178 protein-coding genes, 4 tRNA genes, 14 pseudogenes and 1 CRISPR repeat array (2 of these 197 only partly in view) are annotated in these 230,686 nt (G+C 70.2%); of the genes and pseudogenes, 111 read left to right on the forward strand and 85 right to left on the reverse strand.

The annotated features are described in order from the left end of the window. Both D5R93_RS13765 and D5R93_RS01785 read right to left on the reverse strand, forming a co-directional pair. A protein-coding gene (locus D5R93_RS13765; RefSeq protein WP_243106880.1) for a serine/threonine-protein kinase crosses the window boundary here: on the reverse strand, positions 1-4,167 show its 5' portion. It extends 747 nt beyond the left edge of the window; only the first 4,167 of its 4,914 coding nucleotides appear in the window; the start codon lies at positions 4,165-4,167; the stop codon falls past the left edge of the window. Further along, on the reverse strand, positions 4,167-7,178 hold the full coding sequence (locus tag D5R93_RS01785; RefSeq protein WP_243106881.1) for a helicase-related protein: 3,012 nt from the start codon (positions 7,176-7,178) through the stop codon (positions 4,167-4,169). Before D5R93_RS01785 ends, D5R93_RS13765 begins: the two co-directional genes overlap by 1 nt. A 530-nt stretch (positions 7,179-7,708) precedes the next feature. Here D5R93_RS01785 and D5R93_RS13050 point away from each other — a divergent pair. After that, a complete protein-coding gene (locus tag D5R93_RS13050) occupies positions 7,709-8,524 on the forward strand; it encodes a hypothetical protein (protein ID WP_162933771.1) in 816 nt (271 codons plus the stop codon). Positions 8,525-9,484: 960 nt separating this feature from the next. Next, a CRISPR array of direct repeats spans positions 9,485-10,160; the repeat unit is 36 nt; unit sequence GCTGGGAATCAGTCACCCTTCCCCTTGGTAGACTTC. Between the two features lie 2,148 nt (positions 10,161-12,308). On the opposite strand, the gene cas2 is transcribed toward D5R93_RS13050, so the two are convergent. From cas2 to D5R93_RS01830, 8 genes and pseudogenes are all read right to left on the reverse strand, one after another. Further along, the gene (cas2, locus tag D5R93_RS01795) at positions 12,309-12,629 is read right to left on the reverse strand and encodes a CRISPR-associated endonuclease Cas2 (protein WP_119836294.1); all 321 of its coding nucleotides are present in this window, start codon (positions 12,627-12,629) and stop codon (positions 12,309-12,311) included. After that, positions 12,619-13,539 (reverse strand): type II CRISPR-associated endonuclease Cas1, encoded by a 921-nt coding sequence (cas1, locus tag D5R93_RS01800; RefSeq protein WP_120203445.1) that lies wholly within the window; start codon positions 13,537-13,539, stop codon positions 12,619-12,621. Before cas1 ends, cas2 begins: the two co-directional genes overlap by 11 nt. A 9-nt stretch (positions 13,540-13,548) precedes the next feature. Continuing rightward, complete coding sequence (cas9, locus tag D5R93_RS01805; RefSeq protein WP_120203447.1) at positions 13,549-16,821, reverse strand: type II CRISPR RNA-guided endonuclease Cas9; 3,273 nt, start codon at positions 16,819-16,821, stop codon at positions 13,549-13,551. Between the two features lie 329 nt (positions 16,822-17,150). Further along, complete coding sequence (locus D5R93_RS13055) at positions 17,151-17,534, reverse strand: cyclophilin-like fold protein (RefSeq protein WP_162933772.1); 384 nt, start codon at positions 17,532-17,534, stop codon at positions 17,151-17,153. 403 nt (positions 17,535-17,937) lie between these two features. After that, the gene (locus D5R93_RS01815) at positions 17,938-20,694 is read right to left on the reverse strand and encodes a DEAD/DEAH box helicase (RefSeq protein ID WP_120203452.1); all 2,757 of its coding nucleotides are present in this window, start codon (positions 20,692-20,694) and stop codon (positions 17,938-17,940) included. A 28-nt stretch (positions 20,695-20,722) separates the two neighbouring features. Continuing rightward, entirely contained in the window at positions 20,723-21,910 is a 1,188-nt protein-coding gene (locus D5R93_RS01820) for an ABC transporter permease (RefSeq protein WP_120203455.1), read from the reverse strand. Then, entirely contained in the window at positions 21,897-23,060 is a 1,164-nt protein-coding gene (locus D5R93_RS01825; RefSeq protein ID WP_120203457.1) for an ABC transporter permease, read from the reverse strand. The genes D5R93_RS01820 and D5R93_RS01825 overlap by 14 nt, the downstream gene beginning before the upstream one ends. A gap of 57 nt (positions 23,061-23,117) precedes the next feature. Further along, positions 23,118-24,174: pseudogene (locus tag D5R93_RS01830) on the reverse strand (ABC transporter ATP-binding protein). A 242-nt stretch (positions 24,175-24,416) separates the two neighbouring features. On the opposite strand from D5R93_RS01830, the gene D5R93_RS01835 reads away from it, so the two are divergent. Both D5R93_RS01835 and D5R93_RS01840 read left to right on the forward strand, forming a co-directional pair. Then, positions 24,417-25,520 carry a sensor histidine kinase gene (locus D5R93_RS01835; protein ID WP_243106882.1) on the forward strand — a complete coding sequence of 368 codons (1,104 nt, stop codon included), beginning with the start codon at positions 24,417-24,419 and terminating at the stop codon, positions 25,518-25,520. Then, entirely contained in the window at positions 25,517-26,200 is a 684-nt protein-coding gene (locus tag D5R93_RS01840) for a response regulator (protein WP_119836302.1), read from the forward strand. The genes D5R93_RS01835 and D5R93_RS01840 overlap by 4 nt, the downstream gene beginning before the upstream one ends. Here D5R93_RS01840 and D5R93_RS01845 read toward each other — a convergent pair. Beyond that, the gene (locus D5R93_RS01845) at positions 26,179-27,108 is read right to left on the reverse strand and encodes a LysR family transcriptional regulator (protein ID WP_120203462.1); all 930 of its coding nucleotides are present in this window, start codon (positions 27,106-27,108) and stop codon (positions 26,179-26,181) included. The two genes, D5R93_RS01840 and D5R93_RS01845, sit on opposite strands and share 22 nt — an antisense overlap. A gap of 286 nt (positions 27,109-27,394) precedes the next feature. Between D5R93_RS01845 and D5R93_RS01850 the strand changes: the two genes are divergently transcribed. Both D5R93_RS01850 and D5R93_RS01855 read left to right on the forward strand, forming a co-directional pair. Next, the gene (locus tag D5R93_RS01850; RefSeq protein ID WP_120203465.1) at positions 27,395-28,405 is read left to right on the forward strand and encodes an alpha/beta hydrolase; all 1,011 of its coding nucleotides are present in this window, start codon (positions 27,395-27,397) and stop codon (positions 28,403-28,405) included. A gap of 203 nt (positions 28,406-28,608) precedes the next feature. Further along, complete coding sequence (locus D5R93_RS01855) at positions 28,609-29,385, forward strand: SDR family NAD(P)-dependent oxidoreductase (RefSeq protein WP_119836305.1); 777 nt, start codon at positions 28,609-28,611, stop codon at positions 29,383-29,385. A gap of 105 nt (positions 29,386-29,490) precedes the next feature. Here the strand turns inward: D5R93_RS01855 and D5R93_RS01860 are convergent, their stop codons facing one another. Further along, a complete protein-coding gene (locus D5R93_RS01860) occupies positions 29,491-30,006 on the reverse strand; it encodes a hypothetical protein (protein WP_120203468.1) in 516 nt (171 codons plus the stop codon). Between the two features lie 388 nt (positions 30,007-30,394). On the opposite strand from D5R93_RS01860, the gene D5R93_RS13770 reads away from it, so the two are divergent. Together D5R93_RS13770 and D5R93_RS01865 are read left to right on the forward strand one after the other, a co-directional pair. Beyond that, entirely contained in the window at positions 30,395-30,538 is a 144-nt protein-coding gene (locus D5R93_RS13770; protein ID WP_243106883.1) for a hypothetical protein, read from the forward strand. A 9-nt stretch (positions 30,539-30,547) separates the two neighbouring features. Beyond that, a complete protein-coding gene (locus D5R93_RS01865; RefSeq protein WP_279221411.1) occupies positions 30,548-30,991 on the forward strand; it encodes a DUF4143 domain-containing protein in 444 nt (147 codons plus the stop codon). 49 nt (positions 30,992-31,040) lie between these two features. On the opposite strand, the gene D5R93_RS13060 is transcribed toward D5R93_RS01865, so the two are convergent. The 3 genes from D5R93_RS13060 to D5R93_RS01880 all read right to left on the reverse strand — a co-directional run bounded on the left by D5R93_RS13060 (position 31,041) and on the right by D5R93_RS01880 (position 33,216). Continuing rightward, the gene (locus D5R93_RS13060; protein WP_162933773.1) at positions 31,041-31,748 is read right to left on the reverse strand and encodes a CorA family divalent cation transporter; all 708 of its coding nucleotides are present in this window, start codon (positions 31,746-31,748) and stop codon (positions 31,041-31,043) included. Between the two features lie 96 nt (positions 31,749-31,844). Continuing rightward, entirely contained in the window at positions 31,845-32,264 is a 420-nt protein-coding gene (locus D5R93_RS01875; protein ID WP_120203474.1) for a cupin domain-containing protein, read from the reverse strand. Between the two features lie 61 nt (positions 32,265-32,325). Then, on the reverse strand, positions 32,326-33,216 hold the full coding sequence (locus tag D5R93_RS01880; protein WP_120203476.1) for an aldo/keto reductase: 891 nt from the start codon (positions 33,214-33,216) through the stop codon (positions 32,326-32,328). Between the two features lie 298 nt (positions 33,217-33,514). On the opposite strand from D5R93_RS01880, the gene D5R93_RS01885 reads away from it, so the two are divergent. The 9 genes from D5R93_RS01885 (at position 33,515) to D5R93_RS01925 (ending at position 43,641) form a co-directional block, all read left to right on the forward strand. Beyond that, the gene (locus D5R93_RS01885) at positions 33,515-34,387 is read left to right on the forward strand and encodes a LysR family transcriptional regulator (RefSeq protein WP_120203479.1); all 873 of its coding nucleotides are present in this window, start codon (positions 33,515-33,517) and stop codon (positions 34,385-34,387) included. Between the two features lie 199 nt (positions 34,388-34,586). Next, a complete protein-coding gene (locus tag D5R93_RS01890; protein ID WP_205570114.1) occupies positions 34,587-37,061 on the forward strand; it encodes a glycoside hydrolase family 3 N-terminal domain-containing protein in 2,475 nt (824 codons plus the stop codon). 63 nt (positions 37,062-37,124) lie between these two features. Beyond that, on the forward strand, positions 37,125-37,259 hold the full coding sequence (locus D5R93_RS14440) for a hypothetical protein (RefSeq protein WP_259390724.1): 135 nt from the start codon (positions 37,125-37,127) through the stop codon (positions 37,257-37,259). A gap of 333 nt (positions 37,260-37,592) precedes the next feature. Next, complete coding sequence (locus D5R93_RS01900) at positions 37,593-38,183, forward strand: ArsR/SmtB family transcription factor (RefSeq protein ID WP_119836307.1); 591 nt, start codon at positions 37,593-37,595, stop codon at positions 38,181-38,183. After that, positions 38,176-38,610, forward strand: a complete 435-nt coding sequence (locus D5R93_RS01905; protein WP_119836308.1) for an SRPBCC family protein — start codon at positions 38,176-38,178, stop codon at positions 38,608-38,610. The genes D5R93_RS01900 and D5R93_RS01905 overlap by 8 nt, the downstream gene beginning before the upstream one ends. Before the next feature lie 109 nt (positions 38,611-38,719). Continuing rightward, positions 38,720-39,376 (forward strand): nuclear transport factor 2 family protein, encoded by a 657-nt coding sequence (locus tag D5R93_RS01910; protein ID WP_243106885.1) that lies wholly within the window; start codon positions 38,720-38,722, stop codon positions 39,374-39,376. Continuing rightward, positions 39,373-39,729: a TfoX/Sxy family protein gene (locus D5R93_RS01915; RefSeq protein ID WP_120203482.1), complete on the forward strand. Its 357-nt coding sequence runs from the start codon at positions 39,373-39,375 to the stop codon at positions 39,727-39,729. Before D5R93_RS01910 ends, D5R93_RS01915 begins: the two co-directional genes overlap by 4 nt. 1,074 nt (positions 39,730-40,803) lie before the next feature. Then, a complete protein-coding gene (locus tag D5R93_RS01920) occupies positions 40,804-42,759 on the forward strand; it encodes a ribonucleoside triphosphate reductase (RefSeq protein WP_423243325.1) in 1,956 nt (651 codons plus the stop codon). Between the two features lie 111 nt (positions 42,760-42,870). After that, positions 42,871-43,641, forward strand: a complete 771-nt coding sequence (locus D5R93_RS01925; RefSeq protein ID WP_119836429.1) for an anaerobic ribonucleoside-triphosphate reductase activating protein — start codon at positions 42,871-42,873, stop codon at positions 43,639-43,641. Here D5R93_RS01925 and D5R93_RS01930 read toward each other — a convergent pair. Next, positions 43,622-44,641, reverse strand: coding sequence for an LppM family (lipo)protein (locus D5R93_RS01930; protein ID WP_120203484.1), 1,020 nt, complete (start codon positions 44,639-44,641; stop codon positions 43,622-43,624). The genes D5R93_RS01925 and D5R93_RS01930 overlap by 20 nt on opposite strands. A 285-nt stretch (positions 44,642-44,926) precedes the next feature. Here D5R93_RS01930 and D5R93_RS01935 point away from each other — a divergent pair, with 285 nt between their 5' ends. After that, positions 44,927-46,774, forward strand: a complete 1,848-nt coding sequence (locus tag D5R93_RS01935; protein WP_119836310.1) for a phosphoenolpyruvate carboxykinase (GTP) — start codon at positions 44,927-44,929, stop codon at positions 46,772-46,774. A gap of 202 nt (positions 46,775-46,976) precedes the next feature. Here the strand turns inward: D5R93_RS01935 and D5R93_RS01940 are convergent, their stop codons facing one another. Then, a complete protein-coding gene (locus tag D5R93_RS01940) occupies positions 46,977-47,912 on the reverse strand; it encodes a hypothetical protein (protein ID WP_243106886.1) in 936 nt (311 codons plus the stop codon). Between the two features lie 192 nt (positions 47,913-48,104). On the opposite strand from D5R93_RS01940, the pseudogene purD reads away from it, so the two are divergent. The 6 genes and pseudogenes from purD (at position 48,105) to purQ (ending at position 53,557) form a co-directional block, all read left to right on the forward strand. Next, a pseudogene (gene purD / locus D5R93_RS01945) lies at positions 48,105-49,357 on the forward strand (phosphoribosylamine--glycine ligase). A 123-nt stretch (positions 49,358-49,480) separates the two neighbouring features. Next, positions 49,481-50,515, forward strand: coding sequence for a phosphoribosylaminoimidazolesuccinocarboxamide synthase (locus tag D5R93_RS01950; RefSeq protein ID WP_120203487.1), 1,035 nt, complete (start codon positions 49,481-49,483; stop codon positions 50,513-50,515). Between the two features lie 168 nt (positions 50,516-50,683). Beyond that, a complete protein-coding gene (locus tag D5R93_RS01955) occupies positions 50,684-51,301 on the forward strand; it encodes a hypothetical protein (RefSeq protein WP_120203489.1) in 618 nt (205 codons plus the stop codon). Further along, entirely contained in the window at positions 51,298-52,326 is a 1,029-nt protein-coding gene (locus tag D5R93_RS13775; RefSeq protein WP_243106887.1) for a PsbA protein, read from the forward strand. The genes D5R93_RS01955 and D5R93_RS13775 overlap by 4 nt, the downstream gene beginning before the upstream one ends. A gap of 167 nt (positions 52,327-52,493) precedes the next feature. After that, positions 52,494-52,730, forward strand: a pseudogene (purS, locus tag D5R93_RS01965) (phosphoribosylformylglycinamidine synthase subunit PurS); the annotation flags it as partial. Between the two features lie 119 nt (positions 52,731-52,849). Further along, on the forward strand, positions 52,850-53,557 hold the full coding sequence (gene purQ / locus D5R93_RS01970) for a phosphoribosylformylglycinamidine synthase subunit PurQ (RefSeq protein WP_119836314.1): 708 nt from the start codon (positions 52,850-52,852) through the stop codon (positions 53,555-53,557). 1,315 nt (positions 53,558-54,872) lie between these two features. Here the strand turns inward: purQ and D5R93_RS01975 are convergent. Then, positions 54,873-56,291: a glycosyltransferase gene (locus D5R93_RS01975; protein ID WP_119836315.1), complete on the reverse strand. Its 1,419-nt coding sequence runs from the start codon at positions 56,289-56,291 to the stop codon at positions 54,873-54,875. Between the two features lie 262 nt (positions 56,292-56,553). Between D5R93_RS01975 and purL the strand changes: the two are divergent. Further along, positions 56,554-58,938, forward strand: a pseudogene (gene purL / locus D5R93_RS01980) (phosphoribosylformylglycinamidine synthase subunit PurL). 141 nt (positions 58,939-59,079) lie between these two features. Here the strand turns inward: purL and D5R93_RS01985 are convergent. Then, positions 59,080-62,085: a WD40 repeat domain-containing protein gene (locus D5R93_RS01985; protein ID WP_120203491.1), complete on the reverse strand. Its 3,006-nt coding sequence runs from the start codon at positions 62,083-62,085 to the stop codon at positions 59,080-59,082. Between the two features lie 310 nt (positions 62,086-62,395). Between D5R93_RS01985 and gdhA the strand changes: the two genes are divergently transcribed. The 8 genes and pseudogenes from gdhA to D5R93_RS02025 all read left to right on the forward strand — a co-directional run bounded on the left by gdhA (position 62,396) and on the right by D5R93_RS02025 (position 75,272). Beyond that, on the forward strand, positions 62,396-63,751 hold the full coding sequence (gene gdhA / locus D5R93_RS01990) for an NADP-specific glutamate dehydrogenase (RefSeq protein WP_119836318.1): 1,356 nt from the start codon (positions 62,396-62,398) through the stop codon (positions 63,749-63,751). 216 nt (positions 63,752-63,967) lie between these two features. Continuing rightward, positions 63,968-64,738 carry a DeoR/GlpR family DNA-binding transcription regulator gene (locus D5R93_RS01995; RefSeq protein WP_119836319.1) on the forward strand — a complete coding sequence of 257 codons (771 nt, stop codon included), beginning with the start codon at positions 63,968-63,970 and terminating at the stop codon, positions 64,736-64,738. Then, entirely contained in the window at positions 64,735-65,751 is a 1,017-nt protein-coding gene (locus D5R93_RS02000) for a 1-phosphofructokinase family hexose kinase (RefSeq protein ID WP_119836320.1), read from the forward strand. The genes D5R93_RS01995 and D5R93_RS02000 overlap by 4 nt, the downstream gene beginning before the upstream one ends. Positions 65,752-65,876: 125 nt before the next feature. Beyond that, positions 65,877-67,974: pseudogene (locus D5R93_RS02005) on the forward strand (PTS fructose transporter subunit IIABC). A gap of 198 nt (positions 67,975-68,172) precedes the next feature. Continuing rightward, positions 68,173-69,654, forward strand: a complete 1,482-nt coding sequence (locus tag D5R93_RS02010) for a four-carbon acid sugar kinase family protein (protein ID WP_120203493.1) — start codon at positions 68,173-68,175, stop codon at positions 69,652-69,654. A 77-nt stretch (positions 69,655-69,731) separates the two neighbouring features. Continuing rightward, positions 69,732-70,778, forward strand: a complete 1,047-nt coding sequence (locus D5R93_RS02015; RefSeq protein WP_120203496.1) for an NAD(P)-dependent oxidoreductase — start codon at positions 69,732-69,734, stop codon at positions 70,776-70,778. A gap of 12 nt (positions 70,779-70,790) precedes the next feature. Next, positions 70,791-72,161, forward strand: coding sequence for a GntP family transporter (locus D5R93_RS02020; RefSeq protein WP_120203498.1), 1,371 nt, complete (start codon positions 70,791-70,793; stop codon positions 72,159-72,161). Between the two features lie 129 nt (positions 72,162-72,290). Beyond that, positions 72,291-75,272, forward strand: a complete 2,982-nt coding sequence (locus D5R93_RS02025; protein ID WP_120203501.1) for an AAA domain-containing protein — start codon at positions 72,291-72,293, stop codon at positions 75,270-75,272. Positions 75,273-75,295: 23 nt separating this feature from the next. Here D5R93_RS02025 and D5R93_RS13470 read toward each other — a convergent pair whose 3' ends face one another. Further along, complete coding sequence (locus D5R93_RS13470) at positions 75,296-75,688, reverse strand: Abi family protein (RefSeq protein WP_205570077.1); 393 nt, start codon at positions 75,686-75,688, stop codon at positions 75,296-75,298. Continuing rightward, positions 75,685-76,059: an Abi family protein gene (locus D5R93_RS13475; RefSeq protein WP_205570078.1), complete on the reverse strand. Its 375-nt coding sequence runs from the start codon at positions 76,057-76,059 to the stop codon at positions 75,685-75,687. The genes D5R93_RS13470 and D5R93_RS13475 overlap by 4 nt, the downstream gene beginning before the upstream one ends. Before the next feature lie 410 nt (positions 76,060-76,469). Between D5R93_RS13475 and D5R93_RS02035 the strand changes: the two genes are divergently transcribed. The 3 genes from D5R93_RS02035 (at position 76,470) to purM (ending at position 79,894) form a co-directional block, all read left to right on the forward strand. Then, positions 76,470-76,886, forward strand: a complete 417-nt coding sequence (locus tag D5R93_RS02035) for a sterol carrier family protein (RefSeq protein ID WP_120205732.1) — start codon at positions 76,470-76,472, stop codon at positions 76,884-76,886. Between the two features lie 71 nt (positions 76,887-76,957). Continuing rightward, positions 76,958-78,646 carry an amidophosphoribosyltransferase gene (gene purF / locus D5R93_RS02040; RefSeq protein WP_119836433.1) on the forward strand — a complete coding sequence of 563 codons (1,689 nt, stop codon included), beginning with the start codon at positions 76,958-76,960 and terminating at the stop codon, positions 78,644-78,646. A 93-nt stretch (positions 78,647-78,739) separates the two neighbouring features. Continuing rightward, the gene (gene purM, locus D5R93_RS02045) at positions 78,740-79,894 is read left to right on the forward strand and encodes a phosphoribosylformylglycinamidine cyclo-ligase (protein ID WP_120203503.1); all 1,155 of its coding nucleotides are present in this window, start codon (positions 78,740-78,742) and stop codon (positions 79,892-79,894) included. Positions 79,895-80,259: 365 nt separating this feature from the next. Here the strand turns inward: purM and D5R93_RS02050 are convergent, their stop codons facing one another. The 12 genes and pseudogenes from D5R93_RS02050 to D5R93_RS02110 form a co-directional block, all read right to left on the reverse strand. Continuing rightward, complete coding sequence (locus D5R93_RS02050) at positions 80,260-80,463, reverse strand: DUF3073 domain-containing protein (protein ID WP_119836434.1); 204 nt, start codon at positions 80,461-80,463, stop codon at positions 80,260-80,262. Positions 80,464-80,712: 249 nt separating this feature from the next. Then, positions 80,713-81,030: a DUF3618 domain-containing protein gene (locus D5R93_RS02055; RefSeq protein WP_120203505.1), complete on the reverse strand. Its 318-nt coding sequence runs from the start codon at positions 81,028-81,030 to the stop codon at positions 80,713-80,715. Continuing rightward, complete coding sequence (locus tag D5R93_RS02060) at positions 81,027-81,581, reverse strand: DUF3618 domain-containing protein (RefSeq protein ID WP_120203508.1); 555 nt, start codon at positions 81,579-81,581, stop codon at positions 81,027-81,029. The genes D5R93_RS02055 and D5R93_RS02060 overlap by 4 nt, the downstream gene beginning before the upstream one ends. Beyond that, a complete protein-coding gene (locus D5R93_RS02065; protein ID WP_120203510.1) occupies positions 81,578-82,036 on the reverse strand; it encodes a phage holin family protein in 459 nt (152 codons plus the stop codon). The genes D5R93_RS02060 and D5R93_RS02065 overlap by 4 nt, the downstream gene beginning before the upstream one ends. Before the next feature lie 225 nt (positions 82,037-82,261). Continuing rightward, a complete protein-coding gene (locus tag D5R93_RS02070) occupies positions 82,262-83,260 on the reverse strand; it encodes an ion transporter (protein WP_205570079.1) in 999 nt (332 codons plus the stop codon). Positions 83,261-83,532: 272 nt separating this feature from the next. Then, the gene (locus D5R93_RS02075; protein ID WP_120203513.1) at positions 83,533-84,123 is read right to left on the reverse strand and encodes a class I SAM-dependent methyltransferase; all 591 of its coding nucleotides are present in this window, start codon (positions 84,121-84,123) and stop codon (positions 83,533-83,535) included. A 92-nt stretch (positions 84,124-84,215) separates the two neighbouring features. Next, positions 84,216-85,952 (reverse strand): ABC transporter ATP-binding protein, encoded by a 1,737-nt coding sequence (locus tag D5R93_RS02080; RefSeq protein WP_120203515.1) that lies wholly within the window; start codon positions 85,950-85,952, stop codon positions 84,216-84,218. Next, positions 85,952-87,838 carry an ABC transporter ATP-binding protein gene (locus D5R93_RS02085; protein WP_119836332.1) on the reverse strand — a complete coding sequence of 629 codons (1,887 nt, stop codon included), beginning with the start codon at positions 87,836-87,838 and terminating at the stop codon, positions 85,952-85,954. The genes D5R93_RS02080 and D5R93_RS02085 overlap by 1 nt, the downstream gene beginning before the upstream one ends. Positions 87,839-88,115: 277 nt before the next feature. Next, positions 88,116-90,683: pseudogene (locus D5R93_RS02090) on the reverse strand (ABC transporter permease). Positions 90,684-90,687: 4 nt separating this feature from the next. Then, a complete protein-coding gene (locus D5R93_RS02095) occupies positions 90,688-91,569 on the reverse strand; it encodes an ABC transporter ATP-binding protein (RefSeq protein ID WP_119836334.1) in 882 nt (293 codons plus the stop codon). 159 nt (positions 91,570-91,728) lie between these two features. Continuing rightward, positions 91,729-92,733 carry a glycoside hydrolase family 3 N-terminal domain-containing protein gene (locus D5R93_RS02100; RefSeq protein ID WP_120203518.1) on the reverse strand — a complete coding sequence of 335 codons (1,005 nt, stop codon included), beginning with the start codon at positions 92,731-92,733 and terminating at the stop codon, positions 91,729-91,731. 534 nt (positions 92,734-93,267) lie between these two features. Further along, positions 93,268-93,669, reverse strand: coding sequence for a metallopeptidase family protein (locus tag D5R93_RS02110; RefSeq protein ID WP_119836336.1), 402 nt, complete (start codon positions 93,667-93,669; stop codon positions 93,268-93,270). Between the two features lie 255 nt (positions 93,670-93,924). Between D5R93_RS02110 and D5R93_RS02115 the strand changes: the two genes are divergently transcribed. The 8 genes from D5R93_RS02115 (at position 93,925) to D5R93_RS02155 (ending at position 101,019) form a co-directional block, all read left to right on the forward strand. Beyond that, a tRNA-Glu gene (locus tag D5R93_RS02115) sits at positions 93,925-93,997 on the forward strand. A 52-nt stretch (positions 93,998-94,049) separates the two neighbouring features. After that, positions 94,050-94,123, forward strand: a tRNA-Asp gene (locus tag D5R93_RS02120). A gap of 51 nt (positions 94,124-94,174) precedes the next feature. Beyond that, positions 94,175-94,247: transfer RNA gene (locus tag D5R93_RS02125), tRNA-Phe, on the forward strand. A gap of 229 nt (positions 94,248-94,476) precedes the next feature. Beyond that, positions 94,477-96,237: a mechanosensitive ion channel family protein gene (locus tag D5R93_RS02130; RefSeq protein WP_119836337.1), complete on the forward strand. Its 1,761-nt coding sequence runs from the start codon at positions 94,477-94,479 to the stop codon at positions 96,235-96,237. A gap of 174 nt (positions 96,238-96,411) precedes the next feature. Continuing rightward, the gene (gene msrB, locus D5R93_RS02135; RefSeq protein ID WP_120203520.1) at positions 96,412-96,906 is read left to right on the forward strand and encodes a peptide-methionine (R)-S-oxide reductase MsrB; all 495 of its coding nucleotides are present in this window, start codon (positions 96,412-96,414) and stop codon (positions 96,904-96,906) included. Positions 96,907-96,909: 3 nt separating this feature from the next. Beyond that, positions 96,910-97,884, forward strand: coding sequence for an endonuclease/exonuclease/phosphatase family protein (locus D5R93_RS02140; protein WP_120203522.1), 975 nt, complete (start codon positions 96,910-96,912; stop codon positions 97,882-97,884). An 8-nt stretch (positions 97,885-97,892) separates the two neighbouring features. Beyond that, positions 97,893-98,510 carry an AEC family transporter gene (locus D5R93_RS13780; RefSeq protein ID WP_243106888.1) on the forward strand — a complete coding sequence of 206 codons (618 nt, stop codon included), beginning with the start codon at positions 97,893-97,895 and terminating at the stop codon, positions 98,508-98,510. A gap of 1,066 nt (positions 98,511-99,576) precedes the next feature. Next, entirely contained in the window at positions 99,577-101,019 is a 1,443-nt protein-coding gene (locus tag D5R93_RS02155; protein WP_243106889.1) for a DEAD/DEAH box helicase, read from the forward strand. 8 nt (positions 101,020-101,027) lie between these two features. Here the strand turns inward: D5R93_RS02155 and D5R93_RS02160 are convergent, their stop codons facing one another. The 6 genes from D5R93_RS02160 to D5R93_RS02185 form a co-directional block, all read right to left on the reverse strand. Continuing rightward, a complete protein-coding gene (locus D5R93_RS02160) occupies positions 101,028-101,831 on the reverse strand; it encodes a hypothetical protein (protein ID WP_120203527.1) in 804 nt (267 codons plus the stop codon). Positions 101,832-101,839: 8 nt separating this feature from the next. Beyond that, the gene (locus tag D5R93_RS02165) at positions 101,840-102,403 is read right to left on the reverse strand and encodes a hypothetical protein (RefSeq protein WP_120203530.1); all 564 of its coding nucleotides are present in this window, start codon (positions 102,401-102,403) and stop codon (positions 101,840-101,842) included. A gap of 45 nt (positions 102,404-102,448) precedes the next feature. Further along, on the reverse strand, positions 102,449-103,267 hold the full coding sequence (locus tag D5R93_RS02170; RefSeq protein ID WP_120203532.1) for a hypothetical protein: 819 nt from the start codon (positions 103,265-103,267) through the stop codon (positions 102,449-102,451). Positions 103,268-103,294: 27 nt separating this feature from the next. Next, positions 103,295-104,398: a hypothetical protein gene (locus D5R93_RS02175; RefSeq protein ID WP_120203535.1), complete on the reverse strand. Its 1,104-nt coding sequence runs from the start codon at positions 104,396-104,398 to the stop codon at positions 103,295-103,297. A 2-nt stretch (positions 104,399-104,400) separates the two neighbouring features. After that, positions 104,401-104,694, reverse strand: coding sequence for a type VII secretion target (locus D5R93_RS02180; RefSeq protein ID WP_120203538.1), 294 nt, complete (start codon positions 104,692-104,694; stop codon positions 104,401-104,403). A 190-nt stretch (positions 104,695-104,884) separates the two neighbouring features. Beyond that, entirely contained in the window at positions 104,885-105,376 is a 492-nt protein-coding gene (locus tag D5R93_RS02185; RefSeq protein ID WP_120203541.1) for a helix-turn-helix domain-containing protein, read from the reverse strand. 76 nt (positions 105,377-105,452) lie between these two features. On the opposite strand from D5R93_RS02185, the gene D5R93_RS02190 reads away from it, so the two are divergent. The 14 genes from D5R93_RS02190 (at position 105,453) to D5R93_RS02255 (ending at position 113,959) form a co-directional block, all read left to right on the forward strand. Beyond that, entirely contained in the window at positions 105,453-105,842 is a 390-nt protein-coding gene (locus tag D5R93_RS02190) for a helix-turn-helix domain-containing protein (protein ID WP_147392873.1), read from the forward strand. 142 nt (positions 105,843-105,984) lie between these two features. Further along, positions 105,985-106,263, forward strand: coding sequence for a hypothetical protein (locus D5R93_RS02195; protein WP_120203543.1), 279 nt, complete (start codon positions 105,985-105,987; stop codon positions 106,261-106,263). Next, complete coding sequence (locus D5R93_RS02200; protein ID WP_120203545.1) at positions 106,260-106,556, forward strand: hypothetical protein; 297 nt, start codon at positions 106,260-106,262, stop codon at positions 106,554-106,556. Before D5R93_RS02195 ends, D5R93_RS02200 begins: the two co-directional genes overlap by 4 nt. Then, the gene (locus D5R93_RS13065; RefSeq protein ID WP_162933774.1) at positions 106,553-106,789 is read left to right on the forward strand and encodes a hypothetical protein; all 237 of its coding nucleotides are present in this window, start codon (positions 106,553-106,555) and stop codon (positions 106,787-106,789) included. Before D5R93_RS02200 ends, D5R93_RS13065 begins: the two co-directional genes overlap by 4 nt. Then, a complete protein-coding gene (locus D5R93_RS02205; RefSeq protein WP_120203548.1) occupies positions 106,786-107,160 on the forward strand; it encodes a hypothetical protein in 375 nt (124 codons plus the stop codon). Before D5R93_RS13065 ends, D5R93_RS02205 begins: the two co-directional genes overlap by 4 nt. A 125-nt stretch (positions 107,161-107,285) precedes the next feature. Then, positions 107,286-107,813, forward strand: a complete 528-nt coding sequence (locus D5R93_RS02210) for a hypothetical protein (protein WP_120203551.1) — start codon at positions 107,286-107,288, stop codon at positions 107,811-107,813. Beyond that, positions 107,813-108,598, forward strand: coding sequence for a DUF2786 domain-containing protein (locus D5R93_RS02215; RefSeq protein WP_120203554.1), 786 nt, complete (start codon positions 107,813-107,815; stop codon positions 108,596-108,598). Before D5R93_RS02210 ends, D5R93_RS02215 begins: the two co-directional genes overlap by 1 nt. Next, positions 108,595-108,984, forward strand: a complete 390-nt coding sequence (locus tag D5R93_RS02220) for a hypothetical protein (protein ID WP_120203556.1) — start codon at positions 108,595-108,597, stop codon at positions 108,982-108,984. The genes D5R93_RS02215 and D5R93_RS02220 overlap by 4 nt, the downstream gene beginning before the upstream one ends. Beyond that, entirely contained in the window at positions 108,981-109,121 is a 141-nt protein-coding gene (locus tag D5R93_RS02225; RefSeq protein ID WP_120203559.1) for a ParA family protein, read from the forward strand. The genes D5R93_RS02220 and D5R93_RS02225 overlap by 4 nt, the downstream gene beginning before the upstream one ends. Continuing rightward, positions 109,118-109,489, forward strand: a complete 372-nt coding sequence (locus tag D5R93_RS02230) for a hypothetical protein (protein WP_120203562.1) — start codon at positions 109,118-109,120, stop codon at positions 109,487-109,489. The genes D5R93_RS02225 and D5R93_RS02230 overlap by 4 nt, the downstream gene beginning before the upstream one ends. 269 nt (positions 109,490-109,758) lie before the next feature. Beyond that, the gene (locus tag D5R93_RS02235; RefSeq protein WP_120203565.1) at positions 109,759-110,589 is read left to right on the forward strand and encodes a tyrosine-type recombinase/integrase; all 831 of its coding nucleotides are present in this window, start codon (positions 109,759-109,761) and stop codon (positions 110,587-110,589) included. A 624-nt stretch (positions 110,590-111,213) separates the two neighbouring features. Next, positions 111,214-111,513 carry a hypothetical protein gene (locus D5R93_RS02245; RefSeq protein ID WP_120203570.1) on the forward strand — a complete coding sequence of 100 codons (300 nt, stop codon included), beginning with the start codon at positions 111,214-111,216 and terminating at the stop codon, positions 111,511-111,513. A gap of 30 nt (positions 111,514-111,543) precedes the next feature. Then, positions 111,544-112,689, forward strand: a complete 1,146-nt coding sequence (locus D5R93_RS02250; protein WP_120203573.1) for a hypothetical protein — start codon at positions 111,544-111,546, stop codon at positions 112,687-112,689. A 148-nt stretch (positions 112,690-112,837) separates the two neighbouring features. After that, complete coding sequence (locus tag D5R93_RS02255) at positions 112,838-113,959, forward strand: helix-turn-helix domain-containing protein (RefSeq protein WP_120203575.1); 1,122 nt, start codon at positions 112,838-112,840, stop codon at positions 113,957-113,959. 713 nt (positions 113,960-114,672) lie between these two features. On the opposite strand, the gene D5R93_RS13070 is transcribed toward D5R93_RS02255, so the two are convergent. Beyond that, positions 114,673-115,155: a hypothetical protein gene (locus tag D5R93_RS13070; protein ID WP_162933776.1), complete on the reverse strand. Its 483-nt coding sequence runs from the start codon at positions 115,153-115,155 to the stop codon at positions 114,673-114,675. Between the two features lie 159 nt (positions 115,156-115,314). Here D5R93_RS13070 and mobF point away from each other — a divergent pair, with 159 nt between their 5' ends. Genes mobF through D5R93_RS02270 form a run of 3 tightly spaced genes read left to right on the forward strand, consistent with a single transcriptional unit; the run spans position 115,315 to position 119,673 of the window. After that, entirely contained in the window at positions 115,315-117,864 is a 2,550-nt protein-coding gene (mobF, locus tag D5R93_RS02265; RefSeq protein WP_243107012.1) for a MobF family relaxase, read from the forward strand. After that, the gene (locus tag D5R93_RS13075) at positions 117,827-118,066 is read left to right on the forward strand and encodes a hypothetical protein (protein ID WP_162933778.1); all 240 of its coding nucleotides are present in this window, start codon (positions 117,827-117,829) and stop codon (positions 118,064-118,066) included. The genes mobF and D5R93_RS13075 overlap by 38 nt, the downstream gene beginning before the upstream one ends. Beyond that, positions 118,009-119,673 (forward strand): C-terminal helicase domain-containing protein, encoded by a 1,665-nt coding sequence (locus D5R93_RS02270; protein ID WP_162933779.1) that lies wholly within the window; start codon positions 118,009-118,011, stop codon positions 119,671-119,673. The genes D5R93_RS13075 and D5R93_RS02270 overlap by 58 nt, the downstream gene beginning before the upstream one ends. Positions 119,674-119,682: 9 nt before the next feature. Here the strand turns inward: D5R93_RS02270 and D5R93_RS02275 are convergent, their stop codons facing one another. From D5R93_RS02275 to D5R93_RS02320, 11 genes are read right to left on the reverse strand one after another with little or no spacing between them, the layout of a single operon-like run. Further along, positions 119,683-120,426: a hypothetical protein gene (locus D5R93_RS02275; RefSeq protein ID WP_120203585.1), complete on the reverse strand. Its 744-nt coding sequence runs from the start codon at positions 120,424-120,426 to the stop codon at positions 119,683-119,685. Further along, positions 120,423-122,183: a type IV secretory system conjugative DNA transfer family protein gene (locus tag D5R93_RS02280; protein WP_120203587.1), complete on the reverse strand. Its 1,761-nt coding sequence runs from the start codon at positions 122,181-122,183 to the stop codon at positions 120,423-120,425. The genes D5R93_RS02275 and D5R93_RS02280 overlap by 4 nt, the downstream gene beginning before the upstream one ends. A gap of 23 nt (positions 122,184-122,206) precedes the next feature. Then, positions 122,207-122,815: a hypothetical protein gene (locus D5R93_RS02285; protein ID WP_162933780.1), complete on the reverse strand. Its 609-nt coding sequence runs from the start codon at positions 122,813-122,815 to the stop codon at positions 122,207-122,209. After that, positions 122,769-124,322, reverse strand: coding sequence for an ATP/GTP-binding protein (locus D5R93_RS02290; RefSeq protein WP_162933781.1), 1,554 nt, complete (start codon positions 124,320-124,322; stop codon positions 122,769-122,771). The genes D5R93_RS02285 and D5R93_RS02290 overlap by 47 nt, the downstream gene beginning before the upstream one ends. Continuing rightward, positions 124,319-124,813 (reverse strand): hypothetical protein, encoded by a 495-nt coding sequence (locus D5R93_RS14445; RefSeq protein ID WP_120203594.1) that lies wholly within the window; start codon positions 124,811-124,813, stop codon positions 124,319-124,321. Before D5R93_RS14445 ends, D5R93_RS02290 begins: the two co-directional genes overlap by 4 nt. Next, on the reverse strand, positions 124,810-124,947 hold the full coding sequence (locus D5R93_RS13080; protein WP_162933782.1) for a hypothetical protein: 138 nt from the start codon (positions 124,945-124,947) through the stop codon (positions 124,810-124,812). The genes D5R93_RS14445 and D5R93_RS13080 overlap by 4 nt, the downstream gene beginning before the upstream one ends. Next, positions 124,947-125,852 (reverse strand): hypothetical protein, encoded by a 906-nt coding sequence (locus D5R93_RS14450; RefSeq protein ID WP_120203597.1) that lies wholly within the window; start codon positions 125,850-125,852, stop codon positions 124,947-124,949. Before D5R93_RS14450 ends, D5R93_RS13080 begins: the two co-directional genes overlap by 1 nt. Next, positions 125,849-128,215 carry a hypothetical protein gene (locus tag D5R93_RS02305; protein WP_120203599.1) on the reverse strand — a complete coding sequence of 789 codons (2,367 nt, stop codon included), beginning with the start codon at positions 128,213-128,215 and terminating at the stop codon, positions 125,849-125,851. The genes D5R93_RS14450 and D5R93_RS02305 overlap by 4 nt, the downstream gene beginning before the upstream one ends. 50 nt (positions 128,216-128,265) lie before the next feature. Then, positions 128,266-129,126, reverse strand: coding sequence for a hypothetical protein (locus D5R93_RS02310; RefSeq protein WP_162933783.1), 861 nt, complete (start codon positions 129,124-129,126; stop codon positions 128,266-128,268). A gap of 19 nt (positions 129,127-129,145) precedes the next feature. Then, positions 129,146-129,490, reverse strand: a complete 345-nt coding sequence (locus D5R93_RS02315; protein ID WP_120203604.1) for a hypothetical protein — start codon at positions 129,488-129,490, stop codon at positions 129,146-129,148. Between the two features lies 1 nt (position 129,491). Then, positions 129,492-130,616, reverse strand: coding sequence for a division plane positioning ATPase MipZ (locus tag D5R93_RS02320; protein ID WP_205570080.1), 1,125 nt, complete (start codon positions 130,614-130,616; stop codon positions 129,492-129,494). Between the two features lie 127 nt (positions 130,617-130,743). Between D5R93_RS02320 and D5R93_RS02325 the strand changes: the two genes are divergently transcribed. Beyond that, a complete protein-coding gene (locus D5R93_RS02325) occupies positions 130,744-131,697 on the forward strand; it encodes a C40 family peptidase (RefSeq protein ID WP_120203609.1) in 954 nt (317 codons plus the stop codon). A 15-nt stretch (positions 131,698-131,712) separates the two neighbouring features. Beyond that, positions 131,713-132,408 carry a hypothetical protein gene (locus tag D5R93_RS02330; RefSeq protein ID WP_120203612.1) on the forward strand — a complete coding sequence of 232 codons (696 nt, stop codon included), beginning with the start codon at positions 131,713-131,715 and terminating at the stop codon, positions 132,406-132,408. 17 nt (positions 132,409-132,425) lie between these two features. On the opposite strand, the gene D5R93_RS13795 is transcribed toward D5R93_RS02330, so the two are convergent. The 4 genes and pseudogenes from D5R93_RS13795 to D5R93_RS02345 form a co-directional block, all read right to left on the reverse strand. Further along, positions 132,426-132,926 (reverse strand): hypothetical protein, encoded by a 501-nt coding sequence (locus D5R93_RS13795; RefSeq protein WP_243106890.1) that lies wholly within the window; start codon positions 132,924-132,926, stop codon positions 132,426-132,428. Between the two features lie 753 nt (positions 132,927-133,679). Then, positions 133,680-133,823 (reverse strand): annotated as a pseudogene (locus tag D5R93_RS14905) (hypothetical protein); the annotation flags it as partial. A gap of 198 nt (positions 133,824-134,021) precedes the next feature. Then, the gene (locus D5R93_RS02340; RefSeq protein WP_162933784.1) at positions 134,022-134,666 is read right to left on the reverse strand and encodes a hypothetical protein; all 645 of its coding nucleotides are present in this window, start codon (positions 134,664-134,666) and stop codon (positions 134,022-134,024) included. Further along, complete coding sequence (locus tag D5R93_RS02345; protein ID WP_341466855.1) at positions 134,650-135,078, reverse strand: helix-turn-helix domain-containing protein; 429 nt, start codon at positions 135,076-135,078, stop codon at positions 134,650-134,652. Before D5R93_RS02345 ends, D5R93_RS02340 begins: the two co-directional genes overlap by 17 nt. Here D5R93_RS02345 and D5R93_RS14910 point away from each other — a divergent pair. Beyond that, positions 135,049-135,306: pseudogene (locus D5R93_RS14910) on the forward strand (helix-turn-helix domain-containing protein); the annotation flags it as partial. The gene D5R93_RS02345 and the pseudogene D5R93_RS14910 overlap by 30 nt on opposite strands. Positions 135,307-135,355: 49 nt before the next feature. Here the strand turns inward: D5R93_RS14910 and D5R93_RS02355 are convergent. Continuing rightward, positions 135,356-135,432 (reverse strand) — tRNA-Lys (locus tag D5R93_RS02355). A gap of 268 nt (positions 135,433-135,700) precedes the next feature. Here D5R93_RS02355 and D5R93_RS02360 point away from each other — a divergent pair. The 8 genes from D5R93_RS02360 to pstB all read left to right on the forward strand — a co-directional run bounded on the left by D5R93_RS02360 (position 135,701) and on the right by pstB (position 145,329). Continuing rightward, on the forward strand, positions 135,701-136,366 hold the full coding sequence (locus D5R93_RS02360) for a hypothetical protein (protein ID WP_120203620.1): 666 nt from the start codon (positions 135,701-135,703) through the stop codon (positions 136,364-136,366). Positions 136,367-136,538: 172 nt separating this feature from the next. Next, complete coding sequence (locus D5R93_RS02365) at positions 136,539-139,238, forward strand: RNA degradosome polyphosphate kinase (RefSeq protein WP_120203623.1); 2,700 nt, start codon at positions 136,539-136,541, stop codon at positions 139,236-139,238. 7 nt (positions 139,239-139,245) lie between these two features. Further along, on the forward strand, positions 139,246-140,337 hold the full coding sequence (locus D5R93_RS02370; protein WP_119836347.1) for an NUDIX hydrolase: 1,092 nt from the start codon (positions 139,246-139,248) through the stop codon (positions 140,335-140,337). Between the two features lie 119 nt (positions 140,338-140,456). Next, positions 140,457-140,888, forward strand: coding sequence for an SRPBCC family protein (locus D5R93_RS02375; protein WP_119836348.1), 432 nt, complete (start codon positions 140,457-140,459; stop codon positions 140,886-140,888). 306 nt (positions 140,889-141,194) lie between these two features. After that, on the forward strand, positions 141,195-142,286 hold the full coding sequence (gene pstS, locus D5R93_RS02380) for a phosphate ABC transporter substrate-binding protein PstS (protein ID WP_243106892.1): 1,092 nt from the start codon (positions 141,195-141,197) through the stop codon (positions 142,284-142,286). A gap of 52 nt (positions 142,287-142,338) precedes the next feature. Then, positions 142,339-143,340, forward strand: a complete 1,002-nt coding sequence (pstC, locus tag D5R93_RS02385) for a phosphate ABC transporter permease subunit PstC (protein ID WP_120203628.1) — start codon at positions 142,339-142,341, stop codon at positions 143,338-143,340. Between the two features lie 251 nt (positions 143,341-143,591). After that, positions 143,592-144,500, forward strand: coding sequence for a phosphate ABC transporter permease PstA (pstA, locus tag D5R93_RS02390; protein ID WP_243106893.1), 909 nt, complete (start codon positions 143,592-143,594; stop codon positions 144,498-144,500). Between the two features lie 49 nt (positions 144,501-144,549). Continuing rightward, a complete protein-coding gene (pstB, locus tag D5R93_RS02395) occupies positions 144,550-145,329 on the forward strand; it encodes a phosphate ABC transporter ATP-binding protein PstB (protein WP_119836352.1) in 780 nt (259 codons plus the stop codon). A gap of 313 nt (positions 145,330-145,642) precedes the next feature. Here pstB and D5R93_RS02400 read toward each other — a convergent pair whose 3' ends face one another. Beyond that, the gene (locus D5R93_RS02400) at positions 145,643-146,320 is read right to left on the reverse strand and encodes a response regulator transcription factor (protein WP_119836353.1); all 678 of its coding nucleotides are present in this window, start codon (positions 146,318-146,320) and stop codon (positions 145,643-145,645) included. Between the two features lie 124 nt (positions 146,321-146,444). Here D5R93_RS02400 and D5R93_RS02405 point away from each other — a divergent pair, with 124 nt between their 5' ends. The 7 genes from D5R93_RS02405 (at position 146,445) to D5R93_RS02435 (ending at position 152,463) form a co-directional block, all read left to right on the forward strand. Then, entirely contained in the window at positions 146,445-147,524 is a 1,080-nt protein-coding gene (locus tag D5R93_RS02405; protein WP_423243311.1) for a hypothetical protein, read from the forward strand. Between the two features lie 68 nt (positions 147,525-147,592). Continuing rightward, positions 147,593-148,330 carry a heme-binding beta-barrel domain-containing protein gene (locus D5R93_RS02410; RefSeq protein ID WP_120203631.1) on the forward strand — a complete coding sequence of 246 codons (738 nt, stop codon included), beginning with the start codon at positions 147,593-147,595 and terminating at the stop codon, positions 148,328-148,330. Continuing rightward, positions 148,330-149,655, forward strand: a complete 1,326-nt coding sequence (gene ygfZ / locus D5R93_RS02415; protein WP_120203635.1) for a CAF17-like 4Fe-4S cluster assembly/insertion protein YgfZ — start codon at positions 148,330-148,332, stop codon at positions 149,653-149,655. Before D5R93_RS02410 ends, ygfZ begins: the two co-directional genes overlap by 1 nt. Positions 149,656-149,732: 77 nt before the next feature. Next, a complete protein-coding gene (locus D5R93_RS02420; RefSeq protein ID WP_243106894.1) occupies positions 149,733-150,140 on the forward strand; it encodes a DUF2516 family protein in 408 nt (135 codons plus the stop codon). Then, the gene (dtd, locus tag D5R93_RS02425; RefSeq protein WP_119836357.1) at positions 150,140-150,601 is read left to right on the forward strand and encodes a D-aminoacyl-tRNA deacylase; all 462 of its coding nucleotides are present in this window, start codon (positions 150,140-150,142) and stop codon (positions 150,599-150,601) included. Before D5R93_RS02420 ends, dtd begins: the two co-directional genes overlap by 1 nt. Continuing rightward, complete coding sequence (locus D5R93_RS02430; RefSeq protein ID WP_243106895.1) at positions 150,598-151,257, forward strand: 4'-phosphopantetheinyl transferase family protein; 660 nt, start codon at positions 150,598-150,600, stop codon at positions 151,255-151,257. Before dtd ends, D5R93_RS02430 begins: the two co-directional genes overlap by 4 nt. A 228-nt stretch (positions 151,258-151,485) precedes the next feature. Then, the gene (locus D5R93_RS02435; RefSeq protein ID WP_162933785.1) at positions 151,486-152,463 is read left to right on the forward strand and encodes an ApeI family dehydratase; all 978 of its coding nucleotides are present in this window, start codon (positions 151,486-151,488) and stop codon (positions 152,461-152,463) included. A gap of 34 nt (positions 152,464-152,497) precedes the next feature. Here the strand turns inward: D5R93_RS02435 and D5R93_RS02440 are convergent, their stop codons facing one another. Next, entirely contained in the window at positions 152,498-153,124 is a 627-nt protein-coding gene (locus tag D5R93_RS02440; protein ID WP_119836359.1) for a TetR/AcrR family transcriptional regulator, read from the reverse strand. A 273-nt stretch (positions 153,125-153,397) separates the two neighbouring features. Here D5R93_RS02440 and D5R93_RS02445 point away from each other — a divergent pair, with 273 nt between their 5' ends. After that, the gene (locus tag D5R93_RS02445) at positions 153,398-154,357 is read left to right on the forward strand and encodes an NAD(P)-dependent alcohol dehydrogenase (protein ID WP_119836360.1); all 960 of its coding nucleotides are present in this window, start codon (positions 153,398-153,400) and stop codon (positions 154,355-154,357) included. Positions 154,358-154,440: 83 nt separating this feature from the next. Here D5R93_RS02445 and betT read toward each other — a convergent pair. The 3 genes and pseudogenes from betT to D5R93_RS02460 form a co-directional block, all read right to left on the reverse strand. Beyond that, positions 154,441-156,572 (reverse strand): annotated as a pseudogene (betT, locus tag D5R93_RS02450) (choline BCCT transporter BetT). Beyond that, positions 156,572-158,338, reverse strand: a complete 1,767-nt coding sequence (gene betA / locus D5R93_RS02455) for a choline dehydrogenase (protein ID WP_120203637.1) — start codon at positions 158,336-158,338, stop codon at positions 156,572-156,574. Before betA ends, betT begins: the two are co-directional and overlap by 1 nt. 136 nt (positions 158,339-158,474) lie before the next feature. Further along, complete coding sequence (locus D5R93_RS02460; protein WP_120203639.1) at positions 158,475-160,004, reverse strand: aldehyde dehydrogenase family protein; 1,530 nt, start codon at positions 160,002-160,004, stop codon at positions 158,475-158,477. A gap of 667 nt (positions 160,005-160,671) precedes the next feature. Here D5R93_RS02460 and D5R93_RS02465 point away from each other — a divergent pair. The 9 genes from D5R93_RS02465 to D5R93_RS02505 all read left to right on the forward strand — a co-directional run bounded on the left by D5R93_RS02465 (position 160,672) and on the right by D5R93_RS02505 (position 178,503). Continuing rightward, entirely contained in the window at positions 160,672-163,269 is a 2,598-nt protein-coding gene (locus D5R93_RS02465; RefSeq protein WP_119836364.1) for an ATP-dependent Clp protease ATP-binding subunit, read from the forward strand. A 285-nt stretch (positions 163,270-163,554) separates the two neighbouring features. Beyond that, positions 163,555-165,003, forward strand: a complete 1,449-nt coding sequence (locus D5R93_RS02470; protein ID WP_120203642.1) for a hypothetical protein — start codon at positions 163,555-163,557, stop codon at positions 165,001-165,003. Then, the gene (gene pelF, locus D5R93_RS02475; protein WP_243106897.1) at positions 165,000-167,393 is read left to right on the forward strand and encodes a GT4 family glycosyltransferase PelF; all 2,394 of its coding nucleotides are present in this window, start codon (positions 165,000-165,002) and stop codon (positions 167,391-167,393) included. The genes D5R93_RS02470 and pelF overlap by 4 nt, the downstream gene beginning before the upstream one ends. Then, complete coding sequence (locus D5R93_RS02480) at positions 167,390-168,469, forward strand: putative glycoside hydrolase (protein ID WP_120203644.1); 1,080 nt, start codon at positions 167,390-167,392, stop codon at positions 168,467-168,469. The genes pelF and D5R93_RS02480 overlap by 4 nt, the downstream gene beginning before the upstream one ends. Before the next feature lie 387 nt (positions 168,470-168,856). Continuing rightward, positions 168,857-171,565 carry a pyruvate, phosphate dikinase gene (ppdK, locus tag D5R93_RS02485; protein ID WP_119836367.1) on the forward strand — a complete coding sequence of 903 codons (2,709 nt, stop codon included), beginning with the start codon at positions 168,857-168,859 and terminating at the stop codon, positions 171,563-171,565. 70 nt (positions 171,566-171,635) lie between these two features. After that, a complete protein-coding gene (locus D5R93_RS02490; RefSeq protein WP_119836368.1) occupies positions 171,636-172,736 on the forward strand; it encodes an AAA family ATPase in 1,101 nt (366 codons plus the stop codon). Between the two features lie 78 nt (positions 172,737-172,814). Next, on the forward strand, positions 172,815-174,116 hold the full coding sequence (locus D5R93_RS02495) for a DUF58 domain-containing protein (RefSeq protein WP_120203646.1): 1,302 nt from the start codon (positions 172,815-172,817) through the stop codon (positions 174,114-174,116). 38 nt (positions 174,117-174,154) lie between these two features. Beyond that, entirely contained in the window at positions 174,155-176,932 is a 2,778-nt protein-coding gene (locus D5R93_RS02500) for a transglutaminase TgpA family protein (protein WP_162933786.1), read from the forward strand. Positions 176,933-177,060: 128 nt separating this feature from the next. Further along, on the forward strand, positions 177,061-178,503 hold the full coding sequence (locus D5R93_RS02505; protein WP_120203651.1) for a restriction system modified-DNA reader domain-containing protein: 1,443 nt from the start codon (positions 177,061-177,063) through the stop codon (positions 178,501-178,503). Between the two features lie 147 nt (positions 178,504-178,650). On the opposite strand, the pseudogene D5R93_RS02510 reads toward D5R93_RS02505, so the two are convergent. The 6 genes and pseudogenes from D5R93_RS02510 to D5R93_RS02535 form a co-directional block, all read right to left on the reverse strand. After that, positions 178,651-179,328, reverse strand: a pseudogene (locus D5R93_RS02510) (serine aminopeptidase domain-containing protein); the annotation flags it as partial. A gap of 66 nt (positions 179,329-179,394) precedes the next feature. Then, positions 179,395-179,892: an alpha/beta fold hydrolase gene (locus D5R93_RS02515; RefSeq protein ID WP_423243312.1), complete on the reverse strand. Its 498-nt coding sequence runs from the start codon at positions 179,890-179,892 to the stop codon at positions 179,395-179,397. Beyond that, positions 179,879-180,292, reverse strand: a complete 414-nt coding sequence (locus tag D5R93_RS02520) for a hypothetical protein (RefSeq protein ID WP_120203656.1) — start codon at positions 180,290-180,292, stop codon at positions 179,879-179,881. The genes D5R93_RS02515 and D5R93_RS02520 overlap by 14 nt, the downstream gene beginning before the upstream one ends. Positions 180,293-180,324: 32 nt before the next feature. Further along, the gene (locus D5R93_RS02525; protein WP_162933787.1) at positions 180,325-180,612 is read right to left on the reverse strand and encodes a hypothetical protein; all 288 of its coding nucleotides are present in this window, start codon (positions 180,610-180,612) and stop codon (positions 180,325-180,327) included. A gap of 169 nt (positions 180,613-180,781) precedes the next feature. Then, complete coding sequence (gene metX, locus D5R93_RS02530; protein WP_120205748.1) at positions 180,782-181,969, reverse strand: homoserine O-acetyltransferase MetX; 1,188 nt, start codon at positions 181,967-181,969, stop codon at positions 180,782-180,784. Between the two features lie 59 nt (positions 181,970-182,028). Continuing rightward, positions 182,029-183,411, reverse strand: a complete 1,383-nt coding sequence (locus D5R93_RS02535) for an O-acetylhomoserine aminocarboxypropyltransferase/cysteine synthase family protein (protein WP_120203658.1) — start codon at positions 183,409-183,411, stop codon at positions 182,029-182,031. An 866-nt stretch (positions 183,412-184,277) separates the two neighbouring features. Between D5R93_RS02535 and D5R93_RS02540 the strand changes: the two genes are divergently transcribed. Next, positions 184,278-185,852 carry a C40 family peptidase gene (locus D5R93_RS02540; RefSeq protein WP_243106898.1) on the forward strand — a complete coding sequence of 525 codons (1,575 nt, stop codon included), beginning with the start codon at positions 184,278-184,280 and terminating at the stop codon, positions 185,850-185,852. A 174-nt stretch (positions 185,853-186,026) separates the two neighbouring features. Here D5R93_RS02540 and D5R93_RS02545 read toward each other — a convergent pair whose 3' ends face one another. Further along, the gene (locus D5R93_RS02545; RefSeq protein ID WP_119836375.1) at positions 186,027-186,524 is read right to left on the reverse strand and encodes an inorganic diphosphatase; all 498 of its coding nucleotides are present in this window, start codon (positions 186,522-186,524) and stop codon (positions 186,027-186,029) included. 550 nt (positions 186,525-187,074) lie between these two features. On the opposite strand from D5R93_RS02545, the gene dacB reads away from it, so the two are divergent. From dacB to folE, 7 genes are all read left to right on the forward strand, one after another. Next, positions 187,075-188,277 (forward strand): D-alanyl-D-alanine carboxypeptidase/D-alanyl-D-alanine endopeptidase, encoded by a 1,203-nt coding sequence (gene dacB / locus D5R93_RS02550; protein ID WP_243106899.1) that lies wholly within the window; start codon positions 187,075-187,077, stop codon positions 188,275-188,277. 143 nt (positions 188,278-188,420) lie between these two features. After that, entirely contained in the window at positions 188,421-188,975 is a 555-nt protein-coding gene (hpt, locus tag D5R93_RS02555; RefSeq protein WP_119836377.1) for a hypoxanthine phosphoribosyltransferase, read from the forward strand. Between the two features lie 116 nt (positions 188,976-189,091). After that, a complete protein-coding gene (locus D5R93_RS02560; protein ID WP_162933788.1) occupies positions 189,092-190,222 on the forward strand; it encodes a C40 family peptidase in 1,131 nt (376 codons plus the stop codon). 106 nt (positions 190,223-190,328) lie between these two features. After that, the gene (locus D5R93_RS02565; RefSeq protein WP_120203664.1) at positions 190,329-190,637 is read left to right on the forward strand and encodes a hypothetical protein; all 309 of its coding nucleotides are present in this window, start codon (positions 190,329-190,331) and stop codon (positions 190,635-190,637) included. Between the two features lie 461 nt (positions 190,638-191,098). Then, positions 191,099-192,010, forward strand: a complete 912-nt coding sequence (locus D5R93_RS02570; protein WP_119836379.1) for an NlpC/P60 family protein — start codon at positions 191,099-191,101, stop codon at positions 192,008-192,010. A 402-nt stretch (positions 192,011-192,412) separates the two neighbouring features. Further along, positions 192,413-194,434: an ATP-dependent zinc metalloprotease FtsH gene (gene ftsH, locus D5R93_RS02575; RefSeq protein ID WP_119836380.1), complete on the forward strand. Its 2,022-nt coding sequence runs from the start codon at positions 192,413-192,415 to the stop codon at positions 194,432-194,434. Positions 194,435-194,472: 38 nt separating this feature from the next. Beyond that, the gene (gene folE / locus D5R93_RS02580) at positions 194,473-195,021 is read left to right on the forward strand and encodes a GTP cyclohydrolase I FolE (RefSeq protein ID WP_119836441.1); all 549 of its coding nucleotides are present in this window, start codon (positions 194,473-194,475) and stop codon (positions 195,019-195,021) included. Between the two features lie 40 nt (positions 195,022-195,061). Here folE and D5R93_RS02585 read toward each other — a convergent pair whose 3' ends face one another. Together D5R93_RS02585 and D5R93_RS02590 are read right to left on the reverse strand one after the other, a co-directional pair. Then, positions 195,062-195,307, reverse strand: a complete 246-nt coding sequence (locus tag D5R93_RS02585; protein ID WP_162933789.1) for a hypothetical protein — start codon at positions 195,305-195,307, stop codon at positions 195,062-195,064. Positions 195,308-195,479: 172 nt separating this feature from the next. Then, the gene (locus D5R93_RS02590; protein WP_120203670.1) at positions 195,480-196,790 is read right to left on the reverse strand and encodes an ATP-binding protein; all 1,311 of its coding nucleotides are present in this window, start codon (positions 196,788-196,790) and stop codon (positions 195,480-195,482) included. Here D5R93_RS02590 and D5R93_RS02595 point away from each other — a divergent pair. After that, positions 196,789-197,478: a response regulator gene (locus tag D5R93_RS02595; protein WP_119836383.1), complete on the forward strand. Its 690-nt coding sequence runs from the start codon at positions 196,789-196,791 to the stop codon at positions 197,476-197,478. The two genes, D5R93_RS02590 and D5R93_RS02595, sit on opposite strands and share 2 nt — an antisense overlap. 86 nt (positions 197,479-197,564) lie before the next feature. Here D5R93_RS02595 and D5R93_RS02600 read toward each other — a convergent pair whose 3' ends face one another. Genes D5R93_RS02600 through D5R93_RS13810 form a run of 3 tightly spaced genes read right to left on the reverse strand, consistent with a single transcriptional unit; the run spans position 197,565 to position 200,802 of the window. Beyond that, the gene (locus D5R93_RS02600) at positions 197,565-199,043 is read right to left on the reverse strand and encodes a S8 family peptidase (protein ID WP_147392879.1); all 1,479 of its coding nucleotides are present in this window, start codon (positions 199,041-199,043) and stop codon (positions 197,565-197,567) included. Beyond that, on the reverse strand, positions 199,037-199,417 hold the full coding sequence (locus tag D5R93_RS02605) for a hypothetical protein (protein ID WP_119836385.1): 381 nt from the start codon (positions 199,415-199,417) through the stop codon (positions 199,037-199,039). Before D5R93_RS02605 ends, D5R93_RS02600 begins: the two co-directional genes overlap by 7 nt. Next, positions 199,414-200,802, reverse strand: coding sequence for a prolyl oligopeptidase family serine peptidase (locus D5R93_RS13810; protein ID WP_243106900.1), 1,389 nt, complete (start codon positions 200,800-200,802; stop codon positions 199,414-199,416). The genes D5R93_RS02605 and D5R93_RS13810 overlap by 4 nt, the downstream gene beginning before the upstream one ends. Here D5R93_RS13810 and D5R93_RS13815 point away from each other — a divergent pair. Further along, the gene (locus tag D5R93_RS13815) at positions 200,801-201,367 is read left to right on the forward strand and encodes a hypothetical protein (protein ID WP_243106901.1); all 567 of its coding nucleotides are present in this window, start codon (positions 200,801-200,803) and stop codon (positions 201,365-201,367) included. The genes D5R93_RS13810 and D5R93_RS13815 overlap by 2 nt on opposite strands. A 260-nt stretch (positions 201,368-201,627) precedes the next feature. Here the strand turns inward: D5R93_RS13815 and D5R93_RS02615 are convergent. From D5R93_RS02615 to D5R93_RS02655, 9 genes and pseudogenes are all read right to left on the reverse strand, one after another. Beyond that, positions 201,628-203,399: pseudogene (locus D5R93_RS02615) on the reverse strand (ABC transporter ATP-binding protein). Further along, entirely contained in the window at positions 203,366-204,220 is an 855-nt protein-coding gene (locus D5R93_RS02620; RefSeq protein ID WP_243106903.1) for a hypothetical protein, read from the reverse strand. The pseudogene D5R93_RS02615 and the gene D5R93_RS02620 overlap by 34 nt, the downstream one beginning before the upstream one ends. Then, a complete protein-coding gene (adfB, locus tag D5R93_RS02625) occupies positions 204,217-204,507 on the reverse strand; it encodes an actinodefensin-associated protein B (RefSeq protein WP_243106904.1) in 291 nt (96 codons plus the stop codon). Before adfB ends, D5R93_RS02620 begins: the two co-directional genes overlap by 4 nt. After that, positions 204,504-205,715 (reverse strand): actinodefensin-associated protein A, encoded by a 1,212-nt coding sequence (adfA, locus tag D5R93_RS02630; protein ID WP_120203675.1) that lies wholly within the window; start codon positions 205,713-205,715, stop codon positions 204,504-204,506. Before adfA ends, adfB begins: the two co-directional genes overlap by 4 nt. A gap of 265 nt (positions 205,716-205,980) precedes the next feature. Then, complete coding sequence (locus D5R93_RS02635; protein ID WP_120203678.1) at positions 205,981-206,184, reverse strand: actinodefensin; 204 nt, start codon at positions 206,182-206,184, stop codon at positions 205,981-205,983. A gap of 537 nt (positions 206,185-206,721) precedes the next feature. After that, positions 206,722-209,271, reverse strand: a complete 2,550-nt coding sequence (locus D5R93_RS02640; RefSeq protein WP_120203680.1) for an FtsX-like permease family protein — start codon at positions 209,269-209,271, stop codon at positions 206,722-206,724. Positions 209,272-209,392: 121 nt separating this feature from the next. After that, entirely contained in the window at positions 209,393-211,942 is a 2,550-nt protein-coding gene (locus tag D5R93_RS02645) for an FtsX-like permease family protein (RefSeq protein WP_120203683.1), read from the reverse strand. A 142-nt stretch (positions 211,943-212,084) separates the two neighbouring features. Next, positions 212,085-214,643: an FtsX-like permease family protein gene (locus tag D5R93_RS02650; RefSeq protein ID WP_120203685.1), complete on the reverse strand. Its 2,559-nt coding sequence runs from the start codon at positions 214,641-214,643 to the stop codon at positions 212,085-212,087. After that, complete coding sequence (locus tag D5R93_RS02655) at positions 214,643-215,584, reverse strand: ABC transporter ATP-binding protein (RefSeq protein WP_120203688.1); 942 nt, start codon at positions 215,582-215,584, stop codon at positions 214,643-214,645. The genes D5R93_RS02650 and D5R93_RS02655 overlap by 1 nt, the downstream gene beginning before the upstream one ends. A gap of 247 nt (positions 215,585-215,831) precedes the next feature. Here D5R93_RS02655 and folP point away from each other — a divergent pair. The 9 genes and pseudogenes from folP (at position 215,832) to panD (ending at position 224,662) form a co-directional block, all read left to right on the forward strand. Continuing rightward, positions 215,832-216,691 (forward strand): annotated as a pseudogene (gene folP / locus D5R93_RS02660) (dihydropteroate synthase). Next, positions 216,688-218,895, forward strand: coding sequence for a 2-amino-4-hydroxy-6-hydroxymethyldihydropteridine diphosphokinase (gene folK, locus D5R93_RS13085; protein WP_162933790.1), 2,208 nt, complete (start codon positions 216,688-216,690; stop codon positions 218,893-218,895). Before folP ends, folK begins: the two are co-directional and overlap by 4 nt. Beyond that, a complete protein-coding gene (locus D5R93_RS02670; RefSeq protein ID WP_243106905.1) occupies positions 218,895-219,326 on the forward strand; it encodes a DUF3180 family protein in 432 nt (143 codons plus the stop codon). Before folK ends, D5R93_RS02670 begins: the two co-directional genes overlap by 1 nt. 138 nt (positions 219,327-219,464) lie before the next feature. Continuing rightward, complete coding sequence (locus D5R93_RS02675; protein ID WP_119836399.1) at positions 219,465-219,959, forward strand: PH domain-containing protein; 495 nt, start codon at positions 219,465-219,467, stop codon at positions 219,957-219,959. After that, positions 219,956-221,728 carry a PH domain-containing protein gene (locus tag D5R93_RS02680; protein ID WP_243106906.1) on the forward strand — a complete coding sequence of 591 codons (1,773 nt, stop codon included), beginning with the start codon at positions 219,956-219,958 and terminating at the stop codon, positions 221,726-221,728. Before D5R93_RS02675 ends, D5R93_RS02680 begins: the two co-directional genes overlap by 4 nt. A gap of 12 nt (positions 221,729-221,740) precedes the next feature. Then, positions 221,741-222,772, forward strand: coding sequence for a Rossmann-like and DUF2520 domain-containing protein (locus D5R93_RS02685; protein ID WP_243106907.1), 1,032 nt, complete (start codon positions 221,741-221,743; stop codon positions 222,770-222,772). 112 nt (positions 222,773-222,884) lie between these two features. Next, positions 222,885-223,016: pseudogene (locus D5R93_RS02690) on the forward strand (DivIVA domain-containing protein); the annotation flags it as partial. A gap of 151 nt (positions 223,017-223,167) precedes the next feature. Further along, entirely contained in the window at positions 223,168-224,196 is a 1,029-nt protein-coding gene (locus D5R93_RS02695) for a 4-phosphopantoate--beta-alanine ligase (RefSeq protein ID WP_243106908.1), read from the forward strand. Positions 224,197-224,206: 10 nt separating this feature from the next. Next, the gene (gene panD / locus D5R93_RS02700; protein WP_119836401.1) at positions 224,207-224,662 is read left to right on the forward strand and encodes an aspartate 1-decarboxylase; all 456 of its coding nucleotides are present in this window, start codon (positions 224,207-224,209) and stop codon (positions 224,660-224,662) included. Between the two features lie 56 nt (positions 224,663-224,718). Here panD and D5R93_RS13480 read toward each other — a convergent pair whose 3' ends face one another. After that, positions 224,719-225,687: an endonuclease domain-containing protein gene (locus D5R93_RS13480; RefSeq protein WP_182911368.1), complete on the reverse strand. Its 969-nt coding sequence runs from the start codon at positions 225,685-225,687 to the stop codon at positions 224,719-224,721. 177 nt (positions 225,688-225,864) lie between these two features. Between D5R93_RS13480 and D5R93_RS02710 the strand changes: the two genes are divergently transcribed. Further along, positions 225,865-227,127, forward strand: a complete 1,263-nt coding sequence (locus tag D5R93_RS02710) for a hypothetical protein (RefSeq protein WP_162933791.1) — start codon at positions 225,865-225,867, stop codon at positions 227,125-227,127. Positions 227,128-227,282: 155 nt separating this feature from the next. Beyond that, on the forward strand, positions 227,283-229,031 hold the full coding sequence (locus D5R93_RS02715) for a lysine--tRNA ligase (protein WP_243106909.1): 1,749 nt from the start codon (positions 227,283-227,285) through the stop codon (positions 229,029-229,031). 117 nt (positions 229,032-229,148) lie between these two features. Here D5R93_RS02715 and D5R93_RS13825 read toward each other — a convergent pair. Next, positions 229,149-229,265: pseudogene (locus tag D5R93_RS13825) on the reverse strand (LUD domain-containing protein); the annotation flags it as partial. A gap of 51 nt (positions 229,266-229,316) precedes the next feature. Between D5R93_RS13825 and D5R93_RS02725 the strand changes: the two are divergent. Both D5R93_RS02725 and D5R93_RS02730 read left to right on the forward strand, forming a co-directional pair. Next, the gene (locus tag D5R93_RS02725; RefSeq protein WP_120203696.1) at positions 229,317-229,547 is read left to right on the forward strand and encodes a hypothetical protein; all 231 of its coding nucleotides are present in this window, start codon (positions 229,317-229,319) and stop codon (positions 229,545-229,547) included. 9 nt (positions 229,548-229,556) lie between these two features. After that, positions 229,557-229,970 carry a PIN domain-containing protein gene (locus D5R93_RS02730; RefSeq protein WP_120203699.1) on the forward strand — a complete coding sequence of 138 codons (414 nt, stop codon included), beginning with the start codon at positions 229,557-229,559 and terminating at the stop codon, positions 229,968-229,970. Between the two features lie 132 nt (positions 229,971-230,102). Here the strand turns inward: D5R93_RS02730 and D5R93_RS02735 are convergent, their stop codons facing one another. Further along, positions 230,103-230,686, reverse strand: partial view of a LutC/YkgG family protein gene (locus D5R93_RS02735; protein ID WP_119836447.1) — the 3' portion only. Its footprint extends 67 nt past the window's final position; only the last 584 of its 651 coding nucleotides appear in the window; its start codon lies beyond the right edge, outside the window; the stop codon is at positions 230,103-230,105.

Consider the following 230,686-nt stretch of genomic DNA (forward strand, 5'->3'; position numbering starts at 1 on the left):
TAGCGAAGGAATGAGTGTTCGTTCGCCCGTTACGGCAGCCATGTTACGCCAGGCGATGCGGTAGTGGTCGCGGGCGGAGGTGGTGCCCCAGTGGGTGTAGAGGCGATCGTAAGTGGCGCGGTCGCCGGCGGGCTTGTACTGGGTTACCGGCTGCGCGTCCGCGGGCAGGGCCTCGAAGTCGGTCGAGGTCCAGTCCTGGTTGTGCTTCATGGTCTCGTTCGGCTGCTTGTACAGCGGCGTGGACACATGCAGGTGCGGACCCTGCAGGATGGCGTCCTTCCAAAAGGCTAGGCCCCATTCTCTGATGAAGCGGCCTCTTTCAAAGTCCGCTGTCTCGTGCCAGCCGGCTGAGAACTCAAAACCGAGCGACCCTATACGCTGGTTATGGGATAGTGTTTCCAGGGTACGAGCGGCGGCTGAGTTGACGGTGGATACCATGGGAGTCGAGCGCCAGTCGTCTGCCTCGGTCACGGCCTGCCAGGTCCGGAGCATGGACTCGTCGACCCGCTGGATGCGAGAGGCATGCGGGCGTAGGTCCCAGGTGCCCGTGTGTGGGTCCTTGAAGCCGGGCTCCTCGCCCGAGCCATCATGCTTGAGAGAACGCGCCACCGTATCAGGGTGGTAGAGCGAGGCGGCACTGAGAAAGTCGGGCGTGTGCTCTGCGCCGTAGACGTGGACGCCGTATTGCACGAGGTGGTGGATGTCAAACAACTGAAGCTCATTGATGAACTGCCAGTGGCGTCGCAGGTGCCGATACGTTGCTGCTCGTAGGTTCGGGGTCTTGGCATCGGTGAAATGGGTCTCCATGTGGATGAGCCCCGAGGTGCCGCTGGGCTTCTGGTGCTCCCATACCTGGCACATGAAGGCGCGATACAGATCGGGCTGGCCGCTCAGCAGCGGGTATACGGTCGAGTCACTGAGCAACTCGGACTGCACGATTTGCTCGGCGGTGCCGTCAATGACCAGGCTGCGCATCCCCGGGCGCGCCAGAGTGCCCGGGCGGCGCGCCTGCTTCGCCGCCTCCGAGGGCTTCTTCGTCAGCGTCCACCACGGGTCGCCCTCCGCCAGGAGTGCGTTCACGTCGGTGCGGGGCCGCACCCACGGCGGGTTCCCCACCTGCAGGTCGAAGCCGCCGCGCGCGAACACGGTGGCGAAGTCCAGCTCCCAGTGGAAGAAGCCCTGTTCGTCCGCGACCTGCTTGACTACACGCAGCCACGGCTGCTGCTCAAGCACCGCCTCCACCTTCCGCGCACCGGCGAACTGAAGGTCCCAGGCCTCCGTGTCCTCCAGGCCCTCCCAGGTGGTGGCCTCGGCCAGCGGCACCGCGTTGGCGGGGGCGGCGTCGCCCGCGTAGCCGAGCGTGTGCTCCAGCGTCTCCAGCCACTCCTCCAGGCTCGGCGGCTTAACGTCGGTGGTCAGCGGCCAGTACCACAGCGCACACCACGCATCCATCACCAGCCGCAGGCGCCGGTAGGCCGAGTCCGGGTCGGCCAGGTAGGCCTCGATCTGCTCCCGCGTCACCGCTGAACCCGCGCCCGCCTGGGGCTCGCGGCCCCACAGGTCGATGCGGCGGGAGGCCTCCGCCTCCGCCACTCGCAGGCGCCGCAGCGTCAGCTCCCACAGCACCTCCACGCGTCGTGCCAGTGCCGTCAGCCGCTTGATCTGCTTATTCGACTTGCCTTTCGGTGCCTTGGTGATGTCCTTGCGCCACTCCTTCAGAGCCTTCAACCGTCCGGCGTCCACCAGGTCGCGCACCTGCTTGGGTACCTCCGTGGCCGAGCCCCAGCCGCGGGCGGGCAACAGGAAGTGATGCACCCGGCCGGACACGTCCAGGGCCTGCCCCAGGCGGTGTCCGGATGCGGCCGAGGGGTCCTTGGCCGCGTCAGACGTTCGGTCAGAGTGCGTGGCCGGGAAGTCACAGCAGTCAGGGTCGGGGCCGTCGGCCTGCACACCGACTAAGCCGTCGGAGTCCGTACCAGCGGCACCCGCAGCGTCATCGGAACCAGCGACGCCGTCGGCACCCGCCGAACCATCAATGGCCTCGGCCACCTGCCGCAGCGGCTCGGCCACCGGCGTGGTGGTCAACCACGCCTTCTTGCTCATCACAGCGCTGACCGGATACAGGGCACGCCTGGCCCCCACCAGCGAATTACCGCGGCGCAGCCGCAGCCCGAACCACGGCGCCGCCAGGCCCTCCACCATCGTGTCCAACCACAGGGAGATCTCCGCCAGCTCCACCGCCGTGGCATTGAGGTCCACACCGTAGACCTGGTGCAGCGCCAGGTAGGCCTTCACCTTGGCCAGCTCGCGTGGACGCTCCTCCGGATCCACGCGCCGCCCCAGCTCCCGCTCCCGGCGGGACAGGTACTGCTCGGCCAGCTGGCGCACCGCCTCAATCGCGAAGGCGCCCGAACCCAGCGCCGGCTCGCACACCGTCAGGTGGAGCACCTCCTCCGCTGTCGTCACGTGCCCGTCCTGGTCCAGCAGCTCGGCCAGGGCCTGCTGCACCGTGAAACGCGTCAGCACCTCCGGGGTGTAGAAGGACGCCGACCGCTGCCGATCCCGGCCCGAGAGCCGGAACACGAACTCGCCCGGCTCATAGGTGACGTTATGGCGCTCGCCCGTCACCTCGTCCTCCACCGTCACGAAGTCCCCGGGATCCAGGCCGTTCACGATATCCTCGGGCACCACCCACGAGCCCTTGGAGGCGTCCCCGCCCGGCGCCACCTCCCACAGGCGCTGGCTGGCGAAGGAACCCGTGTAGCTCATCAGCCCCTCATAGACGGCGCCCAGTTGGTTAATGCCCAACTCCACATAGGAGATGAAGCCCCGGCCCGCCCGGCCGTTCTCCTTGGTCAGCAGCAGGTGCCGCAGCACCCGCAGCAGGGCCGCGTTGCCCAGACCCACCTCGTCAATCAGCGCCGTTGCCTCCGGGCGGAACAGGTCTGAGCGCATCGGCTGGAACACCAGGCCGTCGAAGGCTTCCTCCTGCTCCGGCGTCACCCGCGTGTTCAACCCGGAATCCACCAGCCGGAACAGCAGCCCCAGGGACTGGTAGATGTGCGTGCCCGCCTGCGCCGTCTCCTCGTGCAGCTCCCGCAGTGTCAGCTCCCGCAGCCGCTCCAGGCCGTAGCCGGCGTCGTACTCGGCCGCACCCACTGGTAGCACGCCCAGCTCCGGGCTTGCCTCCGCATACAGCAGGAAGATGATCCGGTAGATGTACCGCAGCGACTGCAAGGCCAGCGGCTGCGCCTGCTCCTGGCCCAGCGGCTCCAGGCCCCGGGCGGCCCGACGCCGCACCACCTCATTCGCGATGATCTCGATGGAGGAGCGCACGCCCTCACGCAGATCCTGGGACACTCCCACCGTGTGGGCCGCCGAATCCGCGAGCGTGCCCGTCCACCAGGTCTCGCCCTCCGGAGTCGGCAGCAGGGAGCGGGCATCCAGGCAGGTCAGGGCGCGCTCCACCTCCCCGCCCCGCTTGGCGTCATTGCGTTCCACCACCAGCTGCACATTCACCGCCAGCCAGCGGCCCTCCGGCCACCGCTCCTTCTCCGCCACCAGTGCCCACCGGCCCGCCAGCACCAGGGCGAAGGCCGGGCCGTGCTCGTCGGTCATCAGCGTGGACAGCGCCCGCGCCACCGACACCACCGGCTCGGCACCCTCCAGGGCGGGGGCGGCCGGGTCCTCCAGATCCACGGGCTCCCACGGCTCGGCCAGCGTGGCCGCGTCCTTGACCAGCAGGTCCTCCACCGTGGCCGCGGGGCGGGCCCGCAGCAGCGCCAGCGGCGCCGGGCCCTCATCGCCGACCGGCCGCACCAGCGTCACCGGGCCGCGCTCAACCAGCCGGAACTCGGCGGAGGCGAAACCCAGAATCTCCCGCAGCGAGGCGTCCAACTCCTCGGCGGCACGCAGGACGGCGGCGGTGGGCGTGGCGGCGTCGTCGGGCAGCGCCGCCAGCAGTTCCTCCAAGTGCGGGCGTGCCGAACGGAAACGGCTACGCGGCGTGGCCGTAGGGGTGGCGCCGTCGGAGGGCCTCTCCAACTCCTCCCACTCCTTGCGCCGCTCCAACACGCGCGCCAGGAAGGACTCCTTCGTGGCATCGGTGGTGAAGTAGTGCTCGCTGATCCAGTCCTCGCCCACCACGAGCGCATCCGACGCCGCCATCAGCGGTCCCCTTCCTTCCCAAAGCCACCACTAAAACCATCGCCGAGGCCAGTACTTGCACCACCGTCGAAACCATGGGGCACAACCACCAGCAGTGGCCGCACCAGCGTGTGCGCCGGAAGCTGCTGGCGCATCAGCTCCTGCTCGGCCGCCACCGTCTGCCGCTGAGACCGCAGCTGCCGGTTCTGGATGAGGCGGCCCGCGTCGTCGTCCCAGGACTCCGCCCGCTGCGCCCAGGTCTCCACCCGGGCGCGCGCCTGCTCCCGGGCCGCCTGTACCGTCAGCGCCATCTGCTTTTCGGCCGTATCGACCGCCGGTGCGATCAGCGCCTCCAGCAGCGCCGTATCCGGGGCGCCGTCGGCATTGGGCCGCTCCCGCTCCACCCCCGCCGCGGCAAACATGGCAGCCGGGGAGTCATGCACCTGACCGATCGGAACCGCCTCCAGGTCCCGTCCCTCTTGCAGCTGCGTGTAGGCGGCGCCCAAGTCCAGGAACGGGAAGGCGGCGCTGACACTCACCAGGGAGATCGTGCGGCCCGCCAGGTTCGTGAGCGTGCCCAGCAGCAGCACCGTGGGCGACTCCACCGCCCCGTGCACCGCGAACACCGAGGAGCGGCCCAGGCGGGCCAGCACCCGGTCACCCGCCCAGTCCAGCACCGGGTGCAGCGGCCCCAGGTAGTGGGCCTCCGGCCAGGAGGAGTCGGAGGAATCCCGCAGCGCCTGCGACAGCAGGGCCTTGCCCTTGCGCTGGCTGGTGGCCAGCAGCAGATGCTCCTGCACGTGCCGGTCCTTCAGATACGACTGCGGCAGCACCGCCAGACGGGCGCGCAAGCCCGCGGGCGGCACCAGCTCCACCACATGGTCCTCATGCTCCCGCCAGGAGACGCCACCGCCGCCGGTCTGTCCATGTTCCGCCTCCTCCGGGCGCTCATACAGCTCGGTGAGGGCCTGGCGCAGGTAATCCACCTGGGAGTCATACAGGGTGGAGGACGGCAGCGGAGCCGCGGCCCGGGCCGACGCCGACATCCCGTCGGCCACGGCGGGCGGTGCGGCAGGTGGGGCTGGCGAGGGCACGGCGGCGTTGTCGGGGGCGGAGAGCACGGGTGGGGCGTCGGCGGGTACATCGTCGGCGGTTCTCGTACGGGCCTGGTCGGTGCCCGTCAGCGAGGCGAACAGGGCCGCCATCGGATCCAATTCCAGGGCCGCATCCGCGTCCGGCACCACCTGCTCGATGTCGGTGCCCCGCTGGAGGGCTTCGCGGATCGCCTGCTCCTCCTTCTCCCCGGAGTACAAGCCCATCAGGGAGGCGGCGTCGCCCAGCGCCCGGTGCGCCTGATCCTCCTTCTCCATCAGGCGGGTCAGCACGCGCACGTCGCCGGAGAAGCGGGCGTCGGAGGGGTCCAGCAGCAAGGTGGTGATCTGCGGGCTGGTCTCCTGCCCGTAGCGGTCGATGCGGCCGTTGCGTTGCTCGATCCGGATGAGCGACCAGGGAATGTCATAGTGGATCAGCTCATGGCACTGGGCGTGCAGGTTCACGCCCTCCGAGGCGACGTCGCCGGTCACCAGCACGCGCAGTGGCGTGTGCGCCTGCCGGAACTCGTCAACGATCTCCTGCTGCTCCACATCCGACAGGCCGCCGTGCATCACTCGCACCGCCCCGTCGCGCAGGCGCAGGTCGCGCCGGAGGTTCTCGGCCAACCAGCTCAACGTGGCCACGCGCTCGGCGAAGACCACCGCCCGCGCTGTCGAGCGGGGGCCGACGCCGATTCGGTGCAACTCCTTGAGCAGCGCCTGGTACTTGCCCGACTCGGTGGTGTTGGCCGCCTCGGCCAGTTCCCGCAGGCGGATCAGGGCCCGGGACTGCTCGGATGAGAGCAGTGCCTCCTCGCTGGCGGCCCGGGCTCGACGCCGCGCCAAGCGCTCGTCAATCGTCTGAATCAGCGCCGCTGGGGAGGACAGGAAGGCCTTCGCCAACGTCCAGGAAAACAGCGCATTGCCGCCGTTACCCGCAGTACCCCCGCCGGGAGCGCCCGGGGCGGCTGCGCCGTCGGGCCGGTGCAGCCAGGAGCGGGACAGCTCTCCGGCCACCGTGTCCTCCGCCGGGGAGGGCGCCACCAGCCGGTTGACCGGGGTCAGTCGCTCCTTCCAACGGTCGCCCACGACGTCGCGCACCTCCTCGGAGTGGCGGTGACGGCGGATCACCAGCCGACGCACAGCCTCGCGATCCAGCGAGCCGTCCGCGCGGACCGCCGTCGGCTCCAGCAGGCGAATCAGCTCCGCGAAGGACTTCGGATCGCCATTGTGAGGCGTGGCCGAGGCCAGGATCAGGGCGTTCGTCTGGCGGGCCAGGATGTCTGCCAGACGATTGTTGAGCGTGCCCTTGTTGGTGACATTGTGCGACTCGTCAATGACCACGGCGTCCCAGCGCTGCCTGCGCAGATGATTGAGGTAGCGGTCGGACTTGAGCGTGTCGATGGAGATGATCGCCCGGTGGTAGACGGAGAAGGGGTTGCGGGTGGCCGGGATGGTGCGCCGCACCCGCTGAATACCCACCGAGTCCAGGCGCACAAAGGGAAGGGCGAAGCGCGACCACATCTCATGCTGCATCTGCTCCAGCACGTGCCGGGGCGTGACGACCAGAATCCGGTCCCCGCGTCCCCGGCGCACCAGCTCCGCCAGGATCATGCCGATCTCCAGGGTCTTGCCCAGACCCACGGTGTCCGCCAGCAAGATGCGCGGGCGCAGGTTGGCCGGGTCCAGCGCCTGCCGGACGGCCGTGAGCTGGTAGGGGAGCGGGTCGGCCAGCATGTCGCCCACCACCGCCATCTCCGTGGAGCCGGCCGGCAACGCCGTCTTGCGCAGCGTCGCCTCCAGCCACAGGCGCGAAAGGCGATGCCGGGTGGAGGTGTCCGCGACCACGCGGGTGCGGCGCGGGTCCACGGGCTCGATGTGGTCGATCCCAGCGGAGAACTGGGCGGTGGTGTCGCGTACCAGCTCGGAGAGTCCCTGCACCGTGACCAGGGTGCCGTCGGAGTTGGCGGAGACCTGGGTGACCAGCCAGTCCTCGTCGCGTACCCGTACCACCGAGCCCGGGGCGACGTCCAGGGAGGGCGGGGAGTAGGAGTGGGCGTGGTGTCAGGGGATGCGGAGGGTGGGCCAGTGGGCACGCAGGGAACGGCTGTGGTCACGGGCACGATCCTAAGGAACAGGTACGGTATCGCGGGACTGGGCAAGAAGCGGGTCGTTGAGTTGTGATCTGGGGAGAGCGTCGAAGCGTCGATACAGAGAAGAGTGGTGAGGGCGCAGATGTGTCCGAGTTGGTCGTAGGCATGGACAGCACCCCCCCGGTCCCCTGAAGAAGCTAGTCGCGGACGCCAGGACGGGACTGGCGGGCCGAGCCCGTGGAGGGCGGGACGGACGCGGCTACCCTCTGCAGCCCTTCGAGCTGGCGGCGGGGCGTCTGGGCCGACTCCGTGGAGGGCGGGACGAGGCCAGGGGTTTGTGTCAGTGGTGTCTGTCAGGCTTGTGTACTGGAAGGAGACATGATGAACCTGGTCAAGGAAGCGGCAATGAAAGTGTTATCTTACTGGAGTAAGAAGAGTGAGTTATATTTGTGGTGCGCATGCGGGGCTGCGATGCTGGCTGTCATTGCATATGTGGTTGAGGAGCGCCCGACAGACGTTCTTGCAGTCATGTTTCGGGAGGCAGGTGCCCAGTCGATTTCCCGATGGCTGGTGCACGATCTCCCCCCGCTTGTTGCCCATGAGAACGTGGGGTACGGCAGGGTATTTGAGAGCCTTGCATGTCTCTCTGTGGTGTGGATGGGGGTCGCCCCTGTGGTGCGATGTGTATCCGAGGAAACAGGGGTCTATTTCGAGGCGGAAGGGATTGTAGAGTCAAGAGCGTCTGGAACTGTGTGGATCTTTCTCCTCATTGCGGCCCAGTTCAGTTCAGCAAACGCTGTCGCTGATCGCATATTTTATTTCTGCGCGGTGGTCTTGGGCGTGTTTATGGTGGGGGTGGTCGCGTGGTTTGCCCTTTGGCTTATCCATCGACGTGCTCCATATTACGAGACTGGTAGGGTGCTTGACTATTTTGGAGTGATTGGGTCGGTAGCTGTGAGGATCGGAGCGATTGTAGTTGTGGCGCTGTTATTTGCTGCTGTCGGACCTTTGATTAGGGCAGTTGTGTGGCTTGAAAATGCAGAGTCAGATTCTCGCTCTGAGGCCAAGAGGCGTGTCAGAACGAGAGAGCAAGCCCGCGTTGAGGCCGATGAGGCTAGTAACGCGCAGGGTGCGACTATAAGTGCGGTGGTGAATGCTGCGGGGAGTGTTGGTGGTGGGCGCCAAAGGGCGTGATGGTTTTATGTGCGCCGTTATTTGCTGGATAGTATCTGAGTGTGTGGGGTATGGGGTGTGGGCACCTTATTGTAGTTGTCGGGGGTTAGTTATGCTCCTTAGCCTTCCCGCCGAGCGTGTGCGCCAAGTTACGAGTTTGCCGCCCAGAACCTGCCTCTCTCTTTGTGTTGGCGTGCTTCTCGCTGGTCAGTGCCGTCGATCAAGTCAACCTTAATAGGCTGCACGTCACTGATCTTTTTCTCGCTTAACTGGTGACCCCGCGGTTCCCTGGAACTGCTTTCTTTCGTCTGGGGTGATCCAAGTTTTGGATGGCGGTAGTTGATGATTCGTGACTTATGTGGGTGCCGGGCCCGCGTTTATTCTCTTTGTTTTATTGCTGTTGATAGTTTAAGTTAAGGTAGGGAAGAAGGTGTGATGGGGGGCGCAAAGAAGGCGGGTGCGCGTGTCTGGATGCCCCCGATGCAGTTTTGACGCGTGTTACCGTGTCCTAGACCTGTGGTTGCTTCATAGTCGATCATAGTTCAAAGATGTTTTCCGTGGGTGGGATTTAGCGTCGTGGACATCTGTTAAGCCGGCGACGAGACTACCCCATCCTTCAATTGGCTGGTTTCACACGACGAGCGCCATCGGCGTCCTCCCGTTAGGGGTCGGTCACCCCTTCCCCCTGGTAGACTTCTCGGCCCGCCATGAGGCCGGGGCCGCCAACTGGGAATCGGTCACCCGTTCCCCTTGGTAGACTTCGCCACGGCCTACCCGCGAGCCCTGAGGCACTGGGAATCAGTCACCCTTCCCCTTGGTAGACTTCACTGGGGCGAAGAGGATCCTGGACTGCCGCTGGGAATCAGTCACCCTTCCCCTTGGTAGACTTCGCGGCGCCGTCACGGGCGACGATTGAGTGCTGGGAATCAGTCCCCTTCCCCTTGGTAGACTTCTCACGGACCTGGGTGATATCTACGCCAAGCTGGGAATCAGTCACCCTTCCCCTTGGTAGACTTCAGCTGCGCCGCCGCAGGGGCGCTGCCTCGCTGGGAATCAGTCACCCTTCCCCTTGGTAGACTTCCCCACCGGCCGCACCGGAACCTACGCACGCTGGGAATCAGTCACCCTTCCCCTTGGTAGACTTCGCGACCTGGGTGTCGAGCGAGACCTGCAGCTGGGAATCAGTCACCCTTCCCCTTGGTAGACTTCGCCAGTACGCAGCAAGCCGCCCCTGATCGCTGGGAATCAGTCACCCTTCCCCTTGGTAGACTTCTGGCTGACGGCCGGGGCCACTGCGCCAGGCTGGGAATCAGTCACCCTTCCCCTTGGTAGACTTCCCGCAGGGCAACGTCATCGCGATCAACCGCTGGGAATCAGTCACCCTTCCCCTTGGTAGACTTCACGTCATGACCACCCCCTACTACCAGGAGCTGGGAATCAGTCACCCTTCCCCTTGGTAGACTTCTGACGCGCGCTGAGCTGCGGGCACAGGCGCTGGGAATCAGTCACCCTTCCCCTTGGTAGACTTCCGCGAGCAGACCCTCACCGAGGTCTCCGGCTGGGAATCAGTCACCCTTCCCCTTGGTAGACTTCTGGGCGAAGACCGCTATCAGGGCCAGGGGCTGGGAATCAGTCACCCTTCCCCTTGGTAGACTTCTTCACAGCCTACCAGGGGGAAGACATCAACGAAAGGTCAGGGTTCGACGTCGAAAAAACGAGAGCTGTGGGGCCTCCTCTCTGCCTCGCCCGGGGATCGTCAGGCAGTCAGGGCTCTTCCGGGTACTCTCCTGCTCGGTGACGAGGTAGAGCCTTCATGGTATTGAGGTCATGCTGCGCGCTCTAGATGGCTAGGTTCTATGCCGCAGTGTCAGATGGGTGGTTTGATGCTGCCAGGCGGTGCCAGTGGCTCCTTGCGATTGAGCGGGTCGTGGACGATCGCTCTCATGGGGGTCATAACCTTAGATGGGAGGATCGGTTCCAAGGGGAATTGTCAGGACGTCGTCGGTGGGCTTGCCCTAGCGCGTGTGCATGGCGCGACTTGACCTACCGCGCATGATCGAGAAGTCGTCCTTGATGTCCTGGCCAGGTATCGGGGTGGTTCGCTTGGCGTGACGGGGGCGGGTGCCATATCTGTCGTTGAGGATGCGACTATGATACTGGCGTTTATGGTCGAGTCCTTTGGCGTGGGGTTCGTGGAGCCTCGTGCCTACGTCGGCTTGATGGCTATTTTGACTCAGAGTGCGGGCCGGTCGGCTGTTGGCGATTAGTCGCCACATCTGATAAAGTGATCTTCCGTCAGATATCAACCCGTTGTGTGAGCTGGGAATCAGTCATTCCGCTTGTGGCGGGTCTGACGCACCCTCTCCTCGGGCGTCGTCCGGGCTATGGAAATTGGGATCTGCATGTTCGGGGAGGGGTGCTCTCTTGTGTGGAGCACAGTGGCGGTGGGAGGCGACTCCGGTGCTGGGCGTGGATCGTGGGCGGAGGATCCGCAGGCATGGGGTGCGCTGACAAATTCTGGCCTGGCCCGGCGTGGCTGGAGCGGGGACGGGGCTGGGTATATGTGTGGCTCGCGCTACTGGGCAGTCGCAGCCACGCCTTTGGCAATGGGTCTGGCTTTCCCCAATGCGTGGTCGGCGGTGGGGGCTGCTTGTTGCTGAGTGCGCCCTGTCAGGGGCCTTCCTGCCGACTGCGGTCTGACGTGGTCCGGAACCTGAATCTGCCCGCGACCGATACCGACAAAGTTGCTGGTTCCTGGGATCCCAGCACCCATCCTCCTCCTTTCTTTTCTACCTGTTCTAATTGCCAGCACATAGGCGTCCGGTCTCGCGCCCACGTCGCGCAGCCCTCAGAGTGCGTGCGCCTCTTCGGGTAGCGATTGCGATGGACGTCGTTATGGGCGCCCCCTGGGCCGTGGGCTAGGCGGAGTGGGGTCAAAAGGGTCGACTGTTTGCCGACGCTGCTGGCCTGGGTGCCGGGGTAGGCGCCCTACGGCCGGGCCGATGTACGGAGTGGGACAAGCGGGTGCCCGTCACTGTCTCCGGGCTGGGGCAGGAGTTGGGAGTGCGTGGTCCCGCTCCCGATCGGGAAGGCGGGGGGGTAGGTAAGGTCTCCTGACTCTTGCCTCTTCGGCCGTGTTGGCAGGTAGCCGTGAGAGGGGTGGCGAAGGAATGGAACCATGCCGGATCTCTCTGTGTGCTACCGCGACTGGGCTCCAGGGTGGTGGTGCGAGGGGCTTGCCAAAATGTGGTATCGGTCACGATGTGTTGTGTGCTGCTGTGTGCCGACGTAGGTCGGTGGCCGTGTTACGGTTGGACACGCAGCCGTTGTGTGATGACAAGAAACTCTCCGCACGAGGGCATCAGAGTCCTTGTAGGTCGAAAGGATAACCTTGCGGATCATTGTTGACGTTATGGCCGACAATAACCAGTCCCTGTGGGGCATTATGATTTCCCTCCTTCTGGCGTCTCTCCTTGTGCTGTGGGCGGTAGTTTCTCTAGGCGGCAGTGAGGTGCAGTCTAGCTGGTGGCCCTCTATCCTCCTCCTGATTATCTTAATACTTTCTGTTCTTGTCGTGCGGTTGTTCGCTACGCGTGTGACGAGGTCGAAGTTGGTGGCGGGTTTATGTCCCGCCACTCTATCTGTCGTCGCTATCTGGTGGCTCGACGCCGAGGGGTGACTAGGGAGTTACCGGGTGCACGCTGTTGGTGGCTGTGATGGCGTGCTGTGGGGTTGCTGGTAGTTCCTGTTTCGGTCAGGAAGCCGTAACTGGCAATTCTGTAGTAAGGTGAACTTAGAAGTTAAGTCAAAAAATCGTAAGTTGCTGAGGCTCCTTCTCGACCTTGACGGGTGCCTCGTTCTGGAAGCAGAGCGTCCGTGCCCACTCGCGGTCGGTGACGTAGAGGATACGGACCTCCCCGCCCGCGGGCAGGTTGGCCTTGATGGCGTTCACCCTACGGTTCTCGCCTGCCACGGTTGGGGAGTAGCGCACGTACACCGAGTACTGCGCCCGCCAGTAGCCCTCGTCAAGCAGAAGATTGCGGAAGCGTGTGGCCTCACGGCGCTGCTTCTTGGTGCCCACCGGCAGGTCGAACATGACAACGCACCACATCGGGTCATCTGCCATTGTCACGATCCCGGTGAGGGCCTGTCCACTGCGGCACGTCCAGCCGCTTACGGTCTCCTTCCACGTACTGCCCCAGGTGCTGTGCCAGGCGCTCGAGGACTGTGGGCAGGGTGTCGCCGCCTGCGTTGAAGGGCTGGAGCACTGCCTGTACAAGCCGTTGCTTGACTGAGCGGTCCGCCAGCGATCCTTCAGCCGGGAGGGTCAGGACCGTGGCGTCGACAGCCGGGCGGAAGGGCTCGATAAGGTCGTCGACAAGGTTGAAGTAGTTTGACCTGCCCCGGTGGAAGAGACCGAGCGTGGGGTTGAGCCCCGCACCCACGACAGCCCGGACCCCGTGAGCCCTCAGGACCCCGTAACCGTAATTGAGATAGGTGTTCCAGGGGTCCTCGGACTCTGGCAGTCGTAGAAAGGACTGGTCCGGGCCGAACAGGCGGGCCCAGTACAGTCGTGCCGCCTGGCCCTCCACGTTTTCCGGGTCCCCGGAGTGCACCGACTTCGCCAGGTTTCGCAGGCGCAGGGCGGTGGACTTATCCACCGTAGACAGGACGTGCGCCTGGCCGAGGACCTTGGCTCGCACGAGCCTCCCCCACGCGTTCTTCTGCCGGGGAAGTGAGAGCTCTGCCTGCGCCCGCTGCCTGGCCCCGACGCGCGTATGCGCGCGCCAGGGGTAGGCAGCCCCCTCGGGGACACCACGCCAGTCGCAGAACATGACGACGACGTCGGCGTCCAGCAGCCGGTGCATGACTGCGGTGGAGATCGAGACCCTGGTACCTAGGAGGACCACGGCCACATCGGCGACCGGGACTGACTGGAAAGCTCCCTCCTCCGGGCGAATCTCAATGGCTCCGCGCGCGGAGCGGATCGAACCAGTAAGTGACGAGCAGTCGAGGATGCGCCAGGCGGTGTCCACGGAGGCCGCCTACTCAATGCGCCACGACACCGGCAGCCCCGCTGTGCTCGCTGTGCGGGGGCGTCCCAGGGCGTCACGGCGGATCACTCGTGGGTGTGACGCGCCCAGCGCGTTGACAGCGATGACCCATCCTGGGGTACCGAGCGTCTTGTGCACGGCGTCGGGGGCGTCGTCGGGGAGCCCCTCGGCGGCCATCTGGGAGGGGCGCAATCGCAGTTGTGACTCGCTGTAGAACCCGTGGACTCGCCACCGGTAGGTGTCCGGGTACTCTGCAAGGAAATCTCCGATCTTTCCCCTGCTGAAGCCGGACATGGGGACCTCGAGCTCGTCGCCAACAACGACCCACCCCAGGTACGTGGCCGTCTGGTCCCTCAGCGCTGCCCGGAGCTTGGGCTCGGCGCAGCGCATGGAGATCGACTGGGGCAGGACCTCCGCGGCAAAGAGGTTCTCAGTGCGGTGCCGCTGGAGGTCGCAGGAGAAGACCCGCAGCATGGCGTAGGCGGGCTTCCTTCCCTCAATGCGGTAGATGCGGGCATGGTGGATCGTTGAGCTGATCTCTGCGTACCCGCCGTGCACCGGGATGGCCGCAAAGGGCTTCTCGGTGGGGCTGCCTGACTTCTTGTCCTTGGTGAAGACCGTGACCTGCTCCTCCGCCCTGACAGGTGTGCCGTGGACCCGTATCACCCGTTGCGGATCGGCCGGGAGCCCCTTCTTCTGGTCATAGTCGGGCTGGCGCGTCAGCGCACACCACAGCGCCTCCGAGGAGGCCCGGTCAACCTGCGCCGCAGTGAGGCCGTCCCCCAGGCGGACCCGGCCGAGCGAGCGAATGGTGTCGTCGTGGGCCGCGCCGTCCCCCAGGCGCAGACGTATATTCTCCGTCACATAGATCGTGTCCTCCGCCAGTGCCGCGTTCAGCAGCCCGACGAGCCGGAGCATTGAGTTCTTCCACTGCTCGAACTTCTCCCTGGCTTCTGGGCCCAGCCATGCATTGTCCCGCCAGGTCTGATTCTCCCTCCTATAGAGCTGCTCCCAGCGCAGGCTGGAGCGCTCGGCCAGGGTCTTGGCGATCCCCGGGCGCATGAGGGCGACGACAGCCGCGTCCACAGCGTGGTGCCTGCGGTCCAGGCGGTCCTTTCTCCCCTTCTCCCCAAGGAGGTTGACGCGCGAGTCGATGCCAGCGGCACGCCGCGCCGCCGCGGTCACGCTGCCCCGGTACACGGCGACCTGGGTGCGAGGCTCGGGGAACGCGGCAGCAATCCGGTGCCGCAGCTCATTGGCCATCCAGGCCACGGACTCCATGCTCCGCTCGTCGATCGGCGGGTCCTCCCGGGTGCGGCGCAGGCGTGTGATGACATCTTTCTTCAGGCGGCTCAGCTGTGTGCGGTCCATCGATTCCGGTCGGTTCCTCCACGCCCTGACACGCTTGACGGCGGCCTCTACGCTCACCCCAGGCCTGTCGCAGGACGTGGCCCACTCTGAGAAGATCTTCTTTGACTTCTGCTGGTTGCAGGGTCCGCACACGGCAACGAGGTTCTCACGGTGGTTGTTGGATCCTGGGCCCGCCTGAGGGACAATATGGTCGAGCTCCGCATCGTCGTACCCGATGGGGTTCCCGCAGTACAGGCACTTGCTGTCCTGCAGCGTGATCGCCTCGTACCGGATGACGTCTGACCTGCGCACCTCACCCCCGCGTCCCAGCGCCTCATGAATCTGGGCGATCGTCCTCTGGTTCTGCTCAAAGCGCCGTTTATTCTCCAGGTCGATCTCGCGCGCCATGCGCTCGCTCACGAAGCCGTCACGCACGTGCTCCACCTGGATACGTTCCGGGACGCCGTACACGTCCTTGACCGCGTTGAGGAAGCGTGCGACGACCTTGACCGTGCGGTCCACCGCCGGGTTCCCCACCGGGGTGCCAATTGGCTCGGCTGGCGGGACCCACCCGTCGTCAACACCGAAGACGGCCTTGCGCGCCTGGTGCAGGTCATCGGTCGTGGTGAGCATGTGCTCGTTGAGCCGTGTGAGCGAGTCGCGGGAGTAGGCGGCCCGGCCGACCGGGAGGTGGACCTTGTCCAGCGCCCCTTGCTCCTTCTCTGACAACGAGGACAGGAACTCGGCGCATTCCGAGTCCTCGGTCGCCTCGTAGAGCTGGTGGACCATCGCGCTGCGGCGCTCGGTGTCAGCCTCAGCCCACCAGGACTGCAGTGCCTTGATCGGGCACCTGCGCACAACCCGGTCGGTGGCGTCAATCGGGGGCCGGGCGGCAGAGCGCTCGCCGTCGGCAGTGAGCCGGGCGGTGCCGTGCAGGTCCTGGCGGGCGATGCCAAGCAGGTCGGAGACGTCGTCCCAGCCAGGATCGTCTGTGGATGACCCGAGCAGGAAGCTAACGACACCACGGCGCTCGTCCGCGCTCAGGGGCCGGGCCTCACCGTTGTCGTGGATTCTGAGGTTGGCCGTGATGGAGATAATCCGGTACCGCTGGAACTCGGGGTCACACTTCGGCGCGCGTGGCAGCGCCTCCTGGCCCGGTAGAGGATCACGGCCGACCCGGCCGACGGCCGAACCACGTGGGGACTCCGCTGCGAAGACAGCCAGGATGATGGCCCGACAGTCCTCGTCGCTGACGCCCTGCACCGCGCAGATCCGGCGGATCTCATTGGCGTTGTCGCTCTGGTGGATCTTTCCGAGCAGCCCTGTCTGTCCCCGCATGGGAAGGCGCCTTGTCAGCGCGACCTGCTGCATGATCTGGCCGGGAGTCAGCCCGTCCTCCAGGATCTCGCCTGTGCGCTCGGTAATCCGGTTCCGCACCGCCTCCATGAAGGAGGAGTCCGGCGCGGGCTCAAGCAGCGACTCCGCCTTGGTGTAAGGGTTGCGCCACCCGCGGTGACGGGCGATGTGACGCACCGCCATGGCGATGGCAGGGCGACGCGCCTCCTCGGGAAGGGGGTGATCGGCAAGCTCGGCGCGTACCCGCCAGATAAGGTAAGGGTCCTTGTCGTCCCCGTAGTCTGGGACCGGGTAGCCAAGGCGTTGCAGGGTGTCGTCGAGGTTCTTCAGACGCCGACGCCGCCTGCGTATGAGCCGTCTGGTGCGCCGGGCCGCACCGGAGGTGTTGCGGCGGGTCAACGCGTTCTTGGCCCCGTCCTTGTCCAGGCCTGAGTCGTGGATGTGGGACAGGGCGGACAGGACCCGGGTGGGAACACCGTTCCCGTCGACCTCGATAGCGGCCAGGCCGACCGAGTGCGAGCCGACGTCGATCCCCACGTTGATGTGCCTCGTTGCCATGGGGAGTTCCTATCACGTCCCCGTAAGTTCTCGCAGGGAAACCGTGTGAGAATATGAAAGCTGCCCGACCCCGGAGGGGCCGGGCAGCGGGACCGGCAAGCCGGTGGAGCCTTCGTCCGCACAAGCACGGTGCGGCTTACTGGGAATCAGTCATGTGCACTCTATCGCCAGGCGTCCTGGTGCGCAAGGTCCCGACAAGCGGTACATCATGGATGCACGCCACGGAAAGGACCTCAGATCCTGCCTGCTCAGGCTGAATGGCCTCGGTGCTGGCAGGGCGTCTCTGCCCCGTCTACCAGGCGGATAGCGGCAAGCCTGAGCCGAGGCCTTCACCGCCCCCGGGCCTGCCTAATGACCGCCTCAACCGGTCCCGTCATGCTCCTGAGCGTGCTGGCGGTCCTCGTGGTGTCTCCACTGATGCGGCCGATGACGTACAGGCCCGGCCAGTGCCCCACTGAGGAGTAGGCCAGGACGAGTACCTTGTTGGGTGTGTACCAGGCGATGTCGCCAGCCTGGGGCGCGGCGGCTGACATCCCGGTCACGTCCAGCGCCTCGGGCAGGGCGGCCAGGATCTCCTGCCCGGCGTAGTCGGAGAAGGACACTGTGACGGGCAGCTGGCGCAGCAGGGAGCGGCTGGCTGGGGAGTCGTCCAGGGTGGCTGCGAGGAGGGAGCCGCCCAGGGTGATGGTAATGGGGTGTGTTGTGGTGCTCATGGGTTCTCCTGTCTGGGAGAGGGCGGACCGTGGTGCCCTATTCGGCGCTGTGCCGGGTCCGCTTGTGCCGCAGCGCCGGGCGGTTCCCCTGATCGGGTGCTCGAGCATGACTCTAGACCGGGCTGCTAGCGGCTGGGAGGCCCGCACAGGCCTCCCCTGGGGCCGCTTGCCCCGCTTGCCGTGGACCCGTCTCCTGCCGTGCCCCGGCCCTGCCCGCAGGAGCTGGTTCCAGGTTCTCATGCCCGGCTTACCGTATTCGCCGCCCGGTATTCGCGGCCCGGTATTCGCGGCCCGCCGTCGTTGTCTGACGGGACGTGGCCTGCTGGGCTGCGCCCCTCCTTCTCCTCAGCTGAGGCCTGCTCCTTCTCGGGAGCAGGCCGTAGTGCGACAGGGGCGAGGGCCACTACCGTGCTGCATGGTCCTTTGCTGCGTCCCCTCCGGGGGGCGCGGCTTGCACCAGCAGCCTCAGCAGGGCGGCGGCCCCTTGCTTGTCCAGAGGCTCGTTGTTGTTGCCGCACTTGGGGGACTGGACGCAGCTGGGGCAGCCGTTGGTGCACCCGCACTGCTCGATGACGCCCAGGGTCGCGGCCAGCCACTGCCGTCCGGCTCGATACCCGCGCTCGGCGAACCCGGCCCCTCCGGCGTGGCCGTCGTGGACGAAGACGGTGGGCTGCGCCGTCTGGGGGTGCAGCGCCGTGGACAGCCCGCCGATGTCCCAGCGGTCACAGGTCGCCACCAGAGGCAGGATCCCGATGGCAGCGTGCTCGGCGGCGTGCAGCGCCCCGGGCAGCACGTCGTCTCCCAGCCCCGCGCTCTCGCAGAGCTCTCGGGGCAGCGTCCACCAGGTGGCGGCGGTGGGCAGCACGCGCTCGGGCATGTCCAGCGGGTGCTGGGAGACCACCTCCATGCCGGGTAGCGCCAGCCTGCTGTAGCCGGTCACCTGGCTGGTGACCTCCACCGAGCCGAAGGACCAGGCGACGGCGGGCGCCTCCGACTCCTTGCGTCCACCCGGCAGCCCGTCCTCCGGCTGCCCGCCATCCTGCGGCACCACCCACTCCTGGCGCTCACGCTCGGCCAGGATGCGCACGCTGGTGCGCGAGCGGGCCCGGGTACGGTAGCCGACCGCCGCCTGCTGGCGTACGAAGGCCGCCTCCTCGGTGAGCTCCTCCACCACGTACACCGTCCCCTGGTGCACGTAGACGGCCCCCTCGTGCACGGTGGAGTCCGCCGCCGCGCCGTCCACGGTGCCGACGACCGTCCCCGTGCCCGTCTCCACCACGGGGACGGCTGGCGGGCCGTCCCCGCGCAGGGAGGTGAGGTCCTGCGGCCGTCCGGGCAGGGTCACGTTCCAGAACCACCCGGTGGGGCGCCGCCGCAGGGCGCCGCGCTCCTCCAGCTCGACCAGCAGGGATTCGTCAGCCAGGCCGAACAGGGCCAGGTCCCCCTGCCTCAGTGGGGACTCCGAGGCCGCCGCGCACAGGTGCGGGGCCAGCACGTAGGGGTTGGCCGGGTCGAAGACGGTGGCCTCCGGGGAGGCGAAGACCGCCTCAGGGTGGTGGACCAGGTAGGCGTCCAGGGGGTTGTCGGAGGCGATGAGGACAGCCAGGCCGCGCCCGCCGGCCCGCCCGGCCCGGCCCGCCTGCTGGCTCAGCGACGTGCGGGTACCCGGCCACCCGGCGATGACCACCGCGTCCAGGTCGGTGACGTCGATCCCCAGCTCCAGGGCGCTGGTGGTGGCCAGGGCGCGCAGACGCCCGCGGCGCAGGTCCGTCTCCAGGGCGCGGCGCTCCTCCGGCAGGTAGCCGCCACGGTAGGCGGCCACTGTTCCCGCCAGCTCAGGCAGGGACAGCCCCAGAGTGTGGCGGGTGCGCTCGGCCACGATCTCCGCGCTGCGGCGGGAGCGGACAAAGACCAGCACCCGGGCACCCACGCTGAGCAGGTCCACTGTCAGCTCGGAGGCCTCCACCAGCGCCGAGCGCCGGGCTGCCGGGTCCTCGGGATCGGTAAGGGCCGCCGGGTCGCTGAGGCCAGCCGGGCCGCCGGGGCCGGAAAGACCGGAGAGGTCAGTGAGGCCAGCCGGGCTGCCTGGATCGGCTGGGGCAGCCACCACCCACGGGTCACGCAGGGCAGGCTGCCACAGGGCCAGGCTGCGCTGCCCTGCCGGGGCGCCGTCCTTGCTGACCGTGACGACCTCGCTCGGCTCCGTCCCGATGAGCCGGGCGGCGGTCAGGGCGGGCTCGGCGGCGGTCGCCGAGGCGCACAGGACCACCGGTTGGGGGCCGTCGGGCCGCAGCCGACGTACCAGGCGCAGGAGCCGCCGCAGCACCAGCGCCACGTGCGCCCCCAGCACGCCCCGGTAGGCATGGCACTCGTCGACGACGACGTAGCGCAGGCCCCGTAGCAGGCGGGTCCAGCGCTCGTGGCCGGGTAGGAGGGAGAAGTGGAGGAAGTCCGGGTTAGTCAGCACGACGTCGGCGTGGGCGCGTACCCAGTCCCGCTCGGCCATCGGCGTGTCCCCGTCGCAGGTGCCGGTGCGCACCGTGCGCAGCCCGACGGCGGGACCGGTGCTCCCGGCACCACAGGGTCGGCTGTGCTCGTGGTCGGGCTCGCGGCTGTGCTTGGGGAGGGGTTCCTGGCGGCGCTTGTGGCAGCACTCCTGACGGTGCTCCGCCTGGACGGCCTCCAGCGCGGCGACCAGGCGCTCCAGGCCCGCAGCCTGGTCGGCAGCCAGGGCCTTGGTGGGGGCCAGGTACATGACGGCGGGCCGCTGCCGCAGGGCAGAGACCCTCTCCCGACCCTTCTCCCGGACGTTCTCACGGCCTCCCCCACGCGGTTGGCTGCCGTCCGGGGCCGGGTGCTCCGCCTGTGCCGTCAGGACGTCGCTGAGGGCGGGCAGCCAGGCGGCCAGGGACTTGCCGGAGCCGGTGCCCGTGGCCAGGACCGTGTGGTGCCCGGCGTGCAGCGCCTCAGCGGCCTCCACCTGGTGGGTCCAGGGGCGGGTGATGCCGGTGCGGTGGTAGGCGGCCACCAGGTCGGTGTCGGCCCAGGCGGGCCAGTCGGCCTGGCGCCCAGGGCGAGCCGGGACGTGCTCCAGGTGCACCAGGCGCCCGTCGCCCGCACCGATCGACTCCAGCAGCTCGGTGAGGTCACGCGTGGTCATGCGCCCAAGTGTGCCCTCACCGCAAGGGCTACAGGGAGGACCTGGCCCGGGGCCGCCCCACGGCGACCCCGGCGCTGAAGACGGCCAGGGCGAACAGGGTGCACACCGCGCACTGGCCCACCATCGTCGTGATGGTGTCGCTGTTGAGCGAGGGCGCGGTAGACGCCGTCTGAATCACCTGGTCCACCCAGTAGCTGGGCGTGATCCTGGTCAGTGGCGCCAGCGCGTCAGGCATGTACTCCAGCGGCATCCACGCCCCCGACAGGAACGTGAGCACCATACCGAGGATGTTCGCCACGGCGTTGGCCACGTTGCGGCCCGCCCCCAGCTGGCCCAGGAGGAACCCGACCGCAACGGAGAAGAGCATGTAGGAGAACAGCGCCAGGCCCACCAGTCCCAGGGGCAGCGCCGAGTCTGCCGCGTCCGCGCCGGTGAAGGCCACCGTGCCCAGGCCGAGGACCCACAGCCACCCCACGGTGCCAACCATGAGGCAGGTCGCCATGACGCCAAGGCTGCGCACGACCCCGCTGGTCGGGGCGGAGGCCAGGCGCGAGCGCACCGGCCGGCGGCTCAGCGCCAGCATGAGCGTGGAGACGGACACCAGGCCGAAGGCGAACAGCGGGTAGAGGGAGAACTCGGCGAAGACCCTGAAGCGTTCCGGCAGGGACGGGGAGGCCACGCTGATCACCTCGGCCCGTACGGACTGGTCCACTGCCTCGCGCGCCAGCGTGACCGCCTCCTGGGCGGTGGCCCCCGACAGCGACAGGTGGTCGTAGACCTGGTCCAGGAAGGCGCTGGAGCGCACGTCCACGCGCGAGCCCGTTGCGGACTGGTAGCTGACCACGGTGTCCAGCACCGGGGGGTCCTGTCCCTCCTGGGCTGCGGCGACGAGCTCCTCTCCGTATCCCTCGGGGATGATGAGGACGTACTGGACCCGGTCCTGGGCGGCGGCGTCCTGGAGCGCCCTCCTGGTGTCCTCTAGGGAGACGGTGTCCCCCTGGGACTCCACGTAGCTGGTGAGCCCCTGGGAGATGGTGGAGCCGTCCCGGTCGATGACGGCGACGGCGGGATCCTCCTCGACGACCTGACCGTCCTCCTGCGAGCTGGAGGCGACTGCGGCAGTGAGCAGGCCCAGCATGCTCAGCAGGACCAGGTAGACCAGGACGTACAGTCGGTGCGCGGCGACGATACGCAGTGACGTCCTAAAGATGCTCATGGCTCAGCCTCCTCATGCGCACCAGCGCGACGGCCAGGAACAGGAGGGTCATACCCCCCATAACGGCACAGCAGCGGGCGAAGGGCTCAAGGCTGTCGTAGTAGAGCAGCGCAAAGAAGCTGTGCGCAATCTGCCACAGGGGGTTGGCCTGGGCAAGCAGGGGGGCAGACTGCTCCACGGTGTCGGCCAGCTGCTGCGCGCCGGGACCGTACAGCCCGGTGAGCAGCGACAGCAGGGCCACGATACCGGAGACGATCCCCAGGCTCATGCTACGCACCGTGCCCAGGGCGGCCCCGGCGGCGCAGGTCATGAGGCTGGCCACGGCGATGGCCACGTGGCACAGCCAGATGCTCGGCCCGAAGCTGATGTCGGCTACCGCCCGGATGACGTAGAAGGCGATAAGCAGGCAGGCGACGATGCACACCCACGAGCCGGCCAGCGTCCCCAGCACCACCCTCCACCGGGCGCTCCCCGCCAGGCTGCGGCGGGCACCCAGCGGTGAGGACGTTGCCACGACCCCCTGGGCGGCGATGACGGAGACAGCCGCCCCCGTGCCGCAGGCGAAGGCGAGCAGGGCGTAGTAGAAGCGCACCTGCGGGTCCGCGGGCTCCTGGGTGACCTGGACCTCCTGGGTGTGGGTCCGCGACACCTGGGTGGCCGCCATCTGCTCGGGGCCGAGCCCCTGGGCGGTGAGCGCGGCGTACTCGGCCCTGGTGCTCAGGTAGGACTCCAGGACAGCCCGCAGCACGGGGACTGTCGCCTCGTCGCTGCTGGCGGGAGAGACGTGGAGGACCGGCTCGCCGTCCTCCACGGCCAGGTAGCCGATCGTCTCCCCCTCTAGGGCCGCGTCCTCCGCCTCAGCGGGGGAGGACACGGGGTGGGTGTTGACCAGGTGCATCTCCCCGTCCTGGGAGGAGACGGCAGTGACCACCTCCTCCAGCCCCTCCGCGTTGCGGTAGGGCTCATCCAGGACCACCCCCAGCTCGACGGGGTCGGCCTGGTAGAGCTCGTCCATGCCGGAGAACATGCTGGAGAAGATGAGTGACAGGATGACAGGCAGCCCCAGCGTCCACAGCAGCAGCACCCTGTCGCGGACCAGGCGCAGCGCCTGGTAGGCGCCGATCGTCACGACCTCTGACACCGCTGACATCACCACACCGCCTTGAACAACGCAGACATAGCAGACACCACTGACATCACGGGCTCCTCAGGCGGCCTCGTCGCGCAGGGCACGCCCGGTCATCTCCAGGAAGACGTCGTTGAGCGTGGGCGGCTCGGAGGTGACGCGCCCGCAGGTGACCTCCTGCGCTGCCAGCACCTCCATGACGTCGGAGAGGTTGTGGGCGCCGGGGGCGCACTCGACGAGCAGCTCGGGAGCCTGCCAGGCCGCGGAGCGCACGTGGCCCAGGCGGCGCACCTGCTCGAGGGCCTCCTCCCCAGGGGCCTCGGGGGCGACTACCTCAACGCGGATGCGCTCACCGACCCCGATCATCGACTTCAGCTCGCTGGTGGTGCCGCTGGCGACCTCCTTGCCGCCGTCGACGATCATGATCCGGGTGCACAGCTGCTCCACCTCCTCCATGTAGTGGCTGGTGTAGATGATGGTCGCCCCTGCCGGTTGAGGTCCCTGATGCCGTCGAGGATGGCGTTGCGGCTCTGGGGTCCACCGCTACCGTCGGCTCGTCGAGGATGATGAGCTCAGGCCTGTGGGCGATACCGCAGGCGATGTTGAGCCTGCGCAGCAGGCCTCCGGAAAGCCTGGCGGGCCGGAATCCCGCAAAGCGACCCAGGTCGACGAAGTCAATGGCCTCCTCCACCAGGGCCCGGCGCTGCCTGCGGCCGGGGACGTAGAGGGCGCAGAAGGCGTCGATGTTCTCCCTTACCGTGAGCTCGTCGAAGACGGCGACCTCCTGGGGGACGATGCCGATGCGGCGTTTGAGGTCGTAGGAGGTGGCCCTCATCGGCTGCCCTAGGACGCTGATCTCGCCGCGGTCGCGGGTCAGGAGCTGGAGGATGCAGCTGATCGTGGTGGTCTTGCCCGAGCCGTTGGGTCCCAGCAGTCCGAAGATCTCACCGGAGGCGATCCGCAGCGTCAGGTTGTCCACCGCGACCAGGTCCCCGTAGCGCTTGACCAGGCCCTCCACCGCCACTGCGCTGCCGACACTGCCGGTGCTGGTGGTAGCGGCGGCACCGGCAGTGGTGCCGGGAGCCGAGGCCGTGCTGCTTGCCGCCCCCGGGGAGGTGCTGGAGGCCTCGTCTGGCATGTCAGGCATCTCGTCTCCTTCGAGGTCCTTGTCGGCGGGTCTCCTGCCCGTTGCGTCTGCTCCGGTCTGTGTCTGCTCGCCATGGTGGCGCAGGCCTGTCAGCCCGCACAGCTGAGCGCTGTCACGGGTCCAGGGTCGTCCCATGACATCTGTCACGGAACGGTATCGTCGGTGCTTCCCGTGTAGGCGCCTTCCGGCCCTGTGCCAGGACGGCCTGCCGAGATATGCCGGATAATCGTCCTGTGGGACCACTGGTGGACAAGAGCATCGTCCTGGGTGGCTGCACCACCCTGATGCTGGTGGTCGGCGTACCCGGTGTCGTCCGGGTCGTCTGGGTGCTGGTGGCGGTGGTGCTGAGCAGCCTGTGCGTCCTGGTGGAGGGCAGGCGCGGGGCCGTCGTCGCCCCGGCTGCCTACCTGGTGGCGGGCTGCCTGTCGCCGGAGTCCGTGCTCGGCGCGCCCCTGGCCGCCTACGACCTGGCCCGTTCCACCACCCTACGGGCAGGCGGCACCTGGCTGCTCCTGCTGTGCGGGGGGCCTGTGCTGGCGGCAGCGACAGGGGCGCGGCTGCCGCCGACGGCTGTGGTCCTGGCGGCCGTCCTGTGCGCCGTGGCGGTGCTCCTGGGTGTGCGCACCGCGCAAGGGGACCTGACCCGGGGTCACTTGTACCGTCTGCGGGACGACCTGCAGGTCAAGGTGGTCGCCCTGGAGCGCACCAACGCCCGCCTTCTGGAGGCCCAGGACCACGAGGTGCGGGCGGCCGCCCTGTCAGAGCGCACCAGGATCGCCCGCGACATCCACGACACGGTGGGGCACCTGCTGACCCGCCTCACCCTGAGGGTCAGGGCGCTCCAGGTGCTCCACCGTGACCACCCCACCCTGCCGTCGCAGCTGGAGGAGGTGGGTGCCACTCTTGAGGAGGCGCTGGGATCCGTGCGGCGCAGCGTGCACGCCCTGTCCGAGGAGGGCGAGGACCTGCCCACGGCCCTCAACCTGCTGGGGCTGCGCTGTGGCATCAAGGACGTCGCGGTCAGCTGCCTGCTGGACCAGGCCCCGCCCACCGACGTCTCCCACTGCCTGCTGGCGGTGACCCGGGAGGCGCTGACCAACGCCGTGCGCCACGGCGCAGCCGACTCCGCCCGGGTCGCCCTGGCCGAGTACCCGGCGTTCTGGCAGGTCACTATCAGCAACGATGGCGCGGTGCCGGGCCGGTCCGCCCGTCCCGATCCCGTGGGCATGGGCCTGCGCTCCATGAGGGAGCGGGTCGAGATGCTGGGGGGAGTCCTGCGTGTCACCCCCTCCCCGAGGTTCACGGTCTTCGCCACCATCCCGAAGGGGGACGCATGAGGGTGCTCATTGTTGACGACGACGCCATCGTCGCCAGCTCCTTGGCCACGATCCTGTCGGCGGAAGACGATATCGAGGTCGTCGGCCAGGGCGGCAGCGGCCCGCAGGCCGTGGCCGGGTACGCCCGCCACCAGCCCGACATCCTGCTCATGGACATCCGCATGCCCGGCGGTGACGGGCTGAGCGCGGCGGAGCAGGTCCTGGAGCATGACAGGCAGGCCCGCATCGTCTTCCTCACCACCTTCTCCGACGACGACTACATCGTGCGGGCGCTGCGGATGGGCGCGCGCGGCTACCTCATCAAGCAGGACGTGGCCCAGGTGGCCCCGGCCCTGCGCAGCGTCATGGCTGGGCTGACCGTCATGGAGGGCCAGGTCCTGGAGCGTACCGCGACCATGGGGGCGACCATGGGGGAAACCATGGAGGCGCCGACAGGCTCCCTGCGGGCGCCCCAGCCCCGGGGATACGGGGAGCGGTCAGCGGTCTTCGCCTCGCTGACCGAGCGCGAGTACGAGGTGGTCGAGGCGCTGTCCGAGGGCCTGGACAACGCCGAGGTGGCTGGGCGGCTGTTCATGAGCGAGGGCACCGTGCGCAACCACATCAGCGCGGTGCTGGCCAAGCTCGGGCTGCGCAACCGCACCCAGGTTGCGGTGCTCTACTACCGCTCCGCCGGGGCGTGACCGGTGGCTGTGGGATCCTGGGGGTCCTGCAAGCCCCCGAGCGAGGAGCGCACCTGGGCCAGGAAGCGTTGCGCGATGGGCGAGAGGACCTGTTCCCGGCGCCAGATGAGGTACATGTGTGAGGTCAGCGTGGGCTTCAGCGGGCGGAAGGTGAGGCCGCTGGACGGGCTGGTGTCTACCAGGTGGTCGAAGGCGAGCAGGTAGCCCAGCCCCGCCCGGGCGAAGACGGCGCCGTTGTAGGCCAGCTGGAAGGTCCCCTCCAGGGTGAGCTCCCCCATGCGCTCCCCGGCCCAGCCCGGGATGTCACGCTCCCAGGACTGCTCGGAGCACAGCAGCGGCAGGCCGACCAGATCCTCGACGGTGACGGCCTCCTTGGCTGCCAGGGTGCTGTCGCTGCGCATGACGACCCCCCACACGTCGATGACCGGCAGGGGAAGGCTCCTGTACCTGGTGGCGTCCGGCGGCTCGACGAGCGCGGCGAAGTCGAGCAGCCCGCGGTCAAGGCTGTCGGTGACCTGTGCGGTGCCGCCGCTGGTGACGTGATAGCGCAGGCGGGGGCAGTGCCTCCTGAGGTGGCTGATCTCCTGGGCGAGGATGCTGACCTGCCAGGACTCGGCCAGGCCCAGGTGCAGGTCACCGCCGGTGACGTCGTCCAGGCCACGGAACTCGGTCTCGATACGGTCCGCCATGCGGACGAGGTCGGTGGCGCGCTCGCGCAGGAGCCTGCCCTCCTCCGTCAGCTCGATGCTGAAGGAGTGCCGGGTGAACAGCTTGTGCCCCAGCTCGCGCTCCAGCGACCTCACCTGCTTGGACAGCGTGGGCTGCGTGACGTGGAGCGCTCCGGCGGCCCGGGTCATGTTCTCCTCGCGCGCGACCGCGAGGAAGTAGCGCAGTGTCTGGATCTCCATGATGCGGTCGGCTCCCTGTCTGCGAGGTTCGGGGGTGCGGCGTGCGGGCATGTGCGGGTGCGGTGTGTGCCGCGCGTCGGGCGCGTCGCGGCGGGCGCCGTGCGTGCGGGCGGGCGGCGTATGGGGCGCGTGCAGGGTGTGCCCACAGGAATGCCCGACGCAGATATTCTACTTAGGAATATCCAGGATGCTGAATTGCCATTAGCGTTATGTCATGCTGCTGGTGAGAATAGGTGGTGACCGGTCGGGCTGTGGGGGCCTGACCCAGGAGCGAGGAGTAAGGACCATGACCAGGACGGACAGCACACCCGGCCCCCGTGAGGACACGCTGGAGCTGACGCAGGAGTGGGACAAGGTGTTCCCTCGCTCCACCCAGGTGGACCACGCCAAGGTCACCTTCCACAACCGGTTCGGCACCACCCTGGCGGCCGACCTCTACCGGCCTCAGGGTGCCGGGGGGCCGCTGCCCGCGCTGGCCGTGTCCGGTCCCTTCGGTGCCGTCAAGGAGCAGTCCAGCGGCCTGTACGCCCAGGCCATGGCTGAGCGCGGCTTCCTGGCCGTCGCCTTCGACCCCAGCTTTACCGGCGAGTCCGGGGGCGCACCCCGCTACATGGCCTCCCCGGACATCAACATCGAGGACTTCCAGGCCGCCGTCGACTACCTGTCCGTGCGCGAGGACGTCGACCCCGAGCGCCTCGGCGTCATCGGCGTCTGCGGCTGGGGCGGTATGGCCCTGGCCGCGGCGGCCGCGGACCCGCGCATCAAGGCCACGGTGGTCTCCACCATGTACGACCTGAGCCGGGTGGCCGCCAACGGCTACTTCGACTCCTCCGACTCCGCCGAGGCCCGCAACCAGATGCGCGCCTCCGTGGCGGCGCAGCGCACCGCCGACTACCGGTCCGGCACCTATGCCATGGCTGGCGGCGTGGTGGACCCCCTTCCCGACGACGCCCCCGACTTCGCCAAGGACTACTACGCCTACTACAAGACGCCGCGGGGCTACCACCCCCGTTCGCTGAACTCCAACGACGGCTGGACGGTGATCGGCGGCTCCTCCCTGATGAACGCGACCTTGCTGGGCTACATCGAGGAGATCGAGAACGCGGTGATGATCCTCCACGGGGACGCGGCGCACTCCTACTACATGGGTAAGGACGCCTTCGCCAGGCTCCAGGGTGACAACAAGGAGATGGTGACCGTGCCGGGCGCCTCCCACACCGACCTCTACGACGGTGGCGGCAAGGAGGCCATCCCGTGGGAGAGGATCGCCGAGTTCCTCACGGCAAACCTGGGGTGAGGCCCGGGGCGACCGGGCGGCGCTGGGGCTGGGGGCGTGTCTGGGGCCGCGCGTCAGCTGGCTCTGCGCTCCCACAGGCGTACCCTCGGGTGCACAGTGCGGTCAGCAGGCCGCACTGACATGCCCGGTGACATGCCTGGCCCGCAGCACCGGCAGGTCCGGCCCGTGGTGTCGCGGGCCGCGAAGCAGAGAGGAGCCAAGCAGTGACAGACCTGTTCAGTATCCGGGGCAAGAACGCCGTCGTCGTAGGGGCCAGCTCCGGCCTGGGGGCCGACGCCGCTCGCGCCTACGCCCAGGCGGGGGCCAACGTCGCGCTCCTGGCCCGGCGTACCGACCGCCTGGAGGCCCTGAGGCCCGAGCTGGAGGCCCACGGCGTCACCGTGGTGGCCGCGGGCTGCGACGTCACCGACGAGGCCAGCTGCCAGGCGGCGGTGGAGAAGGTCCTCGCCGAGTTGGGCACCATCGACATCCTGCTCAACAACGCCGGCGTCGCCGTGTTTGGAGGGGTGGACACCCTCAGCGACGAGGACTGGGACACCTCCCTGGGGACCAACGTCAAGGGCATCGCCCACGTCTCCAAGTACGTCATCCCCCACATGAAGGAGGCTGGCTACGGGCACGTGGTCAACATCGCCTCGGTCAACGCCGTCATCGCCGACAAGACCGACGCCTTCATCCGCCACTCCTACAACGCCTCCAAGGCGGCGGTCACCGGACTGACCCGGGGCATGGCCGCCTCCTACGCCCGCTACGGCATCACCGTCAACGCCCTGGGGCCGGGCCTGTTCTCCTCGGAGATGACGCAGCACACCCTGTTCGCCTCCCAGGAGTTCCTGGCCGCCTACAACACGCTGAACCCGGCTGGGCGCCCCGGGGCCTCCGGCGAGCTCAACGGCCCGGTGCTGTTCCTGTCCTCCGACGCCTGCAGCTACGTCCAGGGGCAGTTCATCGCCGTGGACGGCGGGATGACCATCGTGTGAGGCTGGCCGCGTGAGGGTGCTCGGGTGCTCTTCTTTTCTCGGTCGCAGTCTGGTAGATGGTGTAGCTCAGCCAGGTGAGGCCGGCGATAAGGAGAAGGAGCCCGCTTAACAGGTCCGAGTACCGCTCAGACCAGGGGATTTCAGCTGGTGCGATGGACAGCCTCTGGGTGACAATGGGGTCGGCGATGACGCATGCCGCCGGGACAAGGCGAGCCAGCAGTGGCAGGGCTCCCTGCTGCTGTGAGAGCCACCCGAGTGCTCCCAGGGGCAGCACAGCACCGCTCCTGCGATGAACCACTCGATGTTGGCGAGCATCGCGCTGTGGTCGTAGGCGGAGGTGAGGATTCCCAGCGTGTAGTGGGTTCCCAGGGCGCACTGGGCGCTCAGCACCCCGGCGAGCGCCCCTGCCCGGGGAGTCGCCGTCAGGCTGCCGCAGTAGAAGGCCAGGGCTGCCCACAGGGAGCCGGAGTTGACCAGCTTGGCGCCAGTCTTCCGAAATCCTGAGTAGGTCTGCCAGCCGCCTTCTATCTCCTCCTGGAACGAGATGTTGAGGACCAAGGAGGCAGTGCCGAGAAGAACAGAGAGGAGGAGGACTTTCTTCCAGTCTGCGGATTCGGGCATGCGGAGATTCTCCAGGTCTTTGTCTGGTGACGGGAGTGCGGTTAACATAACGCCTCCATAACGGGGACGCAAGCTGGTTGGGCGGCTGTGGACACCTGAGGGAGCATCTACGACTCCGCGGTCGGCAGGTCCGGGCGGCCACGAGGCTGCCAACGCTCGGTCCCTGTTGTCGGCTGCATGGGCAGGGGGCGTGCAGCGCTGCGTCAGAGACGTAGGTCAGTTCGCACGCCCCTGTCGGGAGCGAGGACTCGTGCGGCGCTGCAGCCGACGGCAACGGGCCTCCTCCCCGTCGTGGCCCAGTGGGGCTTGTAGACCTCTTCGCCCGCAGCAGGCGCCGTCTGACCGGTTGGAAACGCTCCACATGACCGGTTGACCAAGGGGAAAGCCGATGGGGACGCGGAAGGTCGGCACGGAGGCGTCCTTTGCCACCCTTGTCAGGGACGCCTCCACCCAGTCGCAGAGGACGCAGACCGCTGTCGCCTACGTCAATGCCCTCAAGCGGCTCTTTGTCGTCGAGGAGCAGCCGACGTGAGCGCCGCACCTGCGATCCCGGTACGCCGTGCAGACCTCCCCCACGCTGCACCTCGTTGACCCGGCACTGGCGGCGGCGGTCACCTCGACCTCGGCACCGCGTCTCATGCACGACCTCCCGACTGCGGGGCTGTGGTTCGAGTCCCAGGTGGTCCAGCACCTGCGGGTCTTCGCCGAGGCGCTGGATGGCCGGGTGTACCACTACCGGGACAAGGCAGGTAAGGAGGCGGACGCCGTCGTCGAGCCTGACGACGGGCGCTGGGCCGCTTTCGAGGTCAAGCTCGGGCGGAGGCAGGTTCCTGCCGCGCAGGCGTCCCTGGTCAGCCTCGTCGCTGACATCGACACGGCGCGCACGCCCGGGCCGGTGCTCACCGCCGTCATTACCGCCGACGGCCCCACGGTGCGGCTTCCCGACGGCGTCCTCACCTTCCTGCTCCACGCCCTGGGGCCGTAGCGAGCACTCCCTGCCAGGCCCGCGCGGGAGAGCACAGGCAACAGGAGCTTCATAGGACACACGGGGCTGTGTTGTCCCATGAAGTTCCTGGCGCCTGAGGCAGGTGGTGGGGTCGCAACGAGGCGGGCGGACCTGCGGCTGGCTCCTCACACCCACTTGCGGTGTCTGAAGAAGGCGATGCAAGTGCCGACCACCAGGAGGCACAGGGCGCCGACCGCGGGGTACCCCACGGCCACGCGAGCTCGGGCATGTTCTCGGAGCCCATCCCGTCCCAGCCGACGATAAGCGTGGGCGGGGCGAAGACCGCGGTGACGATGGTCAGCGCCGTCCTGATGCGGTTCTGGCGCACGTCAAGGTGCATCTTGTCGAGGTCGCGCAACTCGGAGCGCATCTCGTTGATGCGCTCCGCCGCACCGGTGGCCGTGTCAGCCATGATCACCTCCTCCATGCGGTCGAGCTCGCGCTCGTAGCCGCGCAGCAGGTCGGCGTCGTCCTTGATGACCTGGAGGAGGAGGTCGGCCAGGAAGCGCTCCAGCCCGGGCTGGCGCCAGCGGCGTGTGCCCGCGATGGTCCCACGAGCCGGGCGGCCGTCCCGCGCGGGTCGATGCCTTCTGCTAGACGCATCAGTGATAACCGCTGCCGGGCGGCCGTCCCGCGCGGGTCGATGAGGACGACGCCCTTCTCGTCCAGGGCGAAGGCAAAGCGCTGGTCGGGGCGTCCGGGTCCGTGCGGTCAGGGACGTGGCACGCGGCCCCACACGGTGGTGACCCGGCAGGCGGTGAGCAAGGGGCGGGGGCGCGGGCTGCAGGCAGCGGCAGACGGGGCTCCTGTTGCGCGTGCCGGTAGCGCTGTGTCACCCCAGCGCGTCGTAGTCGGCCTGGGAGACAGGCTCCAGCCACTCGGTGCGGCCGTCCTCGCCGGGTACCTCCAGGGCGATGTGCTGGAAGGCGGAGTCGGCGGCGGCCCCGTGCCAGTGCTTGAGCCCGGCGGGGACATTGACGACGTCGCCGGGCCCGAGCGCACGGGCGGGCTCGCCCCAGGCCTGGTACCACCCGCGTCCAGCGGTGACAATAAGAACCTGGCCCCCTCCGGAGGTGGCGTGGTGGATGTGCCAGCTGTTGCGGCAGCCGGGCTCGAAGGAGACGTTGTAGGCGCGTACCTGCTCGGTGGTGAGCACCGCCAGGTAGCTCTTGCCGCTGAAGTGCTCGGCGAGGCCGGTGTTCTCCTCACCGAAGGGCAGGAAGGATGTCTTCAGGTCGTCAATGGTGGTCATGGTTCCTCCTGGGAAGGTTCGTGGCAGGTAGTGGCAGGGGTGGTGCAGGCGGGTCCGCGGCTCAGTACAGCGCTTCGCCGCCCAGCTGGTCCTTCCTGACGTAGTCGCGCAGCAGCCAGCCCACGACCTTCGGGTCGTAGTGGTCGAAGATGCGGGGGAAGGAGCCGTCGTCCAGGGCGGAGAAGGCCTCCAGGTCCGCCTCGGTGAGCTCGAAGTCGAGGACGTCGAAGTTCTCCTCCATGCGGTCGCGGTGGGTGGACTTGGGGATGACCACGACGTCCTTCTGGATCAGGGCGCGCAGAGCCACCTGCCCGGGCTTCTTGCCGTAGCGCTTACCGATCTCGGTGAGCACCGGGTTGGTGAAGATGTTGTTGCGGCCCTCGGCGAAGGGCGCCCAGGCCTCGTGGACTACCCCCAGCTCGGCCATCACGGCGTGCGCGTCGTCGGCCTGGCGGAACGGGTGGGTCTCCACCTGGTTGACGGCCGGGACCACCTCGGCCAGGGCGGCGACGTCCACGAGGCGCTCGGGGTAGAAGTTGGACACGCCGATGGCGCGTAGCCTGCCCGCCTTGTAGGCCTCCTCCATGGCCCGGTAGGCACCGGGGTAGTCCCCCATCGCCTGGTGCAGCAGCATGAGGTCGATGTAGCCGGTGCCGAGCCTCTCCAGCGACTCCTCGATGGAGGCCCTGGCCCGCTCGTAGCTCATGCTGGACACCCAGATCTTGGAGGTGAGGAACACCTCCTCGCGCGGCACGCCGCTCCTTGCGACGGCGGCGCCCACGCCCTCCTCGTTGGCGTAGGCCTGAGCGGTGTCGATGAGCCGGTAGCCGACCTCGAGGGCCTCGCGCACACAGCGCTCGGTTTCCTCCGGCGGGGTCTGGAAGACGCCGTAGCCGAGCACAGGCATCTCGACGCCGTTGTTGAGGGTGGTCGTGGGGACGGTGGTCGTCATGTCGCTCTCCTGAGGGGTCGTGGCTGGTGGGCAAGGTGGCGCGCGATCACGGTGCACATGCGGCTGGTCGTCCGGGTAACCAGCCGCAGCCCGGTGCGTGGGCGGCAGGCCGGGCGGCTCCAGCCTGCCGGGAGCAGTCCGGGACCTCTGTTGAGCGCATACCGGGTGCAGCCTCGCAACGTGGCCGCATGGTCCGGTCGCAACCGCGCTCCTAGTTTTGCTCTCCCTGACTCCGCTGTAAAATGCCGCTACCGGCGATGCTCATGCATGGGGTGCATATGTGAGGAGAGGACTCGGGATGGACCTGGACCGGCTGCGCCAGCTGGACGCCATCGCGCGGGAGGGGACGGTCAGCGATGCTGCCCGGGTGCTGCACCTCTCTCAGCCAGCGCTGAGCCGCTCGCTGCGCCGCCTGGAGGCCGAGCTCGGCCAGCCGCTCTTCGACCGGTCCGGGCGGCGCCTGGAGTTCAACGAGGCGGGCCGCGTCGCCCTGGAGCACGCCCGCCATCTTCTCCGCGACGAGCGCGCCATGCGGGTAGCGCTGGACGACCTTGCCCGTCGCACCCGGGCGCTGCGCGTGGGCACCGTGGCGCCCGCGCCCCTGTGGCGACTGACCGCGCTTACCGTGGAGCGCTTCCCGGGGCTGGTACTTACCTCCCAGATGCTGGCCGAGGAGGAGGTAGAGGCAGGCGTCCAGGACGGTGCCCTCGATCTGGGGGTGGTGCTGAGCCCTGTGTCTCTGCCCTCCGTACGCTCGGCCTGGCTCATGGAGGAGAACCTGGCCGTTGCCCTGCCGTGCGACCACCCCCTGGCCGACCGCACGGAGGTCACTACGGCAGAGCTGGACGGTGAGACCTTCCTCCTCCTGGCTGACATCGGCGTCTGGCGCGAGGTGTGCGACCACTACCTTCCGCACTCGCAGTTCATCGTCCAGGAGGACCGCAGCGTCTTCGAGCAGATGGCGCGTAGCTCGCCGCTGCCACACTTTGTCACCGACGCCCCGTCCCTGGCGGGCTCGGTAGGGGAGCGGGTCGTCGTCCCTGTCCGCGACGTCGTGGCCCACGCGGACTTCTACCTGGTGGTCCGTGACGGCTGCCGGGAGGAGTCGAGGGAGGTCTACGACTGGGTCAGGGACCAGGTGGACGGACCGCAGCCGCGCGGGATGGACTAGAATGACCCACGTGCTCGATGGTGAGCGCGGACACTCGTCCTCAGGTGGCGGCCGACCGGGTGCGCCCCGGCCCCGCCTGCCCTGCACGGCCCCGGGGAGACGGCTCGCGGTGGAGCAGCACATGACTCGCCAGGGCCTGGCCCAGGCGGCGCGGTAGGACACGAGCCGGGAGGCTGATGACACCATGAACCAGCACGAGATGAACCAGTACGAGATCGACCACTTGGCAGCAGTGCGCGCGGGCGCGCCCGAGTCCATGGTGCTGCTCAGCAGCGACGGCTCCTTCCCCCTGGAGCGTCCCGGGCGCCTGGCTCTGTACGGGGCGGGGGCGCGGCGCACCGTCAAGGGCGGCACCGGCTCCGGCGACGTCAACTCCCGCCACGTCGTCACAGTCGAGGAGGGGCTGGAGAAGGCGGGCTTCACCATCACCACCAAGGCCTGGCTGGACGCCTACGACCGCATTGCCGAGGAGCACCACCGGGCCTTCGTCGCCGGTATCCGGGAGCAGGCCAGGCAGGAGGGGCGGCCTGCCATCATGGTGGGCATGGGCGCGGTGGAGCTCGCCCCCGACTACGACCTGCCGCTGGAGGGTGATGGCGAGGCCGCCGTATACGTCCTCGCCCGCGACTCCGGGGAGGGCAGCGACCGCAGCTCCCAGGCCGGCGACGTGCGGCTCACCGCCTCGGAGGTCCGCGACATCACCGCGCTCGCGGCGGCGCACGAGCGGTTCCTCCTGGTCCTCAACGTCGGCGGAGTCGTGGACCTGGGCCCGGTGGCCGACGTCGCCAACATCCTCCTGCTCTCCCAGCTGGGGGCGGTCACCGGTGACGCCTTTGCCGACGTCCTGCTGGGCAGGAGCTACCCCTCTGGCAGGCTGTCCACCACCTGGGCTGCCTGGGAGGACTACTCCACCGAGGGTGACTTCGGCGACCCGGACGACACCAGCTACCGCGAGGGCGTCTACGTCGGCTACCGCTACTTCGACTCGGTAGGCAAGGTCCCGATCTTCCCCTTCGGCTACGGTCTGGGCTACACGACCTTCTCCATCGGCGCTCCCACCGTCAGCGCCTCCGGCTCCGAGATCTCCCAGATCTCCGAGATCACTGTCAAGACCACCGTCACCAACACCGGTGCCGCCGCGGGTAAGGAGGTCGTCCAGGTCTACGTCTGCGTGCCCGCTGGCCGCCTCGACCAGCCCTATCAGGCGCTGGCCGGGTTCACCAAGACCGGCGAGCTCGCCCCCGGAGCCACGCAGGAGGTCACCGTCACCGTTGACCTGACCGACCTCGCCTCCTATGACGCCTCCAGGAGCGCTACCGTCCTGGAGGCGGGCGACTACGTGGTTCGTGTGGGCTCCTCCAGCCGGGACACCACCGTGGCCGCCGTCGTGGAGCTGGCTGAGACGGCGGTGGTCCGCCAGCTCCACGACGTCCTGGGAGACCCTGGCTTCACCGACTTCAGACCGGTCTCGCCCACGCTCGTGGAGGTGCCTGCCGACGTCCCGCGGCTGGCCGTGGCTGCCGCGGACCTGCGCCAGGAGGATACCCAGGAGCCCGTTGACCTGGCCGAGGCCCTCGGCAGTGTCACGGACCTGCCCGACGACGAGCTGGCCTACGTCGTGCTGGGCCAGTACGCGGACAGCGCGGACAGGCAGTCTGTCGTCGGCCAGGCCTCCCAGGCCCTCGTGGGTGCCGCGGGCCAGACGACCACGCGTGTCGAGGGGCTGCCCTCCCTGGTCATGGCTGACGGCCCCGCGGGCCTGCGCCTGGCGCCCCAGGTGGGTGAGGACGCCCAGGGCCGGTTCCCGCTGGGGGAGGCGCTGGGGGGCCTGTTCGCCGAGCTCATGGACGAGGAGTCCGTCGTCGCGCTGGGCGGTGAGGTTGACGGCGGCACCCAGCGCGTGCCGGAGCGCACCTTTGAGCAGTACGCCACTGCCATCCCGATCGGTACTGCTGTGGCCCAGTCCTGGAACCCAGACCTGGCTGAGTCCTACGGTGACCTGGTCGGCACGGAGATGGACCATTTCGGTGCCCACCTGTGGCTGGCCCCGGCCTTCAACCTGCACCGCTCCATCCTGTGCGGGCGCAACTTCGAGTACCTCTCCGAGGACCCGCTGCTGGCCGGGCGCGTGGCCGCAGGCATCACCCGCGGCGTGCAGTCCCACCCGGGGCGCGGGGTGACTGTCAAGCACTTCGCCTTCAACAACCAGGAGACCAACCGCTTCAACTCCAACAGCCGCGTGTCCCAGCGGGCCGCCCGGGACCTGTACCTGCGCAGCTTTGAGATCGTGGTCCGCCAGGCCCAGCCCCACGCGGTCATGACCTCCTACAACCTGGTCAACGGCGTGCACACCTCCGAGTCAGCCGGGCTGCTGGAGGCGATCCTGCGCCAGGAGTGGGGCTTTGTCGGCCTGGTCATGACCGACTGGGTGGTGCGCGCCATGACCCGTACCGACCTCACCTACCCGCGCGCCACTGCGGCGGCTACCATCAAGGCGGGCAACGAGCTGTTCATGCCCGGCTGTGAGGAGGACCGCCAGGATGTCCTGGCCGCCCTGCACGGCCAGGCCGAGTCCGGGGTGAGCCTGACCCGCGCTGAGCTGGAGAAGCAGGCCGCCCGGGTGGTGCGCATGGCTCACCGGCTGGGTGACGTCGCCCCCGCGCCGCAGGCGTGATCACTGCGGGCAGGTCCCCAGCCGGGCCTGCCCGCGCTGCTACGTGTGCTCGGGAGTAACCCAGTGAAGATCTTTGAAGCGGGCAAAGTCGCTGTCAAAGGAGCAGACGCTGGTTCCGTGCTCAAGGGCAAGCGCGGCGAGGTGGGCATCGGTCACCATGTTTCCGCGTTTCCGCGTTTCCGCGCAGGTCGCCGCTGATGAGAAGCTGGCCGAGAATGTCACGGTGGCGGATTCCCGGAGCGGGTACCCAGACCTGGTCGGCGTCGAGCCAGTCGGTGACGTACCTCCACGCGTCACCTGGGGTGAGAGGGGCTGCTGACGCGCGGGGGTGGGTGATGAGGCGCAGACGGAGGCTCGGCGCCTGGTCGAGGCAGACCTCATCCACTCACTCTCTTGAGTACAAATATACACTTGTGATACGGTCGGCCTGGCCGGTCGACCGGGGCCGTCGTGATGGGTGCTCGGCCGTCGGCCGGGCCGTTCGCCTGGGCGTGCGGACGGCCCGGCGGACATCCTGGAAGGAGGGCAGTGATGGCGGCGCAGGCGCGGGAGCCACAAGGGTCGCAGGGTGCGGGGGAGGGGCGGCCAAGGGCTGGTGGCGCGCCTCGTCAGGCAGACGCTGGTCGTCTCGCCCCCGGGAGGCAGCACGCTGCCCCAGGGGCGGCCGCCCAGCAGGCGGGCGCCAGCCCAGGCGCCCTGGTGCCTGAGCTGCCACAGGAGGGTGCTTCCCGGCAGGTGGGCGCGGGCGCGCAGCCCGAGGTCGACCAGGCGCTGCGCGCGTTGGCTGACGGCAACCGGCGGGCGATCCTGGAGGTCATCCGCGCCGCGCCCCAGCCGGTGGGGGTAATAGCCCAGGAGGTAGGCCTGTCGCAGCAGGCGGCCTCCCACCACCTGGGGGTGCTGAGCCGGGCCGGGCTCGCCGTGAGCGCCCGCGAGGGCACCCGCCACCTCTACGCGGTGAGAACGGACGGCCTGGCTGCGGTGCGCTCCTACCTGGACGGCTTCTGGCCTACCCGGCTGGCTGCGCTCAAGGCGGCTGTCGAGGAGGGTGGGCAGACCCGGGAGGCTCCGAGGGGCCGGGAGAGCCGGGGGGAGCCGGGGGAGTTTGCCGGGCATGGATGAGTTCACCGACTCCATCGGGATCGCCGCCCCGCCGGAGGCGGTCTTTGCCTACCTCACTACCGCGGAGGGGATGACGGCGTGGATGGGGGAGTACGCGGACCTCGACCCGGTGCCCGGCGGCCGGTTCGCCGTCAATATCGCGGGTTACCCCGTACGGGGCGAGTTTCTCCACGTCGAGCCGCCGCACCGGGTCGTGGTGTCGTGGGGCTTCGCGGGAAGCGATGAGCTGCCCGCTGGGGCCTCGACGGTGGAGTTCCGTCTGACCCCCACCCGCGAGGGCACGAGGGTGGACCTGCGCCACTATGACCTGCCCGACGCCCAGGTGCCCGGGCACGCCGACGGGTGGGCGAACTTCCTGCCCCGCCTAGCCGCTGCCGGTGCCGGTGGCAACGCCGGACCCGACTACTGGCTGCCGCTGCCACACTGACCCGTCTCGGCCTGTCCCGGGGCCTCCCCGTCGGAGGCCGCCCGGGTCCGTCGGCTGGTGCGGCTGGATCGCACACTCCAACGACCCAGACAATGAGAGGACCATAACCGTGACTGAAACCGTGACTGAGGACCTGACTGAGGACGCTGCGCGCGGGAACGCCCCAGGCGCCCCGAGAGACGCCACTCTTGCTGCTCTTGCCGTCGTGCGGGGTTATCACCAGGCCTGGACTACTGGCGATGTCGAGGGTGCCATGCGTTATGTCGCTGACGACATCTTCTGCCGGGCGCCAGAAGCCGACTTTAGGGGCAAGGAGGATTATCGGGACTATATCGCCAGCTTCGCCCCTGAGCTCACCGGCATCGGCTGGATCGCTGAGATGGTTGAGGTGCTGGATGAGGAGCCAGCCGAGGGGGTCCGGATCGCGCTGTTCTACTACCCGCAGACCGCAGTGACCTCCACGACCCCGGCTGCTGAGCTCTTCACGGTCAGGGACGGCAGGATCGCCGAGAGCGTGCTGGCCTTCGACCGCATCGCCTACGTCCCGGCCGGGCCTGGTCCGGCCTCGGGTCCCGAGCCTGCCTCGCCTGGGACCGGGGCCCCAGCCGGGGATGTCGGCGACCCTGAGGGCCGCTGGTCTGCGGTTGAGGCGCCTGGTGCCGGTGGGAGCGGGAAGCCGGACGAGGACGAGGCTCCTGGTCGGGCCGAAGGAAAGGTCCGGACTGGCGGCAGTGCTGGCGGACCCGAGGGGGTGCGCTCCTCGTGAGCCCGGGGCAGTCGGAGCTCGTGGAGCGTCTCCGTGCGCTTCTGGCAGGCAAGGCGGTGGTGCGGGAGGTCTTCATGTTCGGTGGGTGGTCCTTCATGGTCAACGAGAGGCTTGTGGTCAGCGCCCTCAAGGACGGTGGCCTTCTGGTGCGGGTGGACGCCAGTCGGCACGACGAGCTGCTGGCCCGGCCGGGAGCCTCACAGGCGCAGATGGGTGCCGGGCGCAGCATGGGACCGGGCTGGCTCGAGGTCGGGGCATCTGCTCTCGGTGGACCTCCCGGTGAGGAGGCGCTGTCCTCCTGGCTGGCGCTGGCGCTCGAGCACAACAGGGCGCTCGCCGCGCGCGGGCGGTAGATGAGGCCAGAGCAGTCAGCGCCGCCGGGGACAGGGCGCTCGCCGCGCGCGGGCGGTAGGCGGGTCCGGACGGGCCACCCACCTGGCTGCTCCTTGAGTGGTGATCGCCGCGCGGGCGGTAGGCGGGCGCCTCGGGGCCTGGCTGTGCTGGGGCCCGTTGTGTGGTGGCGGGATTTGTACGCTCCTCTGGTGGTGCGTCTGGGGGCTGGTGGTCGTGGCTCGTGGGCTGGGTTGCACACGCTCGTTCTGGGGTCGGGCGCGAAAGCCGCGTGATTACGCGGATCCTGGTTTGACGCGTGACCGGTGTGCGGGGCTCCCATGTGCATCAAGGAGCGCGATGCACATGGGAGCCTTTCAGACCCTGCGAGCCCGTGTGGTGAAACGGCGTGATTCCGCGGATCCGTATAGATGCGGAGGAAGGTGGGCGTGTCGCCAGCTTCAGCGTCATGGGCGTCGGCTCGGGCTGGTGACCGGCTGCGGGCAGCCGGTCTGTGCCAGGTCTCCTCGGGCGGAGGTGCTCTCCGCCCTGCGCTCCGGCCCGGAGCGTCTGTGCCAGGTCTTCTCTGGCGGTAGGGCTGGCTGAGTGGGCTGTCGGGACGGGCACAGCAGGTAGAGGGCTGCTTGTGAGCCGCCTTCCGACTGCTGGTGCGCCAGGGGGCCTACGATGGGCGGCCACGCGGAAGCTAGGCCTATCGGGGCAAAAGTCCTTACCGATACCACAATATATTGTGTCTGTGAGGGAATCGCGATACCAGATGATGTGTTGTGGTGGTTGGAGGTGGCTCCCTTAAGGAGTAGGCTCAAGGCTGTCGCCGCCGTCCGGGAGGTCTGCGAGGGTGGCGACGGCGCCCGCCGGAGCTGGTCGTGTCAGTGCCAGCGGGCACCATGGCGCCCAGGGTCTGCAGGCCCTGGGCCGTACAAGAACAGCCTCCACCGACACCGAACCTGACCACGCCATCGGAGAGACCCGTGCTTGACCACACCAACGACCTCACTGGCGACACCGACCACGACACTGACGTCATCAGCAGTGTGGGTGGCGGCGAGGGTGCCGCCGCCCTGGCCCCTGCTGCCCTGGGCTCCGCTGCCTCGGACACCGATGTCCCGGCTCCCGCTGTCTCGGACACCGCCGCCCCGGGCTCTGCGGACTCCGCCGTCGTGCAGGGGGACCGCCCCCAGGTGGACGCGGTGTCCACCATCACCGAGTACCTGGACCGCTCTGACTGGCGCGTCAACGCCAACGCCAACCAGGGCTACTCCCTGGGCGGCATGATGCTCAACACCTCCGGCAAGGTGGTGGCCAACTACTGGCTGTCCCACGTCTACCCCGCCGTGGCCGGGCAGGCCCACCGCGACGCCGACCTGCACATCCACGACCTGGACATGTTTGCCGGGTACTGCGCGGGCTGGTCGCTCAAGGACCTCCTTCAGCAGGGTCTCAACGGCGTCCCCGGCGCCATTGCCGCCGGCCCGGCCCGGCACTTCTCCTCCGCCGTGGGCCAGATCGTCAACTTCCTGGGAACGCTGCAAAACGAGTGGGCCGGGGCGCAGGCCTTCTCCTCCTTCGACACCTACATGGCGCCCTTCGTCCGCCTGGACTCCATGACCTACAAGCAGGTCAGGCAGTGCATGCAGGAGCTCATCTTCAACCTCAACGTTCCCTCCCGGTGGGGCACCCAGACCCCCTTTACCAACCTCACCTTCGACTGGACCTGCCCCGCCGACCTGCGCGACCAGCACCCGCTCATCGGTGATGAGGTGTGCGACTTCGCCTACGGCGACCTCCAGGCGGAGATGGACCTCATCAACCGTGCCTTCATGGAGGTCATGACCGAGGGCGACGCCGAGGGCCGGGTGTTCACCTTCCCCATCCCCACCTACAACATCACCCGGGACTTCGACTGGGACGCCCCCAACGCCGACCTCCTGTTCGCCATGACCGCGAAGTACGGCCTGCCCTACTTCCAGAACTTCATCAACTCCGAGCTCGACCCAGGCATGATCCGCTCCATGTGCTGCCGCCTCCAGCTGGACCTGCGCGAGCTGCTCAAGCGCGGCAACGGTCTGTTCGGCTCCGCCGAGCAGACTGGCTCCGTCGGCGTGGTCACCGTCAACATGGCCCGCCTGGGCTACCTGCACGCCGGGGACGAGTCCGCCCTGACCGCCCGCCTGGACGAGCTCCTGGAGGTCGGGCGCGACACCCTGGAGCTCAAGCGCGAGGTCATCCAGCACCACATCGACGCCGGGCTGTTTCCCTTCACCAAGCGGTACCTGGGCACCCTGGACAACCACTTCTCCACACTGGGCGTCAACGGCATGAACGAGATGGTCCGCAACTTCACCCGCCACGAGCCCGGTGGCGGCTACGACATCACCGACCCGCGCGGTCACGCCATGTGCGTGCGCATCCTCGACCACGTGCGCCAGCGCATGGTGGCCTTCCAGGAGGCCACCGGGCACCTCTACAACCTGGAGGCAACGCCCGCCGAGGGCACCACCTACCGGTTCGCCAAGGAGGACCGTAGGCGCTACCCCGACATCCTCCAGGCCGGCACCGACTCCAACCCGTACTACACCAACTCCTCCCAGCTGCCCGTGGGCTACACCGACGACCCCTTCACCGCCCAGGAGATGCAGGAGGAGCTCCAGACCAGGTACACCGGCGGCACCGTGCTCCACCTCTACATGAACGAGCGCATCTCCTCCGCGCAGGCCTGTAAGGAGCTGGTGCGCCGCAGCCTCACCGCCTTCCGCACCCCCTACATCACGATCACCCCCACCTTCTCCATCTGCCCCGTCCACGGCTACCTGGTCGGGGAGCACACCACCTGCGGCAGGTGCGCCGCCGCGCACCCCGAGGCCGAGCCGGTGGAGTGCGAGGTGTGGACCCGGGTCATGGGCTACTTCCGCCCCGTGCGCTCCTTCAATATCGGCAAGAAGGGCGAGTACGCCGAGCGGCAGATGTTCACCGAGCAGGCGGCAGGTGACCACGGTGAGCCGGTCTCTCGCCTGGCGACGGTGGGCGCCTGACGGACGCGTCCTGCCTCGGCCGTGCCTGCGCACCTCCCACCGTCTCCCCCCGCTGCGTTACCTGGCAGCGGGGGGAAGGACCAAGCCCGTGCCTGTCGCCGTGCTGACGACCTGGTCATTGCCGGGCTGGTCCCCCTGAGCACCGTCGACTGGCCCGACCACCTGACCGCCACGGTCTTCACCCAGGGTTGCCCCTGGAGGTGCACCTACTGCCACAACCAGGCTCTCATCCCCACACAGGCGCCGGGCCTGGTGGCCTGGCGGGAGGTCCGCGACCTGCTGGCCAGGCGAGCGGGCCTGCTCGACGGCGTCGTCCTCACCGGGGGAGAGCCCCTGCGCCAGGCTGCTCTGGCCGACGCTGCCGCCGAGGTGCGCGAGGCAGGGTTCGCCGTCGGCCTGCACACGGCGGGTGCCTACCCCCGCAGGCTGCGCGACCTGGTGAGGCAGGGCCTGCTCGACTGGGTGGGCCTGGACGTCAAGGCCCTGCCCGAGCACTACCAGGAGGTGGTCGGCCGCCCGCACGCCGGGGCCAGGGCCTGGGAGAGCCTGCGGGTTCTCCTGGAGGCGGGCGCGGGCCGCGGGGGGTCGCACGGCGGAGGCCTGCGCGGCAGGAGCCCAGGCGGCAGCGCGCCGGGCAGGCTCCCCGACGTCGAGGTGCGCACCACCGTGGTGCCCGGGGATGTCACTGCTGACGACGTCTACGAGGTCGCCCGGCGCGTGCACGACATGGGTGCGCACACCTACGCTCTCCAGCAGGCCCGTAGCAAGGGGACACGGGAGGGGTTCGTCGCCACCGCCCCCGGGTGGGACGCCCAGTGCGAGGACCTGGCTGCCCGCATCGAGGCCCTGGGGTGGGAGAGGTTCACCTACCGGCCAGCCTGACCCGGGGCGTCCCGGCTGCTCGGAGCGCTGCGGTCGTGCGTGGGGGCTCCGGTAAGCACCTGGTCCAGGCGGGCTGTACGCGGCCCGCCCCCGCCAGCGCGCAGCGTGCCTCCCTGAGGGCTACGGGGCTCAGGGAGGCACGCTGCTCAGCGCCGCTTCCGGCGGGTCCGGGGCGCTCGGCCTGCTGCCGCTTCTGCTTCTTTCCCACCCCCTTGTCCTTCCGGGTGATCTGTCGGCCCCTCCCGGCCTTCCGCTGTTTCTCCCGGGTGCGCCGGGGCCGTTGGGCTCCTCGCCTCCTGGCCGCGACCACCAGTCCCAGGGCGGCTCCCGTCATCACCAGGGCGGCGGTGACCCAGGTGGCAGGGTTGGTGGTCCAGGAGGTGTCCCGGGACTGTTCGGCATAGCCGGAGGCGGTGACCCCCTCGGTCAGGGCGTCCGCGTCCTCCCAGGTGACGGTCCTGCCGGATACTGAGCCGCCCTCGGCCTCGGTGACGCTCCCGGGGAAGGTCACCGAGACCCGGGTGTCCACCAGGGTGTTGAAGGAGGCGGCGGTGGAGCCCCCCGTGGTGTCCTGATCTCCCTGCGTGGGGTCCAGCGCCGCAGGGTCGCCCCCCAGGTCGGGGGCGGCAAGGTTGACGGTGTAGACGTCGCCGTCACGCACCACGATCGCACCCTCCCCGGCCTCGGAGGCCTCCGGGACCGCCACGCCGGTAATTGTCACCAGGCAGCCGACCTCGTCGTTGCCGCCGGAGAGGGGCTCGGCCTCGACCTGGGCGTCCTGGGAGACCTCAAGGACCTCGGGGTCCGCCATCGTGGCGCAGTCCCCCTCGCTGCCGATTACCTCCCCGGTAGTGTCTCGCATCTCCAGGGTGATGTCATAGGTGCCCGTCGGGGTGATCGTCATGTCCATCTCCAGGGTGCAGCCCGACAGGGCCAGGCAGGCCAGGGCGCAGGACACGGCGGGCCTTCCCAGGCGGTGCGGGCGGGAGTGCTGGGACATATGAGGCAGGCTACATGCGTCATGGCGCAGCTCGCCCGGGCACGCCCGGACCGCGTCGCCACCGCGTCGCCACCGCGTCGTTACCGTCTTCACTGAGGGCGGAACAGGGATGCCGTACTCCCGCCCAGAGGGCAAAAACCGCTTTATGTGGGCGAAAGCATCCCTGTCGCGGGTCTCTGCGGGGTACTGCTGGGACCTTCGGCGACGTGACCCCGCAGCTGCGGTGGGGAAGGATAGGTGCTGACTACCTCTGTCAGTAACTGACCCCCTTAGGAAGGGACTCGCATGACTGTGTCCGAGCAGGACGTCCGCTCCGCTGCTCCCGCCAACGCTCCCGAGGACGTGATCGAGTTCGTCACGCGCATCGCCGAGCTCGGTAAGCCCGAAAGCGTCTACTTCGCCGACGGCAGCGACGAGGAGTGGGACCGCCTCACCACGGAAATGGTGGAGTCCGGCACCTTCGTCCGCCTCAACCCCGACAAGCGTCCCAACTCCTTCCTGGCGCGCTCGCTGCCCAGCGACGTCGCTCGCGTGGAGTCCCGCACCTTCATCTGCTCCGAGAAGGAGGAGGACGCCGGGCCGACCAACAACTGGTACGACCCAGCGGAGATGAAGAAGATCCTCAACGAGAAGTTTGACGGCGCCATGCGCGGCCGCACCCTCTACGTGATCCCCTTCTCCATGGGTCCCCTGGGTGGCCCCATCTCCCAGCTGGGCATCGAGATCACCGACTCCCCCTACGTCGTGGTCAACATGCGCATCATGACCCGCATGGGTGCTGCCGCCATGGACCTCATCAACGAGGGCCGCACCTGGGTGCCCGCCGTCCACTCCGTGGGCGCCCCCCTGGCCCCGGGGGAGAAGGACACTGCGTGGCCCTGTAACGAGGAGAAGTACATCACCCACTTCCCCGAGACCAACGAGATCTGGTCCTACGGCTCGGGCTACGGCGGCAACGCGCTGCTGGGCAAGAAGTGCTACGCGCTGCGCATCGCCTCCACCATGGCCCGCCGCGACGGCTGGATGGCTGAGCACATGCTCATCCTGCGCCTCACTGAGGAGAAGTCCGGCAAGCAGTACCACGTGAGCGCCGCCTTCCCCAGCGCCTGCGGCAAGACCAACCTCGCCATGCTGCGTCCCACCATCCCCGGGTACAAGGTGGAGACCGTCGGCGACGACATCGCCTGGATGCGTCCCGGGCCGGACGGCACCCTGCGCGCCATCAACCCTGAGGCCGGCTTCTTTGGTGTGGCGCCGGGTACCTCCTACGACACCAACCCGATGGCCATGGACACGATGCGTGAGAACACCATCTTCACCAACGTGGCCCTGACCGACGACGGTGACGTGTGGTGGGAGGGCATCGACGCCCCGCTGCCCGACCACCTTATCGACTGGCAGGGCAACGACTACACCCCGGCCGACGCCGAGGCCGGCAAGAAGGCTGCCCACCCCAACTCCCGCTTCACTACCCCGGCCTCACAGTGCCCAATCATCTGCCCGGACTGGGAGGCCCCTGAGGGCGTGGCTATCGACGCCATCCTCTTCGGCGGGCGCCGTGCCTCCAACGTCCCTCTGGTGGCCGAGCAGTACGAGGCCGCCCACGGCGTGTTCATCGGCGCCTCCGTGGCCTCCGAGGTCACCGCCGCTGCCCTGGACGCCAAGGTTGGCTCGTTGCGACACGACCCCTTCGCCATGCTGCCCTTCTGCGGCTACCACATGGCCGACTACTGGTCCCACTGGCTGGAGATGCAGGAGAAGCTGGGGGACAAGTTCCCCAAGGTGTACCAGGTCAACTGGTTCCGCAAGGACGAGGACGGCAAGTTCATCTGGCCCGGCTTCGGTGACAACTCCCGCGTGCTGGATTGGATCGTGCGCCGGGCCGCTGGCGAGGTCGAGGCCGTTGACGGTGTGACGGGCCGCTACCCCAAGTTCGAGGACTTCAACCTGGAGGGGACTGACCTGGACGAGGCTGACTGGGCCAAGCTCTTCGAGATCAACCCCGACGCCTGGGCTGCGGAGATGGACGACACCGAGGAGTACTTCAAGCAGTTCGGTGACAAGCTCCCCGCTGCTATCACCGAGCAGCTCGCGAAGTTCCGCGAGCGCATTGAGGAGGCCCGCAAGGCCTGACGCCATCACGGTGGTGCGCTGCCGTTGACGAGGCTCCCGACCCTGAGGGTCGGGAGCCTCGTTACTGGCGTGTGGGCGCGATCTGTCTGCTGGCAGAGACGTGCCTTTGTGTGTGGTTAGGCGTGTCTGGCTGGTTGGTCGCGTCGCGCGGTGTTGGCGTGTCCACAGCGGCCACAAACGCCTCGGCTGGTTACATGATCCTTTAAGAGAACCGCGTGATTGGGGCCTTCTGGTGTCCTGCCCGGGGTGCGGCTGACCCGTTTGTGGCCGCCTTGGACACCTCGTCCTGGTGACGCTGCCTGGAGAGCAGGAGCCCGGGCACCTCCTGGGCGACCTTCCCCTGGCGGACGTCCTTGCCCGTGAAGCGGGCGACACCGAACCCCCGGCGCACCAGCTCGCGGTCCCGGCGGCGGTCCAGACCGAACCGGTACTCGCTGGCGTGGTAGGCGTATCCGTCCAGCTCCAGCACCAGCCAGCCCTCGACAACGATGTCCACCTCACCGACCCCAGGCACGACCACCCCGTCCTCGAACGCCACACCCACACGACACAGCTGCAGCCGCGCCAGCGTCTCCAACGGCGAGCGCGAACGAGGACTGGCTAGGCTCAGACGTTCCCTGGCTCGGGCTGAGCCAGGTCCGTGAAGCAGCGCCTTGATGGCAGAGGACGTGGTGTCCTCCTCGTGGAGGGCGGCGTCGCAGGCCATGAGCGGGGCCTCGGCACTGGGGTGGCAGCGCAGGAACCGAGCCAGCGCGAGGTCAACTGGCGCAACCGGAAAGCTTGTGGGGGACGGCGGAGTCAGTGCGCGCTCGACGTGGAGGACTTCCCGGCGCACCGGTGCGAACCTGCGCTTGTCCGGAACAGCGATGTGAATCGGTTGCTCGGGCCCGGTGGTCGGATACCCGTAGTAGCGGGCAGCAGTCCGGCAGGTCACGACCCCTCCGTGGATCCGGGCTAGGAGGATGGCCTTCTCCGTGCCGGGCACTGCGATGACCCCGTGGGGGTGAGAGAGGAGATCGTTGGCCTCAACGAGCCGGGCCACCTGCCTGCGCTCGGTGCGGTCGAGACGCAGGTCCCGCATCCGGACTGCTCCGTAGCAGCCGCGTACTCGCGCCAGGATGTCGTCTCTGCTGTCCATGGAGCCATCGTCGGAACGGGGCAGGCAGGAGGGCAAGGAGGTCGAATAGGCCCTGCGGACAGGGACGTTACGCAGGTCCCCTGTGGGGCCCTTGCTGGGATGCTGGTCAGGGAAGCGGCTGACCGGCACACAGCCGAGTACGCCTGCCACACCTACTGTCGTCACCCAGGTCTGTCTCGCTAGGCTAGGGCCGTGAAGATCCTGTTGCTGGGGTCCGGCGCGCGCGAGCACGCCCTGGCCCGCGCCCTTGCTTCCGACCCTGCCACCACCGAGCTCGTTGTCGCTCCCGGCAACCCCGGCACCGCGAACGTGGGCACTAATCTCCACATCGACCCTAGTGCTCCGGATGAGGTCGTGGACCTAGCCAGCCAGATGGAGGCGGACCTGGTGGTTGTCGGCCCGGAGGCGCCCCTGGTGGCGGGTGTGGCCGACGCCGTGCGCGAGGCGGGCGTGCCCTGCTTCGGCCCTGGTGCGCAGGCGGCCCGTCTGGAGGGATCCAAGTCCTTCGCCAAGGAGGTCATGGCTGCAGCCGGGGTGCCCACGGCAGCCTCGGTCGCGTGCTCCACCCCGGAGGACCTGCGTGCAGCCCTGGACCGCTTTGGCGCCCCTACGTGGTCAAGGAGGACGGCCTGGCCGCAGGCAAGGGTGTCGTGGTCACCCCCGACCGTGAGGCTGCCCTGGAGCACGGTCTGGCCTGCCTGGCCAGGGAGGGAGGGCGTGTTGTCGTCGAGGACTACCTGGACGGCCCGGAGGTCTCCGTCTTCTGCGTCAGCGACGGAGCCACCGTCCGCCCCCTGGCGCCCGCCCAGGACTTCAAGCGCCTGGGTGACGGCGACGAGGGCCCCAACACCGGTGGTATGGGTGCCTACACCCCCTTGGGCTGGGCGCCAGCCGACCTGGCAGAGCGCGTGGTGCGGGAGGTTGCCCAGCCGGTTGTTGACGAGATGGCCCGACGTGGTACCCGCTTTATCGGCCTGCTGTACTGCGGCCTGGCCCTGACCCGGGAGGGGCTGCGCGTGGTGGAGTTCAACGTGCGCTTCGGCGACCCGGAGACCCAGGCAGTCCTGGCTCGCCTGACCTCCTCCCTGCCTGAGCTGCTACACGCCGCCGCTACCGGTCACCTGGGCGAGGTGCCTGAGCCCACCTGGAGCGACCAGGCTGCGGTTGACGTCGTCCTGGCCGCTCCCGGATATCCCGGTACGGTGACTACCGGCGGGCACGTGACCGGGGTGGAGGCTGCAGAGGCGCTCGATGGGGTGCACGTGCTCCACGCCGGCACCTCCCGGGACGAGGAGGGGAGGCTGGTCGCCGCCGGGGGGCGGGTCCTGTCCGTGGTCGCTGTGGGGGCGGACGTGGCCGCTGCCCGGGCGCGTGCCTATGAGGCGGTGGCCAGGATCCACCTCGGCGGTGCCCACTACCGCCGGGACATTGCAGCGGGGCGGTGAGTCCGGCCCGCCCGGTTCGCGCGTGAGCCGCCCGGTTCGCGTATGAAGGGCTGGGCCGCTTGAGCTCTGCAGGCTCCCAGCAGCGTCCTCGCACCCTGGCCCGCGCAGTGGCAGGATGCGGTCATGACTTCTCCCGCCAACCCTGCTCCCTCGGCGGCCCCGCACGTTGCCCCCGGTGCCGTGGAGCCGGGACGTGGAGCCCGTGAGGGCACGGGCTCCACGCGTCCGGGTCACCGCGCTGGTCCGCACTCACCCGGGGAGGTTCCCGTCCCGCCCCGGCTGCCCGGGTGGGAGCACCACCTCAGCGGGAAGGTGCGTGACGTCTACGTGCCCGCTGCGCACGGCCCCTGGGCGGGGCGTGACGTCCTCCTCGTCGTCGCCTCGGACCGCATCAGTGCCTACGACCACGTCCTGCCCACCCCCGTCCCGGGCAAGGGCGCGGTACTGACCGCCCTGACCGCCTGGTGGCTCGACCAGCTGTCGGACATCGTCGCGGGCCACCTGCTCAGCCTGGACGTGCCCCAGGAGGTGGCCGGGCGGGCCATGGTCTGCCAGCGCCTGGACATGTACCCCGTGGAGTGCGTGGCCCGCGGCTACCTCACCGGCTCCGGCCTGGCCGAGTACCGCGCCCACGGAACCGTGTGCGGCATAGGCCTGCCCGGCGGCCTGGGGGAGGCCTCCCGCCTGCCCGAGCCGGTCTTCACCCCCGCTGCCAAGGCCGGTCTGGGCAGTCACGACGAGAACATCACCTTCGAGCAGGTTCAGGCCCTGGTTGGTTCCCAGGCGGCCTCGGACCTGCGTCGTACCACCCTGGAGGTCTACGCCCGAGCGGCAGACCTCGCCCACGAACGCGGCATCATCCTGGCTGACACCAAGCTCGAGCTCGGCACCGATGTCGGGGGGCGCCTGGTCCTGGCCGACGAGGTCCTCACCCCCGACTCCTCCCGGTTCTGGCCCGCCGACGCCTGGACGCCCGGGCAGCCCACCCCGTCCTTTGACAAGCAGTACGTGCGAGACTGGCTCACCTCACCCGCCTGTGGGTGGGACCCTGCTAGCGGCCAGGCGCCCCCGCCCCTGCCCGACGACGTCGTAGACCGCACCCGGCAGCGCTACCTGGAGGCCTACGAGCGGCTCACCGGTGGTCCTCTGGCAGCCTGAGGTGGTCGTGGCGCACCCGGGCGAGGACGGCGCGGGCCGCCGCGCCCGCAGGACCGTCCCAGCCTCCTGGTCGTCCGGGTCCGCGTCCTGGCCCGGACCGGGTCCTTTGCCTGGCCCATGCCCTAGCCTGGCCTCCCGTGGCCTCCGCATCGACAGGAAGCAGCCTGTATGACACCCTCACGATCTTTTCGCCCTGGCCTCGGCTTCGGCGTGGCCCTGGGGCTGGCCGTCCTTGTGGTCGTCCTGGCGCTGGCGGCGGCGGTCAGCGGCGCCCTGGGGGCGCGGGGAGCCTCGAGCATCCTGGGTGGAACCGCCCTTGTCCTGGTGGGGCTCGGGCTCCTGGCGGTACTGAGGGTCCCGGCCCGGTCCCTGGTGGTCAACGCCCCCCGCCTGCGCCTGGAGCGCAACCGGGCCAGGGCGGCGCGGGAGCGCAGCAGGCAGCGCGAGGCGGATGGCTTACGCGGGAGCCGAGGCCGGGCCGGCAGGCGCAGGGGGCTCCGGGACGACTCACCCGAGGGCGCGCTCGTGCCGATGGTGGTGCCGGGTACCGACGTGGTCATCCCTGAGTCTACGGGCAGGAGGGAGCTGACCACGCTGGACGTCGTCTCCGGGCCGGTGACGACGGCGCTGGCTGCGACCCGGGTCGGCCGTGCCGCCGACGAGCGCCTGGCCGGGACGACGACGGGGGAGACCCTGGTGCGGGTCGGCCAGCTGCTTGCCGGTGCCCTCGGCTTCATCCTTCTCGCACTGGGCCTGGCCTCGATTCTGGGGCAGGTGCTGTCGTGACACCGCGTGATCGTCGTCCCGAGGAGGAGCAGGGACCGGTGGACTGGGGGACCGGCAGGTCCGCAGGCCAGGCCCGTCCGGGCCGCTCCCGCGTCGACGTCGGGACCGGAGGAGCCTGGCGGGGCGGCGGGAGCCAGGCTGGAAGGGCCGGAAACGCTGAGAGTGTCGGTGCGGCTGGTAGTGCCCGTACGGCTAGCGGCCCCACCGTTGGCGACACTGACGACCCAGGTAGGTCAGACAAGCCTGGCGGTCCCGACTGGGGCGTGGGTCGCGGACCAGCACCTCACGAGCCTACGCCGGGGCAGCGGGCACGAACCCCCTGGCCTGCTTCCGTGCGCAGGCAGCGCCTGGCGGGGGTGGTCTTCGCCCTGGTCGGCCTGGTCACGGCCACCTTCTCCGCCATGAACCTGGCCGAGAACGCCGAGGCCGGACGCCTGTGGGTCCCGCCGTGGCTAGTGGCTGTCCTGGGTGGGGCGGGGCTGGTTGCTGCGGCCGGCTACCTGGCCTGGGCCGGGGGCGCCCCGGTGCGCCACGAGGAGCAGCGCTGGCAGCCCCGGCTCCTGGACGCTGCGGCTGGTCTGACAGCCGGGAGGGTGCAGGTTGCTGACCCGGCCCGGCTCCTCGCAGGCTCCGGGAGCGGGCAGGGCGACTCCGGGGACGCGTACCTCGACGGGGTCGACGGACGGCCTGACGGGCGGGCCGGGAGCGGCTGGGGCGCCGAGCCTGGCGGGACCGCCGGGGGTGTCCCTGGCCAGCCGGACAGGGCCGCGGAAGGCTCCCCGCCCCTGCGGGTGAGCGTGAACTCGGCACCCCGGCCGATCATGGGGGCCTCGACCGTGGAGCAGTCCGTGCACGCGCCTGCGGGGGTAGCCGGGGCGGTAGGCGGCTTCATGATGGCGGCGGCGGTGGTCTGCGCGGTTCTTGCCCTGGTGCTGGGGCCGTCCTGGCTCATCGCAACCGCTGCCCTGTCCCTGGGCGGGCTGGTGTCCGTCAGGTTGGCAGGTGACTGGCTGGGAGTCGTCTGAGCGGCACATTTTTGGTGTCAGCTCCTGCGGCGGTGCACTGAGCCACTGCCGACTCTGCGGTTCCTCCTCTGCGCACCGGTAGACAAGGAGTCCAGGATGTGCAGGGTGGGAGAGGGAGCCGGGTAGGCTGGGGTCAGCATCCACCCCCACCGTTCTCAGGAGCACCGATGGGACGCATCGTCGTCGAGGTTATGCCTAAGCCCGAGATCCTGGACCCTCAGGGTAAGGCTGTCGTGGCCAGTCTGCCTCGCCTCGGGTTCGAGCAGTTCACTGCGGTACGCCAGGGCCGGCGCTTCGAGCTGACCGTGGAGGGGCCGGTCACCCAGGCCCACCTTGACGCGGCTCGTCAGGCGGCCGACACGCTCCTGTCCAACCCGATCATCGAGGACGTCGTCTCTGTTGCCGAGCTTCCCGGCGACTCCTTCGGTGACGCCGCCGCGCAGGTGGCTGGGTCGACTGGTGCGGTTGAGGCTGGCGCTCCTGTGGCAGGCAGCGGGCGCTACGACGCCGAGGAGGCCCAGGCGTGAGCACGCTCGTCCGCATCGGTGTCATCACCTTTCCCGGGACCCTGGACGACATCGACGCCGCCCGGGCCGTGCGCCTGGCCGGGGCGGAGCCGGTGCGCCTGTGGCACAAAGACGCGGACCTGCACGGCGTGGACGCCGTCGTGATCCCCGGAGGCTTCTCCTACGGCGACTACCTGCGCTGCGGTGCGATCGCCCGCTTCGCCCCGGTCATGGGGGAGGTTCTCGCCGCTGCCGGGCGGGGCATGCCGGTACTGGGTATCTGCAACGGCTTCCAGGTGCTTGCCGAGGCTCACCTGCTGCCCGGTGCCCTCATCCGTAACGACCACCAGCGCTTTGTCTGCACCGAGCAGCGTCTGAGGGTGGAGTCCTGTGACACAGCCTGGACCAGCCACTACGACGACGGCCAGGAGATTGTCGTCCCCATGAAGAACGGGGAGGGGAACTTCATCGCTTCCTCGGACGAGCTCGATCGGCTGGAGGGGGAGGGGCTGGTGGTCTTCCGCTACCTAGGGGGCAACCCCAACGGGTCGGCGCGTGACATCGCCGGGGTGCGTAACGAGCGCGGCAACGTGGTGGGGCTCATGCCTCACCCTGAGCACGCCGTGGAGCCAGGCTTCGGCCCGGCCTCGCCAGCCGGGCCGCGCACGGGTACTGACGGACTGGGGGTCTTCTGCTCTGCCGTCCGGTCCCTCGTGACGGCCTGACATCCTGTCTGAGGCGCGCGCCTGAGATGCTGTCTGGGCTGACCTGTGGCTGCCTGGTGCCCGACGCTTGTCCGTCGCCCTGTCCCCTGCTGCGCCGGTGGACGCGGGCTCTGAGAGAGGCCTGGCTAGAGCAGGAGGCCTGGGGCGGTCAGTCCCAGGAGCGGACGCGAGCGTCTCTGCGAGAGACCGGGCGACAGCGGGAGCTCCGTAGGCAGGCGGGTCCCAGATCAGGTATGGACACTGCTAAGGCTGCTCTGCGGGGCGCTCCGTAGGCAGGCGGGTCCCAGTGTGGTCGAGGGTGCCGGGTAGGGGCCGAGTGCTCCTTGCGACACGCCCTCCGGAGGCGCCTGGTGCTGTAGTTGTTCCGGCTCCTCGTCCGAGCGGGCACGCAGCCGGGAGACGAGGGCCGCGATCGTGTGGGGTGGGGTGCCCCGGCCCCTACCAGATCCGGAGCCAGGTGTCTTTGTGGTTGTCCACAGAACCTCGTCAGCCTTGTGGGTTACGTGCCTCAGAGGAGCGGGGTCATGGGGATCGATCGGCGTGACCACCCGTGTCCGGCGGGTGTGAGATGTAACCGTCCTTGTGCTGCTACCTGTTCGTCTTGAGAGCTGGACCGCGTGGGACGAGGACCGTGGCAGGTGGGCCGCTGACCGTCGGCTCGCCACGCGGCCCCGGCTCGATGTGTGCCACCGCAGGGGTGTACTGATTCCATGACGCATTGTTTTCCTTGGTCTCACAGTGTTTTGCGCTGTTGCGGATGGCGGTACGGCGAGCGTGCGGGCGGCGGGAAGTGCTCTGCGGGATACCGGAGAGACCGGGTGACCCACCCCGCCGTTACCGTCCGGTCCGGTGACCCGCCCTCCTCCAGGGCGCGGAGGCCTGTGCTCCAGGTTGCGGTGAGACGTCTGTCGTCTCTCTGCCGAAGGGACGGTACCGGTGCTCTGCGATTCCCCACCGGGGGACAGCCGCCTGTGGATAGTGCCTGTGGAGAAGAGTACCGGTGACCCGGGACGGGCTATGCCGACCCGCACTACCTGCCGCCTCGGTCGGTGGTGCTGTAGCGCGTGCCTGGGACAGGAGGAGACGATGCCGGCCCCTGTCCCACAACCGGAAGTGCCGATTTATATCCGGTTGTGTCCAGGTGTACCTGGCTTCCCGAGGCCGGGCTCTGGCGGTGTCGGGTACCTGCCGGGCTCGGGGGAAGGAACCCAGACCAGTGGTGCAGCGAACCAGGATGCACCGTACCTGCCGGGCTCGGGGAAGGAACCGTGCGTGGCGGTTTCAGGATCTTGTGGGTGCTACGGGGCCTGTGCCGTCACGGGACGACGCGGGTGAGGATCTCCAGCATGTCCTGCAGGTGGCGGTTGGGCAGGAACTCCCGGCGCACGGACTCGTGCGCGGCCGCGCCCATCTCTGCCGCACGCTCCGGGAACAGCAGCAGGTCCGCCACGGCACTGGCCCAGGCGGCGCCATCGGCCGGGTCCACCAGGACCCCGTCCACCCCGTCCTCGATCTGGTCGCGGATACCGCCGACGGCTGAGGCCACGACAGGGACCTTCTTCCACATGGCCTCGGCGACAGTCAGCCCGAAGGCCTCTACCAGGGAGCGCTGGGTGACCACCGAGCTGACCCGCTGTACCGCGTTGACCACCGTGGCGTTGACCTCGCGGTCCTCCATGCTTGCTGCGGCCACGTGGATGCGGGAGGCCACCGACTCCGGCAGCACTGAGCACCGTTCCACCACGGCTGCCAGGACCGCGGCCGCCTCCGGGTCGTGACCGGGATCCGGTGCAGGGCCCAGGAGCAGCAGGTGGCAGTCCTGCGGCAGCAGGCTGAGGTGTCGGGTAAAGGCCTCCACCAGCTCCAGCCCGCCCTTGAGGCGGTCCCAGCGGCTGACCTGGGTGACGACCCGGCAGCCCAGCGGAACCGGCCCGCCCGCCAGGACGGGGTCCTCCGCCAGTCCCCGGAAGGCGTCTGCACGCCCGTCGTGGCGGACGAAGGGGACCGCCTGGAAGGGCGCCTCCCCGGCGAAGATACCCGACAGCCGAGCCACCGACCAGGACTCGTCCAGGTCCAGGACCCGGTTCTTGGGCGAGTCGGCGTCGATGGAGGGCGCCAGGACGGCGCAGCGCTCCTCCTCGATGTAGGGCGGCCGGTACTCGGGCCGGGACACCACCACCAGGTCCACGTCCTCCAGGTACCTGTCCAGGAAGGCCCAGGCGTAGTCCGCGGCGTCCCCGGTCGCGGCCGCCCCGGCGTGGCAGCGCCACACCACGGAGGCCCCTGTGGCCCGCACGGCCTTGGCCAGGCCCGCGGTGGGCGGGTCGTGCAGGATCACGACGTCGCCCTCGCGCAACTCCTCGACGACGTTGTCCGCGTTGGAGGCCAGGACGTGCTCATAGACGTCGCGCTGTCTGTCCCCGAGCCTGCCGCCGTCTCCCTGGTCGCCGTGGACGCCCGCGTACAGGCGGGCGGCGATCTGCTGGAACTGCGCGGGGGCGTCCAGCGTCAGCCACCGGGCGTCCAGGCCTGCCCCACGGGCATAGCCCACCAGCGGCCCCGTGATCTCGGCAGGACCGGCCCCGGCGGCCGAGGGCGTCACCGTCCACACGGTGCGGCCTTCCAGCAGGGCGTGGGCTGCGGTCACGGTGTCGCGCAGACGACGGACAGCGACCTCGTCAAGGTGGCTCTCAAGGTGCGACAGCGGCAGCGGGGCGACGTCGATGGCTCTCATGGTCCGATCTTCCCCCGAAATCGTGTGAGGGGCAGCACTTTGATCTCCTGAGTGTCGTGCGGCTCAGGGTGAGGGGGAGCGACGACGGTGACACCGGGCGGGTAGGGGACGGGCTGTCGGCACTCTTGCGAGGGAGTTCGGGTACAGGTGACACCGGGCGGGTAGGGGAGGGCAGGTATTCTCGCCTGCGGACCCGTGCGCCTCCTCGGCCACCGTTCTCGGCCCACCATCGACTACCAGGACTCGACCACCAGGAGCACCCATGGCCCCCGACCGCGACGCCCGCGCCCCGCACGTCCCCGCTCCTGCGGAGCACCCCGACACGGTGGCTGACGCCCGGACCACTCCTGACCGGGAGATGCCCTGGGCCGAGCTTGGCCTCAAGGCGGAGGAGTACGACTCCATCCGCTCCCTGCTGGGCAGGCGGCCCACGGCCGCCGAGCTGGCCATGTACTCGGTCATGTGGTCCGAGCACTGCTCCTACAAGTCGTCCAAGGTCCACCTGCGCCGCTTCGGCGAGACCACCACGCCCCGGATGCGCGAGCACCTCCTGGTGGGCATGGGGGAGAACGCCGGCGTGGTCGACATCGGGGACGGCTGGGCCGTGACCTACAAGGTGGAGTCCCACAACCACCCCAGCTTCGTGGAGCCCTACCAGGGGGCGGCCACCGGAGTGGGCGGGATCGTGCGCGACATCATCTCCATGGGGGCGCGCCCTGTGGCGGTCATGGACCAGCTGCGCTTCGGTGCGGTGGACCACCCCGACACCGCCCGCGTGGTCCACGGGGTCGTGGCCGGCGTGGGCACCTACGGCAACAGCCTGGGCCTGCCCAACATCGGCGGCGAGACCGAGTTCGACCCCTCCTACCAGGACAACCCCCTGGTCAACGCCCTGTGCGTGGGGGTGCTGCGTCACGAGGACATCCACCGGGCCTCTGCGTCCGGGGCGGGCAACAAGGTGGTGCTCTTCGGGGCGCGCACCGGTGGCGACGGCATCGGTGGCGCCTCCATCCTGGCCAGTGAGTCCTTCGAGGACGGCGTGCCTGCCAAGCGCCCCAGCGTGCAGGTGGGGGACCCCTTCATGGAGAAGGTGCTCATCGAGTGCTGCCTGGAGCTGTTCGGCGCGGGCCTGGTGCTGGGCATCCAGGACCTGGGCGCGGCGGGCATCTCCTGCGCCACCTCCGAGCTGGCCTCCAACGGGGACGGGGGCATGCACGTGGACCTGGAGAAGGTCCTCCTGCGCGACCCCACCCTCACCGCCGGGAGATCCTCATGAGCGAGTCCCAGGAGCGGATGATGGCTGTCGTCGCCCGGACAGGCTTGACGCCTTCATGGCGGTCATGGACACCTGGGACGTCGAGGCCAGCGTCATCGGGGAGGTCAACGGCTCGGGACGCCTGACCATTGACCACTTCGGGAGCGCATCGTCGACGTCGACCCGCGCACCGTGGCGCACGAGGGTCCTGCCTACAACCGGCCCTACGCCCGCCCCGCCTGGCAGGACGCACTGAACGCCGACACCACCGACCGCCTGGAGCGTCCGGGCACCGCCGCCGGGCTGAGCGCCCAGGTGCGCGAGGTCCTTACCAGCCCCAACCAGGCGTCACCCGCCTGGGTCACCGACCAGTACGACCGCTTCGTGCGCGGCGCCACCGCCCTGTCCCAGCCCGACGACGCTGGCGTCATCCGTGTGGACGAGGCCACTGGTCGCGGTGTCGCCATCGCCACCGACGCCAACGGGCGCTTCACCAAGCTCGACCCGGCCACCGGGGCCGCCCAGGCCCTGGCCGAGTCCTACCGCAACGTGTGCACCGTGGGCGCGCGGCCCCTGGCCGTTACCGACTGTCTCAACTTCGGCTCCCCGGAGGACCCCGACGCCATGTGGCAGCTGGTGGAGGCTGTCAACGGCCTGGCCCAGGCCTGCGCCGTCCTGGAGGTGCCGGTCACCGGGGGCAACGTCTCCCTGTACAACTCGCACGGGCCGGACAAGGGACGGATCGACTCCTCCATCAACCCCACCCCCGTCGTGGGTGTCCTGGGGGTCATGGACGACGTGAGCCGGGTGGTCCCCTCAGGGTGGCACGAGGAGGGCCTGGCGCTCATGTCTTTGGGGCGTACCCGTGCCGAGCTGGACGGCTCAGCCTGGGCGCGCGTGGTCCACGACCACCTGGGAGGCCTGCCGCCGCAGGTGGACCTGGAGGCGGAGGCCGCCCTGGGCCGCGTGCTCCTGGCCCTCCACGAGGCGGACGGTCCCCGCGGCGAGCGCCTGGTGCGGGCCGCCCACGACTGCTCCGCCGGCGGCCTGGTCCAGACCCTGGCGGACTCCTGCCTGCGCTGTGGCGTGGGGGCCAGCGTGGACCTGGCGGCCGTGCAGGGGGAGGAGGGTGTTGACGACCTCACCGCCCTGTTCTCCGAGTCCGGTGCCCGGGCCGTAGTGGCAGTGCCCGAGTGGGCGGTCCCGGCCGTGCTGGCTGCCGCCGAGGCTGAGGGCGTGGCAGCCGCCCGCCTGGGAACTACGGGCGGGGACATGCTCGTGGTCACCGGCTCTGACCTGCTGGCAGACGGCGGGGGTGGGCAGCCCCTTGTCCTGGACCTGGAGGAGCTGGGGGCACAGGTGGGGTCCACCCTGCCGACGCTGTTCGGCTGAGGCGGGGCAGGTAACTGACGGGGGGCGGGCACGTGGCTGGAACGGGGCGAGGACGCTCATCTGGTCGCTGTGTCAGGCATGATGACAGAGGACAACAGAGGACATGGTGCTCGCCCCCGACCTCCTAGGACCGCAGACCTCCTAGGACCGCAGCTCGCGGAAGTCGAACTGGAAGATGCCCATGGGGACCCAGTGGGCCACGAGGCGGGCGCCGGTGTCGGCCCCGTTGTGCCACAGCTCGGACTCGATAACGGCACCACCGCCCCCGTCCAGCTCGCTGAGGGTCAGCCGGTGGTGGTCGTTGACGTAGTCGTCAGCACGTTCTAGCGGGTAGAGCTCCAGCTCGGAGGCGGGGACGGGCAGCCTCTCCAGCTGCTGGTCCAGCGCTGCCAGCGGGTCCCCGGATATGCCGTAACGGCTGGCCAGCTCGTAGAGGTCGCGCCTGGCCAGGACCGCGACGAACTCCTCCACCTCAGCGTGGACCTGACGGCGCAGGGTGGGGTCTCCCCACGGGGCGGGCGCCTGGGTCGGGGTCTCCACCTGCCGGTCCTCTGCCTGCTGCTCCTCTACCCGCAGGCCCGTGGCTGACCCCGTGACTGGCTCGGCCTGGTCCTGGTCGGTCGGGCCGGCCAGGGGGGGCGTGGCGGCCGTGCCTGCCTGCCTGCCCGGGTCCGGGCTGTCAATGACGGGGATGACGTCCCAGGGTCCGGGGGCCGAGGAGGTGATGAACGGTGCCCCAGGCTGGTCTGCCTGGGCTCCAGCGGTCACGCGGGATGCCTGGGAACCGACAGCGTCGGGCCTGACAGCGTCGGGGCTGGCTGCCTCAGCCTCTGCCAGGATGCCTGCCTGCGTTCCTGCTGCGGCGCCTGTGCCCTCTGAGGTAGAGCCCTCACCACCTGGTGCGCCGACGTCGGTGAGATCGTGCCCGCCAGCGTCCGCCGCCGCAGGCTCCTGCGGGATGTGTCCCGGTCCCTGTGCGTCCTCCTCCTGGGACGGGGAGGACTGGCCCTGTGGGGAGGGGAGGGGAGGGGCCTGGGAGGGCTCCACGGGCAGACGCGTGCGCTGCCCGTCGGCCAGGACGGAGCGACCCAGGTAGTCCCACACGGCCTGTGAGCCCGCGCGCAGCCCCAGGGTGGCGGTGTCCAGCGCTGCTGCCTGGCCGTCGGGCAGGAAGCAGAGCATGATGCCCGTCGCCTCTCCGGTGGCGGCGTCCCACAGGCGCAGGGTCCCGTCCTCGGAGCCGGTGAGCACCCGGGTGCCGTCCGGGCTCCACTGCACGGTGGTGATGCCAAAGCGGTGGCCCTCCAGGCGCAGTACCTCTGTGCCCGCGACCTCGTCCCAGACCCGCACGGTACCGTCGTTGAAGCCGGCTGCGACCCGCTTCCCGTCGGGGCTCCAGGAGAAGGAGCGAAGCATCGCCCCGTCTCCTGCCAGGGTCACCAGCTCGCCCCCGGTGATGGCGTCCCAGACGTGCCCGATCCCCTCCCTGCTGCCAGTGACCACCCGGGGGCCGCCACGGGTCCAGACCACCTCACGCAGCCAGTCGTGGCTGAAGGTGTGGACCGCCTGGCCGGTCGTGGTGTCCCAGATCTGCGCGGTCCCGTCCTGGGAGGCAGTCAGCACGCGGGCACCGTTGGGGCTCCACGCCACGGAGGTCACGACGTCGTGGTGGCCCTCGAGCCTGAGCGCGACCTCACCGGTGCCCACGTCCCACACCACGGCCAGGTCCAGGCCCACGCCGGTGAGCGCCCTGCTGCCGTCAGGGCTCCAGGCGAAGGCGTTGACGGCGGCTGAGCGGGCACCCAGCGACCGCTCCAGCCTCCCGGTGGCCGCGTCCAGGACGGCGACACTCTCCGAGTAGTAGGAGTCCACGGCCAGGCGTGTGCCGTCCGGGCTCCAGCTGACGGTGCTGAGCTCGCCGCTGGTTGCCTCCAGGTCCACGGCGGTCTCGCCGGTGGTCAGGTCCCAGACTCGGGTGGGGCCGACCGTGGTCCCCACGACGACCCGGGTCCCGTCAGGGCTCCAGGAGGCAGTCTCCACCGAGCACCCGGGGCCGAGCACGGCCAGGGCCTGGCCGGTGGCAGCGTCCCAGACCCGGACCGTGCGGTCGTAGGAGCCGGTGGCCACCCGGGTGGAGTCAGGGCTCCACGCCAGGGAGCAGGCCCAGGTGTCGTGGCCGGACAGGGCCATCTGCTCCGTTCCCGTCACCGGGTCCCAGACATGGGCGGTCGCGGCACGCAGGTTGTCGGTGAGGACCCGGGTCCCGTCGGGGCTCCAGGCCACCGTGCTGACCAGGTCGGTGCCGGGACTGGTCAGGGACACGACCTCCTCGCCCGTGACGGCGTCCCACACCCGTGGCAGGGTGCCGTCGAAGGCGGTGATGAGGTGGCGGGAGTCCGGGCTCCAGGCGATGCCGGTCATCGGCTCGACGTCCTCAGCGTCCTCGGTAGCGTTCTCGGTGTGTCTGACGTCCTCGGCCCCGGCGGCGCCTTCCGCCGGTCCGTGCGGGTCCTGCGCGTCATCCTGCGCGTTCGTGCCAGTGGGGTTCCCGTCAGGGTGGGCTGCCGCTCCGGGCAGGGGGCCGACGTGGAGGAGCCCGGTGCCCGTGGTGACGTCCCACACGCGCGCGGTGCCGTCGTCGGAGGCGGTGGCGACCCGGGTGCGGTCCGGGCTCCAGGCCACGGCGGTCACCTTGCTGGTGTGCTCCGCCAGCGTACGCACGGCCTGGCCGGTGGCGGTGTCCCAGATGCGGGCCTCGGCGTCGCCGAAGTGGGTGAGAAGACGGGTGGAGTCCGGGCTCCAGGCCAGCGCCCCGCCCACGCCCTCGCCGCCGACCTCCAAGGTGAGGAGGTGCTCCCCGGTGGCGGCGTCCCACACGCGCGCGGTGTGGTCCTCGGAGGAGGTGGCCAGGTGGCTGCCGTCCGGGCTCCAGGCCACGGCGTTGACGGACATCGAGTGGCCGGTCAGGGCGAAGACCTCACGACCGGTGGCGGCATCCCACACGCGCGCGGTGCCGTCGTGGGACCCTGAGAGGATGCGTGAGCCGTCCGGGCTCCAGGCCAGTCCCCACAGCCCGTCGAAGTGGCCGGTGTACAGGGACACCTCGCGCGGGTCAATGCTCTCAGAGGTCTCTGATGGCTCAGTCATGCGTGAAGTCTAAGGAGCACGCCTTGAAGTCCGCTGAGTCTTCCGCCCCTCGCGAGAGCTTTTCCTCTAAGCTGGATGTACGCTACCTCCAGAGCGGCTTCAAGATGTCGTCGGGTCGTGTCGAGGTCGTGGCGGCGGCCCAGGGCGTGGCTGCTGCAAGGTGTCCGTGACGGCCCGGGCTGACAGGTTTCACCCGGATGTCGAGATATTTCGCCTCAGTGAACGGTGTCGTGGGAGTCTCCTGGCCGCGCCAAGGTGGCTGTCGCGCACGCGCGACCGCCCCGTTGCCCAGTGACGTAAGGAGTCCTCTATGCATGAAGTTGTCGAGAAGGTCTATGAGCGGGTGGTGGCCCGCAACCGCGGGGAAAACGAGTTCCACCAGGCTGTCCGTGAGGTGCTGGACTCCCTTGGCCCGGTTATCGCCAAGCACCCCCGCTACGCTGACGACGGGCTCCTGGAGCGTCTTGTCGAGCCGGAGCGCCAGATAATCTTCCGCGTCCCGTGGGTGGACGACGCCGGCAACGTCCAGGTGAACCGCGGCTTCCGCGTCGAGTTCAACTCCGCGCTTGGTCCCTACAAGGGCGGTCTGCGGTTCCACCCCAGCGTCAACGTCGGCATCATTAAGTTCCTCGGCTTCGAGCAGATCTTCAAGAACGCCCTGACCGCCCAGGGGATCGGGGGCGGCAAGGGCGGCTCCGACTTTGACCCCCACGGCCGCTCCGACGCCGAGGTCATGCGTTTCTGCCAGTCCTTCATGACCGAGCTCTGCCGCCACATCGGCCCCAGCACCGACGTCCCTGCCGGGGACATCGGCGTGGGGGGGCGCGAGATCGGCTATCTCTTCGGCCAGTACAAGCGGCTGCGCAACTCCTACGACGCCGGCGTGCTGACCGGTAAGGGGCTGGCCTGGGGTGGGTCCCTGGTGCGTACCGAGGCCACCGGATACGGCGCCGTCCTGTTCGCCCAGTCGATGCTGGCCACCAAGGGTGACTCGCTGGAGGGCAAGAAGGTCGTTGTCTCCGGCTCGGGGAACGTGGCGATCTACGCCATCAAGAAGGCCCAGCAGCTGGGCGCGGTGCCGGTCACCTTCTCCGACTCCTCCGGCTACGTCGTTGACGAGGCCGGAGTGGATCTTGACCTGCTCCAGCAGGTCAAGGAGGTCGAGCGCGGGCGTGTGGCCGACTACGTCGAGCGCCGTCCCGGCGCCCGGCTGGTCGCTCGCGGCAGCGGGGGCACTGGCGGCTCCGTGTGGGACGTGCCCTGTGACGTCGCCCTGCCCTGCGCCACCCAGAACGAGCTCGACGGCGCGGCTGCGGCCGCCCTGCTGCGTGGCGGCTGCGGCGTGGTCTCCGAGGGTGCCAACATGCCCTCCACTCCTGAGGCCGTCGAGGCCTTCCAGTCCGCGGGCATCCTGTTTGCCCCCGGCAAGGCCGCCAACGCCGGAGGCGTAGCCACCTCCGCCCTGGAGATGGAGCAGAACGCCGGACGCACCCGCTGGAGCTTTGAGACCGCAGAGGCCAAGCTGGCCGACATCATGCAGGACATCCACGACTCCTGCGTGGCCGCCGCCGAGGACTACGGGCGTCCCGGTGACTACGTGCTGGGTGCCAACGCGGCAGGGTTCACCCGGGTCGCCGACGTCATGGCAGCCCACGGCATCGTCTGAGGCTCGCGGGGGTCCGGCAGGACCTGCGTGAGGCGCTAACGGGCGCCGCCCCCGGCCGGGGGCGGCGCCCGTTAGCGTGTAGGGGCGCACTGAGTCCGCTAAGTCCGTGTGCGTCCGGTCAAGATGTCCGATCGGGCGCAAGGGGCTCGACATGTGTGCACGATCTGAGGTAGTCTCGTGTCCGAACGGGCGACAAGGACGTCAGGAGGTGGGAACATGGACGCCAGCGGCAGGCATCGTCTCATTATCGAGCAGGTGGAGTCCGTCGGCCGTGTCGTCGTCACCGACCTGGCGGAGCGCCTTGACGTCACCCCCGAGACCATCCGCCGGGACCTGACCGCTCTGGACCGCTCCGGCGCGCTGCGCAAGGTCCACGGCGGAGCCGTGCCCGCCTCCGCCCTCGCCCTGCCCGAGACCGGTGTCAGCCACCGTGAGCGTCTCAACACGGCGGCCAAGAACGCGATCGCCCGGGCGGCGCTGGGGCACCTGGACCTGGCCCCGGGCACCTCGGTGCTCGTCGATGCCGGGACCACCACGGGGGCGCTGGCCCGCCTCCTGCCCGGGGACCGTGACCTGACCGTTCTCACCAACTCGGTCCTCATCGCTGCCCACCTGGCCTCCCGTAGCGGGTTGACGGTGCGGATGCTGGGCGGCCACGTACGTGGGCTGACCCAGGCTGCGGTGGGGCCTGAGGCCCTGGCGACCCTGTCCGCCCTGAGGGTCGACCTCGCGCTCATGGGGACCAACGGGATCAGCCCCACCCACGGGCTGTCCACGCCCGACCCTGACGAGGCCACGGTCAAGGCGGCCATGGTCGGTGCCGCCCGTTACGTCGCGGTCCTGGCGGACTCCACCAAGATCGGCCAGGAGCACCTGGTCTCCTTCGCCGCCCTGGACGACGTCAACCTCATTGTCACCGACGCCGACCCGCCCCCAGCACTGTCCACCCAGCTCACCACTACCGGAACAGAGGTCCTGCTCGCATGATCCTGACACTCACCCCCAACCCGTCGCTGGACCGTACCGTCACCCTGCCGGGTCCTCTCCAACGAGGCGCGGTCAACCGGCTGGAGACCGTCACCGTGGAGCCCGGCGGCAAGGGTGTCAACGTCGCGCGGGTCCTGGCCTGCTCGGGGCAGGCAGCCACAGCCCTGCTCCCGGCGGCCGGGCACGACCCGCTCCTGGGGGCCATCGCGGACCTCGCCCTGCCGGGGCTGACGGCGCTTCCCGTGAGCGTCGCCGCGACGGCCCGTGTCAACACCGCAGTCACCGAGCCTGACGGCACCACGACCAAGATCAACGAGCCCGGCGCCGGGCTGGCCCCTCAGGAGGTGGAGGCTGTTGAGCGGGCGCTCCTGGCGGCCCTGGGAGGCGTCGCCCCGGGCTCGGCAGAACTCTCCAGTGGCTCAGGTGCGGGGGAGCCGTCCTGGGCTGTCCTGTCTGGCTCGCTGCCCCCCGGCGCCCCGGTGGACTGGTACGTCCGCCTGGTGGATCTCCTGCGCCCCCTGGGGGTGCGTATCGCCGTGGACACCTCTGACGCCCCCCTGGCGGCCCTGGCCGCGGCCCTGCCGGGAAGCGCCCCCGACCTCATCAAGCCCAACGGGGAGGAGCTCGCCCAGCTGGCAGGCACCGGGGCCACCGACCTGGAGGAGGCTGCCGTCGCCGGGGACCTTGCCCCGGTGGCTGCCGCCGCGCGGGTCCTCGTGGAGCTGGGTGTCGGCGCGGTCATGGCTACCCTGGGGCCTGCCGGTGCCGTCCTGGCCACCCCTGAGGGAGCCTGGCACGCCAGCGCCCCCGAGGTGCCTGTGGTCTCTACCGTGGGGGCGGGGGACTCCTCTGTGGCCGGCTACGTGCTGGCTGACGTCCGGGGCGGGGACGAGGCACAGCGGCTGCGCACCGCCATGGCCTACGGCTCTGCCGCTGCCTCCCTGCCAGGAACCTCTCTGCCTGTTCCCGCCGACCTGCCGCAGGAGCCCGCCCGCGTGACCCCCCTGACCTAAGCCACCTCCACCGGCCGCCGGGCCTGTCCGTGCGGCCTCTACCGACCGACTGCCCGTTGACTACCTCGACGACCTACCGACCTCGTACCCGCGAGGCGGACCCACTCGGAAAACAAGGAAGACCCATGACCGAGACGACCCCCCTCATCATCCCCGAGCTGGTGGCGCTGGACGCCAGCGCCGGCCCCGGCAAGGAGGATGTCATCGACTTCCTGGCACGCACGGTCGCCAGCGCCGGACGTGCCAGCAGCCCCGACGGCCTGGCCGCCGACGCCAGGGCGCGTGAGGCCACCGCACCCACCGGTATCCCCGGTGGCATTGCCATCCCGCACTGCCGCAGCCCCCACGTCCTGGCCCCCAGCCTGGGCTTCGCCCGCCTGACTGAGGGCGTGGACTTCGGGGCTGCAGATGGGCAGGCAGCCGACCTGGTCTTTATGATCGCAGCCCCTGACGGCGCCGACGACTTCCACCTCCAGCTCCTGGCCAAGCTCGCCCGGGGCCTCATGCAGACGGAGTTCACCGACGCCCTGCGTGCCGCCTCCAGCGCAGAGGAGGTTGCGCGCGTCGTCACCCGGCAGGTCCAGCCCGAGCTGCTGGAGGACGCTGAGAGCACCGGTGACACCGGTGCCGGCTCCGCGGCGGCGGTCGGCGGTGCCGGTGAGGCGGGTGAGGCTGCTGGCAGCGCAGGTGCAGGTGCGGCTGAGGCGGCTGGCACCGTCATCGTGGGCGTCTCCTCCTGCCCCACCGGTATCGCCCACACCTTCATGGCCGCCGAGGCGCTGGAGCAGGCGGGCAAGGATCGTGGTATCACCGTGGCCATTGAGGGGCAGGGCTCAGGCAGGATCGACGCCCTGGACCCGGCTCTTATCGAGAAGGCCGACGCCGTCATCTTCGCCCACGACCTGCCGGTCAAGGGACGTGAGCGCTTCGCTGGCAAGCCGGTGGTCGACGTCGGCGTCAAGGCCGCCGTCAACGATGCAGGCTCCCTGGTGGACCAGGCTCTGGCTGCCATCAACGACCCGCAGGCGGCCCGGGTGCAGTCCGGCGGCGGCGAGGACTCCGCTGACAGCAGCGAGGGGGGCAGCGAGCACTGGGCCCGCCGCCTCCAGCGCTCTGTCATGACCGGAGTGTCCTACATGATCCCCTTCGTGGCCGCGGGCGGTCTGCTCATCGCCCTGGGCTTCCTCTTCGGTGGCTACGACATTACCGAGACGGCGGAGAACATCGTCACCGGCTCCAGCCTGTGGAACCTCCCGGACCTGAACAGTCCCGACCTCGCCGCGCCCAATGCCCTGGGCGGGTCCGCGCTGGCGGCCTACGTCGGGGCGGTCCTGTTCACGATCGGCAACGCCGCCATGGGGTTCCTCGTACCCGCGCTGGCCGGGTACGTCGCCTTCGGGCTGGCTGGGAGGCCCGGTATCGCTCCCGGATTCGCCATGGGCGCGGTGGCCGTCGCGGTTGACTCCGGGTTCATCGGGGGCCTCATCGGAGGCATCATCGCCGGCTACGTGGCCGCCTGGCTGGCTGGGCTGGATGTTCCCCGGTGGCTGCGGGCCTCATGCCCGTCGTCGTCATCCCCCTGGGTACCACCCTGGTGGTGGGCGCGCTCATGTACATGGTCCTGGGCCGCCCCCTGGCCTCCCTCATGAACGGCCTCCAGGACGGGCTGACCTCCATGTCCGGCGGGGCTCCGCAGTCCTCCTGGGCGTCATCCTGGGCCTCATGATGTGCTTCGACCTGGGCGGGCCGGTCAACAAGGCGGCCTACCTCTTCGCCACCGCCGGGCTGTCCGCCGCTACGGACGCCTCCTACGAGATCATGGCCGCGGTCATGGCGGCAGGCATGGTCCCGCCCCTGGCCATGTCGGCGGCGACCTTCCTGCGCCGCAGGCTGTTCACCGAGGCAGAGGCCGAGAACGGCCGCAGCGCCTGGCTGCTGGGGCTGTCCTTCATCTCTGAGGGCGCCATCCCCTTCGCCGCGGCCGACCCGCTGCGCGTCATCCCTGCCACTATGGCTGGGGGAGCAGTGACCGGGGCTCTGACCATGGCCCTGGGCGTGGGATCGCGCGCCCCACACGGTGGCGTGTTCGTGGCCTTCGCTATCAACAACTTCCTGGGCTTCATCCTGGCGATCCTGGCCGGGACGGTCGTGACCACCGCGCTTGTCGTCCTCCTCAAGGGGCTGCGCCAGCCCTCGCAGGCCCCCGCCGCCGTGGCCGCCTGAGCCCGGCTGCGCTCCACCCCACAGAACGTACCTCCTCCTCGTTGGTTCCAGTCAGGAACCCGCCCCCCCGGGCGCTCCGCGAGGAGGAGGTACGTTCTATGCTGGAGGGGTGCCCCAGAGCCGACACTGCCTGTGACGCCCTGCGGGAACCACGGGTGTCGGCACATGAGGGGCACTGGTGTCGCAAAGGAGCGAGACATGACCAAGTGTGCCCACCCAGCCAGTCCGGACCGTCCAGCCGGGTCCTCGCCCGGGCCAGCCCCGGTGGGGCTGGCGGACCTCACCCGGGGCCTGCCCGACGGGCCGCCCGTGGAGGCGTCCACGCTCGCCGCCCGGCTCACCCGTGCCCTGGTGGTCCTGGACGACGACCCCACCGGTACCCAGTCCGTCGCGGGCCTGCCCGTGGTGACCCGCTGGGAGGAGGCTGACCTCGCCTGGGCGCTGGGCACAGGGGCGCCTGCCGTCTATGTCATGACCAACTCCCGCTCCCTCGACCCGGCAGACGCCCAGCGGGTCAACCGGGAGGCAGTCACGTCCGCGCTGGCCGCCTCCCAGGCCATCGGCCGCCCAGTCACCTTTGTCTCTCGCTCCGACTCCACCCTGCGCGGCCACTTCCCCCTGGAGCCGGACACGATCGCCGACCTGCTGGAGGAGGGCGGCACGCCGGTGGACGGTATCGTCGTGTCGCCCGCCTTCCCCGACGCCGGGCGCGTCACCGTCCACGGCGTCCACTACGCGGGATCACCGGGTACCGGGTTCGTTCCCGTGGGGGACACCGAGTTCGCCGGGGACGCGACCTTTGGCTACCGCTCCTCCAGCCTGCCCCAGTGGGTGGAGGAGAAGACCGGGGGCGTGGTGAGGGCATCCTCGGTCCCGGTGGTGGACCTGGGGCTCCTGCGTAGTGACGAGGATGCTGTCGTAGCCACCCTCACGGCCCTTGGCGGGCGGCAGCCGGTGGCCGTGGACTGCGTGGAGGAGAACGACCTACGCCTGCTGGCCCGAGCCCTCCAGCGTGCCGAGGAGGCGGGTTCCACCTTCGTCTACCGGGTGGGGCCGCCCTTCGTGCGTGCCCGCATCGGCCAGGAGCCCCACCCGCCGCTGACCGCCAGCCAGGCCCGCCCCGGCGACACCGCCCCCGACATCGACGCCGCGGGCGGGCTGGTGGTCGTGGGCTCCCACGTGGGGCTCACCGGCCGCCAGGTCGAGGCCCTGCGCACTGCCACGGGCACCCCCGAGGTAGTCCTGGACGTCCCCACGGTGCTGCGTGCCCGGGACCGTGACGCCCACGTCGCCCAGGTCGCCTCCCAAGCGGCCGCCGTCCTGGGGGAGGGCAGCGTCGTGGTGCGCCGTGGCGGGGCATTCGTGCCCGGCCGCGACGCGCAGGAGTCCCTGGCCTTCGCCCGGGCCGTCTCCGACGCCGTGGTCGAGGTGGTCCAGCAGGTGGTGGCCCGGCGCTGCCCGCGCTTCGTCATCGCCAAGGGCGGCATCACCTCCTCCGACGTGGCCAGCCGCGGCCTGGGTATCCGCCGGGCGCTGGTGCGCGGCCCGATGCTGCCCGGCATCGTCTCCCTGTGGGAGCCCCAGGACGGTCCCGCCGCAGGCGTGCCCTACATCGTCTTTGCCGGCAACGTGGGCGACGACGACTCCCTAACCCAGGTCGTCTCCGTCCTGAGCGCCTGAGCCGCCGCCTCTGTGACACTACCAGCACCATCGACACTACCTGCCAGCCTGCTCCGCAACGACCTCAGGAGACCACCATGACCCTACCCGCTCCGCCTCCCGGTACTGCTGCTGGTGGCGGTCCAGCGCCTAGCGCCACCGCCTCCGCAGGCGTTCCGGACCGTACCGCCGTCGCTGTCCTGGGCCTGGGTGCCATGGGACTGCCCATGGCCACCCACCTCAGTACGTCCCGTGACGCAGGTGGGGCGGGCCTGGACGTGCGCGGCTACGACCTTTCCCAGGCACGTCTTGACCTGGCGACCACGGCCGGCGTCAGCCCCGCCCCCAGCGCGGCCGACGCCGCCCGTGGTGCCGACGTGGTCCTGGTTGCCGTGCGCGACCAGGACCAGCTTGACGAGCTGCTCTTCGGTGAGCCCGCCGTCGCCGCGAGCATGAGCCCGGGCGCCGTCGTCGTCCTGACCTCTACGGTCGGTGAGCAGGGCGCGCGCGCCGTGGCCGCCCGGCTCTGCCAGGCGGGGGTCGGGCTCGTGGACGCCCCCGTCTCCGGAGGGCCGAAGCGCGCCGGGGCGGGGGACCTGCTTGTCGTTGTCGGTGCTGACGACCAGGCCTGGGAGGCTGCCCATGACGTCCTGGAGGCCATGAGCTCCACGCTGGTGCGGGTGGGGCGCGAGCCCGGCTCCGGCCAGGCCATGAAGACCGTCAACCAGCTCTTGTGCGGGGTACATATCGCCGCCGCCGCGGAGGCCCTTGCCCTGGCCCGGGCGCTGGGGCTGGACCCCCGGGCCGCGCTGGAGGCCCTCATGGCCGGTGCTGCCAGCTCCTTCATGCTGGGCGACCGGGGACCCCGCATGCTCCAGGCCCTCCAGGCCTGCGAGACTGAGAGGGACGACGGGGCCCGGGATCCCCGGGAGGCCGAGGGCGTCGAGGTCCGCTCCCGCCTGGACATCTTTGTCAAGGACATGGGGATCGTCACTGCGGCCGCCCGGGGCGCGGGCCTGCCCACCCCGGTGGCCGCCGCCGCCGAGCAGCTCTACCTCCAGGGAGCCAGCCGGGGCCTGGCGGCCCGGGACGACTCCTCGGTCATTACCGTGCTCGCCCCCTGCCCGGGGTCGGGCCGGCGGTGAGGAGGACCAGCCATGTCAGTTCCTGTCCTGCTCCTGCTGGCTGTTGCCGCCATCGTCGTCCTGCTCCTGCTGGTTATCCGGGTCAGGATGTCCGCCTTCGTGGCAATGCTGCTGGTCTCGGTCGTCCTGGCGCTGGCGACCCGGGTACCCGTGGGCGACATCGCCCAGACCATGACCGACGGCATGGGGGCGACCCTGGGGTCGGTGGCCATGGTCGTCGGCCTGGGGGCCATGCTGGGACGCGTCGTCGAGGCGGCCGGGGGCGCCGAGGTCCTGGCTGATCGCTTCACCCGGGTGCTGGGGCGTCACCGGGTGGCTGTGGCCGTGACAGCGGCGGCCTTTGTCCTGGGCATCCCGATCTTCTTCGACGTGGGCTTTATCATCCTGGCTCCCATTGTCTTCGGCTTCGCTCACGTCACCGGGATGAGGCCCCTGACCATCGGGCTGCCGGTGGCAGCGACCCTCATGGCCCTCCATGTCGTGGTCCCGCCCCACCCTGGACCCGTGGCCGCCGCAGCCTCCCTGGGGACCGACATCGGCGTCCTGGTGCTGGTCTCCCTGCCTGTGTGCGCTGTGGTGAGCGCGGTCTCCTACCTGGCCTCCAGGCGACTGGGGCTGGAGAAGGTCGAGACCGGTGAGGGGCCGCTGGGCTCTGCCAGGCAGGTTGCTGAGGAGACCTACACCCCTGGCGGGGCCGTCCCCCGTGCCCACGGCACCGGCCCAGGTACCGTGGTGCTGCTCATTATCGCGCCGATAGCCCAGATCATGGTGGGCACGGTCGGGCAGATGGTTGCCACCGAGGGCGGCACTGCTCACGCCGTGCTCGGCTTCGTCGGCTCCTCGCCTCTGGCCCTGCTGACTGCTGTCGTGCTGGCCTACCTCGTCGTCGGCCACCAGCAGCGCTGGTCCCTGGAGCGGCGGGGGCAGGTCCTGGACTCGGCACTGCCCGACGTGGCCACCATCGTCTTCGTCACCGGGGCGGGAGGCGTGTTCGCTGCCGTGCTCGTGGCCAGCGGCATCGGCGAGGCCCTGGCCCAGGCCCTGGTCGCCGCCCACCTGCCCGTGCTGCTGAGCGCCTTCGTCATCTCCCTGGCGATACGCGCCTCTCAGGGCTCGGCGACCGTCGCCATCCTCACCGCCGGGGGCCTGCTCAGCGATGCCGTGGCCCAGGGCGGGTACTCCACGCTCCAGGTCGCCCTTATCCAGATGGCTGTGGGCTTTGGCGCCCTGTGCGTGTCCCACGTCAACGACTCCGGCTTCTGGATCGTCACCAAGTACATGGGCCTGTCAGTGGCCGACGGCCTGCGGACGTGGACGGTGCTGTCCACAGTGGCCGGTACGACGGGGTTCCTGGTCACAGCCGCCCTGTGGGCGGTGGTGTGAGGGCGGGGGCGTCCGAGAGGCTGGTGTTGCCGGTTGTGTTACGTGAGCTACATCCTGTGACAGACGTGCGGCAGAAGTGTAGGGTGGGCCACAGCCTGATAAGTTCCCTTTCCCCAAGGAGACGAGGCCGTGATCGACCCGGACCAGCTCCTCGTGGTAGCCCCCCGGTACAAGGGAGGGCCTGCTGCGGACCGTACCTGCGACGTCCTCTCTGTCGAGACGGACGCGGATGACCGCAGAGTCATCATCACCTTCGCCAGCGGCGCTACCTATTGTTACAGGCACCCGAAGGCGCGCCTGCTCGTGGCCAACGCCTCGTCGCCACCCGTTGAGCTCGCACCCGACGAGGTGGTCTTTGTGTCCGGACGCTGCTGGGTTCCTCCGCTGACGATGACGCTGTTCACCGACGTGTGGGACCCGTCCTTCTCCATGGTCCGGGTCAGCCGCCCGGCAAGGCAGAGCCGCGCACGCCGACCGGGCTCCGACTCTGACAGTGCCCCCGTCGAGGAGGTCCTCCGCTACGAGTCCGCGTCGCGGACGGGTTCCGCCTCCCAGGTGTGCCAGTACTGGCGACAGGCGGTGGGATTGCTTGACCCGGACAGCCCGTTGCGCAAAGCCCACGAGGACATGACCTTTATCCACCCTGACAGCGCGCTGGCCGCCTACCTAGAGGCCCAGGACTCTGGGGCAGACTTTCCCGATGGCCCCATTATTCTGCCGTTCCGCAGCAATGAGGACCAGCGCGACGCTGTGGCCAAGGCGCTGCGCAACCAGGTCAGCGTCATCGACGGGCCTCCCGGAACCGGTAAGACGGAGACCATCCTCAACCTCATCGCCAACATACTTCTTGTCCCGGGGCAGACAGTTGGGGTCGTCTCCTTCGGCAACGCAGCCGTGGACAACGTCAGGGACAAGCTGGCCGAGGCAGGCATCGACTTCGTGGCCGCGCGGGTGGGACGCGCAAACATGGTCAAAGCATTCCTCGCGGACCAGGACGCCAGAGAGGGCAGGCTCACCCAGTGGCTCGCTGGACCTGCGCCACAGCTGCCTGTGGCCTCGCCTGCGTCCCCCTCCGCCGGGGAGGGACTGGTTGGCGCGGAAATGACCGTGCCTGTCCATCCGGCTGCGGACCTGGCTGAGGAGGTGGCGGCCACGGAAGATCGGCTGGTCAGGGTGTGGAGGGCCAGGCGTGAGCTGGCCCAGCTGCGCAATCTCATTGACGCCTACACCTTGGAGTCAGCCCACCTGGAGCGTCGGACCGAGAACGAGCCGCTCCCGGAGCTCGTGGACCTCCCCCTGCTGCGCAAGGACTCCGAGACCATCCTGGACTACCTCGCCGAGACCAGGGTGCGCCCTGGGCTCCCGGAAGGGGTGCGGGGCCTCTTTCCCCGTCTGCGTCGGTACTTTCGCTACGGACGGCTTGGAGACCTGGACCCCACTGACGCTGCGACTGTCCTGCGTCTGGAGCGGACCTTCTATGCCAACAGGCTCAAGGAGCTCCGCCAGGAGGAAGAGCGGCTGACTGAGGCTCTGGCCAGGCTTGACGAGGAGACTGCTCAGCGCCAGCACCAGGAGCTGTCCCGGGCACTTCTGGACAGGGCGCTGCGGCAGCGTTACACGGGTGGGAGGCCGTACCGCTTCGATGACGGCGACAGGAGGATCGGTAAGTGGACTCGGGACTTTCTTGCGGAGTACCCTGTGGTGCTCACTACCTGCCACTCGATCCGGTGGAACCTGTCAGAGGGCACGCTCCTGGACTGGGTCATTATTGACGAGGCCACGCAGACCAGCCTCCTGACCGCCGCCCTGGCCATGAGCCGAGCACGCAACGTGGTGGTCGTCGGTGATCTCAAGCAGCTTGGGCATTTTCTGGACAAGGAGATGACCAAGGGGCTGCCCCCGGCCCCGGCCCCGGGCTATGACATTGAGGAGCACTCCATCCTCTCCTCGGTCACGGAGCTCTACGGTGAGCAGCTGGCGCGCACCATGCTGAGGGAACACTTTCGCTGCCACCCCGTGATTATCGAGTTCTGCAACCGGATGTACTACGACGGCGAGCTTATCCCGTGCAGGCCGGGCGGGCCATCGGGTAGCCCGCCCCCGATGGTGGTCCGTCGAACCGCTCCGGGTAACCATGCGCGGACCTTAAGGAATGGTCCTACAGGAACCTACAACCAGCGCGAGATCGACGATATTGAGGACTACCTCGACGCGGTGCTGGCCGATGCCGGGGCTGACCTCGAACGCAAGGACGACAAGACAGGCAGTGACTACGAACTGGGGGTGACCACACCCTACCGGCTCCAGGCTGACCGGCTTGCTGAGGCTCTCAACGGCTCCGTCGGAGGGGTGGGGCGCTACCACTGGCTTGCTGAGACGGTGCACAAGTTCCAGGGGAGGGGTGCGAGGGAGATGGTGCTGAGCACCGTGGTGGACGAGACCCGGCTTGGTCACATCAAGCTTCGCTTTGTTGACGACCCCCGACTCATCAACGTCGCTGTCTCCAGGGCCAAGGACCGGTTCGTCCTGGTGACCAACCATGACGAGGTCCCTCGTAGTACCCACATCAAGGCGCTGATCGACTACATCCGTTTCCAGGACCCCGACCAGGTTGTCGACAGTCGTATCGTCTCCGTGTTTGATCTGCTCTATCAGGAGTATTCTCCGCGCCTGGAGCACTTCGCCCGGCGTGTTTACGGCTCGAGCAGGTATAAGTCGGAGAACATCATCGGGACGCGTCTGAATGATATTCTGGCGGAACCGCCATACCAGTACCTCCAGGCCGTGCCCCAGGTGCGCCTCCGGGATCTGCTGCCGGGCACGGACCTTCTTGACGAACGACAGAAGAGGTTCGTCCGCTCGGTGTCCTCGGTTGACTTCGCCGTCTACCACACGGTGACGCGCAGTCTCCTGCTTGCCATCGAGGTCAACGGCACGCGCTTTCACGAGGACAGTCCCGAGCAACGGGAACGAGATAAGATCAAGAAGGCGGTATTGGCTGCCTACGGAGTCAGCGTGCTGCCACTCAGAACCAATGACAGCGGTGAGGAGGAGAAGATCCGCGCGATGCTCGACCAGGTGCTGGCTGGCGAGCAGGCTCACGGCTTCTGACGATCTTCCCTGTGCGTCTGATCTCAGCGGTGCCGAGCGCTGTCCAGCGCCTTGCGCCAGAACGGGTCGTCGCTCCAGCCCTCAGGCATGCCCAGTGCCTGTCGTGGGACATGAGGATACCTGCCGAGGAGGGTAGCCAGCCTGGACGCCCACGTTGACCGGGGACTGACAGTGAAGAGGATCGACTGCAGCGATACCAGGACGAGGTAGAGCCTTCTCTGCTCCGATGACTGCCCGTTGCCGGGACGTTGCCCCGGTGTGCCGGTAAGCCACTGGATGTCTTTGTTTCTTGGGATGACTGGATAGGTGCCAAGAATCCTGTTCCAGAGCCTTTCGTGGTGGGCGCATATGTTTCGTACCCGGACGTAACTCCGTAGCCAGGACTCAAGCACGGTGTCTGTGAGATCGGTGGTCACGGTACGGGCGACCTGCTTCTTTGTCCCAACGCTTTCCCTGGCGCTGTCTCCACCATGGTGTCTGAGAGCGCGGACCTGACGGCTACCTCGAGACGTTCCAGGGCGTCCATGACGAGGAGGCGCAGCTCGCGGTCGAAGATGCAGAGCGTGAGCACGTCGTCAAAGGTCGTGCCCTTCTTGAAGTGGTGGGACTGGTGGCTTGTCTGGAAAGGCAGGGTGCAGGGAGACAGCCGGTAGTAGCCGATGCGCCGCAGGTACCTCTTGGCTCGGTCGTGGTCAGGAACGAGCAGGCCGCGTTCCTCGTACAGTGTTATGAGCTCGTCGTGGGATAGAGCGGGCTTGGCGTAGGTGCGGTGCTGCGCAGACTGCATAGTGGGTGTGAGGGGTAAAAGTAAGACCTCCCAGTTTGGGCGGGTCCGAGGACGAGAAGCCTGGGAGGTGTAGCGCTGTCAGGCTACACCAGGTCCTGTGCTGTGTCAGATGACGGCGCGGCTTGTCGCGGGTGCTTGCGGGAGGGGCCGGGTGCTGGAGGAGCGGCCTCGCACCCACACGCACCGGTCCCAGCGTAGTCCGCAGAAACATGCGAATCTCTCAATTCTCCTCGGCTCCGGTGGAGAAGCCGTCCCTGTTCCCCGCGATCACCATGCACCCGAAGATGTGCAACCTGCCCAGTACCTACCCGGTACCCGTGGCTACCTGCCGGGGCCGCCTCAGTCTCTGGCTGGTGCCCGGAGCTCCCAGGACTCCTGGGTTCCTCTGCGTCCCCGGGTACGATCAGGCCGTGCCACCACGCCGACGCATCGACCCCGCCGCTGGCGCCCAGGCCCTGCGCCAGTGGGCCGCCCAGGCGCAGCCGGACGCCCCTGCGGGTGAGGACGCCGCGCAACTCTGGCAGCAGCGGATGCCCGAGCGCCAGGTCACCGCGACCGCCGTGCGCTACACCCTGGAGGAGCTGGCCGCCCGCGCCCCCGGGCGCGCCGTGGAGGTGCGGGTCCCGCCCTTCGGCGTCACCCAGGCCGTGGCGGGCACCGTCCACCGCCGGGGGACTCCGCCCTCCGTGGTCGAGACCGACGCCCCCACCTGGCTGGCCCTGGCCACCGGGACTTTGACCTGGCCCCAGGCCCTGGCCTCGGGGGCGCTGCACGCCTCCGGGGAGCGCTGTGACCTGTCGCCCTACCTTCCCCTGCTGCGGATGTGAGGCCGCGCCCCCACGGGCTCGTCCCGCCTGGCCGCGCGACGTGGGAGACTGGGGGCGTGCACACTGGTGAGATGGACTCCCCTCCTGCGGAGGAGTGCGGCGTTTTCGGAGTCTGGGCACCCGGGGAGGAGGTCTCCCGGCTGACCTACTTCGGCCTGTACGCCCTGCAGCACCGGGGCCAGGAGGCTGCGGGGATCGCTACCTCCAACGGCTCCCAGATCCTGGTCTACAAGGACCTGGGCCTGGTCTCCCAGGTCTTTGACGACCTGGCCCTGACTAACCTCAGCGGGCACATAGCGGTGGGCCACGTACGCTACGCCACCACGGGGGCCACCACCTGGGAGAACGCCCAGCCGATGCTGGGGCCGGCCTCAGGCTCCACGCTCGCCCTGGCCCACAACGGCAACCTCACCAACACCCGCGAGCTTGTGGAGGCCGTCCACGCCACCAGCGGGGAGGACCTCACCGGCGAGCTCGGCCGTGGCTCCTCCACAGACACCGCGGTGATCGCTGCCCTGATGAACCTCGTGGGCGAGCGAGGCGCCCTGGAGGGCTGGGACAGCGCTGCCGACGTCGTCGTCTCCGGCGTCACCGATGAGGAGGAGCTGACCCAGGCCTACTCCGCGCCCGCCCCGCTCACGCTGCACCAGGCGGCACGCCGGGTCCTGCCCATGCTGCGTGGGGCCTTCTCCCTGGTCTTTATGGACGAGCGTACCCTCTACGCCGCCCGCGACCCCCAGGGGATCCGGCCGCTGGTGCTCGGCCGCCTGGAGCGCGGCTGGACGGTGGCCTCGGAGACTGCCGCCCTGGACATCGTGGGGGCCACCTTTGTGCGCGAGGTGGAGCCGGGCGAGCTGCTTGAGATCGACGACGAGGGCGTGCGCTCCACCCGTTTCGCCGCTGCGAGGCGGGCCGGCTGCGTCTTCGAGTACGTCTACCTGGCCCGCCCCGACACCCGTATCGCGGGCCGCAGCGTCAACGCCGCCCGCAATGCCATGGGGGCTGCCCTGGCCCGGGAGCACCCGGTGGAGGCGGACCTCATTATCGCCACCCCCGAGTCCGGGACACCTGCGGCCATCGGCTACGCCCAGGCCTCAGGGATTCCCTACGGGCAGGGGCTGGTCAAGAACGCCTACGTGGGGCGTACCTTCATCCAGCCCACCCAGACCCTGCGCCAGCTGGGTATCCGCCTCAAGCTCAACCCCCTGCGTGAGGTCATTGAGGGCAGGCGCCTGGTCGTCGTCGACGACTCGATCGTACGTGGCAACACCCAGCGCGCCCTGGTGCGGATGCTGCGCGAGGCCGGGGCGGCGGAGGTCCACGTACGTATCTCCTCCCCGCCGGTGCTGTGGCCCTGCTTCTACGGCATCGACTTCGCCACCCGGGCCGAGCTCATCGCCGCAGGCATGAGCGTGGACCAGATCTGCCACTCCATCGGCGCCGACACCCTGGGGTTCCTGTCCGTGAACGGGATGGTGGAGGCCACGGGCCAGCAGCGTGACAGCCTGTGCATAGCCTGCTTCACTGGCGACTACCCGGTACCTCCTCCGGTGGCGGGGGCGTCGGTGGCCACGATCCCGGTCAGCCCGGTCCCCGCCGTCTACCGGCGGCGTCCGCAGGGTCGTACGGGCCGTGGTCGTGAGGACCATGACCGTGCGCGCAGCCAGGACGGCCTCGTGGAGGCTGCGGTACCTGCTGCGCCCCAGGGCGTGACCCGTCCTGACCTGAGGTTGGGCAGCCCGCCCGGCTCCGGGTCATGAGGACCTCGTCCCGGGCTGGGCAGGCCGGTGCCGGGAACCCGAGCACTGTGCCCGTGGCCCAGCCGGGCCCTGACCACTGAAGGAGCCAGCCTCATGACTGACGACCCCAACCGCTCTGACGGCCCTTACCCGGGTGCCACCTACGCCGCCGCCGGGGTGGACACGGCTGCGGGGGACCAGGCCGTGGCGCTGATGAGAGCCTCGGTGGCTGCGACCATGAACCCTGCTGTTGTCGGTGGCGTGGGTGGCTTCGCCGGGCTGGTGGACGTCACCGACCTGCGTGACTACCGCCGCCCTCTGCTGGCCACCTCCACCGACGGGGTCGGCACCAAGGTCGCCGTGGCCCAGGCCCTGGGCATCCACGACACGATCGGGCAGGACCTAGTAGGCATGGTGGTGGACGACATTGTCGTCGTCGGCGCCCGGCCCCTGCTCATGACCGACTACATTGCCTGCGGCCACGTCGTGCCTGAGCGGGTGGCGGACATCGTGCGCGGTGTCGCCCAGGCCTGCGCCGCTGTGGACACCCCCCTGCTGGGTGGGGAGACTGCGGAGCACCCCGGCCTGATGAGGCCCGACGAGTATGACCTGGCGGGTGCTGCCACCGGGGTGGTGGAGGCCGACCGTCTCCTGGGGGCGGACAGGGTTAGCGCGGGCGACGTGCTGGTGGCCATGGGCTCCTCCGGACTGCACTCCAACGGGTACTCCCTGGTGCGCCACGTGGTCGCCCGGGCAGGCTGGGGCCTGGAGCGTCACGTCCCCGAGCTGGGGCGGACCCTGGGTGAGGAGCTGCTGGAGCCTACCCGCCTGTACGCGCGTGTCTGCCTGGCCATGTTGGACACCTTGTCCTCAGCGGCGGCGCCCCCGACCATCCACGCCCTCAGCCACGTCACCGGGGGCGGGCTGGCGGCCAACCTTGCTCGTGTGCTGCCCCCGGGGCTCGTGGCACAGGTGGACCGCAGCTCCTGGCTGCTCCCGCCGGTCTTTAGCGTGGTGCGTTCCCTGGGGCAGGTGCCCTGGGAGGACCTGGAGGCGACGCTCAACATGGGGGTGGGAATGGTGGCTGTCGTCGATGCGCGAGGAGTCGACGCAGTGGTGACCGTGGCCCAGGGGGCGGGTATCCCGGCCTGGGTCCTGGGGGAGGTCAGCGAGGCCGCTGACAGGCAGGTGCTGGGGCGGCTGGTCGCGGGAACCAAGGGTGTCGACGGCGGGGCAGTAGATATTCATGGCAGCTACGTGACTGGCTGAGAGGTGGGAGACAGTGCTCAAGGGAGTCGCAGGGGCGGTCTCGCGCCGTGGTAGTGGAGCTGGCAGCCTGACAGCGGCTGCTGCTGAGCAGCGCCGCGCGGGAGCGGTCCCTGCGACTGCCACGCCGGTGGCGGCAGCCGCAGCGACAGCAGCCTCGTCGTGACTGACACCTGGTGGCGAGTCAGTCACGACGAGGCTGCTGTCACCGGCACATCCGGCGCCGTGTCAGGTCTTACGTCCCCTGGGGGAGCAAGGTCAGGCCCCGCTTTCCCAGAAGAGGTACCCAGGAGGTGCCAGGTGCTGTACGCAGTACGGTCCTGGACGGAGGAGACGCGAGACCAGTGGTCCCGCGCGCACCGTGGCGGTTACCTGTCGTCCTCATCCCAGTCGTCGTCATCGACGGCATACTTGGCGGCCAGCTTCTCGTAGTCGATGTCGTCGTCAGCCTCGGAGCCGGACGAGGCTGACACGAGCTCACGCTCGAGAGCCGCGTAGTCGGTCTCTGGACTGAAGTACTTGAGCTTGCGGGCAACCTTGGTTGCCTTGGCCTTCTGACGGCCGCGCCCCATAGGCTCGACCCCCTCCAACGTGTCACGGCGCGCTCGTGGGCGCGCTCTTCCTGGTCAAATATGTCGTGGGCCAACCGTACAACGTTGACGTATGGGAACACCATTCGTACACCGGGGGGAGAGCCGTGGTGACTCCCACCCTGAGGGCTGTTGCGGCCCGGTTGGTTCTGTAGCACTGTGTGCGGTCGGTACTGACGCAGACGCCGTCCTGCGACGGCTGCGCAGTCGCGCCCACCGTTCCCGCAGGACTCAGCGACGCGCCAGCCTGCTGGCCGTTAGCACGGCCGCTAGCAGGCTGGCGACGGCGGCTGCGCCGAGGGCAGCGGCCATCTCGGTGCTGACCCCGTAGGCCTCCGCGCGCTGGCGCAGGACGGCGATCCTGGCCTCTGCCCGGCCGCGCAGCTGCTGGCTGGTCTGACGGGCCTGGGTCCGCGGGTCAACCCGAGCCGCCAGTTCGTCGACGCTGGCTGCCAGCGCCTGGCGCTGGGCGCGTAGACGCTCCTCAATATGCTCGGGGACCCGCTCGCGCGTAGTGGCGGGACCGTCCTGTCCCGTGGTGCTGCTCATGAGCGGATCACCCGGGTCAGGGTGAGGATGCCCAGTCCGGCAACCGTGAGACCCGCGGCGGTCACAACGGCCAACGAGACCGGGTCCCCGTCGCGAGCGTCGTCAAGCAAGCGGGTCAGGCGCTGGGGCAGGGTGAGCGGCTCCGCAGCGCCTGGTGCGGCCTCGGTGAGCGGTGGCGTGCCGGGATCACCCCCGTAGGCGGAGGCCGAGCGGGGCGAGGAGGTGAGCCCCGCCTGCGAGGTAAGCTCCTCGGCCCGCTCGCGCAGGGCCTGGGCGCGGCTGCGCAGGCTGGCGGACGCCGTGTCCGCCGTCTCCTGAGCCATGCGTTTGAGGCTGGCAGGAGCGAGCCTGGCGGCGACCTCGTCCACGTCGGAGGCCAGGGCGCGACGGCGCGCCTCCAGCTCCGCCGCGATCTCCTCGACGGAACGGGAGGGAGCCGCAGGGGCGTGCTGAGCCTGGGGAGGCTGCGCCGTGGTGGGGGACGGACCGCCGGAGGGCGGGGGCGCCGAGGGCTGCGGGCCTGCCGGAAGGGAGGCGTTCGTGGTGCTCACTGGGAGTTCCCCCTCTCCAGGCCGGAGGCGACAGCGGTCCTGACTGTCTCGACGCTGCTCTTCAGGCCCTCCTGGGGGGCGGGGGTGTCTGCCCTGGCCGCCCGCAGCCTCCTCGCCCCCAGGAGGGTCAGGACCGCCACCACGATGAGCAGGAGCACGGCGACAATGAGGTAGCCGGCCCACAGGGGCAGGGCCTCGCCGATGCCGTGGGCCAGCGAGGCCAGCAGCATGCCCACCGCGTAGAGGGCCACGACGCCGGCGGCGGCCAGCAGCCCGACTCCTACGCCTATCTTCCTGGCCATGCGCTGACCCTTGGCCCTGGCGAGGTCGATCTCTCCGCGGATCAGCAGGGAGATGTTCTCGGAGATGCGGGCGACAAGCTCGCCGAGCGTGGGCTGGGAGCCCGAGGAGCCCGAGGGGGGCGGCGGAGGAGCAGGAGGCTGGTACTGGGACATGGGTTGATGACCTTCTCAGTGTGCTCTGTGTGGCGTGCGGCGCGCGGCGTGAGCGACGCGGCGTACCGCTGGTGCGGACCTGGACCCGCACGACAAGAATCTCACATCTTCACACTAGGGGTGAAAGCGGATGTCGGACGGGGTGGTGCACGCATGTGCAGCCCTAGTGCCTGGGCGCGGTTGCTGGCTGCCGCCGGGAGGGGGAGGGCGGCCCGGGAGGGGCGCTCAGGAGCGCTCAGGGGTCCTGATGGCTGCGACCTCCTGGCGCAGCGCCCTCACCTCGTCAAGGAGCGTGATGATGAGGGGGTCCGTCTGCGCTGACGTCCTGCTGCCTGTCGCTGTCCCGCTCCCGAGGGCGGGCTCAGCCTCTGCCGGCTCGGGCTCGACGCTGCTGCTGACCTGGGACATCGTGTCCACGATGACGGCGACGAACAGGTTGAGCATGGTGAAGGCGGAGATGAGGATAAAGGGGACGAAGAAGGCCCACGCCCAGGGTGAGTGCTCCATGACCGGGCGGACGATCCCCATGGACCAGCTCTCCAGGGTCATGACCTGGAAGAGCGTATAGAGGGACCGGCCCAGGGAGCCGAACCAGTCGGGGAAGGCCTCACCGAACATGGTGGTGGCCATGACGGCGGCGATGTAGAAGATCATGACCATGAGGACGGCGATGGCGCTGATACCCGGCAGGGACAGGAGGAGCGCCTCCACGACACGCCTCAGGCTGGGCAGGAACCGGATGACGCGCAGCAGCCGCAGGACTCTCAGAGTCCGCAGGACTGACAGCGGCCCGGCACCGGGGACCAGGGCGACGGCCACCACCAGGAAGTCAAAGACGTGCCACCCGCTGCGTAGGAAGCGGCGCGGTCCCACCGCCACCAGCGTGAGCACGATCTCCACGACAAAGACAGTCAGGGAGATGTGGTCCACCACCCGCAGGACCTGGTGCGCCGCCGACCCGTGCCTGACAGCCGTCTCAATGCCGATCGTCACGGAGTTGACCACGATGACCGCCATGACCAGGTTCTGGAACCGGGGGGCACTCACCTGCCTCTCAAGGCGCTGGTGCCAGGAGGGGCGGCGCAGCGTCTCCTCTGGTGGGGACGACGGGCCTGCCGCGGTCCTGCCCTCTGGGGCGGGGATGCCCTGGACCGGGGCGGCAGCGTCTCCGAGCGCCTCGGGGCCTGCTGGCATCGGTCCTGCAGCGGTCCTGGTCTGAGCCACGTATCACTCCTGAGGCGCTTGTCCGGGGCAGCCCGATGGAGCGTGCCTGTCGTGCTGCTCAGCCCGGTCCTGGGTCGGCGCGTAGACCGCACGACCTGCGTCGGCCAGTACTGCCAGCACTGGTCACCGTGCCCGGACGGTCCTGAGCAGGAGACGATCCTAGAGGACAAGCCGGTGCCTGGCAGCCTGGGGGTGGGGGCTGGGCGGGAGGTGCTGCCCTGGTGCGTCCCAGCACCTCGCACGGCGGAGCCCGGGTCTCAGCGTGCGGGGCCTCAGCGCACCGCCTGCCCCCGGATGACCGGGGCGAGACCGCCCAGGGGGCCACCGGTGCGCAGCGTCTCCAGCTCCACGGCGGAGAACCCCGCCCGGTAGATGGTGGCCGCCGTGTCACGGCACGGGTCGCACCCGTGGCCCAGCAGCCGGGTGAGGGGCCGGACGAGCCTCTGTGCACGGTGGGCGGCCGTGCCGGGCGCGGAGGCGACGTGCTCGAAGAACACGAGCCTGCCGTGGTGGCGCAGCACCCGCAGGATCTCGGTCAGCGCACGTGGTGGGTCGGTGACCGAGCACAGGACGGTGGAGCAGATGACGGCGTCGACGCTGCCGTCCTCCAGAGGGATCTGCTCGGCGGTGGCGCTCAGCAGCCGGGAGCGGGAACGGGCGCGGACAGCGGCCGCCAGACGCCGCCCGGGGCTGGGCTCAAGGGCCAGCCAGTGCGCCCGCGGGTCAAGCGCTGCGCCACAGATCCCGGACCCGGCGCCCACGTCGAGCACGGTTCCCCGCAGGGTGGGGAGCACCTGGTACCTCCAGCGCCGCTGCTCGGCGGGGGCGGACAGGGACGTGGCCAGGGCGCGGGAGGGACGCATCTGCTCAGGATAGCATCGACAGGTTGTGACGTGGGTGCAGTGGTCTGCGCAGGGCCTGCCTGGGAGGCTGGGAGGAGGGACGTGCCCGGCCCTCACTCCTGGCTCCAGGCCTCCCACAGGCTGGCGTACTCCCCGCCCAGGGCCACCAGCTCCTCGTGAGTGCCCAGCTCGACCACGCGCCCGTCCATGACCACAGCCACCCGGTCGGCGTCCTGGGCGGTGTAGAGGCGGTGGGCGACCTCCACCACCGTGCGCCCGGCCAGGGCGGTAGACAGGGTCCGCTCCAGGGCGCGGGCCGCGTGGGGGTCCAGCAGGGAGGTGGCCTCGTCCAGGACCAGCGTGTGCGGGTCCAGCAGCACCAACCGGGCTAGCGCCAGCTCCTGGGCCTGCGCGGGGCTCAGCGCGAGGTGGCCTGAGCCCACCATCGTGTCCATTCCCTGGGGCAGGTTGTCCACCCAGCCGCTGGCCCCGATAGCCTCGATAGCCCCCCGGATCGTCGCGTCCTCAGCCTGCGGGCTGCCCAGGCGCACGTTGTCGGCGACCGAGCCCACGAACACGTGGTGCTCCTGGGTGATCAGCGCGACGTTGCGCCGTAGCTCCTCCTCGCTCAGGTCGGTCAGGGGCACCCCTCCCACCGTTACCTCGCCGGAGGTAGGCGGGTTGATGCCCGCCAGCATCCGCCCCAGCGTGGACTTGCCCGAGCCGGAGGGGCCGACCACCGCCAGGCGCTCGCCCGGGACCAGGTCCAGGCTGATGCCGTGGAGCACCTCCGTGCCCTCCCGGTAGGAGAAGCGCACGTCGTGCAGGCGTATGCGCCTGTCGGCGGGCTGCTCGCCGGTAGGGGAGCGGTCCTCGGGCACCTCCTCCACACCGAGGATACGTGACAGGGATGCCTGGGCGATCTGGACCTGGTCGATCCAGAACATGAGCTGGCCCACCGGCCTGCGCAGCTCCATGGCGTAGAGGCTGACCGTGGTGATCGCCCCCAGTGAGGCGTAGCCACGGGCGGCCAGGAACCCGCCCCACAGGAGGATAACCACCACCGGCGCCCGCCAGGCCACGTCGAGCACCATGAACAGGCGCACCCTCAGGGCTGCGGTGTAGCGGTCCAGGGACCAGGCCTCCGTGACCGCGGTGAGGATGGTGACCTCCCGGCGTGCCCCCATGCCCAGGGCGTCCACCGTCTCGGCGTGGTCCACCGTCTCGGAGACCGCCCCGTTGAGCCGTGCGTAGGCCGCCGAGGACGCACGGTAGGCGGGCACGGACACCGGCAGGTACCAGCTCATCATCGCCCACACCGGGGGGACGATGACCAGCAGCCCCAGGGCCAGCAGCGGGTCGGAGACGGCTGCGGCCACCAGGGTGAAGGTGATCGTCACCGTGCACACCATGATCTGGGGGATGCCCACGCGCACCAGGAACTCGATGCGGGAGACGTCGTTGGTGGTGCGCCCCACCAGGTCCCCGGTGCCTGCAGTCTCCACCGCGCTCAGGGGCAGGCGCACCACCCGGCCCATCATGCGCTCGCGCAGGTCGGCGAAGACCGACTCCCCCAGGGTGCGGGCGTACATCTGGGCGTAGCGGTTGACCACGGCGCCCACGAGCGTGACGACGGCGATGGCCAGGACCACCCGGTCCACGTAGCCGACGGTGGCGGTCCCGGCAGACACGCGCGAGACCAGGCGCCCCAGCAGCTGGGGCGCCACCAGAGGGGCCAGGATCCCCAGAATCTGCAGGATCAGTGCGACCACGAAGCGCCAGCGGTAGGAGGCCATGATGCCAAAGGTCTTGCGCATCGCCACCCGACCGGGCGCCACAGGCAGCGCCATCAGCGGCTCACCTCCTCGCCGGTGGCCCGGGCCACGATACGTCGGTAGTCCTGGGCAGCGGGCTCCCCGGCCCGGGAGCGGGCCAGCAGGTCGCGGTGGGTGGAGCGCAGGCGCTGCGTGCCGTCGTCGGCCAGGAGGACCACCTCGTCGCAGGCCTCCAGGACCAGGGGGGAGGCAGTGACCACGACTGTGGTGCGGCCCCGGCGGGCCGCGGCCACGCGTCGGGCCACGCGGGACTCCGTGTGGGAGTCCAGGGCAGAGGTCGGCTCGATGAGCACCAGGGTGGGCGCCTCGGTGAGCAGGGCGCGGGCCAAGGCCACCCGCTGGCGCTGGCCGCCGGACAGCGAGCGTCCTTTCTCGGTAATCATCCCGGCCAGGCCCTCCTCCAGGGAGGTAAGCACGTCAGCGGCGTCGGCGACCTCGATAGCCGCTTCCAGGCGCTCGTCGCCTAGGACGTGGCGGGGCTGGGGGCGTACCTGCTGGTCGACGTCGGCCACGCCCTCCCGGCGTGCCTCGGCCTGGACCAGGGTGCGCACGTCCACGGGTTGGGGCACGGGGCCCTCGCGCACGTCCAGGGCCTCGCGCAGGGTGCCGGTGAACAGCTGGGCGGTGGCGCCGGAGACGACGACGCTGGCGCGCACCCCCTCCAGAGGCATGTCCGTCAGGGGCCGCCCGTCCAGGGTCACGGCTGGTCCGGCGTCGGTGAAGCGGCCCAGGCGGGTGGCCAGCCCGGCGGAGACGTCCGGGTCGGGGGCCACCAGGGCGGTCATCCGCCCCTGGGCCAGGCGCACCCCGCTGGCGGTGTCCACCAGGTCCCCGCTGACCTGCTCGCCGTGGGAGGGGTCGAGGTCCAGCCGCTCGGGAACGGTCCCGGCGGCCGGGGTGACGTGCAGCAGGCGGGCCAGGCGGCGTGCCCCCACCACCGCCCGGGTGAAGTTCTGCACGGCCATGGAGAAGACTGCCAGCGGCCACGCCAGGTAGGCGGTGTAGCCGTAGAAAGTCACCAGCTCCCCGGCGGTGATGGTGCCCGAGACTGCCATGCGCGCGGCCACCCACACGACCATGGCCACGAACAGGCCGGGCAGGAGGACCTGGAGGCTCATGAGGAGCGACTGGGGGCGGGCCACGTCCACACCCCGGCGGCGCAGCTCCTGGGAGGCGTCCCGGTAGCGCTGGGCAAAGACCTCCTCCCCACCGATGCCGCGCAGGATACGCAGGCCCGCCACGGTGTCTGTGGTCACCGTGGTGACCTCGGCCTGGGCCTCGCGCTGGACGGCCTGGCGGCGCTGGAGAGGCCTGATGACCAGGGTGACGACCCAGGCCACCAGGGGCATGCCGACGATGACAATGGTCCCCAGGAGCACTGATGTCCTCAGCATGAGCACGGCGACCACGGCAAAGCTGAGCCCCGCGCCAACCAGCTGGGGCACGGAGTTGACGAACTGCCCCAGGTACTGGGCGTCGGAGGCGACGATGGAGGCGACCTCGCCGGTAGAGGCCTGGCGGGGCAGGGAGCTGCCTGTGATGGAGACCTGGCGGCCTACTAGTCTGTCCACGTCAAAGGTGGTGCGCATGGAGGCGATGACACCAAAGTAGGACATGCCGGTGTCCCCGACGGCGTAGACGACGAACAGTACCAGGAGCAGCAGGCCGATGCCCCAGACCCGGGCGTTGAGGCCGTCCTCAATACCGGAGTCCAGGGCCGCCCCCAGGAAGGCGGGCACGATGGCCTGGATGACGTTGGAGACCGTGGCCGCCAGGGCGCCGACAGCAATGGGGACGGCTGCCCGGCGCAGGAGCCACCGCATGAGAGCAGCGGCTCCGGTGGCGGGCGGCTGAGGCAGGGGGGTGTCAGGTGCAGGGAGGACGGAGGTCAAAGAGGGCATGAGATTAGCAGGCTACCCCAGCAGGGCGTGCTGCGGTGGTGACGGCCTCGTGATATCCGACGCGTTGCCCGGTAGGTGCTACAGGTGGTCGAGGAGGGCCGGAGAGCCTTTCTCTACAGGACGAGTGAAGCCCAGGGACAGGCCCCGGGGCGGGTGACGAGGGGGCGGGCTGAGTGCGCGGCCTAGCCGCTGGCTCAGCCCGCCCCCTCGCGTGAGGGCCGCCGTGGTTGGCGTGGCAGCCGTCAGGGTCCCGTGGTTCTTCCCCCTGCTCGTCCTCCTACTCGGTGGCGATGGCGTCGAGGACCGGCAGGCGGGAGGCCCTCATCGCGGGCCATACGGCGGCGACAACGCCGACCACCACGGACAGGACCAGCATCCCCACCATCTGTCCCCAGGGGATGGTCAGGGTGGTCAGCCCGTCGTCCTCCAGGACGGCTCGCAGGGCCGCAGCCAGCAGCAGCCCGGCAGCACCGCCCACGACGGTGCCGTACAGGGAGGTGAGGACCGACTCCACCATGACCTCCCCGCCCAGCTGGGCGCGGCCCAGGCCGACGGCGCGCATGAGGCCGATCTCCCGGGTGCGCTCCGCCACCGAGAGCACCAGGGTGTTGACGATGCCCAGGACGGCGATGACGATCGACAGTCCCAGCAGGCCGTAGAGGATGGCGAGGATCTGGTTGACCTGCTGGCCGACCATGTCAGAGAGCTCGTCGGCGTCCAGCACCGCGTACTGGTAGGTGGGAGCCAGGATGTCCTCGGCCTCGCGGCGCACCTGGTCCGCGTCTGCCCCCTCCTCCAGGGTGAGGAAGGTACCGGAGGGGGAGGCCAGGACCTGATCGGGGTCGGTGGGCAGCGCCCCCGTCCAGGAACCTAGCTCTACGGCCAGCTCGGGAGGTGCGCTGAAGCTGCCGGAGAGACCCTGCGGGTCGATGACCGCCGCCACGGTGGCCTCCACCGCCCCCAGGGGGCCGGTCAGGGTCACCGTGTCCCCCACGTGCAGCTCGGTGCTCCTGTAGGCGGCCACGTGGGTGGAGTCCAGGTCGGCCATGTCCCCCTCGGTGACCTCCAGGTCATAGGCCTCCAGGAAGGCGAGGGAGTCGGAGACGTTGAGCCCGGCCATCGGCTCCTGGAAGCTGTCCTCCGCAGTGGCTGACACCGAGGCGTAGACAAAGGGCGCCGTACCCGCCACCCCGTCGATCTCGCCCAGGTCGGTGGCGATACCGGAGGGGATCTGGGCGGAGACGGTCGTGGCTGAGGCGGGCTGGATGAGGAAGTCGGCCTTCATCGAGTCGTTGACCGCGTCTGACACCGAGGAGTTCGTGGAGGCGGCTATCGTGGCCCCCGCGCACACCAGGGCCATCCCCACCATGAGGGCGCCGGAGGTGTTGGCGGTGCGCCGGGGGTTGTGGATGATGTTGCGTACCGCCAGGCGCCCGGAGGGGCGCAGCGCCCGGAAGGGCAGCCCCAGGAGGGAGACGACGGGCCGTGCCAGCACCGGGGAGACCGTCAGGAGCCCCAGGATGACCCCGCCAGCCCCCAGACCCAGCACCAGGGTGCGCTGCTCCAGGCCCTCGTTGACCCAGGCAGCGGTCACAGCCGCCGTGCCAGCCGCCAGGAGGAGGCCGCCGATGACGGTGCGCAGCACCAGGGACTTCTCCCGTGCCCCGGACACGTCGCGCATCGCCTCCACGGGGTGGGTCAGGGCGGCGTCACGGGCGGGTAGCAGGGCACCCACCACGGTGACCAGCAGCCCCACCACGACGGAGGTGACGACAACCCCGCCCGACATGGAGATCCCGTCGGTCAGCGGCATCCCTGCGGCCTCCAGCAGGGCCACGATGCCCTGGAGCAGCCCGGTGCCCGCGGCCACGCCCAGGAGCGAGCCGGCCAGGCCGATAATGACAGCCTGGAGGAACACCGTGCCGAACACGGAGGCAGGCGAGGCTCCCACCGCCCGCAGGAGGGCGAACTCCTTCTGGCGCTGGCGCACGCTCATGGCGAAGGAGTTCATGATGATGAAGGAGCCCACGAACATCGCCAGCACCACGAAGACCAGCAGGAAGGTCTGGGCGAAGCCTAGGAGCGACTCGATGTACTCGTTCTGCTCGTCGATGCTCTCCTGGCGCGTCTGGACGCGCACGCCGTCGGGCAGGACCTCGGCGACGGCGTCCCTGACCTCGGTGACGGAGGCACCGTCCTCTATTGTGACGGCGATCTGGGAGACCCGGCCGTCCGGGGCGGCCAGGGGCAGGAGCCAGTCGTCGTCCATGCCCACCAGGGTGGCCCCGCCATGGAGGTGCCGTAGGTGAACTCACCGACGACCGTGACCTCCCGGGGCTCGCCCTGGACGACGACGTGGGTGGTATCCCGACAGCCAGGCTGGAGCGCTCCAGGGCAGCGGACTCCAGGACGATCTCCCCTCACCTGAGGGGGCCCGGCCCTGGACCCAGGTCAGTCCCGGCTCCTGGTCGAAGATCGGCAGCAGGAGGGTGGGAGCGCCGGAGGAGGTGACGGGGGTGTCGTCGGCGGCGACCAGGACGCCGATCAGGCTTGTGGCCGGGTTGGCGACGTCGACACCGTCGACCTCGCCAACCACCTGCGCCAGCGAGGAGTCGAGCGGCTGGGTCACGAAGGACGCGGTCCCCTCGGTGCCCTCCACCGGCTCGCCGGAGACGTAGAGGTCACGGGTCATGGTCGAGGAGGTCAGCGCGGAGAAGGTGTCGGACAGGACCCCGCGCAGGGCGAGGGTCCCTGACAGGAAGGCCACTCCCAGCACGACGGCCAGGGCGGTGAGGACAAACTGTCTGGCATGGGCGCGCACAGAGCGCCAGGCGACACGGACCATGTGATCAGGCCTCCGTGTCGGTTGAGTCGGCCGGGCCGGTTGACTCAGCTGGGCCGGTGGCGTCCTGCTGGCCGCCCTGGCCCTGGTCCTGCCGGTCGTCGCCCAGCTCGCGCAGGGCGTCCAGCACGTGGTCGCGGCTGGGGTCGGCCAGCTCGGCCACGACGTGGCCGTCACGCAGGAAGAGCACCGTGTCGGCCCAGGCGGCCGCGTCGGGCTCGTGGGTCACCATGACCACCGACTGGTCCAGCTCGTCCACGCTGGTGCGCAGGATGGCCAGCACCTGCTGGGTGGACTGGGAGTCCAGGTTGCCGGTGGGCTCATCGGCGAAGACCACAGCAGGCTTGCCCACCAGCGCCCGGGCGCAGGCCACGCGCTGGACCTGTCCGCCGGAGAGCTCGGCGGGGCGGTGGGACAGCCGGTCGGACAGGCCCACGGCCTCCACCACCTGGTCGAAGCGCTGCCTGTCTACCTTCTGACGGGCGATGTCCAGGGGGAGGGTGATGTTCTCGGCGGCGGTGAGGGTGGGCACCAGGTTGAAGGACTGGAAGATGAAGCCGATGCGCTCGCGACGCAGCCTGGTCAGGCGGCGCTGGCTCATGGCGGAGACCTCGTCGCCGTCGAGCATGATGGTGCCCGAGGTCACCGAGTCCAGGCCGGCCAGGCAGTGCATGAGGGTGGACTTGCCGGAGCCGGAGGGACCCATGACCGCAGTGAAGCGGGCACGGGGGATGTCCACGTCCACGGCGTCCAGGGCCGTGACTGCGCCCGTGCCACGGCCGTACACCTTGGTCAGGGCGCGGGCGGTCAGGACGGGGTCGTCCACGTGGCGGTGAGGGGCGAGAAGGGAAGAGGCCGGGGGTGAGTTCGGGACGCTGTGACTGCTCATGCCGGTGAGTTTTGCATGCTGCCCGGGGGCTTGTCTCCTACCAGGGCAGGGGGGGCGAGACGGCCGTCTCCTCCTTCGGAAGGAGGAGACGGCCGCAGGTGCTGACGGAGCCAGGGAGCCGGGTGGTGTCGTGTGCGGAGGCGTCTGAGCGGGAGCCTCCTACGCTCCTGGCAGCGAGTCCTTGAGGGCCAGCACCCGCAGGGCGGACTCCTCCACCCGAGCCGCCAGCGCAGGGTCGGACTGCGCGGCAGCCACCAGGGCCTGGGCCATGGGAGCGGCCACAGCGGCGTCGGCGGAGGCCAGCACCAGGTCGCATCCGGCTCGCACCGCCTGCACCGCCCGCTGCCCGGGTTCCCACTCCTGCAACTGCGCGGCGGCGGAGAGGTCGTCGGTAATGACCACCCCGGTAAAGCCCAGGTCTCCTCGCAGCATCTCGGTGACGACCACCGGGGAGAAGACGGCGGGCGCTGTGTCGTCCAGCAGGGTGTAGACGGCCGAGGACATCATGACGACCTCGGCGCCCGCGTCGATGAGCCCGGCGAACACGGACACGGCCTCGTCCTGGGTGCGGGTGGTGACGGTGTCGGTGACCCCGCTGGCGGTGTCGGTGTTGGCGGTGACCCGTCCCAGTCCGGGGAAGTGCTTGCAGGTGGGGACCACGCCCGCAGCCCGCATCCCCTCCGCGAAGGCGGCCGCCTGGGCGATGACCGTGCCCGCGTCACCGCCGTAGCCGCGCCCCCAGCGTCCGATAGGCTCGTTGGAGGCGGGGCTGGCGATATCGACCAGGTCGGCGACAGGGGCCAGGTTCATCGTCACCCCCGAGGCCGCCAGCTCCTGGCCCCAGGCCAAGGCCTGGGAGCGCAGGTCCTCAGCTGTCAGCCCCGCCTGGTCCCGGGCGGAGGGGATGGCGGAGAAACCCGGCCCGGACAGCACCTGCACCTCGCCGCCCTCCTGGTCGGTGGCCACCAGCATCGGTGTGCTGCCGGCGGTGCCTGTGCTGGCGGAGCCGGTGAGGGCGGCGACGGTCTCAGCGACGGCCTGGCTGCCGACCTGGGAGCGTCCGGCCAGGAAGATGCTGCCGACGTGATGAGTGGACACCGCGTCCGTGGCTGCGGGGGAGAGCTGGTCGGCGTCGGTGCCGACCATGACCAGCTGGCCGACCATCTCCTCCAGGCTCCAGCCGGCGAGGCGGTCTGGAGAGGCGGAGGGGGCCGGGCCTGTCGGGTCTGGGGACCCCGAGGACGCTGTGGAGGCACCCGGGGGCGCCGACGAGGAGGCTGCGGGGGCTGCGGCGGGGGTGGTGCCGCGGGAGCAGCCGACCAGGGCCGTGGCACCCAGGACGGCGGCCGTGACCGCACGGCGTCGGCTCGGGCGCAGGGGGCGGGTGCTGGTGGGAGAGAGCGGAGGGTGGGCGCTGGTGGGAGAGAGCGGAGGGTGGGCGCTGGTGGGAGAGAGCGGAGGGTGGCCGCTGGAGGCAGGGGGAGCACTCGCCGTGCTCCGGGCTGGTGTCGGGTGCTGGCGGCGTGCTCCGGTGGGAGGGGGTCGCCCGCAGTGGTGGGACGGCGGTCTTCCATGGTCAGACACTAGGGGACCGTGGGGAGGGCAGCGCCAGGGGCGCGTGGGACGTGTACCGGGGGCGTGGGACCCGCGCGAGACCGTGGGACGGTGCCTGAGGTGCGCGGGGCGGGGCGCAGCAGGCTACCCCCAGCCGAGCTCGTGGAGGCGGGCGTCGTCGATACCGAAGTGGTGGGCGACCTCGTGGATGACAGTGACTGTGACCTCCTCCACCAGCTGCTCCCGGGTGGAGCACCAGCGCTGGAGGGGGCCACGGAAGATGAGGATGCGGTCTGGCAGCACCATGGACCAGCCCTCGTCACGCTCGGTCAGGGGGACTCCGAGGTAGAGCCCCAGCAGCGTGGGCGGGCCGTGCCGTGAGCCGACACCGCTGTCGCGGTCACGCAGCATGTCGGGGTCGGGCTCGTCCTGCACCAGGACCACGACGTTGTCCATCGCCTCGGCGAGGTCGGGCGGGATGAGGTCGAGCGCCTCACTGACGGCCTCCTCAAACTCCTGCTCCGACAGGTGCACCGGTGGGGTCATGCCGTGAGCCTGTCACAGGTGGCCGGTACTTGTCACTGCTTACTGCGTCCCGACGTCCTGACGTCCTGCCACTGTTCGTCTGCCTGTCGTGCCTTCTGTGCAGCCGCAGAAAGTCGGTCGCCGAGGATCGGCTATGCGTTGGTGAGCGTTGGTGAGCACTGGTGAGCAGGGTCACGCCACGAGGATTTGCGTGGACGCCGAGCAGGCACCTAGTGTTCTTCCCGGTTCGAGGTGCGAGGACGCCAAGGCCTCAGCGCCCCCATCGTCTAGCGGCCTAGGACCCCGCCCTTTCACGGCGGTAGCACGGGTTCGAATCCCGTTGGGGGTACGGCTCGGGTACAGTGGAACAGCTCCTCGGAGCCAGGCTTCGTGCCGAACGAGGCCTCGTGGCGCAGTTGGTTAGCGCGCCGCCCTGTCACGGCGGAGGTCGCGGGTTCAAGTCCCGTCGAGGTCGCGGACGCTGGCGCTGACCCGGTCAGGTCTGATCGGGTCGGCGTCGTCTCCAGGCTCTGTAGCTCAGTTGGTAGAGCGTTCGACTGAAAATCGAAAGGTCACCGGATCGACGCCGGTCGGAGCCACTGCGACGGCCCCCGGGACTCACAAGGTCCCGGGGGTCTCGTCGTCCCGGCGGGTTGCTGACCTGGGCAGTTGGCCCACTTGGCCTGGGATGGCTGAGGTATGGGTGTGAGGCAGGGGGTGTCTGAGGCGCCCGGGCGCCCCGGCTGGGAGAGTTGTCCTGCGTCGTTCGCGGTCACAGCGGCGTGCCTCCCTCAGGAGCCCCACAGGCACCAGTCCTACCCTGGCTCCATGCTCTCCGCTGCCCTCCCTCCCATGCCTGCTGTCGGTCTGCTGGCGGCAGCCGGGGAATCGGACGACCCGGTTCCCTCGGACTCCCCGACGGTGGACGTCTCCCTGGAGGCGGTGACCCAGACCACGATCAGCCTCCTGACTCTTGCGGTGCACGCGGGTGTGGGGGCGCTCATCGGGCTGGCCGTCGCCTTCGTTGTCCTGGTGACTCTGCGGCTGCTGGGCCGACGTCGGGGCCTGTATGCCGAGCTGGCCCGCTTCTGCCACCGGGCGGCCTACGTCTTCGGGGCCATGACAGGGGCCTACCTCGGTGTCCAGGTCGCCCTGACAAGCATGAGTAACTCCGTCACCTCCACGGTCGTCTCGCGCCTGCTGCTCATCGCCTCGATCATGGCAGGGACCTGGCTGGTGGTCGGTATGGTCAGGGCTGTCGAGGCCTCGGTGGTCAGCGGGGTGCGGGCCTCCGGGGACGAGGGGCGCACCAGCAGGGTCACGACCCAGAGCCAGATCATGCGCCGTGTTGCGCAGGTCGTCCTCATCGTGTGCGGCCTGGTCGGCGTGGTCATGACCTTCCCCAGCGCGCGTGTCGCCATGGGCTCCCTCCTGGCCTCGGCGGGCCTGGTCTCTGTCATCGCCGGCCTGGCCGCTCAGTCCACCCTGGGCAACGTCTTCGCCGGCATCCAGCTGGCCACCTCCGACGCCATCAGGGTGGACGACGTCGTCGTCGTCGACGACGAGCAGGGGACCATCGAGGAGATCACCCTGACCTATGTCGTGGTCCACACCTGGGACGATCGCCGCCTGGTGCTGCCCTCCACCTACTTCACCCAGAACCCTTTCGCCAACTGGTCCCGGAGGGGCACCCAGACCACCGGGACGCTCACCATCGACCTGGACTGGAGGGTCCCGGTCTCGGCGGTGCGGGCCGAGCTGGCCCGGATCGTGGCCTCCTCCCCGGCCTGGGACGGGAGGCAGGCCTCCCTGGACGTCATCGACGCCTCCGGAGGGTCGGTCACCTTGAGGATCGCCCTGTCCGGAGCGAACCCCAGCGACGTGTGGGCACTGAAGTGCTACGTCAACGAGGAGCTTGTCGCCTGGTTCCAGAAGCAGGCATCCTACGCCCTGCCCCGTACCCGAGTGGAGGTTGACCAGGTTGAGGTCGCCCAGGACCCTGCGCCCGAGCAGGTGGCCCGTCTGGCGGAGGAGCTGGCCGCACTTCAGGTCGGCAACGCCTCCGGCCAGGCGGCAGCCCAGCCGACGCCCGGCAGTGCCAGGGCGGAGGGTCTCGAGGAGGGCTACGACGCTGCGGCGGTGACTGCCCAGATCGCCGCCACGAGCGACCCGATTGAGGCGGCCCGGCTGCGTGCGGCCGCCAGGGGCCTGTCCCCGCTGCGCCGGATCCGGCGTGAGCGCGCCCGCAGGCGCAGCCTGCTGCGACGTGACCCGCAGGAGCAGGCCGCACCCGAGCCACAGGCCGCCCGCCCAGGCCGCCAGGAGCCGACGACCGTCTTCCCCACCACGGAGATGGAGACCTTGGCTGAGTCAGGCGGGTCAGCGGGCAGGCCGGGGGACAGGCCCGCCGACGGGTCGGCAGAGGAGGCGACTGGCAGGCAGACGGGTGGACCTGCAGGAGAGCCCGTGAGCAGGCCGCCACGGCAGGCGGCAGTGAGTGATCCGTCAGGAGCTCCGGCGACGCCGGGTACGTCGGCGGGCGGACCTGCGGGCCAGGGCGGGAGGCGTCAGCCTGGAGGATCCTCCTAGGGCCGCTGAGTCACGCTGCTGATCAGGGCTGCTGAGGCAGAGCGAGGGTCTGCAGGCGGCCCTGCTCGCCGTAGCCCGCTGCCAGGAGGGTGCGCTGTGGTCAGCGGTGCCGGGGGTGTTCCCGCTGCGTGAACGCTGTCCCTCTCTGGCTGTCCGAGGGGCGACGATGGGGCCATGACCAGCACCGAGCCGACCCTTGACCCCTCCGCCGCCGCCAGGACCGACGCCCAGTGGCGGGCTGCACTGACCCCCATGGAGTACCACGTGCTGCGTGAGGCGGGCACCGAGCGACCCTTCACGGGCGCCCTGCTGGACGAGCACCGCGAGGGCATCTACCGCTGCCGTGGCTGCGGGGCGGAGCTGTTCCGCTCCGCCACCAAGTTCGACTCCCACTGCGGGTGGCCCTCCTTCTACGACCCCCGTGACAGCACCGCTGTCACCCTGAGCACGGACACCTCCCACGGCATGGTCCGCACCGAGGTCCGTTGCGCTGGCTGCGGCTCCCACCTGGGGCACGTCTTCGACGACGCCCCCCACACCCCCACCGGCCAGCGCTACTGCATGAACTCCGTCAGCCTCACCTTTGAGGCTATGGATGAGGGCGCGGAGGAGACCGGGCCGGAGGATGCCGGAGGCCCGCACGCTTCCGGGCCTACCGAGCAGGCCTGACCTGTGCTGCGCGTGCTCACCCTCAACCTCCTGCACGGCCAGCCGGGACCGGGGGCGGGGGATGGCAGCGCCCTGACAGGCTCCCTGTCCGCGGCCCGTATCGCCGACCCTGGTGCCGCCCGGGCGGTCCTGGTCGCCCTGGCTGAGCAGGTCGCTGAGCTCGCGCCCGACGTGGTGGCCCTCCAGGAGGTGGACCTGCACCAGGCTCGCTCCGGACGCCTCCACCAGGCTGCTGTGCTGGCCCAGGCCCTGGGTATGCCCTACTACCGGTTTGCGGCCAGCTATGCGGGGCCGGTGGCGGGGCTGCGGCGCCGACCCCTGCGCAGCCAGCTGGAGGCGCCCACCCACGACGTCCTGGGACCCGCGCGGGCTGCTGTCGGCGCTCGGCCAGTCGGCTACGGCAACGCCCTCCTCTCCCGCTACCCGGTGAGCAGCTGGCACGTCACCCGGCTGGGACGTGGCCCCTCTAGCGTGGTGCGTCGCGGACACCGCGCCTGGGACCCGCGCTCCTACCGGCTGTTCCCCGCCTCCAGCAGGGTCATGGTGGCCGCTACTGTCGAGCTGGACGGCCGGGCCTGCGCGTCCCTGGGGCAGGTCTCGGTCGCCTCGACCCACCTGGCGACCCGGCAGGACACGGCGGCCCGCCAGCTCCGCCGGGCCTGGGAGGCGCTGGCTGGGATGCCCGGGCCGCACGTCCTGGCGGGGGACTACAACCTGCCCGCTGAAAGGGTGGCGGCCCTCCGTGTGGCGCGTCAGGTCGGACAGGGCCACACGTTCCCGGCGGGTGCACCCTCCCGCCGGATCGACCACCTCCTGACCGATCCGTGGCCCACCGGAACCCAGGGACAACCGCTGGAGGGACAGGCTGGCGGGCCCGGCCAGGCCCCGCCGCTCAGGGCCCTCAGCTGGGGTACCCGTACCTTCGTGGTCTCCGACCACGAAGGTACCTGGGTGGACCTGGCGCCCGCGCAGGCCTGAGGGCTGCCGTGGCCGAGGTCGTCGCCGGGCTGGGGGTCTTCGGCCTCGTCATCGCCGTGGGGTGGCTGCTGGTGCGTCTACGGGCGCTGCCCTCCGACGCCGACGCCGTCCTGACTCGGGTGTGCTTCTTTGCTGCGACCCCGGCACTGTTGCTGACGACCGTCAGCCAGGCGGACCTGGGCGTGGTCGCCTCTGCAGCCACCGTGACGACCATGGCCTCCGCGCTGGTGGCACTCCTTGCCGCCGGGCTCCTCCACCACCTGGTGCTGCGGCGCAGCGTGGCGGAGTCGGTCGTGGGCGCGCTGGCCTCTGGCTACGTCAACGCAGCCAACCTAGGGATACCGGTGACCGTCCTGGTCCTGGGGGACGCGACGGCCATCACCCCGGTCCTGCTGCTCCAGCTCCTGGTCGTGACCCCGGTCGTCTTCCTGGTGCTTGACACCGTGACGCGGCGGGGCAGCCCCTCCCGGATCGCCACCCTGACCGTGCCGCTGCGCAACCCGCTGCTGTGGGCAGTAGCGGCGGGGTGGTCCTCAACGTGGCAGGGTGGGACCTGCACGGGGCCGCTGGCGGCTACCTCGCCCAGTTGCTGGACATGCTGGGACGGGTGGCGGTGCCTCTCATGATGCTGTCCCTGGGGCCAGCCTGGCCGGGGCGCCCCGGCCCCTGCGCTGCGGGCGCTCCGCGCCGTTGCGGCGTCAGGGGCCTGGAGTCCAGGGCGGTGCCGATGGAGGTGCCAGGGACACCGAGAGCGACCGGGCTGGCAGTCGGGACCCCGCACGGGCACTGCGGCCCTGTGGTGGGCTGTGGGCTGGAAACTGGTGGTTATGCCCGCCACGGCTGTGGCTCTTGGTCTTGCTGCGGGTCTGGAGGGGCGCGATCTGCTGGCTCCCGTGGTGACGGTCAGCCTGCCCACTGCCAGAACGTGTTCATGTACGCCTCCCGGTACGGGGTGGCCACGGACCTGGCACGTGACGCCGTCCTGGTGACGACAGCGGGCTTCGTGCCCGTGGTTGTGCTGGAGGCGGCCCTCCTGGGCTGAACGGGAGGGCTTGCAGCCGGGAGGTGAAGACGTGCGGCCGGGTCTGTCGGTGGGGCCAGAATGCCCGGGTGCATGCCTCGCTACCCGCGTATGCTGTCCGGAAGGCGGCCACTACAGCCTCCGTCGTTCCCGCACCACTGGTGTTCATCGGCGCCGCCACCTCGACCTACATCGGCGCAGGCTTCGCGGTCTCGCTGTTCGGTGCTATGCCCCCCACTACCGTGGCCTGGTTGGCGGTACACAGGGGTGCTCCCATGTCCCGTCTCACAAGCGGGAGCTCTGGGTGAGGGATCGCCACCGTGGCCCAGGCCGTGGCCGTGCGGCATAATGTCGGCTGGCCCAGCGCCCTGCTGCGGCCCCGCACCGGTGTCCTGCTCGGTGCCCTGCTCCGGTGCGGCTCCCGGAGGGCACGCGCCGTCGGGTACGTGGTGGCGGATACCCCGACTGACAGGACCCCTGTGCCGACTACGCCGACCACGACCGCTCCACCTGCTCGATCTGGCAGGCCTGTGAAGGCAGCCCGTCATGCTCGGCGGGCGCGACCCGCTCGATCCGTCACGCCAGCAGAGGCGACCAGCCCCGGCACCTCCGCCGGGCGGGCGGGAACCGGCAAGACCCCCAGACCTGTCGAAGCACCTACCTCTGGCCGGGTGCTTGCCGACGCAGAGACCTCTTTCTCCTCCCTCGGCGTGGAGGCCAGCCTTGCCGCCGATCTCGGCTCCCGGGGCTTTAGCACCCCGTTCCCCATTCAGGCCGCGACCCTGCCTGACACGCTCGCAGGGCGCGACGTACTGGGGCGGGGCCGCACTGGCAGCGGAAAGACCCTCGCCTTCAGCCTCCCTGTGGTCCAGCGTCTGGCTGAGCAGGACAGGGCGCGCCCAGGTCGACCCCTGGGGCTGGTCCTGGTCCCGACCCGGGAGCTGGCCCTGCAGATCCACGACGTCATCAGGCCCCTGGCCGCCACGGCAGGCATGAGCGTGACGACGGTCTTCGGCGGTGTCTCCCAGAGGCCCCAGGAACGCGCCCTGGCCAGGGGGGTGGACGTCGTCGTCGCCTGCCCCGGGCGGCTCCTGGACCTCATGGGGCAGGGGATGATCAGCCTCGACGAGGTTGCCGTCACCGTCCTGGACGAGGCCGACCACATGGCGGACCTCGGCTTCCTCCCCGGTGTCCGGCGCATCCTGCGCGCTACACCTGCGCACGGGCAGCGTCTGCTCTTCTCCGCCACCCTGGACAACGGCGTGGACAGGCTGGTCCGCGAGTTCCTGCACGACCCGCTCCACCATGCCGTCGACCCCGCCAGCTCGCCCGTGCAGGCCATGGACCACACGGTGCTGCACGTGGCAGACAAGGCGGCCAAGGATGCTGTCGTGCGGCGGCTGGCCTCCGGGACAGGTCAGCGGATCCTGTTCACCCGGACCAAGCACCAGGCCCGGCGCCTGGCCCGCAACCTCACCAGCGACGGGGTCCCCGCCGTGGAGCTCCAGGGCAACATGAGCCAGAACGCGCGGGAGCGCTCCATGCGAGCCTTCTCCTCCGGGCAGGTCCACGTCATGGTGGCCACCGACATCGCCGCCCGAGGGATCGACATCAGCGGCGTGGAGCTGGTGGTGCACGTGGACCCGCCCCCAGAGCACAAGGCCTACCTGCATCGCTCGGGGCGCACCGCGCGCGCAGGAGCCGCGGGCACGGCGGTCACCCTGGTCCTGCCCGAGCAGGAGCGTGACGTCGAGGTGCTGCTGCGTCAAGCCCGGATCCGGGCGCAGACGAGGCGTGGCGTCCGACCTGACGACGACGTCGTCTCTGCCCTGGTGGGGGAGGTCGCAGGCCCGGTGGCGACCGAGGACATGCCCGAGGGTGTGGCGGTCAAGGGCGGGGCCGCCGTCCAGGCCGTCCAGGGGGCTCGGCGCGACCAGGCTGGTCAGGCGGGTCACGTCGGGTCCGGCAGGAGGGCGTCCCGAAGGTCACGGCGTGCCCGGGGTGGTGGCAGGCGGGGCGGTTCTGGGGGTGCTGGCGCGTCTTCCCGCGCAGCCCGGCGCACCCCTCACCTGCGCGGTGACAGGCGGGGCGGTCCTGGGTCCGGGGGCCACTGACGCGGCTGTCAGGACCGGGGAGGAAAGAACCAGGGGCTGACAGCACCCCAGGCCATGATGGAGGAGATGGGCTCCAGGACCAGCTCCGCCCCACCCCGGGACTCCTGTGCCCGCAGGCCGGCGAGCGGGGGCGAGGTGGGGGCCTCGACCTGGAGGTCGTACAGGCACTCGGGGACGGACAGGGTGTTGAGGGAGTCAGCCACCTGCCACCCTTCGAGCCCCAGGACGCGGGTGCTGATGAGCGACAGGGACCAGGTGCGGTGCTTGAACCCCTCGGTCAGCGGGGTGGGGCCGCCAGGCTCTCCCGGCTCACCCCCGGTGTCGAGGGTGTCTGCCAGCTGGGAGAGCGCGGCGTCCAGGGCTGTGACGTCACCGGAGTCAAGGAGCGTGAGGATCTCGGCGGGCAGGTGGTGCGGGCCGAGGTCGACGTTGTCACGGGGGCCGAGGTCGAGGAGCTCGGCGAAGGCTGAGGGCACCTCGCAGGCGTCCAGGCCGTAGACGTGCAGGCCGTCACGCTCGTGTTTGACGACGGTGGTGCGTGCTGGGCCGATCCAGGCCTCTACCAGTCTCTCCGGGGCTGTCGGCTCGACACGCGCCACCTCCAGGTGCCGTGTCGCGGTAGGCACCGCTTGGAAGGCTGGTGCCGCCTGCCTGGTGATACCGAGGTTGTCAAGGACTCCGGCCCGTCTCAGGCGGGTGGCGGTGCGGTCCTGGGGGATCTGGCCGCCCAGGCAGAGGGCTCGCACGGAGAGCCACTCGGCGTCGCTGAGCACGGCTACGGGCGTGTCTGCGGTGAGGTTGAGCTGTGCCATGGAGGCTCCTAGGGGGCGGTGTCGGGGTCGGCAAAGACGCTGAGCGTGGCCGCCATCTCCGTGAAGAGAGGCAGTGAGGTCCCGCAGGTGAAGGTGGGGGTGGTGAAGGTGGCGGTCATGCCTCGCCGGACTCCGGTGTCCAGGAAGACTGGCCCCTGGACCCAGGACCACTGGGTGAAGGTGAGGGAGCGGTTGTCCATGATGTAGACGCCACTGCGCATGAGACCGGTGACGTGGTCACCGTTCCACTGCGCCATGTCGATCGGGCGCACGCCCGGGATCGCGGCCAGGATCTGGGCGCTAGACTCCTGGAACCAGTCCGCCTCAGAGGTCGTGGTGGGGAGGCTGACGGCGGTGACCACGCAGTTGTCGGTGAATCCTGGGACACCAGAAGGGCCAGCGCACACCAGGTCCAGGGCGTTGGGAGCTGAGTCGGCGGGCAGCGCGATAGTGCGGGTGATGTCTGCCAGGGCTGTGGCGTCGAGCTGGTCCCAGGTCTCGGGCGCTGCCATGCTGACAGTGTTGCCAAGCAGCCGCCTGGTCAGCCGCTCGGGAGGGTCGGTCTGGCTCATACGGTGCTCCTCCGGTGTTGCTGTCTGGGTCTGCTGGTGTGGTGGTTATGGCTGGGATCGGTGGCGGGACGCGTGTTTCTTCTTGTGTCTTTTTCGGTGGTCTTGGAGGGCGACGACGGTGGCGATGAAGATGGTGAGGGCTATGGGGACGGTGATGTAGACGCTCCACTGGCCCAGGGCGGCGGAGATGAGGATGGCGGGTGCGAGGAAGGCGATCATTGCCACGGTGAAGACGATGTTGCCTGCGGTCGTGGTCAGGGCGCGGGTGATCCGGCCTGTCAGGGTGGTGGGCCTGTCCTTCTTGGTCTTGTGCCACTCCGGCGGCGGCCAGGGGATGGCCCGGGGGTCGGGGCCGGTCGTGGGGGAGCTGGTGGCGGGCGGGTTGGCTGTGGTGGCGGTGTCGGCCGTGAGGGGGCCGGTGGTGGTGGCGTGGGGGTCCAGGCGGGCGGCGGCGCGCGGGTCCAGCCCGCTGGTGGTGGTGATGCGGTGGTGGCGCTTCTGGGCGCGGCGGGCCTCCCGCCACTGGGGGTACATCCACCGGGGCAGCCTCACCGGGAGGAACCCGATGAATGTGACCAGGAGCGAGACTGTGCCGATGGTGCCGAGGGTGTCCACAAGGTTCTCGATGCGGACGTCATTCATGTCCAGCACCATCAGGGGCGCGCCGGCCAGGAAGGCCGTGCCGCAAGCGGGCATGGACAGGGCGGTGGAGTTCCTGTGGTCGATGCCGCGACTGAGCCACTCGGCGTCGAGCTCGCGGATGAGCCGGGCCACACCCGAGTCGGAGAACATGGCCAGCGCCCAGTAGGCGACAAAGACCACCCCCAGGACCACGCCGACCACCAGGTACAGCCACTCCCTCATCACGGCTCCTCTCGTGCTGGCCGGTGCCTAGAAGATCTTGCCTATCTTGTCCTTGATCCAGCCCCCGAACTCCTTCCCGACACTGGACCCTGCGGCTGCTCCTAGTGCCCCGCCGACGATCCCGCCCACGGCGATGCCTATGGGGCCGCCGAGCATGGCGCCGAGTGTCGCACCCGCCTTCGCGCCAAAAGCTGCTCCTGCGTAGCCTCCTACTCCCTCGGACACCCCCTGGGCGGTGGCCCGGGCGATCTTGGTCCCCTCCCCCATGGAGGGGTTGTTGGCTGAGTCGCTCTTGTACTGGTCCCAGGCGGTCGCCGCGCCTGACAGGACTGTGCCGGCAATGCCCGCCTTCTTCAGCGCAGGCGCTGCCTTGCCCGCAGCGTTCTGGATCTTCCAGGCCGTGGTGCCCTTGGTGCCGGGCCTGGGGAGCCAGTTCTTCGACTTGGTCTTCTCCCAGGCGGTCTTCCAGCGCCCCCACTCCTTGGTGGTCGCCTTGCTGATGAAGCGCCCTGACGCGTCCCGGGGCCGGAAGGTGGAGATCCGGCTGATAGCTGTCCACTGAGCCATTCTCACACCACGACTGCCCCAGGTGATGACCTGGCTGCCCCCGGCTGCGACAGTAGCAAGCGACTGAGCCGTCATCGCCTGCCCGGAGAGCCCACGGCAGGCGGACTGCAGCTCCTCGTGGGCGCTGGTCTCGTCCTCCCGGACCGCCTCGACCGTCTCCGCGATCTGGTTGAAGGTGGTCATCTTGGCCTCGTAGTCAGGGTCCGAAGAGTCCTCAGGCGCCTGGATGAGGTCCCCGGAGACGGTCAGCCCCGCCCCTGTCGCCTGCGCACGGGCGGCCTCCAGGCGGGTCTTCACCGAGCTCATGGCGTAGGCGAAGGTGTCCAGGGCCGAGCTCAGGGAGGTCACGTCCGAGGACAGGGTGTCCAGGGTGGAGACCTGGCTGGACAGGGCGGCCGCAGCCGAGGAGCCCGTCTGGCCGGTGACCTCGCTGGCAACGCTCCGCCGGGTGCTCGCCAGGTCGGTAGAGGCGGTGTCGAGGCTGCTGGCCTGGGAGGACAGGTCTGCCTGCAGGTCCCAGGCGTCGGAGGGCTGGGTGACAACCTTGACGTCGATGGTGGGCATGCTCAGATCCTCCCTGCCCCGCCGACCTCGATCGAGTGCGCTCCCTGGGCGACGGCCTCGTCGGTGTCGGTGAACTGGCGTGCGGCGGAGCGCATGCTGGTCGCGGTGGAGCGGGCGCTGCTCGCGGCGCTGGTCACCCGGGAGCCCAGTTTCTGGAGCGCACCGGAGACGGCCCCGGTGGAGGGGCCGAGGTCCGCAGGACTGGTGAAGGTCACGGAGTCCAGGTCGTCGGCGGTCATGTCGACCCGAGCCGCCAGGCTGTTGAGGATGTCAGGGTCGAGGGACAGGTCTGACACGGTGGGCTCCTGCGTGGTGCTGGGGGCTGTGTAGGACTGTATGGTTTGGGGCGCGACTGTCTTCACGGTAGTAGCGCTCACAGGGTGTGTAAAGAGACGGTCTCGCTCGAGGGTCTTACTACCGTTCCGACTCCGCCGTGCCGTGATCAGTTAGGTGAGTACGGCACCACGGAGCCTGGCTGGTGACTCCTCACGTGTCACCCTGGTCGGGGCTCGGAGAGCCGTGGCGGTGCTGGATGGTCTCGCTGAGCTGACGGTCAATATGGGCGAGGAACTCGTCAAGGGCCTCCGCGCCCAACGGCGCCTGGTCGTCGGACGGTCCTGTGGTGCGGGCCGTGGCGCGCGGGGCGGGTGCGGCGTGGCGCGGACTCTCCTCAGTGCTCTCCTCAGTGGCGGGGACCGGGTGCGTGGGAGTGGTGTGGTGCCGGTTGCCCTGCGCCGCCACGACGCGCTCGGCCCGGGCGATGATCTCGGAGGCGCTGACCCCCAGCGGTGCAGCAATCTTGCTGAGCTCGCTGACCGAGAAGGGGACCTGACCGCTGAGCCCATCCTGGACGGTGACCAGGCTCAGGCCGGTGACGACGCTGAGATCCTCCGCGCTCAGACCTGTCCGGTGCGCTTGGGAGCGGACCTCGGCGGAGACCGCCTCGTCGAAGATATACCGAAGCGGGGTCCATGTCATGGCGTTATTTTGGGCCTATTTAGGGTCAAAGTCAATGTGTGCCCGACGTTGGTGCAGGCGTTGGTACTCTTGTGACGTGCCAAGGAAGCCTAAGCCGCTGGAACCGCTTGATCGCGAGGTGATCGACATCCTGGCTGCCCGCCAGAAGGCCGCCGGGGTCTCGCAGCGTCGGCTGGCCCGCGAGGCAGGGATGTCGCTCAACCGGGTCGGCATTATCTTTCGGGCAGAGGGTCCTGCGCCGACGGTCGGTGAGCTGGCAGTGATCGCGGAGGTGCTGGAGCTTCAGAGCTCAGAGATAATCCGCGAGGCCGAGCGTCGCCTTCGCAGCCGGGGCGCGGACCCGCAGACGCATGGTGCCCAGGCGCAGCCTCGGGCTGCTCGAACTGTCGGGGACCGCCCGGAGCACGCCGCGTCGCGCCAGTGGGGCGATGTCGGCGAGGAGTCGCAGCTACCCCACCAGGAGTGATCACGAGGAGTGATGTTGAGGGGGTCTGGCTGGGGGCAGGTCGCGGCCACCCGGCCCTGAGTACCCCTGTGGGGTTCGCACCCACGACCTTCGGATTAAAAGTCCGCAGCTGCGTCGGCTGGGCCTGCCGAGACTGGCGGGCGTGCTGGCCCGGCTCCTCACCCGCCTCGTCGCGGCCGCCGAGCACGCCGAGGTGCTCGTGCGCCACCGGCTGCGCGGCCTCCGTGGCGCCACCACTGCCAGCACCGCCGACCGTGCTGGCGCAGTCGCTCCTGCTGGCAGTGCCACCACTGCCAGCACCGTCCGTGCAGGGGTGCTGACGCTGGGGTCCACCGCACCCGGCGTCCTGGTCGCCGACGGCACTGGCAGGCCTGTCCCCGGGCACCCTGCCCGGCACTGCTCCGCGGGGGAGGACCAGTGACCCCCGGCGTCGGCAGCCTGGTGGGGCTGATACCACCGGGAGCCTCCTCAGTGGTGGTACCCGCACCCGTGGCTCACGAGCTGCTGGAGCGCCTGGACGAGGCAGGAGGATCCCCGACCTGCGCGCACGGCCACACCTGGACCGTGGCCACGGCCCGGGTGAGGGTGCGCGACCGCCGCCGTGAGGGGCGCGGCATCACCCTGGAGCGTGACTGCCGGGTCTGCAAGCACGAGGCGTGGCGTGAGCGCGTGCGCCACGCTCGCCACCAGATGAAGGGAGGACGGCTGACATGACGGCCGGCCGCGGCGGGGATCCTGCCCGGTCCTGCTGGTGCCGCCGCTGCCAGCGCGCCCACCATCCCCGGGGTGTGGGTCGGCACAGGGCGATGCACAGGGACCGGGGCGAGGACGTCACCCTCGACCTGGGTGATGGTCCCCACCACTACACCTACAGCCGCCTCATCCGCGGCCAGACCAGCATCTACGACCTCCTGCCAGCCAGCTACCAGCAAGGAGACACCGCATGACACTCACAACCGCCGCGCCGGCGGACCTGGCGCCCGTCCGCCGCAGGCTGGACGCAGCCACCCCCGGCCCCTGGGACCACGACACCGTCACCCACCTGGTCTCAGCCGGGACCTGGCCCGTGGCCATGGTCGGCACCGGCCCCGAGCAGATGATCCCGGACTGGGAGGACGAGCATGCCGCCACCTGGACCAGCCCCAGTGCCCACGACGACGCCGAGCTCATCTCCCACGCACCCGAGGACATCCACGCCCTCCTGGGAGAGGTCGACCGCCTCCGCGACGCCCTCACCCAGATCAGCCACCTGCTGGAGGAGACCTGGACAGCCGACCTCCCCAGGCGGATCACGACGGTCCTGGGGGAGGCCCTGTGACGACCACGACAGCCACACAGTCCCAGGACGGCAGGACAGGAGAAGGCCCGGCAGGAGACCGCATCTCCCACCGGGCCACGGTCCCCAGCCATCCAGATAACCAAGAAGGAAAGAGAGGAACCAGAATGGACACTACCACACCCACCGGCCCCGGCCCCGATCAGGACCCCGAGGCCTGCCAGCTGCGCACCATCCGCCTCCTGCGTACCACCGCCCGCCACGCCTACCAGCAGGGCCGGGCCGACGCCCTCCTGGGTCGGCGCGCCCGCCCGGCCCGTCCCACAGGCCCCGCGGGACGGACGGACCACCCCGGCCCGCGTCCGCGCACCACAGGACCCGGCAGGCGGCCCACCCCTCCGCAACAGCAGGAGGAGCACGACACGCGCCCCCTGACGGTGCTCGACCCCGCCGACGGCACCGTCCTGGCCACCCTGGACCCCGGTGGCGCCCGGGCCGTCCCCGCCGAGGGCGTCACTGTCGGCCCTGTCGCCGACGTCAACGGGATCACTGTCCAGGCCCTGACCAGGGGCTGGGGGAGCCCGACCACCTACTACGTAGTCGCGTCTCACACGCCCACGACCCCGCTCACCCGGGCCGAGGCAGCCCGCCTCGCCCAGGTGCTCATCGACGCCGTGACCAGGGAGGTGGCGTGATGGCCTCCAGCGTCCCGGAGCGGGTGCGCCACCTGCTGGCCCTGGCCGCCGACCCGGCCGCCAGCCCCTCTGAGAGGCAGACCGCCTCCCACAGGGCCGCGGTCCTCATGGCCCGCCACTCCATCACCGGCCTCGACCCCCACACCTCCCGGACCGAGGACGTCACCACCCGGACCATCACGGTCCCAGGAGGGCGCAGCACCCCCTCCCTGGCCCAGGCCCACGCCATGCACCACGTGGCCACCGCCGCCGGCGCGGCCACCTGGTACACCGACCACCGCCGCTGGCCCCCACCGGACCAGCGGCCGTGCGTCTTAGTCCACGTGGTCGGCCTCGGCTCCGACCTGGACTGGCTCATACCCCTCCTGACCACCCTGACCACCCAGACCGCCCTGGACTGGGCCACCTGGAGACACGACCACGCCCAGGCCTACCGCGACCTCGACCGCGCAGGGCGCCTGACCTGGCGCAACGGCTACGTCCTCGGCTACGCCCACGCCGTGGCCGACCGCGTCCGTACCGCCCGCCAGCAGGCCATCCACGAGCAGGACACCACCAGCCCCGACGGCACCCCCACCACCGCCCTGGTGGTCCGAGACCGCGCCCAGCAAGTCCAGGACCACCTCGCCACCCTCAACCTGCGACCAGGCACCGCCACCCCCACCAGCGCCTGGGCCCACCACGCCGGGCACACCGACGGCCACGCCTCAGGCCTCGGCACCCCCCACAACCCCCAGGTAGGCACCCAGGCCACCCACCAGATCCAGGCGGGAGCCACACCATGACCCCGCACAGGATCACGCCCGACCCGGTCATCGACCAGGCCAGGACCGCCCTGGACGCCTACTACCGGGCGGGTGACGTCTACCAGCGGTGGCAAGCCAGGCAGGACCTCGCCGACCACGCCGACGTCTACGTCGACCACCTCCTCGACGAGATCGACCACCTCACCGAGATGATCCGCGACCTCGACCAGCAGGCCACCCGAGACGACCCCGCCCACGACACCACCCTAGAGGCCGCCTACCACGAGGTCAGCCGCCTGCGCCGCACCCTCGACACCGAGCGGCAGCAGGCCCTCCGCGCCCTCCAGCGCGCCGCCCGCACCGTCCGCCGCGCCTACCAGGACGGCTACACCCACGGACTCCAAGAAAAGGAAGGACAACTGTGACCACCGTCAACCTCGCCCACCGCCTCACAGTCGCGGGCCTGAGGGTGCTGGTAGTGGACTCCGACCCCCAGGCCAACGCCACCAGCATCCTCGACGCAGTGGCACGTGAGCTCGTCGGGACGGTGACGGCGCCGTGAGGCCACAGCCACCCACCCGCAGGACCCCGGCCAGCCTGCCCAAGGCCACCGGCCCCGACCCCGCCGCCCTCACCGCAGACACCAGCAACAGCAGGAGAGGCAGCAGTGCCAGCAGTGCTGGCAGGGCCGGCGGTGCTGGCAGCAGTGTGGCGAAGCTGACGATCCGTATCGACCCTGACCTCCTGGGGCGGGCGCGCTCCGCCTGGAGGCTCCAGGCCGCCGACCCGGGCCCCTACCCCAGTTTCGGCTCCTGGGTGGCCGGGCTCATCGAGGAGGCCGTGGCCGTCGCCGAGCACCACCACGGCGGGAGGCTGACGCCGACCCCGCCAGGCGCGATTCCAAACAGCCACCCCCGAACCGGGGCATGACCCGGAGCTGGGGCGGTACCGTCCTGCCCCGTACGCGCGGCGCACCGTGCTGACCCGCCTGTCTGAGGAGGAGCTCCTCGCCTACGCCCTGGCGCAGGGCGTCACGCCCCGGACAGGCTCTAGACCAGTCAGAAGACGCGGGGACGAGAGGACTATCCTCCCTTGACTGGCCCGTCCGCCAGCAGCCGCATACGGCCAGGCAGGGGTGCCGACCCGCCTCCGTCCGCTGTTCCCGCTCCTGCCCGAGGCCGACCGCGCAGGAATCCCACATGGGAACAACCACTGACAGCTCACCTCAGCACCTGCCCGTTGACGCCTGGGTCACCTCCATGCGCGCCCAGGGCCTAGCGGATCGGACGGTCGCCGAGCGTGCCCGCACGGTCCGCCAGGCCTCCAGGACAGCAGGAACCAGCCCCGAGACAATAACCTCATCGGATATTGAAGCGTTTCTCGCCTCGTCCCCCTCCCGGGGGACGCGTTACGCCCGCTACTCCGTCCTGCGCGCCTGGTCCAGGTGGCTGGTCCGCACCGGACGCCGCAGCGACGACCCCACCCAGGCCGTGGCCCGGCCTCGCATGCCCGCTGGCCGCCCACGCCCCCTCACCCGCTCCCAGCTCGACCACCTCCTCACCAGCCCGCTCCACCCCGACACACGCACCAAGGTCCTCCTGGCCGCCTACCAGGGCCTGCGCGTCCACGAGATCGCCAGGATCAGAGGCGAGGACATCGACACCGACGCGGGCACCCTCACCGTCACCGGAAAAGGCGGCCGCACCGACACCCTGCCCCTGCACCCCCGCGTCGCCCAGGAGGCCGCCCACCGGCCGGAGCGTGGCTACTGGTTCCCCTCTCCGACGACCCCCGGTGAGCCGGTGACCGGCAAGTCCGTCAGCAGTGCTGTCGGCCGGGCGCTGAGGAGTGCCGGAGTCCGGGCGACGGCCCACCAGCTGCGCCACTTTTTCGCCACCGAGCTCCTCGCAGGCGGCGCCGACTGCCGCGTCGTCCAGACCCTCATGCGACACGCCTCCCTGGCCACCACCGCCCGATACCTGGCCGTCACCCCCACCCAGCAGCAGCAGGCGCTGAGAGGGCTCACCTGAGCCCCGTTGACGTCCCTGCCGACCGTGGCGCATAATGGTGGGGACCCACCCGGGTTGCAGCCGGGCAGGTCCCCGAGGCTGGCGGCTCAGCTGAGCAGCCTGCCGAGGGCGTCAACAAGGACACCAACGGCCCGGACCAGGCGAGCGATCGCGTTAATGATTTCGCTCACCTGCCGGGCCGTTACCCTGTCCCTGCTGACTCTGGCGTGCCTGCCTACCGGTCTGGGCACGGCCCCCACCTCCTCCCTGGCCCCCTTCCTCCCCGGCAAGGACACTGGGTGTTCCGGGGGAGGGCGCCGGAGAAGGCACCACCACCCTACCCGCCCGTGACGGCGCAGTTACGAGCAGGTGCACTATCCGGAGGAACGCCCACCAAAATGCTGCTCTCAGGCCGACAGGACGCTCACCTGCACGGCATTGCGCCGACGGGCGCGGGTACGTGTCTTCCGGGCCTGGCCCACGGCGACGGGACCGAGGAGCAGCACGGATCAAACCACACATAGATGTGACAAGTATCACTATAAGACCTTATTGCTACTCACGATCATCGTGAGGTAGTATTGAGTCATCAGGGCACGGGAGACAGGCTCCCACCAGCCCCGAGGTCAGAAAGGACCCACACCCATGACTGCTGTCCACCCCTACTTCACCGCCCGGGCCGAGGCGTGGATGCGCCACGCCGGGGGAGACCCCCGTGACGCCGCCGACCTGGCCAGGTGGGCGCAGACCGCCCGCATGGTGGGTGACCCCGCCCGGGGGGTGGTCGTCGCCGCTGACGGCACCCTGGTGGCCGAGACCCGCCGCTCCCGCGGCCTGGCCCTGGGCGCCATCCGCCAGGCCGTGGGCCAGCCCGTCGCCCACGCCACCTACGCCGAGGTCTGCCAGGGCGCGGGCCACCACCCGGGCCAGCCCGCCGCAGCCTGACCACCAGCCCTACCACGAGAGGAACTAGCCATGAGCACTGAGAGCGCAAGCCGCCTGTACCTGACCTCGCCGGCGGGGCCGGCGGTGGTGGAGACGACCGACGCGGGCGTGGAGACGGCGGTGGCCGAGGGGCTACCCGAGCAGGCCCGGCAGGCGGTCAGGTCCCTGGTGCCCCTGCCGCAGCGGCCCCAGGGGCTGACCGCTGTGGAGGGGGAGGCCGCCTGGGAGGGCGACGTGGTCGCGGACTGGGACCAGGCCGCCCAGGAGGTGGCCTGGAGCGTCGTGGGCCACCCAGCCCGGTCCAGCAGCCTGCAGAGCTTCGGGGACGACCTGGCCGCGGCCTGGGCCGACCACGCCGCCTCCCTGGCCGCAGCCGGCCCGGTGGTGGACAGGCTGCGGGGCCTGGCCCCGACCGGGCTGGACCCGGCGGAGGCCGTGGTGACCTGGGACCCCCAGACCCGACAGGCCCGCATGGACGTCAACCTGCCCGCCTGGGCCGGCCCGGACGGGACCGCCCCCGGGGTGAGGGTGAGTCTCACCACCAGCGAGGGCCAGGACGAGGACGTGGTAGTGCGCATCGAGGGCGACGGGCACCCCCAGGGCACGTCCATGACCCCCGACCAGGCCCGCGAGGTAGTCGCCCAGGCGGTGCGTGACGCCACCTCCACGCCCGCCGACGTGGCCCGGCGGGCGCTGGAGCCGGCCATGGAGACCCTGGCCAGCCTGCCGGGCATGGGTGGCATCGCCGTGGAGGACCCCGTCCTCCTGGAGGACGGCAGCCTGTCAGTCCAGCTCCACCCCAGCTGGGACGGGCCCTCCACCGAGACCGCGGTGACCCTGACCGCCCCCGGCGACGGCGGCCCCGTCACTGTGCGGGCTGGCGGCCCCCTCACCGCCGCGCTGCGCTCAGGGCAGGCCAGTCCCGACCGGCTGGCGGAGGACGCCTGGGTGACCGGCGTGTCCCCCGACCTGGCCACCCAGCCCGACCCCACCCGGATCAGCGACGCGCGGGCGGCCGCCCTGGTCCTGGGCGTCCCCCAGGCCAGCCTCACCCAGGCGGTGGACACCCTGTCCGTCGGCCTGGAGACCGCTCGCCAGGCTGCCTGGGACGCCGCCCAGGGAGCACGCCCCGCGGCCACGCAGCGGTTCCGCCACCAGCAGGCCCACGGCGCCTGACACCAGTGCAGCCCGGCAGCAGCCACACCGCGGGGTGTGGGTCCCCGCCCGGGCGCGGTGGTGGCCGAGGGCTCGTACCCCTCGGCCACCGGCCCCTACCACAGGGGCAGCCACCACTATACGTGACCTACCACAGGAGGACAGAGAAATGAGCGCGACGACGGTAGCCCGGATGGAGGCGCGCAGGGGTCGGATCATGATGGCCCAGGCCGAGAGGCCGTGGCAGGAGACCACGCTCGTCGAGTGCGGCCCTCGCCCGGCGAGAGGCGAGGATCCTGAGGAGTGGGCGGCCCGAGTGGCCGACGAGGCACGGGAGCGCCTGGAGGAGGGGGCGCACCGCCGCGACGGCGCGCTCTGCCCCTGCTGCCGGCAGCCCGTGGCCCCAGGAGGGTGGGTACCCTGGCCACCAGACGACAGACAGGAGGAGCCCGTGAGCCGACCCGACGACAAGGGAGCGCGCGCCTGGGCGGGCTGGCTGCCGCCCGCCAGCTACCCGGCCCTGCTCAGCAGGGCGCAGGCCCGCGAGGTGACCCGCTGCGACCAGGCCGGGGCGCTGGACGCGACCACCCGGGCCGACCCGCGCTCGACCCTGCTGACCCGCGTCGCCTACATCCAGCGCGAGAGCGGCGGCCGTGCCGCCCGCGCGGCCGAGCGCGCCGCCGACCACGCGGCAGCCGCCGCCGGGACGGGCCACCGCGACCACGCGCGCGGCCAGGCCGTCCAGACCCGGTTCCTGGACTCCTGGTCCGCCGCCCGGGACCGGTGGGAGGCCGAGCACGCCGCCGTCCTGGCGGCCGACCGCCTGCCCGGCCCCGTCCTGCGCGCCCTGCGCACCACCATGGGCCTGGACCAGGCCAGCCTCGCCCACCACCTGGCCGTGTCCACCGACACCGTCCGCTGGTGGGAGTCCGGCCGGTCCCTCATCAACCACGGCGCCACCCAGGAGGTCTGGGACATGTGGCAGGAGTGGGTCCGTGCCACCCGCGCCCTGACCGAGACCCACCAGCAGGGGGACGTGCCCGTCCTGCCCCCGACACCCCCCAGCCACCCTGCGCGCCGTCGCCGTCCTCCTGGCCGGACACCGGTTCACCACCAGCCCCGGACCACTCACCACCCCACCACCCCTCACACCCGACCCGAAGTCGTGCACCCCGTAGGAGACCAGCGCCGGAGCCCCGCCCCTCACGGCACCACCAGCGCCGAGGAAGCAGCCCAGGACCGCCTGGCGTTCGCGCGGGCGGCGCTGACCACGCCCTGGTCACGAGGCTGATCGCCGGGACCGTGCCCTTCCACAGCACGAGGTTGCGTACGCAGTCATTTGATCACCTTTCTATGGTGTTGCACAGTCTCTGACTTGGTTTGAGGCGCCTCAGCCGCCCAGGCGGGCCGCGCGTGCGCGGGGATAGAGGCACACTGGTGCCATCATGATCAGCTCGTCGCCGCCAGGCGCGGGCTGATTTTCCTTGTCCCAGGGAGGACCATGGCGGAGTACGCGAAGCCGTGGCTGACCGTCGACGACGGTTGCACACGGACCCGCGTACTCAGCAGGTACACAGCGGGCACGACGCTGGGCCACGCCGAGGAGAGCGGGACCGAGGAGGATGGTCACCTGTCAGATGCCGGGTGACCACGAGCCAGTCCCTCGACGCCCTCCTCGACCGCGGGGCCAGGTGAGCCCCCTGCCCACCTGTGGACGCCGCCGGCTGCCGCCGGGGCCGGCGGCGACGCACAGGTGGACAGCGGGACCCGACCGGGGCTGTGGACAGTCCTGCGCGCCCGCCAGGCTGGCGCCTGACCGGGGCTCGCGGCCTGCCCACAGCCCCTTCTACCAGCCCATCGACACCATGAGGAGGGTGGTCCGCCTGCACACAGGCCCCGGCCCACCCTGGCGCGACTGCGTCACGGTGGGGGAGCGGGGCCTGTGCACAGCCTCCCTGCTGTCACGCCCTGGCTGCTGGCCGTCGCCGTGCTGGCTCGTCGTGGTCACCCGGCATCTGACAGGTGACCGTCATCCTCGGCGACGTCCTTCTCTTCTGCCTGGCCTGCCTGCTCTCTCCTTGCCTTGTTGACTGCCCGGGAGGACATCTCCAGCCACAGCGCGACCTCCTTGCTGGTAGCCCCCTCCAGGGCAAGGGCCTCGGTGACGATAGTGGTCTCCTCGTCGTCGAGCGCGCCGAGTCGTCTCGCCAGCTCTGCGTCGGCCCGTTCCACTGCATTGCTGACCCTGGCGTCGCGCCTGGCGTGGGCGGTCTCGCGCGCATGGCGGACCCGCCGCATGCGCGACGACAGCGCAGAGAGGGCGCTTGTACGCGCGGCGATTGCGCGGCGAGCGTCGGCGCGCGACCGCGCGGCGTGCGCCTGACGCCGTCCCGACCTGCCCGACCGACCTCTTCTCTTCTCTGGTAGCGCCTCACCAGTACCGTAAGCGTCCTTAGTCTGCCCAGCAGCCTGCTCAGTCTCACCCATGCTTCCAGCCTACCTCCTGGCACCACCATGTCTCCCACCCAGGGTAGTCCCCCTAGACGTCCTCAATCCTCCTCCAACCTCTGGTTGTCGGAGGATTGTTCTCTCACACATCTGGCATCATTGACACCTAGCTGGCCGGTACGCTACTCTTCGCGCGTGATGACCATCCACCGCATCAGCGCGGGGGACGGGTATGAGTACTACACCCGTGAGGTCGCATCCGACGACGAGCGCAGGCAGCACAGGCAGGAGCTCGGTGACTACTACCTCCAGACAGGCGCGCCAGCCGGCGTGTGGGAGGGCAGCGAGATCTACCGCCACTTCGGTGTCAGTGGCGAGGTCACCGAGCAGCAGATGCGTGACCTGTTCGGGCAGGGCAAGCGTCCAGACGCCGAGACCATCCGGGAGGCGAAGGGCGGCGTTGTCGACGAGAGGAGGCTCCTGCTGGGCAACCCCTACGGGGTCTACGGTGCCACCCTCCAGAGGCAGTTCACTGACGCCGTCAACGAGGCAGTACGTGACTTCAGGAACGACAACGACGGTGCCGAGCCCGGCCGCAGGGAGCTCGCCCGTATCCGACGTCGTGTCGCCCACGACATGTTCGTGGCCGACCGCAGCCGTGAGCCTGTTGACGACGGCGAGCTGCGCAGGTTCCTGACCACCCAGACCAGGGCTGGCGCGCAGGCTGTGGCCGGGTTCGACCTGACCTTCAGCGTGCCCAAGTCCGTGTCGGTGATGTGGGCGCTGGGTGACAGGGACCTCCAGAGGCGTATCGAGGAGGCGCACACCGGCGCGGTCAGGGACACGCTGGGCTACCTTGAGGCTGACGTGATCGGCTCCCGGGCTGGGCGCAACGGTGTGCGCCGAGTACAGGTGGACGGCGTCCTGGCCGCCCGTTTTCGCCACCACGACTCGCGCGCTGGCGACCCCCAGCTCCACGACCACCTGGTCGTGTCGAACAAGGTCTTCATCCCCTTCGGGGGCAAAGACCTGCGGACTGGCAGGCCGAAGGGGGTGTGGCGCACCATTGACTCCAAGGCCCTCTACCGGGCCACCGTGGCTGCCTCGACGCGGTACGACAACGCGCTCATGACGCGCCTGACCAGGGACCTCGGTGTCACCTTCGAGCAGCGTGGCGGTGGCTCGCAGGCCACCAAGATGGAGATCGACCTGGTGCCCGAGGACCTGATCGAGCAGTTCTCCACGCGCAGGGCCAGCATCGTCAGCCGCCTGGAGGAGCTCACAGCCGAGTACCGGACGACCCACGGGCGCGAGCCGGGCCGTCGTACCGTGATGCGCCTGGCGCAGCAGGCCACGCTGGAGACCAGGCAGTCCAAGCAGCACCGGCCGCTGCCCGATCGTGTCCAGGAGTGGCGCGCCAGGACGTCGGCCCGGTTCACCGCCGCCGACCTGGACGCCCAGCGAGCCGAGCGTGCCAGGACCGAGGCCGCTGCGGCGGGGGAGCGGCCGGGCTGGTGGCAGCGCCTGGCCAGCCACGTACGCCACACCACTCCTGTGGCGCCTGCCGTCGCGGAGCCGGTGGACGACGCGACGCTGGCCCTGCGCGTGCTCACCGGCCTGGAGGAGCGCCGGTCCACCTGGACGCGCCGCCACGTCCAGGCCGAGGCAGCCCGCCAGCTGGCCGCCGCGACCGGTGGCCACGGCTGCGACGGGGACCGCATCGACCTCGTCACCGCGCGCGTGCTGGAGGACCCTGAGATGGTGCGCCTGTCCCACCCCGAGCCCGTGCTCCACAGGGCGCGAGCAGACGCCGACGGCGTCAGCGTCTACGACCACCCCGACATGTGGCGCTACACCTCCACCACCGTCATCGACCGGGAGAACGAGCTGCTCGACGCCGCCGAGCGCGAGGTCGTCCCACCGGTGTCACGTGCCACGCTGGATCGGGTCCTCACCGAGGCGGGGGAGGATCTCGGCGCCGACAAGGTCCGTGCCATCGAGGCGATGGCACTGTCCCCCAGGGCCGTGGTCACCGTGGTCGGGCCGGCCGGGGCAGGCAAGACGCGGGCGGTGCGCCACCTCGCCGACGCGGTCACCGAGCAGGGTGGCGCACTGGTCGGCCTCGCCCCCTCGGCGGTAGCGGCCCGTGAGCTCGGCTGCTCCCTGGGCGTGGAGGCCATGACCGCCCACAGGTGGCTGTCCGCCGAGGGGTGGACGGCTGTCGGCCCCGGTGACGTGGTGCTCGTGGACGAGGCCGGCATGGTCGACAACCTCACCCTGGCCGCGGTGACCCGTCGCGCCCTGGAGGCCGGCGCCGTGGTACGCATGGTCGGTGACCCCGCCCAGCTCTCCGCGGTGGACGCTGGAGGGGCCTTCGACCTGCTCCACACCGCCACCGGTGACGGCGTCGAGCTCGACACCGTGTGGCGGTTCCGCGACCCCCAGGAGGCCGAGGCCTCCCTGGCCCTGCGCTCCGGGCCGGAGCGTGACGCCTTCACCTGGTACCAGGACAACGACCGGGTCCGCTCCGGCGGCGAGCAGGAGGTCCTCACCGAGGCCCTCAGGGCCTGGGGCGCAGACACCGAGGCCGGCAGACGGTCCATCATCATCGCCTCCACCACCGAACGCGTCGCCGAGCTCAACGACCAGATATCCTCGGCCCGGGCCGCCGCGGGTGAGACCACCCCGGCTGGCACCGAGGTCCTCACCCGTGACGGCCACCTCATCCGTCTCGGGACACGGTGCTGACCCGTCTCAACGACCCTCCAACCCCTACGGGCGGGACGGCTTCGTGCGTAACGGGGACCTGTTCACCGTCACCTCCGTCGGTGAGGACGGCTCCCTGGAGGTGGTCGCCCCGACCGCTCCGTGGTCGAGCTGGACCCGCGCTACGTGGCCGACAACGTCCAGCTCGGCTACGCTGCCACCGTCCACCGCAGCCAGGGCGTGACCGTGGACACCGCCCACGCTGTCCTGGATGCCTCGGTTGACCGCTCCACCGCCTACGTCGCCCTCACGCGCGGGCGCCTGCGCAACACCGCCTGGCTCGTGGTCGAGGACGACCAGACCACCACCGACGTCCTTGACACCATTGCCTCCCGGACAGCCGACAACGTCACCGTCCTCGACGCGGCCGCCCGGGAGGCCCGCGCTGCGGCCGACCCCGTCCGTATGCGCGACATCTACGCCGACCTGGCCACCACCGCCGACCGGATCCGGTGGAGCCGCCACCTCGACGACCTCGTCCGTGGCAGACACATCCCCCCGGCCGCCGGGCGCGCCACCGCCTCGCAGCAGTTCCCCGACGTCGTCGGGCGGCTCACCGGGCTCGAGGCCGCCGGGGTGGACGTGGACACGCTGCTGCGCGACCTCACCACCGGTATCGGCAGGCCCGAGGACCCTGCCGCCGAGATCGCCACCAGGATCGACCAGTGGTCGGACCAGCACCCCACCGTGCTCGACCCAGACCACCACGGGCCCCTGTCCGACCTCGACGACCAGGCCCTGACCGGGCTGGCCGACCGGGCGGGCAGACAGGCCCAGGCCGCCGCCGGCCGCGCCCAGGCCCGCCACAGCGCCCAGCCTGCTGACGTCGGCGGCAGCGAGCCCGCCCCGGCGTGGACCCACCGCCCCTACGGCGACCTCACCGACACCGAGCTCTCCCAGCGCATCAGGGAGGCGGTAGGGGAGTCCTTCGCCCACGCCGTCGACAGTCCCGCCCGCGAGCCTGACGCGGGCGCCGACCAGGCCGTCAGCCAGATGCTCGCCGAGCGTGACACCCGAGCCGCCATGGACCCCGGCCACCGCCGCGCGGAGGACGCCCAGAGGTGGGAGGTCTCCCACCTCGACGGGCGCCCCGTCGACATCCGCGACGCCATGAGGCACGTCGACCGGTCCGCCCGGGCCGCCGCCGTGGTCGCCCGTGAGGTGTCCGAGGAGCAGGCCCGCCGCCGCTGGCGCAGGGCTCCCACCAGCAGGCAGGACGCAGGGCACGAGACCGGGGTCGGGGAGGGGCTGACCCAGTGGGCGGCACCCACAGCCGCCATCGGGGACCGGCGCACCCCCTCCACCTGGAGGGACGCCCTGGTAGCCCAGAGGCAGCGCCTGGACGAGGCCGTCACCCAGGCCGGGCGCGACGCGCTGGGCACCGCAGGGTGGGCGCAGGGCCTCACCCGTCCCCAGGAGGTCACCACCCGGCAGTGGCAGCGCGCCGTCGGTGAGGTCGCCACCTGGCGGGCGGCCAACCACGTCGGCGGCCACTACCCGCTGGAGCTCACAGCCGAGAACGGCACGACCCCCCACGACGCGGGCGTCCACCAGCTGGCCCGTGCTCTGGCCCGCCACCAGCACAAGGACGACCCCGACGGGCAGGCAGCATCCCCCGGGAGCAGACAGGCAGCCGCCCGGCGCAGGCAGGCCACCAGCGAGGCGCTGCGCCGCGCCCGGCGGGCGCTGAGCGAGCAGCGCGAGCAGGCCCGCAGCCAGCAGCAGCGCTCCACCACCCAGCGGCCCACCACCCGCCCGCCACGCAGCACGCCCGGAGGGCCGAGGCTGTAGGCCAGGCCGCTACAGCTCCTCCTCGGCTGGTGGCCACTCCTCCTCGGCCGGCTCCCACTCCTCCTCCGCCGAGGCCAGCCCGGCCAGGCGGTCGGGCGGGTTCAGCTCCGCCTCCATGCGGCAGGCGAAGGCCGTCCTCGCAGGCACCGGCGCGTCCTGGGCGAGGAACACCTCGAAGCTGGCCCGCCGTGTCCTCTCCCGCCGCGCGAGCAGGGACGGCGGCTCCAGCGACCAGGTGGGCCTGTGCTGCTGGCTCCACCGCGTGGCCTCCTCGCTGCGCCCGCACACCAGCTCCAGGACGGGCACGGCCCGCTCCAGCAGGAGCCACAGCATGTCGTGGCCACCGGCAAGAGGCTCGCCGTCGGTGAACGAGGCCTCCGCCCACGCCTCGCACAGCGCTGCCAGGTGCATGACCGCCAGGGGGCTGTCCCACCAGCCTGCGCGCACGTACAGGGGCGCTGTGCCGGCCTCGGTGCGCTGGGCACCGAACGTGGCGTTGACCAGCTCCACGAACGCGTACAGCCTCTCCCAGGCGTCCAGGCGCCGGGCCGGGTCCGAGACCTCCAGCGGGTTGAAGGCCCGCTGCCGCCACACCGACGGGGACGGTGCCGGCCCCGCTGGGCTGCCCCCCTTCCCGGCGAGGTCGGCGACCAGGCTCGCCAGCTTGCCGACCTGCTCCTCCAGCCCGGCGACGCGCCCGTCCACGCCCTCTGCGTCCTCGTCGTCCCTGACCTCGCTGTCCCTGCCGGTCACTGGTGGTCCTCGGTGTCCATCCACCCGGTCATCTGCTGGCGCAGGGCCTCGCGCCGGGCGGGGGAGCCGGCCTGCTGCAGCTGGCGCAGGTGGTCGTCGTAGATCCTCTGGCCGGCCTCGGCCCTCCTGCCCCACCGCCTATCGCGCTTGATGTCGGGGAGACTGACGACGGTGGCCGGGTGGCCGGCGGCAGCCAGGACCGCCCGTCCCGGCGGCAGGGCGGCGACGTCGGCCTCGCGCAGCACGTGGCGGCGCTCGGTGTGGGTGGAGGTCGAGGTGCCCGACCGGCCTGACGACCAGGAGGTGCGGGCCTCCTCGTACTCCGGGGACAGGTCGGCGACACGCCTGTTCCACCCACTGTCCTTGGAGCCTCCCAGGACGTAGACGGCCCGGGACTGCTGGTAGACCACCCTTGCCACCGTCCGGCCCCACCGCTTCTCGACCTGGGCCTCGTCCTGGAAGAACGCTGAGACGAAGATGCCCCGGCCGGCCCCCTCGGAGTAGAGGGAGTCCAGGTCGGGCAGCGGGGCGATGTTGGCTGCCTCGTCCAGCACCAGGGACAGCGGGGGAGTGAGCCTGCCCCCGGGCAGCGTGTCACTCCTCCTGCGGGCTGTGGCCACCACGTGGTCGACGAGCATGGTCGTCACCGAAGCCACCGCTCCCTCGCTCTCCGGGGAGAGCACCCACATCACGTCCCTGGAGCCCAGGAACTCGACCGCGTCGAAGGACGTCTCGCGCGGGGGCGTGAGCGCCTCCAGGACGCTGTCGATCATCACCGGCTCCAGGGCTCCCTGCATGGTGCCCTTGAACCCCGAGCTGGTCTCAGCGGCCATGTCGATCATGAGGTCGCGCAGCGCGGAGACCATCATCTGCGAGCTGCGCGTGCCCAGGGAGTCCAGGACCTCCACCGCCTCGCTGGGGCGCGAGACCCACCGGTGGACCGCGTCGATGTCCACCCCGGCCGCCGCCGCGGCGTGGAAGAGGTAGCCCAGGATCTGCGCGCCGCGCTCGACGAACCACCTCGTGTTGCCCGACCCGGCCCGGGTGGTGGCTCCCAGCGCGAACGCCCGGCCACGCTCACGGGCTATATTGAAGTCCTCACAGCCCAGCACCGGGTTCCACCTCACCGGCAGCGGGCCGACCGCCTGGCCCATCGGGTCGAACGCCCACGTGCGCGCCCCGGTGGTCTCCTGGCGGGCCAGCCAGGTCAGGGCCAGGCCGTCGGGCTTGGTGGAGGTGGCCAGCACCGCGCCGGGGGCCTCCAGGACCCGGCGGGTGACCAGGGACCGGGTCTTGCCGCTGCGGGTCACCGCGTAGGTGGTCTCCGGGTCCTCGTACTGCCCCCACAGGGCGCCGTCGCCGTCGTGGTCGCCCATGTAGCGGACCAGCTCCCTGCCGGCCGCCCTGCCCGCCTGGTCCGGCAGGGAGTCGCCCAGGATCTCCCTGGCCCGTCCCACCGCCCTCCTCTCGCGCATGTCGCGGAAGCCGGCGGCCCGGGAGGCGCTGGCGCGCCCCGACGGGCGCAGCAGGCGGCGCAGGCCGGCAGCCGCGGCCCCGGTGGCTGCCAGGAGCAGCACCAGGACCGTGGCCGCCAGCAGCCACGTGCCCCGCGGGGCCTCACGCATGGCCAGGACCACCCCGGCAGTCCCCTCATAGGCTACTCCTGTCACCCGCAGGGCGGCGGCGCAGGCCGCCAGTGCCTCCGCCCCCACCGCCGCGCACCACAGCGCGGCGTCCAGCCCCTGGTCGTGCCCCATCCCACGCCCCTCCTGGAGGTCGTCTAGTCCTGCCTGTCTGTCCTGGTGATCCTCAGCAGCTCGACCAGCTGGGCCTCCCAGTCGGTGACCGCCACGGCCGCGTACACCGACTGGGAGGCCGGGCGGCCCGCCACCACCACCAGCGGCGGGTGCTCGAACTCCGCCTGTGGGAAGGCCAGCAGCTGCCAGTCCCGGTCCGCCCACCTCCAGGCCAGCAGCTCTGCTGACAGCAGCCGGGTGACCTCCTCCCCGGTGAGCCTGCCCACTGCCGTGGCCGCGCCTGTGGCCACACGAAGCCTGCGGGTGGCGCCGTCAGCGTCCACGACCTCGGTGTAGACGGCCCTGGCGGACGCGCCTGCGGCACCGTCCCGGGCCACGAGGGAGTCCACCAGCCTCCCGGCGAGAGGTACCAGCATCGCGGCGGGCATGAACACGTAGTCGAGGTCGGCCAGCACCTCCGCGCCGCCGCGACGGTTGATGCCGGAGTAGGTGCCCAGGAGCCTTCCCTCCTCCAGCACCGACACCACCCGCGGCGTCTCGCGCAGCGCGTAGTAGCGGGCGACGGCCTGCACCTGGCCGAAGCCATCACCGATCACCCGCCTGCCCCTGCGGGGCTGTGGTCGTCGCGGCATGGTCCTCCACCTCACCCGTGGGAGCCCGGGGCGAGGACAGTGTCGCCACCGACGTCATGGCCTGGTTGGTGTCCCCGACCTCGAGCTCGAAGCTGCTCATGATCATCGAGCAGACTACCGGGGGAGCCGAGCCGATCTTGACCATTGCCACGCCCTGCTCCAGGCGCAGGACCCGCTGGGCCTCCTCCTCGTCCCACCCCAGGAGCCGGCAGACCTCCACCGCGTCGTCGGCCTTCTCCTGGCGGAAGACGACCACGGTCTGGGCCTCCTTGATCATCGCGACGGCCGGGGACCCGGCCGGGATGTCGGAGGGGTGCTGGAAGATCGTGTAGTTGGACAGGGCGATGCCGCGTGCGACCTTGGCGTTGCGGCGGGCGACCTCGGCGAACTGCCCGTCCACGACGTGCCACGCCTCGTCAATGACCAGCAGGGTCGGCACGGGCCGGGCCGAGGCGGCCAGCACCGCGCGCACCCACGTGCCGATCACGCTCATCATGATCGGCACCGCAGGCCCCTCCTCCGGCAGGGAGGAGATGTCGAAGGTGACCAGCTGGCCCTCCAGGTCGAGCCTGGGGTCGGTCGGCCCGTCGATCAGGCCCGCCAGCTCCTCGCTGACCAGCCGGTCCAGCGCGAAGCCGCAGTCCCGGCCGAAGCCGCGCAGCGTGTCCGCGCTGCCCACGCCGGGGGTCCGCGCCGCGACGTCCTCGTCGGGGTCCAGCAGGGCGTCCACGACGTGGCCCACGTGGGCCACGTCTCCGGCCGCCTCCCCCCGCAGGACGGCGGTGCGGCGGGCGACCCTCACAGCCAGCCGCTCGACCTCGGTCAGGCCGCGGCCCATCGCCGCGGAGATCACCGACTCCAGCAGCATCTGCTGGCCGGCCACGCCCATGCTCGTCTCCCCGGCGATCCTGGAGTCCAGGACGTTGATGCGTACCCCGCCCCCGCCGGGGCGCAGCGTCACCGGCTGGAAGCCCAGGCGCCGGGCCATCGAGGAGTACTCCCCCTCGCTCGCCTGCCCGTCGGTGCGGTCCTGCCTCTTCTTGTCCACCACGATCACCCGGCGCCCCAGCATCATGTTGCGCAGGACCCACGCCTTCGACAGCTGGGACTTGCCGAACCCCAGGTCGCCGAAGGTCACCACGTTGGGCGAGCTGAAGCCGGGCTCCTCGGCGTAGGCCACGAAGGGGTCGTGGACCACCGGCGAGCCGGTGACCACGTCCAGGCCCAGCAGGATGCCGTGGGCGCCCGTGGGCGGGGCCACCTCGGCCATCGCCAGGCCGGCCATCTGCGTGCTCGTCGAGGCCGAGGGACGGGCCAGCGCCTGCGACAGGGCTCCCGACCGCGCCGAGTCCAGCGCCGGCAGGCGCGGCGAGGCCACGTGCCCGCCCCTGCGCGCCGGTGCCGCAGGAGCCGCGCCACCGGCCCCCGCCAGCCCCTTGCCGTCCTGCCCCGCAGGCTCCGTCTCCCTCCTCCTCCTGCTCCTGAGTCCTGCCAGCGCACCTCTCATGACAGCATCCTCTCCACCAGGGTGCGCCGCCAGGCGCGGCACACCGGCATGACCAGCCCCAGGGCGGCGTCCTGCCTCCAGCGAAGGCGGTCCGGGGCCTCGACGTAGGAGTCGGCGAGGGCAGCCAGCACCCGCCGCTCGTGGGCGACCCGCTCCTCCTCGGAGGAGGCGTGGAACGACATCACCATCGACCACCTGGCTCCCACCGCGGCCGTGCCCGGGCGCAGGTCGCCCAGGCGCACCTGCGACGACGTCGCCTGCGTCTCCTCACTGCCGTCAGTGACCTCCGTCCTCTCCCTGGCCAGGGCCGCCCGGTCGCTGGCCACGTCCGACCTCGCCCGGTGGCGTGCCCGGCGGGCGGGCTCCAGCTCGGCGGTGACCACGAACGACCGCCTCACCCGCCCCGACAGGGCGGTCACCACCGGGTAGAGGAAGTCCTGGGGCAGCCACTGCCCCGCCACGGTCCAGGCCGGGACCTCCCAGACCGTCATCCACCGCCTGCCCCGGCCCCGTCCACGACCAGGGACCGCCGGTCAGGGCTGGTCTCGAACGCCGGGAACGCCCCGGCCCACCCCAGCTCCCCGCCCAGGCCCCTCAGGTCGTCGGCGGAGACCTCCGGGTCCATCAGGTGCCGGCACAGCGCCGCCTGGTGGCGGGTGTCCAGGGCCGCATCAGCAGCCCCAGCCCTGCGGCCCGCTCGACCGCGGCCACGGTCTGCTCGGCCGCCGCGCGCCGCAGGCCGTCCTCACCCTCCCCGTGCTCCCTCAGCGCCGCGGTGACCGGGAACCGCAGGACCACCCAGGTGCGCTGGGCGGCGGCCCGCCGGGCGACCTCGTCCACCACCGCGGCGTAGGAGGCCACCAGCGTGGCGTCCGGGTCCGCGACCCGCTCCAGGTCCTGGCGGGCCAGCCACACGTGGTCGGTCGGGTCCCAGTCCGTCACGCTGGTCACCGTGGACACGTGGGAGGCCAGGCTCACCTCGCTGCCCAGGAACTCCAGGAACGCCGACCAGCCCGCGCCCGCCCGGCCCCGCAGCCGGGCCGGGTCACCCTGGGACTCCACCACAGTGACCAGGTAGCGGCCCCGACCTCTGCGGTCGGCTGCCCGGTCCGGCTCAGTCACTCCCACCACCAGGCCGCCCACGGGCTCGTCAGTGCTGGTCACCGAGCCCACGCCCGCAGGGGCGGCCACGCCCCCGCCCGGTGAGAACCGCGTCAGGCCGTGCAGCCGCCGCCACGTGAACCCCGCCCGGGCGGCCACCCACCCCCTGACCGACGATCCGCCGGTGACCCACCTGACAGGCTCCCACGGCACGCACACCGCTGCTCCCACGGCCACCACGCCGGCGGCCGCCAGGAACGCGACCATGGTCGACCCCCCGACCAGGAGCACCGCCAGTCCTGCCCCGGCCGAGACCAGCAGGCCTGCCACGTCCCCGCCCTGCGCGCGGCGGGTCCTCAGGACCCCGCGGCTGGTGGTCTCACCGCCCAGCCAGACGCTGCCGACGTTGCCGACACTGCCCGTGCTCACTGGCCCTCCTCCACGACGCCCTCGGCGAACCTCGCTCCCTGGTAGCCGGCCGCCCGGGCCGCCGAGGCGGTCACCGTGGCCGCCGTGGCGCCCGCAGCCAGGGCCGCGCCGCCCACGCGGCCCGCCGCGCCCACGGCCGCGCCGGCGGCCCGGCGAGGAGCCGACCCCGCCGCCAGGAGGTCCCCGCCCGTCAGCCTGCTGCCCGGCCGGGAACCACGGCGACCGACGGCCCGGAACGGGGCGCTGCCGCCACCTGCGGCGGCCCGGCCCGCCGACGCCGTGGTCCTGCCACCTGAGCCCGCCCCACGGCCCCCGTCGGCGGGGCCGTCACCGGCCCGCGCCACGGTACTGTCCCGGCTACTGGCGGTGACGCCGTCCGGCCTGGTGCCGGCTGCCGTGGCGTCCCCACCCGAGCCTCCGCCCCCACGGCTGGCGGAGGCTGCGGCCCCCGGCCCGGGGGAGGAGGCCTCCTGGGCCGCACGTCGGCCGCCGCGCGTACCGCGCCCGCTGCCGGCCGCGCTCGACCCGCCGTCCCGGGTGCTGCCACCACGGCCTGGGGCGTCCGTCCCGGCACCGTCCCGGCCCCCAGCCGTCCCGGCGCCAGCCGTGGCGGCGTCCGCCTTCCTCGGCCCTCTGCGGCTGCTCCCGCCGACGCCATCCCTGGGGGCGGCGGCACCAGCGGAGGCCTGTGAGGCGGTGCCCCGGCGGCCGGGGCCGACCTGGCCGCGGCGCGGACCCGCGCCCGACGCGGTAGTGGTCCTCCCGCCCCCTGGGACCGGGGCGCCCCGCAGCCTGGAGGACGCCCGTCCCGCCGCCGACCTCACGGCCGGCGCCATGGACCGCATCCGTGACCCGAGCATGGACCCGGCGACCGACCCGCCGACCACCCCGGCCGCCAGGCCCCGCCCGGCCCCGCCGCCGCTGCCCGCCACGGGCATGAACCGCAGCAGTCCCGCAGGAGCGAAGCACACCAGCATGATCGCCCCCAGGGCGATGACCAGCCGGAACAGGGTGCCCATCGGGTCGGTGGACCACCCGTCCGCCGACGGCGCGTTCGCAGCGGACAGCCTGACCGCCACCCCGACCATGAACAGCAGGACCGGCCGGGCGAAGACCACGGCGACCACGGCCACCAGGGCCGCCACGTAGCGGCGCCGACCCCTCTCGGTGGACACCAGGCCACCTACCACCCCCAGGCCCACGGCCCCGAAGTAGGCCACGAGGAACTGCGTGGCGAAGACCGCCAGCAGCATCACCCCGGCCAGGAAGAAGAAGCAGCAGATCACGACCGCCCCGACGTAGCCCAGCGGGGAGTTGGCCGTGGTCAGCGCGTTGAAGGGGTCGATCAGCGACCCGGTGATCGTCTCGCCCGAGGTGCCCAGCCACCTCACGACCCCCTGGCTCAGCACGTCGGAGGCCTGCGTGCACACGTAGAGCATCGCCGGGGTGAACAGCAGCCCCAGCATGCCGCCCACCAGGCTGGCCAGGAACCTCTCCACGGCCTCCTCGGCCGGCAGGCGGCTCCTGTGCATCCGCATTATCGACACGACCGCCCCCATGGCCAGCAGGACGACACCCACCCCGGCCGCCGCCGCGTAGGTCTCCCGGAACGTGAGGTCGCCCGCGTCGAACGCCAGGCCCCGGGAGACGTAGCCCAGGCCCTCGCTGATCGCCCTGCCGGAGTCCTCCTTCAGTGTGTTGACCAGCTCGTCCAGCGCCCCCGCCGGGTTCGTCACCGCCTGGACCTGCTCCACCGAGGCCCCGGCACCCACGGCCGCCCCTGCGGCCGCCGCGGCGGCGTTGTTCTCCAGGACGCCCCCGCCGTTCCTCTCCGAGGCGTCGTAGGCCATGTCCCCGGCCAGCTCCTGCTCGGCGAGCTCGAGGTCCCTCAGCTCCTTCTCGGAGGGGTTGTCCTCGTCGGTGTTCGGCCACCTCACGAAGTCGAACTCGTGCGCCAGCTCCCTCATCAGCGCGTCCACGTCGAGGTTGCTGATCTCGTAGTGGGTGGCGAACGGCTGCTCGACAGTATGGAAGGAGAGCAGCTGCGGCGTCTTGCACTCACCCTCGTTCTCGGAGACGTAGACCCAGCCGCCGATACCTCCCCACCCGGCCCCCTCCCGGGCGTAGTCGATCTCCCTCAGGCAGTGGGACCACCGCAGGTCAGCCTGCTCGGTCAGCTGGGACTCGTACCCCTTCCGGGGCGGGAACCCGCCCTCCTCCGTCAGCAGGTCGTGGTTGAAATTCTTCGGGACGTCGTCGCTGTTCTCCGAGGCGTCCACGACGTCGGCGGCCACGGGCGCCAGCGGCAACGCCACCAGGAGCACCGCCGCTACCACGCCCAGGACGCGCCCCACTACCCTCATCAGCCTCTCCTCGTCCTCTCGTCCTCGCTCAGTCAGTTCCTGCGTCCGTGCTACCCGGCCACGTACCGGTGGGCACCGGTCCCCAGGACGCCCATCAGGGAGTCCTGCGCACCGGCGGTCAGGAAGGTCCCGTCCTGGAAGGCGCGGTCACCGTAGGGCTCCAGGAAGTCGAGCTGGCCGCCGTGGTCGGAGGTCTCCTCAGCGGCGACGTCCGTCAGCGACTCCACGCGCCACTCACCACCAGCCGCCACCAGCGCGAACCGGTAGAAGAGGAGCTGCTCGGCCGGCTCCCTGGAGCGCGGGGTGGCGCCGCGCCACCCGTTGGTCTCCAGCGGGGCGTAGAGCTCGACCTCCGCGGACGACCCCTCCTCACAGGCCAGCAGCCTCCACGCACCCCACTCGGCGCGCAGGCGGTTGACCGGCTCCGGCTCAGCCGCCTCACCCTCCTCCTCGTAGGTCTCGGCCGCCGCCACCACGGTACGCACAGGGTCGCTGTCCCCGGCCCCGGGAACCCTCTCCCAGGTCGGGGACAGGACCTCCTCCTCCAGGAGGGCCTCAAGCGCCCCGGCGCCGGCCGCGGCGTTCTGGGTGGTCACCCCGCCCAGGACCTGCTCGGTCCACCCCGCGACAGCCTGACCCGCCCCCGGGCACGTCGCCTCGTAGCCGACACGCACGCCCGGCACGTGCTCGGACTCCCGCAGCGACCCCGACCCCGGCACCACCTCGTCCAGGGACACCTCCTCCGAGGTCTGCTCCGGCGACCCGGCAGGCCGCCCCTCCCGCGAGGCCTGCCCGCGCAGGACCACGGCTGCCACGGCGACCACGGCCACCACGACCGCCACGGCGACCACGGCCACCAGGAGCGTCCCACGACGCCCCTCCCTCCCGGGGCGTGACACAGCGCCACTCATCAGACCCACCCCTCACGCGCTAGCTGAACAGGTTGACCAGGACCACGAATATCGCTCCCACCGCTGACAGCAGGATCAGGCCGACCGCGACGACCTGCGCGTCCCGCGAGGCGTCGGACACCGCGTCAGGGTTGTGCTGGACCCGCCGCGCCGACATGAACCTCACGAACGCCAGGACGAGACGTGCCGCCCCGTAGACGAACGCGATCCCCCACAGCCCTCCCAGCAGGGCGTACAGCCTGTTCGAGAAGTCCACGCCGAAGACCTCCAGGTTCGGCGTGGTGTGGTCGAACGGGTTGTCCACCGTGGTGGCCGGAAGCGCCACCACGGCCCTGGCTGACAGGCCCGCCAGAACATGATCCATATTACCTGACACCTCCGTCATGGTTGTTGTCGTCGGCGCTCCTGTAGACGTCAGTCACCGCGCCAGCCAGGTGCAGGCACGCCTCCCGCGTGCCCGGCGCCATCCGGGACCACAGCAGCCGGCCCCGGGCCGCGATGTGGGGGTCCCACGGGACCTCCACCACCTCCGCGCACGAGGACGCGAAGAACTCCCGCCACTCCGGGTCAGGGTCCTCGACCAGCCCGGTCTCGACCCCGACCACCCGCCGCGACCACGCGCCCCGGCCCCACCGGGCCTCCAGCACCTCGAACAGCGCCAGCGTCGGAGCCATCGTCGCCGTGGCGTGGTCGGTGGGCACCACCACCACGTCAGCCCTCGCCACCGCGTTGACAAGGTTCGCCGCCGTCACCGTGTTCCCGGTGTCAATGACCACCTGGGTGAACCGCTGGGCCAGCTTGGAGTGCACGACCGCGAACTCCTCGTCACTCAGGTTCCGCGGCCGCCGCGGGGCCGCGACCACCTGGTAGGCCTGCTCGTCCTGGTCGATCGCGGCCGCCTCCACCTGCGTGAGCACCGTGCCCCGCTCCGGCTCGCCCAGCAGGTGCTCCACGGTCCGGTCGAACCGCCCGACCGCCCACCGCGCGCCCGCGTTCTCGTTGCAGTCCCACAGGACCGGCGTGCGCCGCGTGTAGGCCTCCAGCCCGCAGGCCACCAGCACCGCCACCGGCGACTTCCCCACGCCGCCCTTGGGCTGGGCGACCACCACCGTGCCCGCCCCCGTGTCCGGCATCGGGGCCAGAGCCCGGTTGACAGCCACACGGTGGCGCCACGCCGCCTCCGGCTCCAGCCCCCTGTACGCGCCCAGGCTCACCCGCCGCAGCACCCGACGCCACGCGCCAGGCAGCTCGTGCCGCCCCGTGTCAGCCCTGCCCATCTCCTGGGCCGCGCTGCGCCACCGGTCCCGGTCCTCCACCGAGGACACCCCCTCCTCGGGAGACGGCCCCGCAGGCGCGCCAGACCCTCCGGCAGGCCCGGCAGGGGGTGCCGCCACCCCCTCGGCAGGCCCCTCCCCGGCGGACGGCTCGCCGCCCGCCAGCACGGAGGCCGTGTCCGGGACCGCGTACCCGGCCCCGCCCCACCTTGTCATCACTCTCTCCCCCCTGCTAGGAAGCCCCGTACAGGACGCAACTGTAACCACCAACTCTACGCGATTGCAACCCTGGTAACAACTTACGTATGCTGTACACGTGGTACGACGCAGGCGACGCAGACTCATGAGAACCCTGGCCGCAGGCACGGCCGCCCTCCTCCTCGTCCTGGCCTGGGCGCTCCTCGCCACCACGTCGCCCGCCCCCGCCGAAGGAGGGGCCGTCCTGGCGTCCGACAAGGTCCCCGAGGCCTACCGCGACCTCGTCAACCAGGCCGGCACCACCTGCGAGGGCATCACCCCCGGAATCATCGCCGCCCAGGTCAGCCAGGAGTCCGGCTGGGACCCCGACGCCGCCTCCCCCGCCGGGGCGCAGGGCATCAGCCAGTTCATGCCCGCCACCTGGGCCACCTCCGGCGGCGACCACAACGGCGACGGCACCGCCGACGTCTGGGACCCCGCCGACGCCATCCCCTCCCAGGCCGCCTACATGTGCGCCCTGCTCGCCGCCGTGGACGCCGCCACCGCCGACGGCACCCTCCCCGACGGCTCCGACCGCGTCGCCCTGGCCCTGGCCGCCTACAACGCCGGCCTGGGCGCCGTCCTCGACCACGGCGGCATACCCCCCTACCCCGAGACCCAGCACTACGTCGAGGTCATCCAGGCCTCCGCCGCCGACTACGAGACCACCACCGGCAGCGGGGCAGCCGACGGGGACATCGACGCCGCCATCAGCTGGGCCAGGAGCATCGCCGACGACGACACCAACACCTACGTCTGGGGAGGCGAGGGACCCACCGGGTGGGACTGCTCCGGCCTCACCAGGGCCTTCATGGCCCGCCTGGGCGTGTCCGTGGAGCACAAGGCCGACGCCCAGGCCCGCGACCCCCAGGGCACCACCATCGACAGCCTGGAGCAGGCCCGCCCCGGCGACCTCCTCTTCTGGGGCGACAGCGGCTACTACCACCACGTCGCCATCTACACCGGCGCCGGACAGATGATATCCGCCGACTCCGAGGCCACCGGCATCAACGACGAGCCCATCTGGGGCACCGTCACCCTCATCAGACGACTCACCTGACCCAGGAGGCACCCCGTGCGCACCCTGCCCACACTCACCACTCTCGTCCTCGCCCTCACCACCCTGGCCGCCTGCACCACACCCACCAGCCAGACCACCACCCAGCAGCCCACCCGGGAGACGACCCCCCAGCAGCACGCCACCAGCCCCTGCCTGAGCGAGGACTCCTCCCACGCACCCGGCGGCTACTGCCTCTACCCCGCCAAGGTCACCTGGCCCACCGACGTCCTGCCCGTCGACCCCGCCACCCTCGACTGGTCCGACCCCGACGCCGTAGCCAGGGCCTACACCGTCACCGTCCACACGTGGGACTCCCGCCACGACGCCTCCGGCGCCTACGCCACCCGCCGCGCTCAGATCTTCACCCAGACCGGCCGTACCGCCCCGGACACCACCGACCCCGACACCACCCGAGGAGACGCCGAGTACACCACCACCTGGCAGCAGGACTCCTACACAGACGTCACCATCGACGCCCTCGGCACCGAGAGCCCCCACGGCAGGCCCCTCCAGGCAGACGGCACCTGGCGCCGCACCGTCACCTACACCCGCACCGTCCGCACCCGCACCGACGGCGCAGCCGCCTACCAGCGCCAGGGCACCCTCTTCCTCACCCTGGCCACCGACCCGGCCACCGGCCAGTGGCTCGTCACCACCGCCACACCCACCAGCGAACGCGACACCGAGGCCACGCCCGCCGACCCCAGCTGACCACAACCAGGCCAGGCTCACGACACCCGCCTCCCCCTGGCCCGCTGGCCACGACCAGGGTGGACCGCACCCCCACCACCCCTGCCGCCGCTGTCCTCGGCCAGGATCTCGTTGACCCGCTGCGCCAGACCCAGCCGCGACGCCCCAGGCGCCTCCCGCCGAGCCCGCTCCCACGCCGCCGCCTCAGCAGCCTCACGCACCGGGTCACGGTCCCGGCCTGTACCAGCCAGCTCCTCAGACCGCCGCCGAGCCGCCTCCTGCCGCCGGGCCTCAGACCGACGGCCGTCCACCCGGGCGGGTGCCAGACCGGGGTCCACGTTGCTGGACAGCCGGTAGGCCACCAGGGAGGAGAGGCGCCCCGTTCTTTCGGGCAGGGGCTGGTCCATCAGCGCGCGGATCTCGCTGGGCCGCCAGCCGGCAGCCAGCCGCTCATCGAGGAGCCCGGCGACCCGCCTGGCGCCCTGAGCGTCCAGCCCCCGCAGGTGCTCCGGCAGGCAGGCGGCGATCACCGCCCGCACCCCCTGAGGCGCTGAGAGCGATTCTGAGGGTCTTTCCCGACCCGACCCCTCCCTGCCGTCCGAGGGCTGTTCGGCTGCTCCAGGGGCCTGTGAGCGCCTCTCAGAGGTGGTCCTGGGCGACGCCCCACCCTGAGGCGGGGGGCTGGACACCTCAGGAGGGGCGTCCGAGGCCACGCCAGAGCCGCCCCGGGCCGCCCCGGGAGCCGGCCCCCGCCGACCCCCACCGACCGGCGTGGCCCCGGAGGCGTCCACGAGAGCCCCCTCCCGACCGGACCCGACCCGAAGCCGGGTCCGCTGGTGAGAGATCCTCCTCAAGGTCAGGTCTGGTGGTTCTAGGTGGGGGTTTGGAGTAGATATACCGGTCATAGTTGTGACCGGTATACCCCCCCGGTTTGACCGGTATGGGCGTGTCGCGCCCCCATACCGGTCATTCTGACCGGTATCAGTGCTTGCACCGAAAAGCTGCTCATCAGACAAGTTATCCACAGGGACCTTGGTCCCACTGTCCTCCATACCGGTCATTCTGACCGGTATGGGCGTGTCACCCTTCCCAGGCTCCCCCTCACCCTCCTCCGGAAGCGCCCCGGGCGCCGTGGACGGCTCCACGGGCTGCGCCCCCACGTGCAGGCGGTAGACGTTCGAGGCCCGGTGCGTGTCACCCTCGCTGTCCATCACGTACCGGCTCGTAGTCTCGATCAGGCCCAGCCTCTCCAGCGTGCGCAGCGCCCGCCTCACCGTGGACACCGACACCTCGACCACGTCGGCCAGCGCCTCCTGCGACGGCCACGCCTCGTCCCGATCGTCGGAGTACTCCGCCAGGGCGAACAAGGTCCACTTCGCAGCCTTCGGCAGCCCCCGTACCTCGTGCAGCGCCCAGTGCATCGTCTGAAAGCTCATGACGCACCCCTGCCCGGCCCGGCCGCGAGCCGGCCCGCACCGGGCAGGCCACAGCCCTGACCAGCCCTGATCGCCCAGGACACGGCCCTCACACTCACAGGTATCTCCTCTCACAAGGCGGCAGAGAAACAGAAAAAGGAAAAAGACAAGGAAGAGGAGGGGGTGGCGGCTGCGGGCTGGAGGCCCAGCCCGCAGCCCTCACGGCTCCTGCCCGTGCGCGCTGATGCGGCGGGCCACGCCCAGGCGCGGGACCGCGTCCCGGTCGGCCACCCTTTCCGTGGCCCGGTCCGCGAGACGGACCACCGCGTGGACGACCAGGCGCAGGACGAGGAGCGCCCCTACGGTGGCGACCAGGCGGTCGCCCGAGGCGGCCAGCGCTACCGCGCGGTCCACCAGCTCGTCCAGCCGCGGGGAGGCTATTCCCTCCACTGACAGGACCAGGCTCCTGACCGGCCCGGGCAGTAGGAGCAGCGCGACGCTCATCAGTGCGTCGGCTGCTCTCAGCGCTAGGCCCCGTGCCCGCCCCAGCGGGCCGTCCAGCCACCACCACGCCTGCACCACCAGCTCCCAGGCCAGCAGGCCGACCACGGCCGCGACCGGCCACCGCAGCAGCAGCACCTCGCCCACGCCCACCCAGGAAAACAACAGCACCACCACCAGGCCGGGTACCGTCCGGCCCACACGCCTGACCACCCGAACTAGAGGCCTCACCGCACGGTCATCACTACTGCCCTGACGTCCCTCGCCTCCTGGTGACGCCAGCCCCCTGCCCGACCGGGTCGGGGCCGCCACCACGCGCTCGTCCGGGACGCCCTCCACCCCACCGTCAAGCCACACCCTCACAGCAGAGCCCCTGCCCAGGCAAGGGAGCGGCACCACCGGGCGACACGGCCGACGGTGACGTGGGCGGGGCCAGTTGCTGAGGCTCCGCCTCGACATGTGGCTCTAATAGCGCCTCGACGTCGGTTCGGTAGAAAAGGCGCCGTCCCCCCTTGACGTACTGCACAGAGCAGATGCGCCCCTCACGGGCCCAGCGCATCACCGTCGCGTACGAGACTCCTGGCAGCAACGCTGCCGCCTCGCGTCCCGTAAGCAGTTCACGCTGAAGGTCTCTGGGCGACGAATCGGCCGCAGATCGTTCATCCATGCGATCATGATGTGCATCTCGATCGCGGATGTCAAGAACCTGCTTGTCCGCAATCCGTTCATCTGGTACGTTTAGATCATGGCTCGCACACGCAAACGTCGGCCCCATGACGGGCCGGGTCTGTCCTTCGATGCCGCCCTCGGCGTATCGCTGAACCAGTACCTCCTGGTCCACGGGGTGACTCGTGCGCGTCTAGGGGAAATCCTGGGGCTCGCAGGCTCGAACGTCAGCCAGCGCATCCACGGTCAGGTGACGTGGCCGGTGGAGGACGTGCACACGCTCGCCGGGCTCTTCGGGGTGACGGTCAACGACCTGATGCCGACCCGCTCCGACGAGGGCTGGGTGCCTGCACCCTACGTGCCCGGCTCCGTCCCGTCGCCCGCCCTGGTACCCCCTGTGGGACTCGAACCCACGACCTTCGGATTAAAAGTCCGCAGCTCTGACCAACTGAGCTAAGGGGGCCTTGCCTGACAGTCCTGCTCCCGGTGGCGGCTGGCACCGTCAGGTACCTGGCCTGGCCGGGTGGGGCGCGGGCAGGCCGTCGCTTCCCGTGCACAGGCTAACTACGCGCAAGTGTAGCCGGTCGCCTATCTGGTCGCCTGGTGTCCCGCCTGCCTGTCTCGCGGCACAATAGGGGGCGGCAGCCCGGCGCGACGCTGTGCGGGGTCACCCGGCTGGCCCAGTGCCGCCCGGCTGCTGCTCTTGCAGGTCCTAGAGGGAGGGGTCCGTCATGGCCCGCCAGTTCCACCGCCCGGCTCGCCTTGACCCTGAGGCTGCCGAGCAGATCGAGGGTGCGGCTGACACAGCCGTTGCCTCAGAGGTCGCCCACCGTGCCGCCCAGGCCCTGGTCGGGGGCTTCCCCGGTGTCGCAGGGTCGCAGGACGATCCCGTCACCCGGGAGAGCGTCGTCGCGGCGGTGTCGGGGAACGGCGTGGACGACGTCGCCGAGCTGTGGGCTGACTCCCCGGCCGCCACACTGCCCGGCACCCTGTGGCGCCTGTTCCTGGTGAGGGAGTGGATCCGACGCGACCCCGCGCTGGTCGAGCGCCGGTACGCCACTGTCGTGGACCTCACCGGGGCGGGGGAGGAGGCCCAGGCCCGCTTCGAGGAGGCTCGCTCCCAGGCCCGGCGCGCTCCGACGCCGCAGTGGTTCCGGGAGCGCCTTGACCTGCTCCTGGCCGGACGGCTTGAGGGCGGGGTGACGGCGCTGGAGCCTCTGCTCGGCGTCACCTCTGGCTTCCTGCGCGCTCTGGCGGCAGGCTCTAGCGCGGTGTGGATCGAGGACGACGCCGACGAGCTGGCGGACCGCGTCACCCGCCGGGACTCCGCCCTGGTGGCGACGGCCGAGGAGCTGGCTGAGTCGGCTCGTCGTGCCCGCGCTGGCCTGCTCGACTGAGCCGCCTGCTGCCACTGGCACGGTACTGGCCCGGTCACCGGGCCGTCGGCGGGCGGTTCTTCCGTGCGGCCTGCTTGCTTCCCGTCGCTACTGGTGCGGCTGGTCCGCCTTGCGGCCGCGCCGCGTGCGTCCGGGCCTGTCGCCCCGGCCCGGGACGTGGGACGATGCACCCATGACCAGCCACGCCCCTCAGCCTGATCCCGTTCCGCTGTCTGCCTTCGTCGGTGGTCGTGCCCATCCTCCTGCTCCCCTGGCGGCCCCTGGCCCGCAGGACCTGGGGGAGCCGGCGGAGGTGGCGCCGCCCGCCCCTGCGGAGAGCCTCAATGCGGCTGCGACGGAGGAGCCTGCTGCGGGTGAGGCGGCGACAGGTGGCGGTGGGCTGCCCGCCCGGCCCGGCGCCTACCCCTCCGGCTCTGACGGCGGTGGTGAGGTGGAGTGGGCCGGGCAGGGCTCTGGCGTGGCGCAGGGTGCCCAGGACACGGACGGGCAGGGCGCCCAGGACGCTGAGGAGCACGTTATTGAGGCGGCTGACCCGCGAGACTTCGCCGACGACTCTGGTCCCCAGTACGAGGACGAGGACTTCGAGGACCTGGAGGAGGCTGGCGCCCTCCTGGCTCCGGCTGCTGGTGCGGCCGAGGCTGCCCGCAGCGCCGCAGCGGGCTCGGCCCCTGCCAGCCGCACTCCTGCCAGCCCTGCGGAGGCGGGCCAGGCCCCCGTGGCCAGCTCCCCGGAGCTTCCCTCCCCGGTCCCGGACTCCGTCCTGCCTCCTCTGGAGTCCTTCGAGGACCGCTTCACCGACCGGGAGCTCACCTGGATGGACTTTAACGCGCGGGTCCTGGAGCAGGCGGAGGACCGTGATCTCCCCCTGCTGGAGCGCGCCTGGTTCCTGTCGATCTTCTCCTCCAACCTGGACGAGTTCTACATGGTGCGCGTTGCTGGACTCATGCGCCGCATCAAGGCTGGCATCACCCCGGTGCGTGCCTCCGGGCTGGATGCCCACCAGGTGCTGGCCCAGGTCACTGCCCGTGCCAAGGAGCTCACCGCCCGCCAGGTGGCTCTCTTCCAGGAGGACGTGCGCCCGGCCCTGGCCGAGCACGGTATCGAGATCCTCATGTGGGACCAGCTGGGCTCGGAGCAGCAGGAGCGGCTGGCCCGCTACTTCCGCCACCACATCTTTCCCGTCCTCACCCCCTTGGCCGTGGACCCCTCCCACCCCTTCCCCTACATCTCCGGCCTGTCCCTCAACCTCGCCGTCATCCTGCGCAACCCCCGCAGCGGCAAGGAGCACTTCGCCCGGATCAAGGTTCCTGACTCCCTGCCGCGCCTGGTGACCGTACCCGGCCGTGAGCTTGACGCCTCCAACAAGGAGGCGGGCACGGCCTTCATCCCTATCGAGGTGGTCATCGGTGAGCACCTGGACCACCTCTTCCCCGGGATGGACATCCTGGAGCACCACTTCTTCCGGGTCACCCGCAACGAGAACCTGGAGGTGGAGGAGGACGACGCGGAGAACCTCCTGACCGCCATGGAGCGTGAGCTGGAGCGTCGCCGCTTCGGCGCCTCGGTGCGTCTGGAGGTGGAGGACACGATCTCCCCCTTTACCCGGCGCTACCTGGCCCGCTCCCTGGGGCTGCGCGAGGATGACGTCTTCGCCCTCCCCGCGCCGCTGGACCTGCGCTGCCTCAACGAGCTCCACGACCTGGACATCCCCGCGCTGCGGTACCCGCGCTTCGTTCCGGTCACCGCCGCCGGGCTGGCCGCCTACGAGTCCTCCACCTCACCGGACATCTTCGCAGCGATGCGCGAGCACGACGTCCTGCTCCACCACCCCTACGACTCCTTCTCCACCTCGGTCCAGGAGCTGGTGGCCCAGGCCGCCGCCGACCCCCAGGTGCTGGCCATCAAGCAGACGCTGTACCGCACCAGCGGAGACTCCCCGATCATCGACGCCCTCATCGATGCCGCCGAGGCCGGCAAGCAGGTGGTAGCGGTGGTGGAGATCAAGGCTCGTTTTGACGAGGAGGCCAACATCTCCTGGGCGCGCAAGCTGGAGCGGGCCGGAGTCCACGTGGTTTACGGCATGGTGGGGCTCAAGATCCACTGCAAGCTGCTCCTGGTGGTCCGGGAGGAGGGCGACGGGCTGCGCCGCTACTGTCACGTGGGGACCGGCAACTACCACCCCAGGACAGCACGTGGCTACGAGGACCTGGGCCTGCTCACGACGGACCGTGATGTCGCCCAGGACCTGACTACCTTGTTCAACCAGCTCTCCGGCTACGCCCCCAGAGCACGTTTCCGTCGCCTGCTGGTGGCGCCCCGCTCTCTGCGCGACGGCCTGGTGGAGCACATTGACAAGGAGATCGCCAACAAGCGTTCAGGCCTGCCTGCCTGGATCCGTATCAAGGTGAACTCCATCATTGACGAGACAGTGATCGACGCGCTCTACCGGGCCTCGCGTGCCGGGGTGCCCGTGGACGTCGTGGTGCGCGGTATCTGCGGCATCCGGGCTGGGGTGCCGGGTCTGAGCGAGAATATCCGGGTGCGCTCGATCCTGGGGCGCTTCCTGGAGCACTCGCGGGTCTACGCCTTCGCCAACGGGGGCGACACCGCGCTCTACATCGGCTCAGCCGACCTCATGCACCGTAACCTGGACCGCCGCGTGGAGGCCCTGGTCCGCATTACCGACCCTGCCATGCTGGCCCAGCTGGAGGAGCTGGTGACCCGCTGCGTCAGCGATGAGGTCTCCTCCTGGCACCTCAACTCCGACGGCACGTGGACCCGTCACGTGAGCGGTGAGGACGGTAGCCGCCTGGAGGACGTCCAGGACAGCCTTATGGCCCGGGCGCGCTCGCGGGTCAAGGGTCGCCGCTGAGGGTGCCATGAGCAGCGAGAGGACGTCGGAGAAGAAGACCGGGAAGACGGCCGGGGGCAAGACCGCGAAGAAGGGGGGAGGAAAGACCGGGAAAGGCGGCAAGGCTGCGGTTCGAGCGGCCGGGGCGCTGGTGTGGCGTGACAGGCGTGGGCGCCTGGAGGTCCTGGTGGTGCACCGTCCCCGCTACGACGACTGGTCTTTCCCCAAGGGGAAGGTCGAGCCAGGTGAGTCGGTGCGTACCTGCGCGGTGCGGGAGGTTGCCGAGGAGACCGGGCGACACGTGGTCCTGGGCCAGCCGCTGACCACTGTGCGCTACCGCCTGGGCGACGGTACCCGTAAGCAGGTCAGCTACTGGGCCGCCCGCCTGCTGCCTGCGGACTCGGCCCCCCTGAGGGCGCGGCCGGCGGTGGAGCCTGCCTCACGCAGGGAGATTGACGACGTCGAGTGGATGAGCGCCAAGAAGGCCCGCAAGCGCCTGACCCACGTACGTGACCGGGACCTGCTGGGCGAGCTGGTGGACCTGTGGGAGGACGGCAAGCTGGACACCTGGACGCTGGTCCTGGTGCGTCACGCCCGGGCGGTCAAGCGCTCGGTGTGGAACCGGCCCCGCAAGCGCGACAAGGAGACCGACGAGGCTACTCGTCCCCTGACCCGTGACCAGGGTGAGGGGCGGGCGCAGGCACTGGTACCGATCCTGTCCGCCTACGGGGTAGCCCGGGTCGTCACTAGCCCGTGGAGACGCTGTGCTGACACCGTGGCTCCCTACGCCCGGGCGGCCGGGCTGGAGGCGGAGCAGGTGGGCTCGCTCACCGAGGCCGCGCACGCGCAGCAGCCCAAGGAGGTACGTGCGGTGGTGGCCCGCGAGCTGCGCCACCCGGAGGCGCCGGTCGCCCTGTGCACCCACCGGCCGGTCCTGCCGACGGTCATGGACGTCGTGGCGCAGGCGGCCCCGGGGCGGCTGCTGCGCTCCGTGCCAGATCGCGACCCGTGGCTCAAGACCGGGGAGATCCTGGTGGTGCACCTGGCCCGCCGCCCTCGGGGCAAGGTGCGAGCAGTGGCGATTGAGAAGCAGCGCCCCGTCCTGGCCGAGGGACGCTAGCCCCGTATCGTCTACCCGCCTTTCGGGGAAGGCACAGATGCCGGTTCCTGTGTCACTATCTCACGCTAGCCTGGTTCGCACCCTGGTGGGAGACCCCTGCCAAAGAGCGGAGGAAGACGATGTGGACCTTTTCTCACAGCGAGGTGACGGCAGCCGCCCCTGAGCGGGTGTGGCAGTTCTACGCCGACCCGGCTCAGTGGAAACGCTGGGACCCTGCGGTGCGATCCGTCAGCGTGGACGGTCCTGTGCGGGTTGGGACACGAGGCAGGCTGAGGCCTGCCAGCGGCCCGACGATATCCTTCACGTTCACCGAGGTCACCCCCGGGCGCAGCTTTACTGATACGGCACGGCTTCCGCTGGCCCGGCTGCAGTTCTTCCACACTCTGGAGGCGGTGGAGGGCGGGACCCGGGTCACCCACGGTCTCAGGGTCACCGGTCCGCTCACCTTCCTGTTCTCCCGGCTGGTCGGTGCTCCGAGTTCTGCCGGAGTGCCCCAGGCCATACGCAACCTCGTCCGTCTGGCGGAGGAGCCGGGTCTGGCGGAGCCCTGACAGCGCCTGACAGAGACTGTGCCGTACCGGACACGCCGTTAACCTCCTGTTTGCCTATGGCACCCGGAGCCGTCACCCAGGGCGGTTATCGTGGTGGCCTGTCCTGCGGTTCCCGGCAGCACCTGGCAGCGGGGCAGGTCTCCACCAGGATTCCCAGGGACAGGGCGTCGCGGAAAGGTGGGTGACCATGCAGCAGGCCACGACAAGACCAGACGGAGAACGACCGGGCAGGAACCGGACAGAAAACCGGACAGAAAGACGAGACACCACCACGGTGAGGTACAAGGTGAGACAAGGACTGCTCCTGTGCTCCTTTCGCACAGTTCTGTGACACGCCGCTGCCTGGGTGCGCTCGGTGCCGTGGGCGCCGCCTCGGTGGCCGTGCTGGCGGCCTGCGGGCGAGACGCAGGCACCCCTGCCTCCGGCGGCTCCTCCGACCTGGAGGGAGGGATCCGCGGGGCGGGGGCCACGTCCCAGTCCACTGCCCAGGAGGCCTGGATGAACGGCTTCATGGACGCCAACCTCCAGGCGTTTGTCGACTACGCGGGTGGTGGCTCCGGGGCGGGACGCACCAAGCTCGCCGCTGGCGCGGTGGACTTTGCCGGCTCTGACGTGGCGGTGGACGACGATGAGGCCGCCGGGCTGGGCGGCGTCGTCGAGCTGCCCCTGTACGTCTCCCCGATCGCGCTCGTCTACAACCTGCCAGGCCTGGACGCAACCGACCACGTCAGCATGACCGGTGAGGTCCTCGCCCGTGTCCTGGCCGGGACGATCACCTCCTGGAAGGACCCGGCCCTTGTCGCCCTCAACGAGGGGACCGACCTTCCTGACCTGGACATTACCGTGGTGCACCGCTCTGACGACTCCGGGACCACCAGGACCCTCACCGACTACCTTAGCGCTACCGCCCCACAGGCCTGGCCCTACGGCAGCTCCGAGACCTGGCCTCTGGAGGGGCAGTCCGGGGACGGGACCTCCGGGGTGGTCCAGACGGTCTCCGCGGCTCCCGGCACGATCGGCTACGCTGATGCCTCCAAGGTTCCCGGTTCTCTGGGCACGGTGGCAGTGGGCGAGCCTGGGGACTTTGTCGCCTGCTCCAGCGAGGCCGCCGCTGTGACCCTGTCCTCCTCGCAGCTGGTCGAGGGCGACGGCGGCGCAAGGCTGGCCTACTCCCTCGACTACGACGCGCCGGGCGCCTACCCCGTTGTCCTGGTGTCCTACCTGCTCGCCCGTCAGGACTACGAGGACGCTGATACCGCTGCCGTGGTCCGGGCCTACCTCAGCTACGCCGTCTCCGCGCAGGGACAGGACCTGGCCGCCCTGCGGGCCGGGTGCGTCCCCGTCCCGCAGGCCCTGCGCTCCAGGGCGGCCTCCGCCATCGCCATGATCTCTCCCTGAGACCTCCGCGGCACAGGAACGCACACAGCGGACGTACACGGAAGGCTCATCAGTGGACACCACCTACTCCACCCCCTCCCCGGCCCCTCAGGCTGCCAGCACCTCCGAGGCTGGCGTGATCCGCCCGGGCCGGGCACCGGGCCGGGCGGGCAACAGCGTCTTCACCGCCCTGTCCTACGGAGCCGGCGTCATCATCATGGGCCTGCTCGCCCTGGTCACGGCCTTCCTGGTCTACCGGGCGCTGCCAGCCCTCACCGCCTCCGCGCAGGATCTGGAGGGCGTCTCCTTCATGCGGGGGCGGGACCTGTGGGGGTACGTGGCTCCCCTGGTGTTCGGCACACTCCTGTCCTCGCTCCTGGCCCTGGCGGTAGCGGTGCCCCTGAGTATCGGGGTCGCCCTGTTCATCTCCCACTTTGCTCCCCGCCGCCTGGCCCAGGGGCTGGGCTACCTGGTGGACCTGCTGGCCGCCGTCCCCTCGGTCGTCTTCGGCCTGTGGGGCTTCCTGTGGCTGATGCCCCTGCTGGACCCCTTCTACACCTGGTTGAGCCAGGGCCCCCTCGGCTTCGTCCCTCTCTTCTCCGGCTACACGGCACCCGCCAAGAACATCATGACCGCCTCCTTGGTCCTGGCGGTCATGATCCTGCCGATCATCACCGCCACGGTGCGGGAGGTCTTCCTCCAGACCCCTACCCTCCACCAGGAGGCCTCCCTGGCGCTGGGGGCGACCCGCTACGAGATGATCCGCCAGGCGGTCCTGCCCTATGCCCGCTCCGGCATCGTCTCAGCCTCCATGCTGGGGCTGGGACGCGCCCTGGGGGAGACCATGGCGGTCCTCATGATCATGTCCCCGGGCATGACCACCAGCCTTCACCTCCTCCAGGCAGGGCGGCACCAGACCATCGCGGCCAACATCGCCGCGCAGTTCCGTGAGGCCTTCGGTCTGAGCGTCGACGTCCTCATCGCCACCGGCCTGGTCCTGTTCATCATCACCTTCGTGGTCAACTCCTTGGCCCGCTGGGTCGTGGCGCGGCGCGGTGCCGTCTACGGGGCGTAGGTAGGGCAGGAAGAAGGAGGCGGGCATGACCAGGTTCAGCCGGACTGTCCGGGCTGCGGCTGCTCGGGCCACCCAGACCACCTCGGGCGGCGGCGTGCCGTCTGCCCAGGACCCTCTGGCCGACCCTCCCAGTATTGAGGGCGTGCCGCTGACCTCCTACCGCCTTCCCGGGGGTTCCTCTGGGCAGCCCTGGGGCTGCCTTCGTCCTTGCCGGTGGCGTTGGCCTGGCGGCGGGGTGGTCGGCTGCCGTCGTGCTCGCCGTGACGGCCGTGACCTGGCTGGTGGCGGCCACGGTCGTCTCCTGGGTCGCGGAAGGGGAGCGGTGGGGACGTGACACCCTTATGACGGTCCTGGTCTACCTCGCCTTCGCCGCCGTTATGGTCCCGCTGGTCTCCCTGGTGTGGATGGCAGTTGTCGGCGGGGCGCAGCGCTTCGGCCCGGAGTTCCTGCTGACCAGCATGCGCGGGGCGCAGGAGGACAACGGAGGCTTCTACCACGGTATCGTCGGTACCCTGGAGATCACTGCGATCGCCTCGGCCGTCTCGGTGCCGCTGGGGCTGCTGACCGCCGTCTTCCTGGTGGAGTACGACGGCGGCTGGCTGGCCAGGGCTGTGACCTTCCTCGTGGACGTCATGACCGGGGTCCCCTCGATCGTGGCGGGTCTGTTCTCCTACTCCCTGTTCCTGCTGCTGGCCGGTCCCCGCTACCAGGCGGGCGTCATCGGGGCGGTAGCCCTGAGCGTGCTCATGACCCCGGTCGTCGTGCGCGGGGTGGAGGAGATGCTCAAGCTGGTCCCCAACGACCTGCGGGAGGCCTCCTACGCGCTGGGGGTGCCCAAGTGGCTAACCATCATCAAGGTGGTCCTGCGCACCGCAGCCGCCGGTATCACCACCTCGGTCATGCTGGCGGTCGCCCGGGTCATCGGTGAGACCGCCCCCCTGCTCATCACTGTGGGCCTGACGATCCGCACCAACGTCAACCCGGTGGAGGGGTCCATGGCGACCCTGCCGGTCCTCGTCTACGACCAGTACGCCCGGGGGGAGGCCGCGACCATGGAGCGGGCCTGGGCCGGGGCGCTGACCCTCATCGTCATCGTCATGCTGCTCAACCTGGCAGCCCGGCTGGTCGCCTGGCGCTTCAGCCCCCGGGGGCGTAGGTGAGCAGCCGCCCAGGCCGCGACCCGTCCTGAAAGCACTGGAAGGAGCTGACGTGTCCAAGCGCATCGACGTCATCAACGAGAGCATCTACTACGGTGACGTGCTGGCCGTCAAGGACGTGAACGTCCGCATCGAGCCACGCACGGTCACCGCCCTCATCGGGCCCTCCGGGTGCGGGAAGTCGACGTTCCTGCGCACGCTCAACCGGATGCACGAGGTCATACCCGGTGCGCGCGTGGAGGGCCAGGTCGTCGTCGACGGTGTCAACCTCTACGACCCCGGTGTGGACGCCGTCCAGGTGCGTCGCGCCATCGGCATGGTGTTCCAGCGGCCCAACCCCTTCCCCACGATGTCTATCGCGGAGAACGTCCTGGCGGGTGTGCGCCTCAACAACCGCAGGCTCAGGAAGGCCGAGGCCGAGGAGCTGGTCGAGACCTCCCTGCGCGGTGCCAACCTGTGGGACGAGGTCAAGGACCGTCTGGACCGTCCCGGTGCAGGCCTGTCCGGTGGGCAGCAGCAGCGCCTGTGCATCGCTCGCGCGATTGCTGTGAGGCCCTCCGTGCTGCTCATGGACGAGCCCTGCTCCGCCCTGGACCCGATCTCCACCCTGGCTGTCGAGGACCTTATCGCCGAGCTTAAGCGCGACTACACGATCGTCATCGTCACCCACAACATGCAGCAGGCCTCGCGCGTGTCTGACATGACCGGGTTCTTCAACCTGGAGGCTACCGGGCGGCCCGGCCAGCTGGTGGAGTACGACGCCACCGCCAAGGTCTTTTCCGCCCCGTCCCAGAAAGCGACGGAAGACTACATTTCCGGGCGCTTCGGCTGACGCGCCTACACTCCACGGCAGTCACTGGCAGAGACCACTGGCGGGGGTGGGTGCAAGGGACCGAGGGGACTACGAAAGAGGTGACGTCGGGCCGGAGAGCGCCAGTCGGCGCGTGTGCCGCTCGCGGCGGCTTGAGTTGGAGCCCGGGGCCCGTCGCGACCCGACGCCGTGCACCAGCATACAGGGTGCCGACGGTACTCAGGCCCCGGCGTGTCCCGGGGCCTGCCACAAGGTGCCGGGACGGGTGTGGCTGGCGGGTCGGCCGGGCAGAGGCCGCGCTAGGAGGGCAGTGGGTAGGAGGGCTGCAGGAGGACTAGGAGTCCTGCTCCTGCGGGGCGTCCAGACGGTAGCCGACGTTGCGCACGGTTCCGATGAGGTGGTCGTGGTCCGTGCCAAGCTTGGCACGCAGGCGCCGGATGTGGACGTCAACCGTGCGCGAGCCGCCGATGTAGTCCTCGCCCCACACCTCGTCCAGGAGCGTCTCGCGAGTGAGGACCCGGCCGTGGTTGGCTGCCAGGAACTTCAGCAGCTCGAACTCCTTGTAGGTGAGGTCCAGGATGGAGCCGTGCAGCCTGGCGGTGTAGGCCGTCACGTCGATGACCAGGTCACCGACCTCGATGAGGGCGTCGTTGGTCGACTCGACGGGGGGGACGTGGGCGCGCAGGAGCCGCAGGCGGGCTGACAGCTCGGCCGGCCCCGCGGTGGGCATGACAAAGTCCGCGCTGCCCCAGTCGCTCTGGAGGGCGGCGGCCCCGCCCTCCTCCAGGACGAGCATGACGGGTGGGCACTCCATGGGGCCGGTCAGGAGCTGGCAGAGGGCGCGGGCCCGGGTCAGGTCGCCGCGGGCGTCGATCATGACGACGTCGGCGGAGTCGACCGCCACGTAGGAGGCGGGGACGGGCGGGAGGCAGTCGACCTGGGGGTCGAGGAAGGCCGCCGCCGGGACGACGTCAGAAGCGTCCGTCTCACGGGTGAACATGATGATCCGCACGGCGCTCTCCTCTCTGGCCGCGGTCCCCGTCCACCGGTCCCGGCTGCTCCTGGCCCGGCGGCCGTGCCTCAGCACCCCGGCCCGGAGCCAGTCAACCACATGTCCGGGTGCCTGGTGTGGCACGATGCGTTTCGTGAGCACCCATCACGGACCCTCCCGACCGGATGCGCGGCCCTGGTACGAGGGCGGGGACGAGCCCCCCGTGGCACCGCCGTGGTCTCAGGAACCACGTTCCCAGAAGCCAGCAGCCGGGTCTGCGGCAGCCCGTCCGGGCGGTGCTGCACGTGCCGCTGGAACGGGTGCGGGTACGGCGGGGGCTGGCGTTGGTGACCTGGACCTCTACCCCGAGGACTACCCCGAGGAGGACGGCGCCTACGCCACCCGGCTCGACGCCCACCCTCCCACCGAGCCTGGCCTCGTGGACCCGGCGTGGACACGGCTGGCCTTCGCGGGCCTGGTTCCTGTGCTCCTGGCAGTGAGCGCGGTCCTGCCGCCGTGGGTGCGCCTGGTGCTCGTCCTGCTGCTGGTGCCCTCCGCCGCGCAGGGCTGGTCGGCCCTGGTGCGTGCCCAGCACGACCGCGGTGCGACGGTCGTGCTGACGGCCTGCGGCTTCCTGGCGGCGGTCCTGGTGTTCCTGCGTCACGACCTCGGCGCGGCGGGTCTGGTCATGGCCGGGTCGGTCCTGGCGGCCTTTGTGGCTCAGATCTGTCGCCGTGACGGTCGGCCCCACCTGGTAGAGGACCTGTCCTCAACTGTGTCCGGGTGCCTGGTGGTGGTCTCCGGCTCAGCCTGGTGCGCCCTGGAGGCCGGGGTGGCGGACCCTGCGGTGACCGTCCCCACCTGCCTGGCCCTGTTCGTCGGGGCGGCACTGACGGTCCTGGAGGTGCGAGCTACCGTCCTGGACCTGCTGACTGTCACTGTCCCGGTGCTCACGGCGGGTGTGGCCGGGGGACTGCTGGCCTCGGCCGGCTTCTTCGGCGTGACCCACACGGGAACTGCGGCTGCCCTCCAGAGCGCCGCCGCCTGCGTCATCGTCGGCTTCGTGGCGGGTGTGCTCATGGCGGCGGGCAACCGGGTGCTGTGGACCCACCGCTGGGTCCCGGGGGGGCGGGCCGCCGTGGCCTCCGCACTGGTGCCTGTCCTGGCGGTGGGGGTTCCGGTGTATGCCATCGCCCGGCTCATGGGCGGCTTTATCGCGGGGTGACTGGTCGCTGGCCTGCTGACCGCTGCCGGGGTCCGTGTCGTGCCGACGTCCTGCCGTAGGCTAGGGTCATGGCGTTCACCTTTCCTGACGGCCTCGCACCTGAGCTCTATCCGCTGGCCTGGCTGGTCGGCGGCTGGCGTGGCTACGGTGTCCTCACCTACGGCGAGACCGTTCCTGAGCAGGCCGTCTACCAGGAGATGGTCTTCGACCACGACGGCGGCCCCTACCTGCGCCAGCGCACGACGATCTGGACGGTGGACGCCACCCGCAGCCAGGACCTCGACTTCGAGATGCCCGGGCTGGAGGGCGGGGACCGCCTGGCCCCCGCCCAGGTGTGGTCCACCGAGACCGCCTACTGGCGCCCGGTGGCCCAGGAGGAGCCGGACCCCGATGACGCCGACACCCGCACCCCTGTCACCCGCCTGGAGCTGGTCTCCGCCGACCCTGCCGGGCACGTCGCCGTCTGGGAGGGCTGGATCCAGGGACCGCGGGCGCAGGTGGCCTCCCAGGCGGTGGGACGGTCACGCACCGCGGCCGCGGTGACCCAGATGTCACGCATGGTCGGCCTCGTCGGCGGGGACCTCATGTGGACCCAGGACATGGCCGCCTTCGGTGTCGAGGAGCTGACCACCTACGCCTCCGGCCGTCTGGGCAGGGTGGCGGAGCCTGACGCCCCTCCCAGTGATCCCGCTGCGCCCGCCTCCGCCCCGGGCGGCCGCGGTGTCGGCCTGGAGGACGCCGCTGCGCAAGGCGCTGGTGCCGGGAGCGCTGGCCCCGAGGGGGGCGGACGGGGAAGGACGTCCTGATGCTGCCCTCGCCGCTGCTGGGCCGTACCGGTGCCGTCGCCGGGCCCGGGGGGGACCCGGACTCAGCTGTGCCCGCCCACTACGGGGACCCGCTGCGCGAGCAGGTCGCCCTGGCCGCCGGGCGGGCACTGAGCGCCCTGGCCCGCGACGTCGTGATCGTGACCGGCCCTGATCGCCTGAGCTGGCTGACCACCCTGTCCAGCCAGGTGCTGACTGATCTTGCCCCCGGCGACGGCGGGGCTGAGGCCCTGCTCATGGACGCCCACGGCCGTATCGCCCACGCCCTGGCGGCTCTTGATGACGGCCAGCGCCTCCTTCTGGTGACCGAGGCCGGGTTCGGCGAGGACCTGGCGGGCTTCCTGGAGTCGATGCGGTTCATGCTCCGGGTCGAGGTGCGGGCTGCCGAGGAGCTGGCCGTACTGGGTGCCATGGGAGACGGCGTGGCCCGTCTGGAGGAGGCCGCCCGGCCGGAGCACTGGCTGGGCACCTGGCGTGACCCCTGGCCGGGGGTGGTCGAGGGCGGGACCAGCTACGACGTCGGCCTGGAGGGGCGCCCGCACCCCGGTGCCGGGTACCGGGCGGGCTGGGTGGTTGTTCCCGCCGGTGACGTCCCTGAGGTGGTGCGCGCCTACGAGCGCGGCCTGGACAGGGACGCCGCCGGGGAGGCTGCCGGGCAGGGCGGCTCGATCAGTGGGGCGCAGGGAGGGGAGCACGCGGTCGCCGGGAGTGCCCTGGCTGGCTCCATGGCCTGGGAGGCGCTGCGGGTGGAGGCGGGGCGCCCGCGCCAGGCGCGTGAGGCTGACGCTCGTGCCATCCCCCACGAGCTGGACTGGCTGCGTACCGCCGTGCACCTGACCAAGGGCTGCTACCCGGGCCAGGAGACGGTGGCGCGCACCGTCAACCTGGGGCGGCCCCCGCGCCGCCTGACCGTCCTCCAGCTCGACGGCCTGGGCGGGGAGCTGCCCGCTCCCGGTGCGGCGGTGCGCCTGGGGGAGCGTACTGTGGGCGCCGTGACCTCGGTGGCGCGCCACCACGAGCTGGGACCGATGGCGCTGGCTCTGCTGCGTCGGGGGGTGCCGCTGGGTGAGCCGCTGACGGTGGCGGTGACCGAGGCCGACCAGGACATCGGCCGGGAGGAGACTGGCCACGGTGGCCAGGACGGCAGGGACTCTGGGACCGGATCGCAGGAGCTGCGTGAGGTGGGGCGCGTCGCGGCCGCTCAGGAGCCCCTGGTCTCCCCTCAGGGGCGTGCCCAGGCCAGTCCCGCCGAGCGTCCCGGGGCCGGGCTGCGCAGTGCCGGGACACGCGGGACGGGTCAGGGCTGATACAGCCGGGCTCCGCTGGGAGAGGACAGTTCTGGCCGTCCTGAGGGCTGGCCCAGGCCGGAAGGTAGACTGACGGCGTGGATGTGCTGGTGATGACTGCGATCTACCTGGACCAGGCTGTCCTCTGGGCTTGGAGGCTCAGCCAGCTTGTCGCTGTCCTCCTGGGCGTGTGGGCACTCATCGACGCCCTCATGCGCGACTCCTCCCACTTTGTGGCTGCGGGCAAGCGCACCAAGGGGTTCTGGGTCGGTCTCACCGCCGCTGGCACCGTCCTGGCCTATTTCACAGCGCCAACCTCCCTGCTGGGGCTGTTAGGGGTCGTAGCCAGCGCGGTGTACCTGGCTGACGTCCGCCCCGCCCTGCGTCTCTACACCCCGGTGCGAGTACGCTCCTCCATCCGTATCCCGGGGCGTGCCCAGCAAAAGCGGCCGGGGGGCCAGCGCGGTGGTGGGCGCGGTCCTCGCGACTGGCGTCCGGGACGCTGATGCGCGCCGTGCTCCAGCGCGTCAGGCGCGCTGCCGTGCGGGTTGACGGTGAGGTGGTCGGTGAGATCACCAGGCCGGGGCTCATGGCCCTGGTGGGGGTGACCCACGAGGACGGCGTCGCCCAAGCGGGTGTCATTGCCCGCAAGATTGCAGACCTGCGGCTGCTGGAGGATGACGGGGACGCCCACGCGGGTGCGCCCGGCCCCGAGCGCTCCGTGGCCGACCTGGGTGCGCCGGTGCTCGTGGTCTCCCAGTTCACCCTCTACGGGGACGCGCGCAAGGGACGGCGCCCCACCTGGAATCGGGCGGCTCCCGCAGAGGTGGCCCAACCGCTGGTGGAGGCGGTGGTGGCTGACCTGCGCGCTCGTGGCCTGGAGGTCGCAAGCGGTCGCTTCGGGGCGCACATGGAGATTGACATGGTTGCTGACGGTCCCGTGACGCTCCTGGTGGAGGCGCAGTGAGCGCTGGGGCGCACCTGCTAGACCGCGTGGTCCCTCCCTGTGTCGTGGTCTGCGAGGTGGGGACTGATGTCGAGGAGCCGCTGTTCCCCGCGGAGGAGAGGCACATTGCCCGGGCGGTCGCCAAGCGGCGTGCCGAGTTCACCACGGTGCGCTACTGTGCCCGCCAGGCGCTGCGGGGCCTGGGGCGGCAACGTCCGGTCATGGTGCCGGGCGACCGGGGCGAGCCGACCTGGCCTGACGGGGTGGTGGGCTCCCTCACCCACTGTGAGGGCTACCGGGCGGCGGGCGTCGCGCGCTCGCAGGAGGTGTCCTCCCTTGGTATCGACGCTGAGCCCAACAGCCCGCTGCCTTCAGGGGTCCTGGACGTCGTCGCCTCCGCTGCGGAGCGTGACCACCTGGGAGCCGTGTCCGCCCAGCGTCCCGAGGTCGCCTTTGACCGTCTGCTGTTCAGCATCAAGGAGAGCGTGTACAAGGCGTGGTTCCCCCTGGAGCGCTGCTGGTTGGGGTTCGACGACGCCGAGGTACGGATCGACCTGGGAGGTGGCTTTCAGGCCCGTCTGCAGGCTGCCGCGGCGCCGTGGCACAGCGTGAGGGGGGCGTGGGCGTGCAGCGGGAGCCATGTCGCCAGCGTCGTGGTCATGCCCGCTACGTTCTAGGCCTACTGTGTGCCGGGGTAGGTGCCGGATTGCTGCTGGGCGGCCCACCAGCTCCCTGGCAGGCCCCGTGGCCGGGAGGAGGGGTCGGGACGTGGTTGACCCGCTGTGACACCGGTTGCTAGGCTGCTTCTTGTTATTTCATATGAAAGTTAAGGCGCTGGTTGTTAGAGGAGCGCGTCCTGACGTCGTCCTCCGTGCGGCGCCTGTAGTTATGGAGCGGAGGTTCCTGTGAGCAGTGCGGTCCCAGCTGGGCAGCGTGGGCAACCGCCTTCCCCGGTGGAGGCTCCCGTGCTCATGGAGGAGGAGGCAGAGGGGTTTACGGCTGTCCAGCACGCCCCTGCCAGTTCTCCCTACCAGGACGGCCACTACCCGGGTGCCCCCGTGTATCCCGGGGTATTTCTCATAGAGACGGCCTTCAGGGCGGCGTGCCTCTACCTAGAGAGCCGCGGTGGTGGTCGGCTCTGCCTGGCTGAGGTCAGCAGGGCACGTTTCTCCGCCCCCGGGTTCCCCGGGGACTCGTTCACGGTACAGGCCGGGACGCGCCAGCTGTCCGCCTCCTGCTGGGAGGTCCGGGCGCAGTGCCTGCGCTCGCGCGACGGCCAGCGCCTGGCAGACCTGGTGCTTCGCCTCCGGCGGGCCGAGGCTGCGGACGAGGAGGACGGGGAGTCTGCGACGGCAGCATCAGGAACAGCAGCAGGAACAGGGACAGGCAGGACTAGGACGACGGCCGAGGTGCCGGTCGGCAGGGAGGCCGCCGGTGACTGGGATACCCACTCACTCATCCCGCACCGGGGTGAGATGCTTCTTCTGTCGGAGGTCCTCGGCATCGAGGCGGGCAGGACGGTGCGGGCGACCCACCGCGTCAGTACTGACGAGCCCTGCTTCCGGGGTGCCTGCCTGACGGACACCCCGTGCCCCGCTCCCTGGCCGCGGACCCTGATGACCGAGTTCATCGGCCAGGCTGCGGTACTGCTGTGCTCCTACAGCAGCGGCAGAGGGGCTGACGGCCCCCCACCCTTGTTCACGCGGGCCAGGGGCGTCAGGTTCCTGGGTGACGCCTTCCCCGGGGACACGGTCACCGCAGAGGTGGAGGCCGACCACATCGGCAGCCCCGCGGCTCTGCTCCGAGCCAGGGCCTGGGTGGGCGACAGGCTCGTGTGCGAGATCGACCAGGCCATGATCGTCTACAGCGACATTGGGGGATGACACGTCGCGGGATGACATCGAGGGCGCTCAGCCCTCAGGCTGAGGGACATGAGGCGGGATCGGGTCGGGGAGGCAAACCGATGAGGAGGAGGAGCTGGTCGGTGAGCTGGTCGGTGATCCTGTCCACGTCCTTCTCGTTGAGCAGGTAGAGGCGGACGTAGGGGACGCCCAGCAGGGTGGCGTGAAACTCGTTGATGTTGACAGGGTGGGGGACCGGCTCGTTGAGGACGGAGGAGATGTCGTCGTGGGCACTCTTGATCAGGACGCTCTCCATGGAGGCGCGAAGCTTGGGGTTGCCCGCCATCTCCGCCAGGAGTCCTGGGATGACAGCCAGGCCGACGGGGGAGGCGATCATCGTCACAGTGCTCTCCGCCAGTTGCCGGATGCTGTCCTGGACGCAGCTCGGGTCACTGGCGGCCTGGCCATCCTCGCCCTGTGCCGTGGGGTGGAGAATGAGGTCGAAGACCATCTCCGCCTTGGAGCCCCACCGGCGGTAGATGGTGGTCTTGGCTACCCCGGACTCCTGCGCGACTCCCTCGATAGTTAGTCCCGTGTAGCCGTGCTGGACCACGAGGTCCCTGACGGCAGCCGCCAGCTGTGCATCGGTGTGGGCGCGTCGCGAGGCGTAGTGGCTGGTTCTGCGTGGCTCTGCGGGGTCCATGGTGGTGGGGTCTCTCCTTGTGGTCATGAACAGTGCCGCGGTGCTCCGCTGGTGCGCGTGCACGCGCCGTGATCGCCGCTGGCGCACAGTTCTGGGAGGAAAGTCAGACTACTACAGCGCTGGCACCCCGGTGGGCAGCGCCTGCGCCACCTGCTGAGGCGGGCGCGGACCTGTCGACTCCGACGCGACACGTTGCTGTGTGCTCACGAAGGGCTGGGGCACGCCATCGAGGTGCTACGATACGTTTCGTAAACATCGTCTGAGGAGGACTCGATGGACGAGAGCCAGATGTGGGCCGTTCAGTACCGCCGCTACGGCGGACCCGAGGTGATGGAGGTGGGGCAGGCGGCTGTGCCGAGCCCCTCGGCTGCGCAGGTGCTGGTCGAGGTATCTGCGTTCAGCCTCAACCAGCTGGACCTGGACGGGCGGGCCGGGAGGATGCGGCCCATGATGGGGTTCGGTTTCCCTAAGGGCTCGGGGGTGGACTTCGTCGGCAGGGTTGTGCAGGGCGGTGGTCGTGCAGCAGGAGTAGATGACGGCGACGTGGTGTGGGGCTACACCGGCCTGAAGCCGCCGGGGCGGGCCGCCGCTGCGGCTCAGTACGTGGCCACTGGCGCTGACCAGGTAGCCAGGGCGCCTAGGACCATACCCCCGGGTGAGGCGGCCGCGCTCCCGCTGGTGGGGCTGACCGCTCTGCAGGCGCTGCGGGCGCTGCGTGTGGGCAGCGGCAAGCAGGTCCTGGTCGTCGGGGGCAATGGCGGGGTCGGGTCGGCTACCATCCAGGTGGCTCGCCTGCTCGGTGCCGAGGTGGACGCGGTGGTCGGTCGGCAGAGTCAGGCGGCTGAGCGGGCTGGCGCGAGGCAGCTCTACAACTACCACTCTGGTGGGCCGGAGCAGATCACCAGGAAGTACGACGCCGTCGTCAACGCCGCGGGGGCCAGCATGCTCGCCTACAGGAGGACGACTGCCCGCGGAGGCGAGGTCATGGCGCTGTCCCCGGCTGCGATACCGCTGGTCGTCTTGTCTCTCCTCAGTCCCGGTGCCAGGATCCGGACGATGTCGGCCAGGTCGGTGCCCGAGGACCTGACCTGGCTGGCCGACCGTGTAGACGACGGGTCGCTAGTCCCCATCATCGACACGAGCTACGAGCTCAAGGACGTCGCCCGGATGCACGAGGACGCGCAGGCGCGGTCGGCCTGCGGAAAGCGTGTGGTGGTTGTGGGGCAGCACTGAGCGGCACCGGGGTTGCTGGGCCTGCTCCCCACGTCACGGGGTGCCACAAAGGCGTCCCGGCACACCGATAGGGCCAGCAGAGGTCAGTACTGCTCTGCTTCCAGGGACTCCTCCCTGGAAGCGGCCACCAGTTCGTAGCGCTCGTAGTGGTCGAGCACGTCGTTGCAGATCTGGTTGCCCTCGTAGGGGTAGATGCTGTAGCTCAGCCCCTCCCCAAGCGTGACCTCGAGGTGGATCGTCGTGTCCTCTGCCCTGATCATGCGAGCACCGTAGGAGGTGGCTCGCGAGCGCCGGATCTGGACCGGATAGATGAAGTCCTCGCCGTCCTCGTCCTGTGACAGCGCCTCCAGCTGGACACGCTTGAAGACGTCGTGCTGGAGGCCGTCCGATATCTCACGGACCACGGCGGGGACCCCGCGCTCCTGCAGGGCCGCGGCAACCTCGTCCAGGGCGGGCATGATGACGTTCTGGAGCCGCTGCTCGGCCTGGCGGGAGGACACCGAGCCCAGCGACAGCGACAGGCGCCGCCGCCACGACCCCACCGAGATCGTCGGCTCGGGACTGGTCCACTGGACCGCGAAAGAACGGTAGACCGCCTGCTCGTGCTCGTGCTCCTCGCGCAGAGCCCGGTTGAGGCCCACCATGACGAGCACCAGGACAAGGGCAAAGGGCACCGCCATGATGATCGTGGCGCTTTGCAGGGCCGTGATGCCACCGACCAGCAGCATGCCGATCGTCAGCGCCCCTGTGACCGCCGCCCACAGGATGCGCAGCGAGGGGCGGGCGTCGGTGTCGGCTGTAGGCAGCTCGCTGCACAGGTTGGCCATGACCAGGGCGCCGGAGTCGGCGGAGGTGACGTAGAACAGCAGCCCTACGAGTGTCGACAGGGCGACCAGCATGGGGGTGCCCGGCACCGTGGTGAGCAGCTCGAAGAACCCCTGCTCCGGGGAGGCCTCCACGGCCTGCCCGAACGCGGAGTCCCCGTCCATGATCCGCTTCACCGCGGTGTTGCCGAAGATCGAGATCCACATGATGATGTAGGAGAAGGGGATCACCAGGGTGCCCAGGACGAACTGGCCGATCGTGCGCCCCTTGGAGATGCGTGCCAGGAACATGCCCACGAACGAGGCCCAGGCGATCCACCACGCCCAGAAGAAGAGCGTCCAGGACTGCATCCACTCACTCGGGTAGCTGTAGGCCATCGTGTCCAGGGTCATCCCGGGGAACATGGTGACGAAGTCGCCGACGTTCATGACCATGGCGCGCAGCAGGAACGTGGTGCTGCCGGTGACCAGCGCCCAGCCGGCCAGGACGATCGCCAGCGCCACGTTGAGCTGGGACAGCAGGCGCACACCCCTGTCGACGCCGGTGGTAGCCGATACCGTGGCCAGGACTACCGCCAGGACCACCAGCATCGTCTGGGCCCCGAGCCCCTGCGGCACCCCGAACAGGATGTTCAGGCCCACGTTGAGCATAACCACGCCGATGCCCAGCGAGGTGGCGACACCGAAGATCGTGCCGATCACCGTCGCGACGTCGATCGAGTGCCCGATGGGACCGCGGACTCGCTTGCCGAAGAGGGGCACCAGCACCGAGCGCACGGCCAGCGGCGCCTTCTTGCGGTGGGCGAAGTATCCCAGGGCTAGCCCCATGAGGGCGTACATCCCCCAGCCGGTGACGCCATAGTGGTAGATCGTCCACACGGTCGACTCACGGGCGGCCTCCACGGTCTGTCCGGGCACCTGGGGCGGGGAGAGGAACTGTGTCGCAGGCTCGGCGACGGCGTAGAACATGAGGTCCGTGCCGATGCCTGCGGCGAACAGCATGGCCGCCCAGGAGAAGGTGGAGTACTGGGGCGGTCGTAGTCACCCCCCAGGCGCACGCTGGCGTAGCGGAAGCCCACGTAGATGACGAACAGCAGCGCTGCGGTGGCCAGTGTGATGTAGAACCAGCCGAGGTGGTCGGCAGCCCACACCACGGTGGTGTCCAGGACGCGGCCCGCCGCCGTCGGTGTCGCCAGGCACCAGGTGGCCATGAGCCCAGTGACCAGCAGGGAGGTGATAAGCACGGGTCGCTTGACGGGTGGCAGGCTGTCCTGGACGGCCGCCTGCCGGGCACCCTGGGCTGGTTGTCGTGGTGTCTGGTTGCCTCCGTCTTTGTCGTTGTCTCCCGGTTTTTCCCTTAGTTGTTTCGTCTTCTGGCCCGCCTCCTTCATCAGGCACCCCCGGTATGGCGGGCTAAGGCCGGGTGCTGCGCCTCGGCCTGCGCGGCGCTGGGGAGCTCCGTGGGAGCGTCCCAGCTGTTGTTGCGAGGGTCCCCTGGCGGGTAGGCCGGCATCGATCCGTCGGCCTTGAAGACCGGGGTGTGCTCGGGTGCCAGCGGGGTGCTGCCGGTGATGAGGTCGGCCGCCTTCTCCGCCACCATCATGACCGGCGCATAGATGTTGGCGTTGGTGATGGTCGGGAAGACCGAGGCGTCGACGACGCGCAGCCCCTGGGTGCCGTGGACCCGCATGGAGGAGGGGTCGACGACGGACATGTCGTCGGTGCCCATCTTCGCCGAGCACGAGGGGTGCAGTGCGGTCTCGGCGTCCTGGGCGACCCAGCGGAGGATCTCCTCGTCGGAGGAGACCTCGGGACCGGGGGAGATCTCCCCGGCGTCGAAGGGGGCCAGGGCCGGCTGGGCCAGGATGTGGCGGGCGGCACGGACCACCTCGACCCACTCACGTCGGTCGCGCTCTGTGGACAGGTAGTTGAACAGGATGGACGGGCGCACGCCGGCGTCGGGGCTCGTGATGTGGATGCGGCCGCGTACGTCGGAGTTCATCGGCCCGATGTGCACCTGGTAGCCGTGCTTGGAGGCCGGGGCGGAGCCGTCGTAGCGCACTGCGATGGGCAGGAAGTGGAACTGCAGGTTCGGGTAGGCCACGTCGTCGTTGGTGCGGATGAAGCCGCCGCCCTCGAAGTGGTTAGAAGCTCCTACGCCCGAGTCGAGGAACAGCCACTGAGCGCCGATGTAGGGTGCCTTCCACATCCTCAGCCACGGGGCGATCGAGACCGGCTGGAGGCACTCGTGCTGGAGGTAGACCTCCAGGTGGTCCTGCAGGTTCTCACCGACGCCTGGCAGCTCGACGCGCGGCCGCACGCCCGCGGCCTGCAGCACCCCGGGGTCACCCACCCCGGACAGCTCCAGCAGCTGGGGGGTGTTGAAGGCGCCACCGCACAGGATGACCTCGTCGGCCTCCACGTGGTGGTACCTGCCCAGGCGGCTGAAGTTGACGCCGGTCACACGGGTGCCGCTCCACGTCAGCCTTGTCACATACGCGAGGGTGGTGACGTCAAGGTTCCTGCGGTCGCGCACCGGGCGCAGGTAGGCGCGCGCCGCGCTCCAGCGGGAGCCGTGCCGGGTGTTGCGGTCAAAGGGCGCGAACCCCTCCTGGCGGTAGCCGTTGACGTCGTCGGTATGCGGGTACCCGGCCTGGGCCGCCGCCTCGAAGAAGGCCTGGAACAGTGGTGAGGTGGCGGGGCCGCGGTCCAGGTGGAGCGGGCCCGCTCCACCTCGCCAGGCGTTGGCGCCGGCCCGGCGGGTCTCCATGCGCCTGAAGTAGGGCAGGCAGTGGGCGAAGTCCCACTCCTCCATCCCCGGGCTGGCAGCCCAGCGGTCGTAGTCACCCGGGTTGCCGCGCTGGAAGATCATGCCGTTGATCGACGACGACCCGCCCAGAACCTTGCCCCGAGCGTGCTTGACGCGGCGTCCCCCCATGTAGGGCTCGGGGTCCGTCTCGTAGGCCCAGTCGTAGAGGGGGTTGCCAGCCGGGAACATGAGCGCGGCCGGCATGTGCACAAGAGGGTCGAGGAGGAAGTCGGCGCGGCCGGCCTCCAGGACAAGGACGGAGGTAGCGGGGTCCGCAGACAGGCGGTTGGCCAGGGCCGATCCAGCTGATCCTCCTCCGACGATGACGTAGTCGTAGCGCTTCTTCACGTGAGCTTCTCCCTCTTCTTGGTGTGTTTCCTGTGCTTCCTGGTGCTCTTCGCGGGCAGGCTGCTGTACTTTGCGACTTTGATGTGCCTTTTTGATGTGCCTTGCTGTACGCCTCCTCCGCGTAGCGCCGACGGGGCTACCCTGCTGCGCAGGGGTCGGCGAACCACCCGGCCCGTGCCGGCCGGAGGTTGTGCCAGATGTGCTTGTGCTCCTGGTACTCGGCCAGGCCGGCGACTCCCAGCTCGCGGCCGACCCCGGACTGCTTCATGCCGCCCCACTCGGCCTGCGGCACGTAGGGGTGGTAGTCGTTGATCCAGATCGTCCCGTGGCGCAGCCGCCGGGCTACGCGCTCGGCGCGTCCGGCGTTCTCGGTCCACACCGCGCCCGCGAGCCCGTAGATGGTGTCGTTGGCGATGGCCACCGCAGCGTCCTCGGCCTCCTGGGGCGCTGACCCGCTGAAGGTCTCGACGGTGAGGACGGGGCCGAAGGACTCCTCGTGCACGCAGGCCATATCGGAGGTGCAGCCGTCCAGGATCGTCGGCGGGTAGTACCAGCCGGACTCCAGCCCCGCGCCGCTGGGACGCTGCCCGCCGCAGCGCAGGACGGCGCCCTCGGCCACGGCCTGGGCCACGTACTGCTCCACCTTGTCTCGGTGGGCCTGGCTGATGAGCGGGCCGGTCTCCGCCTCGGGGTCGAAGGGACCACCCAGACGGATGGCCTCGGCCCGCCGGACGAGCTCGTCGACCACCTGGTCGTGGACCGACTCCTCGACCACCAGCCGTGCACCCGCTGAGCAGACCTGCCCGGAGTCGAGGAAGACGGCCGTGAGCGCGTTGTCGACCGCGGCGTCCAGGTCGGCGTCGGCGAAGACGACGTTGGGGTTCTTGCCGCCCAGCTCCAGTGCCACCCGCTTGACCGTGCCGGAGGCGGAGGCCATGATCGACCGCCCGGTATCCAGCCCGCCGGTGAAGGACACCAGGTCGACGTCGGGCGACTCCGTGAGGACCGGGCCCACGACCCCGCCGGAGCCCAGCACCAGGTTGGCCACACCGTCGGGCAGGCCGAGCTCGGTAAGCGTGCGGCACAGCCACACGGCGGTCTGGGGTGTGAGCGCCGCTGGCTTGAGGACGAAGGTGTTGCCCGCCGCGAGGGCGGGCGCGACCTTCCAGGCTGTCTGGAGCAGCGGGTAGTTCCACGGGGTGATCAGTGCGCACACGCCAACCGGCTCGGTCACCACACGGCTGGCGACGTCGGGCACCCCGGTGTCGACCACCCGGCCGGCCTCGTCCTGGGCGAGGGACGCGAAGTGGCGGAACACGGACACGATGTCGGCCATGTCGACAAGGCTCTCCACATGACGCTTGCCGGTGTCCAGCGACTCCAGGCGGGCCACTGCGTCCGACTCCGTCTCGAGCCTGTCGGCCAGTGCGGTCAGGAGCCTGGCGCGCTGGGGGGACGGGGTGCCAGGCCAGGGGCCGTGGTCGAAGGCGTAGCGGGCTGCGGCCACGGCAGCCCGGGCGTCCTGGACGGTGGCCTCGGGGACCTCGGCCACCTGTGTCCCGTCAGCCGGGCACACGATGGACCGGGTGCCTCCGTCTGATGCGGCTGTCCACTGGCCGCCGATGAGCAGCTGGTTGACGAGTGTGTCCTGTGTCTCCTGAGTCACGGTTGCCCCCTATGTCTGGTCGGGTGTCTGGAATGTTGCTGTGTCTTCAGGGCTGATGATGTCGGTGGACGTCGAGGTGCTGATGCGGTCGTAGACCTGGTGAGGCTGCTCGTACCCAGGTCCTTCTGGGTGGTCCTTCCGCTGTGCAGTTGTCATGCGCGACCGGGGCCGGGGAGCCGCAGCGGCTGGCAGGAGCCGGGGCCCGTGGTGACGAAGTGATTTCATCCTAGCGGCGATAGTTGCTGAGTGCAGGGGGGAGGCGTCATTATGGGCTATACCGACTGTATTTGTATGGCTGCATGAGAGCGTTAGGCTTATGTGTAGACGGATTGCGTATACCGCCTGGGTGGTCCGTTCTGCGGCCGTGTTCGGCTGACCGGTGGGCCGGTGGAGTGGGGTATGAATTTCACTGGAACTTGCCGGTATGTGGCGGCATGCGTGTCGGGCGGCGAGCCTGTCCCGGTCGCCCGGTGGCGCGCCTATTCCTGAGCCGCCCTGACTCAACCTTGCCTCACGCCTACCGCGAACAGGGGCATGGGCCCCTGTCCGTCCTGGTTAGCCTTGTCAGCACGTGCCCAAGCGCCCTCTGCTCCTAGGCGCTCCGCCACCTGGCTTCCTGAGACGCAGGAGGGTGCCGCACCGAGCACGTGCCGAGGAGGAACCACTGATGTTTGAACGCTTTACTGACCGTGCCCGCCGCGTCGTCGTCCTGGCCCAGGACGAGGCCCGGGCGCTCAACCACAACTACATCGGCACCGAGCACCTCCTTCTTGGCCTCATCCACGAGGGCGAGGGGGTGGCTGCCAAGGCTCTGGAGTCCATGGACATCTCCCTGGATGCCGTGCGTGCACAGGTGGTGGAGATCATCGGCGAGGGGCAGTCGGCCCCTACCGGCCACATCCCCTTCACTCCCCGGGGCAAGAAGGTCTTCGAGCTGTCCATGCGTGAGGCGCTCCAGCTCGGCCACAACTACATCGGCACCGAGCACCTGCTCCTGGGCCTGCTGCGCGAGGGGGAGGGCGTTGCCGCGCAGGTGCTGACCAACCTGGGCGGGGACCTCTCCAGCGTCCGCCAGACCGTGCTGCAGATGCTGTCGGGCTACGAGGGCAAGGAGACTGTCAACGCGGGCGGCCCCTCCAAGGAGGGCACGCCGTCGGGCAGCGCCATCCTGGACCAGTTCGGCCGCAACCTGACCGCGGCGGCCCGTGAGGGCAAGCTGGACCCGGTCATCGGGCGCCACAAGGAGATGGAGCGGGTCATGCAGATCCTCTCCCGCCGCACCAAGAACAACCCCGTCCTCATCGGGGAGCCCGGCGTGGGCAAGACAGCCGTCGTGGAGGGGCTGAGCCAGGCCATCGTCCACGGCGACGTCCCTGAGTCGCTGCGGGACAAGCAGCTCTACTCCCTGGACATGGGCTCCCTGGTCGCGGGCTCGCGCTACCGTGGTGACTTCGAGGAGAGGCTCAAGAAGGTCCTCAAGGAGGTGCGCACCCGTGGGGACATCGTCCTGTTCATCGACGAGATCCACACCCTGGTAGGGGCGGGGGCAGCCGAGGGCGCCGTGGACGCCGCCAGCATCCTCAAGCCCATGCTGGCCCGTGGTGAGCTCCAGACCATCGGCGCTACCACCCTGGAGGAGTACCGCAAGATCGAGAAGGACGCCGCCCTGGAGCGTCGCTTCCAGCCGGTGACTGTGGACCAGCCGAGCATCGAGGAGACGGTCGGCATCCTCACCGGGCTGCGGGACCGCTACGAGGCATTCCACCGCGTGGTCATCACCGATGACGCTATCGAGGCTGCCGCCAAGCTCTCCGAGCGCTACATCAACGATCGCTTCCTGCCGGACAAGGCTATCGACCTGGTGGACGAGGCCGGCGCGCGCCTGCGCATCCGTCGCATGACCGCGCCCCAGGAGCTGCGCGACATCGACGAGAAGATCGCCGAGGTCAAGCGGGAGAAGGAGTCGGCGATCGACGACCAGGACTTCGAGCGGGCCGCGTCCCTGCGTGACGACGAGCACCGCCTGGCCGAGGAGCGCGCCTCCCGGGAGAAGGCCTGGCGCTCCGGCGACCTGGACCAGGTCGCCGAGGTCGATGAGAACCTCATCGCCGAGGTCCTGGCTATGTCCACCGGCATCCCCGTGGTCAAGCTGACCGAGGCCGAGTCCGCCAAGCTCCTCAACATGGAGACCGAGCTGCACAAACGCATCGTTGGTCAGAACAAGGCGATTGAGGCCCTGTCCAAGTCGATCCGGCGCACCCGCGCGGGCCTGAAGGACCCCAAGCGTCCTGGCGGCTCCTTCATCTTCGCCGGCCCCACCGGCGTGGGCAAGACCGAGCTGGCCAAGGCGCTGGCGGAGTTCCTCTTTGACGACGAGGACGCCCTCATCCAGCTGGACATGTCCGAGTTCGCCGAGAAGCACACCGTCTCACGCCTCTTTGGAGCACCCCCCGGCTACGTCGGCTACGACGAGGGCGGGCAGCTGACCGAGAAGGTGCGGCGCCGTCCCTTCTCCGTGGTGCTGTTCGACGAGGTGGAGAAGGCCCACCCCGATATCTTCAACTCACTGCTGCAGATCCTGGAGGATGGCCACCTCACCGACGCCCAGGGGCGCGTGGTGGACTTCAAGAACACCGTCATCATCATGACCACGAACCTGGGCAGCAAGGACATCGGCAAGTCGGTGGCTACCGGCTTCCAGTCCACGGAGTCTGGCGCCATGGACTACGAGGAGATGAAGGCCCACGTCAACCGTGAGCTCAAGCAGCAGTTCCGGCCTGAGTTCCTCAACCGCGTGGATGACCTCATCGTCTTCCCGCAGCTGACCAAGGAGGAGGTCCGCCAGATCGTGGACCTCATGATCACCCGCCTGGCGGGCCGCCTGGCCGAGCAGGAGATGACCATCGAGCTGACCGACGCCGCCAAGGAGCTCCTGGCCGAGCGTGGCTTTGATCCCGTCCTGGGCGCGCGGCCTCTACGCCGTGCTATCCAGCGTGACATCGAGGATGCCCTGAGCGAGAAGATCCTCTTCGGGGAGATCGAGCGCGGACAGAAGGTGGTGGTCGACGCCGAGGGCGAGTCGATCCTCGGGGAGTTCATCTTCCGTGGCGTGCCTTGGACCCCGGCCGAGCGTGAGGCGGCTGCGGTACGTGAGGCGGAGAAGATCGCCTCCTCCGCTGGGTCTGCCGGTACTCCTGTGGGGGCGCCGAGGACACCCGTGGGCGGTGGAGAGGGCGCCGCGCCAGCTCCTGGGGGTGCCTACTGAGGCATCCTGTGATGTAGGCACTCACGGCTCGGACGGGCGTCCGCCTGTCCGGGCCGTGAGGCTTTTCTCGGAGGGCTGATTCCTACGACGTGACCTGTCACGGCGGGGCTGCACGCGTGACGGCAACTCCATGGGAGGAGCGTCATGGTGTGAGAATGGCCCGATGCCTCCCACCTTACCGCCCTGGGTATCTCTGGACCGTTACAGTTAGGCAACGGCCGCGGCCGTGTACCCACAGGCACGACCCAGGTATCTGGGCTCGCCGCTCGTCGACGAACAGGCCTTATGACTCAGTCCAGATACGCTCCACGGCACATCAACAGGTTCCGGCGTCCGCTGCTGCGTACCACCAACGCGGCGGCGGTTGTCGTGGGTGCCTGCGTCCTGGTGGCTGTGCTGCCCCTGCTCGGCTGGCCCCGTCCCGCTACTGCCCTGGTTGGCCTTGTCGCGCTGGGGACGACGTTGGGGCTGGTCACGGCACCGCCTACCTCCGCCCTGAAGTGGGGCGTCCTGCCTCACGGCGGCCGTCGGGGCTGGGCCGTCACGATGGTCCTGGCCATGTCCCCGGCAATCCTCCTGGGTCTAGCCTTCCCGGTGGTGGCTGGTCGTGTGTCCGCGCACTCAGCGGGGGGTGTCAACCTCCAGGTCATCATCCTCAGCGTGTCGGTGGCGGTGCCCTGGCTCAGCCAGGTCACCGGCAACCCTGTCTACCGGCTCCTGGGTGACTCGATCGGGCGGGGACCTGCGGCTCTTCTGAGGCGCTACTGCTCGGTGTGGCCCGCCCTATTCGCCTGGGCGCTCGTTCCTACGCTCGCAGTCGTGCTGGTGATGGCTGCCGTGACCCGCTGGCAGCCTGCCGCTGTGGCGGCACACCTGCTCCTCCTCCTGCTCCACGTGGTCTTTGTCCAGTCGCTCATCGTGGCTGACGTGGCGGGTCGGCGACGTCTGTGGGCCTTCGGGTGGCTCTGCTACGCGGCTGCCCTCCTCGCCGCGCCGGGGTGGTGGTTCCTTCCGCCCCTGGCGGGCACGCTCAGCCAGGTCGTCCCGATGGGAGCGGCACTGAGGCAGCTGGTGCGTCCCAGCCCGGTGCCCGCGGTGCCCCTGCTCCAGGACATGGCCCGGGGAATGGTCCTGGGCGGCGTGCTGTGGTCGGACAAGTTCTTTCTGTTCCTCGCGGTGCGTCAGGACTTTGAGGTCGCGCTGGTCTACCTGTGCCTCCAGCCTGCCGTCGTCGCCTACTGCTACTACTTCGCAGTGACCTCACCCCGGCTCAACACGGAGATCGCGCTGTTCCAGGCCCAGCTCAACGAGGACGACATGACCGGGCTGCGTGCCCGGGGCAAGGTGCTGCGCCACCTGCTGGACGCGAGCCTGGTACGGGCCGGGTCCGTGGGCGCGGGCGCCGTGGTCGTGGAGGTGACGGTGGTGGCGCTGCTGGACCCTGCCCGGGTGCCGCTGGTGCTTGCTGTCGCCTCCTCCTCCCTGCTGTTCACCGTCCTCACGCTCCTGTCCTACGAGATCGACCATATCGGCGACCAGGCTTCGGCCCTGCTGCTGTCAGGTGCGCACGTCGCTGCGGCTGCCGGGCTCCTGCTGCATCTGGGTGGCACAGGTGCCTACCAGGTCCTGGTGGGTGTCGACCTGGTCCTGTGCCTAGTGGCTCTGGTCGTCTACCGCCGACGCTGGGCCTCTCCCGAGTACTCCTTCTTTTGGGGAAAGGCGATGTCCTGGTGAGCTCCTCGTCCTATCGGGCACGGCTGGAGAGCCTGCCCTCCTACTACTCGGCTCCTGCGGGTGGCTACGCACCGTTACCCGCAGCGCAGCCCTCGGCAACTGAGGTGTCTGCTGGTCCGGTGCTGGACACTAGCGGGCGGGCAGCGGCCGCGCAGGTGCTGGGCACCGGTGACGGGAACGTGGCCCGACACCCGGACAGCATGTGGCTGAGCACCGAGCGGCCTGCGCGTGCGCACCCCGCTGCGCGTAGCGGCACCCCCCGCGAGCGCCTCGCCGGGCGTACGGCCCCGTCTCAGCCTGAGGGTCAGCAGAAGGACGGGGGCAGGGGGGTTGCTGCATCCCCCTCCGCAGAGCGACGTTGGCACGCAGGCCGCCACGTGCGTCCCGCTGCTGCCGGAACGACCCCCTCGACCCCGGTAAGTCCTGAGCCCGCATCGGTGCGGCAACCTGTGTCGATCCCGCTCTCCGCCTCACCGAGGCAGGGGGTGGCACCGGGAATGACGCCGGACGCCAGCGGCTACGGGTTTGTCGCTGCCGCTGCGCCCGACCTCACCTCCCCCTACAGCCCGCTGCCGACTCAGCACCGCCCGGCCGAGGGGCCGGGGGACTCTCGCAGCTCTGTCCTGTCGCCTCCTGCCGCCCCGCAGTCGGCACCCGGGGAGACGCATTCGGCCACGACCCTGGTCCCCTCCGGTCAGGCGCCCGGTGGTGGCGCCGGCAGCATCACGGAGGCCGGCGGTGCTGCCGATGCTGGGCAGTCCCTGCACGGTGGGGACGACGCCTCCCGGCTGCCTGACGGCGTCCCGGCAGACGGCTTCTACCAGGACGTGGACGTCGCCATCGTCATGGAATCCACCTACCCCTACCTCAAGGGTGGTGTCTCCGCCGTCGTGCACGACATCATCACCGGCAACCCCGAGCTGACCTTCGGGATCATCCACATCACCTGGGACTCCCACGCCCCCAGCCGCGACCTCTACGGGATGCCGGGCAACGTCGCCTGGGTCCGGGTCCTCTACCTGTCCATGGAGGAGCACCAGCAGGACTTTCTGCGGGCGCGCCCCCGCGACCTGCGCATGAGCCGTCGTCAGCGGCGCACCCTGTCGGCGCGCCTGGTGGACTCTCTCATCGCCCTGGCCAGCGAGGGGCGCACCGAGCCGCTGTGGGAGATTATCACCGAGGGCCTGGGCGGGGGGTCCCGGCGCTACCCGGTGTGGGCGATCCTGGGTACCCAGGAGTTCATGGAGGTCTACCGGGAGAGAATGCCTGACCTGGACATGCCCATGTCCGAGGTCTTCTGGTGCCTGCGCGACTTCTTCTCCCTGGCCTACGCAGTCTTGTCGGAGTCGATGCCGCGTGCCGCCGTCTACCACGCCCACACCACCGGGTACGCCGCCCTGCTCAGTGTCAACGCAGCCAAGGAGCACGGCACCTCCTTCCTGCTGACCGAGCACAACCTCTACGTCCGCGACACGGTCAACACCCTCCTGGACCGCCGTCTGGACTACGACATCACGCTCAACGACTACCGAACCTTTGACGTCACCGGCAGGCAGCGCATGTGGATGGCGTGGTGGCTGGAGATGGGGCGGCTGTGCTACCCCTACGCATATGCCACCACCTACCTCTACCCGCGGGCGATCACGGAGGCGACCGAGCTCGGGGGCGACGCCAGCAAGGCGGTGGTTATCCCCAACGGCATCGTTACCAGCGAGTTCGACGCCTCCTACGCCGCCCGTATGAGGGCTGTGCAGGCCATCAGGCAGGAGGGGGCGGACAACCACCTGTGGAAGCTGGTCTACATCGCCCGGGTCGTGCCCATCAAGGGGCTGGTGGACATGATCGAGTCGGTGAGGACCATGGTGGACCGGGGACTGAGGATCCACCTGGACGTCTGCGGGCCTACGGAGCACCACCCCTCCTACTATGAGAAGTGCCTCAACCGCATCGTCGAGCTGGGGCTGGAGTCGGTCATCACGATCCGAGGCACGATCAAGGTCCGCCAGCACCTCCCGGACTTCGACCTCTTTGTCCTGCCCAGCTACAACGAGGGTCTTCCCGTGGTCTCGCTGGAGACCATGGGGGCGGGTATCCCTACCGTCAGCACCGACGTCGGGGCGGTGCGCTCGGTGGTCGCCGACGAGATCGTCGCCGAGGACGGCACGGTGTGGGGGCCGTGCGGCACCATTATCGAGCCAGGAGACCCGGTGCTCATGGCGGACAAGGTCCAGGAGATCATCCAGGACGTGGACCTGTACCAGCAGCTGTGCCTGGCGGCGCGGGGCCGTGTTGAAGCCGCCTACAACCTAGACAAGGTCAATGCTGCCTACAACCGTGTGTACCGTCAGGGCGGGGCAGGCAGGACCGGGAGAAAAGGAGCGCGCGCGTGAGCGGAGTCGGCGCCTGGGTCCGCTACGGGGACCCTCTGGGGCGTGAGGAGGTGGACTTCGCTGCCCGGCACTACCGGGTGGCCATTCTCCAGCCCTGGGAGACGCAGGCGGCTGAGCGTCTCAAGCAGGAGCGGCCGGACATGACCGTGCTGGCCTACCGGTGCCTGTCCTCGGCCCGGGACTTCGAGCCGCCGCAGCGCTGCGCCTCCGGCCTCACCTTCGACGAGCTGCGCCAGCGCGACTGGCTCGCCCGGCGCCGTGACGGCAGCCTGGTGGAGTGGTCGAGCTATCCCGGCCACTTCCAGGCGCGGGTGTGGGACCCGGGCTATCGGGTGCGCTGGGTGGAGCAGGTCTGTGAGGACATCGCGGACACCGCCTTTGACGGCGTGATGTCTGACAATGACGTCTTTGAGGACTACTACGACCTGGACCTGCCCCTGGAGGGGGTCGAGGACGCCGCCAGCCTGCGCAGGGTCCTGGACGGCTTCGTGGAGCAGGTCGGCTGGGGTCTGGCGGGAGTCGGCAAGATCCTGGTTCCCAACATTGCCGAGGCGCGGCGCGAGCCCGGCCGCTGGGAGTACCACGCCTCCTGGGGCGGGGGCTTTGACGAGTGCTGGCTCGGCTGGGGGGAGGCGACGCTCTTTGACGAGCCCACCTCGTTGGCCCAGGTCCACGAGCTCGACGGTCCCGGGCTGTCCGTGGTGCGCACGCCCGACGGGGGTGGTGGGGGCAGCCCGCACCCCCTGTACGGCCTGGCCGCCTTCTGGGTGTTTGGCGCGGGGGAGGGGGCCTACACGGCTACCGGGCACGACGACTACTCCCGCACGCCCTGGTTCCCGGCTCTCGACGCCGACCTGGGGGCGCCGCTGGAGGCGCCCCACCGCCAGGCAGGAGTGTGGGTGCGGGAGTTCGAGGGCGGGACCGCGGCCGTGGTCCTCGACCCGGACCGGGGGGGAGAGCTGGACCTGGCTCCCGGCATGGTGTGTCCTGGTCCCCAGGGCAGGCCCGATGGTGAGCTCCTGCCCCGGCGTGTGGCGCTGGCACCTCACCACGGGCTGCTGGCGCTGCGGCCCTGAGGAGAGGAGCGGGTGCGCACGTGGTCCGCTGTGCGGAAGGTCGGTCTGGTCTGAGGGGCGCACCGTCCAAGGACGGCGTACCGGGAGCAGACCGGTGGTCAGGTGCCGCGCGTTGGCCGGGTTGGGCAGGAGGTAGTCGGTCTCTTCGGGGGACTGGTACTCGGCCAGAGACGATGCGGTCCAGTCGCCACGAAACGCCGTGAGCGACAGTAGTTTGTACCTAGGACTGAGGTCACACTAAAGTAGAACCTGCTTGTGCGTAGCGGTGGGCCGTGAGCTGGGTGGTGGCCACGGCTGGAGGCTGCGGCTGCCGTAGGCAGCCGCATATACCCGTAACCGACCACGGACAACCACAGAAACGACAACACGCCGGGAAGAGAGGCAAGGATGCCCAAGTACGTGTACCGCTTCAGCGAGGGGGACAAGGACCAGAAAGACCTCCTGGGCGGCAAGGGGGCCAACCTGGCTGAGATGACCCGCCTGGGCCTGCCTGTCCCTCCGGGCTTTACCATCACCACGGACGCCTGCCGCGCCTACCTGGCTGACGGTGAGGTCCCTGACGAGCTGGCGGTCCAGGTCACCACCGCGCTGCGCGAGGTGGAGGAGGAGCTCGGCCGCGGGCTGGGGGCCCAGCAGGACCCCCTGCTGGTCTCGGTGCGCTCCGGGGCAAAGTTCTCCATGCCCGGCATGATGGAGACCGTCCTCAACATCGGCCTCAACGACTCCTCCGTGGAGGGACTGGCTGCCGTCAGCGGGGACAGGCGCTTCGCCTGGGACTCCTACCGACGTCTCATCCAGATGTTCGGCAAGACCGTCCTGGACATCGACGGCGACCACTTCTCCGACGCTCTGGAGGCCAAGAAGGAGGCCAGGGGCGTCAGCCTCGACTACGAGCTGGGGGTGGAGGCGCTGACCGAGCTGGTGGAGGAGTACAAGACGATCGTGCGTGAGCACGCGGGTATCGACTTCCCCCAGGACCCGCGCGCCCAGCTCGACATGGCCACCGAGGCTGTCTTCCGGTCCTGGAACACCGAGCGCGCCCACATCTACCGTCGCCGGGAGAAGATTCCCCACGACCTGGGCACGGCTGTCAACGTGTGCACCATGGTCTTCGGCAACATGGGCCAGACCTCAGGGACCGGGGTGTGCTTCACTCGCGACCCCTCCACCGGGCGCTCAGGCGTCTACGGGGACTACCTGGTCAACGCCCAGGGTGAGGACGTCGTCGCGGGTATCCGCAACACCTTGTCCCTGGCTGACCTGGAGCACCTGGACAAGGCCTCCTACGACGAGCTGCGCTCGGCGATGCGCAAGCTGGAGACCCACTACCGCGACCTGTGCGACATCGAGTTCACCATTGAGCGCGGCCGCCTGTGGCTCCTGCAGACCCGGGTGGGCAAGCGCACCGCTGCCGCGGCCTTCCGCGTAGCCACCCAGCTGGTGGACGAGAAGCTCATCACTATGGACGAGGCCCTGACCCGTGTCACCGGCGACCAGCTCACCCAGCTGATGTTCCCTCAGTTCAACGGTGAGACCGACCGGGACCTGCTCACCCGGGCCATGCCCGCCTCCCCGGGGGCGGCTGTGGGCTACGTCGTCTTCGACAACGAGGAGGCGGTGGCCCGCGCCGAGGCGGGAGAGTCCGTCATCCTCGTGCGCCGGGAGACCAACCCGGACGACCTGCCCGGCATGGTGGCCGCCTCCGGTGTGCTGACTGCCAGGGGTGGCAAGACCTCCCACGCCGCCGTCGTGGCCCGCGGTATGGGCAAGACCTGCGTGTGTGGTGCTGAGGCCCTGGAGGTGGACGCCGAGGCCAAGACGCTGCGAGTAGCTGGCCGTGAGGAGGTCCTCACCGGCAAGGACGTCATCGCCATCGACGGGACCACCGGTGAGGTGTTCCTCGGGGAGGTCGCGGTGGTGGACTCCCCGGTCATGACCTACCTGCGCCGTGGCCTGGAGGAGGCGCTGGAGGCGGCTGGCGGCGTGGACACCCGTGAGCTGGTTACCAGCGTGCACCGGCTCATGCGCCACGCGGACAAGGTCCGCCGCCTGGAGGTGAGAGCAAACGCGGACACCCCCGACGACGCCCGTCACGCCATCCACCGTGGCGCCCAGGGGGTGGGGCTGTGCCGTACCGAGCACATGTTCCTGGGGGAGCGCAAGCGCTACGTGCAGAACCTCATCCTGGCCGGGAACCAGGATGAGCGCGAGCGTGCCCTGGCGGCGCTCCTGCCGCTGCAGAAGGGCGACTTCGTGCAGATGCTGGAGACCATGGACGGGCGCCCCATGACGGTGCGTCTCATTGACCCGCCGCTGCACGAGTTCCTCCCTGACCTCACCGAGCTGAGCGTCAAGGTCGCCCTGGAGCGCGAGCGCGGCACCCTGGACCCTGCTGAAGAGGAGCTGCTGGCGGTGGTGCGCCGCTACCACGAGGCTAACCCGATGCTGGGGCTGCGCGGCGTGCGACTCCTGCTGACCATGCCCGGGCTGATCGAGCTGCAGGTGCGGGCCGTGGCTGAGGCGGCGGTCGAGCGGCTTCGGGAGGGGGGTAGCCCGCTCCCGGAGATCATGATCCCGCTGGTGGGCAGCGTCCGTGAGCTCCAGATCGCGCGGGAGCGCGCTGAGGCCGTCCTGGCCGAGGTCTCCGCGGAGACCGGGTACGAGCTGGCCTTCCCGGTAGGCTGCATGATCGAGCTGCCGCGGGCGGCGGTGAGCGCGGACACGATCGCGGAGGAGGCGGACTTCTTCTCATTCGGCACTAACGACCTGACCCAGACCACCTGGGGATTCTCCCGAGACGACGTGGAGAGCACCTTCTTCAAGGAGTACCTGGAGGAGGGGGTCTTTGGCGTCTCCCCCTTCGAGACCGTTGACGAGCGCGGGGTGGGCCACCTGGTGGAGCTCGGGGCGCAGCGGGGACGCTCCGCCAGGCCCGGGCTCAAGCTGGGCGTGTGCGGTGAGCACGGGGGCGACCCGGAGTCCATCGGCTTCTTCCACCGTGTGGGCCTGGACTACGTGTCCTGCTCGCCCTTCCGGGTGCCGGTGGCGCGTCTGGAGGCGGGACGCGCGGCGGTGCTCTCGTCGGCAGGGGAGTAGGCGCCGGGCGGTGCGTGCCTGGGGCGCACGCCTCAGCCCAGTGCTGCGCTGGTCATGACATGATCATGCCATGACCAGCGCAGCGTCTTCCGCGGCGTCCTCTGCCGTGTCCCCAGCCTCGGTGCCGTTTCCCGGCCCTGGCGCGGGCAGGGGCGCTCAACGCCTGGTCTCCCCCGCCGACCTGCGTGCGCGCGCTCGGGAGCCGGGCGCGCAGGGGTCGTCTCCCCAGACCCTGGCTGCCCTGGCCCGGGCCCTGTGCCAGCAGGTGGAGTCGGTCGTGGTCGGCAAGGCCCAGGCCGTGCAGACCACTGTGGCCACCCTCCTGGCTGGTGGACACCTTCTTATCGAGGACGTCCCGGGAGTGGGAAAGACCACCCTGGCCTTGGCGCTGGCTCGCTGCCTGGACCTGAGCGTGTCTCGTATCCAGTTCACCGCGGACCTGCTGCCTGCTGACATCACCGGAGTCAGCGTCTACGACCAGTCCACCAGGGACTTCCGCTTCCACCCCGGGCCGGTCTTTGCCAACATTGTCGTCGCCGACGAGGTCAACCGCGCGACCCCGCGGACCCAGTCCGCCCTCCTGGAGGCCATGGGGGAGGACCAGGTGAGCGTGGAGGGCCGGAGCCTGGCGCTACCCGATCCCTTCATGGTCGTCGCTACCCAGAACCCCCTGGACATGGAGGGAACCTATCGGCTTCCAGAGGCCCAGCGCGACCGCTTCATGACCCGTATCTCCATGGGCTACCCGGACGTAGCGGCGGAGACCGCTATGCACACCGACCGCGCTGGCGCGGACCCGCTGGAGGCGCTGAGGCCACTGGCCTGTGCCGAGGACGTGCGCCGGGCGCGCAGCGCTGTCGCCCGCCTGCACCTGGCCGAGCCGGTCGCGGCCTACATCGTGGCCCTGGTCGCGGCGACCCGTCACGACCGAGCCCTGGCCCTGGGGGCCAGCCCGAGGGCGGGCCTGCAGCTGGCTGGCCTGGCCCGTGCCCGGGCGGCCGCAGCCGGGCGGGACTTCGTCTCTCCTGACGACGTCGCCCAGGTCGCTGACGCGGTCCTGACCCATCGTCTGGTGCCTGCCGACCGGTTTGCCTCAGCGGCCCAGGCGCACCAGGCAGCCGGTGAGGTCCTGGCACAGATCGTGTCGCGCACACCGGTCCCGGGCTCGTGACGGGTCCCGGTCCGGGCTTTGCCCTGCTCACGGGTGCCCGGCAGGCGGGCGGGCGGAAGGTGCAGGAGGTGTAGCCCGGTGAGTACTGCTGCGGTGCAGCGCCACCGTCTCCGGGCGCGATGGGGCGTCCCCTGGGCCGCCCCCACGCCTCAGGGCTGGGGGCTGGTAGCGGTAGGGGCTGTCCTAGCAGGTGCCTGGTGGCTGACGGGTCTTCGCCTGCTTGCCTGCGCCGCCCTGGTCCTGGCGGCACCGGTCCTGGTGTCCCTGTCCGTTGTGGGTGGCACGGCCCTGGTCAGTGCCGTGGCCCGCCCCCGGGTGCAGCTGGACCTGCCCGCCCTGCCCCAGGTGGGAGAACGGGTGCTGGTGGGCGTGCGCGTGGGGCTGCGGCTGCCCGTGGCCGTGCCCGCCTGGGTCCTGTGGAGGGTGGACGGCGTCTCTACACTGGCGCCTGTGGACCGCCGGGGCTGTGTGCTGGGGCTGGAGGCCGCTCGGCGCGGTCCTGCGGTCGTGGGCGTCTCGCGTCTTGTCCTGTGGGAGCCGCTGGGCCTGGCTCGTGGGAGCCTGCCGCTGGGCGTGTCAGCCACGCTCCTGGTGCTTCCCCGGCCGGTGGCCCTGGAGGAGGAGCTCGCCGTGGTGCCGGGGCCTGCACCGGGGGAGCAGCACGGCAGCGAGGGCGGGGAGCCGCCCGGCACCCTGCGCGACTACCGTCCTGGTGACATGCTGGCGCTTGTCCACTGGAAGCAGTCTGCCCGGGCCGACCGTCTCCTGGTCAGCGACCGGGAGCGCGAGTCCCGTCCCCGGGCACGTCTGGCCCTCCTGGCGGGACCCGGGGTCTGTGCCAGCCACGAGGACGCTGAGGTCGCCATATCCGTGGCGGCTGGGATCATCCAGGAGTGGTCCGCCCGGTACCGTGACCTGGGTCTGGCCGTGCTGGTCCTTCCCGCCGCAGCCGACGGGGCCGACGGGGCCGACGGGGGCAGTCTTGTGCAGTGGGAGGCGGAGGGGGCGTGCTCCGTCGTTCTCCTGAGAGTCCTGGCGCAGCTGGACCTGCACGGTGGCGATGTCGCCTCGCTGGCCCCGGCCGCGCTGCGGGAGCAGGGCGTCCAGGCCGGGCTCCGGGCAGGCCTCGCCGCCGACGTCGTCGTCCAGGCGGTTGCCTCTCCCGGGGCGCAGGAAGGCAGGCAGGGCTCTGCCGGTGGTGACCGCGGCAGCGGTGTCGGCTACTCGTTCCTGGACCCTTCCGTGCACGGGACCCTGGTTCTTGTCGGCGGCACGGCGGGCGGTGGGCAGGAGCCGGCGGCCTGCGGGGCTGTCGGCGAGGTCCCGCAGGGCTGGCAGGTGCTGCGTGTGCCCGCCGTCCAGGAGGGAGGCGGCAGGTGAGGTCCAGGCCGGGACGTGGCAGGGCAGGTGTGCAGCCCGTGCGCCCTGCGGCCCGGCTGCGCCCGCTCAGCCCTGCGACCCGTGTCCTGACCGAGCCTGCTCGCTGGCAGCCGCTCCTGGCGGCGCTCCTTGTCACCACACTGTGGTGGCTCGGGGCGCGTGCGGTCGAGCCGGTGCTGCTCCCGGGCGCCTGGCAGTACCAGGTCCTAGCCGTGACCGCCTCGGCCGTGGTGGTCCCGGGGGTGGCGCGCGGCCTTCGGCCCTCCCGCCCGGCCCTGGGACTGGTGGTGGGGCTGGTGTCGGCGGCCTGCGTGCTGACTGCCGTCCTAGGGTGGTCGCGTGCGGCAGTGTGGTGGCACGACCCGGTCGGGGCGGCGCGTCTGGCAGGTCAGGAGCTGGCCACAGGCGTACCACCCCTGGAGGTCTCTGCGACCCTGGGCTCGGGGCTCCTCATCGTCTGCCTGCTGCTGTCGTGGGCCTGTGCTCTCGTGTCAGCGGGTGGGGCCGACGTCGTCGGGCTGACCGGGCTGGTTCCAGCCGCTGCCCTCCTTGTGCCCGTGGTGGTCAGGGGCCAGGAGCCGCCACGGCTGTGCCTCGTGGGCGTGGCGCTGTGCCTGACCGCCCTGGTGGTCACCTCCGCCCCCGAGCGCTACTGGCCCTCACGCAGCCACGACCCGGGAGCCTCCCACGGCCCCAGCGCGGCACGGAGCAGGCTCTGCCTGGTCATGGGGGCGGTTGCCGTGGTCGTGTCCATCGCCCTGACGGGGGCGGTTCCCGTGGTGACGGAGCAGGTGTGGGCACCGGTGAGGGCACGGACGAGTGAGCCAGAGCTGGGGCTGACCCTGTCCCGGGACCTGCTTCGAGGCCCGGGGACCACGGTCCTGTCCTACACGGGTGACCTGGAGACGGGCACCAGCCTGAGACTGCCCCTCGCCGTTGTCGCCGACCTGGAGGGGACCTCCTGGCAGCCGGAGCGCAGCCCCGGCCCCACGCAGGTCTCCCGGCTCCAGGACTCCTCTGGAGAGGGAGCCCTGACAGCGGGAGGGGCCGTGGCTCGTTCCGGGCTGAGCGGCTCAGACCTGGACCACCTGGTCGGTACCGCGGGGGACGGCGCCGGTGCGGTCACGGCGCTACAGGTGCGCGTGCAGGACCTGCGCACCGACCACCTGCCTGTCCTCCAGTCCACGGCCCTGGTGGTCGGAGCCGGTGAGGACGTCAGCACCGGTGTGGAGGAGAGCCCCGAGGGGCAGGAGAGTGCGCCGTCCCCGTCTCCCACGGGTAGCGGGGCGGGCTTGGACCTCGACGCCGATCCTGACGTCGAGGCTGACTTGGAGGCTGATCTGGAGGCGTGGCGCTGGGTTGAGGGGACCTCCACGGCCACAGGCGTCGGTACCACCCTGGGGTCGGGGACGGCCTACACGCTTGTGGGCTGGAACGCCGTCGCTGACGCCTCTGGGCACCCGGCGGCGCAGGTGCCTGTCGCCTTCGCCGCGTCCTGGGACGTGCTGGAGCGCTACACCCGTCTCCCTGAGGACACCCCGGTCGCGGCCGCCCAGGCAGCGCGTGAGGCGGTGGCTCAGGCCGGTGCCGGTGAGGACGCCGCCTCCCGGGCGGCGGCGCTGGCATCCTGGCTGCGGGGGGAGGGCTTCGTCTACGACGAGTCGGCCCCCGGTGGCACAGACGGCACAGACGACGGTTCTGGCGGAGGTTCTGGCGGAGATAGCGGCGAGGGCGCTGAGGGGGGCTCAGCCATGGAAACCGTGGCGACCTTCCTCCAGGAGCGTCGTGGCTACTGCGTCCACTATGCCTCCGCCTTCACCGTCATGGCCCGGTCGCTGGGCCTGCCCACACGCATCGCCGTGGGCTACGCCTCTGCTGCTGCGGGACCGGGCCGGTGGACGCAGGTCAGGGGCGACCAGCTCCACGCCTGGCCCGAGGTGTGGGTGGAGGAGGAGGGGTGGGTCGCCTTCGAGCCCACGCCCGGTGGGTCGGGCGTGGAGGCGGACCAGCAGGGCCAGGACGCCGTGTCCGCGCCTCCCACGTCCTCCCCGGCCGAGCCCACCCCGGGCCAGCCCGCCTCCCAGCCGGGGACGCCCTCGGCTGCCGAGGCCCAGGGCGCCTCCGCGCCGCAGGCGGGGGTGCGCGCGTCGGCTACGTCGGCGTCGCGCTGGAGCGCCGTGGTGGTGCTCGCGGTGCTTCTTGCCTGCCTCCTGGCTCCGGGGCTGCTACGTGCGGTAGCCGGGCGCCGACGTCGTCGGCGGGTGAGCTCAGGCCGGGACCCTGCGGCAGCGGCCTGGGAGGAGCTGGTGGCGCTAGGAACCGACCTGCGGCTCCTGAGCCGGGCGCCGGTGGGCAGGGCGCGCACGCAGGAGGCCGTGGCTGAGCGGCTCGTGGCGGCCCTATCCTCCCCTACCCGGCAGCCGCAGGGTGCGGACCCGGACACCGGGGACCTGCTCAGGCGGGCGCGGGAGGCGGTCCCCCGACTGGCTGCCGGGGCTGTCGCGGAGCGTTACGGCCCCCCGACCCGGCAGGAGGCTGAGCCTGCTCACGAGGCTCTTGGGAGGCGGGAGGCCGACGAGGGGCTCAGCACCGCCAGTGCCGGGCTGCGCAGTGCTGCGGGGAGGTGGCGTCGGCTCCTGGCCGTGGTGCTGCCTGCAAGCCTCCTGCCGCACCCTGACCTGCCACGGTCAGTGTTACAGTCAGATCGCCGTCGTGGTGCTGCGTCACCGGGTCGCCGGGACGGCGACACAGACAGGCGGGCGGCGCCCACCCGAGAATCCCCGGAACATGTCCACGGGCGTGAGAGGATGGAATAACGCCCCGGACACGGTCCTCCGTCTCGCGCGAGAGGATTCTTTGCCGGGACCCAGGTCATCTGGGGCGTGCCAGGTGCCTTCCGCATGACGGAGGGCCGGGCACGACGACGAGGAAAGGCAGACCTTCTATGGCCATGTACGAGCTCGATGGCAACCACCTCCTCCCGGTACGGCTCGGCCGCCCCACGGATGCTGAGACCCGGGCTCGCGGCCTTGCCGCCATCCAGCGCCAGGTTGTCGACGTGCTGCGTCGACCCTTGTTTCCCCTGGGGTGGAGCGAGGTGGACCACGGGCAGAGCCTGACCGCCCTGGACGCGACCGGTCAGGTGGTCCTGGTAGAGGTCCTCAGCGCGGTTGACGCCGCGGGCCTGATGTCGGCGATGTCCCGTCTGACGGCAGCCGCGGCCGCCGGGCGGCGTGAGCTGGCCAGCCGCTACGCCGGCGGGCTGGCGGCCTTCCGGGAGGACTGGAACGAGTTCCGCGAGGCCATGCCCTCCCAGGTAGAGTCCGGCCCGCGCCTGACGCTGCTGGCGGCGTCCCTGGCGCCTGACGTCCGCTCCAGCATGTCGGTGCTGATGGGCTCGGGGGTCGAGCTCTACGAGGTTGACACCCGGGTCGTAGACGAGTCCCGGGTGGTCGTGGTCATTGAGCAGGTCCGGATGAGCGACCTGAGCGGTGGCGGCCCGCTGCTGGTGGCTCGTCCTCAGCGCCCTGGCCTGACCGGTCCCGGTACCAGGGCTGCGCAGGCGCAGCAGGCCAGGCCCCAGCCGGTCACGGGCTCCATCGAGGTCGTCGCCCCGCGGCAGCCCGCTGATCCTGGCCAGGGGTCGGCCCCGCCAGCAGACTACTTCCGCGCGGAGGCTGTGGCTGAGGAGCAGACAGCCGGGACGCAGACAGGTACAGCAGGTGCAGCGGACTCCACGCCGGTAGCGGGCACGGCTGGTGTGCGCGACGGCGCCCAGGGGCTCCAGGAGGAGGCCGAGGAGCCTGCCTCCCGCGCCCGCGGCCACCGCTTGCGGGACACGGTGGCGGGGACCCGTACGCCGGGCTCCTCCGGGTGGGATGGTGCTGCCGTCGGCCAGCACGCGGCAGCACCGGGGGCCTCCCGGCACGCAGGTGACGGTGAGGAGCAGGCACCGGTGCAGCCGTTGACGCCGCCCTCGGTCTCCACCCCGCCCCAGGACGACACCGAGGCGGCGCACCTGGCTCAGGCCTGGCCCGTCAGCCCGCCGGGCCGTGCGGCGGCCCAGGCCGAGGCGGAGGCGGTCACTCGCCCTACCCCGGAGGTGGCGGCACAGGATGCCGCAGACCTGGCGGCGATCGCGCGTCACCTGGAGGGTCCCACGCGTATCATCTGGCAGGGGCTGCGTCGGGGCATTTACCACGAGGCTGTCCTGTCTGCCGGAGGCATCATCACCCTGGTGGACGGTCGTACCTTCTCTGACCCCACCTCTGCCGCCAATGCCGCCCAGGGCGTGGACGACGCCGACGGGTGGCGCGTGTGGAGGCTGGGCGTGCGTGGCCGTCAGCTCGGGGACCTGCGTGAGGACCTGCGCCGGTCGCCGTCGTGACGTGGTTCCGGCACGCCCTTGGCAGGGCTCCCGTCGGTCACCGTAGCCTGCACGCGAGGTCTGCCGCATCCTCGCAGGACGCTCACAGAACGACTGACGTGCCAGTACTTTACGAGGACTCGGTGTCCTGTGAGGACCAGGTTGCTCTCAATGGTTCGGGTGCGCAGTGTGCAGGGCGTACGACATAAGCCAGCGTCCCAGCGTGGAGAAGACCCGCTCACGCACGGGCGGCTCGGAGAGGGTGAGGTCGTGGACACCGCCCGCAAAACGGGTGATGGTTACCAGGTTGCCCAGTCTTACAGAGTTTCGGGCGGCGGCCTGGGCGTCGATGATGGTGTCGGCGTGACGTGCCTGCGGCGTCCAGCCCAGGCTCACCCGGCTACGGGCCGAGGCCATCAACAGCACGGGGCAGTCGATGTCCAGGCCCTGGGCCACGCGGGCCTGGCCGTCCAGGACCGCCAGGAGCCAGCCGGGTCGTACCGGTGCCCAGGGACGCAGGACCCAGGCGGGGTTGAGGTCCCAGCCGGTGGCGTAGGGGTCCTGCGCCCAGGAGGGGTCCGGCAGCGCCCCGTCGCGTTCGTCGTTCCAGCCGTCGGCCACGTAGAACACATCAGAGGGGCTGATGGTGCCGGTGGGCAGCTCCATGCGTGGGCTCACACGTGCCAGGGTGCGTATCACCGGCCGACCCAGGGTGCGGGTGGGATGCCCGCCCCACGTCTCCAGCCAGGGGGAGGTGAGCGCTAGGCCGGACAGGACGCCGGGGTGACGGTGCGCCCACAGGGCGGCAGTCAGGCCTCCGGTGGAGTGGCCGTTGAGGACCACAGGGGTGCTCTGGACAGCGCGGTCCCAGTGGTCCTGCTCCGGCGGCTGGCCGGGGCGGCAGCCCGGCCGTCACGGCCTCCGCCCCGCCCGGCCCGGGGCGTAGGTCGTGCCCGGAGCGGATGATCTTGAGGGCCAGCCCCAGCTCCTCGTCGTAGTCGAGCAGGGAGGTGCACCACCCGTGCATCTGCCCTCGCGCCAGGAGCGGCCGTAGCGGCGCAGGTCCAGGGCGTAGAAGGCCCCGCCCAGGGCAGAGACCTCCCGGGCCAGGTGGGTCTGGAAGAAGTAGTCGTTCCAGCCGTGGAGGTAGAGGTAGGCGAAGACGGGGGCTGTGGGGGTGCCGGGCAGGGCGTGCGGGTCCTCGGCGGGGACGTGCCGCACCAGGGTGGCCACCGCGCCGTCGTCCTCGGTGTCCGGTGCCAGCTCCAGGGTGCGGGCCTGGAAGCCGGGACCCAGGATGTCGCGTGCCCAGGTGCCTGCGGGGGCGCCGGTACCTGCTGGGTTGGCGCCGCTGATGCCGACACCTGCCGGGCTGCTGCCAGTGCCTGCGGTGCTGTCAGTGGCTGGCACTGTGCTGTCCGTCCTGGACGCCTGCGGCGAGGGCGTTCTCGAGGGTGACCTCGGGGATGGAGGCGTCCTCCAGCCACTTCTGGAGCTGTCTGCTGTGCTCGGTGCTGGTCAGGACCGAGGCGGTGTCGATGGTGTGGTCGGCGCTCATCCACTCGTGGCCGGTGGCGTAGTCCTCCCCTGAGAGGTCCACCGCACCCACCTCCTCCGTCATGACGGGAGAGGCCAGGGAGATCGCCACACCCGTTGCCTGCGTGACCGGGTGCGGGATGGAGGACAGCCCGGTGCTGAGCCCGCCGAGGCTCGCCGCGACCACGTCCTCCTCGACCTGGGCGGCCGACACCGCAGCCTGGGTGCGGGTATCAATAGCGGACTGGCTGATAAAAAGGTAGATGTAGGCCACTGGCTGTCCTCTGCTCGTCGCTCCACTTATTCCTAGTCCCACTTAGCCCTGGGATCGTCCTCCTCAACCTCGTCGGGCTGGCCGTCAAAGGCCTCCTCCAGCGTGAGCTCCAGGTTGGACCAGGCAGAGCGCATGGTGTTGACGATCTCGAAGAGGATCTCCTCGTAGTCGGTCGCCCGGGGAGACGTCCACGAGTCCGACAGGTCTTGGCTGAGCGTGACTGCCTTGGTGGAGTCGTTCTCCAGGTCCAGCGTGAGGCGTGCGGTCCTGGTGCGCTCCAGCACTTTCCCGATCGCTGTCTTCTGCCTGTTCTCTGCCAAGGCTCTTGCTCCGCTAGTTCCGTGGTGGCGTGCCACCACCACGTTATTGAGCCGTGACAAATGTGTCAATGTCGTCTAGCGCAACACTTTTCTCACATGGGAGAGAAATGTGCTCCTGCGACGGGGTGCCGAGCCGTGGCAGAGGCGGGTCCGCCTCCTGCTCCTCTGGTTAGGCCTCCGGGTCCTCCAGGAACTCCCGCAGGATCGCCTCCATCTGGTCGGTCTCGATGAGGAACCCGTCGTGGCCGTGGACGGAGGCCACGGTGCGCCTTCTGGCGTCCGGTACGCCGTCAGCCAGCTCCTGGGCCTGGGCGGGCAGGAACAGGCGGTCAGAGTCCACGTCCACCACCAGGGTGCGGGCGGTGACCCGCCCCAGGGCGGCCTGGATCCCCCCGCGCCCGGTCCCGACGTCGTGGACCATCATGGAGTGGGTGACAATAAGATAGGTGTTAGCGTCAAAACGGGCCAACAGTTTGCCCGCGTGGTAGTCCAGGTAGGACTCCACCTGGTAGCGGCCGCCCACTGCCGGGTCCTCCTCCCCCTGGTGCGCCCGGCCGAAGCGCTGGTCCAGCTCGGCGGCCGAGCGGTAGGTGGTGTGGGCCAGCGCCCGCGCCAGCGCCAGGCCCCGCACGGGCCCCACCGGGTGGGAGTAGTAGTCGCCATCAAGGAAGTAGGGGTCCCCCACGATCGCCAGCTCCTGGAGGTGGCACCAGGCCAGCTGGTCGGCGGTGGTGGAGGCCCCGGTGGCTACCAGTGCCAGGTTGCGTACCCGGTGCGGGTGACTCACGGCCCACTCGAGGGCTCGGTGCCCTCCCAGGGAGGCGCCGACCACCAGGTGGAAGGCCTCGATCCCCAGCGCGTCAGCCAGGCGGGTCTCGGCCTCCACGGCGTCGCGGGTGGTCAGCCAGGGGAAGCGTGACCCCCACGGGCGGCCGTCCGGCGCGAGGGAGGACGGCCCGGTCGAGCCCTGGCACCCGCCCAGGATGTTGGCGGCCACGACGAAGTACCTCTGCGTGTCGATGGCCCTGCCCGGGCCGACGACGCCGGGCCACCACCCGGGGGTGGGGTGCCCGGGTCCTGCCTCACCGGTGACGTGGGAGTCCCCGGTCAGAGCGTGCAGCACCAGGACGGCGTTGTCGCGCTGCTCGGACAGGCGCCCCCAGGTCTCGAAGGCCAGCGTGGTGTCCGGTAGGACCTCGCCGGACTCCAGGGGCATGTCCCCGATCTCCAGGAAGCGTCGGCGTCCCGGGTCGTTGCCGGGCCTCCACGCCCCGGTGGGGGAGCCTGCCTCGCGGTCCACCAGCTTGGAGGAGGCTGTGCCCACGCCGTAGGCGGGAGCCTCCTCGGTGTCGCTGATGAGCGTGGGGGAGGGGCGGGGCGCCTGGTCCGTGCCCGGGTCATGCGTGCCCGGGAGGCTCACGGCTGGCCTCCTGAGGCGGCAGCCAGGCCGCGCTCCAGGTCCGCCAGGATGTCGTCGATGTGCTCGATACCGACACTCAGGCGCACCGTGCCGGCACCGATCCCCGAGGCGGCCAGCCCCGCGTCGTCTAGCTGGGAGTGGGTGGTGGTGGCCGGGTGGACCGCCAGGGAGCGCACGTCACCGATGTTGGCCAGGTTGGAGAACAGCCGCAGGGCGTCGATAAAGGCGGCCCCGGCCTGTCGGCCCCCCGGCAGGTCGAAGGCCAAGACCGCTCCCGCGCCCCGCGGACAGTACTTGCGGTGCAGGTGGTAGTAGGGGCTGGAGGCCAGGCCCGAGTAGCGCACGTCGGCGACGTCGTCGCGCGCCTCCAGCCAGGTGGCCACAGCCAGGGCGTTGTCCACGTGGCGCTCCATGCGCAGGGAGAGGGTCTCGATGCCCTGGGCGATGAGGAAGGCCGAGTGCGGGGCCAGGGGGAAGCCCAGGTCCCGCTGCCCCTGGGTGCGGGCCTTGAGGACAAAGGCCAGGTTGGCTCCCAGGGGGCTGCCCACGCCTAGGTCCCGGGCGTAGACCAGGCCGTGGTAGGACTCGTCGGGCGTGTTGAACCCGGGGAAGCGCTGCGGCGCAGCCGCGAAGTCAAAGTTCCCCGAGTCCACGATGACTCCGGCTACCGACGAGCCGTGCCCTCCCAGAAACTTGGTGGCTGAGGCCACGACGATGTCGGCGCCCCACTCGATGGGGCGGGTCAGGAACGGCGAGGCCACCGTGTTGTCCACGACCAGAGGGATGCCCTGGGCGTGGGCCGCTGCGGCCACCGGTTCGATGTCGAGGATGTCACCGCGGGGGTTGGGGATCGTCTCCCGAAGAAGGCGATGGTGCGCTTGTCGGCCTGGGAGGACCACGCCTGGGGTCGGCAGGGTCGTCCACGAAGCGTGTCTCGATGCCGAGCCGGGGCAGGGAGTGGGCCAGCAGGTTGGTGGTGCCCCGTACAGGGAGGGGGAGGCCACGATATTGCTGCCCGCGCCTCCCAGGGTCAGGAAGGTCAGGGTTTGGGCTGCCTGCCCGGAGGCGGTCAGCAGCGCTCCTGCGCCCCCCTCCAGGGCGGCGATGCGGTTCTCGACGATCTCGTTGGTCGGGTTGTTCAGCCGGGTGTAGATAGGGCCCAGGTCGGTCAGCGCAAAGCGCGCGGCGGCCTGCTCGGCGGAGTCGAAGACGTAGGAGGTGGTCTGGTAGATGGGGATGGCCCGGGAGCGGGTGCTGTCCGACCTGGGGTCGTGGCCTGCCTGGACCTGCTTGGTCTCGAACCGCCACCCGTGCGGGCTGCCGGGGCTGGGGGGCTCAGCAGTGGTGGGGCTGGTCTGGGTGGACGTCGGTTCTGGCATAGGGGTGCTCCTTGGAGGCGGCGGTGACCGGGGGAGCGCTGGAACGACCTGGACCTTGTGCACCTGCGGCCCGTGGACCTCGGTCGTCCTCAGGCTGCCGTCCTCCGACCGCCTCAGGCCGGGGCGGACCGGGCGCGAGCCAACTGCCTGACCGGTTCCTGACGCTGGCGGTGCGTGGTGCGGGAAGGTGTCCTGCGTCCTCTGCTGTCACCAGGGTGGGCAGGGGCGGGGTGACGCGTACGGGCTGGCGTACGCGTCAGCGGCGCATTCGACGGGTGCTGTCCCCCGCCTGGAGCCGGGTCCCGGTCTGGTGCTGGGTGCAGGACATGGTGCGCACTCTACCGGTCCGTGAGGTGCGGCGCGAGTGTGAGGCTGCGGGGTCCGCAGCGTCCGGGAGGGGGATCGGCCGGGCGTCGGCCACGCTGGCGTCGTCGACAACGGCCGACGGCGCCCGGGAGGGGGCGGAGTGGCCCGGAGTAGCCCGGAGTGGCGCGGAGTAACCGGAGTCCCCGGAGTACCCGGAGTAACTCGGTGAGGACTGCGTCCGGGGTGGTCGGTGCGTAGCGCCGGGCGGCGGCTCAGGAGGGGACGGCACCCCTTCTCGCGCCCTGCGCCGCCCTTCACCCACCCTTAGTGAGAGAGATATCACAAAAGCCGCTCGTCGGTCTCAGCGCTGTCGATCCGCGTCATAGCGGGGAATGCCTGAAATGACAGAGGTGTAAGTTGTTGATGTGAATGATGTGGGCAGTGTTTCCAGAATGAACGCGAGCGACTAATGTGGCGATACCAAGACCCGCAGTGACCCGCAGCGCGGGCGGACCAGCACCCTGCTGACCCGTGACAACTGCCTGACGACGGAGACCTTCGTGAGCCTGAAGTACCAGAACCGATGGGGGCGCGGCCTGGCGGCTGCCGCCGCCTTGGCGCTGGCGTGCACCCTGACGCCCGCCTCGTACGCCGACCCCGTGGACCAGGAGGACATTGACGACGCCAGGGCCGCTGAGACGACGACGTCAGCATCTATCGAGGACCTGGAGGAGGCCCTCGTCGAGCTGAGCGCCAACCTGGAGGCGGCCCAGGTCAATGCCCAGGCTGCCAACGAGGACTACCTTGTGGCGGTGGACGAGCTGGCTACGGCCACCTCACAGGCGCAGCAGGCGCAGGAGGACGCCGAGGCTGCTGTGCAGGAGACTGAGGAGGCGCGCTCCGAGCTCGGGTCCGTCGTCGTGCAGACCTACCAGGAGGGCGGCACCGCTCTGACAGCCCTGACGCCCTACCTGACCAGCGAGTCGCTGTCTGACCTCGCTGACGCCGGTGCGGCGTTGACGCGCGTGGGGGAGACCACCGACGCCAAGGTCCAGGAGGTCGAGGCGAACCAGGCTGTGGCCGAGTCCAAGAAGGACCTTGCTGACAGCAGGCTCACTACCAAGGAGACTGCGGCCCAGAACGCGCAGGAGGCCAAGACGACGGCCGATGCCGCTGCCACGGCCGCCCAGACCGCGGTCACACAGGCCCAGGACCAGCGTGCTGTCCTCATTGAGCAGCTGGCCACCCAGCGCAGCACTACCGTTGAGCTGGAGACGCAGTACCAGGACCAGCTGGAGGAGCAGCGCAGGCAGAGCGAGGAAGAGGCGGCCAGGGAAGCCCTTGGTGTGACCCAGGAGGAGGCCCAGCCCTCTGAGGAGGGCGAGGGCTCCGAGGGGCAGGCTGCTGATGAGGCCTCTGAGCCGCCAGTGCAGGAGTCTGCGCAGCCGCAGCCTGAGGACGAGATGGCGGCCGAGGATGGCGAGGCTGCTCAGGAGGCGCCTGCTGAGGAGCCTGCGCCGGCCCAGGAGGCGCCTGCTGAGGACCCTGCGCCGGCCCAGGAGGAGTCGGCTGAGGAGCCTGCGCCCGCCCAGGAGGAGCCTGCCCAGGAGGAGTCGGCTGAGGAGCCTGCGCCCGCCCAGGAGGAGCCTGCCCAGGAGGAGTCGGCTGAGGAGTCCGCGCCGGCCCAGGAGGCGCCGGCCCAGGAGCCTGCGCCTGCCCAGGAGCCTGCGCCCGCCCAGGAGGCGCCCGCTGCACCTGCAACATCCTCAGGCTCCGGTGCGACCACTGCGATTGCCGCTGCCAGGAGCTACATCGGGACCCCGTACGTGTGGGGCGGGGAGTCGCGCTCGGGTCTGGACTGCTCGGGACTGACCATGATGTCCTACCGCGAGGCTGGCGTATACCTCACCCACTCCTCTCGGGTCCAGTACGGCCAGGGAGCGCAGGTGCCCCTGTCCGGCGCCCAGCCGGGGGACCTGGTGTTCTGGTCCTCCAATGGGACCCAGTCGGGCATCTACCACGTCGCCATCTACCTCGGTGACGGCATGATGATCGAGGCGCCGACCTTCGGGTACACGGTGCGGATCACCGCGATGCGCTATTCCGGGGCTATGCCCTACGCCGTCCGGCCCTGACGGCATACGCGGCCTGCGTGGCAAGCTTGCGCAACAAGTACAAGTACAAAGCGCAACGAAAACGTCAGAGGACAACACTCCACCGCGTTGTCCTCTGACGTTTTCGTTGTCTGGATTGCCTGGCTCGCGGCCTTGCTGCCGAGGTGGAGCGCAGAGGCGGAGCCAGGTCCCCCGTCAGCTCTCGCGCGCGACTCGCTCGGCCTCGCGCTGGTAGGAGACGCGGATCTCCTCCTCCGCCTCCTCGCGCCCGACCCAGTGGGCTCCCTCCACCGACTTGCCTGGCTCCAGGTCCTTGTAGACCTCGAAGAAGTGCTGGATCTCCAGGCGGTGGAACTCGCTGACGTCCTCGATGTCTGTGCGCCAGGATGCGCGCTGGTCCGCGCTGGGTACGCACAGGACCTTGTCGTCCCCGCCTTTCTCGTCGCGCATGCGGAACATTCCCAGTGCCCGGCAGCGGATGACGCAGCCAGGGAAGGTGGGCTCCTCCAGGAGCACCAGCGCGTCCAGGGGGTCGCCGTCCTCTCCGAGCGTGTCGTCAATGAAGCCGTAGTCGTCGGGATAGCGCGTCGAGGTGAAGAGCATCCGGTCCAGCCTGATCCGGCCGGTCTCGTGGTCGATCTCGTACTTGTTGCGGTTTCCCTTGGGGATCTCGATGGTGACGTCGAACTCCACGGGAGCCTCCTTTGCGTGTCTTCCAGCCCGAAAAGTGCCCTAGGCACGACGTCGGGGTGCGGTCCCGTCCCGGCTGGTGGGGTCTCAACGGCACTAGTGTGGCCCACAGTCGGCCCTGGCGACAGCAGCCACAGGCCTCATCTTCGGCTGTCCTGGGCTGTCATGAGCCGTCCTTGGCGGTCGCCGCTGGCCGGTCTCTCCGGGAGCCGTCTGCTCTCCCGGTCATCGCGTCCGGTAGCCTGGCTGGTGCCTGGTTGTGGGACCGGCCCTGGTTGAGCCGCTGGCAGGTAGTTGCCTGACAGCGGCGGGTGCGCTCCTGCCGTGGCTCGACGGCACCTGAGGATGAACGGAGAACACATGCGCAAGGCCCAGATCGCTGCTCTGACGGCGGCGACTCTCCTTGTTGCCGGTGGTTACTACGGGCTGGCCGACGCCCTCGACCTGGTGCCTGGCCCCGTCACCGCCGCGGCCGAGGACATCACCCCCAGCCCTTCCCCCAAGTGGCCTCGCCGCAGGCCACGGTGTCCCAACCCTCCCCCTGCCCGAGGACGTGCCTGTCCCGCAGGCAGCCGCCCTGGACCTCCTGGTCCGGGCACTTGAGGAGGACGAGGCGCTGGAGGAGGCCAGTGTCAGCGCCTCCGTCATCGACGTCGTCACCGGTGAGGAGATCCTCGACCACCGTGCTGGTACTGCCCTGACGCCTGCGTCCTCCAACAAGCTGCTCACCGCGTGGGCCGCCCTGTCCCTCCTGGGGCCGGAGCACGCCCTGGAGACCTCGACGGTCCTTGACGGTGAGACCTTGACTCTTGTGGGTGGGGGGGATGTCCTGCTCGCCGCTGACGAGGGGGACCCCACGGCGACGGCGGGACGGGCAGGCCTGGGAGATCTGGCCCGTCAGACAGCGGAGGCACTCAGGAGCCAGGGGGTCACCGGTGTCTCCCTGCGCCTGGACGACACTCTCTTCAGCGGGCCGACCTGGAACGAGGCATGGGAGGCAGGCAACGAGGCGTGGGTGTCGGGGGTGCAGCCAATCATGGTGGACGTGTCCGCCTACCACGGTCAGGGGGGCTATCCCTCCGACCCGGCTCTTCACGCCGCCCAGACCTTTGCGGACCACCTGAGAGAGGCCGGGGTCAGCGTGCAGGGCAGCATCACCCGGGCCGCGGCCGCGGACTCCGCCGCGACCGTGGCCTCGGTCAGCTCGGCGCCGCTGGCGGACGTCCTGTCCCTGTCGCTGCGTACCTCTGACAACTCCATGACCGAGGTCCAGGGGCACCTGGTCGCGGCCGCAGCGGGAGAGAGCGCCGATTTTGAGGGTGCCGCGCGGGCGGTCCTGGCCCAGCTGGGCCAGGACGGTTTTGACACTGCTGGCGTGACCCTCCTGGACTCCTCCGGCCTGGCCAAGGGGAACAAGGTTCCCGCCCGCCTGCTGGCACAGGTTGTCGGCCGGGCAGCCGGTGACCAGGGTGGGGAGGTCGGGCGCACCCTTTTGGCGGCCCTGCCTGTGGGTGCCCTGGACGGGACTCTGGACGACCGCTTCCTAGACACGGCTGCGGCGGGGACGGTGCGGGCCAAGACCGGCTCCCTGGACCAGACGGTCTCGCTGTCGGGGGTGGTAACCACCGCCGACAGGCGGCTCCTGGCCTTCGCGGTCGTGGTGGACGGGTTTGCCGAGGGCGGGCTGACGGCGGCCAGGGCTGCGCTCGATGAGCACCTCATGGTGCCTCTGGCCGGGTGTGGCTGCCAGGGCTGACGTCACACGTCGCAGGAGCGTCTGCCAGGAGGCCGTGGCGGCGTGTGCCGTGGGGCGCTGCGGCTGCGGCCTGTGGCAGGCTTGGCGCGACACAGGCCGGTACCTGCCCTGACCGGCTACCTGCCATGAGGAAGGCGATGCCAATGGACGTCACGGACATGGGGGGCAAGCTCCAGCAGGTCCTGCTCACCGAGGAACAGATCGGGCGCCGCCTTGACGAGATGGCTGCTCAGATTGACGCGGACTACGAGGGACGGGATCTCCTGCTTGTCGGCGTCCTCAAGGGCGCTGTCTACGCCATGGCGGACCTGTCCCGTCGGCTGCACCGCTCGGTGCCCATGGACTGGATGGCGGTGTCCTCCTACGGGTCCGGGACCCGTTCCTCCGGGGTGGTCCGCATCCTCAAGGACCTGGACTCCGACATCACCGGTCGCGACGTCCTCATCGTCGAGGACATCATCGACTCGGGCCTCACCCTGTCATGGCTTGTGGGCAACCTCTCATCGCGGGGGGCAAGTTCGGTCGAGATCGCCAGTGTCCTGCGCAAACCTGGGGCGGCCAAGGTCGAGGTGGGGGTCAAGTACGTCGGTTTCGACATCCCCACCGAGTTCGTCGTCGGTTACGGGCTGGACTACGCTGAGAACTACCGTAATCTCTCCGTAATTGGTACGTTGCGTCCGGAGGTCTACGGCGCCTGAGGTCTGATCCTCCTCGGATGCTCGTCCCGCGGGCGGGTGCGGGGGCTCAGGTCTGCAGCGTGCCGTCTTCTACGAGCTGTCCCCGAACCCCACAGGAAGAAGAGATCTTGCCACTCATGAGACCGGTGCTCCGGCCCCTAGCCGGAGCCCTTGGAGCCCTTGTCGTCGCTCTTGGCCTGGGATCCCCGGCGCTTGCCGCTGCCGGGGCCGGGCCGCTCGGGCAGACGACATCCACTGCCACACATTTTGACACGGTTGCCGACATGAAGGCGGCCTCCGGGCTGTCCGGCACTGTCGTCACCGACGGAGACGAGGAGGCCGGTGACGGTTCTGGGATGACCTTCCAGATCACCAGCACTCTTCCTGAGGGAGCACTGGGTGGCATCGCCGTCTCCCTGAGCGACGGCCAGTACGCGGTCCCGCAGGGACTGGCCACCTCTCCCAGCACCTCGCCGGACCCCGAGGCGGTGGAGGACCTGCTGTCCCGTGCCAGGACCTTTGCCGAGGCGGGGGACGACCTGGTATGGGACAGCAGTCGACTCACGCCGCTGTCCGGTGAGGTCGTCCACTCCACGATGAGTCGGCCCTACGCGGTGACCTGCTCCTCCTTCGTCGGAATGGCGCTGGCAGGCTGGGACTACTCCCACACCACCTACGTGGCTGACGAGAACTCACAGGTCGGCTACGGCGTCGACTTCGGCGGCGTCCTTGAGGACAAGGGCTTCTGGTCGGCGAACAACCTTGCCAGCTGGTTCTATGCCAACGGTGACGTGTGGCTGGGCAGCGAGGGCGGCTACGAGCCCGGTGACGTCCTCTTCTTCTCCGAGCAGGACCCCCGGGGGCAGTCTGACTCCGTCCAGGCGGATGACGTCTTCTTCGGTAACGTGTACCACACGGCGATCTACCTCGGTGACAACCAGCTGATCCACTCCACCGGTCCGTCTGCTGACGGCGGCGTTGTCGTCACCCAGTTCTGGGCCAGCCTTGAGGCGGACCTGAGCTTCGTGGCCCGTCCGAGCTGGGGGACTCCTCCAGCGTCTTCTCCGCCACCCAGGATGAGGGCCAGGACGAGGCCGGGGGTGCGCAGGACGGTCAGGGCGAGGACGCTGAGGCTGGCCAGGACGCTGAGGCTGCCGACGACGCGGGTGCAGCGGACCCCAGGACGGGGACGCCGGGACGGCTCAGGAGGAGGCCGAGGAGGACCAGGACCAGGCTGTCCAGCAGGACCCCCAGGACGGGGGCGCTGAGGCTGGCCAGGACGGTGGGGCTGCCGACGACGCGGGTGCAGCGGACCCCCAGGACGGGGACGCCGGGACGGCTCAGGAGGAGGCCGAGGAGGACCAGGACCCAGCGGTGACTTCCTATGACGCCCCTGTCGGCGAGTCTGAGGACGCAGGTTCCCGGGACGGCGCGCAGGCGGCCGCGGCCCAGGCAGATCCTGGTGCTGACTCCGATGCAGAGGCGAATGGCCAGGGAGACCAGGGAGACTCCGTGCTGGCACGTACGGGGCTCCCCTCCTCCAGCCTTCTGGCCGGGGGCGTGGCTCTGGTGATGCTGGCGTCGGGCGCGGTGTTCCTGCTGCTGCGTCAGCGCAGCCTTCAGGCGTCGCGTCTGCGGGCTACGGTGGACGGTGCCCGCAGGCTAGTGCGCCGGAGACGGTGACGACGACACCGGAGACGGCAACAATAAGGTCTCAATTTGGGACCGCCATCTGATGGCCGACAGCGTGTGCCCGCACCTCTCAGAGGTGCGGGCACACGCCTTTCTCGGGCTGCGGGGCGTGTGGCTGGGGCGGGTCGTGTGGCATGGAAACGTATTCTGCGGAACCAGCGTGTGCCACAAGGTGAGGTCACCCATAATTCACCGCTGGCAGAAAGCGTTGGGCTGACGGTCCTAGTGCTGACAGACAACCCTCTTGTTCTCGCTGGTCCGTTTCCTATAAGCGGGATCGTTGATGCGGAAGACCCGTGGTCAGGCCGTGTTGGAAAGCCTGACGGAACGCTCTCATAGTTGTCAGCAATGTGACACTCGCTATGAGGCCTCTCCTGTTTGGCAGAAGCTGTAGTAGCGGTATGGTCACGGCCGCAAGATGCCAGAACCTCTATGACAGGAGACAGCGGCTCATGGCTGAGACAACCTCTATTTCGCGGCGCGGTATCACCTTTTTGGGAGCGGCCCTGCTCGCCTCGCCCACTATCTCCTGGGTGCCGGCTGCGGCAGCCCCGGGGTCGGTCGAGGCAACGCAGTACGACACCCTCTACGACCTGCTGCAGGCCTCTAACCCGTCAGGGACGGTCTGGACGCGGGGTGACGAGCTGGCCGGCGACGGCGCTGGCGTCACCTACGCCGTGGAGTCGTCGCGGCCCTCGGGCAGGCTCGGGAACGTGTCAATGCTCCTTGCCAACGGCAAGTGGGCGGTGCCGCAGAGCTTCTCCACCCAGCCTGCCCGCAGTACGAGCACTGCGGCAGCAGACGACCTGATATCACGGGGGCAGAGCTTTGTCGACGCGGGTACCCGCCTGGGGTGGGACGGTAACGGCCTCACCCCGCTGACGGGGCAGGTGGTCCACCAGGTCGCCTCGGAGCCCTACGCGGTGTCGTGCTCCACCTTTGTCGGCATGGCGGTTCTGGGATGGGACTACCAGCACACGACCTATGTGGCCGACCAGAACACCAAGGTGGGCTACTACGTCGACTTTGGTGACGGTTTTGAGACCTCCAGGGCCTGGTCGGCGAATAATCTTGCCAGCTGGTTCTATGCGCGTGGAGACGTGTGGCTGGACGTGGATAACCACTATGAGCGCGGTGACATCATGTTCTTCTCCGACCCGGACCGGAATGCGGTAACGGGAGGCGGCGTCGGTGCGAGGACCATATTCGGGAACGTCTACCACGCGGCTATCTACCTGGGGGACGGAATGCTCATGCACTCCACGGGCGTAGCTGCCGGCCAGGGAGTTCACGTGTCAAAGATGTGGAACTTCCTCAAGAAAGATCTGAGCTTTGTGGCCCGCCCAGCCTGGAGCAGCCTTTAGAGGAGGTCGGTCTCCCGGATGATCCTGTGCCCGGGGGCCGGGTACCTGGGGCCAGGCGGCGACGGCGCCTGGGGCGCTGTCGCCGTCCCAGGGGAGGACGGACCTCGAACCGGGTGCCTTCACCGGTATTCTGGGCGCTGATGCGGCCGTGGTGCAGGTCGATGACCCCCTTGGCCAGGGCCGGGCCGATACCGGTGCTGCCGCTGGGGCCGATGTAGAGCCTGCGGCCGCCTCCCGTGGAGGGGCCGCAGGTCGGTGCCGCCGCTGGTTCTGCGGTGCTCGTTGTGACCCCCTCTGCACGCCGTGTGCGAACGTGAGGCACCGCAACAGGAATCGGTGGGGTCCCTCCGCCTCTCATCGGCTACCGTGTGGGCATCAGACACGTGAAGGGATCCACCGCTGATGAGTGAATCGGGCCAGCAGCCTGGTCGAAGGACCCCGGACCTCCGGGGCGGGAAGAACAAGAGGGGCGGTCGTGGCGGCCGTGACAGAAGGCGTCGTGGGGCGCTGGGCAACCCCCTGCTGTGGGTCGCCCCCGTCATTATTTTGGTGGTCCTGCTGGTGTGGTCGCTGGCCTCCTCCCTGGGTGGCTACCGGTCTATCGACACCTCCGACGGCCTCGCCCTGCTGCGGGACAACCCCGGGATCGTCGAGTCGGTGACCGTCATCGACGGCACTCAGCGCGTCGAGCTGGACCTGACCCAGAGCTACGTCCAGCAGCCTAAGCGGCAGGGTGATTCGGAGCAGAACATGGGTGACAGGGTCCAGTTCACCTTCACCGACGCCCAGGCGGAGCAGGTGGACTCCCTGGTCCAGGGTGCTGACCCCTCAGCAGGCTTCAACTCGGTGGTACCCACCTCCTCCTGGTGGTCCTCCATGCTCCAGCTCCTGCTGCCCACCATGATCTTCCTGGGGCTCATGTGGTGGATGCTCACGCGCATGAGCGGGGGCCGGGGCGGTGCCATGGGCTTTGGCAGGTCCCGGGCGAAGGTCGGCTCCAAGGAGATGCCTGACGTCACCTTCGACGACGTCGCCGGGGAGGACGAGGCGGTCGAGGAGCTGGAGGAGATCCGTGAGTTCCTCTCCGAGCCGGACAAGTTCCGGGCCGTGGGGGCTAAGATTCCTAAGGGGGTCCTCCTGTACGGGCCCCCCGGGACCGGTAAGACCCTCCTGGCCAAGGCCGTGGCGGGGGAGGCGGGCGTGCCGTTCTTCTCTATGGCTGCCTCCGAGTTCGTCGAGATGTTCGTGGGTGTGGGCGCCAGCCGTGTACGCGACCTGTTCGAGCAGGCCAAGGAGAACTCGCCGGCCATCATCTTCGTTGACGAGATCGACGCGGTGGGCCGTCATCGCGGCAGCGGAACCGGGGGAGGCCACGACGAGCGGGAGCAGACCCTCAACCAGCTCCTGGTGGAGATGGACGGCTTCGACGTCAACACCAACGTCATCCTCATTGCTGCCACCAACCGCCCCGACGTGCTGGACCCTGCCCTGCTGCGGCCCGGGCGCTTCGACCGGCAGGTCAGTGTCGAGGCCCCCGACATGGGCGGACGCGAGGCCATCCTGGCGGTCCACGCCAAGGGCAAGCCGCTGACCCCTGACGTCGACCTGGGGCTGGTGGCCAAGAGGACGCCAGGCTTCACCGGTGCCGACCTGGCCAACGTCCTCAACGAGGCGGCCCTGCTGACCGCACGGTCCAACGCCAACCTCATTGACAACCGCGCCCTGGACGAGGCCATCGACCGGGTGCTGGCAGGCCCCCAGAAGCGCACCCGGGTCATGAACGACCACGAGAAGCGCGTAACCGCTTACCACGAGGCCGGCCACGCCCTGTGCGCCGCGGCGGGTGCCTACTCCGACCCGGTGACCAAGGTGACGATCCTGCCGCGGGGCAAGGCCCTGGGGTACACCATGGTCATGCCCAGTGACGACAAGTACTCCACTACCCGTAACGAGCTGTTGGACCAGCTTGTCTACGCCATGGGCGGACGGGCCGCGGAGGAGATCGTCTTCCGTGACCCCACCACCGGTGCCTCCAACGACATCGAGAAGGCCACGGCCACGGCCCGCAAGATGGTCACCGACTACGGCATGACGGCCGCCGTGGGGGCGGTCAAGCTGGGGACCACGGAGAACGAGACCGTCCTGGGGCTCAACGCCACCAGCCGGGACTTCTCTGAGGACGTGGCTGCCACCGTCGACGCGGAGGTACGGGTGCTCCTGGACGCCGCCCACCGTGAGGCCTGGGAGATCCTTACCCGCAACCGGGCTGTGCTCGACGACCTGGCCAGCCAGCTCCTGGAGCGGGAGACACTGCTGGAGATGGACCTGGAGAGGATCTTCGCCCCCGTGGTCAAGCAGGCTGAGCGCCCTCTGTGGCGCAGCGACGAGACTCTTGACTACGGCACCACGGAGCCTGTGAGGTGACCGGGCAGGCCCAGGGCGCCTACGACTCCCAGGGCGTCATGCGGGCCGTGCGCGACCTGCTGGTGGCCGTCGGCGAGGATCCGGACCGGGAGGGTCTGCGCGGGACCCCGGAGCGGCTGGCCCGTGCTTACGCGGAGATGTTTTCCGGCTTGGGCCAGGACCCGGCCCGGCACGTGGAGACGGTCTTCGACGCCGACCACCAGGAGATGGTCCTGGTGCGCGACATCCCCATGTACTCGGTGTGTGAGCACCACCTGCTGCCTTTCCACGGGGTGGCCCACGTGGCCTACATCCCTGACCGGGACGGTCGTGTGACCGGGCTGTCCAAGGTGGCCCGCCTGGTGGACGGCTACGCACGCCGCCCCCAGGTCCAGGAGCGGCTCACCTCCCAGGTGGCTGACGCCCTCGTGGAGCGGCTGGGCTGCCAGGGCGTGCTCGTGGTGGTGGAGGCGGAGCACCTGTGCATGTCTATGCGGGGCGTGCGCAAGCCGGGCTCCAGCACGGTCACCAGCGCCGTGCGTGGCAGCATGCGCAGTGCCGCCACCCGGAGTGAGGCCATGAGCCTTATCCTGGGTGGGCGGCACTGAGCGGTGGTCGTAAGCAGGGCGGGGTGCGGGGTCGTGAAGGTCAGGAGATGCAGATACGGAGTGGACCCGGGGAGAAACAGTTGGTGTTCTTGATATTTGTGACTGTCACGTCCGTTGCGTGTGCCCCGGCGGGCTTGGCGTGCATACTGGTTGTCCTGGCGGCGTAGCCGCCGCTGGACTGGTGTCCCGTGTCGGGTGAGGCTGCCACGGCGGTTGTGGGGAGGACGGCGCTGCTGCCAATGAGGAGGGTGGCCAGGACGGTGGGGAGCGCGGTGCGGACAGACATGAAGATCACCTCAGTGCGTGTCGGTAGCGGGTGGGCTGATACCTGTATCCTTCCGGGGTTCTGGCGGGCAGCCAGCTGGCAGAAGGTCGAGAGTTCCTGTTCGCCTCATCCCAAAGGACCACGGCGGCTGCCCGTGGCTGCGCTTGGGGCTGCTTGCTGACTGGTGCGGGCTCTAGATCGCGGGTGTGAGGGGGATGCTGAAGGCGGTGGTCCAGCGGCGCGGGGTGTGGGTGGTGGTCAGCGCCCCGCCCAGCGACTCGATACGGCGGCGCGCGGTGTCCAGGCCCAGGCCGGAGGACACTACCTGCTGCTGCTGTGTCTCTTGTTCTGCCTCTGCCCGGTGCCGGTGCCCTGCCTGTCTGCGCGGGGGCTGATGGCGGGTGGGGTCGCGGGTGTTGGTGCACATGCACTCCAGGGTGCCGCCGTCGGTCTCCAGCAGGAGGGTGACGCGTCCGTGCACGCTGGCGTACTTGACGGCGTTCTCGATAAGCTCAGCGAGGACGCGGGTGATCTGCTGGCGCATGCCGGGGCCGATCGCGGCGGTGTCAAGAGCCTCCAGGCCGGTGACCTCCAAGGTGGTGTCTCGCTGGGTGAGGATCTGCTCAGCCTGGGCCAGGGTCTCCTCCAGGGGGCGGGGTGGGGTGGTGGATAGCAGCAGCAGGGCCTCGTTGCCGGAGGCGGACGACATGGCCCTGAGGAGGTAGCGCAGCTGGCCCGTGGCACTGCGTACCGGGCCGATGACAGAGTCGAGGGTGCGGGTGAGCTCTAAGTCCTCGGGGCGGGCGATCTTAGCCTGCTCGGCCTGCATGACGGCGTGGGTGAGGTTACGCACCACGGTGTCGTGGAGCTCAGAGACCAGCAGGCGCTGCCGGAGGCCCCGACGTTCCCGGCGCTGCCGGGCAGCCTCGTCGCTCTTCTGGCGCTGGTGGCGCAGCGTGAGTCCTAGCGTCATGCACGGGGCACCCACAATGACAAATGCTGTGAGAGCGTCAAGGGAGGTGAGGCCGCCCAGGAAGATGCTGCTCAGCAGGCTGGTAGTGGCCAGTGACCAGACAGCCCCAGGGTGGTAGCCCCGGGACGCCAGCAGTACCAGAGGTCCCCAGTACGCAGAGGTCGCCGTGAGGCCGACGCTGTCAGGTACCGCCAGGGCTGCGGTCGTGACGGCTAGGCTCGTGACTGCGCCGACGAGGGGAAGGCAGGAGGCCAGGGGAAGGCAGAGCGCGTTAAAAATAGTGAGGCCCAGACTGGTGGCAGTACCGGAGGCAGCTGTGTCGACCACGCTGACCAGGACCAGGAACACCGCGAGGCCTGCGTGCAGCAGGTGGGTGCGGGTGGTGGGCTGCCAGGTGTCAAAGAAACTGGGCCTGGCCAGCGCCGCAGCTCTTGGAGGAATCCGAGAAAAGATACGGGACCATGCGGTAGGCACTGCGATCACGTCCGAGGGGCCGGAGATAACGGTGACGATACGGTAGTATCGTCGCATGCCTGCGAGCGGTTCTCCACCCCCTGTCAGGACCCCCGGCAAGATGATCCGGGTTGTCGCGGTCGATGACGACCAGTTTGTGCTGGGTGCCCTGCGCTCCTACCTCTCAGCTGCGGAGGGGATCGAGGTCCTCAGCACCTTCACCATAGCCACTGACGCCCTGGCCTTTATGAGCCGCATGCCGGTAGACGTCCTCATCACCGACATACGCATGCTCCCCGTAGACGGCTTGGAGCTGCTGGCGCGCGTCAAGGCGAGGTACCCGGACACGGCGGTCCTCGTGCTGACCTCCTTCGACGACGACTCCGCCATGATTGAGGCCCTGTCCCAGCAGGCCAGCGGGTTCCTCCTCAAGGACGCCGATCCGGAGGAGGTCGTGCAGGCCGTGCGTGCAGCCAGCACCGGGGGGACCACGATCTCACCCCGTGCCACCTCCCGGCTGATCTCGGAGGGCTACCTGCGGGAGGCCCGGGTGCCCGCCCGCCCGGACCTCACGGGTGCAGAACGTGAGGTGCTCACGCTGCTGTGCGAGGGCTACTCCAACGCGGAGATTGCCGATAGGCTCGTTGTCGCGGAGTCCACGGTCAAGACCCACGTCTCCAGCCTCATGAGGAAGTACGGGGTGACCTCACGCCTCAAGCTGGTGGTGGCCGTCCACCAGGAGGAGGCTGGCGGGTCGGGCGGCTGAGAGGCGACTGGCTAAAGCCCCTGGCAAGGCCTCCTGACCCGCCAGCTGGCCGTCTCCTGCCTCTCCGTCCTTTTGAGCTACCCGCCTCAGTGCTGACGTGGCTGACCTGTCTGGTCCGCCTCGTCATGGTCGCCCGTGCCCACTGGCGGTACGGTCGGCAGCCGCAGCCTGCCCCGGCCGTACCAGGTGGTGGTCGGTCCGGGGTGGTCCGGGCTCTCCCGGCAGGGCAGGTCCTGGTCGGCCGGGGCTGGGCAGGCTGCGGGTGCGGCCAGGTCGAGGAGAAGACCTGGCGCCTGTGGAGCGGGGACACCCTGGGACAGGAGGACGGCCACCGCAGCAGCAGCCAGCGGGGTGGCGAAGGAGGTCCCGCTGCGGTACCAGTAGTAGCGGCACCGCTGGCCCCCCTCGCCGCAGTCGGAGACCACGTCGGGCAGCAGCGAGACCCCCTCCTCGTCGGTGCCCCCGCTGCGGACGACATCTGTGGGTGCGGTAGTGAGGATCGCGGACTCCAGCCCGTGCGGTGTGTCGGTGTCGTCGTACCAGACGGGTGCGCCGCCGGGCGCGGCGATGTCAACCGCGCTGCCCACGTTGGAGTAGAAGGTCCGGGCTCCCGCCGGGTCGAGGGCGCCCACGGTGAGGACGTGCTCAGACTGGGCGGGCATGGTCACGCACTGGTCGGTGACCGGGCGCTCGCCCTGCCCGGACCATCCGATGGAGGAGGAGTCTGCGGTGCCCTGGTCGAGGTCGAAGGACTCGTTGCCGGCGGCAGCCACCATGATGACACCGTGGTGGGCTGCGTACTCCAGGGCGGAGGTGATGGTAGCCAGGTCCTGAGCCTGTTCCTGGCGCTCCTGGTCGGTGTCACCTGGGGCGTCGGGGCAGTAGCGGAACCAGGGGTCGGTGGTAAAGCTGAGGACAAGGACGTCCAGGCCCGTGTCCGCCGCGTACCTGAGGGCCTGGGCGACGGCCTCGGCGTAGAAGCGGCCTGTCGCGTCACCGGCCTTGAGGCTGACGATGCTGGCACCGGGGGCGGCACCCACGATGCCGTGCCCGTCTACGTCGGCGGTGATGAGCCCGGCGATCTCGGTGCCGTGGCCGTAGGGGTCGTGCGCCGGGTCGAGGTCGGGGCACTCGCTGCCCGGTGTGCAGTCGGAGGGGAGGAAAGACCGGCTGCGCTCAGCGTCGTAGGACGAGGCGATCTCGGGGTGGGTGGCATCGACCCCGCTGTCCATGACTCCGACGGAGACCCCCTGTCCGTCCTCCTGCGAGACCGTGCCCTCGCGCCAGTCCAGATACCACTGCTGGGCGGCAAGGGGGTCCTCCCCAGGAGGATCGAGGCTGCCGGGGCTGCTAGGGCTCTCAGCGTGCTGCTGGGCGGGACCCTGGCCCGGCGGGGGCTGGAGTGCCAGGGCGGGGGCGGTCCAGACCGCCAGGAGCGTGAGCACAGCGGCCAGGGAGCGCACCGGCAGCCAGGCGGGCCGCCGGGCTGCCGCCTCGCGTCCCGGGACGTCCCGGACCACGCATGCGTGTCGGGTCCGTGCGCGGGGGCGGTTCGGGTTCACCATCGGGCGACCTCCTCGTAGAGCTCGCGCACCGGCGCCACGGTAAGGATGACTGACTCGTTGTGCTCCACCCAGGACACGTACCGGCAGTCCTGGTCCGGCGGGGCGATCTCCCGGCCGATGACGAGGTCCACCCGGTGGCCCTGTCTGCGGGCGGCGAGCACGAGCGCGGCGTCCTTCTCAATGTCACCGGACAGTTCACTGCCCTCCTTGACCAGGGCGCGGCGCAGCTGGAGGAGCTCGGCCTCGACCTGGTTGCGGGGCCTGGGGGAGGGCTGGCCGGTGCGGGGCAGCCACCCCCTCATCCCTCCTTGCTGCCGTGAGGACAGGACGGTGCGTACGGACTGCCTGATGTCCGTGCGGGTGCGGTGGTTCATGGCTGTGAGTTCCTTTCTGTGGGGTGCGGGTCGTCCTGCTGCTGGTGCGTCTGGCCCGGGCTTGTCGGGTCCGGCCGGGCTGTGTGGACTGGGCGGCTGTGGGGAGGGTGGCTGCGCATCCACTCCTCCTCCAGGTGTCGGCGCTCTAGGAGTGCCTGCCGGGAGGAGAAGACGTGCCCCTCCTCGGGGAAGACGGCCAGCATGGTGTCGGCCTGCGCGGCCAGGAGGTTCTCGTGGAGGGCCAGAGACTGCTGCGGGGTGGTAGCGGAGTTCTGGTCGCTGCCGCCGCAGCTGATGAGGAAGGGGGTGCCCCGGTGCGCGCCCGCCCGGGGGAGCACGCTCATGACGCGGTAGAGCCCCGGGTGTGAGGCGGCCGTGCGGTGGTCGTGCTCAAAGCCGTGCGGGGTCGCGTAGCGGTCGTAGGCGCCGCTGCGCAGAAGGGCACCCGCCGGTGAGCACAGGCCGCGCAGCACGGCGACGGCCGCCAGCGCCGCACCAAAGCTGTGCCCGCCCAGGAAGGGGGTGTCCTGGGCGCTACCTGGACCGTCCCCGAGCTCGGTGCTGATGACCACCAGCGCCGCGCGCCATGCCTGATGCAGCTCGGAGAGAAGCCCCTCCGGCTCCAGGGCTGCCAGGTGGTGGTAGTCGATACCCACGCGCACAACCGGCCGCGTCCCTGCGTGGCACCAGGCCGCGTCCCCCACGGGCAGGGTGCCCAGGTCGACGCCGTGGCGCACGCCCCGGCCGCCCACGGGTGCCGCCGGGAGGTCACCGGAGTCGTCGAACCACACCAGGGGCGTCTGCGTGCCCGCTGGGTCGCTGGTCACCACCTCGACCACGTGCCCCTCCTCCCGCCGTGCCAGGAGCAGCCCGGGCCGCCCGGCTACCGGGTCCTGCACGGAGGGGCACCACAGGGCGGGAGTATGCGGGTGCGCGGCTGGGGGCGGCGGGGGTCCGGGCGGGTCGTCGCGCACGACGGGGCTGACCTGCCAGGCGCCGGGGACCATGGGGACCTCCTGGTGCCCCTGGCCCCCCTGGGTCATGACCGTGACCACGCCGTCGGCCTCCTCCTGGAGGTGGGTCACGTCTGTGCCGTCGCTCCACGACCCGGTGGCCCACCGCAGGAGGTGGGGCTCCGCGTGCTCCACCCACGCGCCGCTGAGCCCGGGTACGCCCGTGTAGTGGTCCACCCGGGCCACGACGCGGGCCAGGACGCTGCCGTCGCTCACCCGGTAGGAGGTGGTGGCGGTCTCCAGGCGCTCGGTAAAGACCACTACCGGCTGGCCGCTCAGGTGCTGGTGGGCTACCGAGCCCCGGGGAGGTCCCCGACCAGGGAGGGGGACCAGGTGCCGTCGGGGCCTGGGCGACCAGATGGTGGGGGACATGGTCCTCGTGGAGGAAGGCGGACAGCTCCCGGGGCGTCTGAGCCAGGCCGACCACCAGCGTCCCCGGTGTCTTCCGGGCCGCAGTCTCCTGGGTGCTTGGCTCCTGCGTCTCCAGGAGCACCACGACCCCCCTGGGCAGGCCGGGCAGAGGGCGGGGGCCGACCATGACGGTGCACAGGGCGGCCTCAAAGAGCTCGGTCACCAGCGCCTGCGGCCAGGCGCGGTCGTCGCGGCTCCTCACGAGGGCAGAGGAGGAGGGGCTGTGCTCCTGGCGCAGCCAGACCACCTGGTCGCCCAGCCGCCACAGGCGGGTTTCCTGCGCCGGGTTGCTTCGCAGGCCCAGCAGCGAGCGGGTGCTGGTGCCCCAGGTGGTGGGGGCGGTGGCAGCGTGCTCGTGGTGCTCGTCGTGCTCGTGGAGGCGTACGGTGACGTGCCCGTCGTCCTGGTGGTGGGCGACCACCCATCCGCCGGGGCCGTGGGGCAGGGGCAGCCCGCTGGCCTGCTGCGAGAGCAGGGTGCGGGCTTCGCCCTCCACGGCTCCGGCGTAGCCGGTGGGCACAGGTGAGGGGATAGTGTCCCCGCAGAGGCGGTCGTAGGCCGTGCCCCGGTGCCTGATGAGGTCCAGCCGGGCACGGGGGAGGCTGCGGTAGGCGGGCGCCTCCAGGACGGCCTGCCTACCGCACGGCAGGGTGAGCGTGTGGACGGCCAGCCGGTCCAGCCCGGCCGACACCGCCCGGACCGAGACCGGCGCGGCGGGTGGGAGGCTGGCCTGCGCGGCGACCTGAACGGCGGCGGCGTCCGGGGGCTGCGGGGTGGCGTCGTACCTCATGGCAGCCGGTCTCCCGCTCCCGCCAGGGCGGAGGCGCGTGCGGGGCGCACCTCGCTCAGCCGCCCGCCCTCCATGCGGTAGGTGCGGTCGGTCACGGCGGACAGCCTGGCGTCGTGGGTGGTGACGATGACGCAGTGGGTGCGGCGCAGGGTCAGCAGCACGCTGATGAACCGCCGGGTGGACTCGTCGTCCAGGGCGGAGGTGGGCTCGTCGAGCAGGAGCACCCGGGGTGAGAGGGCCAGCATCCGCGCGATGGCCAGGCGGGCGCGCTCGCCTCCGCTGACCCGCATGCCGTGCTCGCCCATCATGGTGGTCATCCCGGAGCGGTCGCCCAGCCGGGAGAGGTCCAGGCCCATCTGGCGGCACAGCAAGTCCACCTGGTCCTCACGGATTCCCGGACGGGCCAGGGTGAAGTTCTCCAGCAGGGTGGCGCTGCGGAAGAACGGGTCCTGGGGCAGAGCTGGACGATGCGGTTCCACCTGGCGGAGCCCGTGTCCGCGGGGGACAGGCCGCCAAAGGTGATGTGACCGCGCTCGGGTCGGTTGGCCCCGGCGATGAGGCTGAGCAGGGTGGACTTGCCCGAGCCGGAGGGGCCCACCACGCTGACGATCTCCCCGCAGCGCGCCGTAAGGCTGACTGAGTGGAGCAGGGTGGTGGTACCCGAGTCGTTGGGGACGGAGAAGTCGACCTCCCGGACGATGAGTGAGCCGGTGTCCAGCACGTCCACGGGCTCTGCCGGCGGCTCGTACCATTCCTCGTCCTTCTCCAGGAAGCCGTGGACGCGCACGAGCGCGGCCCAGGTGGAGGCCAGCGCGGTGCGTATCCCGGAGGCGGACTGGAGCGGCTCGTAGAGCTGGGGAGCCAGGGTGATGAGGGCGGCCAGGGAGCCGACCGTCATCTCCCCGCGGATCACGCTGTGCCCCCCGATGACAAGGATGGCCACCGTCCCCAGGGAGCCCGCCAGGTCCAGGGAGGAGGAGAAGGCTGTCTCGATGGTGATCATGCGCGTGTAGGTGCGCCGGACCTCTGCGGCGGTCTGCCTGGCCTGCTGCTGGTCCACCTCGGTGTCGGCCACCGTGCGGGAGAACAGGTGCCCGGCCACGCCCGTGCGCTCCATGACGGTGCCGCTGAAGGAGGACATGGCGTCGAGCATGCGGTCGGTGGTGGCGGCGAGCCTGCGTGAGACCCCCTCGGTGGGCAGGATGAGGACCAGCCCCAGGCCCAGGACCACCAGGGTGATGGTGACCGAGCGTGAGGACATGATGGTGACTAGGACCACCAGGCGGGTGATGAGCCCGAAGACCTGGGGCAGGATGCTGGAGACAAAGGACTGTGCCTGCTCGGTGTCGTTGGTGATACGGGAGAGCATGGCGCCGCTGGGCTCGGCTCCCACGGCTGAGGAGGGCAGCCGGGTGAGCTTACCGAGCATGAGCACGCGCAGCCGTTCCTGGAATCGCTGCCCGGTGGAGGCCGTGACACGCTGCTCGATCACGTTGGCTGCCGTGCTGGCCAGTGCGGCACCGGCGGCCAGCAGCGCGGGGATGACGACCGCTGAGGCCAGGGAGGCGCCGGGCCGGGTGCCGTCGATGACGCGCTGGAGCATGAGCGGGGAGACGGTCGCCAGGCCGGACTGGATGGCTAGCAGGATGGTGATGATGATCACCGAGGGGGTCATGGCCCGCAGCGCCCGGCCGGTGGCGCTGGAGCGGGACAGCACCCGCCGCCCAGCGGTGCCTACGCCTGTGGGACCAGGTGACGCTGCCGCCATGACTGAAGCACCTCCCTGCACTCCTGGAGCCCGGAGCGCACCTGTGCCCCGGCGGGGTTGGAGCTGTCCAGGGAGACCACGGCCGGGAAGGAGGAGATGTCCACCCCAGCCTGGCGCAGAGCGGCAGCAGGCTGGGAGTCCTGGTCCACCCAGCTGACCGTGCCTGCCGCCTCGGTGTCGCTGACGTCGTGGTTCTCCATGATCTTCAGGGCGGAGCAGGCCGGGCAGGTGGGGGAGAGGACCACCAGGAGGCGGTCGTGGTGCTCCTGGCTGGCCCGGGCGCTGGCGGACTCGCGCCCGCGCAGGAGCTGGAGGGCCAGCGTCATGACCAGGGCGGTGGCCATGGCGGCGGCCAGGCGGGCGGGGCGGGCAGCGGTGAGGCCGTCCCCTAGGAGGGCAGCCAGTCCCAGGGCGGCGGAGGTCAGGGCGCACCCCCAGATGTGGAGGGGGCCGACCGTCATGCCCTCCACGCCAAAGCAGCCGCACTCCTGCCCCCTCAGGGTGGTGGCGCCCACCACGAAGGCGGCGTAGACGGTGGCGAGCACCAGGCAGGCCAGGCGCAGGCTGGGCAGACTGAGCGCCACGGCAGAGGCAAGCACCTCGACCGAGACGACAAGGCCCAGGGACAGGTGGAGACGCAGGAAGTTCGCCCCCTGGGGCCAGGCCAGGCGGGCTTGCGCAGCAGCCCAGGTCTTGGCGGCGGCGGTGCCCAGCAGGACGCCGACGGCCCCTCCGGCAAGAAGAGTGACGAGCAGGGTGCCGGTGGCTGCCCGGGCCAGGAGGGTGGTGAGCAGGGGGGTTATGGTGATCATGTCGGTCATGGCTGTGTCTCCTTGTGTGTCGTGGTGTCTGCGTCAGTGGGTGCGGGGGCTGTGGGGTCCTTCGTCTCGACGAGCACCCCGGAGGCGACTGCGGTCTCAAGGAGCTCGGAGGCAGAGCTGGAGGTGGTGCCGGAGGCGGAGTCGGAGGTCGTGTCGGAGCTGGTACCGGGCGCCCCAGTCAGGGCGGCGTGGAGGACCGTCCCGGTGTCCTCGTCAATCTCATGGACGGACAGCCGGTGCAGGTCCGCGAGGGTCCAGCCACCGTTCTTCAGGTGTGTCAGGCTCATTCCGTCAGCGAGCCGCCAGCCTCTAGCCATGACGTCACCCACCTTTCTGTCTCTACGGTCTTCTTGACGCTGAGCGCGTACTTCTGTCTGAGGAAGGGGTCCTGGCCGATGCGCCTCATGCCGTCGGCGTCAATGAGGCCCCGGGCGGCCAGGCTGCCCTGGGCCAGCTCCTCCTCCCACCTCTGCCAGACCTGGGGGGCCTCCCGGACGGCCTGGAGCCGGGCGGCGGCATGGTCGTCCACGGGGTCGCGGCCGTAGCGCTGGCACAGGGCGGCGTCTAGGGTGCGTAGCCCGTTGGGCAGGGTGATGGCGCGCTGCGTGGCTGGCACCTGGGCGAAGGCCGCCAGCACCTGCGGGTCGTGCGCGGGGCGGTAGGGGGCGAGGGCGCTGGTGGCCGGGTCCTCCGCAGCGATCCAGAGCAGCTGGCTGGTGCGGGGCGGCAGGTCCTTGACGGCCTCCTGCCAGGAGGTCAGGGAGACCATCCGGGCGACGTCGATCATCTGGATGGCCTCACCAGCCAGCCACTGGGGGTCCAGGTCCAGCTCCGGCTCGGCAGCCTCCGGGGCCGTCCCGGTGGAGTCAGCGGAGTCAAGGGAGCCAGGGGAGGCTTCGGGGGCGTCTGCCGGGACGGGGCCGGGCTGAGAGGAGCGGGACTTGTCGCGCCTGAGCAGCCTCTGGAGAAAGGCAGGGTAGGCGCTGCCAGCCTCCTCCCGCGTCTCCCCCTCGACGGCTCCGATGAGGTCGCGCACGCCCCGGGCGTCGACGACGGCGGTGGCGCTCCTCCTCTGCTCGCCCTGCGGGGAGGACTCTGGCTGTCGTGAGGTGATGTCGCTGAGGTAGCGGGTGATCATGTGGTCCACGGGCAGGGCTGACTGGACGGCGCCCCGGGCCCCGTAGCGGGCCAGTGAGGCGGCCAGGAGCCGCTCCGCGCTCTCCAGGCTGCGGGTGCCGGGGTCGTCACCCTCCTGGGCCTGGGGCGTGATCTCCTCGCCGCTGAGGACAGTTCCGGGAGTCCGCTGGAGCACGTCGGTGAAGACGGAGCGGCCGAACGGTGGGCGCAGGCCCGCGATACGGGCGAGCACGAACATGAGGTTTGCGGAGGCGTGCTCGTCGGCCAGGGTCTTCTCATCGACCTGCTGCCAGGTTCCCTCCTTGTACCGCAGCAGCGCTGGGGTGGCGTTCCATGGTGGATCGGTCTGGGTAGTCATGGATAGGTCTCAATCGGGTCGGGGCGCTCAGAGAGCAGTGGTTATCTGGTTTGGGAGTGCAGGGCCTGGGTGAAGTCGGCGCCAGCCAGGGCGGTGGTGCGGCGGATGAATGGGGGCACGGTGTTCTCCTTTTGCTAATCTATCTTTACAGATGTTGGAGTAATTTTGTTGCCCGAATGGTGGTCCTGCCTGTGAGGGCTCCGCCCGGGCCCCACGTGATGAAATGTGTGGGACCCGGGCGGAGCTGGTTAGAGAGCCTCTGGGGTCAGTAGCACTTGCAGACGAGGTTGGCAAAACTGCCGCAGTAGCCGCCCTTGTATCCCTTTGCCCTGCAGATCTGGCTGCACTTCTTCTCGTTGAGGGGGCAGGGGCCCTCGGCGCCCTCGGTGGGTGCGTGGGTCTCTGAGCGCAGGGCCTGAGTGAAGTCGGCGCCAGCCAGGGTGGTGGTGCGGCGGATGAACTGGGACATGATGTCCTCCTTTTCTGCTCCGGATATCCTGAGTCCGGAGCGGTCGGTGTGTGGTTGCCATATACCTCCCGGGTGGGAGGGGTGTGGCGAATGGACTCAGAAGGACTGCGCTGACGGAAGCTGTCGGTGTCACCTCATTCCAGGCGGACTGCTTGTCCGGGTTTCCGTGCTGCCTGAGTGCTCCCGTCCTCGTTCCTTCTGATACCTGAATACTATGCGCTCGCCCCAGGCGGTGTTATGGGGCAGAAGATGGAACTTCTCCTGCGCCTCCTCCTTAAGGGTGAGGGAATTGATTGTTCCTGACTCCGTGCAATGTCAGCACAGTACAAGAAGCGCGACACAAGGTGCATGGCACAAGCGGGCTATGTATGCAGGGAGGCCGGGCTGTCGTGTCCGCATGCGCTGTTAGCAAGGGGAGCGGTGGCACATCAGTAAATGCCGTGCGGCCCTGTGCCGCACCGATAAGGCGCAGCACAGGGCCGCAATGGGGTGGGTAGTAAGTGACGAGTCTTGGATCTGGCTCCAGATCCGGTTACCTCAGTCCTGGGCCAGGGCCAGGACGGGCGGCACCCGGCTGGCGGCCTCGGCAGGACGCCAGGTGGCCAGCACGCCCACGGCTGCGGCAGCCAGGAAGGCCCCGGCCAGGACCAGCCAGGGCACCTGGATGACCAGGTTGTCACCGGAGTCCGAGTTGAGCAGGGCGGCCGATCCCGCGATGCCTACCGTGCAGCCCAGCAGGATGCCGATGGCTCCGCCCAGGAGGGCGGTGAGGAGGCCCTCGGTGAGGAACAGGCGGCGGACCTCTGCTCGCTGGGTTCCGGTGGCGCGCAGCACCCCGATCTCACGGGTGCGCTCCAGCACGCCCACGGACGCGGTGTTGGCCATACCGGACAGGGCGATAAGCAGCGTGAAGACGAGCACCCCGCCAATGACTACGGTGACCTGCTGGACCATCTGGGTGAAGGAGGCCCTGCCCTCGGCGGAGGTGACAACCAGGAGACCGGAGCCCGCCAGGGCCTGACGGACCGCGGTGGCCGGTGCCTGGTCAGAGCCGTCACCGCTGGCGCGTGCCCACAGGGAGACGCTGGTCGGGGCGTCCCCGGCCAGTTGCTGGGCCACTGCCGGTGTGACGACGGTGCCTGCCTCCTCTGACACGTGGACGGTGAGCTCGGCGCTGCCAGCCGGGCCGGACAGCGTGATGGCCGATCCGTCCTCCAGGCCGTAGATACCCCCGATGATGAGGGTGTGGTCGTCCAGACCCTCCAGGCCCTGGTCGGAGCGGATGACCGGGGTGATGGCGTCGCGGTCGATGACGTCCAGGGTCATGGAGGAGTCGTCCGGGTCCCCAGCACCTTCTGGGTCTTCTGGATCCTCGGCGCTGCTGCCACTCTCGGCAGTGCTGGAGGTGACCTGGGCCTCAATGCGGGGCACGAGCGTGGTGGCCTCCACGCCCTCGACGGCCTCCACCTGGGAGACCAGGGCGGTGGCGTCCCGCTCAGCCGTGATCCCCTCCACGCGGATGTCCACCGGGGAGCCGGAGGCCAGGTAGCCCTCCATGGAGGCGTCAACGCTGGACAGGCCGGTGGCCAGGGTGGCGGCCACAGCCACCGAGACCAGCAGGGAGGCGGCGGTGGCGGCGGCCCGTCCGGGGTTGCGGGCCAGGTTGCGGGCGGCCAGCTGGAGCACGGGGCGGCGCGAGCGCCCGCTGAGGACCTCAGCCAGGCGGGAGGCGCCGACCACCAGCAGCGGCAGGGAAGCAATCACCCCCAGCACGGTGACCACCGCTCCGGCCGTGATGTACTCCAGCACTCGCGCGGTGACACCCTGCCAGATGAGTCCGCAGCCGACCAAGGCGATGAGCACCCCTGCTGCGGCGACCGCGACCCGCCGCCTGCCCAGTGCGCTGGTGTCAGCGGTCTGGCCAGTCAGGGCCACCAGCGGGGAGACCCGGGTGGCCTGGCGGGCCGGGCGCAGCACGGAGACCAGGGTGACTACCGTGCCGATGAGGACGGCCAGGGCGAAGGACCTCCAGGAGACGGTGAGGTGCTCAGCCTCAAGGCCCTCCACCACCCCGGAGCGTACCACCGTGGCGGCCACGACCGCCCCGGCGGCCGCCCCGGCCACGGAGCCCACCACCCCGGAGAGCAGGCCGGTGCGCAGCACCGAGCCCATGACCTGGCGGCGGCTGGCGCCCACGCAGCGGGTCAGGCCGATCTGGTGGGTCTGGCGGGCCACCAGGGTGGTGAAGGTGGTGGCGATGACGATCCCGGCCACCACGGCACACACCGGCGTGAGCAGCCGTAGCAGCAGGAACGCCGTGGAGGTAGCACCCCCACCAGAGGTGCTGGCGCGCCAGGTGACCACGTCTGCGGCCGTGCTGACTTGCGCGTCGGCCTGGGTGGCCTGGAGCGCCTCGGTGACGGCCTCACGCAGTTCCTCGGGGCTGATGCCCGGCCGGGCGGTGATGTAGAGGAAGGCGGGTCCCTCGGGTACCCCCAGCGCGGCGCGGGCCTCGGCGGTGGCAAAGACCAGGGGGACCGAGTTGACGTCAGCAGCGACCTCGGCGCTGGGCTGGATAATACCTACGACGGTCACCGTGGTGGTCGTCCTGGCCGGGCCACCGCGTGGGCCCTGGGCCAGGGTGGTCGTGCTGCCCACCTCCAGGCTGTACTGCTGGGCGAAGGTGGAGGAGACCGCCACCTCCTGGGCGCTCTCCGGTAGGCGGCCACTAGTCAGCCGGGTGCCCCCCGAGACCTCCGGCACGTCCAGCACAAACAGGGAGAACACGTCGGCGCTGTTCGCGCCCGGCGGGATTCCCCACATCTGCCTCTGGATCTGGGGGCGTACCGCCGCCACCCCGTTGGCCTGGGAGACGTCGCGCACGGCCTGCTCGGGGAACACCCCCTCGTCTGCTGTGGCGGAGGCCTCGGCCACGACGTCGGCCTTACCCACGCTGGCCCAGGCGTCCGCAGTGAGCTGGGCGCGGAAGGAGTCAGAGACGATGAAGGAGAACACAATGAGGACGGCGCTCATGGCCACCGCTACCATAGCGGCCACGGTGCGGCGGGGGTCGAGCAGGGCGGGCATGAGCGGTACTCCTTGTTGTTTGGGGTTGTTTGGGGCCTTTATTGTTTTCTGGGGCTCCGGTTTTCCTGCTGTGCTGGTTCGCCGGGTGCTCACGGAGTCACGGCGACTGGGGCTGGTCCTGCTAGTCCACGGCCAGCGCCTGGACGGGCGGGACCCGGCTGGCGGCACCCGCCGGGCGCAGCGAGGCCAGCACACCCACGGCCGCGGCAGCCAGGAGGATGATGAGCAGCCCTGGTGCCAGCCACACGGGGACGGACAGAGGGCTCCCCTCCCCGTTGTTGAGCAGGGCGGCGGCTCCCGCGACGCCGACGCCACACCCCAGCACAAGGCCGATACCGCCGCCCAGGAGAGCGGTGAGGACCCCCTCGGAGACGAAGAGCGAGCGGACCTCTGCGCGCTGGGTTCCGGTGGCGCGCAGCACCCCGATCTCACGGGTGCGCTCCAGGACGCTCATGGAGGTGGTGCTGGCCATGCCGGACAGGGCGATGAGCAGCGTGAAGACGAGCATGGCACCCACGGCTGCAGCTACCTGGACCACCTCATCGGTGAGGCCGCTGCGGGACTCCATGAAGTCAGCGACGTAGAGGCCGGTGCCCTCAAGAGCCTCGCGCACCGCTGCGGCCGGTGCCTGGTCGGTGATCTCCCCGCTGGCGCGTACCCACAGGGTGGAGGCGGTGGGGGCGTCCCCGGCCAGCTGCTTAGCCACTGCGGGCGTGACCAGGGCCTCACTGGCGCCCGGGTTGACGCGGACGGTGAGGTCGGCGCTGCCCTCCGGGCCGGTGAGGGTCACCTGGGTGCCGTCGGGGATCTCGTAGACGCTCTCCAGGACAAGCGTGTGGTCGTCCAGGTCCTCCAACACCTCCAGGGAGCGCAGGACTGGGGAGACCGCCTCCTGGTCGGTCGCTATGACGGTGACGGTCTGGTCGTCGACGTCTTCATCGACCTCTGCCGAGGCTGAGGTCATCTGCACGTCGAGGGAAGGCACGGCCACAGCCGTCTCCACGCCCTCGACCGCCTGGACCTGAGCAGTGACCGCCTCAGCGTCCTGGTCCGTAGCCAGGTCCCCGACAATGATGTCAACCGGGGACCTGCTGGTGACATAGCTCCCCCAGGAGGCGGTGAAGACGGACACCCCCGTGGCCATGGCGGCGGCCACGGCCACGCAGACCAGCAGGGAGGCAGCGGTGGCCGCCGACCGTCGGGGGTTGCGGGCCAGGTTGCGGGTGGCCAGCTGGAGGACGGGGCGGCGCGGGCCGCCACTGAGGGCCTCGGCCAGGCGGGAGACCCTGGTGACCAGCGTCGGCAGGAGGACCATGACGCCGAGGACCACCACGACGGCCCCGGTGACGAGGACCTGCAGCGCCCGCCACGTGGCACCACCCCAGAGGAGTCCCAGGCCCAGGACGATGACGGCAGCCCCGGACACTGTGGCCAGCCGCCTGCGCCTGCGCGGTGAGCCGCTCCCGGCGGCCTCGCCGGTCAGCGCCACCAGCGGTGAGACCCGAGTGGCCTGGTAGGCCGGGCGCAGCACGGAGACCAGGGTCACCACGGTGCCGATGAGGACGGCCAGGGCGAGGGACCTCCAGGAGACGGTGAGGTGGCCGGTCCCCACACCCTCGATGACCCCGGAGTTGATGACCAGCGCGGCCAGGCCGGTGCCGGCGGCGGCCCCGGCCACGGAGCCGGCCAGTCCGGTGAGGGTGGCGGTGCGCAGCACGGAGGCCAGGACCTGGCGGCGGGTGGCGCCCACGCAGCGCAGCAGCCCGACCTGGCGGGTCTGGCGGGCCACCAGGGTGGTGAAAGTGGTGGCGATGACGATCCCGGCCACCACCGCGCACACCGGCGTGATGAGCTGGAGCAGGTTGAGCGCGTTCGAGCTGGTGGCGCCCGCGTTCTGCGCACGCATGGTGATGATGTCCGAGGCGGTGTAGACCTCCACGCCCGGCTGGACGGCGGTCACGGCCCGGGTGAGCGTGGCGACCAGCTCGCCTGCGCTGGTTCCCGGCTGTGCTGTGACGTAGAGGACGGCCGGGTCCTGTGAGAGCCCCAGCTCAGCCTGCTCCTCGGCCGTGGCAAAGATGTGGGAGATGCCGTTGGGGTCGTTCCGGGTGATCTCAGCCCCAGGCTGGACCACGCCGACGATAGTCGCTGTAGAAGTAGTCGCTGTGGAGGTCTGCTCCGAGTCCGGGTCACCAGAGGCCAAGGTGATGGTGGAGCCGACTGTAGTGCCGGTCCCGGCTCCCAGCTCCTCCTCGTGCTGGAGGAAGGAGGGGGACACAGCGATCTCACCGGTCCTCTCCGGCAGGCGCCCCTGCACCAGCTCGGTGCCGCCTGTCGGCTCCGGCACGTCCAGGACGATCGCTGAGGTGTCGGAGAGGCCCCCGTGGTGGCGGACCGACACGTTTCCCTCGGTGTAGAGGCGAACAGCTGCCGCACCGTCGGCCTGGGAGGCCTCCTGCACCGCCTGTCCGGAGAGCCGCCCGTCAGCCGTGGTGTCCCTGGGGTCCACGAGCACGACCGCGTCGGCCTCACCCACGCTGGCGCGGGCGTCGGCGGTGAGCTGGGAGCGGAAGGAGTCGGAGACGATGAGGGCAAAGGTGATGAGGGCAGCGCTCATGGCCACCGCCACTACGGCGGCCACGGTGCGGCGGGGGTCGAGCAGGGCAGGCATGAGCGGTACTCCTTAGTTTGAGGAACTGGGGGACGCAGTAGGGTGTCTTCTTCCACGAGGACCTCCACGAGGCTGGTCCCCGTGGAGGTCCCGGTGGTAGTGATGGGTCGTGTGGTGGGTGCGCGCACGGCGGCTGGTCCCGCTAGTCCACGGCCAGGGCCTGGACGGGTGGCACCCGGCTGGCGGCACCCGCCGGGCGCAGTGAGGCCAGCACGCCCACGGCCAGGGCCACCAGCAGGGTGATGACCAGGGGCAGGAACGGGACGGAGACGGCGATGCTGCCAGCCTCCTGGCTGTTCTCCCCGGTGGGCAGGTCATCTGTTATGACGCTGATGATCGTCATCATTCCTACCGCTCCCAGAAGGGTCCCCGTAGCGATACCTAGAAGCCCTCCCAGCCCGGCGGTGAGGACGTTCTCGGCCACCACGAGGCGCCTGACCTCGGTGCGCTGAGTGCCCATGGCACGCAGGACCCCGATCTCCCGGGTGCGCTCCAGGATAGAGACCCTGGTGGTGTTGGCCAGGCCCACCAGGGCGATGACCAGGGACAGGCCCAGGACCACCGAGACCATGAGCACGATCTGGTTGAGGTTGTGGGTGACGCTGGCGAAGGCGTCCTCCCGGCCGTCGACCATGACCTCCTGGCCGCGCAGGGCCTCGCGGATATTCGCCTCAGCGGCTCCTGGGGTGTTGCCCTCGGTGGCGCGTGCCCACACCATGCTGTTGGTCCCGGTGCCCCCAGTGAGCTGCTGGGCGGTGCCGGGCGTGACCACAGCACCCCAGCCCTCGCGGACACGGGCGGTGACCTCCGTGCTGCCAGCGGGCCCCGTCAGGGTGACGGTGGTGCCGTCGGGGATGCCGTAGATGCCGCCGACGATGAGCACGCCGTCCTCCAGGTCCTCCAGGCCGGCGGTGGAGTACACCACAGGGCTGATGGCCTCGGTGTCCAGCACCGCGATGCCCGACAGGTCCTGGGTGGTCCCGTCCACGGTCTGGGTGACGTCAATGACGGGCACGGTGGTCAGGGACTCCACCCCCTCGGCCTCCGCGACAGCGGAGGTGACTGTGGCCTCGTTCTCCGGCGTCACGCCCAGCACGGTGATGTCCTTCTGGGAGACGTCGTTCAGGATGTTCTGGAAGGAGGACTGGAAGGAGAACAGGCCCGTGAAGAGCACCGCGCCCACGCCGACCCCCACCAGGATGGTCGCCGCGCTGGCGGCGGAGCGGCCGGGGTTGCGGCCCAGGTTGCGGGCGGCCAGGTGGAGCACGGGGAAACGCTGGGCGCTGCACAGGCGCTCGATGAGGGCCGCCCCGGCGGTCACCAGAAGCGGCAGGGCCAGCAGGAGACCGATAACCAGGACCGCGCCTCCGGCGGCTGCGGTGCTGATCGACCGTATGGACATTCCGGCGATGGTGGTGACCAGCCCGGCCAGCAGCAGGAGCGCCCCGAAGGCAGCCACCCGGCGGCGCCTGCGGCTGGCGTGCTCCCGGTTGAGGTCCTGGCCGGTGACGGCAATGAGGGGGGAGACCCGGGCGGCCCGGCGCGCTGGCCGCAGGACGGACACCAGGGTGACCACCGTGGTGGCGATGACGGCGAGGAGGACGGCTGCGGGTGAGATGGTCAGGCTGGCGCCGTCCAGCTGCTCCATGGCCCCGGCGCGGACCAGGAGCGCCGTGCCCGCGATGCCCAGGACAGCCCCGGCTGCCGAGCCCACCAGGCCGGTGAGGGCGCCGGTGCGCAGCACCGATCTCAGGACCTGGCGGCGGGTGGCGCCCACGCAGCGCAGCAGCCCGACCTGGCGGGTCTGGCGTGCCACCAGCGTGGCAAAGGTGGTGGCGATGACGATCCCGGCCACCAGCACGCACACCAGGGCTAGCAGATTGAGCAGGGTGGTGATGATCCCGCCACCGGCGGCGCTCTCTGCCGTGCGCCGGACCACCACCTCCTCGGCGGAGGCCACATCAGCCTCAGCCGAGGAGGCGTGGACCACCTGGGCGACCTCCTCCTGCAGGGCTGCCGTGTCAGCCCCCGGGGCGGCGGTCACGTAGAGGAAGGAGTAGTCCGTGGAGGCGCCTATGGCCTCCAGCTGCTCCGGGGTCGCGTAGATCTTGTTATACTGCGAGGCCCCCGATTCCAGCATCTCTCCGCTGTCCGCCCCGGCCGAGACGATGCCGACCACCGTCGAGCTGGAGCTGAGGCTGCTCTCACTACCCTCACCGCCCTCCTCTTCTGCGGACGCGACAAGGTTGAGGGTGTCCCCCACCCGGAGGCCCCGGGACTGCGCCAGGGTGGTGTCAATGGCCAACTCGCCCGTGGCCTGGGGCAGCCTCCCGTCGGTGAGGCTGGTCGGTCCGTCCAGGTCTGGCAGGTCAAGGACCCTGACGTCCGTGTTAGCGCCGTTCCTGAGTTGCTCGGGAAGGTCAAGGTCCAAGAGACTCCAGTGCTCCCCGCGCACGGAGGCCACCTGGTCCAGGGCCTCGACCTCCTCGGCCACCTCCGTCGGTATGCGGTTACTGCTGGTGGGAGTGGCTACCTCGCTGGTCACCACGACGTCGGCGCCGTGGATGCTGGTGCGGGCGTCGGCGGAGGCCTGGGTGGTGTAGGTGTCGGTGACCACCAGGGAGAACACGATGAGGGCGGCGCTCAGGGCCACCGCGACGGTGGCGGCCACGGTGCGCCGCAGGTCAAGCAGGGCGGGCATCACAGGCTCCCTGCTGCGTGCCGGGGGCGCCAGGAGGCGCCGCCCGGTGAGGCGGCTGCGCGGACCTGGCGCCCGGGATCCTGTGCCGCCTGTGCCTGCGTGCCGGGGGCGGCAGGTGCGTTTGTGCCGGGGGCGGGTGCGCTGGCCGCATGCGCGCCCGAGCGGCGCTCCACGGCCTGGTCCTGGGTGATGCGCCCGTCGGCCAGGCGGATGATGCGGCTGGTGGTGGCTGCGGCCTCCGGGTCGTGGGTGACCATGACCACGGTCTGTCCCAGGGTCTGGCAGGTCTGGGCCAGGACGTCCAGCAGCGCCGCCGAGGAGGCCGTGTCCAGGGCGCCGGTGGGCTCGTCGGCGAAGACCACTGCGGGGCGGCCGATAAGCGCCCGCGCCACCGCCACGCGCTGCTGCTGGCCGCCGGAGAGCTCGGAGGGGCGGTGCTCCAGCCGGTTCTCGATGCCCAGGACGGTCACCACGGCGTTGTACCAGTCCGTGTCGGGCTTGCGGTGGGCCAGGCGCAGGGGCAGCAGGATGTTCTCCTCCGCGCTGAGCGTGGGCAGCAGGTTGAAGGACTGGAAGACAAACCCCAGCTGGTCGCGCCGCAGCGTGGTCAGCTCCTGGTCCCTCATCGCGGTGATGTCGCGCCCGGCGATGAGGACTTGGCCCTGCGTGGGTGCGTCCAGCCCAGCCAGGCAGTGCAGGAGGGTGGACTTGCCCGACCCGGAGGCACCCATGATCGCCACGAACTGGCCCCGCTGCACGGCCAGGCTCACCTCGTCCAGGGCGATGACCTGGGCCTCCCCGCTGCCGTAGACCCGGGTCAGGCCCCGGGCCTCCACCACGGTCTCACCGCGCCGACCAGCATGGCCGGGCACGGCAGGAGCCTGCGGCTGAGGGCCGACACCCCCGTACGACCCCGCCTGGAATCCTGTAGCGACTGACATCGCCCTGCCTTTCTCTTGGTCTTCTCTTGGGACATCTGCACGGACATCTCGCCGGACGCCTCTGGCCCGGTGCCCTCAACGCTAGGACTCCCCTCCCGACCTGCCTATGAGCCAAAGGAACGGATTGTCTGCCCGGTCTCCTCCTTTGGGAGGAGCTCTCCCGGGCTCGCGACGGGCTGAAAACGCCGTGGTGCGCCCATGGGGGCGGAGCACCCGTTAGCCTGGGTCCGTGACCTCTCTGACCACTCTGACGAGGCTGACCGCCCCGGCTCCGGCGCCTCTGCCGGACACGCTTGCGGCTGGTCGGCCCCTCCTCATGGGCGTGGTCAACGTGACCCCGGACTCCTTCTCTGACGGCGGCTGCTGGGCCACCACAGAGACGGCCCTGGCCCGTGCCCGCGAGCTGCTGGCCCAGGGGCCGACCTGCTGGACGTCGGCGGGGAGTCCACCCGGCCGGGCGCGGCACCGGTGACGGTGGAGGAGGAGATGGGCCGGGTCCTGCCGGTGGTGCGTGAGCTGGCCGGGCAGGGGGCTGTCGTCTCGGTGGACACGGTCCACGCCTCGACCGCTGAGGCGGCGCTCCAGGCCGGTGCGCTCATCGTCAATGACGTCTCCGGGGGGCTGGCCGATCCTGCCATGCACCGCCTGGTGGCGCAGACGGGTGTGGTCTACGTGTGCCAGCACTGGCGTGGCGACCCCCAGACCATGGACCGGCTGACCAGCTACCCGGACGGGGTCCTGGAGGGAGTGGCTGCCGAACTGCGGGAGCGCCTGGACGATCTCGACGCCGCGGGTGCGCGCCGCAGCCAGGTCGTGGTGGACCCGGGCCTGGGCTTCGCCAAGACTCACACCCAGTCCTGGCAGCTCCTGGCAGGCACCGCGCGCCTGGTGGCCGAGCTGGACCAGCCCCTGCTGGTCGGGGCCTCGCGCAAGCGCTTCCTGACGATGGCGGCACCAGAGGGTGCCACGCCCCTCCAGCGTGACGCCGTCACCGCCGCAACCACAGCCCTGGCCGCTGCCGCTGGCGCCTGGGCTGTGCGAGTCCATGAGGTCCCGGCCAACCGGGACGCCCTCCGTACCGCCTCCCTGTGGAAGGAATACCAGTGAGTACCACTGTCACAGCCACCACCGACCGGATCCGCCTGGTCGGGCTGTCCGCCCGCGGGCACCACGGCGTCCTGCCCTTTGAACGTGAGGAGGGCCAGCTCTTCACCGTCGACCTCGTCCTGGACCTGGGGGAGCGCGGCACGGCCGTGGCGGCAGTGACCGACAGCCTGGACGACGCCGTGGACTACGCCGCTGTGGCCACGACCGTGGTCACCGTGATCGAGGGGGAGCCGGTCAGCCTGCTAGAGACCCTGGCGGACCGTGTCGCGGAGAAGGTCCTCGGCGTGCCCCGGGTGCTTGCCGTCGAGGTGACCGTGCACAAGCCCCAGGCGCCGCTGGACGTGGCCTTTGAGGATGTCTCCGTCACGATCCACCGTGTGGCTGACGACGCGGTGGTCCAGGGTGGTCCCAGTGTGACCCAGGCGGCGTGGGCGGCCTCCGGCGCCCCGGCGGCTTCAGCGGCGCAGGTCGGCCCCAGTCAGGAGGCTGCCTCTGGGCCCACCTGGGCGGGTGCTGACCAGGTCGTGCCTACGTCCGAGGCCACGGCCAGTGAGGTGGTGGCGGAGGTGCCGGGTGAGGCTGCGGTCCTTGGGGCGCAGGCAGCGCCTGCTGACCCCTGGGCGCCTGATCCCTGGATCCGCGACACCGCTGACGACACCGCCAACGACACCGTCGACGACACCGCTGACGACCCTGTTAACGGTGCTGCGCAGGAGGCCTCGCAGGAGACGGCGCAGGAGACGGCGCAGCCGTTCCCGGAGAGGGGCCAGGAGGGGGACGAGGACCTGTCCACTGCCGCCCTGGCGGTCCAGCCCCCGGCCGAGGGGCGGCACGCCTCCTCGTCCTCGGCGAGTCCTGCCTCCCACGGTGAGGTAGCGGCTGGTACGGATCTGCCCGGCCCTTCCGGGCTCGGTCTTCCGCCCTCCTCTAGTCTGTCCCCCTCTGCTGTGTCCCCGGCTGTGCCGTCCTCGCCCCTGTCCCCGTCTGCCGCCTTCACTCAGGCCGTGCCAGTGGCCGAGGGCGTCGTGCCCCTGGGCGGTGCCCTCGGCCAGGAGGATGCCGCTGCCCAGGAGACCCTGGAGGCTGCCGGGAGGCTGGCTCAGGACGAGCCAGCCGACTCCGTCTTCCATACTGCCCAGGACGCTACGGTGCAAGAACCTGGCGGCCCGGTGGTCACCTCCCCGGAGCAGACGGTCCTAGCCTCACCCGCTCCCCTCCCCGTGACTGAGACTGAGGCGGTTTCCGCCGGAGCGGCTGGCGGGGCGGCTGACCCGCTGGAAGAGCTGCCTGGGCGCCCGGTGGGGGTGGTCTTCGCGCTGGGTGCCAACGTGGGTCACCTGCTGGACACCCTGCGCCAGGCGGTGCACACTCTGCGCCGCACCGAGGGGATCCAGGTCATGCAGGTAGCTCCGCTGGCGCGTAGCGTCGCCGCCGTGCCGGAGGGCAGTGAGCCTCAGCCTGATTTTCTCAACACGGTGGTGACGGCGCTGACCACCCTGTCTGCCAGGCAGCTGCTGGAGGTGTGCCAGGGGCTGGAGCGCGACGCGGGCCGGGTGCGCACCACGCGCTGGGGGCCGCGCACCCTGGACGTGGACCTGGTGGCCCTGGAGGGTGTCTCCTCCGACGACCCCGGGCTGACGCTACCGCACCCCCACGCCCGTGAACGGGCCTTTGTCCTGGTTCCCTGGAGCCTGGCCGACCCCTTCGCTGAGCTAGGCGGGCAGCCGGTGTCCGAGCTGGCTGACTACGCCCCGGACCGCTCCGGGCTGCGCTGGCTCGCCTTCGACTGGCTGGACACCGACAACATCCCTGACAGGCCCACCGGCCCCTACGTCGCGCCTCCGGTCGCCCAGGAGGAGCCTGCACCCGCAGAGCCCGTCTACGGGGCCACGCGGGATGAGAGCCGCGTCGTGGACGAGGGGCTGGCCGCCGAGTACCTGGCTGGGCAGGACGCCCCGGCGCCGTCCGCACCACCTCTACCGCGACAGCCGCAGTCCCTGAAGCAGGCGCCGGAGGGGGACCTGTCGTCACCGCAGGCGCATGAGCCCGCCGAGGTGGTCCTGGAGGACCACGCCTCTGACGTCGGCAGCCTGTCCTCGGGACCGACAGAGGGACAGGACCCCTGGGAGGCTCCTCTGCAGTGGAACGAGGTCATCGGAGGCGGCGGACCTGACCAGGACGCAGCTCCTCGTCCCGGTATCTGATGCGCCGTGTCCGTCGGACCAGCGCCCTGGCGGTGTTCCTTGCCGCAGCAGTGGCAGGATGGGCGCTCAGCGACCTGGTGCTGCGGCACCGGGGATCGGTCCCTGTCCTGACCCCGTGGGGGGCGGTGGCTGCCCTGGTCATCTCCGGGGCGGTCCTGGTATGCGGCCTGGCTGTACGGCGGCTGCGCTCGCGGGAGCGGACCTGGATGACGCCGACCGCAGCGGCGACGACCGCCGCGGCGGCGCAGGCCTCGGCACTTGTGGGCGCGGTCGTGGGCGGTGTCTATGCCGGGCAGCTCCTCCTGGCGCTGCTGTCCCCTCATCCCGGCAATGAGCCACCTGGCCTGGATGGCGGCAGCCTGCCTCCTGGCCTGCCTCCTGTGGTCCGTGGTAGGTTTTCTGGTCGAGCACTGGTGCGTCATCTCCGATGACGACGACGATGCCCAGGGGAGCGGTCCACCGCCCCCTAGTGGTGCTGCGGCATAGTGCCTGGGCTGCCCGGGCTCTTGTGCGCTGCGGCGTCCGTCGCTGCACCGGCAGTCAGCGACTAGTCTGATGTCAGGAGAGTGATGAGCAGCGCGGCTGGTGCCTCCCTGGCGCCGTGGGACGTCGTCTTCGAGCCGGTCTCGCCACGGCTGGTGACTGCCCGGCTGGTGGTCAACAGTGCTGTTGACGCCGTGGTCCTGGTGGCTGCTACGGTGCTTGCGGTCCTGGTCAGTCCCTGGCTGGCTGGTCTGGCCGCTGTTGCCGTGGCGCTGGCCGCCTGGGAGGCGTGGCTGATCCCGCGCCAGGTCCGTGCCCTGGGATACGCCCTGGAGGAGGACCACCTCCTGTGGCGGCGGGGAGTGATGTTCCGCCGGGTGTCGGTCATCCCCTACGGGAGGATGCAGCTTGTCGAGGTCTCCCAGGGACCTCTGGCGGCTCGGCTGGGTATTGCCGAGGTCAGGCTCCACACGGCCTCCGCCTCCACCGACGCCACGATCAACGGGCTGCCGCTGGCCCAGGCTGAGCGCCTGCGCCAGGTCCTGTCTGAGCGGGGCGAGGAGAGGATGGCGGGGCTGTGATCTCCCCCATGACCACCACCGCTCGGGAAGTGGGAGACGTCGGAGCCCGGTCCCCGGGCCGGGGCGGCGCAGCGGCTGCCGAGCCGCGTGACGTGGTCTGGCACCGGGTCTCCGTGGTGACGCCCTTCCTGGAGGGCTGGAAGACCGTGACCGGTGTGCTCGCGGTGATCCTCGTGCGCAACATTGAGGAGACGCTGGCGGCCTACCGCTACCTCAGGGAGCACGGAACGGTGCTGCGCGGGCCGTTTCCCTACCTTCTCGCCGTGATCGCGCTCCTGCTGCTGGGCTGGGCGGTGCTCGGCCTGGTGTCGTGGTGGCGCCGCTCCTACGCGGTGGACGCCGACGGCGTCTACCTGCGCAGCGGGATCCTGGTGCGTCGGCTACGCGTGGCTCGTCTGAGCCGTATCCAGTCGGTGAGCACCGTCTACCCGCTGCTGGGGCGGCTGCTGGGACTGGGCCGCCTCACGGTGGAGGTGGCAGGCGGGCGGGGGAGCCGGGTCGTCATCTCCTTCCTGCGTGCCAGGGAGCTCAGCGCCCTGCGGGACCAGATCCGCCGTCTCACCGAGGCCGGTCCTCCTCCCGGAGACCACCCGGAACAGCTCTCCGGGGACGTGTCCGCCGGGCAAGCCGCCTCCGGGGTCGGCACTACCGGCCTGCACCAGCAGCCACCCGCCCAGGCCCGGGTGCAGGAGGTGCGCGGGGCAAGGGCCTCACGGCAGGGAGCCTCCGGCGGGGACCGCCGTGACGACCAGGTGCGGGGCAGCCACCGGGACAACCAGGAGCAGTTTCTCTACGAGGTGGGTACGGGCGTCCTCATCGGGTCGATCCTGCGCAGTGTCGCGGCAGTGGGGGTGGTGCTGGGAGCGGTCTCCTACGCTGCGGTTGTCCTCGCGCTTGTCGTTCTTGACGGAACCGAGCTGACCCTGGCGCTGCTGCTCAACCTGTGGGGGATGCTCGCCTTTCCTGTTATCTGCTGGTCCTATGCCTGGCAGCGTCTCACCCGGGGGTGGCGCTTCCGTGCCCTGGCGACCCCGCAGGGCATCCGCATGCGCTACGGCCTGACCTCTGAGACTACGCGGACACTGCCTCCCGGGCGCGTCCACGCCGTGAGCCTGGCCCAGCCGCTCCTGTGGCGGCGGAAGGACTGGTGGACGGTGGAGACCTCCGTAGCCGGCATGGAGGAGGCAGGGGAGGCCGGCTCCTCCAGGCTGGTCTCGGAGAGCCGCCTGCTTCCCGTCGGGAGCCGGCAGACCGCTCTGCTCGCCCTGGGCATGGTCGTCCCCGACCTGGGGCTGACGGGCTGTCCCCCCACCCTGGTCGATGGCGTGCTGAGCGGACGCGATGACGACGGCGTGGGGGACACCTCCTCCCCGGTCGGGGCGCCTGGGCGTGGCCTCATCCGGGTACCCCGGCGCGCGCGGCTGTTCTCGCCCCTGGCGTGGCGGCGCGACGCGGTGGCCCTGACCGAGACCTGCGTTCTTATCCGGGGCGCGCGCTGGACGCGCAGGGTCAGCGTCGTCCCTTATGAGCGTGTCCAGTCGATCAGGATCACGCAGGGGTCCTGGGCACGGCGGTGGGGCCTGGCGGGTCTTCGCCTGGACATGGTCTCCACCAGCGTCACCACCTCGGTCGGCAACCTGGCACTCAGCGACGCCACCGCGCTGGCACAGGAGGTCTCCCTGCGTGCGCTGCGGCGTCGCAGGGCGGAGGAGGCGGAGCGCTGGATGGAGCGGGCTGCCCGGATGCTACCGGGAGGGGGCCAGGCGTGAGACGATCGTGGCATGACGGTGGACATGACGACAGGTACCGGTGACGCACCGCAGCCCTCTTCCTCCGCTGACTCTCCCGGTGATCTGCCCGATGACCTCCCCCCTGCTCCTGGTCCCTCCCCGGCAAGTACATCCCGGCGTGCGGCGATCAGGCCTGGGCGCCTGGGGGTCGGCATCATCTCTGCGGGGCGCGTGGGGGCGGTCCTCGGCTCGGCGCTCATGGCGGTTGACCACCAGGTGGTCGGCGTCCACGCGGTCTCCGAGGCCTCCCGCGACCGGGCGGAGCTGCTGCTGCCCGGTGTCCCTGTCCTGGACGTCGATCAGGTCGTCGACAGGGCCGAGCTGGTGCTGCTGGCTGTGCCCGACGACGCGCTCAGCCCCTTGGTTACCGGACTTGCTGACCTTGGCCGCTGGCAGCCGGGACAGATAGTCGTCCATACCTCTGGCCGCTACGGCGTAGGCGTCCTGGAGCCTGCCCGGCGCTGCGGGGCCATCCCGCTGGCCCTCCACCCGGCCATGACCTTCGGGGGCTGGTCTGCCGACACGGCCAGGCTCGCCGGGTGCCCGATGGCGGTGACAGCCCCTGCCGCTGTCCTCCCGATCGCCCAGGCCCTGGCGGTTGAGCTCGGCGGGGAGCCGTTCGTGCTGGAGGAGGAGGCCCGTCCCGCCTACCACGCTGCCCTCGCCCACGGTGCCAACCACCTCGTGGTCCTGGTGGACCAGGCCGTGCGTGCCCTGGCTGCCGCAGGAGTTGCGGAGGGTGCCGCCACTGTGCGCCCGCTGCTGGTCGCAGCCCTGGAGCGAGCGTTGAGCGAGGGCCTGTCAGGGCTGAGCGGGCCGGTCTCCCGGGGCGACGCCGGAACCGTCGCCGGGCACCTGGAGGCCCTGGGTGCCCTGCGGGACGGGCAGGGACACCGCCTTGACGACGTCGTCTCCTCCTACCGCCATCTTGCCGAGGCCGCGGTGCAGCGCTGCCAGGAGGAGCACAGGCTCACTGACGTCCAGGCACAGCGGCTGCGAGAGGTCCTGTCCCCTGATTCGTGACCAGGCGGGTGTGAGACGGCCGGGTGCCGCAGGCGCGGGAGTGGCACCATTGGGTGTCGTCTACACTGCCTGGGCCGGGCCCGGGCCTTCCTGAAGAACCAAGGAGCACGCTATGCCGCTGACCGCCAACGACGTCCTCAACAAGAAGTTCCAGCTGACCCGGCTTCGTGCGGGCTACGAGCAGGACGAGGTCGACGCCTACCTCGACGAGGTCGTCGAGGCCATGCGCCTCCTGGAGGCCCAGGTCGGTGCGGCCGGCGCTGCGGCAGGTCCCGGTGAGGAGCAGATCGCGGCAGCGGTCGCCCCGCGTGACCACCGTATCGAGGAGCTGGAGCGGGAGAACGCCTACCTGCGCGGCGAGCTGGAGGCCGCTCGTGCCCGCGCGGGGGACTCTCGTGCCCAGTGAGCCGGTGCCCTCCGGGCAGCAGCCGTCCACTGGCCCGCTGCTGGTGAGGACCCGTGACGAGCTGGCGCAGGCCCTGGCGGACCGGCCCGGCCCCCGTGCCGTGGTCATGACGATGGGAGCCCTGCACCAGGGGCACCTGGACCTGGTGCGGCAGGCGGTGCAGCGCGTCGGCACGCACGGGACCGTGGTGGTGACGATCTTCGTCAACCCGCTTCAGTTCGCCGCCGGAGAGGACCTGGAGACCTACCCTCGCGACCTCGGCGGCGACCTGGCCAGGCTGGAGGAGGCCCTGGGCGGGACGGGAGGCTCCGAGGCGGCGGTCAGTGAGGCGGGCGGGAGGAGCAGCACCGGTGCCGACCGCCTGGTGGTCTTTGCCCCGACCCAGCAGGAGGTCTACCCCGGTGGACAGCCGCAGGTTCGTATCGACCCGGGGCCGGTAGGGCGTGTCCTGGAGGGCCGTACCCGGCCCACGCACTTTGCCGGTGTCTGCCAGGTGGTCCTCACCCTGCTCCACCTGACGGCACCCCGTTGGGCGCTGTTCGGCCGCAAGGACGCCCAGCAGCTCGCGGTCGTGCGCGCCATGGTGCGCGACCTGGCTGTGCCCGTGGAGGTCGTCGCGGTGGATACCCGCCGGGAGGCTGACGGGCTGGCCATGAGCTCACGCAACGCCTATCTCTCGCCTGAGGAGCGTCGGCAGGCACTGGCTCTGTCCCAGGCGCTCACCGCAGGCCGTGAGGCGGCGGCCGCAGGCGCGCGGCCCCAGGAGGTGCGGGAGGCGGCGCTCAGGGTCCTGGAGCGCGCCCCCGGAGCCAGGGTGGACTACGTGGCGCTGGTGGAGCCGGACACGTTCGTGGACCTGGCCGGGGTCGGGCTCGGCCTGGTGCCGCGGGCTCCCGGAGGCCGGCTGGGCCAGGTGAACGAGGTGAGCCGGCGTCAGGGTCTGCTGGCCGTGGCGGCCTGGGTGGGGGCGACCCGGCTCATTGACAACACCATCCTCGAGCTGGCGGCGCGGGACTAGGCTGGGTGTGATGACGACCCGTACCCGCACGATGATGACCTCCAAGATTCACCGGGCCACGGTGACCCGGGCTGACCTGGATTACGTCGGCTCCGTCACCGTGGACACCGACCTGCTTGAGGCGGCGGACATGCTTCCAGGTGAGCGCGTGGACGTCCTGGATTGCACCAACGGCAGCCGACTGACCACCTACACCATCCCCGGCCCGCGCGGCTCGGGGGAGGTCTGTGTCAACGGCGCGGCCGCCCACCTGGTGTCTCCCGGAGATGTCGTCATCCTCATCGCTTACTCCCAGCTCAGCGACGCCGAGGCCCGTACCTACGTGCCGCACGTGGTCTTCGTCGACGAGCGCAACCAGGTCGTCCACCTGGGAGGCGACCCGGGGGCGGTGCCCCAGGACGCCCAGGCGGCCCGCGTCCAGGGGCTGCGCTCCTCGGGCCTGACCTTTGAGGAGGCGCGCGCCTGACCCTAGGCGCCGTCCCGGCGGTTCACGCGTGTGATCGTCTCCCATGTGCATCAAGGTCAGTGATGCACATGGGAGCCTTGACCGTCATTCCAGAGCCGCCCAAGCTTCCGCGCGATTGCAGGGCTATAGGGGTCTACGATAAAAGATGAGCGTGCAACTCCGCGCATCGCGCCCACGACAGTGCTCACAATGGCACGCTCGCCCTCCATGACGTCCTGGTGGGGCAGCCGAATCGTCACGTACCCGAGCCGGGCGGCCGCGTGCTCGCGGTGCCGGTCCTTGCGGATCTGCTCCCGTGAGCTGTGGAACTCGTAGCCGTCTATCTCGAGGATGAGCCACCCCTCGACAAGGAAGTCCACCTCGCCTACGTCCTCGATCCACACGCCGCACTCCACCCGCAGCCCGGCACGGCGCAGCGCCAGGCGGACTACTGTCTCCAGCACGGACCTGGTGCCCGGCTCGGTCTGGGCAAGGCGGTTGCGCGCGGTGGCGGCGTACCGGGAGGTCAGGAGGTCAGACACCTCCTCGCGGGTAACATCCCCGCGGTGGAGCGCAGCGTCTGCGACCGCGACGGCAGGTGTCTCATCCATGCAGACCAGGCAGCAGGCAACGACCTGGGCTGGGACGACGAGTGGCAGGCCGTCAACCGTCATCGGGGTGAGCTCGAGGACACGGTGGAGCCGGACACCGTCGAGCGGGCGCTTGACGGAGGCACGGACACCATGGTTACGGCTGACGGCGACGTGGACCTCCTCTGGCGGGTGCAGCACGGGGTAGCCGAGGACCTCCGCCGCGCTGGCGCAGGTCAGATGGCCCCGGAAGGAACGCGCGACCACGGTGCGGTGGTCGGTGTGGAGGGCCACCAGGAGAGAGCGGCCCTGACGGTGGAGAAGCCCAGCAGCCAGGGCGACCTTGACAGCCTCCTGCTCAGCAGGGGTGTGGGCGACCTCGTCGGAGTGCGCGGCCCCGTGCAGGGAGGCGACGTGCTCCAGGAGAAGTGAGACGGCGGCGTCAGCGTGGTTCATATGCTGACGCTGCCTTGCGGTGGCCGGTTCCGCTCGGCTGGTGCTGCGGCTGCCCACCGGTGGTTGAGCCTGGCTGGCGAGAGCGCCCCCTGTGGTGACCGGGTCGTGCTGACATCGCGAGTACGCTGAGCTCGTGGGCGAAAAGAAGACAAGAGGGCGACAAAGGATGTGATAGGCATGACACAGGCGGGCGCGGATGGTCCCGGGGAGAATATGCAGGTTTATGTCCGCCGTGAGCTCACACTGGACGACGTGGTTGCGGCGGTCCCGGCTGGTTACGCCGTGGAGGGCGTTGACGGCGACGGGGCGTACATCACCGTGCGGCGCGAGGGGACAAAGGAGGTCCTCGCCGTCCTGGAGGAGAACTCCCTGGACATGGACTTCCGCTTCTACGACTATCTCGTCGAGGTCTCCGGCAAGGACGCCATGCACTTTGTGTACGACGTACACGAGGTGAGTTCTGGGCGCCAGCCGCGTGATCGCCGGTCAGCGTGCGACCGCAGGCTCGAGCTGGCCGTCCGCCTGGCCCAGGCCGGTGACGGCGTGGTCGCGGACGCCCTGACCCGCCAGCTGTGGCCAGAGCCTGGGCCGCACGTGCCGGACTACGACCTTGACGCGGAGGACGAGGAGCCTGGACCCAGGGTGCGGGTGGTCTGCATGACCTGGTACGTGCGCCACCGGGTGTGCAGCCAGCCGGTGCACGCCTGGGTGCGGGCGCTCAGCGCGGTCGCCCCACAGTGGCTTCCTACCAGGTACACGGGCGTCGCCCGGATGTGGCCCTTTGACGTGGGGCGCCTGGAGGAGGTCGAGGAGCGCTGGCGCAGCGACGAGAACGGGGTCAACATGGACTCGCCCTCCCCGATTGACCTCGCCTTGTTTCGCCATCTGGATCCGCGTGAGCCCCATGGCATGTACAGGGTTGAGTGCGTGGTGCCCGCCGAGGCCTTCATCCCTGCTGACACTCCCGCTGGCTCCCCAGCAGAGGTGCCGCTGCTGCACGAGCTGTTCACCACCGTTGCTGACGAGCTCCAGGCCGAGCTGGCTCTTGCCGAGGTCCTGGACGGCTGGGAGCGCAGCGACAGGGGCGACGTCATGCCGGTGGAGTCGCCGCCCGAAGAGGAGTCGGAGTGGGCGCAGAGCCTGAAGGACGGTGCCGCACTGGTGGCCGGGCTGCCCGAGAAGCCGGTGTGGTGGACCTGGCTCGGCCCGGCCTACGAGCGCCTCGTGTACTCAGCGCTTCCCGGACTTCGCGGGGCATGGGACCAGCACCGCTCGCGTCATGGCCTGACCCTGGTGCCTGCTGGCCTCGACCTGGTGCCGACAAAGGCTGACGCACTACCCGCGACCTGGTTCCCGCAGGAGTTCTGCTTCTGGACGCAGCGCCGACGGTTCGGCAGGCCTAGGCGCAGGCCTGCCGACCGGTTGCCGCAGTGGGACTGACCAGGTGGTATGCGTGGGCACCGGCTGCCTGGGCTGGTGCCCGCAAGGCAGCCGGTGGGCCGGGTGGGTCTGGCGGGCGGCTGGTGGGTCGGCTGGATCTGGTGGTTCCAGTGGGCAGCCGGTAGGCAGCCAGCGGACCAAGTACACTCTGCTGGGTGACTGACACCCCTGGCTCCCTGAGCCCTGCGACCAATGAGAACAGCGCCCGCAGCGCCCAGTACCCTGACACCAGGAGCGGGGGGAGCCGGGGTGGAGAGCCTGCGCGGGGCGTCCCCAGGGAGTCCGCTGCCAGCCATGCCGGGCACGCTCCCGCCCAGCCGTCCTCGCATCCCGGACCCGGCGAGCAGTTCGAGGTCCGCGCAGGCAAGCGTGAGCGGCTGCGCCAGGACGGCTGGGACCCCTACCCGGTCACCGTGCCGGTGACGACCACGATTGCTGCCGTCAGGCAGCAGCTCGGCCACCTGGAGGCGGGTGTGGAGACGGACACCGTGGTCGGCGTAGCCGGGCGGGTGGTCCTCCTGCGCAACACCGGCAGGCTCTGCTTCGCCACCCTCCAGGACGGGGCGGGAGCCACCCTCCAGGTCATGCTCTCGGCCAGGTCCCTGCCTGCCAGCGGCCACTCCAGCCTGGTCGCCTTCAAGACGGACGTCGACCTGGGGGACCACCTCTTTGTCCACGGCCATGTCGGTACCTCCCGCCGGGGCGAGCTGTCCGTCTTCGCGGAGCCGGTGCTGGCTGAGGGCGCTGACCTGGCCACGGCGACTGACGGCGACGTGGTGGTCCCGGCCTGGCGCATCGCCTCCAAGGCCCTGCGACCGCTGCCCAAGACCTGGACCAACGAGGCCGGGGAGGCCGTCACCCTCTCGGAGGAGCAGCGGGTGCGGCGTCGGGAGCTGGACCTGCTGACACGCCCGGCGGCGCGCGACATGGTGCGTACCCGGGCAGCCGTGGTCCGCTCTATCCGCGACAGCCTCCACCGCCGCGACTACCTGGAGCTGGAGACCCCCATGCTCCAGGTGATCCACGGCGGGGCGGCGGCGCGGCCCTTCACCACCCACATGAACGCCTTCGACACCGACCTCTACCTGCGCATCGCCACGGAGATCTACCTCAAGCGCGCCGTGGTGGGTGGTGTGGACCGCGTCTTCGAGATCAACCGGAACTTCCGCAACGAGGGTGTGGACTCCTCCCACTCCCCGGAGTTCACCGCCCTGGAGGCCTACGAGGCCTACTCGGACTACCACGGCATGGCCGAGCTGACCCGTGACCTCATCCAGGCGGCCGCCCGCGACGCCTTCGGGCTGGCTGAGGGCCAGGAGGTCGTCACCCTGGCTGACGGCACCGAGTACGACCTGTCCGGCCAGTGGGCCATGATCGACCTCTACACCTCGGTGTCCCAGGCCCTGGGGGAGGAGGTCACCGTGGAGACCCCGCGCGGGCGGCTGGTGGGCCTTGCCGAGGCCCACGGCATCGACGTCAGCGACTACGCGGTGCCGGGGAAGATCGTCGAGGACCTCTTTGAGGAGCTCGTGGGCTCCACCCTGTGGGAGCCCACCTTTGTCCTGGACTTCCCGGAGGACACCTCGCCACTGACCCGCTACCACCGCAGCCGTCCGGGGCTGACGGAGAAGTGGGACCTCTACGTTCGTGGCACGGAGACGGCCACTGCCTACTCCGAGCTGGCCGATCCCGTGGTCCAGCGCGAGCGCTTCGAGGCTCAAGCCCTGGCCGCCGCCAAGGGCGACCCGGAGGCCATGGTCCTGGACGAGGACTTCCTGGTGGCTATGGAGCAGGGGTTCCCGCCCTGCGGCGGCATGGGCATGGGGATCGACCGGGTGCTCATGGCCCTGACCGGCCAGGGGATCCGGGAGACCATCACCTTCCCCATCGTCAAGCGGTCCTGAGACCAGCCCCTGGGAGGGGCCGCAACGACGCCTGTGCTCCGGCACCTGGCCGCCTTGATTCCGCAGGTTCCTGCGGTTGTCGCGCAGCCGCCCGAGTTGGCTGCCTGGGCTGGCTCCGTGGGCGATGACTACCCCGAGGTTGCGGGGGCCGTGCACGCCCTGGACGCGTACGAGCTCGATGTCGGCCGTGGCGCTGGGGCCGGCGATCCAGGTCACCGGGCGCGCGGGGTGGCGGCTCGGGACCGTTGAGCTTGTGCGGCACAGAACTAGTGCCACACTGGTCGTGTGGCCACACTGACTCTCTCCGTTGATGCCGACGTGCTTCGTCGTGCCCGGATCCGCGCGCTCGAGCGCAATGAGTCTGTCAACCAGTACCTCAGCGACATGCTGGAGCGCTACGCGGGTACCAGCCAGCAGGACGCTGTGGAGTCGCTGCTTGCTCTGGCGGACGCCAGGCCAGCAAGCAGTGGCGGGGGCGGACGCGGGTGGAGCCGCGAGGGCCTCTATGATGTCTAGGCCCCTTTGATGGTGAGGGTCTTCCTGGACACTAATGTCCTTGCCTACGCCTTTGACAGCGCTTCTGCGTCCAAGCAGGCAGCAGCACGAGCCGCCCTGACAAGTCACCGTGACTTCACCGTGAGCACCCAGGTGATGCTTGAGCTGTTCGTCGTCCTGACCAGAAAGCTGAGGCCTGCATGGCCGGTTGAGGAGGCCAGGCGCGTTCTCCACCAGGTTGCAGACCTCGGGGTGGTCCTCGCTGACCGTGCGCTGGTTGAGCGGGCACTGATGACCGCTCAGAGGCACCAGCTCTCCGTCTGGGACGCCACGGTGCTTGAGGCTGTGGCCGAGTCCGGCTGCGGTGAGCTGTGGACCGAGGACCTGACGCATGGCAGCGTCCTGCGCGGGGTGAGAGTTGTCAACCCCCTCCTGAGCGCCTAGAGCGTGTTGGGAACGTTGGATGCGCTCGGAGCCGACTGAGCCGGTTGCTGAGCCGGTTGTGCTGAGGCGTGTGGTGCACCCAGGCAGGCGCTTGGGACCTCCGGTGTCCCAGGGGTGCCTGCCTGGGCAGGCTCAGTGGGCGATGACTACCCCGAGGTTGCGGGGGCCGTGCACGCCCTGGACGCGCACGAGCTCGATGTCGGCCGTGGCGCTGGGGCCGGCGATCCAGGTCATCGGGCGCGCGGGGTGGCGGCTGAGGATATCGACAGCCTGTGGCACCGTGGGCACGATCGTCTCGCGCTCCAGCACGCACACGTGACGGTCGGGCACCAGGGAGATGGCGCGCCTGCCCTGGTCGGGCTCGCCGTCGAGCACGATAGTCCCCGAGATGGAGATGCCCAGGCGCGAGCAGGTCACCACCGCGTCGATTGCGTCCAGGTCGAGGGTGGCGACGGGGGCCTCGCGCGAGTCCACGTGCACACTGCGACCCCGGCGCGCGGCGGCCTCCTTGTAGGTCTGCGGCAGACCTGCGGGCACCACCACGCTGCGGGCCTCGCCCAGGAGCTCGTCAACGGCCTGGACGACGCCAGTGTCGGTGGCCTCGGTGCGCACCAGGGCGTCGTAGTCCTCGAGCTTGCTCACCATGTCGGCCACGACTGGCGGTGACCCGGGCTCGTGCTCGCCCACGCGGATGTAGTCGCGCGGGACCGGACGCG

It is taken from the genome of Actinomyces lilanjuaniae, from assembly GCF_003606385.1.
Classification (GTDB): domain Bacteria; phylum Actinomycetota; class Actinomycetes; order Actinomycetales; family Actinomycetaceae; genus Actinomyces; species Actinomyces lilanjuaniae.

Bases quoted from the DNA above. Each gene is read 5' to 3' on its own strand.
- D5R93_RS13050 (WP_162933771.1), top strand. From the start codon at position 7,709: ATGATGAACCTGGTCAAGGAAGCGGCAATGAAAGTGTTATCTTACTGG.
- cas2 (WP_119836294.1), bottom strand. From the start codon at position 12,629: ATGGCAGATGACCCGATGTGGTGCGTTGTCATGTTCGACCTGCCGGTG.
- cas9 (WP_120203447.1), bottom strand. From the start codon at position 16,821: ATGGCAACGAGGCACATCAACGTGGGGATCGACGTCGGCTCGCACTCG.
- D5R93_RS13055 (WP_162933772.1), bottom strand. From the start codon at position 17,534: ATGAGCACCACAACACACCCCATTACCATCACCCTGGGCGGCTCCCTC.
- D5R93_RS01815 (WP_120203452.1), bottom strand. From the start codon at position 20,694: ATGACCACGCGTGACCTCACCGAGCTGCTGGAGTCGATCGGTGCGGGC.
- D5R93_RS01820 (WP_120203455.1), bottom strand. From the start codon at position 21,910: ATGAGCATCTTTAGGACGTCACTGCGTATCGTCGCCGCGCACCGACTG.
- D5R93_RS01825 (WP_120203457.1), bottom strand. From the start codon at position 23,060: ATGTCAGCGGTGTCAGAGGTCGTGACGATCGGCGCCTACCAGGCGCTG.
- D5R93_RS01840 (WP_119836302.1), top strand. From the start codon at position 25,517: ATGAGGGTGCTCATTGTTGACGACGACGCCATCGTCGCCAGCTCCTTG.
- D5R93_RS01845 (WP_120203462.1), bottom strand. From the start codon at position 27,108: ATGGAGATCCAGACACTGCGCTACTTCCTCGCGGTCGCGCGCGAGGAG.
- D5R93_RS01850 (WP_120203465.1), top strand. From the start codon at position 27,395: ATGACCAGGACGGACAGCACACCCGGCCCCCGTGAGGACACGCTGGAG.
- D5R93_RS01860 (WP_120203468.1), bottom strand. From the start codon at position 30,006: ATGCCCGAATCCGCAGACTGGAAGAAAGTCCTCCTCCTCTCTGTTCTT.
- D5R93_RS13770 (WP_243106883.1), top strand. From the start codon at position 30,395: ATGGGGACGCGGAAGGTCGGCACGGAGGCGTCCTTTGCCACCCTTGTC.
- D5R93_RS01875 (WP_120203474.1), bottom strand. From the start codon at position 32,264: ATGACCACCATTGACGACCTGAAGACATCCTTCCTGCCCTTCGGTGAG.
- D5R93_RS01880 (WP_120203476.1), bottom strand. From the start codon at position 33,216: ATGACGACCACCGTCCCCACGACCACCCTCAACAACGGCGTCGAGATG.
- D5R93_RS01885 (WP_120203479.1), top strand. From the start codon at position 33,515: ATGGACCTGGACCGGCTGCGCCAGCTGGACGCCATCGCGCGGGAGGGG.
- D5R93_RS01890 (WP_205570114.1), top strand. From the start codon at position 34,587: ATGAACCAGTACGAGATCGACCACTTGGCAGCAGTGCGCGCGGGCGCG.
- D5R93_RS01900 (WP_119836307.1), top strand. From the start codon at position 37,593: ATGGCGGCGCAGGCGCGGGAGCCACAAGGGTCGCAGGGTGCGGGGGAG.
- D5R93_RS01905 (WP_119836308.1), top strand. From the start codon at position 38,176: ATGGATGAGTTCACCGACTCCATCGGGATCGCCGCCCCGCCGGAGGCG.
- D5R93_RS01930 (WP_120203484.1), bottom strand. From the start codon at position 44,641: ATGTCCCAGCACTCCCGCCCGCACCGCCTGGGAAGGCCCGCCGTGTCC.
- D5R93_RS01935 (WP_119836310.1), top strand. From the start codon at position 44,927: ATGACTGTGTCCGAGCAGGACGTCCGCTCCGCTGCTCCCGCCAACGCT.
- D5R93_RS01940 (WP_243106886.1), bottom strand. From the start codon at position 47,912: ATGGACAGCAGAGACGACATCCTGGCGCGAGTACGCGGCTGCTACGGA.
- D5R93_RS01950 (WP_120203487.1), top strand. From the start codon at position 49,481: ATGACTTCTCCCGCCAACCCTGCTCCCTCGGCGGCCCCGCACGTTGCC.
- D5R93_RS01955 (WP_120203489.1), top strand. From the start codon at position 50,684: ATGACACCCTCACGATCTTTTCGCCCTGGCCTCGGCTTCGGCGTGGCC.
- D5R93_RS01975 (WP_119836315.1), bottom strand. From the start codon at position 56,291: ATGAGAGCCATCGACGTCGCCCCGCTGCCGCTGTCGCACCTTGAGAGC.
- D5R93_RS01985 (WP_120203491.1), bottom strand. From the start codon at position 62,085: ATGACTGAGCCATCAGAGACCTCTGAGAGCATTGACCCGCGCGAGGTG.
- gdhA (WP_119836318.1), top strand. From the start codon at position 62,396: ATGCATGAAGTTGTCGAGAAGGTCTATGAGCGGGTGGTGGCCCGCAAC.
- D5R93_RS01995 (WP_119836319.1), top strand. From the start codon at position 63,968: ATGGACGCCAGCGGCAGGCATCGTCTCATTATCGAGCAGGTGGAGTCC.
- D5R93_RS02000 (WP_119836320.1), top strand. From the start codon at position 64,735: ATGATCCTGACACTCACCCCCAACCCGTCGCTGGACCGTACCGTCACC.
- D5R93_RS02010 (WP_120203493.1), top strand. From the start codon at position 68,173: ATGACCAAGTGTGCCCACCCAGCCAGTCCGGACCGTCCAGCCGGGTCC.
- D5R93_RS02015 (WP_120203496.1), top strand. From the start codon at position 69,732: ATGACCCTACCCGCTCCGCCTCCCGGTACTGCTGCTGGTGGCGGTCCA.
- D5R93_RS02020 (WP_120203498.1), top strand. From the start codon at position 70,791: ATGTCAGTTCCTGTCCTGCTCCTGCTGGCTGTTGCCGCCATCGTCGTC.
- D5R93_RS13475 (WP_205570078.1), bottom strand. From the start codon at position 76,059: ATGCAGTCTGCGCAGCACCGCACCTACGCCAAGCCCGCTCTATCCCAC.
- purF (WP_119836433.1), top strand. From the start codon at position 76,958: ATGGACTCCCCTCCTGCGGAGGAGTGCGGCGTTTTCGGAGTCTGGGCA.
- purM (WP_120203503.1), top strand. From the start codon at position 78,740: ATGACTGACGACCCCAACCGCTCTGACGGCCCTTACCCGGGTGCCACC.
- D5R93_RS02050 (WP_119836434.1), bottom strand. From the start codon at position 80,463: ATGGGGCGCGGCCGTCAGAAGGCCAAGGCAACCAAGGTTGCCCGCAAG.
- D5R93_RS02055 (WP_120203505.1), bottom strand. From the start codon at position 81,030: ATGAGCAGCACCACGGGACAGGACGGTCCCGCCACTACGCGCGAGCGG.
- D5R93_RS02065 (WP_120203510.1), bottom strand. From the start codon at position 82,036: ATGTCCCAGTACCAGCCTCCTGCTCCTCCGCCGCCCCCCTCGGGCTCC.
- D5R93_RS02075 (WP_120203513.1), bottom strand. From the start codon at position 84,123: ATGCGTCCCTCCCGCGCCCTGGCCACGTCCCTGTCCGCCCCCGCCGAG.
- D5R93_RS02080 (WP_120203515.1), bottom strand. From the start codon at position 85,952: ATGGCGCTGCCTGTGGCGCCCGGTCGGGTGGCGATGCGCAAGACCTTT.
- D5R93_RS02085 (WP_119836332.1), bottom strand. From the start codon at position 87,838: ATGCCCTCTTTGACCTCCGTCCTCCCTGCACCTGACACCCCCCTGCCT.
- D5R93_RS02095 (WP_119836334.1), bottom strand. From the start codon at position 91,569: ATGAGCAGTCACAGCGTCCCGAACTCACCCCCGGCCTCTTCCCTTCTC.
- D5R93_RS02100 (WP_120203518.1), bottom strand. From the start codon at position 92,733: ATGGTCGGCCAGCTGGTCATGGTCGGCACCGACGCCGACCAGCTCTCC.
- D5R93_RS02110 (WP_119836336.1), bottom strand. From the start codon at position 93,669: ATGACCCCACCGGTGCACCTGTCGGAGCAGGAGTTTGAGGAGGCCGTC.
- D5R93_RS02130 (WP_119836337.1), top strand. From the start codon at position 94,477: ATGCTCTCCGCTGCCCTCCCTCCCATGCCTGCTGTCGGTCTGCTGGCG.
- msrB (WP_120203520.1), top strand. From the start codon at position 96,412: ATGACCAGCACCGAGCCGACCCTTGACCCCTCCGCCGCCGCCAGGACC.
- D5R93_RS02160 (WP_120203527.1), bottom strand. From the start codon at position 101,831: ATGGCACAGCTCAACCTCACCGCAGACACGCCCGTAGCCGTGCTCAGC.
- D5R93_RS02165 (WP_120203530.1), bottom strand. From the start codon at position 102,403: ATGAGCCAGACCGACCCTCCCGAGCGGCTGACCAGGCGGCTGCTTGGC.
- D5R93_RS02170 (WP_120203532.1), bottom strand. From the start codon at position 103,267: ATGAGGGAGTGGCTGTACCTGGTGGTCGGCGTGGTCCTGGGGGTGGTC.
- D5R93_RS02175 (WP_120203535.1), bottom strand. From the start codon at position 104,398: ATGCCCACCATCGACGTCAAGGTTGTCACCCAGCCCTCCGACGCCTGG.
- D5R93_RS02185 (WP_120203541.1), bottom strand. From the start codon at position 105,376: ATGACATGGACCCCGCTTCGGTATATCTTCGACGAGGCGGTCTCCGCC.
- D5R93_RS13065 (WP_162933774.1), top strand. From the start codon at position 106,553: ATGACGGCCGGCCGCGGCGGGGATCCTGCCCGGTCCTGCTGGTGCCGC.
- D5R93_RS02205 (WP_120203548.1), top strand. From the start codon at position 106,786: ATGACACTCACAACCGCCGCGCCGGCGGACCTGGCGCCCGTCCGCCGC.
- D5R93_RS02210 (WP_120203551.1), top strand. From the start codon at position 107,286: ATGGACACTACCACACCCACCGGCCCCGGCCCCGATCAGGACCCCGAG.
- D5R93_RS02215 (WP_120203554.1), top strand. From the start codon at position 107,813: ATGGCCTCCAGCGTCCCGGAGCGGGTGCGCCACCTGCTGGCCCTGGCC.
- D5R93_RS02220 (WP_120203556.1), top strand. From the start codon at position 108,595: ATGACCCCGCACAGGATCACGCCCGACCCGGTCATCGACCAGGCCAGG.
- D5R93_RS02235 (WP_120203565.1), top strand. From the start codon at position 109,759: ATGGGAACAACCACTGACAGCTCACCTCAGCACCTGCCCGTTGACGCC.
- D5R93_RS02245 (WP_120203570.1), top strand. From the start codon at position 111,214: ATGACTGCTGTCCACCCCTACTTCACCGCCCGGGCCGAGGCGTGGATG.
- D5R93_RS02250 (WP_120203573.1), top strand. From the start codon at position 111,544: ATGAGCACTGAGAGCGCAAGCCGCCTGTACCTGACCTCGCCGGCGGGG.
- D5R93_RS02255 (WP_120203575.1), top strand. From the start codon at position 112,838: ATGAGCGCGACGACGGTAGCCCGGATGGAGGCGCGCAGGGGTCGGATC.
- D5R93_RS13070 (WP_162933776.1), bottom strand. From the start codon at position 115,155: ATGGGTGAGACTGAGCAGGCTGCTGGGCAGACTAAGGACGCTTACGGT.
- mobF (WP_243107012.1), top strand. From the start codon at position 115,315: ATGACCATCCACCGCATCAGCGCGGGGGACGGGTATGAGTACTACACC.
- D5R93_RS02280 (WP_120203587.1), bottom strand. From the start codon at position 122,183: ATGGGGCACGACCAGGGGCTGGACGCCGCGCTGTGGTGCGCGGCGGTG.
- D5R93_RS02285 (WP_162933780.1), bottom strand. From the start codon at position 122,815: ATGCCGCGACGACCACAGCCCCGCAGGGGCAGGCGGGTGATCGGTGAT.
- D5R93_RS02290 (WP_162933781.1), bottom strand. From the start codon at position 124,322: ATGAGAGGTGCGCTGGCAGGACTCAGGAGCAGGAGGAGGAGGGAGACG.
- D5R93_RS14445 (WP_120203594.1), bottom strand. From the start codon at position 124,813: ATGACGGTCTGGGAGGTCCCGGCCTGGACCGTGGCGGGGCAGTGGCTG.
- D5R93_RS13080 (WP_162933782.1), bottom strand. From the start codon at position 124,947: ATGGACCCGGAGGTCTCCGCCGACGACCTGAGGGGCCTGGGCGGGGAG.
- D5R93_RS02305 (WP_120203599.1), bottom strand. From the start codon at position 128,215: ATGAGGGTAGTGGGGCGCGTCCTGGGCGTGGTAGCGGCGGTGCTCCTG.
- D5R93_RS02310 (WP_162933783.1), bottom strand. From the start codon at position 129,126: ATGAGTGGCGCTGTGTCACGCCCCGGGAGGGAGGGGCGTCGTGGGACG.
- D5R93_RS02315 (WP_120203604.1), bottom strand. From the start codon at position 129,490: ATGGATCATGTTCTGGCGGGCCTGTCAGCCAGGGCCGTGGTGGCGCTT.
- D5R93_RS02320 (WP_205570080.1), bottom strand. From the start codon at position 130,616: ATGACAAGGTGGGGCGGGGCCGGGTACGCGGTCCCGGACACGGCCTCC.
- D5R93_RS02325 (WP_120203609.1), top strand. From the start codon at position 130,744: ATGAGAACCCTGGCCGCAGGCACGGCCGCCCTCCTCCTCGTCCTGGCC.
- D5R93_RS02345 (WP_341466855.1), bottom strand. From the start codon at position 135,078: ATGGGGCCGACGTTTGCGTGTGCGAGCCATGATCTAAACGTACCAGAT.
- D5R93_RS02360 (WP_120203620.1), top strand. From the start codon at position 135,701: ATGGCCCGCCAGTTCCACCGCCCGGCTCGCCTTGACCCTGAGGCTGCC.
- D5R93_RS02365 (WP_120203623.1), top strand. From the start codon at position 136,539: ATGACCAGCCACGCCCCTCAGCCTGATCCCGTTCCGCTGTCTGCCTTC.
- D5R93_RS02370 (WP_119836347.1), top strand. From the start codon at position 139,246: ATGAGCAGCGAGAGGACGTCGGAGAAGAAGACCGGGAAGACGGCCGGG.
- D5R93_RS02375 (WP_119836348.1), top strand. From the start codon at position 140,457: ATGTGGACCTTTTCTCACAGCGAGGTGACGGCAGCCGCCCCTGAGCGG.
- D5R93_RS02405 (WP_423243311.1), top strand. From the start codon at position 146,445: ATGCGTTTCGTGAGCACCCATCACGGACCCTCCCGACCGGATGCGCGG.
- D5R93_RS02410 (WP_120203631.1), top strand. From the start codon at position 147,593: ATGGCGTTCACCTTTCCTGACGGCCTCGCACCTGAGCTCTATCCGCTG.
- ygfZ (WP_120203635.1), top strand. From the start codon at position 148,330: ATGCTGCCCTCGCCGCTGCTGGGCCGTACCGGTGCCGTCGCCGGGCCC.
- dtd (WP_119836357.1), top strand. From the start codon at position 150,140: ATGCGCGCCGTGCTCCAGCGCGTCAGGCGCGCTGCCGTGCGGGTTGAC.
- D5R93_RS02440 (WP_119836359.1), bottom strand. From the start codon at position 153,124: ATGGACCCCGCAGAGCCACGCAGAACCAGCCACTACGCCTCGCGACGC.
- D5R93_RS02445 (WP_119836360.1), top strand. From the start codon at position 153,398: ATGGACGAGAGCCAGATGTGGGCCGTTCAGTACCGCCGCTACGGCGGA.
- D5R93_RS02465 (WP_119836364.1), top strand. From the start codon at position 160,672: ATGTTTGAACGCTTTACTGACCGTGCCCGCCGCGTCGTCGTCCTGGCC.
- D5R93_RS02470 (WP_120203642.1), top strand. From the start codon at position 163,555: ATGACTCAGTCCAGATACGCTCCACGGCACATCAACAGGTTCCGGCGT.
- ppdK (WP_119836367.1), top strand. From the start codon at position 168,857: ATGCCCAAGTACGTGTACCGCTTCAGCGAGGGGGACAAGGACCAGAAA.
- D5R93_RS02490 (WP_119836368.1), top strand. From the start codon at position 171,636: ATGACCAGCGCAGCGTCTTCCGCGGCGTCCTCTGCCGTGTCCCCAGCC.
- D5R93_RS02505 (WP_120203651.1), top strand. From the start codon at position 177,061: ATGGCCATGTACGAGCTCGATGGCAACCACCTCCTCCCGGTACGGCTC.
- D5R93_RS02535 (WP_120203658.1), bottom strand. From the start codon at position 183,411: ATGCCAGAACCGACGTCCACCCAGACCAGCCCCACCACTGCTGAGCCC.
- hpt (WP_119836377.1), top strand. From the start codon at position 188,421: ATGGACGTCACGGACATGGGGGGCAAGCTCCAGCAGGTCCTGCTCACC.
- D5R93_RS02560 (WP_162933788.1), top strand. From the start codon at position 189,092: ATGAGACCGGTGCTCCGGCCCCTAGCCGGAGCCCTTGGAGCCCTTGTC.
- D5R93_RS02570 (WP_119836379.1), top strand. From the start codon at position 191,099: ATGGCTGAGACAACCTCTATTTCGCGGCGCGGTATCACCTTTTTGGGA.
- ftsH (WP_119836380.1), top strand. From the start codon at position 192,413: ATGAGTGAATCGGGCCAGCAGCCTGGTCGAAGGACCCCGGACCTCCGG.
- folE (WP_119836441.1), top strand. From the start codon at position 194,473: ATGCGGGCCGTGCGCGACCTGCTGGTGGCCGTCGGCGAGGATCCGGAC.
- D5R93_RS02585 (WP_162933789.1), bottom strand. From the start codon at position 195,307: ATGTCTGTCCGCACCGCGCTCCCCACCGTCCTGGCCACCCTCCTCATT.
- D5R93_RS02595 (WP_119836383.1), top strand. From the start codon at position 196,789: ATGCCTGCGAGCGGTTCTCCACCCCCTGTCAGGACCCCCGGCAAGATG.
- D5R93_RS02590 (WP_120203670.1), bottom strand. From the start codon at position 196,790: ATGCGACGATACTACCGTATCGTCACCGTTATCTCCGGCCCCTCGGAC.
- D5R93_RS02600 (WP_147392879.1), bottom strand. From the start codon at position 199,043: ATGGTGAACCCGAACCGCCCCCGCGCACGGACCCGACACGCATGCGTG.
- D5R93_RS02605 (WP_119836385.1), bottom strand. From the start codon at position 199,417: ATGAACCACCGCACCCGCACGGACATCAGGCAGTCCGTACGCACCGTC.
- D5R93_RS13815 (WP_243106901.1), top strand. From the start codon at position 200,801: ATGGTCCTCGTGGAGGAAGGCGGACAGCTCCCGGGGCGTCTGAGCCAG.
- D5R93_RS13810 (WP_243106900.1), bottom strand. From the start codon at position 200,802: ATGTCCCCCACCATCTGGTCGCCCAGGCCCCGACGGCACCTGGTCCCC.
- D5R93_RS02620 (WP_243106903.1), bottom strand. From the start codon at position 204,220: ATGACCGACATGATCACCATAACCCCCCTGCTCACCACCCTCCTGGCC.
- adfB (WP_243106904.1), bottom strand. From the start codon at position 204,507: ATGAGCCTGACACACCTGAAGAACGGTGGCTGGACCCTCGCGGACCTG.
- adfA (WP_120203675.1), bottom strand. From the start codon at position 205,715: ATGACTACCCAGACCGATCCACCATGGAACGCCACCCCAGCGCTGCTG.
- D5R93_RS02635 (WP_120203678.1), bottom strand. From the start codon at position 206,184: ATGTCCCAGTTCATCCGCCGCACCACCACCCTGGCTGGCGCCGACTTC.
- D5R93_RS02640 (WP_120203680.1), bottom strand. From the start codon at position 209,271: ATGCCCGCCCTGCTCGACCCCCGCCGCACCGTGGCCGCTATGGTAGCG.
- D5R93_RS02645 (WP_120203683.1), bottom strand. From the start codon at position 211,942: ATGCCTGCCCTGCTCGACCCCCGCCGCACCGTGGCCGCCGTAGTGGCG.
- D5R93_RS02650 (WP_120203685.1), bottom strand. From the start codon at position 214,643: ATGCCCGCCCTGCTTGACCTGCGGCGCACCGTGGCCGCCACCGTCGCG.
- D5R93_RS02655 (WP_120203688.1), bottom strand. From the start codon at position 215,584: ATGTCAGTCGCTACAGGATTCCAGGCGGGGTCGTACGGGGGTGTCGGC.
- D5R93_RS02670 (WP_243106905.1), top strand. From the start codon at position 218,895: ATGCGCCGTGTCCGTCGGACCAGCGCCCTGGCGGTGTTCCTTGCCGCA.
- D5R93_RS02675 (WP_119836399.1), top strand. From the start codon at position 219,465: ATGAGCAGCGCGGCTGGTGCCTCCCTGGCGCCGTGGGACGTCGTCTTC.
- D5R93_RS02685 (WP_243106907.1), top strand. From the start codon at position 221,741: ATGACGGTGGACATGACGACAGGTACCGGTGACGCACCGCAGCCCTCT.
- panD (WP_119836401.1), top strand. From the start codon at position 224,207: ATGACGACCCGTACCCGCACGATGATGACCTCCAAGATTCACCGGGCC.
- D5R93_RS13480 (WP_182911368.1), bottom strand. From the start codon at position 225,687: ATGAACCACGCTGACGCCGCCGTCTCACTTCTCCTGGAGCACGTCGCC.
- D5R93_RS02710 (WP_162933791.1), top strand. From the start codon at position 225,865: ATGACACAGGCGGGCGCGGATGGTCCCGGGGAGAATATGCAGGTTTAT.
- D5R93_RS02730 (WP_120203699.1), top strand. From the start codon at position 229,557: ATGGTGAGGGTCTTCCTGGACACTAATGTCCTTGCCTACGCCTTTGAC.